The 224967-nt window shown below is 66.3% G+C and carries 221 protein-coding genes and 6 tRNA genes (2 of these 227 running past the window's edge); 98 read left to right on the top strand and 129 right to left on the bottom strand.

The annotated features are described in order from the left end of the window. From ggt to QY917_RS01390, 3 genes are all read left to right on the top strand, one after another. Positions 1 to 1166: the 3' portion of a gamma-glutamyltransferase gene (gene ggt, locus QY917_RS01400; RefSeq protein ID WP_123675148.1), read on the top strand. Its footprint begins 706 nt before the window's first position; 1166 of the gene's 1872 nt are visible here — the last part of the coding sequence; the start codon falls outside the window, past its left edge; its stop codon occupies positions 1164 to 1166. Between the two features lie 326 nt (positions 1167 to 1492). Then, positions 1493 to 2119 (top strand): TRAP transporter small permease subunit, encoded by a 627-nt coding sequence (locus tag QY917_RS01395; RefSeq protein ID WP_047349613.1) that lies wholly within the window; start codon positions 1493 to 1495, stop codon positions 2117 to 2119. A 21-nt stretch (positions 2120 to 2140) separates the two neighbouring features. Further along, on the top strand, positions 2141 to 3961 hold the full coding sequence (locus QY917_RS01390; protein ID WP_123675147.1) for a TRAP transporter large permease subunit: 1821 nt from the start codon (positions 2141 to 2143) through the stop codon (positions 3959 to 3961). Between the two features lie 138 nt (positions 3962 to 4099). Here QY917_RS01390 and QY917_RS01385 read toward each other — a convergent pair whose 3' ends face one another. The 4 genes from QY917_RS01385 to xseB form a co-directional block, all read right to left on the bottom strand. Next, positions 4100 to 5182 carry a TRAP transporter substrate-binding protein gene (locus QY917_RS01385; protein WP_011804476.1) on the bottom strand — a complete coding sequence of 361 codons (1083 nt, stop codon included), beginning with the start codon at positions 5180 to 5182 and terminating at the stop codon, positions 4100 to 4102. Positions 5183 to 5453: 271 nt separating this feature from the next. Next, positions 5454 to 7343 (bottom strand): 1-deoxy-D-xylulose-5-phosphate synthase, encoded by a 1890-nt coding sequence (gene dxs / locus QY917_RS01380; RefSeq protein WP_123675146.1) that lies wholly within the window; start codon positions 7341 to 7343, stop codon positions 5454 to 5456. A 103-nt stretch (positions 7344 to 7446) separates the two neighbouring features. Then, on the bottom strand, positions 7447 to 8343 hold the full coding sequence (locus tag QY917_RS01375) for a polyprenyl synthetase family protein (RefSeq protein WP_252102258.1): 897 nt from the start codon (positions 8341 to 8343) through the stop codon (positions 7447 to 7449). A gap of 8 nt (positions 8344 to 8351) precedes the next feature. Then, positions 8352 to 8597 carry an exodeoxyribonuclease VII small subunit gene (gene xseB, locus QY917_RS01370; protein WP_015912683.1) on the bottom strand — a complete coding sequence of 82 codons (246 nt, stop codon included), beginning with the start codon at positions 8595 to 8597 and terminating at the stop codon, positions 8352 to 8354. A 306-nt stretch (positions 8598 to 8903) separates the two neighbouring features. Here xseB and QY917_RS01365 point away from each other — a divergent pair, with 306 nt between their 5' ends. The 9 genes from QY917_RS01365 to QY917_RS01325 all read left to right on the top strand — a co-directional run bounded on the left by QY917_RS01365 (position 8904) and on the right by QY917_RS01325 (position 20068). After that, positions 8904 to 10043 (top strand): aromatic ring-hydroxylating dioxygenase subunit alpha, encoded by a 1140-nt coding sequence (locus QY917_RS01365; protein WP_015912682.1) that lies wholly within the window; start codon positions 8904 to 8906, stop codon positions 10041 to 10043. Between the two features lie 97 nt (positions 10044 to 10140). Continuing rightward, positions 10141 to 11052, top strand: coding sequence for a DMT family transporter (locus QY917_RS01360; protein ID WP_015912681.1), 912 nt, complete (start codon positions 10141 to 10143; stop codon positions 11050 to 11052). 60 nt (positions 11053 to 11112) lie between these two features. After that, the gene (locus QY917_RS01355; RefSeq protein ID WP_088887439.1) at positions 11113 to 12012 is read left to right on the top strand and encodes a sulfurtransferase; all 900 of its coding nucleotides are present in this window, start codon (positions 11113 to 11115) and stop codon (positions 12010 to 12012) included. Positions 12013 to 12335: 323 nt separating this feature from the next. Then, entirely contained in the window at positions 12336 to 12644 is a 309-nt protein-coding gene (locus QY917_RS01350) for a DUF3649 domain-containing protein (RefSeq protein WP_123675144.1), read from the top strand. Then, positions 12641 to 14323, top strand: a complete 1683-nt coding sequence (locus QY917_RS01345; protein WP_123675143.1) for a PepSY domain-containing protein — start codon at positions 12641 to 12643, stop codon at positions 14321 to 14323. Before QY917_RS01350 ends, QY917_RS01345 begins: the two co-directional genes overlap by 4 nt. Position 14324: 1 nt before the next feature. Next, the gene (locus QY917_RS01340) at positions 14325 to 14678 is read left to right on the top strand and encodes a DUF3325 domain-containing protein (protein WP_123675142.1); all 354 of its coding nucleotides are present in this window, start codon (positions 14325 to 14327) and stop codon (positions 14676 to 14678) included. A 265-nt stretch (positions 14679 to 14943) separates the two neighbouring features. Next, a complete protein-coding gene (locus QY917_RS01335) occupies positions 14944 to 15660 on the top strand; it encodes a DUF4198 domain-containing protein (RefSeq protein ID WP_123675141.1) in 717 nt (238 codons plus the stop codon). Positions 15661 to 15692: 32 nt separating this feature from the next. After that, on the top strand, positions 15693 to 17840 hold the full coding sequence (locus QY917_RS01330) for a TonB-dependent siderophore receptor (RefSeq protein ID WP_123675140.1): 2148 nt from the start codon (positions 15693 to 15695) through the stop codon (positions 17838 to 17840). Positions 17841 to 17914: 74 nt separating this feature from the next. Further along, on the top strand, positions 17915 to 20068 hold the full coding sequence (locus tag QY917_RS01325; protein WP_123675139.1) for a TonB-dependent siderophore receptor: 2154 nt from the start codon (positions 17915 to 17917) through the stop codon (positions 20066 to 20068). A 54-nt stretch (positions 20069 to 20122) separates the two neighbouring features. Here the strand turns inward: QY917_RS01325 and QY917_RS01320 are convergent, their stop codons facing one another. The 5 genes from QY917_RS01320 to QY917_RS01300 form a co-directional block, all read right to left on the bottom strand. Next, entirely contained in the window at positions 20123 to 21559 is a 1437-nt protein-coding gene (locus QY917_RS01320) for an NAD-dependent succinate-semialdehyde dehydrogenase (RefSeq protein WP_015912673.1), read from the bottom strand. Between the two features lie 134 nt (positions 21560 to 21693). Then, a complete protein-coding gene (locus tag QY917_RS01315) occupies positions 21694 to 23130 on the bottom strand; it encodes an efflux transporter outer membrane subunit (RefSeq protein WP_123675138.1) in 1437 nt (478 codons plus the stop codon). A gap of 14 nt (positions 23131 to 23144) precedes the next feature. Next, on the bottom strand, positions 23145 to 26378 hold the full coding sequence (locus tag QY917_RS01310) for an efflux RND transporter permease subunit (protein WP_123675137.1): 3234 nt from the start codon (positions 26376 to 26378) through the stop codon (positions 23145 to 23147). A gap of 28 nt (positions 26379 to 26406) precedes the next feature. After that, entirely contained in the window at positions 26407 to 27666 is a 1260-nt protein-coding gene (locus QY917_RS01305) for an efflux RND transporter periplasmic adaptor subunit (RefSeq protein WP_287744640.1), read from the bottom strand. A 224-nt stretch (positions 27667 to 27890) separates the two neighbouring features. After that, positions 27891 to 28730, bottom strand: a complete 840-nt coding sequence (locus tag QY917_RS01300) for an alpha/beta hydrolase (RefSeq protein ID WP_123675135.1) — start codon at positions 28728 to 28730, stop codon at positions 27891 to 27893. Positions 28731 to 28895: 165 nt separating this feature from the next. On the opposite strand from QY917_RS01300, the gene QY917_RS01295 reads away from it, so the two are divergent. From QY917_RS01295 to QY917_RS01285, 3 genes are all read left to right on the top strand, one after another. Continuing rightward, positions 28896 to 29810, top strand: a complete 915-nt coding sequence (locus tag QY917_RS01295) for a LysR family transcriptional regulator (RefSeq protein ID WP_123675134.1) — start codon at positions 28896 to 28898, stop codon at positions 29808 to 29810. A 108-nt stretch (positions 29811 to 29918) separates the two neighbouring features. After that, on the top strand, positions 29919 to 30191 hold the full coding sequence (locus tag QY917_RS01290) for a VF530 family DNA-binding protein (protein WP_011804461.1): 273 nt from the start codon (positions 29919 to 29921) through the stop codon (positions 30189 to 30191). Between the two features lie 153 nt (positions 30192 to 30344). Next, entirely contained in the window at positions 30345 to 30722 is a 378-nt protein-coding gene (locus tag QY917_RS01285) for a hypothetical protein (RefSeq protein WP_123675133.1), read from the top strand. 33 nt (positions 30723 to 30755) lie between these two features. Here the strand turns inward: QY917_RS01285 and QY917_RS01280 are convergent, their stop codons facing one another. Genes QY917_RS01280 through QY917_RS01260 form a run of 5 tightly spaced genes read right to left on the bottom strand, consistent with a single transcriptional unit; the run spans position 30756 to position 35995 of the window. Then, on the bottom strand, positions 30756 to 31724 hold the full coding sequence (locus QY917_RS01280) for an alpha-E domain-containing protein (protein WP_123675132.1): 969 nt from the start codon (positions 31722 to 31724) through the stop codon (positions 30756 to 30758). Continuing rightward, a complete protein-coding gene (locus tag QY917_RS01275; RefSeq protein WP_088887453.1) occupies positions 31718 to 31873 on the bottom strand; it encodes an alpha-E domain-containing protein in 156 nt (51 codons plus the stop codon). The genes QY917_RS01280 and QY917_RS01275 overlap by 7 nt, the downstream gene beginning before the upstream one ends. Beyond that, on the bottom strand, positions 31867 to 32022 hold the full coding sequence (locus QY917_RS01270) for an alpha-E domain-containing protein (RefSeq protein WP_088887453.1): 156 nt from the start codon (positions 32020 to 32022) through the stop codon (positions 31867 to 31869). The genes QY917_RS01275 and QY917_RS01270 overlap by 7 nt, the downstream gene beginning before the upstream one ends. A gap of 1 nt (position 32023) precedes the next feature. Beyond that, positions 32024 to 33487, bottom strand: coding sequence for a circularly permuted type 2 ATP-grasp protein (locus QY917_RS01265; RefSeq protein WP_123675131.1), 1464 nt, complete (start codon positions 33485 to 33487; stop codon positions 32024 to 32026). Between the two features lie 48 nt (positions 33488 to 33535). Beyond that, positions 33536 to 35995, bottom strand: coding sequence for a DNA internalization-related competence protein ComEC/Rec2 (locus tag QY917_RS01260; protein WP_302079280.1), 2460 nt, complete (start codon positions 35993 to 35995; stop codon positions 33536 to 33538). A 268-nt stretch (positions 35996 to 36263) separates the two neighbouring features. Between QY917_RS01260 and QY917_RS01255 the strand changes: the two genes are divergently transcribed. Then, the gene (locus QY917_RS01255; protein WP_011804457.1) at positions 36264 to 36722 is read left to right on the top strand and encodes a RidA family protein; all 459 of its coding nucleotides are present in this window, start codon (positions 36264 to 36266) and stop codon (positions 36720 to 36722) included. Positions 36723 to 36855: 133 nt separating this feature from the next. Here QY917_RS01255 and QY917_RS01250 read toward each other — a convergent pair whose 3' ends face one another. From QY917_RS01250 to QY917_RS01235, 4 genes are all read right to left on the bottom strand, one after another. Next, positions 36856 to 38643: a methyl-accepting chemotaxis protein gene (locus QY917_RS01250; protein ID WP_123675130.1), complete on the bottom strand. Its 1788-nt coding sequence runs from the start codon at positions 38641 to 38643 to the stop codon at positions 36856 to 36858. A 192-nt stretch (positions 38644 to 38835) separates the two neighbouring features. Further along, positions 38836 to 41190 carry a DNA topoisomerase IV subunit A gene (gene parC, locus QY917_RS01245; RefSeq protein ID WP_123675129.1) on the bottom strand — a complete coding sequence of 785 codons (2355 nt, stop codon included), beginning with the start codon at positions 41188 to 41190 and terminating at the stop codon, positions 38836 to 38838. Beyond that, positions 41187 to 42026: a lytic transglycosylase domain-containing protein gene (locus QY917_RS01240; protein WP_302078267.1), complete on the bottom strand. Its 840-nt coding sequence runs from the start codon at positions 42024 to 42026 to the stop codon at positions 41187 to 41189. Before QY917_RS01240 ends, parC begins: the two co-directional genes overlap by 4 nt. Before the next feature lie 77 nt (positions 42027 to 42103). Next, positions 42104 to 44086 carry a DNA topoisomerase IV subunit B gene (locus QY917_RS01235; RefSeq protein ID WP_015912658.1) on the bottom strand — a complete coding sequence of 661 codons (1983 nt, stop codon included), beginning with the start codon at positions 44084 to 44086 and terminating at the stop codon, positions 42104 to 42106. Between the two features lie 117 nt (positions 44087 to 44203). On the opposite strand from QY917_RS01235, the gene QY917_RS01230 reads away from it, so the two are divergent. From QY917_RS01230 to QY917_RS01205, 6 genes are all read left to right on the top strand, one after another. Next, positions 44204 to 45421, top strand: a complete 1218-nt coding sequence (locus tag QY917_RS01230) for an MFS transporter (protein WP_015912657.1) — start codon at positions 44204 to 44206, stop codon at positions 45419 to 45421. A 2-nt stretch (positions 45422 to 45423) separates the two neighbouring features. Continuing rightward, complete coding sequence (locus QY917_RS01225; protein ID WP_011804451.1) at positions 45424 to 45552, top strand: hypothetical protein; 129 nt, start codon at positions 45424 to 45426, stop codon at positions 45550 to 45552. Positions 45553 to 45554: 2 nt separating this feature from the next. After that, positions 45555 to 46139, top strand: a complete 585-nt coding sequence (locus tag QY917_RS01220) for a bifunctional 2-polyprenyl-6-hydroxyphenol methylase/3-demethylubiquinol 3-O-methyltransferase UbiG (RefSeq protein ID WP_123675127.1) — start codon at positions 45555 to 45557, stop codon at positions 46137 to 46139. Positions 46140 to 46173: 34 nt separating this feature from the next. Beyond that, on the top strand, positions 46174 to 47070 hold the full coding sequence (gene dapA, locus QY917_RS01215) for a 4-hydroxy-tetrahydrodipicolinate synthase (RefSeq protein ID WP_123675126.1): 897 nt from the start codon (positions 46174 to 46176) through the stop codon (positions 47068 to 47070). Between the two features lie 83 nt (positions 47071 to 47153). Next, positions 47154 to 48242 (top strand): outer membrane protein assembly factor BamC, encoded by a 1089-nt coding sequence (bamC, locus tag QY917_RS01210; protein ID WP_015912654.1) that lies wholly within the window; start codon positions 47154 to 47156, stop codon positions 48240 to 48242. Positions 48243 to 48275: 33 nt separating this feature from the next. Next, positions 48276 to 49058 carry an MBL fold metallo-hydrolase gene (locus tag QY917_RS01205; RefSeq protein WP_123675125.1) on the top strand — a complete coding sequence of 261 codons (783 nt, stop codon included), beginning with the start codon at positions 48276 to 48278 and terminating at the stop codon, positions 49056 to 49058. Positions 49059 to 49145: 87 nt separating this feature from the next. Here the strand turns inward: QY917_RS01205 and QY917_RS01200 are convergent, their stop codons facing one another. The 3 genes from QY917_RS01200 to QY917_RS01190 all read right to left on the bottom strand — a co-directional run bounded on the left by QY917_RS01200 (position 49146) and on the right by QY917_RS01190 (position 51263). Beyond that, positions 49146 to 49412, bottom strand: a complete 267-nt coding sequence (locus QY917_RS01200; protein ID WP_123675124.1) for a hypothetical protein — start codon at positions 49410 to 49412, stop codon at positions 49146 to 49148. A gap of 193 nt (positions 49413 to 49605) precedes the next feature. Then, positions 49606 to 50118 carry a hypothetical protein gene (locus QY917_RS01195; protein WP_015912652.1) on the bottom strand — a complete coding sequence of 171 codons (513 nt, stop codon included), beginning with the start codon at positions 50116 to 50118 and terminating at the stop codon, positions 49606 to 49608. 23 nt (positions 50119 to 50141) lie between these two features. Next, entirely contained in the window at positions 50142 to 51263 is a 1122-nt protein-coding gene (locus QY917_RS01190; RefSeq protein WP_015912651.1) for a cupin domain-containing protein, read from the bottom strand. Positions 51264 to 51316: 53 nt separating this feature from the next. Between QY917_RS01190 and QY917_RS01185 the strand changes: the two genes are divergently transcribed. Further along, positions 51317 to 51841: a peptidylprolyl isomerase gene (locus QY917_RS01185; RefSeq protein ID WP_123675123.1), complete on the top strand. Its 525-nt coding sequence runs from the start codon at positions 51317 to 51319 to the stop codon at positions 51839 to 51841. A gap of 94 nt (positions 51842 to 51935) precedes the next feature. On the opposite strand, the gene QY917_RS01180 is transcribed toward QY917_RS01185, so the two are convergent. The 3 genes from QY917_RS01180 to coaBC form a co-directional block, all read right to left on the bottom strand. After that, on the bottom strand, positions 51936 to 52433 hold the full coding sequence (locus tag QY917_RS01180) for a glycine zipper 2TM domain-containing protein (RefSeq protein WP_015912649.1): 498 nt from the start codon (positions 52431 to 52433) through the stop codon (positions 51936 to 51938). A 165-nt stretch (positions 52434 to 52598) separates the two neighbouring features. Further along, positions 52599 to 53045, bottom strand: a complete 447-nt coding sequence (gene dut, locus QY917_RS01175) for a dUTP diphosphatase (protein WP_123675122.1) — start codon at positions 53043 to 53045, stop codon at positions 52599 to 52601. A gap of 97 nt (positions 53046 to 53142) precedes the next feature. Continuing rightward, complete coding sequence (gene coaBC / locus QY917_RS01170) at positions 53143 to 54363, bottom strand: bifunctional phosphopantothenoylcysteine decarboxylase/phosphopantothenate--cysteine ligase CoaBC (protein WP_123675121.1); 1221 nt, start codon at positions 54361 to 54363, stop codon at positions 53143 to 53145. 91 nt (positions 54364 to 54454) lie between these two features. On the opposite strand from coaBC, the gene QY917_RS01165 reads away from it, so the two are divergent. From QY917_RS01165 to QY917_RS01140, 6 genes are all read left to right on the top strand, one after another. Next, a complete protein-coding gene (locus tag QY917_RS01165) occupies positions 54455 to 56113 on the top strand; it encodes a CTP synthase (protein WP_123675120.1) in 1659 nt (552 codons plus the stop codon). 15 nt (positions 56114 to 56128) lie between these two features. Then, positions 56129 to 56986, top strand: a complete 858-nt coding sequence (gene kdsA, locus QY917_RS01160) for a 3-deoxy-8-phosphooctulonate synthase (protein WP_123675119.1) — start codon at positions 56129 to 56131, stop codon at positions 56984 to 56986. Positions 56987 to 56990: 4 nt separating this feature from the next. After that, a complete protein-coding gene (locus QY917_RS01155; RefSeq protein WP_103737324.1) occupies positions 56991 to 57281 on the top strand; it encodes a DUF1330 domain-containing protein in 291 nt (96 codons plus the stop codon). 83 nt (positions 57282 to 57364) lie between these two features. Continuing rightward, positions 57365 to 58651, top strand: a complete 1287-nt coding sequence (eno, locus tag QY917_RS01150) for a phosphopyruvate hydratase (RefSeq protein WP_015912643.1) — start codon at positions 57365 to 57367, stop codon at positions 58649 to 58651. 26 nt (positions 58652 to 58677) lie between these two features. After that, positions 58678 to 58962 (top strand): septum formation initiator family protein, encoded by a 285-nt coding sequence (locus QY917_RS01145; RefSeq protein WP_011804436.1) that lies wholly within the window; start codon positions 58678 to 58680, stop codon positions 58960 to 58962. After that, positions 58959 to 59414 carry a hypothetical protein gene (locus QY917_RS01140; protein ID WP_123675118.1) on the top strand — a complete coding sequence of 152 codons (456 nt, stop codon included), beginning with the start codon at positions 58959 to 58961 and terminating at the stop codon, positions 59412 to 59414. Before QY917_RS01145 ends, QY917_RS01140 begins: the two co-directional genes overlap by 4 nt. A 92-nt stretch (positions 59415 to 59506) precedes the next feature. Here the strand turns inward: QY917_RS01140 and QY917_RS01135 are convergent, their stop codons facing one another. Both QY917_RS01135 and QY917_RS01130 read right to left on the bottom strand, forming a co-directional pair. Further along, positions 59507 to 60493, bottom strand: coding sequence for an Hsp33 family molecular chaperone HslO (locus tag QY917_RS01135; RefSeq protein ID WP_041838962.1), 987 nt, complete (start codon positions 60491 to 60493; stop codon positions 59507 to 59509). A 32-nt stretch (positions 60494 to 60525) separates the two neighbouring features. Beyond that, positions 60526 to 61050 (bottom strand): gamma carbonic anhydrase family protein, encoded by a 525-nt coding sequence (locus QY917_RS01130; RefSeq protein ID WP_123675117.1) that lies wholly within the window; start codon positions 61048 to 61050, stop codon positions 60526 to 60528. 49 nt (positions 61051 to 61099) lie between these two features. Here QY917_RS01130 and QY917_RS01125 point away from each other — a divergent pair, with 49 nt between their 5' ends. The 3 genes from QY917_RS01125 (at position 61100) to QY917_RS01115 (ending at position 64671) form a co-directional block, all read left to right on the top strand. Continuing rightward, entirely contained in the window at positions 61100 to 61906 is an 807-nt protein-coding gene (locus QY917_RS01125) for a ferritin-like domain-containing protein (protein WP_123675116.1), read from the top strand. Between the two features lie 147 nt (positions 61907 to 62053). Continuing rightward, complete coding sequence (locus QY917_RS01120) at positions 62054 to 63325, top strand: EAL and HDOD domain-containing protein (RefSeq protein ID WP_103737327.1); 1272 nt, start codon at positions 62054 to 62056, stop codon at positions 63323 to 63325. 50 nt (positions 63326 to 63375) lie between these two features. Then, positions 63376 to 64671 carry an EAL and HDOD domain-containing protein gene (locus QY917_RS01115; protein WP_123675114.1) on the top strand — a complete coding sequence of 432 codons (1296 nt, stop codon included), beginning with the start codon at positions 63376 to 63378 and terminating at the stop codon, positions 64669 to 64671. Between the two features lie 50 nt (positions 64672 to 64721). On the opposite strand, the gene QY917_RS01110 is transcribed toward QY917_RS01115, so the two are convergent. From QY917_RS01110 to QY917_RS01100, 3 genes are all read right to left on the bottom strand, one after another. Further along, on the bottom strand, positions 64722 to 65699 hold the full coding sequence (locus tag QY917_RS01110; RefSeq protein ID WP_123675113.1) for a tripartite tricarboxylate transporter substrate binding protein: 978 nt from the start codon (positions 65697 to 65699) through the stop codon (positions 64722 to 64724). A gap of 79 nt (positions 65700 to 65778) precedes the next feature. Continuing rightward, positions 65779 to 66678 (bottom strand): site-specific tyrosine recombinase XerD, encoded by a 900-nt coding sequence (xerD, locus tag QY917_RS01105; RefSeq protein ID WP_123675254.1) that lies wholly within the window; start codon positions 66676 to 66678, stop codon positions 65779 to 65781. Positions 66679 to 66746: 68 nt separating this feature from the next. Beyond that, positions 66747 to 67709 (bottom strand): tripartite tricarboxylate transporter substrate binding protein BugE, encoded by a 963-nt coding sequence (locus tag QY917_RS01100; protein ID WP_011804427.1) that lies wholly within the window; start codon positions 67707 to 67709, stop codon positions 66747 to 66749. A gap of 151 nt (positions 67710 to 67860) precedes the next feature. On the opposite strand from QY917_RS01100, the gene QY917_RS01095 reads away from it, so the two are divergent. Next, a complete protein-coding gene (locus QY917_RS01095; protein ID WP_103737330.1) occupies positions 67861 to 68778 on the top strand; it encodes an AEC family transporter in 918 nt (305 codons plus the stop codon). 54 nt (positions 68779 to 68832) lie between these two features. On the opposite strand, the gene queG is transcribed toward QY917_RS01095, so the two are convergent. Next, the gene (gene queG, locus QY917_RS01090) at positions 68833 to 69888 is read right to left on the bottom strand and encodes a tRNA epoxyqueuosine(34) reductase QueG (protein WP_162844521.1); all 1056 of its coding nucleotides are present in this window, start codon (positions 69886 to 69888) and stop codon (positions 68833 to 68835) included. A 39-nt stretch (positions 69889 to 69927) separates the two neighbouring features. On the opposite strand from queG, the gene tsaE reads away from it, so the two are divergent. The 4 genes from tsaE (at position 69928) to QY917_RS01070 (ending at position 72573) form a co-directional block, all read left to right on the top strand. Beyond that, positions 69928 to 70410, top strand: a complete 483-nt coding sequence (gene tsaE / locus QY917_RS01085; protein WP_302079279.1) for a tRNA (adenosine(37)-N6)-threonylcarbamoyltransferase complex ATPase subunit type 1 TsaE — start codon at positions 69928 to 69930, stop codon at positions 70408 to 70410. Continuing rightward, on the top strand, positions 70407 to 71855 hold the full coding sequence (locus QY917_RS01080; protein ID WP_047350035.1) for an N-acetylmuramoyl-L-alanine amidase: 1449 nt from the start codon (positions 70407 to 70409) through the stop codon (positions 71853 to 71855). The genes tsaE and QY917_RS01080 overlap by 4 nt, the downstream gene beginning before the upstream one ends. Before the next feature lie 34 nt (positions 71856 to 71889). Next, positions 71890 to 72222, top strand: a complete 333-nt coding sequence (locus tag QY917_RS01075; RefSeq protein WP_123675110.1) for a cupin domain-containing protein — start codon at positions 71890 to 71892, stop codon at positions 72220 to 72222. Positions 72223 to 72342: 120 nt separating this feature from the next. Then, the gene (locus tag QY917_RS01070) at positions 72343 to 72573 is read left to right on the top strand and encodes a glycine zipper domain-containing protein (RefSeq protein WP_015912630.1); all 231 of its coding nucleotides are present in this window, start codon (positions 72343 to 72345) and stop codon (positions 72571 to 72573) included. Positions 72574 to 72681: 108 nt separating this feature from the next. On the opposite strand, the gene QY917_RS01065 is transcribed toward QY917_RS01070, so the two are convergent. Continuing rightward, complete coding sequence (locus QY917_RS01065; RefSeq protein WP_123675109.1) at positions 72682 to 73344, bottom strand: DedA family protein; 663 nt, start codon at positions 73342 to 73344, stop codon at positions 72682 to 72684. A 213-nt stretch (positions 73345 to 73557) separates the two neighbouring features. On the opposite strand from QY917_RS01065, the gene QY917_RS01060 reads away from it, so the two are divergent. From QY917_RS01060 to gdhA, 3 genes are all read left to right on the top strand, one after another. Continuing rightward, on the top strand, positions 73558 to 73809 hold the full coding sequence (locus QY917_RS01060; RefSeq protein ID WP_011804420.1) for a glycine zipper 2TM domain-containing protein: 252 nt from the start codon (positions 73558 to 73560) through the stop codon (positions 73807 to 73809). Positions 73810 to 73852: 43 nt separating this feature from the next. Continuing rightward, on the top strand, positions 73853 to 75826 hold the full coding sequence (gene mutL / locus QY917_RS01055; protein ID WP_123675108.1) for a DNA mismatch repair endonuclease MutL: 1974 nt from the start codon (positions 73853 to 73855) through the stop codon (positions 75824 to 75826). 341 nt (positions 75827 to 76167) lie between these two features. Continuing rightward, a complete protein-coding gene (gene gdhA / locus QY917_RS01050) occupies positions 76168 to 77511 on the top strand; it encodes an NADP-specific glutamate dehydrogenase (RefSeq protein ID WP_088887479.1) in 1344 nt (447 codons plus the stop codon). Between the two features lie 64 nt (positions 77512 to 77575). On the opposite strand, the gene QY917_RS01045 is transcribed toward gdhA, so the two are convergent. Beyond that, a complete protein-coding gene (locus QY917_RS01045) occupies positions 77576 to 78205 on the bottom strand; it encodes a LysE family translocator (protein WP_123675107.1) in 630 nt (209 codons plus the stop codon). Positions 78206 to 78248: 43 nt separating this feature from the next. Then, positions 78249 to 78905 (bottom strand): ATP-binding cassette domain-containing protein, encoded by a 657-nt coding sequence (locus QY917_RS01040; RefSeq protein ID WP_123675106.1) that lies wholly within the window; start codon positions 78903 to 78905, stop codon positions 78249 to 78251. Between the two features lie 48 nt (positions 78906 to 78953). Between QY917_RS01040 and QY917_RS01035 the strand changes: the two genes are divergently transcribed. Beyond that, positions 78954 to 79322 (top strand): hypothetical protein, encoded by a 369-nt coding sequence (locus QY917_RS01035; protein ID WP_123675105.1) that lies wholly within the window; start codon positions 78954 to 78956, stop codon positions 79320 to 79322. Between the two features lie 30 nt (positions 79323 to 79352). Continuing rightward, entirely contained in the window at positions 79353 to 81155 is a 1803-nt protein-coding gene (locus tag QY917_RS01030) for an ABC transporter transmembrane domain-containing protein (RefSeq protein ID WP_123675104.1), read from the top strand. 51 nt (positions 81156 to 81206) lie between these two features. On the opposite strand, the gene QY917_RS01025 is transcribed toward QY917_RS01030, so the two are convergent. The 22 genes from QY917_RS01025 to rpsO all read right to left on the bottom strand — a co-directional run bounded on the left by QY917_RS01025 (position 81207) and on the right by rpsO (position 101675). After that, positions 81207 to 81668 carry a DUF1178 family protein gene (locus QY917_RS01025; protein WP_302078247.1) on the bottom strand — a complete coding sequence of 154 codons (462 nt, stop codon included), beginning with the start codon at positions 81666 to 81668 and terminating at the stop codon, positions 81207 to 81209. Between the two features lie 12 nt (positions 81669 to 81680). Then, positions 81681 to 82004 carry a DUF2818 family protein gene (locus QY917_RS01020; RefSeq protein WP_015912621.1) on the bottom strand — a complete coding sequence of 108 codons (324 nt, stop codon included), beginning with the start codon at positions 82002 to 82004 and terminating at the stop codon, positions 81681 to 81683. An 18-nt stretch (positions 82005 to 82022) separates the two neighbouring features. Beyond that, the gene (gene nuoN, locus QY917_RS01015; protein WP_015912620.1) at positions 82023 to 83516 is read right to left on the bottom strand and encodes an NADH-quinone oxidoreductase subunit NuoN; all 1494 of its coding nucleotides are present in this window, start codon (positions 83514 to 83516) and stop codon (positions 82023 to 82025) included. Positions 83517 to 83540: 24 nt separating this feature from the next. Beyond that, positions 83541 to 85016, bottom strand: a complete 1476-nt coding sequence (locus tag QY917_RS01010) for an NADH-quinone oxidoreductase subunit M (protein ID WP_015912619.1) — start codon at positions 85014 to 85016, stop codon at positions 83541 to 83543. Positions 85017 to 85029: 13 nt separating this feature from the next. Beyond that, positions 85030 to 87045 carry an NADH-quinone oxidoreductase subunit L gene (gene nuoL, locus QY917_RS01005; RefSeq protein WP_123675102.1) on the bottom strand — a complete coding sequence of 672 codons (2016 nt, stop codon included), beginning with the start codon at positions 87043 to 87045 and terminating at the stop codon, positions 85030 to 85032. 33 nt (positions 87046 to 87078) lie between these two features. Continuing rightward, on the bottom strand, positions 87079 to 87387 hold the full coding sequence (nuoK, locus tag QY917_RS01000) for an NADH-quinone oxidoreductase subunit NuoK (RefSeq protein WP_015912617.1): 309 nt from the start codon (positions 87385 to 87387) through the stop codon (positions 87079 to 87081). Further along, positions 87384 to 88049, bottom strand: a complete 666-nt coding sequence (locus QY917_RS00995) for an NADH-quinone oxidoreductase subunit J (RefSeq protein WP_015912616.1) — start codon at positions 88047 to 88049, stop codon at positions 87384 to 87386. Before QY917_RS00995 ends, nuoK begins: the two co-directional genes overlap by 4 nt. A gap of 44 nt (positions 88050 to 88093) precedes the next feature. Next, entirely contained in the window at positions 88094 to 88606 is a 513-nt protein-coding gene (gene nuoI, locus QY917_RS00990) for an NADH-quinone oxidoreductase subunit NuoI (protein WP_015912615.1), read from the bottom strand. A 12-nt stretch (positions 88607 to 88618) separates the two neighbouring features. Beyond that, complete coding sequence (nuoH, locus tag QY917_RS00985) at positions 88619 to 89695, bottom strand: NADH-quinone oxidoreductase subunit NuoH (RefSeq protein WP_088887486.1); 1077 nt, start codon at positions 89693 to 89695, stop codon at positions 88619 to 88621. Beyond that, positions 89692 to 91824, bottom strand: coding sequence for an NADH-quinone oxidoreductase subunit NuoG (gene nuoG / locus QY917_RS00980; protein ID WP_123675101.1), 2133 nt, complete (start codon positions 91822 to 91824; stop codon positions 89692 to 89694). The genes nuoH and nuoG overlap by 4 nt, the downstream gene beginning before the upstream one ends. 15 nt (positions 91825 to 91839) lie before the next feature. Beyond that, positions 91840 to 93201 (bottom strand): NADH-quinone oxidoreductase subunit NuoF, encoded by a 1362-nt coding sequence (nuoF, locus tag QY917_RS00975; RefSeq protein WP_123675100.1) that lies wholly within the window; start codon positions 93199 to 93201, stop codon positions 91840 to 91842. Next, a complete protein-coding gene (gene nuoE / locus QY917_RS00970; RefSeq protein ID WP_011804402.1) occupies positions 93198 to 93689 on the bottom strand; it encodes an NADH-quinone oxidoreductase subunit NuoE in 492 nt (163 codons plus the stop codon). Before nuoE ends, nuoF begins: the two co-directional genes overlap by 4 nt. After that, complete coding sequence (locus tag QY917_RS00965; RefSeq protein ID WP_011804401.1) at positions 93686 to 94939, bottom strand: NADH-quinone oxidoreductase subunit D; 1254 nt, start codon at positions 94937 to 94939, stop codon at positions 93686 to 93688. The genes nuoE and QY917_RS00965 overlap by 4 nt, the downstream gene beginning before the upstream one ends. 26 nt (positions 94940 to 94965) lie before the next feature. Continuing rightward, a complete protein-coding gene (locus QY917_RS00960; RefSeq protein WP_015912611.1) occupies positions 94966 to 95574 on the bottom strand; it encodes an NADH-quinone oxidoreductase subunit C in 609 nt (202 codons plus the stop codon). 10 nt (positions 95575 to 95584) lie between these two features. Then, positions 95585 to 96064, bottom strand: a complete 480-nt coding sequence (locus QY917_RS00955; RefSeq protein WP_011804399.1) for an NADH-quinone oxidoreductase subunit B family protein — start codon at positions 96062 to 96064, stop codon at positions 95585 to 95587. A gap of 24 nt (positions 96065 to 96088) precedes the next feature. Continuing rightward, the gene (locus tag QY917_RS00950; RefSeq protein WP_011804398.1) at positions 96089 to 96448 is read right to left on the bottom strand and encodes an NADH-quinone oxidoreductase subunit A; all 360 of its coding nucleotides are present in this window, start codon (positions 96446 to 96448) and stop codon (positions 96089 to 96091) included. Positions 96449 to 96524: 76 nt separating this feature from the next. After that, positions 96525 to 96609 (bottom strand) — tRNA-Leu (locus QY917_RS00945). Positions 96610 to 96737: 128 nt separating this feature from the next. After that, positions 96738 to 97118, bottom strand: coding sequence for a preprotein translocase subunit SecG (secG, locus tag QY917_RS00940; protein ID WP_015912609.1), 381 nt, complete (start codon positions 97116 to 97118; stop codon positions 96738 to 96740). Positions 97119 to 97156: 38 nt separating this feature from the next. Continuing rightward, on the bottom strand, positions 97157 to 97909 hold the full coding sequence (gene tpiA, locus QY917_RS00935; RefSeq protein ID WP_088888593.1) for a triose-phosphate isomerase: 753 nt from the start codon (positions 97907 to 97909) through the stop codon (positions 97157 to 97159). Next, positions 97906 to 98910: an NAD(P)H-quinone oxidoreductase gene (locus QY917_RS00930; RefSeq protein ID WP_047350020.1), complete on the bottom strand. Its 1005-nt coding sequence runs from the start codon at positions 98908 to 98910 to the stop codon at positions 97906 to 97908. Before QY917_RS00930 ends, tpiA begins: the two co-directional genes overlap by 4 nt. A gap of 99 nt (positions 98911 to 99009) precedes the next feature. Next, on the bottom strand, positions 99010 to 101193 hold the full coding sequence (gene pnp / locus QY917_RS00925; RefSeq protein ID WP_088887489.1) for a polyribonucleotide nucleotidyltransferase: 2184 nt from the start codon (positions 101191 to 101193) through the stop codon (positions 99010 to 99012). Between the two features lie 215 nt (positions 101194 to 101408). After that, positions 101409 to 101675: a 30S ribosomal protein S15 gene (gene rpsO / locus QY917_RS00920; protein ID WP_011804393.1), complete on the bottom strand. Its 267-nt coding sequence runs from the start codon at positions 101673 to 101675 to the stop codon at positions 101409 to 101411. A 248-nt stretch (positions 101676 to 101923) separates the two neighbouring features. Here rpsO and QY917_RS00915 point away from each other — a divergent pair, with 248 nt between their 5' ends. The 3 genes from QY917_RS00915 to greB all read left to right on the top strand — a co-directional run bounded on the left by QY917_RS00915 (position 101924) and on the right by greB (position 103053). Beyond that, positions 101924 to 102196: a hypothetical protein gene (locus QY917_RS00915; RefSeq protein ID WP_015912605.1), complete on the top strand. Its 273-nt coding sequence runs from the start codon at positions 101924 to 101926 to the stop codon at positions 102194 to 102196. A gap of 141 nt (positions 102197 to 102337) precedes the next feature. Beyond that, positions 102338 to 102414: transfer RNA gene (locus QY917_RS00910), tRNA-Arg, on the top strand. Between the two features lie 78 nt (positions 102415 to 102492). Further along, on the top strand, positions 102493 to 103053 hold the full coding sequence (gene greB / locus QY917_RS00905; RefSeq protein ID WP_123675099.1) for a transcription elongation factor GreB: 561 nt from the start codon (positions 102493 to 102495) through the stop codon (positions 103051 to 103053). 13 nt (positions 103054 to 103066) lie between these two features. Here greB and QY917_RS00900 read toward each other — a convergent pair whose 3' ends face one another. The 4 genes from QY917_RS00900 to QY917_RS00885 form a co-directional block, all read right to left on the bottom strand. After that, the gene (locus QY917_RS00900) at positions 103067 to 105331 is read right to left on the bottom strand and encodes a bifunctional (p)ppGpp synthetase/guanosine-3',5'-bis(diphosphate) 3'-pyrophosphohydrolase (protein WP_047350016.1); all 2265 of its coding nucleotides are present in this window, start codon (positions 105329 to 105331) and stop codon (positions 103067 to 103069) included. Between the two features lie 101 nt (positions 105332 to 105432). Next, complete coding sequence (gene rpoZ / locus QY917_RS00895) at positions 105433 to 105636, bottom strand: DNA-directed RNA polymerase subunit omega (protein WP_011804389.1); 204 nt, start codon at positions 105634 to 105636, stop codon at positions 105433 to 105435. A gap of 15 nt (positions 105637 to 105651) precedes the next feature. Next, on the bottom strand, positions 105652 to 106272 hold the full coding sequence (gene gmk / locus QY917_RS00890; RefSeq protein ID WP_011804388.1) for a guanylate kinase: 621 nt from the start codon (positions 106270 to 106272) through the stop codon (positions 105652 to 105654). Between the two features lie 36 nt (positions 106273 to 106308). Beyond that, positions 106309 to 107202 carry a YicC/YloC family endoribonuclease gene (locus QY917_RS00885; RefSeq protein WP_041835906.1) on the bottom strand — a complete coding sequence of 298 codons (894 nt, stop codon included), beginning with the start codon at positions 107200 to 107202 and terminating at the stop codon, positions 106309 to 106311. A gap of 96 nt (positions 107203 to 107298) precedes the next feature. Between QY917_RS00885 and QY917_RS00880 the strand changes: the two genes are divergently transcribed. The 5 genes from QY917_RS00880 (at position 107299) to hemW (ending at position 112025) form a co-directional block, all read left to right on the top strand. Beyond that, on the top strand, positions 107299 to 108315 hold the full coding sequence (locus QY917_RS00880; RefSeq protein WP_015912601.1) for a serine/threonine-protein kinase: 1017 nt from the start codon (positions 107299 to 107301) through the stop codon (positions 108313 to 108315). Continuing rightward, positions 108312 to 109214 carry a PP2C family serine/threonine-protein phosphatase gene (locus tag QY917_RS00875; protein ID WP_103737356.1) on the top strand — a complete coding sequence of 301 codons (903 nt, stop codon included), beginning with the start codon at positions 108312 to 108314 and terminating at the stop codon, positions 109212 to 109214. The genes QY917_RS00880 and QY917_RS00875 overlap by 4 nt, the downstream gene beginning before the upstream one ends. A gap of 76 nt (positions 109215 to 109290) precedes the next feature. Continuing rightward, positions 109291 to 110025 (top strand): ribonuclease PH, encoded by a 735-nt coding sequence (gene rph / locus QY917_RS00870; protein WP_123675098.1) that lies wholly within the window; start codon positions 109291 to 109293, stop codon positions 110023 to 110025. Between the two features lie 45 nt (positions 110026 to 110070). Beyond that, a complete protein-coding gene (gene rdgB / locus QY917_RS00865; protein ID WP_123675097.1) occupies positions 110071 to 110688 on the top strand; it encodes an RdgB/HAM1 family non-canonical purine NTP pyrophosphatase in 618 nt (205 codons plus the stop codon). Positions 110689 to 110780: 92 nt separating this feature from the next. Next, positions 110781 to 112025, top strand: a complete 1245-nt coding sequence (hemW, locus tag QY917_RS00860; RefSeq protein ID WP_123675096.1) for a radical SAM family heme chaperone HemW — start codon at positions 110781 to 110783, stop codon at positions 112023 to 112025. Positions 112026 to 112105: 80 nt separating this feature from the next. Here hemW and QY917_RS00855 read toward each other — a convergent pair whose 3' ends face one another. The 7 genes from QY917_RS00855 to QY917_RS00825 all read right to left on the bottom strand — a co-directional run bounded on the left by QY917_RS00855 (position 112106) and on the right by QY917_RS00825 (position 117326). After that, positions 112106 to 112438 carry an I78 family peptidase inhibitor gene (locus QY917_RS00855; RefSeq protein ID WP_088888594.1) on the bottom strand — a complete coding sequence of 111 codons (333 nt, stop codon included), beginning with the start codon at positions 112436 to 112438 and terminating at the stop codon, positions 112106 to 112108. A gap of 89 nt (positions 112439 to 112527) precedes the next feature. Beyond that, positions 112528 to 112995, bottom strand: a complete 468-nt coding sequence (locus tag QY917_RS00850; RefSeq protein ID WP_123675095.1) for a DUF421 domain-containing protein — start codon at positions 112993 to 112995, stop codon at positions 112528 to 112530. An 18-nt stretch (positions 112996 to 113013) separates the two neighbouring features. Continuing rightward, positions 113014 to 113598 carry an isochorismatase family cysteine hydrolase gene (locus tag QY917_RS00845; RefSeq protein ID WP_123675094.1) on the bottom strand — a complete coding sequence of 195 codons (585 nt, stop codon included), beginning with the start codon at positions 113596 to 113598 and terminating at the stop codon, positions 113014 to 113016. 9 nt (positions 113599 to 113607) lie between these two features. Beyond that, on the bottom strand, positions 113608 to 114216 hold the full coding sequence (locus QY917_RS00840) for a hypothetical protein (RefSeq protein WP_123675093.1): 609 nt from the start codon (positions 114214 to 114216) through the stop codon (positions 113608 to 113610). A 351-nt stretch (positions 114217 to 114567) separates the two neighbouring features. Further along, on the bottom strand, positions 114568 to 115488 hold the full coding sequence (locus tag QY917_RS00835; protein WP_123675092.1) for a restriction endonuclease: 921 nt from the start codon (positions 115486 to 115488) through the stop codon (positions 114568 to 114570). Positions 115489 to 115640: 152 nt separating this feature from the next. Next, positions 115641 to 116264: a YdeI family protein gene (locus QY917_RS00830; RefSeq protein WP_123675091.1), complete on the bottom strand. Its 624-nt coding sequence runs from the start codon at positions 116262 to 116264 to the stop codon at positions 115641 to 115643. Positions 116265 to 116393: 129 nt separating this feature from the next. Then, on the bottom strand, positions 116394 to 117326 hold the full coding sequence (locus tag QY917_RS00825) for a LysR family transcriptional regulator (RefSeq protein ID WP_123675090.1): 933 nt from the start codon (positions 117324 to 117326) through the stop codon (positions 116394 to 116396). 111 nt (positions 117327 to 117437) lie between these two features. Here QY917_RS00825 and QY917_RS00820 point away from each other — a divergent pair, with 111 nt between their 5' ends. Continuing rightward, complete coding sequence (locus tag QY917_RS00820; RefSeq protein ID WP_123675089.1) at positions 117438 to 117830, top strand: Rid family hydrolase; 393 nt, start codon at positions 117438 to 117440, stop codon at positions 117828 to 117830. Here QY917_RS00820 and QY917_RS00815 read toward each other — a convergent pair. The 3 genes from QY917_RS00815 to hrcA form a co-directional block, all read right to left on the bottom strand. Beyond that, entirely contained in the window at positions 117802 to 118032 is a 231-nt protein-coding gene (locus tag QY917_RS00815; protein WP_123675088.1) for a hypothetical protein, read from the bottom strand. The two genes, QY917_RS00820 and QY917_RS00815, sit on opposite strands and share 29 nt — an antisense overlap. A 74-nt stretch (positions 118033 to 118106) precedes the next feature. Further along, a tRNA-Ile gene (locus QY917_RS00810) sits at positions 118107 to 118183 on the bottom strand. Positions 118184 to 118236: 53 nt separating this feature from the next. Next, the gene (gene hrcA, locus QY917_RS00805; protein ID WP_088887498.1) at positions 118237 to 119241 is read right to left on the bottom strand and encodes a heat-inducible transcriptional repressor HrcA; all 1005 of its coding nucleotides are present in this window, start codon (positions 119239 to 119241) and stop codon (positions 118237 to 118239) included. 28 nt (positions 119242 to 119269) lie between these two features. On the opposite strand from hrcA, the gene QY917_RS00800 reads away from it, so the two are divergent. From QY917_RS00800 to rapZ, 3 genes are read left to right on the top strand one after another with little or no spacing between them, the layout of a single operon-like run. Then, entirely contained in the window at positions 119270 to 120166 is an 897-nt protein-coding gene (locus tag QY917_RS00800; RefSeq protein WP_012655803.1) for an NAD kinase, read from the top strand. Positions 120167 to 120168: 2 nt separating this feature from the next. Continuing rightward, entirely contained in the window at positions 120169 to 121833 is a 1665-nt protein-coding gene (gene recN, locus QY917_RS00795) for a DNA repair protein RecN (protein ID WP_123675087.1), read from the top strand. 3 nt (positions 121834 to 121836) lie between these two features. After that, positions 121837 to 122700, top strand: a complete 864-nt coding sequence (rapZ, locus tag QY917_RS00790) for an RNase adapter RapZ (protein WP_123675086.1) — start codon at positions 121837 to 121839, stop codon at positions 122698 to 122700. A gap of 110 nt (positions 122701 to 122810) precedes the next feature. On the opposite strand, the gene mutY is transcribed toward rapZ, so the two are convergent. The 3 genes from mutY to mutM form a co-directional block, all read right to left on the bottom strand. Then, positions 122811 to 123884: an A/G-specific adenine glycosylase gene (gene mutY, locus QY917_RS00785; RefSeq protein ID WP_123675085.1), complete on the bottom strand. Its 1074-nt coding sequence runs from the start codon at positions 123882 to 123884 to the stop codon at positions 122811 to 122813. Then, positions 123881 to 125863: a dynamin family protein gene (locus tag QY917_RS00780; RefSeq protein WP_012655799.1), complete on the bottom strand. Its 1983-nt coding sequence runs from the start codon at positions 125861 to 125863 to the stop codon at positions 123881 to 123883. The genes mutY and QY917_RS00780 overlap by 4 nt, the downstream gene beginning before the upstream one ends. 93 nt (positions 125864 to 125956) lie before the next feature. Further along, the gene (mutM, locus tag QY917_RS00775; protein ID WP_123675084.1) at positions 125957 to 126772 is read right to left on the bottom strand and encodes a bifunctional DNA-formamidopyrimidine glycosylase/DNA-(apurinic or apyrimidinic site) lyase; all 816 of its coding nucleotides are present in this window, start codon (positions 126770 to 126772) and stop codon (positions 125957 to 125959) included. A 29-nt stretch (positions 126773 to 126801) separates the two neighbouring features. On the opposite strand from mutM, the gene QY917_RS00770 reads away from it, so the two are divergent. The 7 genes from QY917_RS00770 (at position 126802) to pth (ending at position 132655) form a co-directional block, all read left to right on the top strand. Then, positions 126802 to 128601, top strand: a complete 1800-nt coding sequence (locus QY917_RS00770) for a tetratricopeptide repeat protein (RefSeq protein ID WP_123675083.1) — start codon at positions 126802 to 126804, stop codon at positions 128599 to 128601. Beyond that, positions 128598 to 129113: a lipoprotein insertase outer membrane protein LolB gene (locus tag QY917_RS00765; RefSeq protein WP_123675082.1), complete on the top strand. Its 516-nt coding sequence runs from the start codon at positions 128598 to 128600 to the stop codon at positions 129111 to 129113. Before QY917_RS00770 ends, QY917_RS00765 begins: the two co-directional genes overlap by 4 nt. 9 nt (positions 129114 to 129122) lie before the next feature. Next, positions 129123 to 129974 carry a 4-(cytidine 5'-diphospho)-2-C-methyl-D-erythritol kinase gene (gene ispE / locus QY917_RS00760; protein ID WP_123675081.1) on the top strand — a complete coding sequence of 284 codons (852 nt, stop codon included), beginning with the start codon at positions 129123 to 129125 and terminating at the stop codon, positions 129972 to 129974. Positions 129975 to 130015: 41 nt separating this feature from the next. Then, positions 130016 to 130092, top strand: a tRNA-Gln gene (locus tag QY917_RS00755). A 47-nt stretch (positions 130093 to 130139) separates the two neighbouring features. Next, positions 130140 to 131105: a ribose-phosphate pyrophosphokinase gene (locus QY917_RS00750; RefSeq protein ID WP_011804339.1), complete on the top strand. Its 966-nt coding sequence runs from the start codon at positions 130140 to 130142 to the stop codon at positions 131103 to 131105. Positions 131106 to 131258: 153 nt separating this feature from the next. Then, on the top strand, positions 131259 to 131885 hold the full coding sequence (locus QY917_RS00745; protein WP_011804338.1) for a 50S ribosomal protein L25/general stress protein Ctc: 627 nt from the start codon (positions 131259 to 131261) through the stop codon (positions 131883 to 131885). A 134-nt stretch (positions 131886 to 132019) separates the two neighbouring features. Next, a complete protein-coding gene (pth, locus tag QY917_RS00740) occupies positions 132020 to 132655 on the top strand; it encodes an aminoacyl-tRNA hydrolase (protein WP_123675080.1) in 636 nt (211 codons plus the stop codon). A 63-nt stretch (positions 132656 to 132718) separates the two neighbouring features. On the opposite strand, the gene QY917_RS00735 is transcribed toward pth, so the two are convergent. Beyond that, on the bottom strand, positions 132719 to 132976 hold the full coding sequence (locus QY917_RS00735) for a YfhL family 4Fe-4S dicluster ferredoxin (protein WP_012655793.1): 258 nt from the start codon (positions 132974 to 132976) through the stop codon (positions 132719 to 132721). A gap of 175 nt (positions 132977 to 133151) precedes the next feature. Here QY917_RS00735 and QY917_RS00730 point away from each other — a divergent pair, with 175 nt between their 5' ends. The 6 genes from QY917_RS00730 to QY917_RS00705 all read left to right on the top strand — a co-directional run bounded on the left by QY917_RS00730 (position 133152) and on the right by QY917_RS00705 (position 139937). After that, positions 133152 to 134114 carry an ABC transporter permease gene (locus QY917_RS00730; RefSeq protein ID WP_012655792.1) on the top strand — a complete coding sequence of 321 codons (963 nt, stop codon included), beginning with the start codon at positions 133152 to 133154 and terminating at the stop codon, positions 134112 to 134114. Beyond that, positions 134111 to 134986: an ABC transporter permease gene (locus QY917_RS00725; RefSeq protein ID WP_011804334.1), complete on the top strand. Its 876-nt coding sequence runs from the start codon at positions 134111 to 134113 to the stop codon at positions 134984 to 134986. Before QY917_RS00730 ends, QY917_RS00725 begins: the two co-directional genes overlap by 4 nt. After that, a complete protein-coding gene (locus tag QY917_RS00720; protein ID WP_123675079.1) occupies positions 134983 to 135987 on the top strand; it encodes an ABC transporter ATP-binding protein in 1005 nt (334 codons plus the stop codon). The genes QY917_RS00725 and QY917_RS00720 overlap by 4 nt, the downstream gene beginning before the upstream one ends. Continuing rightward, positions 135984 to 136841, top strand: a complete 858-nt coding sequence (locus QY917_RS00715) for an ATP-binding cassette domain-containing protein (RefSeq protein ID WP_123675078.1) — start codon at positions 135984 to 135986, stop codon at positions 136839 to 136841. The genes QY917_RS00720 and QY917_RS00715 overlap by 4 nt, the downstream gene beginning before the upstream one ends. 98 nt (positions 136842 to 136939) lie before the next feature. Beyond that, positions 136940 to 138430 carry an ABC transporter substrate-binding protein gene (locus tag QY917_RS00710; RefSeq protein ID WP_123675077.1) on the top strand — a complete coding sequence of 497 codons (1491 nt, stop codon included), beginning with the start codon at positions 136940 to 136942 and terminating at the stop codon, positions 138428 to 138430. Positions 138431 to 138533: 103 nt separating this feature from the next. Then, complete coding sequence (locus QY917_RS00705) at positions 138534 to 139937, top strand: amidase (RefSeq protein WP_123675076.1); 1404 nt, start codon at positions 138534 to 138536, stop codon at positions 139935 to 139937. A 66-nt stretch (positions 139938 to 140003) separates the two neighbouring features. Here the strand turns inward: QY917_RS00705 and QY917_RS00700 are convergent, their stop codons facing one another. Next, the gene (locus QY917_RS00700; RefSeq protein ID WP_123675075.1) at positions 140004 to 140660 is read right to left on the bottom strand and encodes a LysE family translocator; all 657 of its coding nucleotides are present in this window, start codon (positions 140658 to 140660) and stop codon (positions 140004 to 140006) included. A gap of 129 nt (positions 140661 to 140789) precedes the next feature. Between QY917_RS00700 and QY917_RS00695 the strand changes: the two genes are divergently transcribed. After that, positions 140790 to 141401, top strand: coding sequence for a hypothetical protein (locus QY917_RS00695; protein WP_012655788.1), 612 nt, complete (start codon positions 140790 to 140792; stop codon positions 141399 to 141401). Between the two features lie 75 nt (positions 141402 to 141476). After that, positions 141477 to 142163 (top strand): hypothetical protein, encoded by a 687-nt coding sequence (locus QY917_RS00690; protein WP_123675074.1) that lies wholly within the window; start codon positions 141477 to 141479, stop codon positions 142161 to 142163. Here QY917_RS00690 and QY917_RS00685 read toward each other — a convergent pair. From QY917_RS00685 to serA, 20 genes are all read right to left on the bottom strand, one after another. Then, entirely contained in the window at positions 142153 to 142971 is an 819-nt protein-coding gene (locus tag QY917_RS00685; RefSeq protein ID WP_123675073.1) for a DUF429 domain-containing protein, read from the bottom strand. The genes QY917_RS00690 and QY917_RS00685 overlap by 11 nt on opposite strands. A gap of 273 nt (positions 142972 to 143244) precedes the next feature. Beyond that, the gene (locus tag QY917_RS00680) at positions 143245 to 144126 is read right to left on the bottom strand and encodes an EamA family transporter (RefSeq protein WP_123675072.1); all 882 of its coding nucleotides are present in this window, start codon (positions 144124 to 144126) and stop codon (positions 143245 to 143247) included. Positions 144127 to 144346: 220 nt separating this feature from the next. Further along, positions 144347 to 144769, bottom strand: coding sequence for a BLUF domain-containing protein (locus QY917_RS00675; RefSeq protein ID WP_011804324.1), 423 nt, complete (start codon positions 144767 to 144769; stop codon positions 144347 to 144349). Positions 144770 to 144772: 3 nt separating this feature from the next. Further along, positions 144773 to 145498 carry a GTP cyclohydrolase I gene (folE, locus tag QY917_RS00670; protein WP_011804323.1) on the bottom strand — a complete coding sequence of 242 codons (726 nt, stop codon included), beginning with the start codon at positions 145496 to 145498 and terminating at the stop codon, positions 144773 to 144775. 127 nt (positions 145499 to 145625) lie between these two features. Beyond that, complete coding sequence (gene clsB, locus QY917_RS00665; protein WP_123675071.1) at positions 145626 to 146855, bottom strand: cardiolipin synthase ClsB; 1230 nt, start codon at positions 146853 to 146855, stop codon at positions 145626 to 145628. A gap of 4 nt (positions 146856 to 146859) precedes the next feature. Next, the gene (locus QY917_RS00660; protein WP_011804321.1) at positions 146860 to 147627 is read right to left on the bottom strand and encodes an endonuclease/exonuclease/phosphatase family protein; all 768 of its coding nucleotides are present in this window, start codon (positions 147625 to 147627) and stop codon (positions 146860 to 146862) included. Continuing rightward, on the bottom strand, positions 147624 to 148076 hold the full coding sequence (nudB, locus tag QY917_RS00655; protein ID WP_287805456.1) for a dihydroneopterin triphosphate diphosphatase: 453 nt from the start codon (positions 148074 to 148076) through the stop codon (positions 147624 to 147626). Before nudB ends, QY917_RS00660 begins: the two co-directional genes overlap by 4 nt. Positions 148077 to 148104: 28 nt before the next feature. Next, positions 148105 to 148908 (bottom strand): curli production assembly/transport component CsgG, encoded by an 804-nt coding sequence (locus QY917_RS00650; protein WP_123675069.1) that lies wholly within the window; start codon positions 148906 to 148908, stop codon positions 148105 to 148107. Between the two features lie 96 nt (positions 148909 to 149004). After that, positions 149005 to 150816: an aspartate--tRNA ligase gene (gene aspS / locus QY917_RS00645; RefSeq protein WP_123675068.1), complete on the bottom strand. Its 1812-nt coding sequence runs from the start codon at positions 150814 to 150816 to the stop codon at positions 149005 to 149007. Between the two features lie 92 nt (positions 150817 to 150908). Further along, positions 150909 to 151532 (bottom strand): DUF502 domain-containing protein, encoded by a 624-nt coding sequence (locus tag QY917_RS00640; RefSeq protein ID WP_011804317.1) that lies wholly within the window; start codon positions 151530 to 151532, stop codon positions 150909 to 150911. A 15-nt stretch (positions 151533 to 151547) separates the two neighbouring features. Further along, positions 151548 to 151820, bottom strand: coding sequence for an FmdB family zinc ribbon protein (locus QY917_RS00635; protein ID WP_012655780.1), 273 nt, complete (start codon positions 151818 to 151820; stop codon positions 151548 to 151550). A gap of 75 nt (positions 151821 to 151895) precedes the next feature. Continuing rightward, positions 151896 to 153347, bottom strand: a complete 1452-nt coding sequence (locus tag QY917_RS00630) for a sodium:solute symporter family protein (protein ID WP_012655779.1) — start codon at positions 153345 to 153347, stop codon at positions 151896 to 151898. A 35-nt stretch (positions 153348 to 153382) separates the two neighbouring features. Continuing rightward, positions 153383 to 154948: a ubiquinone biosynthesis regulatory protein kinase UbiB gene (gene ubiB / locus QY917_RS00625; RefSeq protein WP_123675067.1), complete on the bottom strand. Its 1566-nt coding sequence runs from the start codon at positions 154946 to 154948 to the stop codon at positions 153383 to 153385. After that, entirely contained in the window at positions 154945 to 155523 is a 579-nt protein-coding gene (locus tag QY917_RS00620) for a hypothetical protein (protein WP_103737780.1), read from the bottom strand. Before QY917_RS00620 ends, ubiB begins: the two co-directional genes overlap by 4 nt. Positions 155524 to 155603: 80 nt before the next feature. Next, positions 155604 to 156608 (bottom strand): Tim44 domain-containing protein, encoded by a 1005-nt coding sequence (locus tag QY917_RS00615; protein ID WP_047350043.1) that lies wholly within the window; start codon positions 156606 to 156608, stop codon positions 155604 to 155606. Between the two features lie 38 nt (positions 156609 to 156646). Further along, positions 156647 to 157378, bottom strand: a complete 732-nt coding sequence (ubiE, locus tag QY917_RS00610; RefSeq protein ID WP_012655775.1) for a bifunctional demethylmenaquinone methyltransferase/2-methoxy-6-polyprenyl-1,4-benzoquinol methylase UbiE — start codon at positions 157376 to 157378, stop codon at positions 156647 to 156649. Between the two features lie 124 nt (positions 157379 to 157502). Next, positions 157503 to 157919, bottom strand: a complete 417-nt coding sequence (locus tag QY917_RS00605; protein WP_123675066.1) for a gamma-butyrobetaine hydroxylase-like domain-containing protein — start codon at positions 157917 to 157919, stop codon at positions 157503 to 157505. A gap of 163 nt (positions 157920 to 158082) precedes the next feature. Continuing rightward, the gene (locus QY917_RS00600; protein ID WP_284466119.1) at positions 158083 to 158574 is read right to left on the bottom strand and encodes an HIT family protein; all 492 of its coding nucleotides are present in this window, start codon (positions 158572 to 158574) and stop codon (positions 158083 to 158085) included. After that, entirely contained in the window at positions 158571 to 162494 is a 3924-nt protein-coding gene (locus QY917_RS00595) for an FAD/FMN-binding oxidoreductase (protein ID WP_123675065.1), read from the bottom strand. Before QY917_RS00595 ends, QY917_RS00600 begins: the two co-directional genes overlap by 4 nt. A gap of 192 nt (positions 162495 to 162686) precedes the next feature. Then, positions 162687 to 163916, bottom strand: coding sequence for a phosphoglycerate dehydrogenase (gene serA / locus QY917_RS00590; RefSeq protein WP_041835901.1), 1230 nt, complete (start codon positions 163914 to 163916; stop codon positions 162687 to 162689). A gap of 311 nt (positions 163917 to 164227) precedes the next feature. On the opposite strand from serA, the gene ugpB reads away from it, so the two are divergent. The 6 genes from ugpB to QY917_RS00560 all read left to right on the top strand — a co-directional run bounded on the left by ugpB (position 164228) and on the right by QY917_RS00560 (position 171871). Then, positions 164228 to 165541, top strand: a complete 1314-nt coding sequence (gene ugpB / locus QY917_RS00585; protein WP_123675064.1) for a sn-glycerol-3-phosphate ABC transporter substrate-binding protein UgpB — start codon at positions 164228 to 164230, stop codon at positions 165539 to 165541. 130 nt (positions 165542 to 165671) lie between these two features. Further along, complete coding sequence (ugpA, locus tag QY917_RS00580; protein WP_012655769.1) at positions 165672 to 166553, top strand: sn-glycerol-3-phosphate ABC transporter permease UgpA; 882 nt, start codon at positions 165672 to 165674, stop codon at positions 166551 to 166553. Positions 166554 to 166555: 2 nt separating this feature from the next. Further along, positions 166556 to 167404: a sn-glycerol-3-phosphate ABC transporter permease UgpE gene (gene ugpE / locus QY917_RS00575; RefSeq protein WP_011804304.1), complete on the top strand. Its 849-nt coding sequence runs from the start codon at positions 166556 to 166558 to the stop codon at positions 167402 to 167404. Between the two features lie 63 nt (positions 167405 to 167467). Beyond that, positions 167468 to 168475 carry a sn-glycerol-3-phosphate import ATP-binding protein UgpC gene (locus QY917_RS00570; RefSeq protein WP_123675063.1) on the top strand — a complete coding sequence of 336 codons (1008 nt, stop codon included), beginning with the start codon at positions 167468 to 167470 and terminating at the stop codon, positions 168473 to 168475. Positions 168476 to 168500: 25 nt separating this feature from the next. Further along, positions 168501 to 169250: a glycerophosphodiester phosphodiesterase gene (ugpQ, locus tag QY917_RS00565; RefSeq protein WP_011804302.1), complete on the top strand. Its 750-nt coding sequence runs from the start codon at positions 168501 to 168503 to the stop codon at positions 169248 to 169250. A gap of 98 nt (positions 169251 to 169348) precedes the next feature. Then, the gene (locus QY917_RS00560) at positions 169349 to 171871 is read left to right on the top strand and encodes a DUF3772 domain-containing protein (RefSeq protein WP_123675062.1); all 2523 of its coding nucleotides are present in this window, start codon (positions 169349 to 169351) and stop codon (positions 171869 to 171871) included. 72 nt (positions 171872 to 171943) lie between these two features. Here the strand turns inward: QY917_RS00560 and QY917_RS00555 are convergent, their stop codons facing one another. Continuing rightward, entirely contained in the window at positions 171944 to 172837 is an 894-nt protein-coding gene (locus tag QY917_RS00555; protein WP_103737787.1) for an N-formylglutamate amidohydrolase, read from the bottom strand. A 10-nt stretch (positions 172838 to 172847) separates the two neighbouring features. Next, positions 172848 to 173834, bottom strand: a complete 987-nt coding sequence (locus QY917_RS00550; protein ID WP_123675061.1) for a tripartite tricarboxylate transporter substrate binding protein BugE — start codon at positions 173832 to 173834, stop codon at positions 172848 to 172850. A gap of 117 nt (positions 173835 to 173951) precedes the next feature. On the opposite strand from QY917_RS00550, the gene QY917_RS00545 reads away from it, so the two are divergent. Continuing rightward, entirely contained in the window at positions 173952 to 174854 is a 903-nt protein-coding gene (locus QY917_RS00545; protein WP_123675060.1) for a LysR substrate-binding domain-containing protein, read from the top strand. A gap of 1 nt (position 174855) precedes the next feature. Here the strand turns inward: QY917_RS00545 and QY917_RS00540 are convergent, their stop codons facing one another. Then, entirely contained in the window at positions 174856 to 175134 is a 279-nt protein-coding gene (locus tag QY917_RS00540; protein ID WP_012655762.1) for a hypothetical protein, read from the bottom strand. 74 nt (positions 175135 to 175208) lie between these two features. Here QY917_RS00540 and hemA point away from each other — a divergent pair, with 74 nt between their 5' ends. From hemA to QY917_RS00515, 5 genes are all read left to right on the top strand, one after another. After that, positions 175209 to 176519: a glutamyl-tRNA reductase gene (gene hemA, locus QY917_RS00535; protein ID WP_012655761.1), complete on the top strand. Its 1311-nt coding sequence runs from the start codon at positions 175209 to 175211 to the stop codon at positions 176517 to 176519. 113 nt (positions 176520 to 176632) lie between these two features. Next, a complete protein-coding gene (prfA, locus tag QY917_RS00530; RefSeq protein WP_123675059.1) occupies positions 176633 to 177736 on the top strand; it encodes a peptide chain release factor 1 in 1104 nt (367 codons plus the stop codon). A 57-nt stretch (positions 177737 to 177793) separates the two neighbouring features. Beyond that, positions 177794 to 178636 (top strand): peptide chain release factor N(5)-glutamine methyltransferase, encoded by an 843-nt coding sequence (prmC, locus tag QY917_RS00525; protein WP_123675058.1) that lies wholly within the window; start codon positions 177794 to 177796, stop codon positions 178634 to 178636. A 54-nt stretch (positions 178637 to 178690) separates the two neighbouring features. After that, positions 178691 to 179020, top strand: coding sequence for a Grx4 family monothiol glutaredoxin (gene grxD, locus QY917_RS00520; RefSeq protein ID WP_011804293.1), 330 nt, complete (start codon positions 178691 to 178693; stop codon positions 179018 to 179020). A 178-nt stretch (positions 179021 to 179198) separates the two neighbouring features. Next, positions 179199 to 180515, top strand: coding sequence for a hemolysin family protein (locus QY917_RS00515; protein WP_047349970.1), 1317 nt, complete (start codon positions 179199 to 179201; stop codon positions 180513 to 180515). 85 nt (positions 180516 to 180600) lie between these two features. Here QY917_RS00515 and QY917_RS00510 read toward each other — a convergent pair whose 3' ends face one another. Both QY917_RS00510 and QY917_RS00505 read right to left on the bottom strand, forming a co-directional pair. Then, on the bottom strand, positions 180601 to 181257 hold the full coding sequence (locus QY917_RS00510) for a lytic transglycosylase domain-containing protein (RefSeq protein ID WP_123675057.1): 657 nt from the start codon (positions 181255 to 181257) through the stop codon (positions 180601 to 180603). A 20-nt stretch (positions 181258 to 181277) separates the two neighbouring features. After that, positions 181278 to 183023 carry a proline--tRNA ligase gene (locus QY917_RS00505; protein ID WP_123675056.1) on the bottom strand — a complete coding sequence of 582 codons (1746 nt, stop codon included), beginning with the start codon at positions 183021 to 183023 and terminating at the stop codon, positions 181278 to 181280. A 90-nt stretch (positions 183024 to 183113) separates the two neighbouring features. Between QY917_RS00505 and QY917_RS00500 the strand changes: the two genes are divergently transcribed. Next, positions 183114 to 183803, top strand: coding sequence for an RNA pyrophosphohydrolase (locus QY917_RS00500; RefSeq protein ID WP_011804289.1), 690 nt, complete (start codon positions 183114 to 183116; stop codon positions 183801 to 183803). 46 nt (positions 183804 to 183849) lie between these two features. Here QY917_RS00500 and proB read toward each other — a convergent pair whose 3' ends face one another. From proB to rplU, 4 genes are all read right to left on the bottom strand, one after another. After that, a complete protein-coding gene (gene proB / locus QY917_RS00495) occupies positions 183850 to 184992 on the bottom strand; it encodes a glutamate 5-kinase (protein WP_012655755.1) in 1143 nt (380 codons plus the stop codon). A gap of 73 nt (positions 184993 to 185065) precedes the next feature. Further along, entirely contained in the window at positions 185066 to 186139 is a 1074-nt protein-coding gene (gene cgtA, locus QY917_RS00490; RefSeq protein ID WP_012655754.1) for an Obg family GTPase CgtA, read from the bottom strand. A 146-nt stretch (positions 186140 to 186285) separates the two neighbouring features. Next, positions 186286 to 186543: a 50S ribosomal protein L27 gene (gene rpmA, locus QY917_RS00485; protein WP_011804286.1), complete on the bottom strand. Its 258-nt coding sequence runs from the start codon at positions 186541 to 186543 to the stop codon at positions 186286 to 186288. A gap of 17 nt (positions 186544 to 186560) precedes the next feature. Then, positions 186561 to 186872 carry a 50S ribosomal protein L21 gene (rplU, locus tag QY917_RS00480; RefSeq protein WP_012655753.1) on the bottom strand — a complete coding sequence of 104 codons (312 nt, stop codon included), beginning with the start codon at positions 186870 to 186872 and terminating at the stop codon, positions 186561 to 186563. Between the two features lie 169 nt (positions 186873 to 187041). Here rplU and QY917_RS00475 point away from each other — a divergent pair, with 169 nt between their 5' ends. From QY917_RS00475 to QY917_RS00440, 8 genes are all read left to right on the top strand, one after another. Continuing rightward, positions 187042 to 188025 (top strand): polyprenyl synthetase family protein, encoded by a 984-nt coding sequence (locus QY917_RS00475; RefSeq protein WP_302078178.1) that lies wholly within the window; start codon positions 187042 to 187044, stop codon positions 188023 to 188025. Positions 188026 to 188046: 21 nt separating this feature from the next. Then, positions 188047 to 188123: transfer RNA gene (locus QY917_RS00470), tRNA-Pro, on the top strand. 238 nt (positions 188124 to 188361) lie between these two features. After that, complete coding sequence (gene pilB / locus QY917_RS00465; RefSeq protein WP_012655751.1) at positions 188362 to 190095, top strand: type IV-A pilus assembly ATPase PilB; 1734 nt, start codon at positions 188362 to 188364, stop codon at positions 190093 to 190095. A 19-nt stretch (positions 190096 to 190114) separates the two neighbouring features. After that, positions 190115 to 191332, top strand: coding sequence for a type II secretion system F family protein (locus QY917_RS00460; protein ID WP_012655750.1), 1218 nt, complete (start codon positions 190115 to 190117; stop codon positions 191330 to 191332). Next, positions 191332 to 192213: an A24 family peptidase gene (locus QY917_RS00455; protein WP_123675055.1), complete on the top strand. Its 882-nt coding sequence runs from the start codon at positions 191332 to 191334 to the stop codon at positions 192211 to 192213. Before QY917_RS00460 ends, QY917_RS00455 begins: the two co-directional genes overlap by 1 nt. A 31-nt stretch (positions 192214 to 192244) precedes the next feature. Next, positions 192245 to 192838, top strand: a complete 594-nt coding sequence (gene coaE / locus QY917_RS00450; protein ID WP_287805412.1) for a dephospho-CoA kinase — start codon at positions 192245 to 192247, stop codon at positions 192836 to 192838. A 90-nt stretch (positions 192839 to 192928) separates the two neighbouring features. Then, complete coding sequence (gene zapD / locus QY917_RS00445) at positions 192929 to 193684, top strand: cell division protein ZapD (protein WP_011804250.1); 756 nt, start codon at positions 192929 to 192931, stop codon at positions 193682 to 193684. Between the two features lie 6 nt (positions 193685 to 193690). After that, positions 193691 to 193921 (top strand): DNA gyrase inhibitor YacG, encoded by a 231-nt coding sequence (locus QY917_RS00440; protein WP_011804249.1) that lies wholly within the window; start codon positions 193691 to 193693, stop codon positions 193919 to 193921. A gap of 68 nt (positions 193922 to 193989) precedes the next feature. On the opposite strand, the gene QY917_RS00435 is transcribed toward QY917_RS00440, so the two are convergent. From QY917_RS00435 to QY917_RS00415, 5 genes are all read right to left on the bottom strand, one after another. After that, the gene (locus QY917_RS00435; protein ID WP_011804248.1) at positions 193990 to 194436 is read right to left on the bottom strand and encodes an NUDIX domain-containing protein; all 447 of its coding nucleotides are present in this window, start codon (positions 194434 to 194436) and stop codon (positions 193990 to 193992) included. Further along, on the bottom strand, positions 194433 to 195311 hold the full coding sequence (locus QY917_RS00430; RefSeq protein ID WP_012655745.1) for an ATP-binding protein: 879 nt from the start codon (positions 195309 to 195311) through the stop codon (positions 194433 to 194435). Before QY917_RS00430 ends, QY917_RS00435 begins: the two co-directional genes overlap by 4 nt. Before the next feature lie 54 nt (positions 195312 to 195365). Beyond that, positions 195366 to 196595: a bifunctional glutamate N-acetyltransferase/amino-acid acetyltransferase ArgJ gene (gene argJ / locus QY917_RS00425; protein ID WP_123675053.1), complete on the bottom strand. Its 1230-nt coding sequence runs from the start codon at positions 196593 to 196595 to the stop codon at positions 195366 to 195368. 100 nt (positions 196596 to 196695) lie between these two features. Continuing rightward, on the bottom strand, positions 196696 to 199449 hold the full coding sequence (gene secA / locus QY917_RS00420; protein ID WP_123675052.1) for a preprotein translocase subunit SecA: 2754 nt from the start codon (positions 199447 to 199449) through the stop codon (positions 196696 to 196698). A 135-nt stretch (positions 199450 to 199584) separates the two neighbouring features. After that, positions 199585 to 200550, bottom strand: a complete 966-nt coding sequence (locus QY917_RS00415; protein ID WP_123675051.1) for a M23 family metallopeptidase — start codon at positions 200548 to 200550, stop codon at positions 199585 to 199587. A 35-nt stretch (positions 200551 to 200585) separates the two neighbouring features. Between QY917_RS00415 and QY917_RS00410 the strand changes: the two genes are divergently transcribed. Then, positions 200586 to 200885 carry a hypothetical protein gene (locus tag QY917_RS00410; RefSeq protein WP_012655741.1) on the top strand — a complete coding sequence of 100 codons (300 nt, stop codon included), beginning with the start codon at positions 200586 to 200588 and terminating at the stop codon, positions 200883 to 200885. A gap of 107 nt (positions 200886 to 200992) precedes the next feature. Here QY917_RS00410 and QY917_RS00405 read toward each other — a convergent pair. From QY917_RS00405 to petA, 6 genes are all read right to left on the bottom strand, one after another. Further along, positions 200993 to 201068 (bottom strand) — tRNA-Thr (locus QY917_RS00405). Between the two features lie 60 nt (positions 201069 to 201128). Continuing rightward, complete coding sequence (locus QY917_RS00400) at positions 201129 to 201656, bottom strand: ClpXP protease specificity-enhancing factor (protein WP_123675050.1); 528 nt, start codon at positions 201654 to 201656, stop codon at positions 201129 to 201131. 32 nt (positions 201657 to 201688) lie between these two features. Further along, entirely contained in the window at positions 201689 to 202300 is a 612-nt protein-coding gene (locus QY917_RS00395) for a glutathione S-transferase N-terminal domain-containing protein (RefSeq protein WP_011804241.1), read from the bottom strand. Between the two features lie 95 nt (positions 202301 to 202395). Continuing rightward, a complete protein-coding gene (locus QY917_RS00390; protein ID WP_011804240.1) occupies positions 202396 to 203151 on the bottom strand; it encodes a cytochrome c1 in 756 nt (251 codons plus the stop codon). A gap of 16 nt (positions 203152 to 203167) precedes the next feature. Next, on the bottom strand, positions 203168 to 204589 hold the full coding sequence (locus QY917_RS00385) for a cytochrome bc complex cytochrome b subunit (RefSeq protein ID WP_088887543.1): 1422 nt from the start codon (positions 204587 to 204589) through the stop codon (positions 203168 to 203170). A gap of 15 nt (positions 204590 to 204604) precedes the next feature. Continuing rightward, complete coding sequence (gene petA / locus QY917_RS00380) at positions 204605 to 205204, bottom strand: ubiquinol-cytochrome c reductase iron-sulfur subunit (protein WP_012655737.1); 600 nt, start codon at positions 205202 to 205204, stop codon at positions 204605 to 204607. A gap of 134 nt (positions 205205 to 205338) precedes the next feature. Between petA and mscL the strand changes: the two genes are divergently transcribed. Continuing rightward, entirely contained in the window at positions 205339 to 205767 is a 429-nt protein-coding gene (gene mscL, locus QY917_RS00375; RefSeq protein ID WP_011804237.1) for a large conductance mechanosensitive channel protein MscL, read from the top strand. Positions 205768 to 205841: 74 nt separating this feature from the next. Here the strand turns inward: mscL and pdxA are convergent, their stop codons facing one another. Beyond that, positions 205842 to 206897: a 4-hydroxythreonine-4-phosphate dehydrogenase PdxA gene (gene pdxA / locus QY917_RS00370; protein ID WP_123675049.1), complete on the bottom strand. Its 1056-nt coding sequence runs from the start codon at positions 206895 to 206897 to the stop codon at positions 205842 to 205844. 77 nt (positions 206898 to 206974) lie between these two features. Beyond that, entirely contained in the window at positions 206975 to 207739 is a 765-nt protein-coding gene (locus tag QY917_RS00365) for a Nif3-like dinuclear metal center hexameric protein (RefSeq protein WP_123675048.1), read from the bottom strand. 140 nt (positions 207740 to 207879) lie between these two features. Here QY917_RS00365 and QY917_RS00360 point away from each other — a divergent pair, with 140 nt between their 5' ends. After that, positions 207880 to 209223 (top strand): ferric reductase-like transmembrane domain-containing protein, encoded by a 1344-nt coding sequence (locus QY917_RS00360; protein WP_123675047.1) that lies wholly within the window; start codon positions 207880 to 207882, stop codon positions 209221 to 209223. A gap of 135 nt (positions 209224 to 209358) precedes the next feature. Further along, the gene (locus QY917_RS00355; protein WP_011804233.1) at positions 209359 to 210498 is read left to right on the top strand and encodes a trypsin-like peptidase domain-containing protein; all 1140 of its coding nucleotides are present in this window, start codon (positions 209359 to 209361) and stop codon (positions 210496 to 210498) included. 135 nt (positions 210499 to 210633) lie between these two features. Here the strand turns inward: QY917_RS00355 and tatC are convergent, their stop codons facing one another. From tatC to galE, 10 genes are all read right to left on the bottom strand, one after another. Next, positions 210634 to 211422, bottom strand: a complete 789-nt coding sequence (tatC, locus tag QY917_RS00350) for a twin-arginine translocase subunit TatC (protein WP_123675046.1) — start codon at positions 211420 to 211422, stop codon at positions 210634 to 210636. Positions 211423 to 211483: 61 nt separating this feature from the next. Further along, entirely contained in the window at positions 211484 to 211963 is a 480-nt protein-coding gene (gene tatB, locus QY917_RS00345; RefSeq protein ID WP_011804231.1) for a Sec-independent protein translocase protein TatB, read from the bottom strand. 32 nt (positions 211964 to 211995) lie between these two features. After that, positions 211996 to 212244, bottom strand: coding sequence for a Sec-independent protein translocase subunit TatA (gene tatA / locus QY917_RS00340; protein ID WP_011804230.1), 249 nt, complete (start codon positions 212242 to 212244; stop codon positions 211996 to 211998). A gap of 95 nt (positions 212245 to 212339) precedes the next feature. Then, a complete protein-coding gene (locus QY917_RS00335) occupies positions 212340 to 212699 on the bottom strand; it encodes a histidine triad nucleotide-binding protein (RefSeq protein ID WP_012655729.1) in 360 nt (119 codons plus the stop codon). A 39-nt stretch (positions 212700 to 212738) separates the two neighbouring features. After that, positions 212739 to 213779: a patatin-like phospholipase family protein gene (locus QY917_RS00330; protein WP_123675045.1), complete on the bottom strand. Its 1041-nt coding sequence runs from the start codon at positions 213777 to 213779 to the stop codon at positions 212739 to 212741. Further along, complete coding sequence (locus QY917_RS00325) at positions 213772 to 214158, bottom strand: membrane protein (protein WP_012655727.1); 387 nt, start codon at positions 214156 to 214158, stop codon at positions 213772 to 213774. Before QY917_RS00325 ends, QY917_RS00330 begins: the two co-directional genes overlap by 8 nt. Next, a complete protein-coding gene (locus QY917_RS00320; RefSeq protein WP_011804226.1) occupies positions 214158 to 214556 on the bottom strand; it encodes a phosphoribosyl-ATP diphosphatase in 399 nt (132 codons plus the stop codon). The genes QY917_RS00325 and QY917_RS00320 overlap by 1 nt, the downstream gene beginning before the upstream one ends. A 6-nt stretch (positions 214557 to 214562) precedes the next feature. Continuing rightward, entirely contained in the window at positions 214563 to 214961 is a 399-nt protein-coding gene (hisI, locus tag QY917_RS00315) for a phosphoribosyl-AMP cyclohydrolase (protein WP_011804225.1), read from the bottom strand. A gap of 104 nt (positions 214962 to 215065) precedes the next feature. Next, positions 215066 to 215845 (bottom strand): imidazole glycerol phosphate synthase subunit HisF, encoded by a 780-nt coding sequence (gene hisF / locus QY917_RS00310; RefSeq protein ID WP_011804224.1) that lies wholly within the window; start codon positions 215843 to 215845, stop codon positions 215066 to 215068. Positions 215846 to 216003: 158 nt separating this feature from the next. Then, positions 216004 to 217023, bottom strand: a complete 1020-nt coding sequence (gene galE / locus QY917_RS00305; protein ID WP_088887549.1) for a UDP-glucose 4-epimerase GalE — start codon at positions 217021 to 217023, stop codon at positions 216004 to 216006. A 234-nt stretch (positions 217024 to 217257) separates the two neighbouring features. On the opposite strand from galE, the gene QY917_RS00300 reads away from it, so the two are divergent. From QY917_RS00300 to QY917_RS00285, 4 genes are read left to right on the top strand one after another with little or no spacing between them, the layout of a single operon-like run. Then, a complete protein-coding gene (locus QY917_RS00300; RefSeq protein WP_123675044.1) occupies positions 217258 to 218652 on the top strand; it encodes a diguanylate cyclase in 1395 nt (464 codons plus the stop codon). Between the two features lie 6 nt (positions 218653 to 218658). After that, entirely contained in the window at positions 218659 to 219984 is a 1326-nt protein-coding gene (locus tag QY917_RS00295; protein ID WP_012655723.1) for a glycosyltransferase, read from the top strand. A 1-nt stretch (position 219985) separates the two neighbouring features. Continuing rightward, entirely contained in the window at positions 219986 to 222100 is a 2115-nt protein-coding gene (locus QY917_RS00290) for a TolC family protein (protein ID WP_123675043.1), read from the top strand. Beyond that, a complete protein-coding gene (locus QY917_RS00285; protein WP_123675042.1) occupies positions 222097 to 223167 on the top strand; it encodes an HlyD family efflux transporter periplasmic adaptor subunit in 1071 nt (356 codons plus the stop codon). The genes QY917_RS00290 and QY917_RS00285 overlap by 4 nt, the downstream gene beginning before the upstream one ends. Positions 223168 to 223212: 45 nt before the next feature. Here the strand turns inward: QY917_RS00285 and hisA are convergent, their stop codons facing one another. The 3 genes in view from hisA to hisB are tightly spaced (at most 58 nt apart) and all read right to left on the bottom strand, a layout consistent with a single transcriptional unit that may run on beyond the window. Further along, positions 223213 to 223956, bottom strand: coding sequence for a 1-(5-phosphoribosyl)-5-[(5-phosphoribosylamino)methylideneamino]imidazole-4-carboxamide isomerase (gene hisA, locus QY917_RS00280; protein WP_012655720.1), 744 nt, complete (start codon positions 223954 to 223956; stop codon positions 223213 to 223215). 58 nt (positions 223957 to 224014) lie between these two features. Further along, positions 224015 to 224683: an imidazole glycerol phosphate synthase subunit HisH gene (hisH, locus tag QY917_RS00275; RefSeq protein ID WP_011804213.1), complete on the bottom strand. Its 669-nt coding sequence runs from the start codon at positions 224681 to 224683 to the stop codon at positions 224015 to 224017. A gap of 50 nt (positions 224684 to 224733) precedes the next feature. After that, on the bottom strand, positions 224734 to 224967 hold the 3' portion of the coding sequence (gene hisB, locus QY917_RS00270; protein ID WP_011804212.1) for an imidazoleglycerol-phosphate dehydratase HisB. 399 nt of this gene lie beyond the right edge of the window; the window shows 234 of its 633 coding nt (coding positions 400-633); its start codon lies beyond the right edge, outside the window; it ends in the stop codon at positions 224734 to 224736.

Raw genomic sequence — 224967 nt, 5'->3', positions numbered from 1 at the left:
CGAGCGTGCTGCGTGCCATTGCCAGGAACGGCTCCAAGGCGCTGCTGGAAGGGGAAGTGGCCCAGGCCATCGTGGCCAAGGTTCAGGGCCACGCAGGCAATCCCGGCGGGCTCAGCCTGGCCGACTTGGCAGGCTACCAGCCCAAGAAACGGGAGGCCCTGTGCTCCGACTATCAGATTGGCGCTAAAGCCTATCGCGTCTGCGGCTTTCCGCCGCCCAGTTCCGGCGCCATTGCCGTGGCGCAGATCCTGGGCATCCTGAAGAACACCGATGCCACGACCATGCCGTTGCAGGAGGGCCCCCAAGGTTCCGCCGACCCGCTGGGCCCGCTGCCCACGGCCGACTGGCTCTATCTGTACAACGAAGCCGCCCGCCTGGCCTTCGCCGACCGCGCGCAATACGTGGCCGACCCCGATTTCGTGCGCCCCCCTGCCGGCAGCTGGATGAGCCTGCTGGACCCTACCTACCTCGCCAGCCGCGCACGCCTCATCCAGCCGCAGAGCATGAAGGTGGCCCAGCCCGGAACCCCCGGCGGGGCGCAGACCAGCATGGCGCCCATGCCCGACCAGCCAGAGTACGGCACCAGCCACATCAGCGTCGTCGATGCCCGGGGCAATGCCGTCGCCATGACCACCACCATCGAAGACCAGTTCGGCTCCCGCCAGATGGTCAGCACCAGCAGCGCGCGCAGCGGGGGCTTCCTACTCAACAACGAACTGACCGACTTCAGCTTTGCGCCGAGCGACGCCCAGGGCCGCCCCATCGCCAACCGCGTCGAGCCGGGCAAGCGTCCCCGCTCGTCCATGGCGCCCACACTGGTGTTTGACAAGGCGTCCGGGCGTCTGCTGATGAGCGGAGGCAGCCCGGGCGGCGCGCTCATCATCCACTACACCGCCAAGACGATCTACGGGATCTTCAACTGGGGCCTGACGCCGCAGCAGGCGATCAATCTGCCCAACTTCGGCAACCTCAACGGCCCCACCCTGCTGGAGGAAAAGCGCTTCACCTCCACCACGATCGACAACCTGCGCGCACGCGGCGCGGAAGTGCGCGAGATGAACATGACCAGCGGCCTGCAGGCCATTACGCGCAGCGAAGTGCATGGCAAACCCATGTGGCTGGGCGGAGCGGACCCGCGGCGCGAAGGCGTGGTCATGGGCGACTGAAAGCCCCGATCCCCCCCTGGCGACGCACGGGCGATGCGTCGCCCTTCGTGCGGCAGCGCGTGGACCGCCTGCGCTATTGCGTGCGCCGGTTTCTCCCATTTTCATAGCAGCGCAACGCTCCTCCCCCTGCGGGGGCAGGCTAAACCCTTTACCTGGCGAGGCTGCGTGACTTCGTAGAATGTCACCTTTGTAAGAACGTGTGCGCGGCGCCGCCGACCGTGCCCTGCCTACCGACGGCAGCGTCAGCGTTCTGCAAATCGATCTGGCCCATGCCCCACCCCGCGTGCGGACAGACACGCGCACCCAGCCATCTTCTTGGAGACACCATGCAGGCTTTACTTTCACTGTCGCGGGCCATCGACAGGCTCAACGCGTTCGTGGGCAAGTATTCAATCTGGCTCATCTTCGCATCCACTTTCATCAGTGCCGCCAACGCCATCGTGCGCAAGGCGTTCGACACGAGTTCCAACGCCTTTCTGGAAGTGCAGTGGTACCTGTTCGCATGGTCTTTCCTGATCGCCGCCGGCTGGACGCTGCTCAACCGCGAGCACGTGCGCATCGACGTGGTCAACAGCCGCTTGCCCAAGAAGGTGCAGGTGTGGATCGACATCGTGGGCTTTGCGCTCTTTCTCACCCCGCTGTGCATCACCATCCTGTACCTGAGCATGCCGGTCGTGATCCAGATGTACCAGTCGGGTGAAGTGTCCGGCAATCCTGGCGGCCTGATCCGCTGGCCCGTATGGGTGGCGATTCCCGTCGGTATCACGCTGCTGATGCTGCAGGGCTGGTCCGAACTCATCAAGCGCATCGCTTTCCTGCGTGGCCAGGGGCCCGATCCCATGGGCAAGCTCAGCGACAAGAGCGCTGAAGAAGAACTGGCCGAGGCGCTGCGCGCCGAAGCTGAGAGAAAGCAGGAGCAGGCCCTGTCCGCCGCTCCCGCCGCGCAACGCTGATCTGCCCCAGGAAAGCATTTCATGGAATTCATCACAAGCAATTACGCCCCCGTCATGTTCGGGGGCCTGATCATCTTCCTGCTGCTGGGCTTCCCCGTGGCGTTCAGCCTGGGCGCCTGCGGCCTGCTGTTCGGCTTCCTGGGGATCGAGCTGGGGGTCTTTCCTTCGTCCGTGATGGCCTGGCTGCCGCAGCGCCTGATCGGCATCATGGCCAACGACACGCTGCTGGCGGTGCCCTTCTTCACGCTCATGGGCCTGATCATGGAGCGCAGTGGTATGGCGGAGGACCTGCTCGACACGGTGGGCCAGGTGTTCGGCCCTTTGCGCGGCGGCCTGGCGCTGGCGGTGGTTTTCGTGGGCGCGCTGCTGGCGGCCACCACCGGTGTGGTGGCGGCCTCGGTGATCTCCATGGGCCTGATCTCGCTGCCCATCATGCTGCGCTACGGCTACGACCGGCGGCTCGCCAGCGGTGTGATTGCCGCATCCGGCACCCTGGCCCAGATCATTCCCCCATCACTGGTGCTGATCCTGATGGCCGACCAGCTCGGCCGCAGCGTGGGCGAGATGTACAAGGGCGCATTCGTGCCCGCCTTCATCCTCGTCGGCCTCTACGTGCTGTGGGTGGTCATCCTGGCCATCTTCAAGCCCCAGTCCGTACCCGCCCTGCCACCCGAGGCGCGCATCTACCGTGAAGACAATGGCAGCTCCGGCTATGCCTCGCTGGCCGTCGTGATGGGCATCTCCACGGCAGCATCGATCTTCCTGGCCGCTCACATGGCCGACGTGCATACGTGGTGGACAGGCACCGAAGTGCTGGACGTGCCGACCGATGAGAAGGTCGTCACCGCCATGTGCGGCGGCACCTTCATCGCGTTCGTCATCGCGAGCATCAACCGCGTGCTCAAGCTGGGCATGCTCTCTCGCCTGGCCGAGCGCGTGACCTTCGTGCTGATTCCGCCACTGCTGCTGATCTTCCTGGTGCTGGGCACCATCTTCCTGGGCATTGCCACACCGACCGAAGGCGGCGCCATGGGTGCCATGGCGGCGCTGGTCATGGGCTTCGCGCGCCGGCGCCTGGACATGCCCCTGCTCAAGCAGGCGCTGGGCGCCACTACGCGCCTGGCCAGCTTCGTGATGTTCATCATGATCGGCGCCACCACGTTCAGCCTGGTGTTCCAGGCGGCCGACGGCCCGAAGTGGGTGGAGCACCTGCTGGCCAGCCTGCCCGGCGGACAGGTGGGCTTCCTGATCGTGGTGAACCTCATGATCTTCTTTCTGGCGTTCTTCCTGGACTACTTCGAGCTGTCCTTCATCGTGGTGCCCCTGCTGGGACCCGTCGCCGACAAGATGGGCATCGATCTGATCTGGTTCGGCGTGCTGCTGGCGATGAACATGCAGACCTCGTTCATGCACCCGCCTTTCGGCTTCGCGCTGTTCTTCCTGCGCTCGGTGGCCCCGGACAAGCCCTACATCGACCGGGTGACGCACAAGGCCATCCAGCCCGTGACCACCATGCAGATCTACAAGGGCGCCATTCCCTTCGTCCTGATCCAGCTGATCATGGTGAGCCTGCTCATCACCTTCCCGTCCCTGGTGACGGGCAGCCTGGACAAAAAGGTGGAAGTGAACATGGAAGCGGTAGGCGCGCAAATGATGGATGCGCTCCAGGATGCGGAGAGCTACGGTGCGCCAGGCAACGACCCGTTCGCATCGCAGCCCGCTCCAGACGCCGAGCAGGCACCGGCACCGACGGACGAGTTGGCACCCCCTGCCGACGGCGGCTACGGCTCGGACGACCCAGCCAAGGCGCTGCAGGACGCCATGGGCTCGGGCAGCAAGTAAGCCGTCTCACCCCCACTAAAAGCCCCGGTACGCCGGGGCTTTTTTAGTTTGCGCGGGCAACAAAAAAGCCGCAGGGAACTGCGGCCTCGTTGGATTGGTCGCAAGCCGCCGCCGCAAGGGCAGCAGCCCGCCACGCGATCAGATCTTCACACTGTTCATGTACTGGTTGAACGGGAACTCCGAGAAGCGGTTCCACAGGATCTGGTCGCGCTGGAAGGCGCGCATGTCCTGGTGGATCTTCTTGAACTCGGGCGACTTGGCCTCGTGCTCGGCAAACACTTCCATCGACGCCTTGAAGCCGGCGTCCATGATCGCCTTGGGGAACGCCTTAAGCTGCGTCTTGTTAGCCACCAGGTTCTTGATGGCGCGCGGATTGAACACCTGGTACTTGGCGGTCATGTCGGCAGCGGCCACGCGGGTGGCTGCGTCCAGGATCGCCTTGTGCTCGGGCGACAGGGCGTTGTACTTCTTGATGTTGATGAAGAACTCCAGGTCAGCGGAGCCTTCCCACCAGCCGGGATAGTAGTAGTACGGCGCCACCTTGTTGAAGCCCAGCTTTTCATCGTCGTACGGGCCAACGAACTCCACGGCGTCCAGCGTGCCCTTCTCGAGCGCCTGGTACACGTCACCGGCGGGCATGTTCTGCGCCACCACGCCCAGCTTGGCCATGGCCTCGCCGAACACGCCGCCGCCCAGGCGCATCTTCAGGCCCTTGAGGTCAGCGACGGTCTTGATTTCCTTGCGGTACCAGCCGCCCATCTGGGTGGTGGTGTTGCCGGCGCTGGCGGTCTTGAAGTTGTATTTCTCGAAGAAGGCATCCAGGTACTTGCGGCCGTTGCCGTGGTCCTTCCAGGCTGCCATCTGCAGCGTGGTCAGGCCGAAGGGCACGGCGCAGCTGAAGGCGAACACGGGGTCCTTGCCGGTGAAGTAGTAGGCGGCCGTCTGGGCCATATCGATGGTGTCGCCCTGCAGCGCATCCACCACGCCAAACGCGGGCATCAGCTCGCCGGCGGGGTGCACGGAGATCTCGAACTTGCCGCCCGACATCGCCTTGACGGCCTGGGACAATTTTTCTGCACTGCCAAAGATCGTGTCCAGCGACTTGGGGAAGCTGGAGGCAAGGCGCCAGCGAACGGCGGCCTGGGCATGCACTGCGGGTGCAACCCCGGCTGCGAGTACGCCAGCCAAACCGGCCTGCTTGATGATTGAGCGACGATCCATGGACAAATTCTCCGAAATGATGAAGCAAACAAACAGTAACGCGGTTGAGTGTACGCGCCGCTGAATCCCGCCGATGAGCGGAGGTAAATTGTAAAAACGTGGGTTGCCGGCCCCGTTGCGGGTTTCCCCTGAAAAATCCGCGAATGGCGCGTATTACTCGGCCGGGCAAGGAGCAGCGCAGGCCTCCGCGATGGGCTGCACAGGCGCCGCGACGCATCCCAGCGGCACGCTGCCGCAGGATGACTGCATTGTGAAAGGAAGGGAAAGCGCGTCAGGCCGCTGCCAGCGCCTGCTCGCCCGGCAATGCGCCGAAGCGCTCGGTGATGGAGCGCTGCATGCCAGCGGCGTCCAGCCCCTGCAGGGCCAGCAGCTTGGCCGGGTCGCCATGCTCGATGAACGCGTCGGGCAGGCCCAGTTGCAGCAAGGGGCGCTGCACGCCTGCGGCGGCCAGCGCCTCGGCCACGGCACTGCCGGCGCCGCCCATGATGCAGCCCTCCTCGACGGTGACCAGCGCATCGTGCTCCGCTGCCACCTGAAGCAGCAGCTGCGTATCCAGTGGCTTGGCCCAGCGCATGTTGACCACCGTGGCGTCCAGCGCTTCTGCCGCCTGCAGCGCCGGGTACAGCAGCGTGCCGAAAGCCAGGATCGCAATGCGCCGGCCCTTGCGGCGCACCTCGCCCTTGCCGAAGGGCAGCCCCTCCAGATCGGGCAGCGGCGCCACGCCCACGCCCGCGCCGCGCGGGTAACGCACGGCCACAGGGTGGTCTTGCTCGTAGGCGGTGGTGAGCAGTTGGCGGCATTCGCGCTCGTCGGCCGGGCAGGCCATGCTCATGTTGGGAATGCAGCGCACGAAGGCGATGTCATACGCGCCGGCGTGCGTGGCGCCGTCCGCACCCACCAGGCCCGCACGGTCCAGGGCAAACACCACGGGCAGGTTCTGCAGCGCCACGTCGTGGATGAGCTGGTCATAGGCGCGCTGCAGGAAGGTCGAGTAGATCGCCACCACCGGCTTCACCCCCTCGCACGCCATACCGGCGGCAAAGGTCACGGCGTGCTGCTCGGCGATGCCCACGTCGTAGTAGCGCTCGGGAAAGCGCTGGTGGAACTCCACCATGCCCGACCCCTCGCGCATGGCGGGCGTGATGCCCACCAGGCGCTCGTCCTTCTCGGCCATGTCGCACAGCCACTGGCCAAAGACCTGCGTGAAGGTCTGCTTGGGCGGCGTGGCCGGTTTCACCAGGCCCACACGCGGGTCGAACTTGCCCGGGCCGTGGTAGGCCACCGGGTCGGCCTCGGCCAGCTTGTAGCCCTGGCCCTTCTTGGTGACTACGTGCAGGAACTGCGGGCCCTTGAGACCGCGGATGTTTTCCAGCGTAGGAATCAGCGAGTCCAGGTCGTGCCCGTCAATGGGGCCGATGTAGTTGAAGCCGAACTTCTCGAACAGCGTGGCCGGCACCACCATGCCCTTGGCCTGCTGCTCCAGGCGCTTGGCCAGCTCCAGCAGCGGCGGCGCGTTCTTGAGCACGCTCTTGCCCACGTCGCGTGCCTTGGCGTAGAACTGTCCGCTCATGAGCTGCGCCAGGTAGCGGTTCAGTGCACCCACGGGCGGGCTGATGCTCATGTCGTTGTCGTTCAGGATGACCAGCAGGTTGGCGTCGGCCACGCCGGCGTTATTCAGCGCCTCGAAGGCCATGCCGGCGGTCATGGCGCCGTCGCCGATGATGGCTACACAGCGGCGTTCGTCGCCGCGCTGCTTGGCCGCCAGCGCCATGCCCAGCGCCGCGGAAATGCTGGTGGACGAGTGCGCGGTGCCAAAGGTGTCGTATTCGCTCTCGGCGCGCTGCGGAAAGCCCGACAGGCCGCCCAGCTGGCGCAGCGAGGGCATGCGGTCGCGCCGCCCGGTCAGGATTTTGTGCGGGTAGGTCTGGTGGCCCACGTCCCACACCAGCCGGTCGCGCGGCGTGTCGAACACGGCGTGCAGCGCCACGGTCAACTCCACCGTGCCCAGGTTGGACGACAGATGCCCGCCGGTCTTGGACACGCTCTCCAGCACGAAGGCGCGCAGCTCCGTAGCCAGTGCCTTGAGCTCGGCACGGGGCAGCCGGCGCAGGTCGGCGGGATCGTTCACGCGCTCAAGCAGCGGATAGTTCGTCGTGGACATATGCTATGTTTTTAGTAGCTGCTAGCGCTTGATGAACAAGCGCTAGAGGCCAATTTGATTCATAAAAAGACACCAGCCCCGCCATGCGCAGCCTTGTCCATCATCAATGCGAACGGCGCACCACCATGTCGGCCAACGCCGCCAACGCCCGCGTGTCGGTCAGGCCGCTGGCGGCCAACGCCGCCAGTGCCTGCGCGCGCAGGGCTTCGGCATGCGCGCGCGCGGCCTCCAGCCCCATCAGCGAGACATAGGTCGGCTTGTCGCTCGCGGCGTCCTTGCCGGCGGTCTTGCCCAGTGTGGCGGAGTCCTGCGTCACGTCCAGCACGTCGTCCACCACCTGGAAGGCCAGGCCCATGGCTGCGCCGTAGTCGCTCAGCGCGCGCAGCGTGCCCTCCGGGGTCTGGCCGCAGACCGCGCCCATCACCACGCTGGCCTGCAGCAGCGCACCCGTCTTCAGGCGGTGCATCTGACGCAACTGGTCTTCAGACAGCTGCAGGCCCACGCTGGCCAAGTCGATGGCCTGCCCGCCGGCCATGCCGTCGGCACCTGCGGCGCGGGCCAACTCACGGCACAGCCGCGCCTGCATGGCCGGCGGTACCCCCTCCTCGGGTGTGAGCAGCTCAAACGCCAGCGCCTGCAGTGCGTCGCCCGCCAGCAGTGCACGCGCTTCGCCAAAGCGCACATGCACCGTGGGCTTGCCGCGGCGCATCACATCGTTGTCCATGCAGGGCATGTCGTCATGCACCAGCGAATAGGCGTGGATCAGCTCCACCGCGCAGGCGGCGCGCAGGGCGGCCTGCGCGTTTCCGCCGACGGCCTCGCAAGCGGCCAGCACCAGCAGCGGGCGCAGGCGCTTGCCGCCATCCAGCACGGCATAGCGCATGGCCTCGCCCAGGCCTGCGGGCGCATCGGGGCACACCCAGTGGGACAGGGCGTCCTCGACCCGCGCAAGCTGCGCGCGCATCCAGCCATCGAAATCGAACACAGGTACGGCGGACATGGCGGGCGTCACTCCTGCGTCCATGGCTGCAGCGTGCCTTCGTCCAGCACCTTGATCTGGTCCTGTACCGCGTCCAGGCGCGCGCGGCAGAAGTTCAGCAGCACCGCGCCCCGCTGGTAGCCCGCCAGCATCTGGTCCAGCGGCAGCTGGCCTGACTCGATGCGGCCCACGAGCTGCTCAAGCTCTTCCAGTGCGGCTTCGTAGCTGACGGGATCGGGCTGGGTGGATGAAGGGGCGGCGGGGGCCTTGGCCATGGAGACGGAGCGCCAAGGGCGCAAGTGAAAACGGCCAATTTTAGGCGCAGGGCCCCGCGCCTGCCCGGCGAAGGCCGCGGGGATGCCCCCGCGGCCGGCGGGAGATCGCCGCCCCGGACGCCGCACGCGGCTTGCTAGGCGCGCGCAATACACGTACACCCGCCGCGGAAATAACCCCACCACCTATAATCCCATTCCTTCACTACGAACCGGCTATGGAGTACTTCCCTGGGCCGGTTTCGTTTTTTCTATAGCCCCGTGCGCACGCGCACCCTCCCTGTGGGGAGTCTTTAGGTCAGGTCACCCATGTCTGATTTAAGTCTTCAACTGCAGCAGGCCGCAAGCCAACTACCAGTTTCCAGCTATTTCGACGAAGCGCTGCTGCAGCGCGAACTGGAGACGATCTTCCAGCGAGGGCCCCGCTACGTGGGGCACCAACTCGCCGTCCCCGAGGTGGGCGACTACTTCGCGCTGCCCCAGGAAAAGGAGGGCCGCGCCCTCGTGCGCAATGCCCAGGGGCAGGTGGAGCTGATCTCCAACGTCTGCCGGCACCGCCAGGCAGTGATGCTCAAGGGCCGCGGCAACCTGCAGGCCCAAGGCAAGGGCCATGCGGGCGGCAACATCGTCTGCCCGATTCACCGCTGGACGTATTCCACCAGCGGCGAGCTGTTGGGCGCGCCGCATTTCGCGCACGACCCCTGCCTGAATCTCAACAACTACAAGCTGCGCGAATGGAACGGCCTGCTGTTCGAGGACAACGGTCGCGACATCGCCGCCGACCTGGCCGGCATGGGCACGCAGCGTGAGCTGTCGTTCGAGGGCTATGCGCTCGACCATGTGGAACTGCACGAGTGCAACTACAACTGGAAGACCTTCATCGAGGTCTACCTGGAGGACTACCACGTGGGTCCGTTCCATCCGGGCCTGGGCAACTTCGTCACCTGTGACGACCTGAAGTGGGAGTTCCAGAAGGAATACTCCGTGCAAACCGTGGGGGTGGCTTCCACGTTCGGCAAGCCGGGCTCCGACGTGTACAAGAAGTGGCACGAGGTGCTGCTGAAGTACCGCGAAGGCAAGATGCCCGAGCGCGGCGCGATCTGGCTGACCTACTACCCGCACATCATGGTGGAGTGGTATCCGCACGTGCTCACCGTCAGCACGCTGCACCCGATCGGTGTGGACAAGACGCTGAACATGGTGGAGTTCTACTACCCCGAGGAAATCGTCGCCTTCGAGCGCGAGTTCGTCGAGGCGCAGCGTGCGGCCTACATGGAAACCTGCATCGAGGATGACGAGATCGCCGAGCGCATGGACGCGGGCCGCAAGGCCCTGATGGAACGCGGCGACAACGAGGTCGGCCCCTACCAGAGCCCCATGGAGGACGGCATGCAGCACTTCCACGAGTGGTACCGCGGTCGCATGGGTGCCGCCGTGTCCCGCGGCTAAGGCCCCACACCGCCGCCCCACGCTACCATTACAATAGCTGCCAGCGCTTGATACACAAGCGCTGGCAGCTATTTTTATTCATACCCATAGGTTTTCCATGCAAGCGCTCTGGATGGTGTTGGCGGCGTTCCTGTTCGCAAGCATGGGGGTCTGCGTGAAGATGGCCTCGGCCTACTTCAACGCGGCCGAGCTGGTCTGCTACCGCGGCTTCATCGGCATGGCCATCCTCTGGGCGCTGGCACGCTCGCAAAAGGTGGCGCTGGCCACACGCTACCCCGGCATGCACGCCTGGCGCAGCCTGATTGGCGTGACATCGCTAGGCGCTTGGTTCTACGCGATCGCCTACCTGCCCCTGCCCACGGCGATGACGCTCAACTACATGAGCAGCGTGTGGATCGCCGCCTTCCTGATCGGCGGCGCGTTGCTCGCCTGGCGCCCCTCCAGCGCGCAGCCGCGCCCGCCGTTGCAAGTGACCTTGGTGCTGACCGTGCTGGTCGGGTTCGCGGGCGTGGTCATGATGCTGCGCCCCAGCATCGACGACAACCAGGCCTTCGCGGGCCTGGTGGGCCTGTGCTCGGGCCTGACCGCCGCGTTCGCCTACATGCAGGTGGTGGCGCTGTCGCGCCTGGGCGAGCCCGAGACGCGCACCGTGTTCTATTTCGCCGTGGGCTCGGCCGTAGCCGGCGGCGCGGCCATGCTGGTCACGGGCATGTCCGACTGGCCCGGGTGGCCCGCGCTGTGGCTGCTGCCGCTGGGCCTGCTGGCCGCGGGCGGGCAGTTGTGCATGACACGTGCCTACTCGCGCGCCCTCACCGCCCGCGGCACGCTGGTGGTGGCCAACCTGCAGTACTCGGGCATCGTTTTCGCCAGCATCTACGGCGTGGCGCTGTTCGGCGACCAGTTGCCACTCATCGGCTGGGCGGGCATGGCGCTCATCGTGGGCAGCGGCATCACGGCCACCGTACTGCGTGCCCGGGCCGCGCCGGACACGCCTGCCGAAGAACACTGACGCGCTGGCGCGCCCAACGCCGCGACAATGGGGCCTGATCGATACGTACAGAGCCCGACCATGCCCTACACCACGCTGATCTCCGTTCCTGAACTGCAGTCCCTCCTGCACAGCGGCCAGCCGCTGATGGTGTTCGACTGCAGCTTCGACCTCACCCAACCCACCCTGGGCGCCAGCCAATACCGCGAGGCACACATCCCCGGCGCCTTCCACGCCGACCTGGACAAGCACCTGAGCGCCCGCCATGGCGCCCCCGGCGCGGGCGGCACGGTCGTGGCCTCGGCGGCGGACGAGCCCGCATCGGGCGGGCGCCACCCGCTGCCCAACCGCGAGCGATTTGCGACCTGGCTCTCGGACATCGGCTTTGCCAATGACATGCAGGCCGTGGTGTACGACCGCAACGGCGCCAACTACTGCGGCCGCCTGTGGTGGATGCTCAAGTGGGCGGGACATGATGCCGTGGCCGTGCTCGACGGCGGGCTGCAGGCCTGGCAGGCCGCCGGCGGCGCGGTGGCCAGCGGCGACGAGCCGGCGCGTTTCCAGTCGCACTTTCGGCTGCAGGCGCCGCTGCGCCGGCTGGTGAGCGCGCAGGAGGTGCTGGCGCAACTGGGTCAGCCCGGCCAGACGGTGGTCGACGCGCGCGCCACACCGCGCTACCGGGGCGAGGTGGAGCCGCTGGATCCCGTGGCGGGCCACATCCCCGGCGCACTCAACCGCCCCTTCGGCCTGAACCTGGGAACGGACGGCCACTTCAAAAGCCCGGAGCAGCTGCGTGCCGAGTTCACCAACCTGCTGGATGGCCGCGACCCCGCCACCGTCGTCCATCAATGCGGCAGCGGCGTGAGTGCCCTGCCCAACCTGCTGGCCATGGAAATCGCGGGCCTGGGTCCCACGGCCCTGTTTGCCGGCAGCTGGAGCGAATGGTGCAGCGACCCCGGCCGGCCGGTTGAGCGCGGCTGACGCTCACGCGGACGCTTTCGCAACGTTACAGCCCGTTTTGCGGTGCACGGCTAGGCCGGCGCCGTGCCTGGGCCTGCCTGTGGTGCCCGCGCAGCGGCACCTGTCGCGCGCACGCATCGCAACGGCGGACGGCCTTCACGTGCGCAGGCATTTCTCACCTATACTTAAATGCGAATCGTTCTCATGACATATCTTAAGTAACCCGTGATCCGCGCCTGCTCCGCCTTGACGCCGTGCCTCGACACTGCCCCGCCCTTGTTCAACGGCGAGGCCTCGGCCGCCGTGCGGCCGTCCCGCTCCCTCGCGGCACAGGAGGGAGTCCGATGAGGCCCACGCAACCGTTGTGGCGCTACCGGCTCGCCGTGGCCTCGCGCACACTGGCCGCGGTGGCGGGAGGCTATGCGCTCACGGCGGCCTTCACGGCTGCGGCCGCGCTGGCCCTGGCACAACGCAGCACCCGCGTGGACGCCGTGCTGGCCGCCACCTTGCTGGCGTGGCTGGTCTATGCGTTGGCCATCGCCTGGGTTTTCTTTGCGCGCACGGCCTGGCAGGCCTGGTGCGGCGTGCTGGGCCCTGCGATGCTGCTGGGGCTGGCCGCCCAGGTGCCGCAATGGCTGACGGGTGCCGCATGAGCCCGCCCGCCGATGCATCCCGCGCCCCCTCACGCGAGGGCTTTCGCCAGGCCATGGCCTGGCTGCACACCTGGGCAGGGCTGCTGCTGGGCTGGCTGCTGTTTGCCATCTTCGTGACGGGCACGCTGTCGTATTTCAAGCCCGAGTTCAACCACTGGATGCGCCCCGAACTCCAGGCCTTGCCGCCCGCCAAGGCAGATGACGCGGCAGCCGTCGCCGAGCGCGCCCTGGCCACCCTGCGGCAGCACGCACCGCAGGCCACCCAGTGGATCATGCGCCTGCCCGACGAGCGCCAGCCCGAGGTGTCGCTGCTGTGGCACGCGGGGCCGCGCGAGCGCTTCCAGACCCTGCTGGTGCACCCCGCCACCGGCGACATCCTCACACCACGGGCCACAGCGGGGGGAGACTTCTTCTACCGCTTCCATTTCGAGTTGCGCACTGCGCACCAGGGCCGCTGGGTGCTGCAAGGGCGCTGGATCGTGGGCGTGGCCACGCTGCTGATGTTCGTGGCGCTGCTCACCGGCGTGGTCACGCACCGGCGCATCTTCAAGGACTTCTTCACCTTTCGCCCCGCCAAGGGCGGCCAGCGTGCATGGCTGGATGCGCACAACGTCAGCGGCGTGCTGGCGCTGCCGTTCTACCTGGTGATCACCTTCAGCGGACTCATGATCTTTCACTCGCTGTACCTGCCGGCGGGCATTGCCGCCGTGTATCCCGGCGCGCGCGGCACCGACACGGCCAGCTACTTCGCAGAACTGCAGGGAGACGCCCCGCGCAGCGCAGGCACCGTCCAGGCCAGTCCGCCCGCGCCCCTGCCACCGCTGGCCGTGGCCGCTGCCATGCAGCAGGCCCAGGCCCACTGGCAGGGAGGGCGCGTGCAGCGCCTGCGCGCGCAGCGCGACCCCGGCGGCGATGTGCGCCTGGAGGTCACGCGCCATGACGGCGACCGCCTGCAGTACGGTCCCGAACGCCTGTGGTTCGATGGCGCCAGTGGCCAGTTGCTGCACGAAGCCGCCCCCGCCGGCGCGGCACGGCAGACCTATGGCGTGCTCTACGGCCTGCACCTTGCACGGTTCGCAGGTCCCGGCCTGCGCTGGGCCCTGTTCGGCTTCGGCGTGCTGGGCAGCCTGATGATCGCCACTGGCCTGGTGCTGTGGACTGTCAAACGCCAAGCGCAGGCACGGCGTCCCCATGCCGGGCAGCCCCAGCGCCTGCCCTTCGGCGAGCGGCTGGTGTCCACCCTCAACCTGGCGGCGCTGGCCGGCCTGCCGCTGGCTTTGGCGGTCTACCTCGCTGCCAACCGGCTGCTGCCGCTGCACTGGGCGGCGCGGGCCGATGCAGAGCTGGCCTGTTTCTTCAGCGCATGGGCGCTAGCGCTGCTGCTCGCGGCCGTCTCGCCGGGCCGGCGCGGCTGGTGCGCCCTGCTGGCACTGGCCGGGGCGCTCTGGGCGCTGCTGCCGCTGCTGAACGCAGCCACCACGCACGCGCACCTGGTCGTCAGCCTGCCAGCCCGCGACTGGGTTTTGGCGAGCATGGACCTGGCATTCCTCGCCACCGGCGCGTTGCTGCTGGCGCTGGCCTACCGGCTGCGGCCGCTGCGAGCGCCCGCCAGCGCAAGGCCCCCAGCGGCCGTGCCGGCACACCTAACGGCCGCGCGCGGCCACCGCGCGGGAGCCTGAGATGACGGAGCTGTTGTTGTGCCTGGCCGGCTGGTGCGCCATGGCCCTGGGCATGGATCGGCACCACGAGGACGCGCTGCGCCGATCCGCCACCGCCCCCACGCTGCAGCGCCTGCGCGGCGCGGGCTGGGTACTGCTGGCAGCGGCCCTGGCCCATGCCGTGGGACGGCCGGCCCCGACCGTGCCCATGGGCCTGGTGTGGTGGGGCGTAGCCCTCTCGCTGGCAGCGCTGGCCGCCACGGCGCTGGCCACCTGGCGGCCACGCTGGCTGCCCACCGCCGGCGTGGCGGCCTTGCTGGCCGCGCTGTTCGTAGGGGCCGCGGCCACGGGCTTCGCCGGCGCCGGGCCGGGCTGAGCCCGCATGGCCCGCATCGCGGGCCGGTGTGCCGACGCACACGCACTTCTTTCAGAGCCACCCACGCCAGCCGCCCGGCTGGCGCAGGCAGCCAGCGTTGTCCACAAGGCGCCCCGGGGCGCCCTTGCGAGAGCCTTCATGCGCCTGCCTGTATTTCACATAAAAAACCTGCCACAGCGCTTATCCGTAAATCGCTGGCAGCTATTCATTCAATAGCAAACGCCATTCCGCGCATACATCCATCCATTCACAGGAGAACACGCCCATGTCCCTCATCCCTCGACACCCCCTCGCGCGGCTGGCCGGTGCGCTGCTGCTGGCCGGCGGCGCTGCGCAGGCCCACCAAGTCTGGCTGGAGCAGGCACCGAACGAGACGCGCCTGCACTTCGGTGAATACGCCGATAACCTGCGCGAGACCTCGCCGGGCCTGTTGGATAAATTCACCGCAGTGCCTGTGCTACGCCAGGCCGGAGCGCGGTCGACCGAAGGCCGCCGCACGCCCACGGCCTTCGTCTATGCGCCGCAAAGCGCTGCGGACACGCTCTGGGCGGAAGCCCCGTACCCGCTCATCGACCGCAGCAAGACGCAGCGTCCGCCGCTGCTGTGGCGCCCCGCGGCGCGCTGGGTGTCCAGCCTGGCGCAGCCGGTGGACGCCGCCGCGCCCCTGGACCTCGTGCCCACGGGGCAGGACGGCACGCTGCGCGTGGTGTTCCAGGGCGCCCCGCTGCCCAAGGCCAAGGTGACGCTGGTGGCACCCTCCGGCTGGTCGCGCGAGGCCACCACCGGCGAAGACGGCACGGTGCGCTTTGCCCTGCCATGGCAGGGCCAGTACGTGGCCGAGGTCCAGCACACCGACAAGACCCCCGGCGAGCACCTGGGCCAGCCCTATGGCGAAGCGAGCTACGTGACCACGCTGAGCTTCGTGCAGACGCACGGCGCCGTATCGCCCGCCCTGCCCGCCCTGCCCGCCAAGGCGCGCTGAGCGGTGTCCCGCCCCTTGCATCCCCTACCGCCATGAAACCTCCCCTTGTTCCCCGCCCGCGGCGCACGGCCGTGGCCCTGGCCGCGCAGGCCGCGCTGTGGCTGCTGTGCGGCAGCGCGATCGCGCAGACCGCCGAGGCCCTGCCGGGCGCGCCAGCGGCAACCGCCACCCCCACCCTGCGCCAGGTAGACGTGGTCGACTCCACGGCGGGCGCCGCCGCCACGCCCGCGCGCCGCGCGCAAAGCAGCTCGCGCCTGGGCCTGCCAGTGCTGGAGACGCCGCGCGCCGTGAGCGTGATCGACAGCGCGCTGCTGGAGCAGCAGTTGGCCACCACGGAGCGCGACGTGCTGCGCAACGCGGCCGGCGTGTCCTCGCGCAGCGAGTACGCAGGCTCGTACTCGCAGTTCGCGATCCGCGGGTTGTGGGCCAACAACACCTACAACTACCTGCGCGACGGTGCCAAGTTCGTGCACCTGCTCGATCCACCGCTGTTCAACATCGAACGCGTCGAGGTCATCAAGGGCCCGGCCGCGCTGGAGTTCGGCCAGGTGGCGCCGGGCGGCCTCGTCAACTACGTGAGCAAGCGGCCCCAGGCCGATCCGCTGCGCAGCGTGAAGATCGGCGCGGGCAGCCACGGCTGGCGCAATGCCGAATTCGACCTCACCGGCCCCCTGAATGCCGACGGCACGCTGCGCTACCGGCTGGACGGCGGCGCGAGCCGCGGCGGCAGCTTCGTGGACGGCAACACGCCGCGCAAGCAGGGCCTGGCCGGCAGCCTGGAATGGCAGCTCACGCCGGACACGCGCTGGCGCGCACAGGCCGAGTACCAAAGCCTGGAAGGCGTATCCACCGTGGGGCTGGCGGTGCCCGACCCGCAGAACCCGCGCAGCGCGGACGTGCTCCCGGTGGGCACCTTCTATGGCGAGCCCTGGCTGCGCACCGACGGGCACCTGCGCTTTTATTCCACGGAGCTGCAGCACCGCTTCACCGACAGCCTTGAAGGGCGGGTGCACCTGTCGCGCAACGAGACCTTTCGCAACGTGAACATGGTCTATCCCATCGGCCCGGTGACAGACGGCCAGGTGGCGCGCAGCTACTGGCTGGCACCGGGGCAGAACTACACGTCGGACACCGCGCTGGCCGAACTGCGCGCACAAGTGCGGACGGGTCCCGTGCGCCACACGCTGCTCGCCGGGCTGGATTGGCGTGCCATCGAGGGCGTGTACGGTGCGCGTGGCACGGGCAACCTGGGTGCGGTGGACCTGTACCAGCCCGTGACGGGCCTGGTGCCGCCCGCGGCTTCGGGCGGCAGGGCCGCGGTGGCCTCGGACACGCGCAACACGGGCCTGTTCGTGCAGGACCGGCTCACCCTGGGCGACTTCAGCCTGCTGCTGGGTCTGCGCCACGACCGGCTCAAGGACGCTTACACCAAGCCCGCCACGGATCTGAGCAAGACCCAACCCAGCGCCGCGCTGAGCTGGCAGCCCCTGCCCGCCAGCATGTTCTATGTGAGCCATGCGCGCTCGTTCCAGGCGAACTCGGGCACGCTGCTGTGGGGCGACCGCGCGGCACCACCCTCCGAGGGCAAGCAGCTGGAGGTGGGCTGGAAGCAGGAATGGCTGGGCCAGCGCCTGCTCACCACCGTATCGGCCTTCGCGCTGGAACTGACCAACGCACCGGCCAACGACCCCGAGCACCCCGGCTACTCGGTGCTGACGGGCCGCCAGCGCATCAAGGGGCTGGAAGTGGAGGCCCAAGGCCGCATCACCCCGGGCTGGAGCGTCACCGCGCAGGCCACCTTCCTCGACCCCAAGGTGCTGGCCGACACCGTGCCCGGCGCCAACGTGGGCCACCGCGTCGCGCTCGCCCCGCGGCGCACCGCCTCGCTGTGGACCCAGTACCGCCTGCCCGGGGCGCCCGGCCTGTGGGTCGGCGGCGGGCTGGTCCACCAGGGCGACAAGTTCACCGCCAACGACAACCGGTGGCGCCTGCCCGGCTACACCGTGGTGGACCTCGCGCTGGGCTACCAGTTCGGCGGCGGCGTGCGACTGCAAGCCAACCTGAAGAACGCCGCCAACCGGCGCTACTACGTGGACGCATCCACCACGGCCGCGGGCTTTGCGGCCGTCACACCGGGCGAGCCGCGCTCGCTCTACGTCACGCTGGACTACACGTTCTGAGCACCTCAATTTCTATCAAAACACGCTGCAGCGTCCGTCCATCCTGCGCAACCAGCTTCACTATTCATAGCACCATGATCTTTCGCACTTTCCCCGCCACGCGCACTGCCGCCGCACAGGCCGCCATGGCGCTGCTGTGCGGCGCCGCCGCGCATGCCCAGACCACCGAAGCCGCCCTGCCCGCGGTCACCATCAGCGCCGACCCGGCGCAGCAAAGCGCCACCGGGCCGGTACGGGGCTTCGTGGCCCGCCGCGCGCTGTCGGCCACCAAGACCGACACGCCGCTCATCGAGACACCCCAGGCCATCAGCGTGGTCACGCGCGACCAGATGGAAGCCCAGGGAGTACAGACGCTGCGCGAGACCACGCGCTACAGCGCGGGCATCGTGTCGAGCTACTTCGACAGCCGCGTGGACAGCTTCAAGGCGCGCGGCGGCGATGTGACGCAGTACCTGGACGGCCTGCTGCGCACCTATGGCACGTACAACAATGTCAAGGCAGAGCCCTACACGCTGGAGCGCGTGGAATTCCTGCGCGGCCCCTCTTCGGTGCTCTACGGCCAGGGCAGCGTGGGCGGCGTGCTCAACCTCACGTCCAAGCGTCCGCTGGCCGAGCGCCAGCGCGAGGTGCAGGTGCAGATAGGCAGCCATGCGCGCAAGCAGATCGCCGCCGACCTGACCGGCCCGTTGGATGCCGAGGGCCAGTGGCTCTACCGCCTGGTGGCCGTAGGCCGCGACAGCGGCACGCAGGTGGACCACGTGGACGATGACCGCGTGGTGTTCGCGCCATCGCTCACCTGGCGGCCGAGCGCGGACACCTCGCTCACGCTGCAGGCGCACTACCAGAAGGACCAAAGCGGCTCGCTGATCGGCTTCTTCCCCTGGCAGGGCACGCGGCTGCCGAGTGCCTACGGGCGTATTCCCACCAACACCTTCATCAGCGAGCCGGGCTGGGACGCCTACGACACCGAGAACGCCTCCTGGGGCTACCTCTTCAGCCACCGCCTGAACGGCGACTGGACGCTGCGCCAGAACCTGCGCCGCACGGTGAGCGACGTGGACTACCGCACGCTCTACACCAGCTTCGCTGCCAATGCCGCCAGCGGCCGACCCGCGCGTCCGGTGTTCGACGCCAATGGTCGCACCGTGCTGCGGGACGCCGCCTGGCAACGCAACGCCAGCCGCCTGCTGCTCATCGACACACAGCTGGAAGGCCACCTGCGCGCGGGCGCGGTAGAGCACACGCTGCTGGTCGGCGTGGACGGTCAGCGCAACCACACCAGCCAGTCCAGTTGGCGCGCCGTGGCGCCCGCCATCGACGTGTATGCACCGGTGTACGGCAACTTCACCCCGCCCAGCAACGCCGCCCTGACGGCCCTGCCCGACGTGACGCAGCGCCAGCTGGGCCTGTACCTGCAGGACCAGATGCGCTGGGGTGCGTGGACCGCCACGCTGGGCCTGCGCCATGACCGCGCCAAGACCGACACCGAAGGCCGCCCCGCCGCGGCGGTGGACGACAAGGCCTGGACCAAGCGCCTGGGCCTGACCTACCAGGCAGGCGGGGGCTGGGCACCGTATGTGGGCTATTCAGAGTCGTTCCAACCGCTGGGCGGCGTCAACGTGTACGGCACGGCCTACAAACCCCAGCGCGGCCAGCAGTGGGAAGCCGGCGTGAAATGGATGCCCGAAGGGCGCGGCATCTCGGCCTTTGCGGCGCTCTACCACCTGCGCGAGAAGAACCGCAAGACCACCGACCCGAGCAACCCGCTCAACAGCCTGCAGATCGGCGAAGTCACCATCAAGGGTCTCGAAGCCGAGATGACCGCCAGCCTGGCGCGCCATTGGGACTGGACGCTGGGCTATGCCTATGCCGACGCCACCATCAGCCGCAGCAACGCGGGCGACCAAGGCCAGCGCGTGGCGGGCGTGCCGCGGCATACGGCGTCCAGCTGGCTCATGCACCGCTTCGCGGCCCAGGGCCGCGGCGGCTGGACGGTGGGCGCCGGCGTGCGCTACACCGGATCGCAGTGGACCGGCACACCGGCCATCGATACCCCGTCGGTGCTGCTGGCCGATGCCATGGTGGCCTACGACGCGGGCGATTGGCGTCTGGCACTGAACATCAACAACCTGACGGACAAGGTCAACATCACCCAGTGCCTGGCGCGCGGCGACTGCTTCTACGGCGAGCGCCGCAACGTGCTGCTGACGGGCACCTACCGCTTCTGAGCGCGGTGTAAAAAAGCCCCGGCAGGCCGGGGCTGGTGGTGCTGAAGGGCGGCGTCAGACGTGGGTGATGGAGATCGCGCGCGTGTTCAGGCACGCCTCCAGCGCCTCGGGGCCGCCCTCGGAACCGTAGCCCGAATCCTTGATGCCGCCAAACGGCAGCTCGGCCGAGGGCGTCGCGGGTTGGTTGATCCACAGCATGCCCACCTCGACGCGCTGGCTCAGCAGGTGGGCATTCTTGAGCGAGCGCGTGAACGCGTAGCCCGCCAGGCCGTAGGCGAGGCGGTTGGCCTCGGCGATGGCCGCTTCGAGCTGCGTGAAACCCTGCACGGCCGCGACGGGTCCGAAGGGTTCCTCGTTGAAGATGCGTGCATGGGTGGGTACGTTGTCGAGCACCGTGGGCGCAAAGAAGTTGCCCACCTCGCCCAGCCGCTCGCCACCCGTGCGCACCGTGGCGCCCTGCTGCACGGCATCGCCCAGCAGGTCGGCCATGGCCGCCACGCGGCGCGGGTTGGCCAGCGGGCCCATCTGCGTGCCCTCGGCCAGGCCGTCGCCCACCTTCAGGCCCTGGGCATGGCGCGTGAGCGCGGCCACGAAGTCGGCGCGCACGCTCTCGTGCACCAAAAAGCGCGTGGGCGAGATGCAGACCTGCCCCGCGTTGCGGAACTTGGCGCCGCCCGAGGCCTTGACCGCCAGCTCGATGTCCGCGTCCTCGCAGACGATCACCGGCGCGTGGCCGCCCAACTCCATGGTCACACGCTTCATGTGCTGGCCCGCCAGCCCCGCCAGTTGCTTGCCCACGGGGGTGGAGCCGGTGAACGTGACTTTGCGCACGATGGGGTGCGGGATCAGGTAGTTGGAGATCTCGGCCGGGTTGCCGTACACCAGGCCCACCGCACCGGCGGGCACGCCGGCATCGGCAAACGCACGGATCAACTCGGCCGGGCTGGCGGGTGTCTCCTCGGGCGCCTTGACCAGCACCGCGCAGCCCGCGGCCAGCGCCGCGCCCAGTTTGCGCACCACCTGGTTGATGGGGAAGTTCCAGGGCGTGAACGCGGCCACCACCCCCACCGGGTCCTTCACCACCATCTGGCGCACGGCGAGGTTGCGCGACGGCACGATGCGGCCGTACACGCGCATGCCCTCATCGGCAAACCACTCGATGATGTCGGCAGCGGCCATGGCCTCGACACGCGCCTCGGCCCGCGGCTTGCCCTGCTCCTGCGTGAGGATGGCGGCAATGGCGTCGGCGCGCTCGCGCATCAGCGCCGCCGCCCGGCGCATGGTCTTGGCGCGCTCGATGGCGGGCGTGTCGCGCCACGCCTCGAAGCCTTTTTGCGCAGCCGCCAGCGCGCGGTCCAGGTCGGCAATGCCCGCATGCGCCACCCGCCCGATTTCCTGGCCCGTGGCCGGGTTGTGCACGGCGATGGTCTTGCCGCTCTCGGCGTCCTGCCATTGGCCGGCGATGAAAAGGCGCGTGTCGGGATAGGTCATGCAGTGGGCTCCTGGTGTCATGTCAAGAAAAAACGGGCGCCAGGCGCAGGGGCAAGACCCGCGCCGGCCGCAACCGGTCACTATAGAGTGCAACGCCCCGCGGCGCAGTCGCGTGGGCGCGAATCCCCACGCGCTCAGCTGGTGGTATCCCAACCTCCGCCCAGCGCGCGCACCAACCCCACCGTGGCCACGTACTGCGCTGTGCGCACCTGCAGCGCCTGGCGGCGGTTGCGCAGCTCGCTGCGGCGCGCATCCAGCAACTCCAATTGGCTCACCAGACCGTTGCGGTAGCGCGAATCGGACAGCTGCGTAGCGCGCGCGGCGGACTGCACGGCGCGGTCCTGCGCCTGCGCCTGGTCGGCCAGCAGGCGCAGCGCGCTGAGCTGGTCTTCCACCTCGCGAAAGGCCGTGAGCACCTGGCCGCGGTGGGCGGCGAGCGCCCCTTCCAGCCGGGCGCGCGCACCCTCCTCCTGGGCGGCGCGCTGGCCGCCATCGAAGAGCGGCAGCGACAGCAGCATGCCAATGCCCCAGGAACGCGCCGACCACTTGAACAGATCGCCCAGCTCGGGCGATGCAAAGCCCGCACTGCCCGTGAGTGCCAGCGCGGGAAACCACGCCGCCTGCGCCACGCCCACGCGTGCCTGCGCCGCCAGCACCGCGGCCTGGGCCGCAGACACATCGGGCCTGCGCGCCAGGACCGTGCTGGGCACGCCGGGCGGAATCACCGGCAGCGCGGCCTCGACCGCCGCCGGTGGCAGCGCGAAGCCCGTGGCCACGTCGCCCACCAGCACGGCCAATGCATGCCGTAGCTGTGCCTGCTGGCGCTCCAGCGCCAGTGCTTCGGACTCGGTGGCCGCCACCTCCGTCTGCACGCGCGCCACGTCCAGCTCCGCCACGTCGCCCGCCTGGTAGCGGCGCTGCGTGAGGTACAGCGTGCCGCGGTAGGCCTCCAGACTCTCATCCACCAGCGCGCGCTCCGCCTGCAGCGCACGCAGTTGCAGATAGGTCTGCGCTACGTCGGCCTGCACCATCAGCCGCGTGCTCTGCAGCAGCGCGGCGCGGGCCTGGGCGTCCAGCCGCGCCGCATCGCTGGCGCGCGCCAGCCGGCCGAACAGGTCCAGCTCGTAGGACACGCCCAGTCCCGCCGTGGCGAGCGTGGCAGGCTGCGTGCCATTGGTGGTGGTCACACCGGCCTGGCGTGAGACGCCGGCGTTGGCGCCCACCTGGGGCGCGCGCTCTGCATCTGCCGAGCGCAGCAGCGCGCGCGCCTCGGCCAGCCGGGCCGCAGCCTCCTGCACGCTGGTATTGGCCTGACCAGCGCGTTCGACCAGATCGCTCAGCACCGGATCCTGAAAACCCAGCCACCAGGCACCGCGGGGCTGTGCCTCCGCGGGCGCCGCGGTCGTCCAGGCCGGGGCACCCTCCGTCGCCGCTGCGCTGAAGGCGGCGGGCACGGCAACGCCCGCGTGTTCCGGCGGCGGCGCCAGCGGCGCGCCCATGCAGCCGGCCAGCACCAAGGCCGCGGCCAGCGGCGCCAGCCGCGCGGGGAAAGCAAGGGAAAGCATCGTCATGGGGAATTCCTTTTTCATTCGTGCTGCCCGCGCGGCGCGGCCGGCAGGGGACGCGCCGCGGCACCAACACCAGTCTCTTCGATCAATGGCGCGGTATGGCTGCCGTGCTGCTGCAGCGGGCGGTTACCGGCCATGCGGCGCAGCGCCACGTAGAACACGGGGGTGAGGAAGAGGCCGAAGGCCGTCACCCCGATCATTCCGGCGAACACCGCCACGCCCATCGCGCTGCGCATCTCGGAACCCGCACCGGTGGACAGCACCAGGGGCAACACCCCCATCACGAAGGCCAGCGAGGTCATCAGGATGGGCCGCAGCCGCAGGCGGCTGGCCTCAATGGCGGCCTGCACCGGCGTGCGGCCGGAAAACTCCAGCTCGCGCGCAAACTCCACGATCAGGATGGCGTTCTTGGCCGACAGTCCTACCAGCACGATGAGCCCGATCTGCGTGAACACGTTGTTGTCCCCGCCGCTGAGCCAAACGCCCGTCATGGCGGCCAACAGGCCCATGGGCACGATCAGGATGATGGCGATCGGCAGCGTGAGGCTCTCGTACTGCGCGGCCAGCACCAGGAACACCAGCAGGATGGCGATGGGGAACACCAGCACCGCGGAGTTGCCGGCCAGGATCTCCTGGTAGGTCAGCTCGGTCCATTCGAAGGAGATGCCCTGGGGCAGCGTCTCGGCGGCGATGCGCTCCACCGCCGCCCGCGCCTGGCCCGACGAGTAGCCGGGCGCCGGACCGCCGTTCACGTCGGCCGACAGGAAGCCGTTGTAGCGCATGGCACGCTCGGGGCCGAAGCTGGGCTCGATCCTCATCAGCGCCGACAGCGGCACCATCTCGCCCGTCGTGGAGCGTACCTTCAGCAGCGCCACGTCTTCCGCGCGGGCACGGAAGGCCGCGTCGGCCTGCACGCGCACGCTGTAGGTGCGGCCGAACTGGTTGAAGTCATTGGCATACAGGCTGCCCAGGTAGATCTGCAGCGTATCGAAGATGTCCGTGACCGGCACGCCCAGCTGGCGTGCCTTGGTGCGATCGATGGCGGCATAGAGCTGCGGCACGTTGACCTGCCAGCTCGTGAACAGGCCCGTCAGCTCGGGCGTCTGGTATGCCTTGGCCATGAAGGCTTTCACGGCCGCGTCCATGGCCTCGTAGCCCAGCGACGCACGGTCCTCGATCTGCAGCTTGAACCCGCCCGTGGTGCCCAGCCCCGCCACCGGCGGCGGCGGGAACATGGCGATGAACGCATCCTGGATGCCGCCGAATGCCTGGTTCAGCTGCCCGGCCACCGCCCCACCGCTCTGGTCGGCGCGCGTGCGCTCGGCGAAGGGCTTGAGCGTGGCGAACACGATGCCCGCGTTGGAGCTGTTGGTGAAGCCGTTGATCGACAGGCCCGGAAACGCGATGGCGTCTTCCACGTTGGGGTTCTTCTTCATGATTTCGCCCATGCGGCGAATCACGTCGTCGGTACGGTCCAGCGTGGCGCCGTCGGGCAGCTGCGCAAAGCCGATCAGGTACTGTTTGTCCTGCGCCGGCACAAAGCCGCCCGGTACGGCCTTGAACAGGCCCCAGGTGACGCCCACCAGGGCCAGGTAAATGGCCAGCATCAGCGCCTTGCGCCCCACCACGCGGCGCACGCCGCCGCTGTAGGCCTGCGAGCCCCGGTGGAACACGTGGTTGAAGCGGCGGAAGAAACCGCCGAACGCACGGTCCATGCCGCGCGTGAGCGCATCCTTGGGCTCGTGGTGGCCCTTGAGCAGCAGCGCGCTCAACGCTGGCGACAGGGTGAGCGAATTGATCGCCGAGATCACCGTGGAGATGGCGATGGTCACCGCGAACTGGCGGTAGAACTGCCCGGTCAGGCCGCTGATGAACGCCAGCGGCACGAACACCGCCACCAGCACCAGCGCGATGGCGATGATGGGCCCGCTCACTTCGCGCATGGCGCGGTAGGTGGCCTCGCGCGGCGTCAGGCCCGCCTCGATGTTTCGCTCCACGTTCTCCACCACCACGATGGCGTCGTCCACCACGATGCCGATGGCCAGCACCAGTCCGAACAGGCTCAAGGCGTTGATCGAGAAGCCCAGCAGGTGCAGCACGGCGAACGTCCCCACTACCGACACCGGCACGGCCAGCAGCGGAATGATGGAGGCGCGCCAGGTCTGCAAGAACAGGATCACCACGATCACCACCAGCGCCACGGCTTCCAGCAGCGTCTGGATGACGGATTTGATCGACGCCCGCACGAACTGCGTGGGGTCGTAGGCAATGCGGAACTCCACGCCCTCGGGCATGTTCTTTTGCAGCTCTGCCATGGTGGCGCGCACGTTGGTGGAAATGTCCAGCGCGTTGGACCCCGGCGCCTGGAACACGCCCATGCCCACGGCCGGGTCGTTGTTGAGCAGCGAGCGCAGCGCGTAGTCGGCCGCGCCCAGCTCCAGCCGGGCCACGTCGCGCAGACGGGTCACCGCGCCATCCTCGCCGGTCTTGACGATGATGTCGCCGAACTCTTCCTCGGTCGTGAGACGCCCCTGCGCGTTGATGGACAGCTGCAGGTCCACGCCCGGCAGGCCCGGCGATGCGCCCACCACGCCGGCCGCGGCCTGCACGTTCTGACCGCGGATGGCGGCCACCACATCACTGGCCGAGAGGCCGCGCTGCGCGACCTTCTGCGGGTCGAGCCACACGCGCATGGAGTAGTCGCCGCCGCCAAAGATCTGCACCTGCCCCACGCCCTGGATGCGCGCGAGGCGGTCCTTCACATTGAGCACGGCGTAGTTGCGCAGATAGTCGATGTCGTAGCGGCCATTGGGCGAGACCATGTGCACGACCATCGTCAGGTCGGGTGCGCTCTTGACCGTGGTCAGCCCCAAGCGGCGCACCTCCTCCGGCAGCCGCGGCTCGGCCTGCGAGACGCGGTTCTGCACCAGTTGCTGCGCCTTGTCCGGGTCGGTGCCCAGGGCAAAGGTCACGGTGAGCGTCATCACGCCGTCGGTCGTGGCCTGGCTGCCCATGTAGAGCATGCCCTCCACGCCGTTGATGGATTCCTCCAGCGGCATGGCCACGGTCTCGGCGATCACCTTGGGGTTGGCGCCAGGGTAGGTGGCGCGCACCACCACGGAGGGCGGCGCGACCTCGGGGTATTCCGAGATCGGCAGCGCGCGCAGCGCGATCAGCCCGGCAAGAAAGATGAGCACCGACAGTACGCCCGCGAAGATCGGGCGGTCGATGAAGAAGCGGGACAGGTTCATGGTGAAGGTCCTTCGTTGCGCCGCCCCCTCAGGCAGCGGGCTGCTTGGGCGTGGCGCGCGCCTGCGCGCCGTTGCCGTCCAGTTCGGCCTTGGCGGCCATGGGCACCTCCTGCGGCGCCACCTGCACGCCGGGGCGCACGCGCTGCAGGCCATTCACGACAATGCGCTCGCCAGCCTTGAGGCCCGAGGTGACGACGCGCAGCCCATCCACGTGCACCCCCAGGTGCACTTCGCGGTATTCGGCCTTGTCGCCCTCGCCCACCACCATCACGAACTTCTTGTTCTGGTCCGTGCCCACGGCGCGCTCGTTGATGAGCACGGCCGAGGAGCGGTGCGCCTGGCCCATGCGGATGCGTGCGAACTGGCCCGGCATGAGCGTGCCGTCGGCGTTGTCGAACACCGCGCGCACGCGCACCGTGCCGCTGCGGGCGTCCACCTGGTTGTCGATGAGTTGCAGGTGCCCCACGTGCGGCGTGCCACCCGTGGTGCCCGTGCCCATCTGCACCGGTATGCGGTCCACCGCGGCACGTGCGTTGCCACTGGAGCGCGTGCTGGTGCGCAGGTCTTCCAGCGCACGCGCAACCACCTGCTCGTCAGTGTCGAAGCTCGCATAGATCGGGCTCACCGAGACCAGCGTGGTGAGCACCGGCGCGCCGGCCCCCGCCGCCACCAGGTTCCCCACCGTGACCTCGATGCGACCCACCCGCCCCGCGACGGGCGCGCGCACCTGCGTGTAGCCCAAGTTCAGCCGCGCGGTCTGCAGCGCCGCCTGGGCCGCGCGCAGGTTGGCCTCGGCCTCGCGCTGCGCGTTGGCACGCTCGTCGTGCTCGCGCTGGGCAATGGCGCGCTCTTCCCACAGGCGCGTGGCGCGCTCCATCTCGCTGCGGGTGTAGGACACGCGGGCCTGCGCGGCGACGACCTGGGCCTCCGCCCGGTCCACCTCGGCCGCGTAGGGCGCAGGGTCCACGGTGAAGAGCAGGTCGCCCTGCTTCACCAGTGCGCCCTCGCGGAAATGCACCGCCTGCACGGCGCCCGCCACACGGGGGCGAATGTCCACGCGCTGCACGGCTTCCAGCCGGCCGGAGAACTCGTCCCACAGCGCAATGTCCTGCTGCAGCACGGCCGCCACAGAGACCGGCATGGCCTGCGGGGCCGTTCCGGTGGCGGGCGCCTCGGCATGCGAACTTTGCAGGCCCAGCACGGTTCCCCCGGCTACGGCCACGGCAAGGGACACGCCGGCGGCAGTCCACCAGCGGCGACGGGACGACGAGAAAAATGGTGAATTCATGGTGATTCCTCCAGGCCTTTCGGCAATCAACGACAGGCCGCTCGCAGTGCGCGGCGGCAGATTCAGGCAAGGCTTTCTCCTCCGGCACGCAAAGCCGGAACAACAGGGGCGGCGGGAACGCCGGGTTGGCGCTGGAGCGGGCTCGGCGCGCGGAAACTCACCGCAGGTGAGGATCAGGCGCCTCGCCCCTCCCTAAAGCCCGTACAGGGGCTGGATCACAAGGCTCAGGTCGATGCCGGACATCGCGTGGCCTCAAAGAAAAGCCGGAACTGCTCCTGCACCTGCACCGCGCAGGGGCAGGGATTCGTTCCGGGTTGCAGCAGGGCGTCGGGCCACTGCGCCGCCTGGGTGAAGACATGCCGCTTGACCGCAAGCCCCGCCGCTTCCAGGCGCGCGGCGTAGGCCAGCGCCTCGTCGCGCAGCGGATCGGTGTCGCCCACCAGCACCAGCGTGGGCGGCAGCCCCGCCAGCCGCTGCGCGGTACCGGGCACGGCGTAGGGATGCTCGGCATCGCGCGCACAGCGGAAAAACTTCAGCCAGCCATCGGCCCACTTGCACGCCGTCGCTTCGCCCGTGGCGGCGCGCAGCGACGGAGTACCCACGCACGGGTCCAGCATGGGCGACAGCAGGATCTGGCCGGCCAGCGGTGGATGCGACTGGTCGCGCGCCATCATGCTGATGCCCGCCGCCAAGTTGCCACCCGCCTCCTCGCCCGCCAGATACACGAGCGCACCCGGCCCCGCCAGGCGCGAGCGGTGCTTGAACGCCCACTTGAGCACGGCGTAGCCAGTCTCCAGCGGCTGGGGAAACGGATGCGCCGGTGCCAGCGGGTACGCCACCGACACCACCCGCGCGCCCGCGGCCTCCAGCAGCCCACCCACGGTGCAACCGTTGTCGAGGTCACCCGACACGAATGCGCCACCATGGAAATGCACCACCAGCGGCGACGTCTCGCCAGCTTTCTTGCGTCCGTACATGCGCACGGCCACCTGCTGCTCCGTGGCCACCTCAATGGTGGTGTCGGTGCAGAGGGAGGGCGATGAGGGACGGGTGCTCTGGATCATGGTTGGGTTGGCCGGCAAGTCCGGTTGATGGGAAATGTAGCGAGGCGGGCAGCGCCAATAAATGGTGCATCTTTCACCGCACTGTTTCCGAATGCCGAACAATCGGCGCGCACGGTGCGTGTGAAAATCCGTCGGCCTCACAAGGGACAAGAGAAGGAGAAGCACATGGACCAGATACAGGCCATGCGCATATTCGCGCGGGTGGTCGAAGCTGGCACCTTCACGCGCGCCGCCGATTCATTGCAGCTGCCCAAGGGCACCGTGACCAAGCACGTCCAGGCGCTGGAGGAGCGCCTGCGCGTGAAGCTGCTCAACCGCACCACGCGCCGCGTCACCGTGACGGCCGACGGCGCCGCGTTCTACGACCGCACCGTGCGCCTGTTGGCCGACTTCGACGACATCGAAGCCAGCATGAGCCAGGCGCGCGCCAACCCGCGCGGGCGTCTGCGCGTGGACGTGGGATCGTCGGTGGCGCGGCTGCTCATCGTGCCAAACCTGGCGCAGTTCCAGGAGCGCTACCCCGACATCCAGATCGACCTGGGCGTGAGCGACCGCACCGTGGACCTCATCGGCGACAACGTCGACTGTGTGATCCGCGGCGGCGAGCTGGCCGACCAGTCCCTGGTGGCGCGGCGCATCGGCAACCTGGAATTCATCACCGTGGCCGCGCCCGCCTACCTGAAGCGCTTTGGCGTGCCCGCGCACCCTCTGGACCTGGAGCGCAGCCACCGCACCGTGATCTACTTCTCGCCCGTTTCGGCACGCCGCTACCCGCTGGAGTTTCACAAGGACGGCGAGGTGATCGAAACCTCGGGCCCCTCTCACCTGGCCGTGAACGAGAGCAACGCCTATCTGAACGCCCTCGTCGCCGGCCAGGGCGTGGGGCAGATCACCACCTTCCAGGCCCAGCAGCACTTCGAGCGCGGCGAACTCGTGCGCGTGCTGCCCGACTGGTCCCACCCCCTGCTGCCCGCGTACGTGGTGTATCCGCCCAACCGCCATCTGAGCGCCAAGGTACGCGCCTTCGTCGACTGGGCTGCGGAGCTGTTTGCCAACGAGCCGCTGCTGCAACACCAGTAGAGGCGATTGCTCCACTTTTCATAGCTTCTCGCGCTCGCCAGATAAGCGCTAGAGGGCATTTTTTTCAAACCAGCGTTCGTGGGCGGCAAGCGCGTATGCTCGCCGTCCATGACCGACCAACCTGCAGCTCCCGCCCCACAACCACCCGCACAGCCCCGCAATCCGCTGCACGGCATCACGCTGGAGGCGATGGTCGTGGCGCTGCAGCAGTACTTCGGCTGGGAAGGTCTGGCCAACCGCATTCCCGTGCGCTGCTTCCAGAGCGACCCCAGCGTCGCCTCCAGCCTCAAGTTCCTGCGCAAGACGCCATGGGCGCGCGAAAAGGTCGAGGGCCTGTACCTGTTCATGCTGCGCGAGCAGCGGCGCAACGCATCGCGTTGACCACGGGGACGGCCGCACTGGCGAACGTGCACGGCAGCTGGCGCACGCCGGCGCGCGGTTCGTCGCAATGCGCTGGAACGCCGACGGGCGGGCCCGCACAGTGGCTCCACGGACGGCATGGTGCCGCCGGCAGTGTCCCCCACAGGAGCCCTCATGAACGCCTTGCATACGCTGACCTCGCAGGTCCCTTCCACGCGCCGCCCCTTGCTGCGCGGCGCCATCGCCAGTGCCGTACTGGCGCTGGCCGGCACCGCCACCACGGGCGCGCTGGCCCAGGTGCCGCAGCACGCCCCCGCGCCCTCGGCGGCACAGACGCAGGTGGCCGCCATGCCCCATTCCACCCACGACCGTACCAACGCTGTCGGACGCACACGCGCTGAAGTGATTGCCGAACTGCAATGCGCGCGCGAGTCGGGCGAGCTGGAGGCCAGCGTGCTGACCCAGTACGGCCTGGTGCCCCCTGCCCGCCAGGGCGCGCGCGCGAACTGCGCGCAAGACGCCCAGAGCCGCCAGATGGCACAGGGCCAATAAACACCCCCCGGAGCCCGGGCCCGGAAGTGCCGGTCAGTCCGCCGCGGGCGCGAGAAAGTCCCTGCTGATGCAGCCGCCGAGTTCGTTCACGCGATCCAGGAACTGCGTAAGGTAGGCATGCAGGCCAGTGGCCAGGATCTCGTCGATGCGGCCGTAACGCAGATCGGACAGCAGGCGCCCGGCCCGCCGCTCTGTCTCCCCCGAATGCTCATGCGCGACGGCGGCCAGGTTGTCCACCACCTCGTGCATGCTGGCATGCAGCGAACGCGGCATGTCCCGCCGCAGTATGAGCAGGTCGGCCACGCGCTCGGGCGTGATCACGTCGCGGTACACCTTGCGGTAGACCTCAAACGCCGAAACGCTGCGCAGGATGGCGCTCCAGTGGTAGAAGTCGGCCTCGGGCGTGGAACGGCGGGCATCACCCGCCAACCCATGAAAATCGCTCTGCACCGCATGGAACTTCACGTCCAGCAGCCGCGCCGTGTTGTCGGCGCGCTCCAGGAAGGTACCCAGGCGCAGGAAGTGAAACGCCTCGTCCTGCAGCATGGTGCCCAGCGTGACCCCACGCGACAGGTGCGAGCGGTACTTCACCCATTCGAAGAACTGCCCGGGGTCGCGCTCGAAGGCCCCCTCGCGCAGCTGGCGTGACAGCTCCAGCCAGGTCTGGTTCAACGTCTCCCACACCTCCGTGGTGAGGGCACCGCGCACAGCACGCGCGTTCTCGCGCGCCGCGCGCAGGCACGCGGCGATGGACGACGGGTTGCCCTCGTCGCACACCATGAACCGCAACACACCCGTGGCCGTGATCGCACCCTGCCGCGCGGTGTAGGCGGGAATCAGCTCACTGATTGACAGCAGCCCGCGCCAGCCCTCCTGCGCCTGGGCATCGGACTGCGGCAGCAGGGAGGTCTCGTAGCTGACGTTGAGCATGCGGGCGGTGTTTTCTGCCCGCTCGGTGTAACGGGACATCCAGAACAGGTGATCGGCAGTGCGGCTCAGCATGTGGCCTCCTCGGCTTGGGCGGGCAGCAAACCCCGCACGCGCTGCGCGCGCCCGCTGTGTTGTGGCGCAAGCCCGCCTGCGGCGGACCTGTCTGCCCGCTCGGTGTAGCGGGACATCCAGAACAGGTGATCGGCAGTGCGGCTCAGCATGTGGCCTCCTCGGCTTGGGCGGGCAGCAAACCCCGCACGCGCTGCGCGCGCCCGCTGTGTTGTGGCGCAAGCCCGCCTGCGGCGGACCTGTCTGCCCGCTCGGTGTAACGGGACATCCAGAACAGGTGATCGGCAGTGCGGCTCAGCATCTCATTGACCTCCATCCTCATCCCCCAGCACCCAGGTGTCCTTGGTGCCGCCGCCCTGCGACGAGTTGACGACGAGCGAGCCCTCCTTGAGCGCCACGCGCGTGAGCCCGCCGGCCACCATCTGCACTTTCTGTCCACTGAGCACGAAGGGCCGCAGATCGATGTGGCGCGGCGCGATGCCAGCATCCACGTAGGTGGGACAGGTCGAGAGCGAGAGCGTGGGCTGGGCGATGTAGCCCGCGGGATTGGCGATGAGCGCGGCGCGGAAGGCCTCGATCTGGGCGCGCGTGGCCGCGGGTCCGATGAGCATGCCGTAGCCGCCCGCGCCATGCACCTCCTTGACCACCAGCTCCGGCAGATGCCCCAGCACGTACTGCAGGTCTTCAGGGCGGCGGCACATCCAGGTGGGCACGTTGGCCAGGATGGGCTGCTCGCCCAGGTAAAAGCGAATCATCTCGGGTACGTACGGGTACACCGACTTGTCGTCGGCAATGCCCGTACCCACGGCGTTGCAGATGGCCACGTTGCCCGCGCGGTAGGCCTGCATGAGCCCCGCGCAGCCCAGCGTAGAAGTGGGCCGGAACACCTGTGGGTCGAGGAAGTCGTCGTCCACGCGCCGGTAGATGACATGCACGCGCTGCAGGCCGCGCGTGGTGCGCATGTAGACGACGTTGTCCTTGACGACCAGGTCCTGGCCTTCGACCAGCTCCACGCCCATCTGCTGCGCGAGGAAGGCGTGCTCGAAATAGGCGCTGTTGTGCATGCCAGGCGTGAGCACCACCACGGTGGGGTCGGCGCTGCTCCAGGCCGGCGCGCTGGCACGCAGCGTGTCCAGCAGCAGGTCGGGATAGTGCGCCACGGGGGCCACCTTGTGCAGCGCAAACAGCTCGGGAAACAGCCGCATCATCATCTTGCGGTTTTCCAGCATGTACGACACGCCGGACGGCACGCGCAGGTTGTCCTCCAGCACGTAGTGGATGCCCTCGCCATCCGCGCCCGGCGCGCGCACGAGGTCGATGCCCGCGATGTGCGCGTACACGTCCTGCGGGACGTCCAGGCCCACCATCTCGGGACGGAACTGCGCATTGGCCAGGATCAGGTCGGCAGGCACGATGCCTGCGCGCAGGATGTCCTGACCGTGGTAGATGTCGTGGATGAAGCGGTTGAGCGCCGTGACGCGCTGCACCAGGCCGCGCCGCATGCGGTGCCATTCCTGCGCGGGGATGATGCGCGGAATCAGGTCGAAGGGGATCAGCCGCTCGGTCCCGGCGCCCTCCTCGTCCTTGTCGCCATACACGGCGAAGGTGATGCCCACGCGGCGGAAGATCACCTCGGCCTGCGCGCGGCGGGCCTGCATGGCATCGGCCGGCTGCTGCGCCAGCCACTGGCCGTAATGCCGGTAGTGCGCCCGCACGTCGCTGCCCCCGAAGGGCAGCACGGTGTACATCTCGTCGAACTGCTGCATGCGGCGTGCCTCCTGCACCCAGGATAGCAAGTTGCAGACCCGGCAACGCTACGGCTGCTGCAAAAGTGACGCCTCGGGCACGCGGTGGTGCCAGTAGCGCCGCGTGGCCTCTCGTTCACAGTGCACGGCCAGCGGCGTATCGGATACCCAACGCGCCGCACCGCAGGGCGGCGACTGCACGAGCAAGACGCCGCGCTGCTGGTAGCGCGCCGCGACGTCGGGCGCGGGGTGGCCGAAGCGGTTGCGGTAGCCGGCCTGCACCAGCGCGGTGCGCGGCTGCACGGCATCCAGGAACGGCGCGCTAGACGAGCTCTTGCTGCCATGGTGCGGCACCAGCAGCAGGTCTGCCGCCAGCGCGGCACCGTTATCTACCAGCGCCTGTTCCTGCGCGCGCTCGATGTCGCCCACCAGCAGGGCCACCGCACCGCCGGTGTTGTCACCAGTCCCCGCGGCTGCGATGCGCAGCACACAGCTCGTGGCATTGGACTTCGGCGCACGGGCGCCCGGCCCATCGCCCGCATCGCGCGGCGGGTGCAGCACTTCGAAAAGCACGCCGTCCCAGTTCCAGTGCTGGCCCGCCAGGCAAGGCTCGGCGGGCCGCAGGGCCTGCAGTGCATGGTCAGCCTCAATCGACCCCAGCACGCGCGCCTGCGGCTGTTGCACCAGCACTGCCGCGGCGCCGCCGGTGTGGTCGGTATCGCGGTGGCTCAACACCAGCAGGTCCAGCCGTTCGCCCAGCGCGCGCAGCAGGGGCACCAGCACGCGCTCGCCCGCGTCGCTGTCCTGGTGGTAACGCGGGCCGGCGTCGTACAGCAGCGCATGGCGCGCCGTGCGCACCAGCACGGCCTGGCCCTGGCCCACGTCGGCGGCCAGCAGCTCGAACTGCCCCGGCTGCGGGCGCGCGGGCTGCCACCACAGCGCCGGCAGCAGCAGCGCAAGGCCCAGGGCACGTACGCCCCACGGCAGGCGCAGCGCCAGCAATACGCCGCCGGCCACGGCTGCCGCGCCGGCCCACAGCGGGGCCATGGGCAGAGCGACCTGCGCCCAGGGCCAGGCTGCCAGCCACTGCAGCAACACCGACAACGCCTGCACGCACCACGCCGCCGCCTGCCACAGCGGCGCCCACAGCACCCCCAGCAGCACCAGCGGCGTGACCACCAGCGTGGTCCACGGAATCGCCACCAGATTGGCCAGCAGCCCCACCAGCGCAACCTGCCCGAACAGTAATAGCGTGAGGGGCGTGAGCGCCAGCGTCACCACCCACTGTTCACGCAGCAATGCATAAAAACGGCCTGTAACGCCCACTGGATAAGCGCGAGCAGCTCCCAAATCGGTAGCAAACAGCACGGCCACGGCCACAAAGCTCAACCAGAAGCCCGGCTGCAGTAGCGCCCACGGATCGACCGCCAGCACCACCGCGCAGGCCAGCAGCCACACCTGCGGCCAGGGCCAGCGCCGCCCCGACAGGCGCAGCAGCGCCACCGTGGCCAACATGCACACCGTGCGCTGCGCGGGCACGCCCCATCCGCTGAAGAGCGCATAGGCAGCGGCCAGCAGCACACCGCCCACCAACGCCGCCGTGGGCGCGGGCACGGCCAGGCACAGGCGTTGCGAGCGGCGCCAGGCCCGGTCCAGCAGTGCGGCCGCAAGCCAGGCAAACAGCGTGATGTGCAGCCCCGAGATGCTCATGAGGTGGGCCACGCCCGTGGCGCGGAACACATCCCAGTCCGCCCGCTCGATGGCGCGCTGGTCGCCCGTGACCAGCGCCGCCACCACCCCGGCCGCACGCTGGCGGGCTGCATCCTGCGCAGGGTCCACCAGCGTGCGCACGATGGCGTCGCGCACCCGCTGGCGCAGTTGCTCCACGGGGTGGCGCCAGGTGGCGCCCAGCCGCTCAGGCGGGCCGTGCAGCGCATCCAGCCGCGCGCTGGTGCGCACGTTGCCCGTGGCCTGCACCCCTTGCTCCCACAGCCACAGCTCGTAATCGAAGCCGTGCGGATTGCGCCCGCCGTGCGGCGCCTTCAGGCGCACGGTCAGGCGCCAGCGTTCACCGGCGCGCACAGCGGGCGGTGGACTGTCCGCGCCTGCCTCACCACCCAGCCCGCCGGCATACCAGGTCAGGTCGATGAGCGGCGGCACGCGCACGGTCGCACCGTCCAGTTGCGCCGCCTCCACTTCCAGCCGCAGGCGCAACCCGGTCTCGCGCGGCTGCGGCATGGCGGCAACCACGCCCGTCACACGCAGATCACGCCCCTCCAGCGCCGGCGCCAGAGACTGCTCCAGGAAGACCGCAGCGCGCATGCCGCACAGCCCGTACATCAGCACCGCGGCCAGAATCGCCACGCCGCTGCAGTGCCAGCGGCGCGGGCCGCGCACACCGGCCCACCAGACGAGCCCCCCGGCCGCCAGCAACGCGCCAACCATCAACCCCGCATAGGACGGCCAGGGCCACAGCGCAGGCTGCTGCAGTTGCAGCGCCACGCCCAGCACCCCCGCAGCCAGCGCCATGGGCAGATGCCAGGACCGCACCACAGGCACGCGAGCGACCGGCACGCGAGCGGACGCCGTCGCCACCCGCGCGGCGGTGTTCCCTCCCTGCTGGTGCTGTGGCCCTTCGGGCGCCCACTGGTCCATGGCCGCATGCTATGCGAACGCACGCGATGGGCGCTCCGCAGGCGTGGCGATGTGCAACACTCGCCCGGTCCCACGCCGCGTCGGCGGCCGTGGGCGCGCTTCCCGGGCCGTGCCGCGCCCGCCCTCGTTTTCAAGGATTGCCATGAGCGTTTACGACAAGCTGAAGGAACTCAACATCACCCTGCCCCCCGTGGCCGTGCCCGCCGCCGCCTACGTGCCCTATGTGCAGACCGGCAACCTGGTGTTCCTGAGCGGCCACATTGCCCGCAAGGACGGCAAGCCCTGGGCCGCGCAGTTCGGCCGCGACATCACCACCGAGGAAGGCAAGGCCGCCGCACGCGCCGTGGCCGTCGACCTGCTGGGCACGCTGCATGCGGCCACCGGCGGCGACCTGAACCGCGTGCAGCGCATCGTGAAGGTGATGAGCCTGGTGAACTCCACGGGCGACTACACCGAGCAGCACCTGGTGACCAACGGCGCCAGCGAACTGCTGGGCGAAGTGTTCGGCGACAAGGGCAAGCACGCGCGCAGCGCCTTTGGGGTGGCACAGATCCCCCTGGGTGCCTGCGTGGAGATCGAGTTGATCGCCGAGCTGGCCTAAGCCGCGCACCGCGTTCTTTCCCAGCCTCCCGCGTGCGCTCGTCGCGGCATGCGGAAGGTGAAGGAGCCAGCCCCGCGCGCCCGCGTGGCAAGCAAGGCGCCCCGTCAGCGCAAGGTGTGCGACCGCACGCGGATCAGAAGGACTCCCAATCGTCCTCACCACCTTGGGCCAGTGCCGCAGGCCGTGCGGCGGCGGCAGGTGCAGCAGCCGCACGCAGGGGGGCCGCCACGCGCTGCGCCGGCGCCCGTGCCGGCGCCCGTGCCGGCACTGCCGCCGCGCGGGGCGCGGCGGGGGCCTTGCCCACAGGTGCCACCGGCATGGAACGTGCCTGTGGAGCGGCCGGCACGGGGCGTGCGGCTGGCGGCACAGCAGCTACCGCGCCATCGATGCGGAATGCTGCCACCACGCGCGTGAGGTGATCGGCCTGCTCGCGCAGGCTTTGCGCCGCGGCGGCGCTCTCCTCCACCAGCGCCGCGTTCTGTTGCGTCATCTGGTCCAGTTGACCCACGGCCTGGTTCACCTGCGAGATGCCCGCGCTTTGCTCGGTGGCGGCGGCGGTGATCTCGCCCATCATGTCGGCCACGCGCTGCACCGACTGCACCACCTCTTGCATGGTGGAGCCCGCGCTGTGCACCAAGCGCGAGCCGCTTTCCACGCGGCCCACCGAGTCGCTGATCAGGTCCTTGATCTCCTTGGCGGCCGATGCCGAGCGCTGCGCCAGGTTGCGCACTTCGCCCGCCACCACGGCAAAGCCCCGGCCTTGCTCACCGGCGCGCGCGGCCTCCACGGCCGCATTCAACGCCAGGATGTTGGTCTGGAAGGCGATCCCGTCGATGACGCCGATGATGTCGGCGATCTTGCGGCTGCTGTGCTGGATGTCGTCCATGGTGGACACCACCTCCCCCACCACGCTGCCGCCGCGGCGCGCGACGTCGCTCGCGCCGCCGGCCAGCTGGCTGGCCTGGCCCGCCGTCGCCGCGCTGTGCTGGACGGTGCTGGTGAACTCCTCCATGGCCGCGGCGGTTTGCTGCAGGTTGCTGGAGGTGGATTCGGTGCGCGCGGACAGGTCTTGGTTGCCGGTGGCGATCTGCGCGCTGGCCACGGCAATGCTGTCGGTGGTGTGGCGCACCTCTTGCACCATGCGCGCCAGCGAGTCGCGCATGCCGGCCAGCGAGCGCAGCAGCTCGCCAAATTCATCGCCACGCTGCACATCCACCGCCTGCTCGCGCAGGTCGCCGTCCGCCACGCGCGCCGCGAGCGCGTTGGCCTCGGCCAGTGGGCGCTGGATGCTGCGGATCAGGAAATACGCCCCCAGCACGATGGCCGCGAGCATCATGGCTGCGGCCGCGGCCGCCAGCTTCACCGTGAGCATGCGCGTGGCAGCCATCTCTGCCTGGCGCGCCTGGGCGGTCTGCTCCTGCATGCGCACGAATTCCTGCAGCGTGCCCAGGTAGGTGGCCACGGCGGGCACGTAGGACTGCTGCGCCAGGCGCACCGCCTCGTCATGGCTGCCGGCGTCCTTGAGCTGGCGGGCCTGGTTGCGCAGATCGATCATGGCCTTGCGCGCGGTGGCGATGCGCCCCATCTGCTCGCGGTCGGCGGGCGTGAGGGCCATGGCTTCCAGCCCCTTTTGCAGTTCGCTGATGCGCGCCGAGGTGGCGGCAATGTCGCCCTTGAACGCCTGCACCACCACGGCGTCGGTGCTGAGCACCAGCGCCAGCGTGCGGGCCGCATTGGTCTCGGTCAGGCCGGCCCAGCGTGTGGCCGTCTGCACGCGCTGCGTCATCTCGCGGCTCAAGGCGTCGGATTCGGCCTGCGCCCTGGCAGAGCGCACACCAGCCACGCCCACGACGGTCAGTTGGGCGAGCACGATGCAGCCCACGGCGAGCCAGAGTTTGTGGGAAATGCGCAGCGATCTCATGGGGTGGGCTCCTGGAATTCGTTATGGCGGGGTTGCGAGAATGCTACCAAACGCAACAAAGAAGCCCCGCCGCCCACGCGACATACTGTCGCTATCAAAACAATAGCTGTTTGCGCTTTTTACACCGTAACTTCAACGGCTTTTAGCCGTACAAGCTTGTAGCAGCAAGCGCGACCAGCTATTGTTTTTGAATCACTCCACGCGCAGCACGTCGGACGGCTTGAAACCCAGGTCGGCCGCCTTGCCCTTGCGCCCGCGCACGGCGCGCGCATTGTTGAGCGAGCGGATCTCCAGCTGCTCCTCGCGCGGCTTGCCGCCACGGCCCACGCCCACGAAGCGCACACTGCGCGTGTAGGCCGCCGCGCCGGCCAGTTGGTCCTTGGGCTCCAGGTCGATGAGCATCAGCCCGCGGCCGCCCTTTTCCATGAGCTTGAGTTCGGCGATCTCAAACGTGAGCACTCGCCCACCCACGGATGCGCAGCACACATGGGTGGCGGGCGCCAGCGGCTGGCTGCCGCTGGTGAACGCCGCATGCGAGGGGCGGCACAGGCGTTCGCCCTCACCCAGGTTCACAAAGGCCTTGCCGCCACGGTTGCGTGCGGTCATGTGCTCCACGGTGGACAGGAAACCATAGCCGCCCGAGCCCGCAATCAGCAGCGCTGCGTTGGCCGGTCCGGCGAAGTAGTGCACCGGTTGCGTGCCGGCCTCCAGCTCGATCAGCGTGGTGATGGGCTGGCCGTCGCCACGCCCGCCCGGCAGGCTGGACACCGCCACCGAGTACACCCGCCCGTTGCTGCCGAAGACGATGAGCGTGTCCACCGTGCGGCACTCAAAGGTGCCGTACAGGCCGTCGCCCGACTTGAAGGCGAAGCTGCCCGCCTCGTGCCCATGGCCCTGGCGCGCACGCACCCAGCCCTTTTCGGACACCACCACGGTGACGGGTTCGTCCAGCACCTTGACCTCGGCCACGGCCTTCTTTTCGGCCTGGATCAGCGTGCGGCGCGCGTCGCCGAACAGCTTGGCGTCTGCCTCGATCTCCTTGGCCATCAGGCGGCGCAGCGAGGCGGGGTTGGCGAGGATGTCCTCCAGCTTGCCCTGCTCGTCGCGCAGCTCTTTCAGCTCCTGCTCGATCTTGATGGCTTCCAGCCGCGCCAGTTGGCGCAGGCGGATTTCCAGAATGTCCTCGGCCTGGCGGTCCGACAGGTGAAAGCGCGCGATCAGCGCCGCCTTCGGCTCGTCGGCCTGGCGGATGATGGCGATCACCTCGTCGATGTTCAGCAGTACCAGCTGCCGCCCCTCCAGGATGTGGATGCGGTCCAGCACCTTGTCCAGCCGGTGCTGGCTGCGCCGCGTGATGGTGGTCTGGCGGAAGTCGATCCACTCCTGCAGCATCTCGCGCAGCGACTTCTGCACGGGCCTGCCGTCCAGCCCCACCATGGTCAGGTTGATGGGCGCGGAGGTCTCCAGGCTGGTGTGCGCCAGCAGCGCGGTGATGAGGTCCTGCTGCGGCACCTTGCCGGTCTTGGGTTCGATGACCAGGCGCACCGGCGCGTCCTTGCTGGACTCGTCGCGCACGCCGTCCAGCAGCGCCAGCAGCGCGGCCTTGAGCTGCGTCTGCTCCTGCGTGAGCGCCTTCTTGCCGGTCTTGACCTTGGGGTTGGTGAGCTCCTCGATCTCCTCCAGCACCTTCTGCGCGGAAACGCCGGGCGGCAGCTCGGTCACCACCATCTGCCACTGGCCGCGCGCCAGGTCCTCGATCTTCCAGCGCGCGCGCACCTTGAGGCTGCCGCGGCCCGTGCGGTAGGCGTCCTGGATGTCCGCATCACTGCTGATGATCTGGCCGCCGCCCGGGTAGTCAGGGCCGGGGACCAGCGCGAACAGCTCCTCGTCGCTCAACTGCGGCTTCTTGACCAAGGCCACGCAGGCGTCGGCCACCTCGCGCAGGTTGTGGCTGGGGATCTCGGTGGCCAGGCCCACGGCGATGCCGCTGGCGCCGTTGAGCAGCGCGAACGGCAACCGCGCGGGCAGCTGGCGTGGCTCCTGCGTGCTGCCGTCGTAGTTGGGCACGAAGTCCACCGTGCCCATGTCGATCTCGTCCAGCAGCAGGCCGGCGATGCGGGTCAGGCGCGCCTCGGTGTAGCGCATGGCCGCCGCGCCGTCGCCATCGCGGCTGCCGAAGTTGCCCTGGCCGTCGATCAGCGGGTAACGCTGGTTGAAGTCCTGCGCCAAGCGCACCAGTGCGTCGTAGGCCGACTGGTCGCCATGCGGGTGAAAGCGGCCCAGCACGTCGCCCACCACGCGGGCGCTCTTCACGGGCTTGGCCGCCACGTTGCGGTTCGGGCCGCTGTAGCCCAGGCCCATGCGGTCCATGGCATAGAGGATGCGCCGCTGCACGGGCTTGAGGCCGTCGCACACGTCGGGCAGCGCGCGGCCCTTGACGACCGAGAGGGCGTATTCCAGATAGGCGCGCTGGGCGTAGCCGGCCAGTTCTAGGCTGTCGCCGTGGTCGGCGGGCGCGGAGAAGTCGAGAGTGGGTTGGTCGCTCATTCAGTGAAGACAGACTCGGTCGATGACTGCCGGGCCAGGCGCGTGGGCGCAGGTGCGGACATGCGCTGCGTGTCGCCGCGCTCACCGGCATCGGATAGGGAATGGGGCGTGGCGGGCAGTTCCATGCGCACGCGCCCGGGGTTCGCGCGCTGACCGCGCGTCGGTAGCGGCGGCTTGAGCAGCGCATACAGGCCCATCACGCTCTGTACGTAGTTGCGCGTCTCACGGTAGGCGGGAACGCGGTTGCCGGCGCGCTGCACGGCACCCTCGCCCGCGTTGTAGGCTGCCAGCGCCAAGTCCAGGCGGCCCTCGAAGAGATCCATGAGGTAGCGCAGGTAGCGCGTGCCCGCGGCCACGTTGGTGGCGGGGTCCACCAGCTTTTGCTCCACCGAGCGCCTGGCGTCGCCGCTCACACCGAAGCGGCTGGCGGTGGCGGGCATGAGCTGCATCAGCCCCACGGCGCCGCGCGGCGAAACCGCACGGGTGTTGAAACCCGACTCGGTGGCGATCACCGCCTGCAGCAGCGCGTAGTCCACGCCATGGCGCGCCGACGCCGAGCGCAGGTGCTGGCGCACGAGCTTGTAGTCGTGCGACACCTCGAAGAAGGCCAGCAGCCGCGCCCCCGAGGGACTGGCCGGCCCGGTGGAGACATCGGCCGCACCCTGACGTCCGGTGTTGGAGCCGTCGCGCTCGGAGTCGAAGTCGTTGCCGCGAAAGAACAGCGCGTAACGCTCGTCCAGCTGCTGCGCGGCGAAATGCGTCACGCCGCGCTCGTCCACGAAGGCCCACAGGTCCGCATGCGCGGTTTGCTGCAAAAACAGGAGCGCGCAGCACATGCCAGCCGTGCGCAAAAGCCCCAAAAGGCTGTTACGCATACGGTATCCCAGGCGCGCAGTCATGGCGAGTGCCTTCGTCAGATGTCCACATCCACCAGGTCGCCGTGCAGCTCCATGAGCTCGCGGCGCGCGGCGGCCTCGCCCTTGCCCATGAGCTTGGTGATCAGGCCCTCGGTGGCGGAGAAGTCGAATGTGCCCAACTGCACCGGCAGCAGGCGACGCGTGTCGGGGTTGAGCGTGGTCTCCCACAGCTGCTCGGCGTTCATTTCGCCCAGGCCCTTGAAGCGGCTGATCTGGCATTTCTCGCGCGGCACGCCGTCCTTGGCGCACTTGTCGAGGATGCTTTCCAACTCGGATTCGTCCAGCGCATACACCTTGGCCGCTGGCTTCTTGCCGCGCGCCGGCACGTCCACGCGGAACAGCGGTGGCCGGGCGACAAAGATATGGCCGGCCTCGATGAGCTTGGGGAAGTGGCGGAAGAACAGCGTGAGCAGCAGCACCTGGATGTGCGAGCCGTCCACGTCCGCGTCGGAGAGGATGCAGATCTTGCCGTAGCGCAGGCCGGACAGGTCGGGGGTGTCGCTCGGGCCGTGCGGGTCCACGCCGATGGCTACCGAGATGTCATGCACCTCGGTGTTGGCAAACAGGCGGTCGCGGTCGACCTCCCAGGTGTTGAGCACCTTGCCGCGCAGCGGCAGGATGGCCTGGCTTTCCTTGTCGCGGCCCATCTTGGCGCTGCCGCCGGCCGAGTCGCCCTCGACCAGGAAGACCTCGTTGTAGGCCAGGTCACGGCTTTCGCAGTCGGTGAGCTTGCCGGGCAGCACGGCCACGCCCGAGCCCTTGCGCTTTTCGACCTTCTGGCCGGCCTTTTGCCGTGTCTGCGCGGCCTTGATGGCCAGCTCTGCCAGCTTCTTGCCGTATTCCACGTGCTGGTTCAGCCACAGCTCCAGCGCCGGGCGCACGAAGCTGGACACCAGCCGCACGGCGTCGCGCGAGTTCAGCCGCTCCTTGATCTGCCCCTGGAACTGCGGGTCCAGCACCTTGGCCGCCAGCACATAGCTGGCGCGCGCAAACACGTCCTCGGGCAGTAGCTTCACGCCCTTGGGCAGGAGCGAGTGCAGCTCGATGAAACTCTTGACCGCGTTGAACAGGCCGTCGCGCAGGCCGCTTTCATGGGTGCCGCCGGCGCTGGTGGGGATCAGGTTCACGTAGCTCTCGCGCACCGGCTGGCCTTCCTCTGTGAAGGCCACACACCATGCGGCGCCCTCGCCCTCGGCAAAGCTCTCGTTGTGGCGGTCGGCGAAGCCCTCGCCCTCGAACAGCGGGATCACCGGATCAGCGCTCAGCGTCTGTGCCAGGTAGTCGCGCAGGCCGCCCTTGTACTGCCAGGTCTGGGTGTCGCGCGTCTTTTCATTGACCAGCTGCACCGTGACGCCGGGCATGAGCACCGCCTTGCTGCGCAGCAAGTGCGTCAGCTCGCCCATCGGAAGGTTGCTGGACTCAAAGTACTTGGCGTCGGGCCAGACGCGCACGGTGGTGCCCTGCTTGCGCTCGCCCGCCTGCAGCGGGCGCGCCGCCAGCGGCTCGGTCACATCGCCGCCCGCAAACACCAGGCGCGCCACCTGGCCCTCGCGGTGGGTGGCCACCTCCAGCCGGGTGGCCAGGGCGTTGGTGACGCTTACGCCCACACCATGCAGGCCGCCCGAGAAGCTGTAGGCCCCGCCCTTGCCCTTGTCGAACTTGCCGCCCGCGTGCAAGCGGGTGAACACCAGTTCCACCACCGGTGCGTTCTCCTCGGGATGCAGGCCGAACGGAATGCCCCGGCCGTCGTCCTCCACGCTCACCGAGCCGTCGGTGTGCAAGGTCACCTTGATCTTCTTGCCAAAGCCCGCCAGCGCCTCGTCGGCCGCGTTGTCCAGCACCTCCTGGATGATGTGCAGGGGGTTGTCGGTGCGGGTGTACATGCCCGGCCGCTGCTTGACGGGCTCCAGTCCCTTGAGGACGCGGATCGAGCCTTCGGAGTAGTCGCTGGCGGAGGTGGATGCGGGTTTGACTGCCATGGCGGCGGATTGTAGTGCTGGATATAAAACCAGGATGGTGACGCTTTCTTGCCCCGCCAGCGTGCTGCACAGGGGGGGCGCCAAGCAGGCGACACGGGTTTTCGCTACATTCGCCGGATGCACGACGCAACCCGAAAACTGTCCATGGCCCAGGTGCTGATCTGCGGCGCCGCCATCGTCACTCTGTCCATGGGCATCCGGCACGGCTTCGGCCTGTGGCTGCAGCCCATCACCCAGGACATGGGCTGGACACGCCAGACCTTTGCCCTGGCCATGGCCATTCAGAACCTGTCCTGGGGTCTGTTCGGCATCTTTGGCGGCATGCTGGCCGACCGCCTGGGCGCCTTCCGCGTGCTGATCGGCGGCGCAGCGCTCTACGCCATGGGCCTGGCCGGCATGGCGCTGTCTCCCACGCCGCTGCTGTTTTCGCTGACCACGGGCGTGCTGATCGGCGCTGCGCAGGCGGGCACCACCTACGCCATCATCTACGGGGTACTGGGCCGGCAGATCCCGGCCGACAAGCGCTCCTGGGCCATGGGCGTGGCCGCTGCGGCGGGCTCGTTCGGCCAGTTCCTCATGGTGCCGCTGGAGGGGCAACTGATCCTGCGCCTGGGCTGGCAAGAGGCCCTGCTGGTGCTCTCGGCGATGGTGATCCTGATCGTTCCGCTGGCCTTTGGCCTGCGCGAGCCGGGCTTTCATGGCAGCGCCCCCATCAAACGTACCCAGTCCGTGGGCGAGGCCTTTGCCGAGGCGCTGCGCTACCGCAGCTTCCTGCTGCTCACCGCCGGCTACTTCGTGTGCGGCTTCCAGGTGGTGTTCATCGGTGTGCACATGCCCAGCTATCTGCGCGACCAGGGCCTCACGCCCCAGGTGGCCAGCTATGCGCTGGCGCTGATCGGGCTGTTCAACGTGTTCGGCACCTATATCGCGGGCTCGCTGGGCCAACGGATCCCGAAGCGCCACATCCTGGCGTTCATCTATTTCGCCCGTGCCGTGGCCATCACCATCTTCCTGCTGGTGCCGCTGTCGCCGCTGTCGGTTTACGTGTTCTCGGCCGTGATCGGCGCACTGTGGCTGTCCACGGTGCCCCCCACCAATGCCACCGTTGCGCAGATCTTCGGGGTGCAGCACCTGTCCATGCTCAGCGGCTTCGTGTTCTTCAGCCACCAGATCGGCAGCTTCCTGGGCGTGTGGCTGGGCGGCTATCTGTATGACCGCACGGGCAGCTACGACATCGTGTGGTACCTGGCGATTGTGTTGGGCATCCTCGCCGGCTTGGTGAACCTGCCCGTACGCGAGGGTGCCATCGTGCGCGCCACCCCTCAGGCGGCCTGACCATGCGCACCCTGTACAAGCGGTCGATCGTCGCAGCTGCGCTGCTCGCGGTGCTGCTGGGGGTGTTCGCGCTGTACCTGCAGCCCGACTTCATGCTGACGCTGGCGGACCAGATCTGGGCCTGCTTCTGACGATGGCCCCGCACGGCACCGCCCATGCGCCGCTGCCCGCGGCCTCGGAATGGATACAGCGCTGGTCCCACCTGGTGCCTGCGGGCGGCAGTGTGCTGGACGTGGCTTGCGGTCACGGCCGTCACATGCGCTGGTTCTATGAAAGAAAACACCCGGTAACGGGCATAGAAAAAGCGCCAGAAGCTATCGAAAGCATAGCACCATGGGGCGCAACGATCGTTGCGGATATCGAGGCTGGCCCCTGGCCCCTGCCCGGGCAGCGCTTTGCCGGCGTGGTGGTCACCAATTACCTGTGGCGTCCTTTGCTGCCCACCATCGTGGACAGCGTGGCGCCCGGTGGCGTGCTGCTCTATGAGACCTTCGCCCTGGGCAACGAAACTGTCGGCCGGCCCGCGCGGGCCGAATTCCTGCTGAGGCCGGGCGAACTGCTGCAGGCCTGCCGGGACCTGCGCATCGTGGCTTATGAGGAAGGCTTCCTCGACGCGCCCGCGCGCTTCATGCAGCGCATCGCCGCCGTGCGGCCTGCGCCGTCCATGGACGGGCCTCTGCGCGCGCCGCTGCGCGCGCCGCTGCAGGGCCCCGTCTAGTTAGAATGTCTTTTTACCGTTTTTGAACGCGGACATGACTTCTCCCAGCGCCCCCCTGACCGGCAGCATCGTCGCCCTCGTCACGCCCATGCATGACGACGGCAGTGTGGACTACCCCGCGCTGCGCAAACTCATCGACTGGCACATCGCAGAAGGCACCGACTGCATCGGCGTGGTGGGCACGACCGGCGAATCGCCCACGGTGAATGTGGAGGAGCACTGCGAAATCATTCGCGTGTCCGTGGAACAAGCCGCCAAGCGCGTGCCCATCATGGCGGGCTGCGGCGCCAATTCCACGGCCGAGGCCATCGAGCTGGCCAGGTTCGCCAAGAAGGTTGGCGCCGACAGCCAGTTGCAGGTCGTGCCCTATTACAACAAGCCCACGCAGGAAGGCCAGTACCGCCACTTCAAGGCGATCGCCGAGGCCGTGGGCGACCTGCCGATGGTGCTGTACAACGTGCCCGGCCGGTCGGTGGCGGACATGCAGCACGAAACCGTGTTGCGCCTCACGCAGGTGCCCGGCATCGTGGGCATCAAGGAAGCCACAGGCAACATCGAACGCGCGCAATGGCTCATCCGCGACGTGCCCAAGGGCTTCGCCGTTTATTCCGGCGATGACCCCACGGCCGTGGCGCTCATGCTGTGCGGCGGCCAGGGGAACATCAGCGTGACGGCCAACGTGGCGCCCCGCCTGATGCACGAGCTGTGCGTAGCCGCGCTCGCCGGCGACACCCGCCGCGCCATGGAGATCCAGTTCCGCCTGATGCCCGTGCACAAGCAACTGTTCGTCGAGGCCAACCCCATCCCCGTGAAGTGGGCTGTGCAACGCATGGGCCTGTGCGGCGGCGCTATGCGCCTGCCCATGACGCCCCTGAGCCAGGGCAACGAAGCCGTGGTCGAGGCCGCCCTGCGCGCCGCGGGGCTGCTCTAAGCTCTAATTTCACCCAGCCTGTTGCCAGCTTGCAGCGTATTTGGAACGCTCCCGGCCGAATCTGGATCAATGAGGATTTTCGCGTGAACGCTACCACCCGTTTGGGCCTGCTGGGCCTTGCCGTGACCCTGTCCGCCTGCTCCGTGCTGGAGAACGACAAGATCGATTACAAAAGCGCCACCAAGGGGGCAACGCTGGAGGTGCCTCCGGACCTGACGCAGCTCTCGCGCGACACACGCTACACGGTGCCTGGCGGCGTCGTGTCTGCTGCCGCTTTCGAAGCGGGCCAGGCGCAACAGCCCCGCGGCGCGGCGAGCGCAGCCCCGAAGTCCATTGGAGACGTACGCATCGAGCGCGACGGCAACCAACGATGGCTGGTGGTGGACCGCCCTGCCGACCAACTGTGGGACCCGGTGCGTGACTTCTGGATCGAAAACGGCTTCGTGTACGTGCTGGAACAACCCAAGCTCGGCCTGCTGGAGACCGACTGGGCCGAAAACCGCGCCAAGCTGCCGCAGGACATCATCCGCTCCACGATTGGCAAGGTCTTCGATTCGCTGTATTCCACGGGCGAACGCGACAAGTTCCGGACCCGCCTGGAGCGCAACGCCAGCGGCGGCACGGAGATCTACATCAGCCACCGCGGCATGGTGGAGGTCTACACCAACACCCAGAAGGACAACACCGTCTGGCAGCCCCGCCCGGCCGATCCGGAACTGGAAACCGAATTCCTGCGCCGGCTGATGGTCAAGCTGGGCGTGAGCGAGGAGCAATCCAAGGCCGCCGCCGCAGCGCCCGTACCCTCCGCCCCGTCCGCGCGCATGGCCACGGTCGACAACGTGCCGGTGGTGCAGCTTGACGAAGGCTTCGACCGCGCGTGGCGCCGCGTGGGCGTGTCGCTGGACCGCACCGGCTTCACCGTGGAGGACCGAGACCGCAGCCAGGGCGTGTACTTCGTACGCTACGTCGCCCCGACCGAGAAGAAGGAGCAAGGCTTCTTCAGCAAGCTGTTCAGCCGCTCGCCCGACGCGGTGCCGCCGCTGAAGTACCGCATCGTGGTGCGCAGCGAGGGCAACCGAAGCACCGTGTCTGTGCTCAACGCCGCAGGCGCGCCCGAGACCTCCGCCAATGCACAGCGCATCGTGCGCGTGCTCGCGGATGATCTGAAGTAAAAGGGGCGGCGCCGCGCCGCTTGCGCCTACACGATGCTGCGCTTTCGCAATCTGGCCAGCGGCAGCACCGGCAACGCCACGCTGGTTGAAGGGCGCAGCGGCGCGCATACCCGGCGCCTGCTCGTGGATTGCGGGCTGGGCATCCGGCAACTGCAATGGCGCCTGGAGGCTGCGGGTACGGCCCCGGCGCAGTTGGATGCCGTCTTTATCACGCATGAGCATTCCGATCATGTGGGCTGCGTGCTGAAGCTCGCCCTGCGCGAACGCATCCCCGTTTGGATGAGCGAGGGCACCTACGACGCCCTAGGGTCACCCGACCTTGACGGCCTGCTGCATGTGGCGTGCGATGGCGTACCCGTCGATATGGGCAGCTTTTGCGCACATCCTTTCAGCGTGCCGCATGACGCACGTGAACCATTGCACTTGCGCTGCAGCGATGGCGCGACGCACATCGGCCTACTGACCGACCTGGGCCATGCGGCAGAAACGGTGGTGGAACGGCTACAGGGCTGTCACGCGCTGCTGCTCGAAGCCAACCACGACGCCGACCTTCTGGCGTCGGGCGACTATCCCGTGTTCCTGAAACGGCGCATCGCAGGTCCGCGTGGGCACCTTCCCAACCATGTCAGCGCGGACATCCTGCACGCCGTACATCACCCGAATCTGCGACACGTGGTGGCTGCACACCTGAGCGCACGCAACAACCGACCGGATCTCGCGCAATCCGCTCTGGCGCAAGCTGTGGGGTGGCATGCAAGTGACATCGTAGTGGCCGATCCGCGCGAGGGCACTCCCTGGATCGAGGCCAGCTACTGAGCCATTGCCCAAAAAAGAAAACCCCGACCTTCCGGTACGGGGTTTGCAGCAAGCCCGACCCTTGGAGGGCCCGGCATCAGAGTGTTCTTACTTGGCTTCGGAAGCGGCAGCGCCGGTAGCGGCGGCAGCAGCAGCATCAGCAGCCGCCTTGGCGGCATCGGAAGCTGCGTCGGTAGCGGCAGCAGCAGGTGCCTCGACAGACGCTGCGGGCGCGGGAGCAGGTGCGGGCTCAACAGCCGGTGCGGGAGCAGGAGCTTCCACAGGAGCGGGAGCAGGTGCGGCCTCTTCCTTCTTGCCGCAGGCGGCGAGAGCGGCAGCAGCGATCAAAGCAGCCAGAACGACGGAGTTCTTCATTTGGTGTCCTATCAAGGGGAACGATTGTTATCAAACAGCCCAACGCCGCCATCCACGCGGCCAGTCAGGCAATGGCGCTACGCTTTGCGAAGCAAACGCCGGGGGCAAAACCAGTTCGAAATTATAGAAAGATTTCGTCAATAGTGGATAACACGAATAACTGGCTACCCTTGTTACAAAGAGGGTGAATCCGTCACAGGCCAAGGACGGATGCAGGGAATCCAGGAGTGCTCTTGCGGTCTACCCACTCCTGCAGCGATTCGCGCAGGATGATGCGGCGCTCCGGCTCGGCGCCGGCGACGCCATTGCACCGCACCGGGTCGTGCCGCTGCAGCGCCCACAGCGGCGACCACAGCGCACTGGGCACATCCTGCGGATCTGCGACGGACGCCTTGCGGCAGACAATGATGTGGTCCCAGCGCACGCGCCACTGCACAAAGCGCGCGTGCCGCCGCACGATTTCATCGAACCCCGCCGCCACCAGCACGAAGCGCCGCCCCGCCCGCGCCCAGTCCTGCAGGGAATCGGCCACGGAGCGCTCCCCCAACGGCCAATCGTGGAAGCTGGCGTCCGACAGGATGAGCTCGGGCCAACCTTCGCGCGCAGCGCATGCCAGGGCATCGCGCACCAACTGCTGAAATGCCACCCGCCCTTCAAATCGGCCAGCGGGCAGCGATGACTGTGCGTGCGAAATGGCGTCTTCCATGGTTTGTCTCCGGCGGCGACGCGTCAGGCTTGCGCGCCCGCATGGGCCCAGCCTGCCTCGCACCAGGCGGACAGCAGTTCCAATGCTTCATCGCTCGCCCGCGCGAGGTCCCGCGAGTCCAGGAGACGCTCGTCGGCCAAGCGACGCATCAGTACCGCATCGCGACCGGCCGCGCGATAGCTTTCGCCGTTGATGAACACATGCCTGTCGTCATACATCATGCGCGTGCGCCGGTCCAGCACCACGCTCTCCAGCATGCCCGCCGGAGACGGCTCGAACCACACGTTGGGCTTGGGTTCGGTCAGAGCCTCGCCCAGTGCGCACTCCAGCGCCTGAGGCTGCTGCAACGCGCGCTGCACCGCCTTGCGTGCGAAGTCTTGCAACGCGGCCGGGATGGCTCCCGGGTTCGCAACAGCGGACTGCTGTGCATCACGGTAGATGGCCCCCTCCTCGTCGGCCGCCGCCTCCGCCATGCGCTGCAGCACCTCATGCGCCAACTGGGCACCATTGGGCGAGCGAAAGCCGATGGAATAGGTCATGCATTCCCCCTCGGCAATGCCATCGTGGGCCCAGCCCGGAGGTAGGTAGAGCATGTCGCCGGGCTCGAGCACATGCTCTTCTTCGGGCTCGAAAGCCGCAAGGATCTTCAGCGGCAACCCGGGGCGCAGCGTCTTGTCCTTTTGCCGGCCGATGCGCCAGCGCCGCCGCCCATGGGCCTGCAGCAGGAAGACGTCGTAGTTGTCGAAATGCGGCCCAACACCTCCGCCGTCGGTGGCGTAGCTGATCATCAGGTCATCAAGCCGCGCCTCCGGCACGAAACGGAACTGCTGCAGCAGCGCGTGCACGGCATCGTTGTGCAGATCCACGCCTTGCACCAGCGCGGTCCAGCGCGGCGTGGCCAGGGACGGCAGGGAGCGGCGTGCCAACGGCCCATGGCGCAGCACCCATTGGCCGGCCTTGTCCTGGATGAAGCGCGACTCCACACCGTCCTGCCCGGCCAGCTCCAGCAGTTCGGCGCGGCTCAGCAGCGGCTTGAAGCCGGGGATGGCCTGGCGCACCAGCAGCGGCTTCTTGTGCCAGTGGCGGCGCATGAACTGCGCCGGGCTCAGGCCCCCGAGCAGGGCCAGCGGTTGTTGAACGTCCATGGAATCAAAATGGCCGCGCGCGCGGCAGGGCAGTGAACTGCGACAATTCTCCTATGGAAATTACCGAACAATGTGTGGTCGCCTTGACCTGGGTCCTGAAAGACACGCTTGGCGAGGAACTGGATGTGCTCGACGATCCCGTGGAATTCCTCGTGGGGGGCGACGACCTGCTGGGCCGCATCGACCAAGCCCTGCAGGGCCATGGCGTCGGCGCCGAACTCTCGCTGCACCTGGAGCCCGAGGAAGCTTTTGGGGACTACCAGGACAAGCTGCTCTTCCTGGAGCCCCGCCAACTGTTTCCCGCGGATATCGAAGAAGGCATGACGTTCGAGGGAACGGCTTTGCCCCAAAGCGTCAACCCCGATGCACCGCGCGACGCGCTGTACACCGTGGCGCAGATCTACCCTGAGCACGTGGTGCTGGACGGCAACCATCCGCTGGCAGGCATCGCACTGCGGCTGCAGCTCAAGGTGCACGCGGTGCGCGAAGCCACGGAGGAAGAAATCGGCCGTGGCACAGCGGGCACGGGGTTTTTCCGCATTCAGCCGCAGGCGCCGGGCAGCGACCTGATCCACTGAACCACGCACTTTTCGACACACAGCCCCAAAAAAACGGGCTCCCCTCGGGAGCCCGTTGTGTGTGCGCGGCGCCGCCATCGGCGCGTCAATCGTTTTACATGCGCGATATCTGTCCGCCATACAGCCGCACGCGGTCGCCGGTGCGCAAATCGCCTGGCGACGGCACTTCGTACACCCGCTGGCCGCCCCGGTCCAGGTTCACCGTGATGCGATAGGCCTCGTAATCACCGGTGTTATTGCGGCCTTCGATGGCATTGCCCGCCACCGCGCCACCCACTGCCCCGATGGCAGTGGCCGCCGTGCGGCCGGAGCCCGAGCCAATTTGATTGCCCAGCACGCCGCCCACGACGGCACCCAGGATCGCGCCAGCGCCGGAGGTGCGGTTGCGCGCCTGCAGTCCTTCGATGTAGGCCACGGTGCCGTACTCGGTACCTTGCTGGTTAGGGTAGGTGGTGTATCCCGGCGCCGGTTGGCTGGTGTAGCCGGGCGTCGGATGGTAGTCAGAATAGCGCGGCTGTTCGGCGCAGGCGACCAGTGCGCCAGCCACCAGCGCGGAGCCGGCCAAGGCGATGAAGCGGGAATGAGGACGCATGGAAATCTCCTTGGTTCAACAATGCAAGCATGGCTACATGAAAGCGGCCACCCATTGGGAGATTGAAGCACCGCAGCATCCTGCACACTGCCGGCCATGCCCGGCGGGCCTCGTAGTGAAGTGCGCACCCGCCATGTAGGCAGGGGCCGACAGCGGCGCTGGCGCTCAGTGCTTGCCCGTGGAGCCGTAGCCGTCCTCACCGCGCTCGCTGGCCGGAAACTCCTGCACCACGTTGAACTGGGCTTGCACCACCGGCACGATGACCAACTGCGCCAGGCGCTCCATGGGTTGCAGGGTGAAGGCCTGGGGGCTGCGGTTCCACGCGCTGACCATGAGTTGCCCCTGGTAGTCGCTGTCGATCAGGCCCACCAGGTTGCCCAGCACGATGCCGTGCTTGTGGCCCAGCCCCGAGCGCGGCAGGATCAGCGCGGCATAGCCCGGGTCCTGAAGGTAGATGGCGATGCCCGTGGGCACCAATTGCCAGGCGTTGGGCTCCAGCGTGAGCGGCGCGTCCAGGCACGCGCGCAGGTCCAGCCCCGCGCTGCCGGGCGTGGCATACGTTGGCAATTGATCCGCCATGCGGGGGTCGAGAATCTTGACGTCGATTTTCATGGGAGCAGAGGTTCAAAGGAATGGTCGCGCGGTGTCACGCCGGCAGCACCGCGGGCCGAACCCGCGATCATCGCCCAACCGGTGCGCCCCTACCCGCTCAAACGGCGGCAAGGCGCCGCGCGATCTCCGCCACGAGCTGATGGCCCAGCGCCTCCTTGGAAGCGCGGGGCAGTTCACGATGGCCCTGCGCGTCCACCAGCAGCAGCGCATTGTCGTCCTGCCCGAACGTGGCCGGGCCGATATTGCCCACCAGCAACGGCACGCCCTTGCGCTCGCGCTTGGCGCTGGCATGCTCCAGCAGGTTCTCGCTCTCGGCGGCAAACCCCACACAGTACAGACGGCCAGCGCGCGCGCGCTCGGTGCGCGCCACCGTGGCCAGGATGTCGGGGTTCTCCACAAACTCCAGCGCCGGCACGTCGCCCGTGCCGTCCTTCTTGATCTTGTGCAGCGCAGCAGTGGCGGGACGCCAGTCCGCCACCGCGGCCGCAGCTATGAAAATAGTAGCTTCTCGCGCTTTTTCCTCAACGATTGCAAGCATATTTTGTGCTGAACGCACATCGATGCGCCGCACGCCCCGCGGGGTGGGCAGATGCACCGGCCCGGCGACCAATGTGACCTGTGCGCCAGCGGCACGCGCCGCGCGGGCAATCGCAAAGCCCATCTTGCCGCTGGACAGGTTGGTGATGCCGCGCACCGGGTCAATGGCCTCGAAGGTGGGGCCAGCGGTAATCAGCACGTGCTGGCCCGTAAGCAATGGGGGGGTGAACAAGGCCTCCAGTTCCTCCAGAATCTCCGCGGCCTCCAGCATGCGGCCGTCACCCGTCTCGCCACAGGCCTGGTCACCAAAGCCCACGCCCAGCACCGTCGCGCCGTCGCGCGCCACCTGGGCCAGGTTGCGCTGTGTGGCCGGGTGGCCCCACATCTCGCGGTTCATGGCGGGCGCCAGTAGCAACGGCACCCGATCCCGGGGCCGTGCCAAACACAGCAGGCTCAATAACTCGTCGGCCCGCCCCTGCACCAGCCGCGCGATGAAGTCCGCGCTGCACGGCGCAATGAGGATCGCGTCCGCCTCGCGGCTCAGGTTGATATGGGGCATGTTGTTCGCCTCGCGCGCATCCCACTGCGAGGTGTAGACGCTGCGTCCCGACAGCGCCTGCATGGTCACGGGCGTGATGAACTGCGCAGCCGCCTCGGTCATGACCACCTGCACCGTGGCGCCGGCCTTCACCAGCAGCCGGCACAGTTCCGCCGATTTGTAGCAGGCCACGCCGCCGCTCAAGCCCAGGACAATGTGTTTGCCAGCCAACTGTTCGTTCATGGGGGCGCAATTTAGCAGAGGGCATGGCCCCTGCCACTGCATCCCTGCAGTGGGCTGATTACAATCCCAATTTCCCACCACCATCAAAGACATGACCAAATTCGTCTTCGTCACCGGCGGTGTGGTGTCTTCCCTGGGCAAGGGAATCGCCTCAGCCTCCCTTGCCGCGATCCTCGAATCGCGGGGTCTCAAAGTCACCCTCATCAAGCTCGACCCGTACATCAACGTGGACCCGGGCACCATGTCGCCCTTCCAGCATGGTGAGGTCTTCGTGACCGACGACGGCGCCGAAACCGACCTGGACCTCGGCCACTACGAGCGCTTCATCGAAACGCGCATGAAGCAGGCCAACAATTTCACCACCGGCCGCATCTACCAAAGTGTGCTGGAGAAGGAGCGCCGCGGCGACTACCTTGGCAAGACTGTGCAGGTGATCCCGCACGTGACCAATGAAATCCAGGAGTTCATCAAGCGCGGCGCCGGCATCGGCACGCCAGACGCCGTGGACGTGGCCATTTGCGAGGTGGGCGGCACGGTGGGCGACATCGAGTCGCTGCCCTTCCTGGAGGCGGTGCGCCAGCTCTCGCTGAAGCTGGGCCCGAACAATTCGGCCTTCGTGCACCTGACCTACCTGCCGTGGATCGCGGCAGCCGGCGAACTCAAAACCAAGCCCACGCAGCACACCGTGCAGAAGCTGCGCGAGATCGGCATCCAGCCCGACGCACTGCTGTGCCGCGCGCTGCACGCCGTGCCCGAGGAAGAGAAAGAGAAGATCTCCCTCTTCACCAACGTGGCCGAATGGGGCGTGATCTCCATGTGGGACGTGGACACCATCTACAAGGTGCCGCGCATGCTGCACGAGCAGGGCCTGGACGGACTGATCTGCGACAAGCTGCGCCTGAACACACCGCCCGCCAACCTCAAGCGCTGGGACGACCTGGTGTATGAGACCGAGCACCCGCGCGGCGAGGTGCAGATCGCCATGGTGGGCAAGTACGTGGAACTGTCGGACGCCTACAAGTCCGTCAACGAAGCGCTCAAGCATGCAGGCATGCAAAGCCATGTGCGCGTGAAGATCACCCACCTGGATTCCGAGACCATCACCGACGACAACGCCGCGCAACAGCTGGCGCAGTACGACGCGATCCTGGTGCCCGGAGGCTTCGGCAGCCGCGGTGTGGAGGGCAAGATCTCCACCGCCCGCTATGCCCGCGAGCACAAGGTGCCCTACCTGGGCATCTGTCTGGGCATGCAGGTGGCCACCATCGAATATGCGCGCCATGTGGCGGGCCTGGCGGGCGCCAACTCCACCGAGTTCGACGCACACTGCAAGCACCCCGTGATCGCCCTCATCACCGAGTGGAAGGACGAGGACGGCACCATCAAGACGCGCGATGCCAACTCCGACCTGGGCGGCACCATGCGCCTGGGCGCGCAGTCCTCCGACGTGCAGCCGGGCACGCTGGCCCACAGCATCTACGGCGACGTGGTGACCGAGCGCCACCGCCACCGCTACGAGGCCAACGTGCAGTACCTGGACAAGCTGCGCACCGCCGGCTTGGTGATCTCGGCGCTCACGCAGCGTGAGCACCTGACCGAGATCGTCGAGCTGCCCAAGAGCGTTCACCCCTGGTACATCGGCGTGCAGTTCCACCCCGAGTTCAAGTCCACGCCCTGGAGCGGCCACCCGCTGTTCAACGCCTTCATCAAGGCGGCCGTGGAACACCACAAGCCAGCGGCGAAAGCCTGATTGGAAGGAAAGCCCATGCAGCTGTGCGGATTCGACGTTGGCCTGGACCAACGCTTCTTCCTGATCGCAGGCACCTGCTCCATTGAAGGCCTGGAGATGTCGCTCGACGTGGCCGGCCAACTCAAGGAGGCCTGCGCGCCGCTGGGCATCCCGCTGATCTACAAGGGCTCGTTCGACAAGGCCAACCGCTCGTCCGGCACCAGCAAGCGCGGTGTCGGCCTGGATGCCGGTTTGAAGATCCTGGACGAAGTGCGCCGCCAGTTGCAGCTGCCCATCCTGACCGATGTGCACGACACCTCGCACGTGGCCGAAGTGGCCAGCGTGGTCGACGTGCTGCAGACCCCGGCCTTCCTGTGCCGCCAGACGGATTTCATCCGCGCCGTGGCGCAAAGCGGCAAGCCGGTGAACATCAAGAAGGGCCAGTTCCTTGCGCCCTGGGACATGAAGAACGTCATCGACAAGGCCCGCGCCGCCGCGCGCGAGGCGGGCCTGTCGGAAGACCGCTTCCTGGCCTGCGAGCGCGGCGTGAGCTTTGGCTACAACAACCTCGTGGCCGACATGACCAGCCTGGCCGAGATGCGCAACTCCGGCGCGCCCGTGGTGTTCGACGTGACCCACTCGGTACAGAAGCCCGGCGGCCTGGGCGCCGTGAGCGGCGGCGCGCGCGACATGGTGCCCGTGCTGGCCCGTGCCGGTGTGGCCGTCGGCGTGGCGGGCCTGTTCATGGAAACGCACCCCAAGCCCGCCGAGGCATGGTCGGACGGCCCCAACGCCGTGCCGCTCAAGCACATGCGCGCGTTGCTTGAAACGCTGGTGGCGCTCGACGACGTGACCAAGAAGAACGGTTTTCTCGAAAACAACTTTGGAGCCTGACACCATGCCCAGCGGCTACATCATCGCCAACGTCCGCGTGACCAACCCCGCGCAGTACGAGGAATACAAGAAGTGGTCCACCGCCGCCTTCGCGGCGCACAACGCCGAGATCTGCGTGCGTGGCGGCCAGGTGGAGGTGATGGAGGGCGACTGGCAGCCCGAGCGTGTGGTGATCGCCAAGTTCCCCAGCTTCGAGGCTGCCAAGGCGTTCTACCATTCGCCCGAATACGGCAAGGCCCGTGCGGCGCGCGAGGGCGCGGCCATCATGCGCCTGGTCTGCGTCGAAGGCCTCTGATGCTACCTATTTGATAGCTGCCAGCGCTTGATGGAAAAGCGCTAGCGGCCAATTTGATTAAAAACTCCCGCAAAAGGAAACCCATGAGTGCCATCGTTGACATCGTAGGCCGCGAAGTGCTGGACAGCCGCGGCAACCCCACCGTCGAATGCGACGTGCTGCTGGAATCGGGCGTGATGGGCCGCGCGGCCGTGCCCTCGGGCGCGTCCACCGGCTCGCGCGAAGCCATCGAGCTGCGCGACGGCGACAAGGCCCGCTACCTGGGCAAGGGCGTGCTCAAGGCCGTGGAGCACATCAACACCGAGATCAGCGAGGCCGTACTGGGCCTGGACGCCTCCGAGCAGGCCTTCCTGGACAAGACCCTGATCGATCTGGACGGCACCGACAACAAGAGCCGCCTGGGCGCCAACGCCATGTTGGCCGTCTCGATGGCCGTGGCCCGCGCCGCTGCCGAAGAATCCGGCCTGCCCCTGTACCGCTACCTCGGCGGCATGGGTGGCATGCAGCTGCCCGTGCCGATGATGAACGTCATCAACGGCGGCGCGCACGCCAACAACAGCCTGGACCTGCAGGAGTTCATGATCATCCCCGTGGGCGCGCCGAGCTTCCGCGAGGCCGTGCGCTGGGGCGCCGAGGTGTTCCACGCGCTCAAGAAGATCATCCACGACAAGGGCATGAGCACCGCCGTGGGCGACGAAGGCGGTTTTGCGCCTTCCGTGGAAAACCACGAAGCCGCCATCCAGCTGATCCTGCAGGCGATTGAAGCCGCCGGCTACACCGCGGGCGAGCAGATCGCCCTGGGCCTGGACTGCGCCGCCAGCGAGTTCTACAAGGACGGCCAGTACGTGCTGGAAGGCGAAGGCGGCCTGCGCCTGACCGCCCAGCAGTGGACCGACATGCTCGCCACCTGGTGCGACAAGTACCCCATCATCTCCATCGAAGATGGCATGGCCGAAGGCGACTGGGACGGCTGGAAAACCCTGACCGAGCGCCTGGGCCAGAACGTGCAGCTGGTGGGTGACGACCTGTTCGTGACCAACACCAAGATCCTGAAGGAAGGCATCGACAAGCGCATCGCCAACTCGATCCTCATCAAGATCAACCAGATCGGCACGTTGACCGAGACCTTCGCCGCCATCGAGATGGCCAAGCGTGCGGGCTACACCGCCGTGATCAGCCACCGTTCGGGCGAGACCGAGGACTCGACGATCGCCGACATCGCCGTGGGCACCAACGCCGGCCAGATCAAGACCGGCTCGCTCTCGCGCTCCGACCGCATCGCCAAGTACAACCAGCTGCTGCGCATCGAAGAAGACCTGGGCGATATCGCCTTCTATCCCGGCCGCGCCGCGTTCTACAACCTGCGCTAAGCCCACCCGCACCGCTGCGCCCCGCCATGGGCACACGCATCGTTCCGCTCGCCCTGCTGCTGCTCCTCGTGGGGATCCACGCGCAGCTGTGGACCGGGCGCGGCAGTGTCGGCCATGTAGAGGACATGCGCCGGCAGATCGCCGCCCAGCAGGCGGCGAATGCGCAGGCGCGCCAGGCCAATGAGCGCCTGGCCGCCGAAGTGCAGGACCTGAAGGACGGCCTGGAGATGGTCGAGGAAAAGGCGCGCAGCGAACTGGGCATGGTCAAGCCCGGCGAGATCTACGTGCACGTCACACCGGCCCGCAAGTGAGCCCCTCGCCCGGCCCCGTGCCCGGCGCTGCGGCGGTGCGCATCGCCATCCTGGGCGCGCACACGCCCGCCTGCACCGCCTTACGCGACGGCATCGCTCAGCACTGTCCCGCGCTCGCAGTCGCGGCGGCCGGCCCCGATCTGCCAGCGGACCTCACGCTGCTGTGCGCACTGGACCTTCCCGATGCACACGAGCTGCAACTGCGCGCCGCGCTGGCCCAGGCCGGCACGGCCTACCAGGTGCTGTACGGGCCGCCAGCGGCGCAACTTCGCAACGCACTAAACGCTATTGATTTAATAGCTACTCGCGCTTATCCATCAAACGTTGAGGCCGAATTGGATTCGGAACCCAGCCGTCCTCGGCTGCGCGCTTGGGGTTGCGAAGAATGCGTGGAGCCCCAATGCGAGCACCGGCTGTTCACCGCGCTGCGCGGCCTGGGCGCAGGGGCGTGAGGCGGACGCCTCACGCTCGTTGAAGCGCGACCGCCTGCAGCGCCGCGGCGCGCAGGCTGGGTCGCAAAAGCCGCCCAGAGCGGCCGCCTGGATCACTGCATGCGCGACGGCGCGGGCGGCTGCTTGTGCGGATCGGTGAACAGCTGCGCGGCATCCACCGGGTCGAAGTGGTACTGCTGGCCGCAGTATTCGCAGCCCACCTCGATGTTGCCACGTTCCTCCAGGATGCTCTCGACCTCTTCCGTGCCCAGGCTGCGCAGCATGTTGCCCACACGCTCGCGGCTGCAGGAGCACGCGAAGCGCGGGCCGCTATCGCCCTGCTGAGGCGCAAAGCGCAGCAGTTTTTCCTCCCAGAACAAGCGGCGCAGGATGGTGTCCACGTCCAGCGTGAGCAGCTCCTCACGCGTGAGGCTGCTCGCCAGCGTGGCGATACGGTTGTAGTCCTCGTTGCGGCCGATCTGGTCCTCGTCCTCGCGCCCATGGCCGCCGGCCAGGTTGGCCTCGCCCTTCAGGGGCATGCGCTGGATCAGCACGCCCGCGGCCACCTGGTCGTTGGCAGCCAGCACCAGGGTGGTATCAAGCTGCTCGGACTGCAGCATGTAGTGCTGCAGCACGTCGCTGAGCTTGTGCAGCTTTTCCTGGTGGTCGCCATACAGCGGCACCACACCCTGGTAGGGCTGCTGGCCGGGCAGACGGTCCTTGGGGTCCAGCGTGATGGCGCAGCGCCCGCCGCCGCCCACGTTCACCATGTCCGGCAGGCCCGCGTTCGCGGGCAGTTCGCCCGACACCGACGCGGTGGCGCGCAGGCTCAGGTCGGACTGCACCTCGGCCACGGCCAGCTTGACCGGGCCGTCACCAAAGACCTGCAGCACCAGCGCGCCGTTGAACTTGATGTTCGACTGCATCAGCACGCCGGCGGCGGCCATCTCACCCAGCAGCTCGCTCACGGGCGCGGGGTATGGCCCCGTTTCGGTGTTGGCCGCGCGGCGGCGCAGCAGCTCTGTCCAGGCCTCGGTCAGGCGCACGATCATGCCGCGCACGGGCAGGCCATCAAACAAAAACTTGTGCAGTTCGGACACGCTGTATTTCCAGTCAATCAACGGCCGGGCTATTACCCCAGCTTGCGCAGACCCGCCTTGAAGCGGCGCGCGTTTTCCATGTAATGCCGCGCACTCTGGCGCAGCCCTTCGATCTGCTCGGGCGTGAGCTGGCGCACCACCTTGGCCGGACTGCCCAGGATCATCGATCCGTCGGGAAATTCCTTGCCTTCGGTGACCAGCGAGCCAGCACCCACCAGGCAGTTGCGGCCGATCTTCGCGCCGTTGAGCACGATGGCGCCAATGCCGATCAGTGATTCATCCCCGACGGTGCAGCCATGCAGCATGACCTGGTGGCCCACGGTGACGCGCTCACCGATCACCAGCGGCTGGCCGATGTCGGCGTGCAGCACGCTCGCGTCCTGCACGTTGGTGCCCGCGCCGATGGTGATGCGCGCCGTGTCGCCACGCACCACGGCGCCGAACCATACGCTGGCGTCCTCGCCCAGCACCACGTCGCCCATCACCTGGCCACTGTCGGCCACCCAGGCCGATGCGGCCACCTGCGGCGCCACGCCGTCGAGTTCATAGATCGCCATCGCTTGTCTGTCTCCGTTGTTTGTGTAGGGGGAACCTAGAATTGTAGGGATGGAGCTTCGCCAACGTGCCCTGGAGGTTTTGCGCCTCTGCGACCCTGAAGAAAAATCGGCCGCAGCGCTGGATATGTATGCGCAAGCAGCTCTCATTTCAATAGCGACAGAAACGCGTCTCACCGCCCCGCCCGCCGACACCCTGCCCGGCCGCCCCGCGCGGCCGCAGCTGCTGCACCACACCGCCGTGGCACGCCGCTCGCCCGCCACGCCGGAGGGGCGCGCGGTGCTGATCCACGCCATCGCCCATATCGAGTTCAACGCCATCAACCTCGCGCTGGACGCCATCTGGCGCTTTGCGGGCATGCCCGAGACGTTCTACCGCGACTGGCTGCGCGTGGCGGCCGAGGAGGCGAAGCACTTTCGCCTGCTGCGTGACCACCTGCGCCGGCAACTGCACCATGACTATGGCGACTTTCCCGCGCACCAGGGCCTGTGGAGCATGTGCGAGAAGACGGCCGACGACATCGTGGCGCGCATGGCCCTGGTGCCGCGCACCCTGGAGGCGCGTGGACTGGACGCCACGCCGCTGATCCAGCACAAGCTGCGCCAGGTCGGTACACCGGACGCGCTGGCCGCCGTGTCGATCCTGGACATCATCCTGCGCGAAGAAGTGGGCCACGTGGCCATCGGCAACCACTGGTACGGCTGGCTGTGCACGCGCGACGGACTGGACCCCGTGGCGCACTACGCCGCGCTGGTCCAGCGTTACGAAGCCCCCCGCCCGAAGCCGCCGCTGAACGAGGCGGCACGCCGCGCCGCCGGTTTCAGCGAGGCGGAGATGCGCTGGCTGCAGCACGGCTGAATCGCCTCCAGCCGCACTGCCATCCCCCAGCCATCGGGGGTTCTTCCCTACAATGCCAGCAGCGATACGCCACGCCGCTGCCGCCAGCCCTCGCGCCTGCAGCGGGCATCCGCATCGCCCGGTATCCCGCACACGCCCAGGCATTCCATGACGAACCCCACACCTCCCGCTTCTCCCTCGGCGGCCGGCGCCTCCCAGGCTGGCAGCACCGGCTCCATGATCGCCCGGCAGGCCATCATGAACGGCCAGCAGGCGGTCGTCGGCTACGAACTCTTCAACCGCTCGCGCTCCACCGTCGGCCACACGGCCGCCAGCGACGTGATCCTGGTCTTCACCGCGCTGTCGCATGCGGGCACCGAAGAGCTGGTGGGCAAGATGCTGATTTTCGTGAACTGCACCCACGAAAGCCTGACGGGCGGGCACCTGGAACTGGTGAACCCTGACAAGGTGGTGCTGGAGATCCCTCCGCTGGGCCACGTGGCCGCGGCCGAGGTGCATGCGCGGCTTCCCATCCTGCAGGCGCTGCGCAGCCGCGGCTTTCACCTCGCCTTCAACCACACGGTGCTGGAGTCCACCTACGCGCCCTGGCTGCCGCTGGCCGACTACATCAAACTCGACATGTCGGTGCTTGCGCGCGACCAGCTCGCGGTGCTGATCAACTACGCGGGGCGCCATTCCCAGGCCGAACTGATCGCGGAAAAGCTCGAAACCGCGCAACAGTACGACATGGTGTCGTCCATGGGCGTGGAAATGTTCCAGGGCTACTGGTTCTCGCGTCCCACGCTGGTGGAGGCCAAACTGCTCACCCCCGGCCAGGCGAGCATCGTGCAGCTGCTCAACCTGGTGCGCAGCCAGGCCAGTACCGACGAGATCGAAGAGGTCCTCAAAAAGGATGCTGGGCTGGCCTTCAACCTGATGCGCCTGATCAACTCCGCGGGGCTGGGCATGACGCGCGAGATCACCTCCTTTCGCCAGGCGGTGCTGCTGCTGGGACTCAAGAAGCTGTTCCGCTGGGCCGCCCTGCTGCTCACGGCGGTGCGCAGCGGCGGTACGCCCCCGGCCGTGGGACAGACGGCCGTGGTGCGCGGCCGCCTCATGGAACTGCTGGCCCAGGAATTTCTGCCCGCCGAAGAAGCCGACCAGGCGTTCGTGATCGGCATCTTCTCCATGCTGGACCAGATGCTCGGCATGCCGCTGGCCTCCGCCGTGGGGCTGCTCAACCTGCCCGAAGAGCTATCCACCGCCCTGCTACAACGCAGCAACGTGTACGGCCAGCTGCTGACACTGGCCGAAGCCTGCGAGACCAGCGACGACCATACCTTCGACCAGATCGCCCAATCGCTCCACCTGACGAACCAGCAGATCAACTGGGCCCACTTGCAAGCCCTGGCCTGGGCGGACCAGATGGCGCCCGCCTGAGCCACTGCCGCGCCGACCTCCTAGAATCCAACGAACTTCCCACGCCATCCATGTCGAGCCTTTCAGACACCGCCGCACAGCTCCCCGCCGATTCCGCCCAGCCGTCACCCGAGGCCACCGAGGCGCAGAACCAGGTCGTCATCGCACGACAGGCCATCCTGGACGAACAGCGCACCGTCTTTGGCTACGAACTGTTCGACCGGTCCACCGCCGCGGACGCGCACACCGCCGCCAGCGATGCGGCGCTGCTGTTCAACGCGCTGTCGTATGCGGGCTCCGAGGCGCTGGTGGGCAAGAAAACCGTCTTCATCAATTGCACGCACGACAGCCTGGCCGGCGGACACCTGGAGCTGATCCACCCTGAAAAAGTGGTGCTGGAAGTACCCACACTCGGCGCCCAGGCCACGGCCGAGCAGATCGAGCAGTACATCCCCACGCTGCAAGCGGTGCGCACGCGCGGCTTTCGGCTGGCCTTCAGCCAGGACGTACTGCGGCGCGCCTACAGCAGCTGGGTGCCTCTGGCCTCGTTCATCAAGCTGGACATGCAGGCCTTCAAGCCGGAGCTCGCCGAGCCGCTCGTGAAGTTCGCCCAAGCCCACTCGCAGGCCACCCTGGTGGCCGAGAAGGTAGAAACGGCCGAACAGTACCAGCGCATGGCTTCGCTGGGCGTGAAGCTGTTCCAGGGCTACTGGTTCGCACAGCCCTCGCTGGTCAAGGCGCAAACCATCCGTCCCTCGCAGGCGACCATCATCCAGCTCATCAACCTGGTGCGCCAGCAGGCCAGCACCGGAGAGATCGAGGAGCTGCTCAAGAAGGACCCCACGCTGTCCTTCAACCTGCTGCGTTTCATCAATTCCTCGGGCTTCGGCCTGTCGTGCGAGGTGACCTCGTTCCGTCACGCGGTGATGATCCTGGGCCTGAAGAAGCTGTTCCGCTGGGCGGCACTGTTGATGACGACCTCGCGCGCCAGCGGCTCGCCGCCCGCCGTGGGCCAGACGGCCGTGGTGCGCGGCCGCCTCATGGAACTGCTGGCCGCCGAGCTGCTGCCCCCCGAGGAATGCGACAACGCCTTCGTGGTGGGGGTCTTCTCGCTGCTGGACGCGATGCTGGGCGTGCCGCTGGAGCGCGCCCTGGAAACGGTGGCTCTGCCCCAGCCGGTGCTTGACGCACTGCTGCACAACAAGGGCGTGTTCGCCCCCTTCCTCGAACTCACCAAGGCCTGCGAAAGCGGTGACGACGAGGCTTTCGCGCGCACGGCCGAGGCGCTGCACCTGTCCAACCGCCAGGTCAACTGGGCCCACCTGCAGGCCCTGGCCTGGGCCGAGAGCCTGACGGCCGACGAATAAACCCGATGCCCCCTGTGCGCGGGCCGGCCGGCGCGCGCACGGGGCAGCCGTCAGTTCAGGCGGATGTTGGCGGCGCGGATGATGCGCGCGTTGCTCTGCGACTCCGCCGCGATCTGCCGGCGAAATGCCTCGGCGCTGCCGCCCGTGGGCACGTTGTCCGAAGCCTCCAGGCGCGCCTGGATGTCGGGCAGCGCCAGCGCGCGGTTGATCTCGGCATTCAAGCGCTCCAGCACCGCGGCCGGCACGCCCGCTGGCGCGAACATGCCGAACACCGAATTCAGGTTGGCCGCGGGCAGGCCCAGTTCGCCCAGCGTGGGCACGTTCGGCAGGGTGTTCAGCCGCGCGGGCGCACCCACGGCCAGCGGGTGCAGCTTGCCCGCCTTGATCTGCTGCATCACGGCCGGGCCGGCGTTGGTGGACAGCACCTCGAACTGACCCGAAAGCGCATCGTTCAGTTGTTGCCCGCCGCCCTTGTAGGGCACGTGCGTGATCTGCACACCGCTGCCCTGCATGATGTGTTCCAGCATGATGTGGCCCAGCGACGCCAGCCCCGATGTGGCCCATCGCACCTGGCCCGGCTGCGCCTTGGCGGTCGCCAGCAGGCTGCGGAAGTCACGCTCCTTGGCGGCCTGCGTGCCCAACAACAGCACGGGCGAGTACATCACGCTGGCCACGGGCACGATGTCGCGCGTTGCGTCGTACGGCGGCGTGCCCAGGTGCGGGTTGAGCACCAGCGGGCTGATCGCCGAGAAGCCCAGCGTGTAACCATCCGGCGCCGCCTTGGCCACCGCGTCCATGCCGATGGTGCCGCCCGCGCCGGCCTTGTTCTCCACCACCACGGGCGTGCCCAGGCGTTCGGACAGTTTGTCGCCCAACGCGCGGGCGACCACGTCGCTGACGCCGCCCGCGGGATAGGCCACGATGATGCGGATGGGCTTGGCGGGCCAAGTCTGGGCCTGCGCGCCCAGGGGCAGCGCGGCAGCCAGCGCGAGGGAGGCCAGCACGCGACGGCGCACGGAATCTGTCATTGCAACTCCAGAGTTTCAAGAAAGAGCGCGATTTTTCACCCGTTTGCCGCTGTCCGCCGGCACTCCGCGTCATGCCCCTTCAACCGCGCGGATGGTGCTGCGCATGCAGCGCCTTCAGCCGCTCGCGCGCCACGTGGGTGTAGATGGTGGTGGTGGAAATGTCGGCGTGGCCCAGCAGCAGTTGCACCACGCGCAGGTCCGCACCGTGGTTCAACAGGTGCGTGGCAAAGGCATGGCGCAGCGTGTGGGGCGACAGCGGCGCGGTAATGCCCGCAGCCTGCGCGCATTTCTTGACGATGACCCAGAACATCACGCGCGACATGGCCGCGCCGCGCTGCGTGACGAACAGGTCATCCGTTTGTTGCCCGCCCAGGATGGCGCCACGCCCCTCGGCCAGGTAGCGCTGCAGCCAGCGGTGCGCCTCTTCGCCAAAGGGCACCAGCCGCTCCTTGCCGCCCTTGCCCATGACGCGCAGCACGCCTTCGGCCAACCCCAGGTGGAAGGTTTTCAGCGTGACCAGCTCGCTCACGCGCAGGCCGCTCGCGTACATCAGCTCCAACATGGTGCGGTCGCGCAGGCCCAGCGGCGTGGCATCGTCCGGCGCATGCAGCAGGGCCTCCACCTGCGCCTGCGTCAGCGTCTTGGGCACGCGCAGCGGCTGGCGCGCGGCTTGCAGGCGCACTGTGGGGTCGGCTGCGATGCGCCGCTCGCGCAATGCCCAGTGGAAGTAGCGCCGCAGCACGGTGAGGCGGCGGTTGGCCGACGTGGCGCGCGTCTGCGCGTGGCGGGCAGCGAAGTAGCCCTGCAGGTGGTGCTCGGCCGTGGCATCCAGCGCCAGCGGAGGGCTCTGCTGCGCCAGCCATTGGGCATACAGCGTGAGGTCCCGGCGGTAGGCGGCCAGCGTGTTGCGCGACAGGCCGTCCTCCAGCCACAGGGCGTCGATGAAGGGGTCTATGGCGTTCTGGCTGTCGGGCAACATGGCGAAAACCATAGCATCAAAAAAACGCCCGCGGCAGGCGGGCGTTTTTCAGAGGGCTGGGGGCGCGCTTATTCCAGCGTGAGCTTCTGCTTTTGCACCACCTGCTTGTACACGCCGAACTCGGCCTTGATCTGCTCGGCGAACTGCTCGGGCGTGTTGGCGACGATGATCGAGTCGGTGTCCTCGATGCGCTTGCGCACGGCGGCATCTTCCAGCGCCTTCTTCACGCCGCCGTTGATCTTGTCCACCACGTCCTTGGGCAGGTTCTTGGGGCCCAGGATGCCGTAGTAGGCCATGCGGTTCACCGGCTCCAGGCCCACTTCCTTGAACGTGGGCACATTGGGCAGTGCCGCCACGCGCTGCGGCGCGGACACCACGATGGGCACGAGCTTGCCGCTCTTGATGAAGGGCAGCGCCGAGGGCAGGTTGTCGAAGATGATGGGCACCTGACCCGCCACGGTGTCGTTGAGGGCCGGACCCGCGCCGCGGTAGGGAATGTGCGTGACGAAGCTGTTGGTGAGGCTCTTGTACAACTCCATCAGCAGGTGGCCGATGCCGCCTGTGCCCGAGGACGCGTACGAGTACTTGCCGGGGTTCTTCTGGATCTCCGCCAGGAAGGACTTGTAGTCCTTGGCCGGGAAGCTGGGGTGCACCGCGATGATGTTGGGCGTGGCCGCGATGTTGATGATGGGCGTGAAGTCCGTGATCGGGTTGTACGGGATCTTGGAGTTGATGGCCGGATTGGCCGCCGTGGTGGACACGGTGGCCACGCCCAGGTTGTACCCATCGGGTGCTGCGCGCGCCGTTTCCTGCGCGCCAATCACGCCGCCGCCGCCGCCCCGGTTCTCCACCACCACCGACTGGCCGAGCGCGCGCGACAGTGGGTCGGCGATCACGCGGGCGATGATGTCGGTGGTGCCGCCGGGCGCGAAGGGCACCAGCAGCTTGACGGGCTTGTTGGGGTAGCCCTGGGCGAAGGCGGTGCCCGCGGTGGCCGCCAGCGCCAAAGCCAGCAGGTTGCGACGTTGCATGCGAAATCTCCTCATCAAATTGTGTTTGGTGGAAAAAACGGGGGTAGGCGGCGATCCTACGGTGCCATGCCGCGTTGATCACCGCGGGCGCCGCGCTGATTTGTTGGGAGTTTCCCCAATGATTCGCGCCGCCGGCCCGCAGCGCCACGGTATGCTGCGCGCCGTGAGTTACGTGCAGCTTCTTCTCCCGGATTTCTCGCTGATCCTGTTCGGCTACCTGCTGTGCCGCTACACGCCCCTCAACCGCTCCGTCTGGCAGCCGGTGGAAAGCCTGGTGTATTACCTGCTGTTCCCGGTGCTGCTGTTCCAGTCCATCGTCAAGAGCCCCATCAACGTGGGCGAGGCCACCGGCCTGGTGGTGGCCGGCGTGGGCACGGGCCTGTGCGGCGTGGTACTGGCCTACAGCCTGCCGCACCTGCCCTGGCTGGGCAGGCACATCGACCGGCGCGACCACGCGGCGGCGGCGCAGGTGGCCTTCCGCTTCAACTCCTTCATCGTGCTGGCCCTGGCCGAGCGCCTGGCGGGTGCGCAGGGCCTGCTCATGGTGGCGGTGCTGATTGGCGTGTGCGTACCGCTGCTGAACGTGGCCGCCGTGTGGCCCATGGCGCGCGGCGGCCAGCAGGGCTTCGTGCGCGAACTGCTGCGCAACCCGCTGATCATCGCCACGGCGACGGGGCTGGCGGCCAACCTGCTGGGCTTTCGCATCCCGCCGTGGCTGGAGCCCACGGTGGGTCGCATCAGCGCCGCGTCGCTGGCGCTGGGGCTCATGGCTGCAGGCGCGGGCATGCAGTTCGGGTTGCTCACACGCAGCAAGCTGCTGTCTGCGTCGGTGCTGACCATTCGCCACCTGGCACAGCCGCTGATCGCCTGGGGGTTCGCGCATCTGCTGGGGCTGGACGCCACGCAGACCTCGGTGCTGATGGCGTTCTGCGCCGTGTCCACCGCATCCACCTGCTATGTACTCGCCGCACGCATGGGCTACAACGGCGCGTATGTCGCAGGCCTGGTCACGCTGTCCACCGTGCTGGGGGTGGTGAGCCTGCCCTTCGCTCTGGGCTTGTTGCGTTGACGCTATTTAATTAATAGCTACTCGCGCTTTTTCTGCAAGCGTTGCAGGCCATTTTTATTCATTTTCCTGTGCCAGCGCCCAGGCCACATGCTCGCGCACCAGCGGGCTCGGGTCATCGGCGCGTGCGGCCAGCGCCGCGCGAACGACAGAGTCGCGGGTCGCGCGCAACGCGTTGCCCAGCGCCACGGCGATGTTGCGCAGCCAGCGCTCATGGCCGATGCGACGGATCGGGCCGCCCTCGGTCATGCGCAGGAAGGTCTCCTCGTCCCACGTAAACAGATGCACGAGCTGCTGCCCCACCAGCCCCGCGCGCACATCGAAATCGGGCAGGCTGCTGGTCTGCGCGAACTTGTTCCACGGGCAGATGAGCTGGCAGTCGTCGCAGCCATAGATGCGGTTGCCCATGAGCGGGCGCAACTCCAGCGGAATGGGCCCGGCGTGCTCGATGGTGAGGTAGGAGATACAGCGGCGCGCATCCAGGCGGTACGGCGCGATGATGGCCTGCGTGGGGCAGACGTCGATACACGCCTGGCAACTGCCGCAGTGGTGGGTGACGGGCTCGGTGGGTTCGAGGGGCATGTCCACATAGATCTCGCCCAGAAAGAACATCGAGCCGGCCTCGCGGCTCAGCACCAGCGTGTGCTTGCCGCGCCAGCCCTGGCCGCTGCGGCGCGCAAGCTCGGCCTCCAGCACCGGCGCCGAGTCGGTGAACACGCGGTGGCCAAAGGGCCCTACTGCCTCGGCGACACGGTCGCTGAGCTTTTGCAGCCGCGCGCGCAGCACCTTGTGGTAGTCGCGTCCCCGGGCGTAGACGGAAACCACCGCCTCGGTGGGTCGCGCCAGCCGGCCAAGTTCAATGGCCTGCCAGCCTTCGGCGGCTTCCAGCGCCGTCGCCCGCGGCAGGTAGTCCATGCGCGCGGTGATCACGCTCACGGTGCCGGGCACCAGCTCCGCCGGGCGGGCACGCTTCAGGCCATGCGCAGCCATGTAATGCATCTCGCCATGGAACCCTTGGGCCAGCCATTGCATCAATCCGGGCTCGGCGGAGGACAAGTCCACGCCGGCCACCTTGATTTGGGAAAATCCCAGCTCGCGGGCCCAGCCTTGTATTTGAGGAACGAGTTGACTGCTGCACACCATCAACACCCGATTGTAGAAACGCCGCACTGCCTGTCGCTGCAATGGAAGGACGAGGAGGACACGGCGCGCTTCGCCACGCGCCTGGCCGCGCAGCCCGGCCTGCGCAATGCCTTCATCGCCCTGCATGGCGACCTGGGTGCAGGCAAGACCACGCTGGTGCGCCACCTGCTGCGCGCCCTGGGCGTGCAGGGGCGCGTCAAGAGCCCCACCTACGCCGTGGTCGAGCCGCACCAAGCACCAGGACTGAACATCTGGCACTTCGACTTCTACCGTTTCAGCGACCCGCGCGAGTGGGAAGACGCAGGCTTTCGCGACATCTTCGCCAGCCCCGGCCTGAAGCTGGCCGAGTGGCCTGGCCATGCAGGAACCCTCATCCCGCCTGCGGATATTGCTATTCACATTGAAGCGGAGGATGATTCAGCCCGGCACGTGACGCTGCGAGCCCACACGCCCCATGGCAGCGCCATACTGCAAGGACTGGACACCCCATGAGCGATGCCCGCCGCCCTTCCCCCCTTCACAGCCGCCGCACTCTGCTGCGCGCGGGTAGCCTGGTACTGCTGCTGGGCACGCAGCAGATCGCGCGCGGCGCCACCATCGTCGCGGTGCGTGTCTGGCCCGCGCCCGACTATTCACGGGTGACCATCGAATCCGACCGTGCGCTCACGGCCCGCCAGACCTTCGTGGACACGCCGCCGCGCCTGGCGGTGGACATCGAGGGCATCGACCTCAACCCCTCGCTGCGCGAACTGGTCGCCAAGGTGCGCGCAGACGACCCCAACATCGCCGGCATCCGCGTGGGCCAGAACGCGCCCGGCGTGGTGCGCCTGGTGGTGGACCTGAAGCAGGCGGCGCGACCGCAGGTCTTCACGCTGCAGCCCGTGGCCGCGTACCAGCACCGGCTGGTGTTCGACCTGTATCCCGCGCAGCCGCCCGACCCGCTGGAGGCACTGATCGCCGAGCGGCTGCGCGATGCCACCGCGCCGCTGCCCGGCAGCGCGGGTACGGGGCGCGCCATGGCGGCTCCCCCATTGACGGACCCGCTGGGTGACCTGATTGCACGGCATTCCGCACCGCAGGCCATGCCCCCTGCCCTGCCCGTGCCGGGCACGGCGGTGGCAACCGCACCCGTGGCGCCGGCACCCGCCGCCCCGGCGCGCCCTGCCGCACCCGCCACCCCGCCCACGACGGCCCGCGCGGCGTATTCCACCGACCGCCTCATCATCATCGCGCTGGACCCCGGCCACGGCGGCGAAGACCCGGGCGCCATCGGCCCGCGCGGCACGCGCGAAAAGGACGTGGTGCTGAAAGTGGCGCACCTGCTGCGCGACCGCATCAATGCCACGCAGGTGGGCGGCAATCCCATGCGCGCCTTTCTCACGCGCGACGGTGACTTCTTCGTCCCGCTGGCGGCGCGCGTCGACAAGGCGCGGCGCGTGCAGGCAGACCTGTTCGTGTCCATCCACGCCGACGCCTTCACCACCCCGTCGGCACGCGGCGCCAGCGTATTCGCGCTGAGCCAGGGCGGCGCGTCCAGCTCGGCCGCGCGCTGGCTGGCCAACAAGGAGAACGAGGCCGACCTGATCGGCGGCGTGAACCTGGGCGCCCAGCAGGACCGCCATGTGCAGCGCGCGCTGCTGGACATGAGCACCACGGCGCAGATCAACGACAGCCTGAAGCTCGGCAGCGTGCTGCTGGGCGAGATCGGCGGCATGGCCAAGCTGCACAAGCCGCGCGTGGAGCAGGCGGGCTTTGCCGTGCTCAAGGCGCCCGACATTCCCAGCGTGCTGGTGGAGACGGCCTTCATCAGCAACCCCGAGGAAGAGTCCAAGCTGCGGTCCGCCGCGTATCAAGAGCAGTTGGCCGACGCGCTGATGCGCGGCATCGTCCGATACTTCGCGAAAAACCCGCCGCTGGCGCGCAGCCGCACCGTCTGAGCAGCGCGGCCGTGCCGGCGGCCAGGAGACCGCCATGGCACTGCCCCACGCCCAGTCCTGCGAAGTCGTCAGCCTCCGGCCCCTGGGGCCGCGCCTGCACGACACCCCCACCAGCGCCCTCATCAAGGCCGGCCAGCTGGAAGTGATCCGCGTGGTGCTGCCCGCCGGTAAAGAGCAGCACCAGCACGACGCACCGGGCGAAATCACGCTGCTGTGCCTGGAGGGCGAGGTGCTTTTCCAGGCCGGCGCGCAGTCGCATACCCTGCGCGAAGGCGACTTCCTGCACCTGGTGCCGCGCATTCCGCATGTGCTGCGGGCGCTGCAGGACGCCTCGCTGCTGGTGACGATCTGTCTCGCGCCGGGTTAGGGCCTGGGGCCGCCGCGTCCTACACGCGCCGGCAAGACGGGCCTACACCGGCGCCGGGCCTGCGGGGTGACAGTTGAGTCACGGCCCCACACCGGGGTCTGTTGACCATAAGGAGCCACCATGCAATACCGCCACCTTCTCTCCGCCGCCGCCTGCGCAGCCGCCCTGGGCCTGGTGGGCTGCTCGTCCAATCCCACCAACGCCCAGATCGGCACCGGTGTCGGCGCCGTGGCTGGCGGCGCACTCGGTAGCGCCGTGGGCGGCACGGCCGCCACCATTGGCGGCGCCGCTGCTGGCGCGCTGATCGGCCACGAACTGGGTGAGGACCGGGACCGCGATCGCCGCCGTTGACGGCCCGCCTGAGAGCCTCACCATGCAGAACGCCACCCCTCTCGCGAGGCGGTGGCTTTTTATATGGAACATGGCCCTAACGCGCTTCTAGTAAGCGTTACGAGCTATCTATTCAATAGCAACCGCAGTTCCCGGTGCCTTGCGCCCGGCGCGCCATGCGCCAAAGATGGCAATCAGGCCGGGGATGAAGATCATGGCCCAGATGATCTTGTCCAGATGCCGCTGCACCCAGGCCATGTTTCCAAAGAAGTACCCCGCCGTGCAGATGCCCACGACCCACAGTACCGCACCACCGACGTTGTAGGCCGTGAACTTGCCTCGCCCCATGGCCGCCACGCCGCCCACGAAGGGAGCGAACGTGCGGATGAAGGGCATGAAGCGCGCCAGCACGATGGTGATGCCGCCATAGCGCTCGTAGAACGCATGGGCCTGGTCGAAGGCCTTCTTGTTGAACCAGCGCGAACTTTCCCATTGGAATACCTTGGGTCCGAAATAGCGCCCGATGCTGTAGTTGCACTGGTCGCCCAGGATCGCCGCAGCCAACAGAACCGCGCAGGCCAGCGGGAAGTTCATCAACCCTGCACCGCTGAGCGCCCCCACCACGAACAGCAGCGAGTCACCCGGCAGAAAGGGCATGACCACCACGCCCGTCTCCACGAACACGATGATGAACAGCAGCGCGTACACCCAGGGGCCATAGCTGGCCACGAAGGCGGCGAGATGCTTGTCCACATGCAGGATGAAATCGATCAGGAACGCAAAGACTTCCAAAACACAAACCTCCCGTTGGCGAAGTGCGCCGTAATGTACCCGCGCCCCCAATGCCCCTGGTTGCACCACACCACCATTGGCAATTGCTCACACTTGTTGGCAATTGGCAAACAAACCGCGGGGCACACTTCACACGGCCGCGCCATAGTGCACCCACGGCGTGCGCACCGCGCCGCACCTCATTACAAGACCATCTCCCCGAAAGGAACCGCCATGACCGTCCTCCGCCACAGCCGCCTGATCGCCACTGCCGCACTGCTCACGGGCGCCCTTGCACTGGGCGGCTGCGCCCACCGGCCCAGCAACGCACAGATCGGCACGGGCGTCGGCGCCGTGGCCGGCGGCCTGGTGGGCAGCGCGGTGTTCGGCTCCACGCTGGGTACCGTGGGCGGCGCCGCCGCCGGCGCGCTGATCGGCAACGAGGTCGGCCGCAACAACGACCGCGGCTACCGCCACCGCCACTGACCCTTACAGCACCCGCGGTCGCATCGCCACCTAAAATCCCCGCGTGACCGCACAGCCTTCCGACACCGCCCTCGCCCCCGCGCCCCGGCGCCCCATCCGCGATCTGCCCGACGAGCTCATCAGCCAGATCGCGGCGGGCGAAGTGGTGGAGCGCCCCGCGTCTGCCGTGCGCGAGCTGGTGGACAACGCCCTGGATGCGGGCGCCACCCAGATCACCGTGCGCCTGCTGGCCGGCGGCGTGCGCCTGATCGCCGTGGAGGACGACGGCAGCGGCATCCCGCAGGATGAGCTGCCGGTGGCCCTGCGCCGCCACGCCACCAGCAAGATCACCAACCTGCACGACCTGGAATCGGTCGCCACCATGGGTTTTCGCGGCGAGGCGCTGGCCGCCATCGCGTCGGTGTCCGAGATGGCGCTGCTGTCGCGCACCGCGCAGCAGGCCAGCGCCTTTCTGCTGGATGCGCGCAGCGGCGAACTGCGCCCCGCGGCACGCAGCCGTGGCACGACCGTGGAGGTCAAGGAGCTGTTCTTCTCCACCCCCGCGCGGCGCAAGTTCCTCAAGACCGACGCGACCGAGCTCGCCCACTGCATCGAGGCCGTGCGCCGCCATGCGCTGGCGCGGCCCGACGTGGGCTTTGCCATCTGGCACGAAGGCAAGCTGGTGGAGCAATGGCGCGCCACCCTGACCCCCGCTGCCACAGCGGACGAGGGCAAACGCCAGCAGGCCCTGCAGCAGCGCCTGAGCGACGTGCTGGGCGAGGACTTCATCCGCGACTCCGTACCTGTGCACCTGCGCCTGGGCGCGGTCACGGTGACGGGCCGCGCCGGGCTGCCCGATGCCGCCCGTTCGCGTGCAGACCAGCAGTTCTGCTACGTGAACGGCCGCTTCGTGCGCGACAAGGTGCTCACGCATGCCGCGCGCAGCGCCTACGAGGACGTGCTGCACGGCCACAAGCAGCCGGTATACGCGCTGTACGTACAGATCGACCCGCAGCGTGTGGACGTGAACGTGCACCCGACCAAGATCGAGGTGCGCTTTCGCGACAGCCGCGAGGTGCACCAGGCCGTGCGCCACGCGGTGGAGAACGCTCTGGCGGCGCCGCGCGCGCAGGCGCTGGCGGCTACCGCCGCTTCAACTTATGTAGCGCCTGCCGCTCCATCCGTGGGCGATTCAGATAGAAACCCGGCTCATCCCCCCTATTGGCAAGCGCAAGCAGCTATCAAATTTGAAGAACGCGCAGGCCACAAGGTCTCTGACTTACAAGCACTCTGGGGCACATCCACGGCTGCGCCACCGCCCGGTATGCCGGCAACCACCGCCATGGCACCGGTCGCTCCAGGCGCGCCCACGGCGCCGTCCTTCTCGCCCGCCAGCGCGGCTCCACTGGCTGCCGTCGACATGGCGGCTGCGCCCGTCGAGGAGGCGCACACCTGGCCGCTGGGCCGCGCCGTGGCGCAGGTCCATGGCGTGTATATCCTGGCCGAAAGCGCGCAGGGTTTGGTGGTGGTGGACATGCATGCGGCGCACGAACGCATCGTGTACGAGCGGCTCAAGGCCCAGGTGGACCAAGGTGCACGCATCGCCAGCCAGCCACTGCTCATCCCCGCCACCTTCGCCGCCACCCCCGAAGAGGTGGCGACCGCCGAGGCGCATGCCGACACGTTGGCCCTGCTGGGACTGGAGGTCGTGCCGTTCTCGCCGCGCACCCTGGCCGTGCGCGCCGTGCCCACGACGCTGGCCCAGGGCAACCCCGTGGAGCTGGCGCGCAGCGTGCTGGCCGAGCTGGCCACCCATGACGCCAGCACCGTGGTGCAGCGCGCGCAGAGCGAGATCCTTGCCACCATGGCCTGCCATGGCGCCGTGCGGGCCAATCGCCGGTTGACGCTGGACGAGATGAACGCCCTGCTGCGCCAGATGGAAGTCACCGATCGCTCCGACCAGTGCAACCACGGCCGCCCCACCTGGCGCCAGCTCAGCATGAAAGAGCTGGACGCGCTGTTCCTGCGCGGGCGCTGAGCGCATCCACACACCCTCTCACGCCGCTACCACCCAGCGGCATTCCTTTCTCCCCTCCCTTCTCCCCCGACTGCCTTGCACTGCCAGCGCTGCCTTGGCGGTGCCCAGGGCGGCGCAGCCGTGCCCCTGTCAAACCGTTGCGCAATCCCGCGCGACAGGGCATTCGCCGTCGACTTTGCACCAAAAGCGCGCAAGAAAACGCACCAGCAATGCGCGACAACCCCGAAAACCTGTCCCATTGCGGGGCATCAAATCCAAAATGGTGCATAACCACATGTCTTTTTGACATAATTCGATGCTGCATTGCCGCATCGCTAATTTCCCTTGAGCAGAAAGTCCTTATGAAGCACCAATCCGTGGGCCATTTCCTTGAACAGGTTGCACAGCGCAACCCCGGCCAGCCCGAATACCTGCAAGCCGTGACCGAGGTCATGGAAAGCCTGTGGCCGTTCATCGAAAAGAACCCGCGCTATGCCGAGCAAGGCCTGCTGGAGCGCCTGGTGGAGCCCGAGCGGGTGGTGATGTTCCGCGTGTCCTGGTTCGACGATCACGGCAATGTGCATATCAACCGCGGCTATCGCATCCAGCACAGCATGGCGATCGGCCCTTACAAGGGCGGCCTGCGCTTTCACCCCTCGGTAAACCTGTCGGTGCTGAAGTTCCTGGCCTTCGAGCAGACCTTCAAGAACGCGCTGACCACGCTGCCCATGGGCGGCGGCAAGGGTGGCTCGGACTTCGACCCCAAGGGCAAGAGCCCGGCCGAAGTCATGCGCTTTTGCCAGGCCTTCGTGACGGAGCTGTTCCGCCACGTGGGTCCCGACACCGACGTGCCCGCGGGTGATATCGGGGTGGGCGGCCGTGAGGTCGGTTTCATGGCGGGCATGTACAAGAAGCTGGCCAACAACGCCGCCAGCGTGTTCACGGGCAAGGGCCTGGCCTTCGGCGGCTCGCTGATCCGCCCCGAGGCCACCGGCTACGGCACGGTGTACTTCGCCGACGAGATGCTCAAGACCCGCGGCCGCAGCTTCGACGGCCTGCGCGTGTCCGTGTCCGGCTCGGGCAACGTGGCCCAGTACGCCGTGGAAAAGGCCATGCAACTCGGCGCCAAGGTCATCACCGTGTCGGACTCCAGCGGCACCATCATTGACGAAGACGGCTTCACCCCCGAGAAGCTGGCCATCCTGATGGACGTGAAGAACCACCATTACGGCCGCGTGAGCGACTACGCCGCCCGCACCGGTGTGAAGTTCGAAGCCGGCGTGCGCCCATGGCATGTCAAGGTGGACGTGGCCTTGCCCTGCGCCACGCAAAACGAGCTGGACGAGAACGACGCCCGTACCCTCATCAAGAACGGCGTGCTGTGCGTGGCCGAAGGCGCCAACATGCCCTCGACCAACGAGGCAGCCAAGCTGTTCGAGCAGGCGGGCGTGCTGTACGCACCGGGCAAGGCCAGCAACGCCGGTGGCGTGGCCACCTCGGGCCTGGAAATGAGCCAGAACGCGATGCGTCTGTCGTGGACCCGCGACGAAGTGGATGCGCGCCTGCTCCAGATCATGCAGGGCATCCACGCCGCCTGCCTGCAATACGGCAAGCGCGCCGATGGCAGCGTGAGCTACATCAACGGTGCCAACGTGGCTGGATTCGTGAAGGTGGCCGACGCCATGCTGGCGCAAGGCGTGGTCTGATACCTCTGCGCAGGCCCCGCGCCTGCGGCACACCGCGCAAGCCGGCCCCTGGGCCGGCTTTTTTTTAGCGGTTGGCCGTCAGCAACAAGCCGCCAGCTCCCATGAAGAAGCCACCGGTGGCACGGTTCAGCCGCACCACGCCGCGCTGCGTGCGAATGACGCGGCGGATCTGCCGCCCGCACGTGGCATACACCGCTGTGGCCACGAATTCCGCCATCAGGTAGATGCTGCCCAGTACCAGGAACTGCCGCGCCGCGGGCTGTGCCGGATCGATGAACTGCGGGAAGACGGCCGCAAAGAGGATGATGGCCTTGGGGTTGGTGATGCCCAGCAGGAACTCCTGTGCCATCAGGGCACGCATCGAGGCACGCGCGGGTGCGGGTGCCTCATCTCCCTCGACCAGCGCCGCGCCACCGAACTCCCGGCTGCGCCATGCGCGCCAGCCAATCCAGAACAGATAAACGGCGCCGGCCCATTTGACGGCCGTGAATGCGGCCTCCGAAGCCAGCAGCATGGCCCCCAATCCCACGGCCGAGACACTGAGGAAAATGGCGAATGCGGCCACCCGCCCCACGGTCGCGATTAGCGCGGCTGCGACACCGGCGCGGATGCCGTTGTTGAGCCCGCAGAAATTGTTGGGGCCGGGCGTGAGCGCAATGGCAACGGCGGCGGGGGCAAACAGCAGGGCTTCCACGACAACTCCTTGCGCCAGCAGGCGCGGAAAAAGGTGCGCCAGTTTATTCCGGCAGTACCACCCGGTGGCGCCAGGGCAGATCGCCCAACGCATCGTAATGCGCCACCACCAACACGCGCCCAGGGGTGCGGGGTGCACTTACCTCCCGCTGCAGCGCCTGCAGCAGGTAGGCAATGGACGCCTTGTCCAGGCCGGCCAGCGGCTCATCCAGCAATGTCAGTGGGGCGCCGCTGGCCAGTGCGCCGGCCATCAGCACCTTGCGCTGGCTGCCTGCGGAAAGCTGGTGCATGGCCTTGTGCAGATGCCCGGCAATGCCCCAGCCCGCGACGTGGGCGTGCCAGTCCTCCTCGGACCAGCGCGCATGGACCGTGCGCAGCTCGGCGGCCCAGTCCTGCGCCGTCATCGCCTGCGGCCACGGCGCGCGCGGGTCGCGCCAAAAGACCTGTGCCCGGTATTGCGCAGGCTGCTGCGTCGCGCTCGTGCCATGCAGCAGCATCCGCCCGGCCTGCGGCGCCCACTCTCCGGCCATCAGGCGCAACAGGCTGGTCTTGCCCGCCCCATCCCCACCCTGCACCAGCACCAGGCCTGCGGGAAAATCCGCACTCCAGTGCTGGAACAAGGGCCGTTGCGCAAAGCCGAAGCAGATTCCCTCGGCTCGCAACGCGGGCGGGGATGCAATAGGCTCGGGGCCCTTCAGCATGACGTCTCCTGAAGAAACAGCGCCCGCATCACAGGGCTGGGTTGTCGCATGACTTTGCATTTTCTGGATTTTGACTACAGCGAGGATGAGGAAGGCACGGGAACCTGGGATGCCATGGCCAGCGTGCCCACGGATCGCCTGCCCGAGCTGCTGGCGGAGATTACAGCGCTGCTGGACTGGGCGCACACCGAGTTCGGCGCTCTGCGCGGCCCGGTCGAGACGGGAGGACTGTGGGACTACGACCTGCAGTGCGAGCGCGACGGGTTGCCCTTGCTGGCGCTGGGGTTCGACATCCACGAACGGCAAATTCATCCACGACCACAATCCCAGCCCCAGGCGTGGGTGACCTTGACGCTGTCCCTCAGTGGCGGCCCAGCCTTTGCAGCGGCGTTCGTGGACCGCTTCGGCGCCACGTAACCCAGCGACTCTTCCGCCCTACACTGGCGCATGGCAAGGTCCACCAACGCTCAGAAAAAACCCCAGGACATGCGCCACCTGATGAGGGAACTGGCGCCGTTCCTGCGTCCCTACCGGATACACCTCGCTGGCGCGATGGCGTTTCTGCTACTCGCCGCCTTGGCGACGCTGGCCTTTCCCACGGCCCTGCGTCAATTGATCGATGGCGCGATTAGCGCTGCCACCCCGGGGGGAAAGGGCGTCGGCGCACCGGCCTTGCGCACGCACTTTGCAGTGCTGTTCGCGGTCGCCGTGGCACTTGGATTGGCGTCGGCCGCACGCTACTACCTCATGAGCTGGCTGGGCGAACGCGTCACGGCAGATCTGCGCAACGCCGTCTACGCACACGTGCTGCGGCAGAGCCCGGAGTTCTTTGAAACCACGCAAACGGGGGAAGTGCTGTCGCGCCTCACGGCCGACACGACACTGGTGCAGACCGTCGTGGGCTCATCGCTGTCCATGGGACTGCGCAATGCCCTGCTGGGCGCCGGGGCGCTGGGCATGCTGATCTGGAGCACGCCCTACGTGATGGCGCTCGCCTTCGGGGCCGTCGTCGCCATCGTGCTGCCGTCGATGTGGATCGGACGGCGTGTACGGCGTCTGTCACGCGCAAGCCAGGACCGCGTGGCAGATGCCAGCGCCATCGCCGCAGAGGTGTTGGGCGCCATTCCCGTGGTGCAAAGTTACACGGCTGAAGCACGCGAAGCCGCCCGCTTCGCGGCGGCTACGGAGAGTGCGCTGCGCGCAGCCCTGCGCCGCAGCGGCGCCCGTGCAGCACTGATGGCCTTCATCATCATTGCCAGCGCCGCGCTGTTGCTTTGGGGGTTGTATCTCGGGGCCCAGGCGGTCCTCGCAGGGACGCTCTCGGCCGGGCAACTGGGGCAGACCATTCTCTATGCGATGTTTCTCGCGGGTGCCGTAGCCGTGCTGGGCGAGGTTTATGGCGACCTGTTGCGCGCCGCGGGTGCGATGGAGCGGCTGATGGAACTGCTCGCAACACGCCCCACGCTTGCCGCACCATCCCGGCCCGCCATGCCGCGGGCCACAGACCTTTCGATCAAGTTCACGGGCGTAGGCTTCTCCTATCCCTCGCGCCCCGTGCCACCCGCGCTGCGCCACTTCGACCTGCGCCTGCTGCCAGGAGAAACCGTTGCGTTGGTGGGCAGCAGCGGCGCCGGCAAGTCCACCGTCTTTCAATTGCTGCAACGCTTCTACGACGTGAGCGAGGGCCGCATCACGTTGGGTGGCGTGGATTTGCGCGACATAGACCCGCAGGTGCTGCGAAGCCACATTGGCGTGGTTCCGCAAGACGCCGAGATTTTTTCCGCATCGGCCCTGGACAATATCCGCTATGGCGATCCGCAGGCGAGCCGGCACGCGGTGAAAGCAGCGGCACGCGCCGCATTTGCCCATGAATTCATCGACGCGCTGCCGCAGGGGTACGACACCTTTCTCGGCGAGCATGGCGTGCGCCTCTCAGGAGGCCAACGCCAGCGCATCGCCATAGCCCGCGCGCTGCTGAAGAACGCCCCCGTACTGCTCCTGGACGAGGCCACAAGCGCCCTAGACGCGCACAGCGAGCGTGCCGTGCAGCTTGCGCTGGACACCGCGCTTCGCCAGCATTCCCGCCAACGTATTACCCTGGTCATCGCCCACCGGCTGGCCACCGTCCAGCATGCGGACCGCATCGTGGTCATGGACAATGGATGCATCGTCGAGCAGGGGCGGCATGAGGACTTGCTGCATCAGGGCGGCGTCTATGCCCGCTTGGCAGCGCTGCAGTTCTCGCGTTGAAGGGTCATTTGGGGCGGCGCCGACGCGCTAGAGCCAGCCAGAGCCAGAACCCTAGTGCAGAGGCTCTTTCGCTGCCTGCGGCAACACCAGCGGCAGCACTGCAATACCCTCATCCAGCAGCTCGGCGGTTTCCTGGGGCGTCGCTTGGCCGCGTATGCCGCGCTCTTCCGTCTCGCCGTAGTGCATGCGGCGTGCCTCGGATGCGAAGCGGTCTCCCACGTCCTCGGTCTGCGCCATGACCCGGCGCGCCACGGCAAGCCATGTGGCCTGAAAGGCGGCGGATACCCCCTCTGGCGGAACGGGAGCGGGAGCCGTCGCAGCGGCCTCCCGCGATGTGGAGGCCCCGGTGCTCAGGTTCAACCGGGGAGCGCTGACCCCCTTGCGCACCTGCGAGTCTCCGCACATCGGACACTGCACCAGGCCACGTGCCTGCTGGCTGTGAAAGTCGCCCTCACTCGCAAACCAGCCTTCAAACGTGTGGTCGAGCGAACACAGCAGGTCGAGTACCTTCAAGGCCAACCCTCATCAGTCCTCGGCGGCGCTGCGGTCGCGGCGACGCATCAGGTAGCGGTAGACGAACCCCGGAAATGCCAGCGTCACGAACAACGCCCCGGTGACCGCGTAGAACTCCCAGCCCTGGGGCGCAATCTGCCCTGCCCGTTTCTCGAGCGCCAACGCCAGACCACCGACCAGGAAGTACAGCAACACCAATTCCAGCGCGCGGACGAAGAAGGGTTTGCCTTCCCGGGCGCGTGCGCCGACGACCAGCCACCGGTCATTGATGAAAGGGAGATTGGCCGCCACAAGGGCGGCCAAAATTACCAGCCAGATGGCCCCCGTCTGGGTCATGGCAGCCGCGGCGCCCGGTCAGGTGGCGAGGGCGCGCACGATGGCATCGGCGCACAGGGCCATGAGCCCACCCGGCAGCAGTCCCAGGACCAGGACCAGAGCGCCATTGATGGTCAGCACCACACGCACGTCCAACGGTGCGGACACGCTGGTAGCAGTCAATGGTGCGTCGAAGTACATCACCTTCACCACGCGGAGGTAGTAGAACGCGCCGATCAACGACATCATGACGGCGAATACCGCCAAGGCGATGTGCAGTACCTGGCCGGACGCGACCAGCGCTTGCAGCACGGCCAGCTTGGCATAGAAACCGACCAGCGGCGGAATGCCGGCCATCGAGAACAGACACACGGCCATCACGCCTGCGTACAGCGGGCTGCGCTGGTTCAGACCGGCCAGGTCGGAAATTTCTTCGCTTTCAAAACCTTCGCGCGCCAACAGCAGGATCACACCGAAGGCCGCCAACGTGGTGAGCACATAGGTCACCACGTAGAACATGGCGGAGCTGTAGGCGTTCTCCACAGCGGTGGCGTCCACGTTGCCATGCACCACACCCGACATCAGGCCCAGTAGCACGAATGCCATCTGCGAGATCGTCGAGTACGCCAGCATGCGCTTGAGATTGGTCTGCATGATCGCAGCCAGGTTACCCACCAGCAGCGACCCGATGGCCAGTACCGCGAGCATCTGCTGCCAGTCGATGGCCAGCGGCAACAGGCCGTCCACCAGGAGGCGGATGGTCATGGCGAACGCGGCCAGCTTGGGTGCGCTACCGATGAACAGCGTCACGGCCGTAGGCGCGCCCTGGTACACGTCAGGCACCCACATATGGAACGGAACCACGCCCATCTTGAAAGCCAGCCCGGCGACCACGAACACCAGACCGAACACCAGTACCTGGTGACGGATCTGCCCCGCGTTGATGGCCTTGAATACCTGGCCGATGTCCAGCGAACCGGTGGCGCCGTAGAGCATGGACAGGCCATACAGCAGGAAGCCGCTGGCCATGGCACCCAGTACGAAATATTTCATCGCGGCCTCGGTGGCCGTGGTGTTGTCGCGCCGCAGGGCCACCAGGGCATAGCTGGAGAGCGTGAGCAGTTCCAGACCCAGATAGATCAGCAGGAAGTTGTTGGCCGAGATCAGCACAAACATCCCCAGCAGAGCGAGCATGGTCAGCGTGAACAACTCACCACCACGCAGCATGTCGCGGTCCGCGGCATAGGGACGGCCATAAACGAGCAGGACCATCACGGCCACGGTCGCGAAGCACTTGAGCCAATTGCCCATGGCATCGCTGACAACCATGTTGCCCCAGGCATAGAAGGTGTTGCCACTGCTCGCGTACATGGCCTGGAGCGCCGCCACCACCGCCAGGGTGAGCATGGTGAGCACGTAGGTTCCCGTGCGGCGCGCGCTGCTGACGCCCAGATCCACCAGGGCAATCACGCAAGCCATGACCAGCAGCACGATCTCGGGATAAATCGCCAGCCAGCTGATGTTGTCAATCATCTCGTATCTCTCGGTTCAGTCTGGTCAGTTGAGCTTGGATTGCGCAACATGCTTGAGCAACTCTGCCACGGACACATCCATCACGTCCGTGAACGGCTTGGGATAGACGCCCATGTACAGCACGGCAATCGCCAGCAACCCCAGCACAAGGAATTCTCGCCCGCCAATATCCGTCAGGCCGCGCACGTTGTCGTTCGTGACGGGGCCCAGGTAGACGCGCTTGTACATCCACAGCGAATAGCTGGCGCCCAGGATCAACGCCAACGCCGCGCCAAGGCCGACCCAAAAATCGAATTTCACGGCGGCGATGATGACCATCCATTCACCGACGAAGCCCGCCGTAGCCGGCAGCCCGCAATTGGCCATGGTGAACAGCAGCGCAAAGGCCGCGAACTTGGGCATGGTGTTGACCACGCCGCCATAGGAAGCGATCTCGCGCGAATGCACGCGGTCGTACAGCACGCCAATGCACAGGAACATGGCGCCGGACACGAAGCCGTGCGCAATCATCTGGACCAGGCCACCCGAGACACCCATGTCATTGAAGACGAAGAAGCCCAGCGTGACAAAGCCCATGTGCGCAACCGACGAGTAGGCCACGAGTTTCTTCATGTCCTTTTGCACCATGGCCACCAGCCCCACGTAGATCACAGCCACCAGCGACAGGGTGATCATCAGCCACGCCCATTCGCGCGAAGCGTCTGGTGCGATCGGCAGCGAGAAGCGCAGGAAACCATACGCGCCCAGCTTCAGCATGATGGCGGCCAGCACTGCGGAGCCGCCCGTGGGCGCTTCCACGTGCACATCGGGCAGCCAGGTATGCACCGGCCACATAGGCACCTTCACGGCAAACGCCGCGAAGAAGGCAAAGAACAGCAGGGTTTGCGCAGTAGCCGACAGGGGCAGCTTGTGCCACGTAGCGATGTCAAAGCTGCCGCCCGACTGGTTGTACAGGTAGATGAACGCAATCAGCGTGAGCAGCGAGCCCAGCAGCGTGTACAGGAAAAACTTGAAAGCCGCATAAATCTTGTTCGGCCCGCCCCAGATACCGATGATCAGGTACATGGGGATCAGCGTGGCCTCGAAGAACACGTAGAACAGCATGCCGTCCATGGCGCTGAAGACGCCGACCATCAGACCCGAAAGGATCAGGAACGCCCCCATGTACTGATTCACCCGCTCGGTGATCGATTCCCAGGAGGCAATCACAACGATGACGGTGATGAACGCCGTCAGCGGCACGAACCAGAAAGCGATGCCGTCCACACCCAGGTGGTAGTAGACGTTGAAGCGCTCGATCCACATGGACTTTTCGACAAACTGTGCAGCCGCGCTGCCGTTGTCGAAGCCGCCCATGAGCGGGAGCGTGACGGCCAAACCCAGCAGCGCGCCGATGAGCGCCAGCCAGCGGACCATGCGTGCATGCTCGTCGCGCCCCAAGGCCAGCAGAAGGGTGCCGAAAGCAATGGGCACCCAGATGGCAAGACTCAACAAACCCATTTTCTTTTTTCTCCTACTTGTTGAGCCAGACGAAATAAGTCATGAGCGCGAACACACCCAGGATCATCACCAGCGCATAGTGGTAGACATAGCCCGACTGGAGCCAGCGCACCAGGCCTGCGATACGTCCCACGAGCTTCCACGAGCCGTTCACGAGTGCTCCGTCGATCACGCCTTGGTCGCCGCCCTTCCACAGGGCAATGCCCAGGCCACGGGCACCACGTGCGATGATGTTCTCGTTGATCCAGTCGAGGTAATACTTGTTTTCGAACAAGGTATAGATCGGCTGGAACATACGCTTGATGGCCGCGGGCAGCGCCGGGTTGACCATGTACATGTAGTACGCCATCGCGACGCCAGCCAGTGCCAGCCAGAATGGTGCCGTCTGCAGGCCGTGCAGAGCCATGGCCAACGGACCGTGGAAGATCTCCGCCAGTTCCGCCATCGCGGGGTGCTTGGCGGCGTCCACGAAGATCACGTCCTTGAAGAAATCGCCAAACAGCATCGGCTGGATGGTCATGAAGCCGATCAGCACGGAGGGAATGGCCAACAGAATCAGCGGGACGGTCACCACCCACGGGGACTCATGCGGCTCATGATGGTCATCGTGGCCATGGTGGCCGCCGTGGTGCGCATCGGGATTCTGGTCGTAGCGCTCCTTGCCGTGGAACACAAGGAAATACATACGGAAGGAGTAGAACGCCGTCACGAACACGCCGGCCAGTACGGCGAAATGGGCGAAGCCCGCAGCCGGCAGCGTGCTGGCATGCACCGCCTCGATGATGCTGTCCTTGGAATAGAAGCCTGAGAACAGCGGCGTGCCGATCAGGGCCAGAGATCCCAACAGCGAGGTAATCCAAGTGATGGGCATGTACTTGCGTACGCCTCCCATCCAGCGGATGTCCTGGTTGTGGTGCATGCCCATGATCACCGAGCCGGCGCCCAGGAACAGCAAGGCCTTGAAGAACGCATGCGTCATCAGGTGGAAGACGGCCACCGAATAGGCCGATGCGCCCAGGGCCACGGTCATGTAACCCAGCTGCGACAGCGTGGAATACGCCACCACCCGCTTGATGTCGTTCTGGATGATGCCCAAGAAACCCATGAACAGTGCGGTGATCGCGCCGATCACCAGAATGAAGTTCAGCGCGGTATCCGACAACTCAAACAGCGGCGACATGCGCGACACCATGAAAATGCCGGCCGTCACCATGGTGGCCGCGTGAATCAGCGCCGAAATCGGTGTCGGGCCTTCCATCGAGTCGGGCAGCCACACGTGCAGCGGGAACTGAGCAGACTTGCCCATCGCGCCGATGAACAGGCAGATGCAGATCACGGTGATCAGCATCCAGTCGGTGCCGGGGAAGCCAATCGCGCCCAGTTCGCCCGACTTGGCGAAGATCTCGCTGTAGTTGAAGGTGCCCGCGTAGGCAGCGATCAAGCCAATGCCAAGGATGAAGCCGAAGTCGCCGACGCGGTTGACCAGGAAGGCCTTCATGTTGGCGAAGATCGCCGACTGTTTGTTGAACCAGAAGCCGATCAGCAGGTAGGACACCAAGCCCACCGCCTCCCAGCCAAAGAACAGTTGCAGCAGGTTGTTGCTCATGACAAGCATGAGCATGGAGAACGTGAACAGCGAGATGTAGGCAAAGAAACGGTTATAGCCTTCGTCCTCCTCCATGTAGCCGATGGTGTAGATGTGCACCATCAAGGAGACGAAGGTCACCACGCACATCATCATGGCGGTGAGGCTGTCGATGAGGAAGCCCACCTCCATCTTCAGACCGCCCACCACCATCCACGTATAGATGGTCTCGTTGAAACGGGCGCCATCCACAGCCACGCTCTTGAGCGTCATCGCCGAGAGCACGAAGGCGACCAACACCCCCAGGATGGTGAGCGAATGGGAAGCACGGCGACCGAACCAGTTGCCGCCGAAGGCCGTGCCAAAGATGCCCGCAAGCACGGAGCCGACGAGCGGCGCCAGGGGCACCGCCAGCAGCGTCGAAGCAGAAAGGGTTTGACTCATTCTTGAGAACCTTGCAAGTACCGGGGCGACCCATCAACCCTTGAGGGTGTTGAGATCTTCCGCATCAATGCTGGTCTTGTTACGGAACAGCAGCACCAGGATGGCCAGGCCAATGGCGGACTCAGCAGCCGCCACCGTGAGGATGAAGAACACGAATACCTGACCGTGCATATCGCCCAGGTAATGAGAAAACGCCACGAAGTTGATGTTGACCGCGAGCAGCATCAGTTCGATCGCCATGAGCAGGACGATGAGGTTCTTACGGTTCAGGAAGATGCCAATCACCGCCAGGGCGAACAGCATGGCGCCTAGCGAGAGAAAGTGACCCAGAGTCAATGTCATTGCTTCTTCTCCTCTGCAGACTCGGGAACTGCTGGCGCAGCGGCCTGCTGCGTGACGGGCAACTGGACCATGACAAGGCGATCACGGGCACGCACGCGCACCTGCTCCGAAGGGTCAATGGCCTTGGAGTCCTTGCGCTGGCGCAAGGTCAGGGCGATGGCTGCAATCATGGCCACCAGCAGGATCACCGCAGCCACTTCAACGGGGTACAGGTACTCTGTGTAGAGCAGTTTGCCCAAGGCTTTGGTGTTCGAGTAAGGCACCACCTGCCCCGCAGCATTCACCAGCACTTCAACGGCCTTGGGCTCTTCGATGCCGCGAAAACCAGTCATGAGCACCGCGGCCATCTCGAATGCCACCAGGGCACCGATGAATGCCGCCAAAGGAAAGTGCTTCCAGAAACCGCGTCGCACGGTATCGATGCGGATGTCCAGCATCATCACGACAAAGAGGAACAGCACCATCACGGCGCCCAGGTAGACGAGCACCAGCGTGATGGCGAGGAATTCCGCCTTCAGCAGAAACCACACGCCGGCGGCCTGCGAGAAGGCAAGAATCAGATGCAGCACGGCATGCACGGGGTTGCGCGCCGTGATGACCCGGAAGGCCGCGTATAGCAGCACTACCGAGAACAAGTAGAAGAAACCGGTTTTGGCGTCCATGAATCGGGTCTTTTCAAAAAGTCAGGTGCGGTGAGGCAACCCGATCAACGGTACTTGGCGTCCGCCGCCTTGGCGGCTGCGATCTCGGGCTCGTAGCGGTCGCCCACGGCCAGCAGCATGTCCTTGGTGAAGTACAGATCACCGCGCTTCTCGCCGTGGTATTCGAAGATCTGCGTCTCCACGATGGAATCCACCGGGCAGCTCTCTTCGCAAAAGCCACAAAAAATGCACTTGGTCAGGTCGATGTCATAACGGGTGGTACGGCGCGAACCGTCCTCACGCACGTCCGACTCGATGGTGATGGCCAGCGCCGGGCACACCGCTTCGCACAGCTTGCAGGCAATGCAGCGCTCTTCGCCGTTGTCGTAACGGCGCAGCGCGTGCAGGCCGCGAAAGCGCGGCGACAACGGCGTCTTCTCCTCGGGGAACTGCACAGTGACCTTGCGTCGGAAGGTATAGCGACCGGTCAGGGCCATGCCCTTCGCCAGTTCCCAGAGCATGAAGCTCTTGAAGAAATCCTTGATTGAAAAGGATGCAGGAGCAGCAACAGCAGCCATGGATGTCCCCGCTTATTTCCAGATGTTCCAGGGCGACAGCAACCAGGCGCCCACGATCAACAGCCATACCAGCGTGACCGGAATAAAGATCTTCCAACCCAGACGCATGATCTGGTCATAGCGGAAGCGCGGGAACGTGGCACGAATCCAAATGAACATGGATACCACCAGGAACGTCTTGATGCCCAGCCAGATCCAGCCCGGAACGAAGCCCAGGGCTTCGATCGGCGGCAGCCAGCCGCCCAGGAACATCACCACCGCCAGGATGGAAACCAGCCACATGCTGGCGTATTCGGCCAGGAAGAAGATGGCGAAACCCATGCCTGAATACTCGACCATGTGACCGGCGACGATTTCCGCCTCACCTTCCACCACGTCAAACGGGTGGCGGTTCACTTCGGCCACGCCCGAGATCAGGTAGACCAAGAAGATGGGCAGCAGGGGCAGCCAATTCCACGACAGGAAGTTCAGGCCCATGGCCGCCATCGTGCCCTGCCCTTGGCCCAGCACGATCTCGGTCAGGTTCATGCTGCCCGATACCATGATGACGACCAGGAAGCAGAAACCCATGGCAATTTCGTAGCTCACCATCTGCGCAGACGCACGCAGCGCGCCCAGAAAGGCGTACTTGGAGTTGGACGCCCACCCCGCAATGATCACGCCGTAGACCTCGATGGAGGTGATGGCCATGATCAGCAACAGACCCGCATTGACGTTGGCAAGCGCTACATCGGGCCCGAAGGGAATCGCCACCCAGGCCGCCAGGGCAGGCATGATGGCCATGACCGGGCCGAGGTAGAACAAGCCCTTGGCCGCGGCCGTGGGCTGGATCAACTCCTTCGAGAGCAATTTCAGACCGTCAGCCAGAGGTTGCAGCAAACCGAAGGGGCCCACGCGGTTGGGGCCCATGCGCACCTGCATGAAGCCCAGCAGCTTGCGCTCCCACAGCGTCAGGTAGGCCACGGCACCCATCAGGGGGCCCACGATGCAGACGATCTTGATCAGGATCCAGAGTACGGGCCAAGCCACCCCGGTCCACCATCCGGCGGCAACCAGATTGAGGCCGCCGTTGTAGATTGCATCGATCATGCGGCGACTCCTTCACGTGCCGCGCGCGCGTCGGCAGTCAGTTGCAGCGACGGTGCGCGGCGCACCAGGCTGTCGAGCTGATAGATGGCTGCCACGACGGGTTCAGCACACTCGCCGCCCAGCTTCGGCTCGGCCGATGTGGCGTTGCTCAGGCGCTCCGCCGGCAGCAGCGTGCACTCACCTGCGGGCTTGCCGGTCGCACGGACCAGCACGTCCTGGGACGTCTCGTAGTCCATGCCTTCCAGCCCGAGCAGATTGCCCAGCACGCGCAATACCTTCCACGCAGGACGCGCCTCGCCGGCCGGCTTGACCACGGCATGGAAGCTCTGCAGGCGCCCTTCGGCGTTGACGAAACTACCCGAGGTCTCGGAGAACGGAGCGATCGGCAGCAGCACGTCGCTGAACTCGAGGTTGGTCTTGAACGGGCTCAGCGTGACGACCATGTCGGTCTGCGCCAAAGCTTGAGCCGCTGCAGCACCCAAGGCGGAGTCGTGCTCAGGCTCCACATTCAGCAGCAGGGCTGCCTTCAGGCGGCCATCCAGCATTTGTGCAGCGTTCAGCCCGCCCTCTTGAGGTTGCGCACCCACGAACTGCGCACCGACCGTATTGGCGGCCTCCGTCAGGTAACCCACCGTCGCTCCGGTCTGGGCACCGATCCACTGCGCCAGCGCCAGCAGGCTGGACGCTTGGGCATGATGGGCAGCACCATTGCCCAGCAGAATGGCTTTGCGCTCCCCCGTCAGCAATGCAGCAGCAATGGCCCGGGCTTCTTCGCTGGTGGCAGCCCCTTGCACGGGGGCAGCCACGCCCTTCTCTGCAGCGATGGCGGCTGCGACTTCCGCCAGCGCCGTGCTCCAGCCGGCCGCTGGGGCCAGCTTGGTGCGGACATTCGGAATAGCCCAATCACTCGCTACTGAATTAATAGCGTTTACCGCACACCCATGGCGCGCTGCCTGCCGAATTCGCTGTGCAAACAAGGGATGGTCCTTGCGCAGATTCGATCCAACGACCAACACGGACTGCAGCGTGCTCAGGGATGCGATGGACGTCCCCAGCCAGCGCACACCTTCGGCCTTGCCGAACTCCGCATGGCGCAGACGGTGGTCGATGTTGTCGCTACCCAACCCGCGCACCAGCGCGCCGGCCAGGAACAACTCTTCTACTGTGCTGTGCGGGCTTACCAGCGCTCCGATGCTCTGGGCGCCGTGCTCGGTTTTGACGCACCGCAGACCGTTGGCCACATATTCCAGAGCCGTCTGCCAATCGACTTCCTTCCACTCCCCGCCCTGTTTGAGCATGGGACGTGTCAGGCGGTCGGGGGAATTCAATGCCTCATAGGAAAAACGGTCGCGGTCAGCAATCCAGCACTCGTTGACATCCTCGTTCTCGAACGGGACGACGCGCATGACCTTGTGGTTCTTGACCTGCACAATGATATTGGCGCCCGTGGAGTCGTGCGGACTCACGGATTTGCGGCGAGAAAGTTCCCACGTGCGGGCGCTGTAGCGGAAGGGCTTGCTGGTCAGCGCCCCCACCGGGCACAGGTCGATCATGTTGCCCGACAGTTCCGAGTCGACGGTATCGCCGATCACGGTCGTGATCTCCGAATGCTCGCCACGGTTCACCATGCCGAGTTCCATCACGCCGGCGATTTCCTGGCCGAAACGAACACAACGCGTGCAATGGATGCAGCGGGTCATCTCTTCCATGGAGATCAGTGGGCCCACGTCCTTGTGCGCCACCACGCGCTTTTCCTCGCCGTAGCGCGAGGAATCGCCGCCATAACCTACGGCCAGATCCTGCAACTGGCATTCGCCGCCCTGGTCGCAGATGGGGCAGTCCAGCGGGTGATTGATGAGCAGGAACTCCATCACCGATTGCTGGGCCTTGATCGCCTTGTCGCTCTTGGTGCGCACGATCATGCCCTGCGTCACGGGTGTGGCGCATGCTGGCAGGGGTTTGGGGGCCTTCTCCACCTCCACCAGGCACATGCGGCAATTGGCGGCAATGGAAAGCTTCTTGTGGTAGCAGAAATGGGGAATGTAGGTACCCACCTTCTCGGCCGCATGCATCACCATGCAGCCTTCGGTGACTTCTACCTTCTTCCCGTCCAGTTCGATTTCAACCATATGCTGTACTCGCGTTCAGGCGCTGGCGGGGGTGGAACCCGATGGGTGGGCGTTTCGGATCAGCGCTTCAAACTCCGGACGGAAATGCTTGAGCATGGCGCGCACCGGCATGGCTGCCGCATCGCCCAGCGCGCAGATGGTCCGGCCCTGAATGTTGTCCGCGACGGAATTGAGCAGGTCCAGATCGCTCTCCCGCCCGGCTTCGTGCTGGATACGATTGATCACGCGCCACATCCAGCCCGTGCCTTCACGGCAGGGTGTGCACTGACCGCAGGATTCATGCGCGTAGAAATACGACAGGCGCAGCAGGCTCTCCACCATGTTGCGGGAATCGTCCATCACGATCACGGCGCCCGAGCCCAGCATGGAGCCGGCCTTGGCGATGGAGTCGTAGTCCATCGTGCATTCCATGATGATGGACGCCGGCAACACGGGAGCGGAAGAACCGCCCGGAATCACCGCCTTGAGCTGGCGACCCTTGCGCACGCCACCCGCCAGTTCCAGCAGCTTGGCAAATGGCGTGCCCAAGGGCACTTCATAGTTGCCTGGACGCTCTACGTCGCCGGACACCGAGAAGATCTTGGTGCCGCCGTTGTTGGGCTTGCCGCACTCAAGGTAAGCCTGACCGCCATTGCGGATGATCCACGGCACCGCGGCGAACGTCTCGGTGTTGTTGATCGTGGTGGGTTTGCCGTACAGGCCAAAGCTGGCCGGGAATGGCGGCTTGAAGCGCGGCTGGCCCTTCTTGCCTTCCAGCGATTCCAGCAACGCGGTTTCCTCACCGCAGATATACGCCCCAAAGCCATGGTGCGCATGCAGTTGGAAGCTGAAGCTGCTGCCCAGGATGTTGTCACCCAGATAGCCTGCAGCGCGCGCCTCTTCCAACGCCGCTTCAAAGCGCTCGTAGACCTGGAAGATCTCGCCGTGGATGTAGTTGTAGCCCACAGAGATGCCCATCGCGTAGGCCGCGATGATCATGCCCTCGATCACGATGTGCGGGTTGTACATCAGGATGTCGCGATCCTTGCACGTGCCCGGCTCCCCCTCGTCGGAATTGCAGACCAAGTATTTCTGGCCAGGGAACTGACGCGGCATGAAGCTCCACTTCAGGCCAGTCGGGAAGCCCGCACCACCACGCCCGCGCAGACCGGATTCCTTCATGGTGGCGATCACCTGGTCCTGGGTCAGGCCTTCACCACCATCCTTGCCCAGCAGCTTGCCCAGGGCCTGGTAGCCTCCCCGGGCCTCGTAATCCTTGAGGCTCCAGTTGCTGCCGTTCAAGCCCGCATAGATCTGCGGATTGATATGGCGGTCATGGAAGCAGGTCTGTACGCCCGTCGCCTGAAATTGCGACAGCACTTGTGCAGCCGTGGTCATTGTTTGCCCTCCGCAGCGCGCAGGCCATCCACCATCTGGTCGAGCTTGTCGTCGTCCATGAAACTGCACATGTTGCGGTCATTGACCAGCATCACGGGCGCGTCGGCGCAGGCCCCCAGGCATTCGCATTGCTGCAAGGTGAAAAGGCCATCGGCGGTGGTTTCGCCCATGGAAATGCCCAGCTTCTTCTCAAGGTGGTGCAGCGCATCCTGCCCACGGCGCAGCTGACACGGCAAATTGGTGCAGACGGCCAGCTTGTACTTGCCCACCGGCTGCTGGTTGTACATGTTGTAGAACGTGGTGACCTCATGCACGGCGATCTGGGGCATGCCCAGGTACTCGGCGATCACGGCCTCGCTCTCGGCGCTGACCCAGCCCTGTTCCTGCTGGACGATGGACAGGCACGCCATCACCGCCGACTGTTTCTGGTCTGCGGGGTATTTCGCCACTTCGCGGGCAAAACGTTGCTTGGTCGCTTCGGTAATCATCGGTCAATCTCTCCGAACACGATATCCATGGTGCCGATGATGGCCACGGCGTCGGCCAGCATGTGGCCCCGCGCCATTTCGTCGAGTGTGGCCAGATGCGCGAACCCGGGTGCGCGGATCTTCAGGCGGTAGGGCTTGTTCGCACCGTCGCTCACCATGTAGATACCGAACTCCCCCTTGGGGTGCTCAACGGCCGCGTAAGCCTCGCCCGCCGGCACGCGGAAGCCTTCCGTGAAGAGCTTGAAATGGTGGATCAGCTCTTCCATGTTGGACTTCATGGCCTCGCGCGAGGGCGGCGCGATCTTGTGGTTGTCCGTGATGACGGGGCCGGGGTTGGCCCTGAGCCAATCGACGCACTGCTTGATGATGCGATTGGACTCGCGCATCTCTTGCACGCGAACGAGATAGCGGTCATAGCTATCGCCCGTGACCCCGACCGGCACATCGAAGTCCACGCGGTCATAGGCGTCGTAGGGTTGCTTCTTGCGCAGGTCCCACGCAATGCCCGAGCCGCGCAGCATCGGACCGGTCATGCCCAGGTTCAAGGCGCGCTCAGCCGGCACTACGCCGATGCCCACCGTACGCTGCTTCCAGATCCGGTTGTCCGTCAGCAGGGTCTCATACTCGTCTACGCACTTGGGGAAGCGCTGCGTGAAATCGTCGATGAAATCCAGCAGCGAACCCTGGCGGTTACGGTTGAGCTCCTCGATAGCCTTGGCGTTCTTGATCTTGCTGACCTTGTACTGGGCCATGCTGTCCGGCAGGTCCCGGTACACGCCTCCCGGACGAAAGTAGGCAGCGTGCATGCGAGCGCCAGAAACGGCCTCGTACATGTCGAACAAGTCCTCCCGCTCACGGAAGGTATAGATGAGGATCGTGGAGCTGCCGCAGTCGTTACCGTGCGAACCCAGCCACATCAGGTGGTTCAGCAGGCGCGTGATTTCGCCGAACATCGTTCGGATGTACTTCGCGCGCAGTGGCACCTCGATGCCCAGCATCTTCTCGATGGCCAAGCAGTAGGCCTGCTCGTTGCACATCATGGACACGTAATCGAGACGGTCCATGTAGGGCAAGGACTGGATGTAGGTCTTGTGCTCTGCCAGCTTTTCGGTGGCACGGTGCAACAGCCCGATGTGCGGGTCGGCCCGTTGTACGACCTCGCCATCCAGTTCCAGCACCAAGCGCAGCACGCCGTGTGCTGCCGGGTGCTGCGGTCCGAAGTTCAGGGAGTAGTTCTTGATTTCAGCCATGGTCGATCACCAAGCGGCACGCCGCCTCAGTGCAGGCCTCCGTACTTGTCTTCGCGGATGATGCGCGGCGTCACTTCGCGCGGCTCGATGGTCACGGGCTCATAGATCACGCGACGCTGGTCGGCGTCATAGCGCATCTCGACATGGCCGGACAAGGGGAAATCCTTGCGGAACGGGTGGCCGATGAATCCGTAATCGGTCAGGATGCGGCGCAGATCGTTGTGCCCATCAAACACGATGCCGAACAGATCGAATGCCTCGCGCTCAAACCAGTTGGCCGAGTTCCAGATGTCGGTAACCGAGGCGACGATGGGGAAGTCGTCGTCGGAGCAGAACACCTTCACGCGCAACCGCTGGTTGAGGGAAACGGACAGCAAATGGGAAACCACGGCGTAGCGCGGTCCTTCCGAGCCCGTGGCGCCATAGGCAGAATAGTCGACGCCGCACAGATCAATCAATTGCTCGAACTTGCAATCGGGCGCATCGCGCAGGATTTGCATGGCTTCGAGATAGCGCGCAGCGGACACCACCACGGTCACCTCATCCAGCGCCACCGAGATCTGGCGCACGCGGTCACCCAGAGCGGAGGCAACCACGTCCCGCAGGCTCTCGGGGTGAATGGCAATAGCAGTCATCTTCGTCCCTTCAGGCGCGCGCAATGGTGTGGGTGCGGCGGATCTTCTGCTGCAGCTGAATGATCCCGTAGATCAGCGCCTCGGCCGTCGGAGGACAGCCGGGAACATACACATCCACAGGGACGATGCGATCACAGCCACGCACCACCGAATAGCTGTAGTGGTAGTAACCCCCGCCGTTGGCACAAGAGCCCATGGAGATGACCCAGCGCGGCTCGGCCATTTGGTCGTACACCTTGCGCAGAGCGGGCGCCATCTTGTTGCACAGCGTGCCGGCCACGATCATCAGGTCCGACTGTCGCGGGCTCGCCCGGAACACTTCCGCGCCAAAACGCCCCAGGTCATAACGTGCGGCGGCAGCATGCATCATCTCGACAGCGCAGCAGGCCAGTCCGAAGGTCATGGGCCAAAGGGATCCGGTCTTGGCCCAGTTCACCACGGAGTCATAACTCGTGGTGATGAAGCCTTCCTTCATCACACCTTCAATCATTGCGTCATTCCTTTGAGCGGCGGCTCATTCCCAGTTGAGGGCGCCTTTTTTCCATTCGTAGGCAAAGCCCACCACGAGGATGGCCAGGAAAACCAGCACAGCGACAAAGCCCGTCACCCCCACCTCTTGCAGAGTCACCGCCCAAGGGAAGAGGAAGGCAATTTCCAGGTCGAACAGAATGAAGAGGATGGCCACCAGGTAGTAGCGCACGTCGAACTTCATACGCGCGTCTTCAAATGCCTCGAAGCCGCACTCATAAGGGGAGTTTTTCGCCGGATCCGGGCGATTGGGGCCAAGCACATAGCCCAGAAGAAGCGGCACCACACCGACACCGATGCCGACCAGAATGAACAATAGGACAGGGAGGTATTGATCGAGGTTCATCTGGCAGATGTGCTCACCGCTGAAAAACCGCCTCGCATGCCCCGCAACGCGGACCAGGGAGGCGGCTTCTTGTGATTGGTGCCGTCGGCGAGACTCGAACTCGCACAGCTTTCGCCACTACCCCCTCAAGATAGCGTGTCTACCAATTTCACCACGACGGCTGCTGTATGCATCTGGATGGCATGAGGACCGGAAATAACGGTTTTGGCTTTCCAGACAATCCGGGATTCTACCCCGGAAAAACCCTGTCACAAACGGATGAGGCGTTTTTTTGCGACGCCTCAAACGTTCACTTGGTCGGGATCTGAGCGGCGCCGGAGGCAGGCTCCACCGCCGGCGCTGGGGCCGCCGCAGAGGCATCGACCGCAGGCGCCGTCGAGGCGGGGACAGCGGCTGCGGGCGTCTCCAGAACACTACCAGTGCTCACCGGACGCTGGTTGCCAAAGTATGCCAATGCCAGGGTTGCCACGAAGAACACCGTCGCCAGGACCGCCGTGGTGCGCGAAAGGAAGTTGGCGCTGCCGCTGGCCCCAAACAAGCTGCCGGAACTGCCACTACCGAAGGCTGCCCCCATGTCCGCACCCTTACCGTGCTGGATCAGGATCAACCCAATCATCCCGAGGGCGGTCAGCATCTGCACCGCCAGAATCACGTTCACAACCAGTCCCATAATCCCATCACTCCTAATTTAATAGCTACCAGCGCTTGTCAGCTATGCGCTGCAGCGATAATTTTCAAGAAATCCGCGGCCTTGAGCGACGCACCGCCCACCAGGCCCCCATCGATATCCGGCTGCGCCAGCAGTTCGGCTGCGTTGGCAGCATTCATGCTGCCGCCATACAGGATGAGCACGCGATCCGCGCTCTCGGTCGCGGCGGCGAGCTGAGCGCGCAGTACCGCATGCACCTGCTGCGCCTGCTCTGGCGTTGCCGTGCGACCGGTGCCGATGGCCCAGACAGGCTCGTAGGCCACCACGATCTCGCTCACGCAGTGCCCCACGGCATGGATCACAGCCGCCAGTTGGCGCTTGACGACGGTCTCGGTCTGGCCCGCCTCGCGCTCGGCCAGAGTTTCTCCCACGCATACGATCGGCGTGACGCCGCCCGAGAGCGCCCGCTGGGCCTTGGCCGCGACCACGGCATCGGTTTCGCCATGGTATTGGCGACGCTCGGAGTGCCCCACAAGCGCGTAGCGTGCACCAAAGTCGCGCAACATACTCACAGAGACCTCGCCGGTGAACGCGCCCCTTTCATGCTGCGACACATCCTGGGCGGCCAGAGCGATTTCGCTGCCCGCGACCAAGGCCTGCACCTGCGCCAGGTAGGGCGCCGGCACGGCCACCGCCACGCCACAGCCGGGCACACCCAAGCCGTCGCGTAGCGCCTGCAACAGCGCCGCATTGGCCTGCAGGCTGCCGTTCATCTTCCAGTTGCCGGCAATGAGTTTCTTTTTCTGTGTCATGTCGTCCATGTCAAAACAATCTTGCCCACGTGCTGGTTGGATTCCATCAGCGCATGCGCCTGCGCGGCATGCGCGGCCGGGAAAGTGCTGTGGATGACCGGCTTCACCGCGCCCGACGCCAGCAGCGGCCAGACATGCTCACGCAATGCCTGCGCAATGGCGCCCTTGAACGCCACGGGACGCGGCCTCAGCGTGGAGCCCGTGATGGTCAGCCGCCTGCGCAGCACCAGCCCCGCATTGAACTGCGCATCCAGCCCGCCCTGCACCGCGATGATGACCACGCGGCCGTCCTCGGCCAGGCACTCAACCTCGCGCGCCACGTAGGAGCCGGCCACCATGTCCAGCACTACGTCCACGCCGCGCCCATCGGTAAGGCGCCGCGCCTCGGCCACGAAATCCTGCGTCTTGTAGTTGATCGCGTGGTGCGCACCCAGCGCCAGGCAGGCTGCGCACTTTTCGTCCGAACCCGCCGTGACGATGACCGTGGCGCCGCGTGCACGCGCCAACTGAATAGCCGTAACGCCAATGCCGCTACTGCCGCCCTGCACCAGCAGGACCTCTCCCGCCTGCAGGCGGCCGCGGTCGAACACATTGCTCCAGACGGTAAAGAAGGTTTCCGGCAGCGAGGCCGCCTCCACGTCGCTCAAGCCCTGCGGCACCGGCAGGCATTGCGCAACAGGCGCGACGCACCACTGCGCATAACCGCCGCCCGCAACCAAAGCGCACACCCGGTCGCCCACGCGAAGGCCCGCCTGCGCCATGGCGGCGGCATCGCCGGACTCGACAACGCCCGCCACTTCCAGCCCCGGCAGATCGGAGACGCCCGCGGGTGGCGCGTAGTTGCCCTTGCGCTGCAGCACGTCGGGGCGGTTCACCCCGCTGGCCGCCACGCGGATCAACAACTCGCCGTCTCCCGGCTGCGGCACCGGGCGCTCGGCGAGACGCAGCCCCTCAGGCGGGCCAAACGCCGCAATCTCTACGGCCTGCATCACGTCATTCATGGCAGTTTTGAATCATTTGAGCCGCTAGCGCCCGTCCATCGGGCGTTAGCAGCTCTCATTTCAATAGCAAACAGGTATTCCCGAAGGAACACCCCCGGCTTACTGCTGCTGTTGCTCGGAAGCACCGCCATCACGGCGCTCACGACGCTCGCCCCGCTCCGCAGGGGCGGGACGGCCGCTGTCGCCGGCGGGGCGGTCAGCCAGCGCCTTCATGGACAGCTTGACGCGGCCCTTGTCGTCGGTCTCCAGCACCTTGACCTTCACGATCTGACCTTCCTGCAGGTAGTCGCCGACCTTTTCCACACGCTCGTGGGCGATCTGGCTGATGTGCAGCAGGCCGTCCTTGCCGGGCAGCAGGTTGATCAACGCGCCGAAGTCCAGGATCTTGGTGACAGGGCCTTCGTAGATCTTGCCCACTTCAACCTCAGCCGTGATCTCTTCGATGCGGCGCTTGGCTTCATCAGCCTTGGCAGCCTCGGTGGCTGCGATGGTGATGGTGCCGTCTTCCTCGATGTTGATCTGGCAGCCGGTCTCGTCCGTCAGGGCACGGATGGTGGCGCCGCCCTTGCCGATCACGTCGCGGATCTTCTCGGGGTTGATCTTCATCGTGTAGAGCTTGGGCGCGAAGGATGAGATCTCGGTCTTGGCTTCACCCATGGCTTCCTGCATCTTGCCCAGGATGTGCATACGTGCTTCCTTGGCCTGCGCCAGGGCGACCTGCATGATTTCCTTGGTGATGCCCTGGATCTTGATGTCCATCTGCAGGGCGGTGATGCCGTTGGTCGTACCGGCCACCTTGAAGTCCATGTCGCCCAGGTGGTCCTCATCGCCCAGGATGTCGGTCAGCACGGCGAAGCGGTTGTCTTCCTTGATCAGGCCCATGGCGATGCCGGCCACGTGCGCCTTCATGGGCACGCCGGCATCCATCAGCGACAGGCAGCCGCCGCAGACCGATGCCATGGACGAGGAGCCGTTGGATTCGGTGATCTCCGACACCACGCGGATGGTGTAGGGGAACTCGTCCTTGCTCGGCAGGCAGGCCACCAGGGCGCGCTTGGCCAGGCGGCCGTGGCCGATTTCGCGGCGTTTGGTCGAGCCCATGCGGCCCACTTCACCCGTGGCGAAGGGAGGCATGTTGTAGTGGAAGATGAAACGGTCTTCGAACTCGCCGGCCAGTGCGTCGATGCGCTGCGCATCGCGCTCGGTGCCCAGCGTGGACACCACCAGCGCCTGGGTCTCGCCACGCGTGAACAGGGCGGAGCCGTGGGTGCGGGGCAGCACGGAGTTGCGGATCTCGATGGGGCGCACGGTGCGCGTGTCGCGGCCGTCGATGCGGGGCTCGCCGGCCAGGATCTGGCTGCGCACGATCTTGGCTTCGATGTCGAACAGCAGGGCCTCGACCTTCACGGCGTCGAACTCCACGCCCTCGCCCTTCAGCGATTCCAGCACCGAGGCCGATGCCTCGCGCAAGGCCTGGGTGCGGGCCTGCTTGCTGCGGATCTGGTAAGCCGCGCGCAGCTTGTCCTCTGCCAGGGCCGTGACCTTGGCGATGAAAGTCTCGTCCTTGGCAGGCGGCTGCCAGTCCCACACGGGCTTGCCAGCGTCGCGCACCAGCTCATGGATGGCGTTGATCGCCACCTTGCCCTGCTCGTGGCCGAACACCACGGCGCCCAGCATGATCTCTTCGGACAACTGCTGCGCTTCGGACTCCACCATCAGCACAGCGGCCTCGGTGCCCGCCACCACCAGGTCCAGCTGCGAGCTCTTGCGCGCGGTCTGCCCGGGGTTCAGCACGTATTCGCCATTGACGTAGCCCACGCGTGCGGCGCCGATGGGGCCATTGAACGGAATACCGGAAACGGACAGCGCTGCGCTCACGGCGATCATGGCGGCGATGTCAGCGTCCACTTCGGGGTTCAGCGAGATGGTGTGGATGACCACATGCACCTCGTTGTAGAAGCCCTCGGGGAACAGCGGGCGGATCGGGCGATCGATCAGGCGGCTGGTCAGCGTCTCCAACTCGCTGGGCTTGGCCTCGCGCTTGAAGAAGCTGCCGGGGATCTTGCCGGCGGCGTAGGTCTTCTCGATGTAGTCCACCGTCAGCGGGAAGAAGTCCTGGCCAGGCTTGGCCTGCTTGGACCCCACCACGGTAGCGAGCACTACGGTGTCGTCAATGTTCACCAGCACGGCGCCTGAGGCCTGGCGGGCGATCTCACCCGTTTCCATGACAACGGTCTTGTCACCCCACTGGAACGACTTGGTGACCTTGTTAAAAATGCTCATAATGACTCCTTGCTCTCAAAATAATAGCTGGCAACGCTGTACCAGCAAGGCTTGGAGCGCAATTCAGAACACGATGCCATTCCAGCGACCCTGCCCTGCCCATCGGAAGGCAAGGCCCCTGGAATGACACAGCTTCGCTCTGCAGTTGCGTCTCCGAAGTAAAAAACGCCTGAGCTAGACAGAGCTAACCCAGGCGTCTCGGCATGCCGGCGCGCTTACTTGCGCAGGCCCAGCTTGGCGATCAGTGCCGTGTAACGGTCGGCGTCCTTGGCCTTGAGGTAGTCCAGCAGCTTGCGACGACGGCTCACCATGCGCAGCAGACCACGGCGGCCATGATGGTCCTTAGCATGCTGCTTGAAGTGAGGAGTCAGCTCGTTGATGCGGGCGGTGAGCAGTGCCACCTGGACTTCCGGGCTGCCCGTATCGTTGGCGGAACGGGCATTGGCCTTGACGACTTCGGCCTTGACGGATGATGCGATCATGTTTTTTCCTTGATAGAAGAGCCCAAGCAGGCAGCCGCATTGCTGCACCAACTGCCTATGGCTCTGGTTGTACTTGCGCCACGACTGGAAGGGGTCGACAGCGTGCGTCTTGCACCATGCAAAACCTTGCGATTATACCGCTGCGCTTCTCCCCACTTCTTCGCCGCCGTCCAACCCCTGTGCAACGGGCTTTCGGGCATGATGCAAACCGTACTGCAAAACGTTGCAACCCCTTTTGAAAGACCACTATGCGCTTCATGGATACGTTTGTCCGCCGGTCTCTTTCCCTGCCAGTGGGTGTCGGCGTGGCCGCGCTCTTGTTGTCCTTTGCGTCACTTCACAGCCATGCCGCAGCCACACCCGAGAAGGCAGCCAGCGCTTCGAAGAGGTCCAAAGCTATCCGGATCAAGCACACGCAGAACCATTCCGGCGAAAGCCAGGCAGAGCGCGACCGGCGCCTCTACCGGGAGTGCAAGGGCATGCCCAACGCAGGCGCCTGCCTGGGCTACACACGCAAGTGAGCAACATCGAGCGATTTCGCAAAACCGGGCGAAAACTCCGCTACAATCACGCCATCGTCACAATGCGCTGATCGACTGATTAATTAGCCAGTGACGATTTTTGATATAGCTTGAAAACTTCGTGCTATAATTCAAAGCTTAGCGGCTGTAGCTCAGCTGGATAGAGTACTTGGCTACGAACCAAGGGGTCGTGGGTTCGATTCCTGCCAGCCGCACCAAACGGTAAGCCCTGGAACTGCAAGGTTCCAGGGCTTTTTCGTTTTTGGCATTTGCTCCCTTTCAGGCACGATAAGCATATGAGCAAGGCATTCACCAAGGAAACCGATACCGACGACGAACCGTCCCTCCCCCCGCAGGCGCCCGTGGGGCCCGGCAAGAACTACATCACACCCCAGGGATATGCGCGCCTTCGCAGCGAGTTGCTGGGCCTTATCGATGATGAGCGCCCCAAGGTGGTAGAAATTGTCCATTGGGCAGCCAGCAACGGAGACCGTTCGGAGAACGGCGACTACCTGTACGGCAAGAAAAGGCTGCGCGAGATCGACAGGCGCATCCGTTTCCTGACGAAACGGCTGGAAATCGCGGATGTCGTGGACCCATCGGTACACGCGGGCAGTGACCAAGTCTTCTTCGGCGCCACGGTCACCTACGCCGAGGAGGACGGCGTGGAGCGCACGGTGACGATTCTGGGCATTGACGAAGCCGACAACAGCCTGCAGCAGATCAGCTGGATTTCTCCCGTGGCGCGCGCGCTGCTCAAAGCCCGGGAGGGAGACGAAGTGACCCTGCAGACTCCCGCCGGCCTACGTACCCTGGAAATCCTGCGTGTCGAATACCCCGTCGCGGCGCCTCGGTGACGAACCCAGGCCCTCAAGCGGGCTGGGGAAGCACGCGGAACGCTCGCAATACGGAATGCGTGCGGCGCAGATTGCGCAACACGGCCTCTACATGGTGTTGATCACGCACCGCTGCCACAAAACGCAGATCAGTGGTGTCCATCGCATCGTCCATGTCCACACGGACGATATCTGCCTCTGAGTTGGCAAATTCGGATGCGATGCGAGCCAGTACCCCCTTGCCATTGGTCACGGTCACGGTGATACCGGTCTCGAATTGGCGGGTAGGCTCATCGGACCAGTCGACGGCAATGAAGCGCTCGCCATCTTTGTGCTGCAGTTTCTTGGCTACCCCGCATTGCGCGTGATGGACCACCAGGCCCTCGCCGCGGCCCAGGTATCCCACGATGGGATCGCCCGGCACCGGGCGGCAACACGCTGCATATTGAACAGATGCATTCTCGCTGCCGTCGAGGGTGATGCTCCCTTGCGAGACTGTTTCATGGGAGCTGTAGCGCTCGCGGGTCAGCAGCAATGCATCCGGCCGCTGGCCGTCTTCCGATAGCAACACGACCAGGCGCTTGGCCACGATGCCGGCAATGCGCTTGCCCAGTCCCACATCGGTCATGAGTTCCGCGCGGCTGCGATTGCCCGTAAAGCGCAGCAGTTTTTCCCAAATGGGCGCTTGGGTCTGCACGTCAGGCAGTTGTTCAATGCCCTCGGCGCGCAGCGCCTGAGTCAGCAGTTTCTCGCCCAGGCCCGCCGACTCGTTCTGCGCCAGCGTCTTGAGATAGTGGCGAATCTTGGAACGCGCTCGCCCAGTGCGCACGAACCCCAGCCAAGCGGGGTTGGGCCGGGCGCCCTGTGTGGTAACGATTTCCACCACATCCCCGTTCTTGAGTTCGGTGCGCAGGGGCACCTGTTCGTTGTTGATGCGCGCCGCCGTGGTGCGGTCGCCCACGTCGCTGTGGATCGCATAGGCAAAGTCCACCGCCGTGGCTCCGCGGGGCAAGGCCATGATCTGGCTCTTGGGCGTGAAGACATAGACGGCATCTGGGAATAGGTCCACCTTGACGTGGTCCCAGAATTCGGCCGCGTCGCGCGTTTCATTCTGGATGTCGAGCAAAGACTGCAGCCATTTGGTGCCCAGGCGTTCTGCCACCGCGCCATCCGCATCTTTCGCCTTGTAGAGCCAGTGCGCCGCCACACCCGCTTCCGCCACGATGTGCATTTCCTCGGTGCGAACCTGAAACTCGATATTCAGGCCAGCAGGTCCCACCAGCGTCGTATGCAGCGACTGATAGCCATTGAGCTTGCCAATGGCGATATGGTCCTTGAACTTGCCGGGCACCGGTTTGTACATCTGGTGCAACACACCCAAGGCGGTATAGCAGTCCGTCACCGAATGCACGATGACACGGAAGCCATAGAGATCCGTCACCTGCGCAAAGCTCAGGTGCTTGGTGATCATCTTCTGGTAGATCGCAAAGAGTGTCTTCTCACGCCCCGCCAGCCGCACGTGCATGCCCAGCCGCGCAAATGCGGCATCCACTTCCGTCTGCACCTTCTGCACGATGTCGCGGCGTCGGTTGCGCGACTTCGTGACCGCTTTGGACAGCGTGGCATAGCGCCATGGATGCAGGTGGCGAAAGGCGAGGTCCTGCAGTTCGCGGTAGGTCTGGTTCAGCCCTAACCGATGCGCGATGGGCGCATAGATCTCCAGCGTCTCCGACGAAATGCGACCCCACTTGCTGCGCGGCATGTCGGAGAGCGTGCGCATATTGTGCGTGCGGTCCGCCAGCTTGATGAGGATGACGCGCACGTCGCGTGCCATGGCCAGCAGCATCTTGCGAAACGACTCGGCCTGGTTCTCCTCACGGGTATTGAACTGCAGCTTATCGAGTTTGGTGAGACCATCCACCAGTTCCGCAACAGGCGCACCAAACCGGTCGATGAGATCGGACTTGGTGATGCCGCAATCTTCCATGGCGTCGTGCAGCAAGGCTGCCATGAGGGCCTGGACATCCAGCTTCCAGCTCGCGCACAGCGCCGCCACGGCAATCGGGTGCGTGATGTAGGGCTCGCCACTGCTGCGCAACTGCCCCAAGTGCGCTTCATCGGCGTAACGGTACGCTTGGCGCACCTGCTCGACGCTGGTTTCGTCAAGGTAGTCGAGTTTTTCCAGCAGCGCAGCAAAGCTCGCCGCCGCGGCGTTGGCGGCCGCAGCAGAAGAACTGTCAACCGCCACAGGGACGGCCTGCGGATTGTCAACAGCTGCCTTGTTCAACACGACGTTCATGGCTTAAATGTAGCGCGCCCCGCCCGAGCGGCAAGCGCAGGCAAAAAAAAGCACCGCCACGCGGTGCTCTTTTACCGGGATCACCGGAGGCTGACGATCGCTCAGCCCGGAACCTTCTTGAGCATTTCCAGGCCGACCTTGCCAGCGGCGATTTCGCGCAGTGCCGTCACGGCTGGCTTGTTGCGGCTCTCGATCTTGGGGGCGTGGCCCTGGCTGAGCATGCGGGCACGGTAGGTGGCGGCGAGCACCAGTTGAAAACGGTTGGGAATCTGCTCGAGGCAGTCTTCCACGGTAATGCGGGCCATGGTGTTCTCCAGGGATCAGGGAATATTGAGCGACTCGAAGGTTTCGGCCCGGGCGCGGCGCTGGGCGGCGTACTTGAGACGCTGGGCATGAACGATGGTTTTCAGGTCGAAAAGCGCTCGCTCAAAGACCTCATTGATTATAACGAAGTCGAATTTGCTGGCCTGCGCCATTTCCTCTGCCGCGTTCTCCAGGCGCAGGTCGATCACGTCAGGCGCATCTTCGCCCCGGCGTTCCAGCCGGGCGCGCAACTCGTCCCAGCTGGGCGGCAGCACAAAGACCAGCACGGCGTTCGCGAAGGCCTGCTTGATCTGCAGCGCGCCCTGAAAGTCGATTTCCAAGACCACGTCCGCCCCCTGGGCCACGCGCTCCTCGATCACCTTGCGGGAGGTTCCATAACGGCGTCCATGGACGTTCGCCCACTCGACGAAGCCGTTAGCCGCCACCATCGCGTCGAACTCCTGCTCGGAAGCGAAGAAGTACTCGCGGCCGTGCTTTTCCTGCCCGCGCGGCGCGCGGGTCGTGTGCGACACGGAGGGCTGCACATGCGAGTCCAGCTCCAGCAGGGCCTTGACCAAGCTGGATTTACCCGCCCCGCTGGGGGCAGAGACTACAAACAAATTTCCGGGATAGTCCATATGGAGTGTGCGTGAGCCGCTATCAAAACAGGATTATCACTCGATGTTCTGCACTTGCTCGCGCATCTGCTCGATCAGCACCTTCATGTCCACGCTGATGCGCGTGAGGTCCATGGCAGCCGACTTGGAGCCCAGCGTGTTGGCTTCACGGTGCAGTTCCTGGATCAGAAAATCCAGCCGCTTGCCGACCTCGCCGCCTTTTTTGAGCAGGCGGGCAATCTCGTCCAGGTGCGACTGCAGCCGCGTGACTTCCTCCGCGACGTCGATGCGGATGGCAAAGGCCGTGGCCTCGGTCAGGGCGCGGTCCTGGGCCGCTTCGGGCACCACCGCGCCTTCGGCCAGCGACATGGCCTCCTTCCAGCGCTCCATGAAGCGCTGGCGCTGCTGCTCCACAAGCTGCGGAACCAGCGGCACCGCCTGGCGGGCCAGCTCGCGCAACTGCGCGATGCGCTCCTGCAGCATGGCGGCCAGGCGTTCGCCCTCGCGTTGGCGCGCGGCCACCAGGTCGTCCAGCGCCTGCTCGGCCGCGCGCGCTGCCGTTTCGCTCCAGTCCAGCGCGGGAGCGCCGGCATTGGCGCACAAACGCAGCGCGTCGGCCACCGACAGCGGCCTGGCGTCGGGCAGCCACGAACGCACCGCATCCTGCACCGCGCCCACCCGTTGCAAGATGCGCGGGGATGGCTCGGCGAGCGCGGCGGAGTCGTCGTTGTCCACGAAAGCGCGCACCTCGACCTTGCCGCGCTTGAGGCGCTGCGTGAGCAGGGCGCGCAGCGCCGGCTCCTGGGCGCGCAGTTCATCGGACAGGCGGAAAGACAGGTCCAGAAAGCGGCTGTTGACCGCACGTATTTCCAGGCCCAGGCGCCGTACGGGCCCGTCCTTGTCGTCCCCTGCAGTAGCCACGCCGCGCTGCACGCTGGCGTATCCGGTCATGCTGTAAACTGCCATTGGACTTTTCGGTGGTTGGTTGCTTGCGATCCAGCGATTATCCGGGTTCCCCACCCGCGCCCACGACTGCCTTCGCTTCCTATGTCAAAAATCAAGCCGGCCCCCCTGCCCCCCGATACCGCCATTGGCGGCTACCGCGTGGTGCGACGGCTGTCCTCCGGTGGTTTTGGCGTGGTGTACCTCGCCATTGACGCCGAAGGCCAGCAAGTGGCCATCAAGGAATACCTCCCCGCTTCTCTGGCTACGCGTGCACCGGGCGAACTGCTGCCCAAGGTGCCGCCCGAGAAGCTCTCGCTCTACCGTCTGGGCCTCAAGAGCTTCTTCGAGGAAGGCCGTGCGCTCGCGCAGATCTCGCACGCCTCCGTGGTGAGCGTGCTCAACTTCTTCCGCGAGAACGAGACCGTCTACATGGTGATGAACTACCTGGAGGGCGCGACCCTGCAGGACTTCATCATCACCGCACGCGACCTCAAGACGCAGAAGGTGTTCCGCGAGTCCACCATCCGCTCGCTGTTCGATGAGGTGCTGCGCGGCCTGCGCATCGTGCACCAGCACAAGATGCTGCACCTGGACATCAAGCCCGCCAACATCTTCATCACCGACGACAACCGCGCGGTGATGATCGACTTCGGCGCCGCGCGCGAGGTACTCTCCAAAGAGGGCAACTTCATCCGCCCGATGTACACCCCCGGCTTTGCTGCGCCCGAGATGTACCGCCGCGACTCGCAGATGGGCCCCTGGACGGACATCTACGCCGTTGGCGCCTGCATCTATGCGTGCATGCAGGGATTTCCGCCCAACGAGGCGCCGCAGCGCCAGGAGAAGGACCGCCTGTCGCTGGCGCTGAACAAGCTGCGCGGCGTGTATTCGGACAACCTGATCGAGGTGGTCGAATGGTGCATGGCGCTCGATCCGCTGTCGCGCCCGCAATCGGTGTTCGCGCTGCAAAAGGAGCTCAGCCGCGAGGGCGAGCGCCGCTATACCAAGCTGTCGGTGGCCGAGAAGATGCGCATGCAGCTCGACACCCTGGTGTCGGACACCAAGAAAAACGTGCAAAAGGTGGGCGAAGCCACCGGTCTGGGAGCGCGGCCTAAATGAAGTTCTCTGTCTTTCAGATCAGCCGCCGCGGCGGGCGCGAGAAAAACGAAGACCGCATGGGGTACTGCTACACGCGCGAGTCGGTGCTGTTCGTGCTGGCTGACGGCATGGGCGGCCACCCGGAGGGCGAGATCGCCGCGCAGATCGCCATCCAGACGGTCTCCGCGATGTTCCAGCGCCAGGCCAAGCCCACGCTGAAGGACGTGCAGGAGTTCCTCTCCACCGCACTGCTGGGCGCGCACCACCAGATCCTGCGCTATGGCACCACCAAGGACATGCTCGACACGCCGCGCACCACGCTGGTGATCGCCGTGGTGCAAGACGGGCGCGCCAGCTGGATCCACTGCGGCGATTCGCGCCTGTACCTCGTGCGCGGGGGCGAACTGCTCATGCGCACGCGTGACCACTCCTACCTGGAGTTGCGCAACGCCGCCATCGCCGGGCTGGAGCGCGTGAACCGCAACGTGCTGTTCACCTGCCTGGGCTCTCCCACCAAGCCGCTGTACGACGTGGCCGGCCCCGTGCTGCTGGAGCAGGGTGACCGCATCCTGCTGTGCTCCGACGGCCTGTGGGGCGCGCTGGACGACGAGACCATCGCACGCCAGCTGGGCCGCCAGACCGTCTCCAACGCCGTGCCCGACCTGGTCGAGGACGCCCTGCGCAAGGCCGGGGACGGCAGCGACAACGTGACCGTGGTGGCCATGGAGTGGGAAACCCCCGACACATTCGAGTCCACCCAGGGCATTTCCACCGACAGCATCAGTGACGACGTGTTCGCCTCCACCATTCAGGCTGGCCCGCTGGAGAGCTTTGCGGACGACCTGGACGACGAGACCATCGAACGCTCGATCGCCGAAATCAACGAAGCCATCCGGCGCTCTGCCGCGCGCAAGCTGTAGGCCGCGGCCCGGGCGCACCGCCTCCTCCGCTCTCCGCCAGGAGCGCGGGGAGCCCCTTCTTTGACCTGGACCTGCCATGACCACCACCCCCTTTGCTCGCAGCGGCGGCCGCGCCCTGGACCAGCTGCGCCCCATCCGCATCACGCGCCACTACACCATGCATGCCGAGGGCGCGGTACTCATCGAGTTCGGCAACACGCGCGTCCTGTGCACCGCGTCGGTCGAGGAAAAGGTGCCGCCGCACAAACGCGGCAGCGGCGAAGGCTGGGTGACGGCGGAGTACGGCATGCTGCCCCGCTCCACCCACACCCGCAGCGACCGCGAGGCCGCGCGCGGCAAGCAAAGCGGACGCACACAGGAGATCCAGCGCCTCATCGGCCGCAGCCTGCGGGCAGTCTTTGATCTCAAAGCCTTGGGTGAGCGCACGATCCAGATCGACTGCGACGTGATCCAGGCCGACGGCGGCACACGCACCGCCGCGATCACGGGCGCCTGGGTGGCGGCGCAAGACGCGGTCAACACCCTGCTGGCTGCGGGCAAGATCAGCGCATCGCCGCTCACCGGTGCGGTGGCCGCCGTGTCCGTGGGCATCGTGCAGGGCCAACCGCTGCTGGACTTGGAATATGTGGAGGACGTGGCCTGCGACACCGACATGAACGTGGTGATGACCGGCGCCGGCCACTATGTGGAGGTACAAGGCACGGCCGAGGGCGCGGCCTTTTCGCGCCAGGAAATGGACCAACTGCTGGCGCTGGCCGAGAAGGGCATTGCCGAGCTGGTCGCCCTGCAACGGCAGTCGCTACGCAATTGATAGCTGTTTGCGCTTGACTGATATGCGCTAAAGATCTTTTTGACCATGAAACTCGTACTCGCCTCCAACAACCGCGGCAAGCTCGCCGAACTGCAGGCCATGCTGGCCCCGCTGGGCGTGCAGTTCATCCCCCAGGCCGAACTGGGCGTGGGCGAGGCCGAGGAGCCGTTCCACACCTTCGTCGAGAACGCACTGGCCAAGGCCCGCTTTGCCAGCGCCCACACCGGCCTGCCCGCGCTGGCGGACGACGCCGGCCTGTGCGTGCAGGCCTTTGGCGGTCAGCCCGGCGTGCAGACGGCCTACTACGCCACGCAGTTCGGCTACGACAAGGGCGACGCCAACAACGTGCGCGCGCTGCTGGAGCAGATGCAGGGCATCGACGACCGCGGCGCCGCGATGGTCAGCACGCTGGTGGCCGTGCGCAGCCCGCAGGACCCCGAGCCACTGATCGCCGTGGGCCGCGTGGCCGGCGAGATTGCACGCGCGCCGCGCGGCACGGGCGGCTTCGGCTTTGACCCGGTGATGGTGCTGCCCGCCTTCGGCAAGACCTTTGCCGAACTGCCGCCCGAGGTGAAGAACGCCCACAGCCACCGCGGCCGCTCGTCGCGCCAGATGCTGGAGCTGATGCGCGAGCATTGGTTTGCCGCAACCTCAGAAGGGTGAGCGGCTAGCGCTTGCCAGATAAGGGTTTCAATGTCTTTTGATACTGAAACGGTTGTCAGGCTAGCGCCAGCAGCTATGGTTTTTAGACTCGTATGACCATCCCCATCCTCCCTGCCGCGCAGTCCGGCGCGCCGCTGCGCGACGTGCAGCACTACATGCGCCCCGGCCTGCTGCAGCTGTCCAGCCTGCCGCCGCTGTCGCTGTACGTGCACCTGCCGTGGTGCCTGCGCAAATGCCCGTACTGCGACTTCAACTCGCACGAGGCGCGCGGCGGCGTGGGCGGCGATGGCAGCGTGCCCGAAGCGCGCTACATCGACGCCCTGCTGGCCGACCTGGAGGCCGCCCTGCCGCTGATCTGGGGCCGCACGGTGCACAGCATCTTCATCGGCGGCGGAACGCCCAGCCTGTTTGCGCCCGAGTCCATCGACCGGCTGCTGGGCGACATCCGCGCGCGCCTGCGGTTGGACGCGGGCTGCGAGATCACGCTGGAGGCCAACCCCGGCACGTTCGAGAAGGAGCGCTTTCGCGCCTACCGCGGCGCGGGGGTCACGCGGCTGTCCATCGGCGTGCAAAGCTTCAACGACCGGCACCTGCAGGCGCTGGGTCGCGTGCACAACCGCGCACAGGCGCTGGCCGCGGTGGAAGAGGCCGCACAGGCCTTCGACACCTTCAACCTCGACATCATGTACGCCCTGCCCGGCCAGACGCCGGCCGAGCTGGACGAGGACATGCGCACCGCGCTCGCGCTGCAGCCGCCGCACATCTCCATCTACCACCTGACCATCGAGCCCAACACCTACTTCGCCAAGTACCCCCCACCGCTGCCCGAGGACGATGCAGCCTATGCCATGCTCGACCGCATCACCGAACTGACGGGCGCGGCAGGCCTCGCACGCTACGAGGTATCGGCCTATGCACGCGAGGGCCACCAATGCGTGCACAACCGCAACTATTGGCAGTTTGGCGACTATCTGGGCATTGGCGCGGGCGCTCACAGCAAGCTCAGCTTTGCGCACCGGGTGGTGCGCCAAGTGCGCCTGCGCGATCCGCAGCTCTACATGGCCGGAGCACTCGCAGGGCGCGCCATCGCGCAAGACGACGACGTGCGCCGCGCGGACCTGCCGTTCGAGTTCATGCTCAATGCGCTAAGGCTGCAGGAGGGTTTTGCGCTGCAGGACTTCACCGCCCGTACGGGCCTGGCGATCACGGCCATAGCCGCTGGCCTGCAGCAGGCCGAGGCGCAGGGCCTGATCACGCGCGACATGGAGCGCGTGCGTCCCACGCAGCGGGGCTTTGACTTTCTAAGCGACCTGCAGGCGCTCTTCCTGGCGGACTGAGCGGGCGCCGAAAGCACACCGACGAAGCGTGCCCGGTCACAGCCGCGCACACTTCATCAGCGCCACATTCCTGCGGCTGATCAGCCGCAGCGCACGGCAATGATCTTGCCGCTGGCGTCCACCTCCAGGTTGAGGCGTTGGCCATCGAACTCCTTGGTGATCATCTGGCCCGGGCGCAGTACGCGCGCCAAGCGCGCGCCGGAGCGCACGCGCGCGTCCTCCACCACCTTGGCCGTGGCATTTTTACCCACCGCCGCCTGCGCGCCCTGGGCGTTGCATTCACCGCCCACCGGGGCCGTGCTGGCGCCAATGGGCGCGGGCGCCGGGCTGCTGCCCGGTCCGATCGACGAACAACCTGCCATCATCAGCCCCACCACGGCCACGGCGCCGCCTGCCTTTAAGAAATAACGCATGCCTGTTGCCTCCTGCTCCGAAAAATGCAGCACCATACCGCAGCCGCGGTGCACGGGCCGTCACCATCGGTAACCTGGCGGCGACGGGGCTAGCCCTCGCGGTGCTTTTGCACGCTCAAGCTGCCGTCGGCTTCCAGGAAGAGGTAGCGCATGTCCTTCCTGTCGCAGTCGGCCTCGCGCAAGGCCCGCTCCACGTCGTTCTCCGATACGCGATGCCGCTTGCGCACCGTGTCAAAGACATGCCCATTGCGCCCCAGCAGGATCGCCTCGCCCTCCAGCAGTTTCTCTGCCATGCGAAAGCGGGCCGTGAGTATCCCCACCAGGATGTTCAATCCGATCAGCACCAGGCAGACGATGAGACCGCCCCACAGCGACTGGTCCTTGCCCGTCATGGACGGGCCCGCGGCCTCGCTGACCAGCATCACCACCAGCAGGTCGAACGGCGTGAATTGCCCGACGGTGCGCTTGCCGCTGACGCGCATGAGCGCCAGCAGCAGGCCGTAGACCATGGCGGCGCGCAGCACCAGCTCCGCGGCGGGTAAGTCCAGGTTGAGCATGGCGGTCGCTCCGGTCAGTCAGCGTGCAGCCGCCCGTACCGCAGGCCTTACGGCGCACTTGAACACCTCATGCAATTGCCGCAGGGCCTCCGTTTTGCGGTGCTCCGATTCCGCGGCGGTGCAATCCGACGGCACCCACACCTTGTAGCCCAGCATGCGCGCATCGGTGGCCGTCAGCATCACGCACATGTCGGCGGCCAGGCCCACGATGATCAGCTGCTCGGTCTGCATCTTGTCAAGCAAATGCTGCAAGGGAGTCGAATGGAACGCCGAATGCTGTGGCTTGAGGATCACCAGATCCTGCGGCGCGGGCGCAAGCAGGCAGGCCATCTCGCCGCGCGCCCCCGGCAGCGCGCGGCAGGCCGTGAGAATGTCACGGAAGTCGCTGTGCCACGTGCCGTAGTTGTCGTTGGCATAGATCGCCGTGACCCCGCGCCGCGCCAGGCGTGCCTTCAACCGCGCAATGGCGTTCGCGGCGCGTACCGCTCCTGGCAGCAGGTCTGCTGCTGTAGGGAAATTCAGCGGATTGATCACATCCACCAACAGCAGCACGTGTTTGCTGCGCGGCAGCGGCGTGCGGCGCAATGCGGCGGGGCGCGCCACGCAGCCTCCTCAAAGCATCGCGTCGCGTTGCTGCTCCGCGCGCGACGCGCCAATGGCCGTCTCTACCTGTTTGACCTCTTCCGGCGGAGGCAGCACCGCCGGCATGCCCAGGCTTGCAATCCACAGCTCGCGGCACCAGCCCTTGGTGTGGTACAGGTGGTGGTCCTCGTCTTTCTCCACGCGCTCGTGGGCATCTTTCAGGGCGCGACCGACATCCCCGGTCGCCACCTCTGCCACCTTGCCCAGCAGCTCCCAGTTGGCGTGGTCCTTGGTCTCGGCATGCACCACGCATTCACAGGCGACCAACTGGGCCTGCGCAGGATTGCCGGCCTGCCGGGCCAACTCGATTGCCTTGACCAGCGAATCGCCGATGTGCTTGACCACCAGGCGCGAAGGCGCCACCTCTTCGGGGTCGATTCCCAGGTTTTCGCAGGTTGTGCGTACCACGTTCTGGTGCGACAGCGTCTCGTCGAGGTAGCCCTCCCATTCCTTCTTGAGGTCTTCATTGGTCGCGCAGTCAATCGCCGCGCGGTACACCTGCTCACCACCCAGCTCGGTTTCCATCATCTGCAACAGCAGATCCTTGAGCTGGGCTTCGTCATAACGTGGCTTGGGCATAGGTCTTCTCCAGGTTGTGGGGTTGGAATGCAAGAGAAGCCCATGGTGTGAGGCGGACCGGTCCCGCGCCGTAGGCAACGGCCTATTTGCGCGTAATGCAATTTCCGAACAAAGCAGTCGCGCAGCCGACCGCTGTCGCGTTGATCGCAGACGAAAAGACAGGACCCCGCTATCAACAAGATAGCGGGTCTGCTGAAGTACCGTTCTCTTGGGCCATCCAAGGCGGCCAAGCTTGGACGATCGCACTGGCCCGGAGCACGAGAAGTACATGGCGCACCATTGCGCAGAAGAGTTCAAAAGCGAAGCCAGAGGTTGGCAAGAAGCGCAAGGAGCGCGCAACGGAAATAGAACCTACTCAGCCGCACGCGTCCCGCGACACTTCGGATACGTTGAGCAGCCCCAGAAAACGCTGCCAGCATTGGCACCCTGGCGGGCAGTGCGCAGTTGCATGGCCGCCCCACAACGCGGACAGTCTGGTCGAGGGGCGTCTTGGGCAGGGGTTACCGGCTCGGTGGTGCAGACTCTAGCTTGGGTCCGTGGGGTGTCCATCTCGTTCGCAGATTCGCGTTGCTGATTGGCTAACTGCCCCTGTGCCTGTCTTGCACGTTGAACCATCGCGAAGAGTTGGGGACCGTCAATCAGCTGAATGTTGCGCCCTTGCGCGAACTCTTTGGCATCCTCGGTGAAGCGTCCCGATGTGGCAACGAAGCCTCCCGTCGCCCCCTTGGCCGCCATGACGCCATACAGTTCGCGCACAGTGGTCACTCCCACCTGGTATGCCTTCCACTGTTTGCACTGCACGAAGAACTTCTCGCCGCCTTTGGTAAGCACCAGATCAACGCCACCATCTGGCCCGTCGCCCCCTAGCTCTGTAACGCGGTACCCCTGCAGGCGGTAGGCCTCGCCGACCAGCAGTTCGAATTCCCGCCAGCTCATGCCGTCCAGGGCGGCGGCATTGGGCGCTTGTGCAACGTCCGCGAGCAACGATTGGCGCTGCTTTCTTCGCAAGGCAGAAAGGCCCGCTGCAGCAAGGCAAAGTAGCGGAACGATGTATTGACCGGCCGTTGCCATGCCGTGGATCACGGCTTTCTGCATCATTGCGCTCACCATCGCGCCACCCTGGCCCTGGAGATCAGAGGCCTGGATGGGCGCCGCCAAGCGGTGCAGCAAGAGATAACTCACCGCGGCCAGCATCACGCACGCCCACCAGGGAAGCATTGCAAGCAGGTCGAGGACATCCTCCAATGGACTGGTTTTCTTACGTCTCGCCATGGCTCCCTCCCATCGTTTGTATGGTGTGTGCCGCCATTTTGCGCAGAGCAGCGGAGACACTAATATCGGCAGCTCCGTGGCGATGGCGGATCGTTACCTCCGCTGGCCCTGTGACGCTCCTGCGCCAAGCCGTCGCGCCATGCGCGTGGCACTCACTCTCCTGCGCGAGAACGAGCTTTGAAAAGGTGGATGGTTTCGCCGCGTGCGAGCATATCAACCAACTGGGCGATTCGTCTGGCGCGCGTTTCTGCTTTCACGGCTGTCTGGATACGCCACAGTACCGCGTAACGATTGGCCGCATTGATCGTTGCAAAGAAGGCTTTGGCCTTTGCGTCAATTTCCAACGCGGCCAACAGATCCTCGGGTACGGTAGACGTACGAGCGCTGTCATAAGCCCGTGCCCAGCGCCCATCGGCCTTGGCCGCTTCGATCTGGGCGTAGCCAGGCGCCTGCATGCGGCCCGCCACTATGAGTGCCTCGACCTTGTCGACGTTGACTTTCGACCAGATGCTGCGCGCGCGCCGCGGCGTGAAACGCTGGAGGTAGTGCTGATCGTCGAGAGCTTTTTTCTGACCGTCGATCCAGCCCCAACAGAGTGCGATTTCCACCGCCTGGGGGTAGGTAACGCTGGGTTCTTGAGCGCCCTTTTTCGCAATCTTGAGCCAGAGACCGCCCGAAGCGGCATGGTTCTTCCTCAACCATGCATCGAAAGCCTTGGCGCTCTTGAACGAGGCCGGGGCAGATTCGAGTTGAATGCTGGATCTGGCGACAGTCATCGACCAGAGTGTGCCCCAAGAGCGCCGCTTGTCGTTATGTCCAGAGAAGCTGTGAGCTGCAGGCCGTGCCGCCGCACCCGTTGGCTGCCAGATGGCGCAATCCCCTGGCGCAGTCTAACGCCCCTCCTCTCAGCGCCGATGCGGATACGCCCCGGACAGCGGAGCATGCGTCTTCATCAGTTCAACCATCCAATCCATGAACACCCGCAGCCGAGCGCCCATATGACGGTTTGGAGGAAACGCGATATACAGCGGCATCGGCGCAATGGACCAGTCCTCAAACAGCGGCGCCAGTTCGCCCCGCGCCAGATGAGGCGCTGCCATGTACTGAGGCAACCAGAGCGCCCCCAGACCGGCAACGCCTGCCGCCAGGTAGGCATTGCCATCGTCGGTGGCAATCGCGTAACGGCCCATCACGCGCACTTGTTCGTCGCCGCGGTGCAATACGCAGGATAAGACGCGTCCGGTGCTTGATCCCAGAAAGCCCACGATGTGGTGCGGTGCGGCCTCCAGGTTCTTGGGGTGCAAGGGCATTCCGGCATTCGCCAAGTATGTAGGTGCCGCATACAGCCCCATGGAAAGATCGCCTACATGCCTTGCCACAAGCGAGGCGTCGCCCGGCTCACCTCCCCGCACCACGCAATCGACGTTTTCATCGATCAGATCGACCACTCGGTCACTTACACCCATGTGCAGCTGGATGTCCGGATAGCGCGCATGGAATGCAGCAAAAGCCGGAACAAGGACCATGTGTGCCAGAGGGCTGGGCACGTCCACCCGCAGGCGGCCTTGAGGCGCGCTTGAGGCACTGGTCAGACTGGTCTCCGCATCATCCAGGTCACCCAACAGACGCACGACACGCTCGTAATAGGCGGCACCTTCGGCTGTCACGTTCACTTTGCGGGTGGTGCGGTTCAAAAGCCTGACCCGTAAACGCGCTTCCAACTGCTGCACAAGCTGAGTTACCGTAGTTTTGCTCATGTGCAGCGTTTGAGCGGCCTGGGTAAAGCTGCGTGTCTCTACCACGCGAGCAAAGGCCACCATAGCGTCGAAACGATCCATAGAGGTCAGGAGATTGTCCAGATTCTGCAAACAGTCTTGATGATACTTTCCTGTTTATCCAAACAGATACAGTGCCTACAGTGGGTTCTTTTATCCAATGAAAGATGTCCCATGCCTCCACGCGACGTTGTCTTCCCGCCAGGCCGCCAAGCTCTTTACGAGAAGAACCGCTACTCACCAGCGATCCGGTCCAACGGCTTTCTATTCGTCTCGGGCCAAGTGGGCAGCCGTGCAGATGGCACGCCAGAGCCCGATCTGGAATCTCAAGTCCGCCTCGCCTTCACTCACCTGAACGCTGTGCTGGAGGCAGCCGGGTGCAGCTTTGACGACGTAGTCGACGTGACGGTGTTCGTAGTGGACCCCGAGAAGAATTTCGAGCGCATTTGGCAGATCGTGCCGGACTATTGGGGCAATGCCCCCTATCCCACGCTGACCGGTATCGGCGTAACCTGGCTTTACGGCTTCCAGTTCGAAATCAAGGTAATCGCAAAGCTTTCAAGCTAAACACTGAGTCCTTGGGGAAAGGCTTGCCCTTGGAGTCCTTGCGATCCAGGCCAGAGAGTCGGTCGTCGCGGTACTTGGCGATCAGTTCCGGTGTCAGCGCAGCCAGCGAATACTCGCCAGCATCGAGCTTCGGGGAAAAATCCAGCGACCAGAGGTCGATCGACAGCGATGGGTGAACTGACGGCAAGCCACCCAAAACCATTGCCTGACGGCTACATGAACCCCAAAAGAAAAAGTCCCGCTACCGTACTGATAGCAGGCTTTCCTTTATCTACTTGGTAGGGCGTGTTGGACTTGAACCAACGACCAAAGGATTATGAGTCCTCTGCTCTAACCAACTGAGCTAACGCCCCAAGGGGTGCGCTGCCCTGCCTCGTAGGCGGCGCAGCGGCGCGTATTGTAGGGGCTACTTCCGGTGGCTCAGGGCGTTGGAGACCAGCTTGGAGGTGATGTCCACGATCTGGATCATGCGGTCATAGGGCATGCGCGTGGGGCCGATCACGCCCAGGGTGCCCACCACCTGACCGTCGACCTCATAGGGTGCACTCACCACGGACAGCTCTTCAAATGGCACCACCTGGCTCTCTCCACCAATGAAGATGCGCACCCCTTCTGCACGGCTGGAAATGTCCAGCAGGCGCAGGATCTGGGTCTTTTGCTCGAACAGGTCGAACGCACGGCGCAAGTGGCTCATGTCGCTGGAAAAATCGCTCACGGACAGCAGGTTGCGCTCGCCCGAGAACACCACCTCGTCCTGCGACCCGGACATGGCCTCCGAGCCCACGCTCACCGCGGCCTGCATCAGCGCCGCGATTTCCCCGCGCAGCTTGTCCACCTCCAGCTTCAGGCGCTCGCGCACCTGCTCCATGGTGAGGCCCGCGTAGTTGGCGTTGAGGAAGTTGGCGGCCTCCACCAGTTGCGACTGGGAGTAATCGACCTCGGTAAAGATCACGCGGTTCTGCACATCACCGTCGGGCGAGACGATGATCACCAAAAAGCGCTTCTCGGACAGCCGCAGGAATTCGATGTGGCGAAACACCGAGGCGCGCCGCGGCGCCATCACCACCCCCACGAACTGCGACAGGCTCGACAACAGGTGGGCGGCGTTGGCGATCACCTTCTGCGGCTGCTCGGGCATGAGCTGGACTGTCGGCAACTGCTCCTGCTGCACGGTGAGCATGGTGTCGACGAACAGGCGATAGCCCTTGGCGGTGGGCACGCGGCCCGCGGAGGTGTGGGGGCTGGCAATAAGCCCCAGGTCCTCCAGGTCTGCCATCACATTGCGTATGGTGGCGGGCGACAATTCAAGCCCTGATGCCCGCGACAAGGTTCTGGAGCCGACTGGCTGCCCCTCGGCTATGTAGCGTTCCACCAAGGCCTTGAGTAACAACTTGGAGCGGTCATCAAGCATTGAATCATTTTAATGATGTAATTTCTGCATGAAGCCCATCTTCCGCCGCGTTGCAGTCATAGGCAAATACCCGGGGCCTGGCGCCGTTTCAGCGTCCGACAGCGCACGGCAGATCATCGAGAGCATTGCCCAGTTCGTCACCCAGCAGGACTGCGAGTTGACGCTGGAGGCCGAAACCGCCGCCCACACGGGCCTCACGCAATACCACACGCTGGATGTGGAGGGGATCGGCCGGCAATGCGACCTGTGCCTGGTCGTAGGCGGCGACGGCACCATGCTGGGCGTGGGCCGGCGGCTGGCCGGCTACGGCACGCCGCTGGTGGGCATCAACCAGGGGCGGCTGGGCTTCATTACCGACATTCCGCTGGAGGGCTACCAGGACGCGCTCACGCCCATCCTGCACGGAGACTACGAAGAAGACGTGCGCCCGTTGATGCAGGCTTGCGTGATGCGCGGTGGCGAGTGCGTGTTCGAGGCGCTGGCCCTCAACGACGTCGTGGTCAACCGCGGCTCCACCTCCGGCATGGTGGAGCTGCGCGTGGAGGTGGACGGCGTATTCGTTTCCAACCAGCGCGCCGACGGCCTGATCGTCGCGTCGCCCACCGGCTCCACGGCGTATGCCCTGTCTGCAGGCGGCCCGATGCTGCACCCATCGATCCCCGGCTGGGTGCTGGTGCCGATCGCGCCGCACACCCTGTCCAACCGGCCAATCGTGCTTTCCGACGCGACCGAGGTGGCCATTGAGGTGGCCGGCGGGCGCGACATCAGCGCCAACTTCGACATGCAGTCGCTCGCATCGCTGCAACATGGTGACCGCATACTGGTGCGCCGTTCCGCGCACCGGGTGTGCTTTCTGCACCCGCGCGGCTGGAGTTACTTTGCCACCCTGCGCAAGAAGCTGGGCTGGTACGAGGGAGGTTCTTGACCATGGCCCTGAGGCGGATCGCCCTGAGCGATTTCGTGATCGTGCGATCGCTCGAGCTGGACCTGCATGCCGGCTTCACCGTGCTCACCGGTGAAACCGGTGCCGGCAAGTCCATCCTGATCGACGCGTTGCAACTGGTGCTGGGCGCGCGTGCCGACTCCGGTGTGATCCGCGAAGGCGCGCAGCGCACCGACGTCTGCGCCGAATTCGACGGTGGCACCATCGCGCTGGCAGCCTGGCTGGACGAGGAGGGCTTTCCGCGCGACGACACGCTGCTGCTGCGCCGCACCGTCGATGTGCAAGGCAAGAGCCGCGCCTGGATCAACGGCATCCCCGCCACGGCAGCGCAGATGCGTGCCGTGGGCGAGCATCTGCTGGACATTCATGGGCAGCACGCCTGGCAGAGCCTGACGCGGCCCGACGCCGTGCGCGGCCTGCTGGACGCCTATGCTGGCGCGCAGGTGCAACCCTTGGCCGCGCTGTGGACGAGTTGGCGCGACGCGCAGCAGGCGCTGACCCACGCCCGCGCTGCCCAGGACACGCTGCAACAGGAACGCGAGCGCCTGCAGTGGCAGATCGGCGAAGTGGACAAGCTGGCGCCGCGCGATGGCGAATGGGAGGAACTCAATGCCGAGCATGCGCGACTGTCCAACGCCCAGTCGCTGCTGGACAACGCCCAGGCCGCCCTGAGTGTGCTGGAGGACGAAGACGCGGGCGGCGCGCTGCGGGCCCTGGCGCAGGCACAGCACCTGCTGCAGGACTACGAGCATGTGGACGCGTCGTTTCGCACCATGAATGAGGTGCTGACCTCCTGCATCGCCCAGGCGGGCGATGTGGCGCACTCTCTGCAAAGCTACCTGCGCCACGCCGAGCCCGACCCGGATCGGCTGCAGCAGCTGGACGCCCGCGTATCGCAGTGGATGCAGCTCGCGCGCCGCTACAAGCGCACCCCACCCGAACTACCCGCGCTGCTGCAAGACTGGAAGGACACGCTGCAGCGTTTGGACAGCGCCACTGACCTGGCCGCATTGCAGGCCGCCGAGCAAACCCATGGCGCCGCTTACCAGAAGGCCGCACGCGCCCTGTCGCAAAAGCGCGCCAAGGCTGCGCCGCAACTGGCGCAGGCCATCACCCGCGCCATGCAGGGCCTGGGCATGGCGGGCGGGCGCTTCGAGGTGCAACTGGACAAGGCCGAGCCTGGGCCGCACGGCATCGACCAGGTGGCTTTCCTGGTCAGCAGCCACCCGGGCATGACGCCGCGGCCCATCGGCAAGGTGGCATCGGGGGGCGAGCTGTCGCGCATGGCGCTGGCGATCTCGGTCACCACCAGCGAGCTGGGCGAGGCGCCCACACTGATCTTTGACGAGGTGGACTCGGGCGTGGGCGGCGCCGTGGCGGAGACCGTGGGCCGTCTGATGCAGCAGCTCGGGACGGCCCGGCAGGTACTGGCCGTCACCCACCTGCCCCAGGTGGCCGCGTGCGCGGACCATCACCTTGTGGTGGCCAAACACAAGCACGCCGAGGGCACCACCAGCAGCGTGGCCGCCGCCAACGAGGAGGCGCGTGTGGCCGAGATTGCGCGCATGCTGGGCGGCGAGCGTCTGTCCCCTACCACCCTGGCGCATGCACGCGAGATGCTGCAGGGCGCCGCCAAACCCACACCCTGAGCCATGGATCTGGAAGTCGTCGTCATCACCGGTATGTCCGGCTCGGGCAAGTCCGTCGCGCTGCATGCACTCGAAGACGCGGGCTACTACTGCGTGGACAACCTGCCGCCGGAACTTTTGACCTCCTTCGTGGAGCTGGAGCACGCGCACCACGGCCACCGCGTTGCCGTGGCTATGGACGTGCGCAGCGCCACCGCCCTGCCCCTGGTCCCGCAACAATTGGCCGGCCTGCGCGAGCAGGGCGTGCAGGTGCGCCAGCTGTTCCTGGACGCCACCAACGACGTGCTGGTGCGGCGTTTTTCAGAAACCCGGCGCCGCCACCCTCTGTCCCAGGCCGAGATGCGCGAAGGTCCGCGCCCGCTTTTGCACACCATGCGGTTGGAGCGCGAGCTACTGGCCCCGCTGCGCGAGCAGGCACACGTCATCGACACCAGCACCCTGCGGTCCGCGCAATTGCTGAGCTATGTGAAGGACCTGCTGTCGGTGCCGCCGAGTCGGCTGACCCTGGTGTTCCAGTCGTTTGCGTTCAAGCGCGGCATCTCCATGGACGCCGACTATGTGTTCGACGTGCGCATGCTGCCCAATCCCCACTACGAGCCGCTCTTGCGCGCCCTCACGGGCAAGGACGCGCCGGTCATCGACTACCTGCGTCAGCAGCCCGAAGTAGCGCTGATGCTGGCGCACATTGGCGACTTCCTGGACCACTGGCTGGACGCGCTGGCCCACAACCACCGCAGCTACGTGACCGTGGCCATCGGTTGCACGGGAGGACAGCACCGCTCCGTCTACCTGGTGGAGCAGCTGGCGGCGCGCTTCGAGGGCCGCTGGAATACGCTGCGCCGCCACCGCGAGCTCGACGGCATCTAGCATGCACCGCTAGGTGACAGCTATTGTTTTAGTAGCTGCTAGCGCCTGCTATTGAATGACTTGCAATAGTTTTCTACCGGAAGTCGCCTATCTACGGGCGCTACCAGCTCTCATTTTTGACAGTCGTCCCCAAGGGAGGCGAGCAGCTTGCGCACGGGCGCGGGCAGCCCCAGCGCCGGCCATTGCGCCGGAGCGAACCACCCCGACTGCTGCTCAGCGCAATGCGCGTTCGGCTGCGGCGTTGCATCGCGCGCCAGCACCGGATGCAGGTGCAGGTCGCGGTGCGTCAGCACGTGGGTGAAGGCCGGCAGATCCCGCGCATCGCAGCTGGCGTGCAGCTGCAGCGCCTCGTCCAGCGCCGCGCGGCTGTCATAGACCGGCGGACAGTACAACCCCGCCCAGATACCTGCGGGCGGACGCCGCTCCAGCCACAGCCGGCCCGCACCATCCTGGCGCAGCAGCAGCCACCAGGCCTGCGCGCTGCGCTTGAGCTTGCGCGTGCGCACCGGGTAGTCCTGCGGGTTGCCGTCGCGGCGCGCCACGCAGGCCTCTTGCAAGGGGCACAGCAGGCAGTTGGGGTTGCGGGGCAGGCAGATGCCGGCACCCAGGTCCATCAGGCCCTGCGTGTAGCGCGGCATGGCATGGGACAGGTCCTGCCGTGGCAGCAGCGCCTCGGCCTGCTGCCATAGCGCGCGCTCGTTCTTCGCCTCGGCCAGGTCGGCGCCGAACCCCAGCACCCGCGTGAGCACGCGCCGCACGTTGGCATCCAGGATCGGCGCCCGTGCGCCGAAGCAGAAAGCGGCTATCGCCCCTGCCGTGGAGCGGCCGATGCCCGGCAGGGCCGCCAGCTCATCCACCGTGCGGGGGAATTCCCCGCCGTGCTGGTGCACGACGATCTGGGCGCAGCGGTGCAGGTTGCGCGCGCGGCTGTAGTAACCCAGGCCGCTCCACAGCGCCAGTACCTCGTCTTGCGCCGCAGCAGCCAGTTGGCGCACGTCGGGAAAGCGCGCCAGAAAGCGCGTGTAGTACTCCAGCACCGTGGCCACCTGGGTCTGTTGCAGCATGATCTCCGACAGCCACACGCGGTATGCATCGCGCGTATTCTGCCAAGGCAGGTGGTTGCGCCCATGCGCTGCCTGCCAGCGCACCACCTGGGTCGCCAGCTCTGCGGACGGACCGCTCATGACGCCGCGAGCGGCTGGGGTTCGGTAAGGGGTATGTCGATGTCCACGCCCTCAGGCGCTTGCGGCTGCCGCACGAGGTCGGAGGTCAGCTCGGTCAGCCGCTGCTCCAGTTCGGCGAGGTGCTGCTCGGCCTCTTCGATCTCGGCGATGCGGTCCACCAGCCCGTTGGCGGCCTGCTGGATGCGGTTCACCGCCTCGATGCGCCGCGAGAAGCTGCGCTTGCGCTCACGCAGCTGCGCGTCCAACTGCGCCGTGGCCGTCTTGCTCCACAGCTCCAGCTCGTTGGCCGCGGACTCGAACACGGTGCGCAGGCGCAGGCCCATGGCCCGCAACAGGCGCTGCGCGAACTCTGGCTGCGCCAGGCGCAGCGTGTTGCCCATGCCCACGTATTGCAGGTGCCGCTGCTCGATGGCCACGATCTCCTGCACATAGTTACCCAATTGGGGCGCCGCAGGTACTTGCAACGAGAACCCGAACTCCGTGTTGAGCTGGCGGAAGGTGCCGCCCAGCATGGCCTGGATCTCGATGCCCGTGGACTGAGCGGCCTCCATGATGGTGCGCACCTTGGCGAAGGTGTCGCCGTATACCTTGCGCACGCCCAGCTTGAGCCCCTTGGGCTGCAGCGCCTCGGTCAGCTCCACCAGTTGCGCCTTGAGCGAACGCGGCCCAAGCTGGTGGAACACCTCGCGCAGCATCTTCAGATGCACTGCCCGCACGGCCTGGATCTTGGCCGTGCTGGCTTCAAACTCCTGCTGCTCCTGCTCGATGCGCCCGCGCATGGCGTCGATCACCGAGGCATTCTTGCCGCGCAGGCTGCGCAACTCCAGCATCTGATCATCCAGATCGCGCCGGCGGATGTTGATCACCCGCCGCGTCTCGGACTGCAGGCTTGCCACGCCGCTGGCCACCGTGGCCCGCAGGATGGCCTGGCGCCGGCCCATGATGCCCTCGGCCAGCGCTTCCTCCAGCAGCGGCAGCCCGCTGGACTCCAGCAGGATGTCGTCACAGTTGATCTTGGCCACCAGGCCCTTCTGGGCCGACACGGGCACGACATGGCTGAGCGGCACGCCCAGCAATTCGGCCGATGTCTGGCGCTGGCGCTCCAGCTGCGCTTGCACTTGCGACGGGGAACTGAGCGTGTCCCACAGCGTGTCGATCTTGTTGAGCACCACCAGCCGCGCATCGGTCGCGTCTTCAGCCGTGCCCAGGTGGTCGCGCCAGATGGTCAGGTCCGAGCGCGTCACGCCCGTGTCCGCGCCCAGGATGAACACCACGGCGTGGGCCTGCGGGATGAGGTTGATGGTGAGTTCGGGTTCCGCGCCCACGGCGTTCAGGCCCGGCGTATCCAGAATCACGAGCCCCTGCTTGAGCAGCGGATGCGGAATGTTGATGACCGCGTGCCGCCACATCGGCACCTCGACCATGCCCGCAGCGTCCAGCACGGGGTTCTCGTCGGCGGCCTCATCACTCCAGAAACCCAGCGCACGCGCCTCATCCACGGACACGCGGCGCACTTCCGATACTTTTTCAAGCGCCTGGGCGAGTTGGGCCGGGTCGTCCATGTCCAGCGGCACCTTCACCCAGCGGTCTGCCTTCAGGCGCCACTCGGCCAGCCCCAGGGACTGCATGCGCGTGTCGATAGGCAGCAGGCGCAGGCTGGGGGCGGTGCCGTTTTCATAGCCCAGCTCGGTCGGACACATAGTGGTGCGCCCCGCACTGGCCGGCATGATGCGCCGGCCATAGCCGGCGAAGAAGATCGCATTGATGAGCTCGGACTTGCCGCGCGAAAACTCCGCCACAAAAGCGACAGTCACCTTGTCGCTGCGCACCTGCTCTTCCAGCCGCTGCAGACGCTCCTCCACAGCCGCGTCCATGAGGTCGTGCGAACCCATCCATTGCCCCAGGCGCTTGAGTTGCTGGGCGAAAGCACGCCTCCATGCGCCGTGCTGGTCAAACTGTTCGTTGAATGAAGGTCCCACTTTGCTCCCGGATATCAATGCAAGCGCCCGCGTGGGCGGGAGATGGCGCAATATAGCATCGCCATTGCGCCGGTCCGCCGCCACGCAGCCCGGTCAGGCGCGCTGGCAGTGCGGACAGAAATAGGTGCTGCGCTGCCCCTGGCGCAACAGACGCACGGGCGTACCGCACTGGCGACACGGCAGGCCCGCGCGGCCATAGACATTGGCCTCCAATTGGAAATGCCCGGCGCTGCCGTCGGCGCTGGAGAAATCACGCAGCGTGCTGCCGCCCCGCTCCACCGCGCGCGCCAGCACCTCGCGGATTGCGCCGTGCAGGCGCCGGGCTCGCTGGGGTCCGATCGCGCAAGCGCGGGTGGTTGGCCGGATGCCCGCGAGGAACAGCACCTCGCAGGCATAGATATTGCCCACGCCCACGACCACCGTGCCCGCGAGCAGCAGTTGCTTGATGGGCGAGCGTTTGGCGCGCAGCCCCGCGTGGAAGGACTCGAAGGCGAAGTCCTCGCCCAGCGGCTCCAATCCCCACCCATCGAGCAGCTTGCGTGCACGGGGATCGGACTCACCCGCCGCCCAGACCACGGCGCCGAAGCGCCGCGGGTCGTGCAGCCGCAGCGTGCCCTGGTCCGTTATCAGTTCGAAATGGTCGTGGGCGCCGCGCGCGGGCAGATCGCGTGCAAAGCGCAAGCTGCCCGACATGCCCAGGTGAATGAGCAGCAGCCCTTCATCCAGATCCAGCAACAGGTATTTGCCGCGCCGGCGCACACCGCACACCCGCCGTCCGACCAATACTGCGGGCTCCATGCCCAGTGGCCAGCGCAGGGGCTTGCCCACCGCAATGCCGCAGACAGTTGCGCCCTCGATCGCGCCCGCGAAGCTGCGCCGCGTGACTTCCACCTCCGGCAGCTCAGGCATCGCAATACTCGTCAAGAAGTTCAAGAGCCATGGATTATTATGGGCCGATGGTGCAATCTCTTCGTTTCAGGGCTGTCGCACTGGCATGTTGGGCTGTGGCGAGCATGCTGCCGGCCATGGCCCAGACGCCTGCCCAGTCCACCGTCCCCGCCCCCCCAGCCGAGCTGGAAGATACCGATGCGGCTGCCAGTGACGATGCAGCCGCCTTGAATGCCGAGCTGTTCTACGAATTGCTGCTGGGCGAGATGACCACCAGCCGGGGCGACCCCGGCACCGGTTATGCCCTGATGCTGGACGCTGCACGCCGCAGCGGCGACCCACAGTTGTACCGCCGCGCCACCGAGATCGCCCTGCAGTCGCGCTCGGGCGAATACGCCTTGATGGCCGCGCGAGCGTGGAAGGAGGCCCTGCCGCAGTCGCGCGATGCCAATCGCTACATGCTGCGCATCCTGGTCGCCCTCAATCGCATCGGCGATAGCGCCGAACCCTTGAAGCGGGAACTGAGCACCGCGCCGACGCGCGACAAGATATCCACCATCCGCGCGCTGCCTCAGCTCTATGGCCGTGCCAGCGACAAGGCACTGGCCGCGCAGGTGGTGCGCCAGGCCCTGCAGGCAGAACTGAACCACCCGGCCATCGGCCCCATTGCCTGGACCACCGTGGGGCGCATGGACCTGGCAGCCAGCGACAAGGCGGGCGCCCTGGAGGCGGCGAGCCAAGCCCATGCACAAGACCCCGCCGACGATGGCGCCGCCATGCTGGCGCTCGAGCTGCTCGCAGAGGGCGTCACGCAGGCGGAGCCGCTGCTCGCGGGTTACCTGGCCGGCAAGCCCCTGCCCGAAGTCCGCATGGCCTACGCACGCCTGCTGCTGGAGTCTCAGCGCCTGGCCGACGCACAGTTCCAGCTGGATGCAGTCAATCGCGAACAGGCCGACATGCCCGAAGCCTGGTTGTTGCAGGCGTCGCTACACCTGCAAGGCGGACGGCTGGAGCAGGCGGAGGAAGCACTGCGGCGTTTTACCGGCTTGCTCGAAGACCTGCCCGCCACGCCCCAACGCAAGCGCGCGCTCACCCAGGCATATCTGATGCACGCGCAAGTAGCGGAGAAGCGTGGCGACTACGCCGGGGCCGAAGGTTGGCTTTCGCGCATTGAAGATGCCGCCGAACTGCTCACGGCTCAAAGCCGCCGCGCTGCACTGCTCGCACGCCAGGGCAAATTGGAAGAGGCGCGCGCATTGATCCGCGCCGTGCCCGCAAGCACACCGGATCAGGAACGCCTCAAGTTGCAGGCCGAAGCCCAGTTGCTGCGCGAAGCAAAACAATATGCACAGGCCTACACGGTCCTCGGCAAGGCCGTAGCGCTGGCGCCCGCGGACAACGACCTCGCCTACGACCAAGCCATGCTGGCGGAAAAGGCGGGCCGCCTCGACGACATGGAACGCCTCTTGCGCGCCATCATCGCCCGCCAACCCGACTACCACCACGCACTCAATGCCCTGGGTTTTTCCCTCGCAGAGCGGGGCGTACGGCTGGAGGAAGCTAAGGCGCTCATCGTCAAAGCGCTTGAGTTTGCACCGAACGATCCGTTCATCACCGACAGTCTGGGCTGGGTGGAATTCCGCCTGGGCAACCGCCAGGAAGCGCTGACCATCCTGAAACGCGCCTACGAAACACAACCGGACGCAGAGATAGCGGCCCACATCGGCGAAGTTCTGTGGTCTCTGGGAGAACATGACCGCGCGCGTGACATCTGGCGCGAGGGCCTGCGTATCAACAAAGACAACGACACACTCAAGGGCACGCTCGACCGGCTGGGAGTGCGTCTGTGAGCCAGCCGCAACTGGCGGCTGACCACCGCCCTCTGCGCGGCCGGCTGGTGCTCGGGATCGTTGCAGCGGCAACCCTGGTCGCCTGCGCGCAGCCGCCACGCCCTGCGGATGCCAGCCCGGACCACTGGTCGGGCCGGCTGGCCGTTCAGGTGGAAGACGATGCAGGCCAATCCTTCAGTGCCGGTTTTGAATTGAAGGGCCACCCCTCTGCGGGAGAGCTCACTCTGATCAACCCGCTGGGCAACATCATCGCGCGTGTGGAATGGACTCCGCATCGCGCCGTGCTGGTCCAGGGGCAGGAACGCAGGGAGGCTGCCTCGCTGCAGACCCTGGTACTTGACCTGACCGGCAGCGACCTACCCATTTACGCGCTTTTCAGCTGGCTGAAGGGCGAAGCCCTCCAAGTCGCCGGCTGGCGCACCAACCTCGATGCCCTGCAGCAGGGGCGCTTGTCGGCCACGCGCGAGCAGCCGCTGCCTCGCACTACGCTGCGCATTGTCTTGAGCCTCTGACCGCTTTCCATGCAAGCCCTGTACGACGTGCCGGCGCCGGCCAAACTGAACCTGTTTCTGCATGTCACGGGTCGCAGGCCCGATGGCTATCACCTGCTGCAGTCGGTCTTCATGTTGATCGATTGGTGCGATGTTCTGCATTTCGAGGTGCGCGGCAATGGGGCCGTCACACGTGAAGACCTTACCAGCGCCCTGCCTGCGGACGATCTGGTCGTGCGCGCCGCACGTGCGCTGCAAAAGGCCACCGGTTGCCCGCAAGGGGTACATATCGGCGTCTCTAAACACATCCCCGCACAAGCCGGCTTGGGTGGCGGATCTTCGGACGCGGCCAGCACGTTGCTGGCGCTCAACCGCCTGTGGAAGTTGAAACTGTCTCGGCAGCAGTTGCACTCCATCGCCCTGACGCTGGGCGCCGATGTTCCGTTTTTTTTGTGCGGCGCAAGCGCCTGGGTCGAGGGAATTGGTGACATAATTCGCCCTCTTGAGTTGGAGCACCAACTTCCGCCTGCGGCTTTCGCGGTGGTCAAGCCCGAAGCGGGGCTGGATACGAGAATGATTTTTTCGAATCCCTCCCTTAAACGTGATTCGAGTTGTGCTACAATTTCAGGCTTTGCTGCAACACACTACCAATTTGGAAGTAATGACCTGCAGCCAGTCGCACAGGCCTTGTGCCCCGAGATTACGCAAGCCATCAATTGGCTTGAATCAAAAGGGTTGCAAGGACGCATGACAGGCTCTGGAAGTGCGGTGTTTGCACAAATCACACATGCTGTCGATCTGTACGATGCACCCGCTGCATGGCATGTCAAAGTGTGTGAAAATCTAAAGTCTCATCCGCTAGCGGATTGGGTTTTTGGATGAAAAGATACTGGGTGAGCTGACGCAAGACAGCTGACCTGCGTAGGGGAGTCGCCAAGTTGGTTAAGGCACCGGATTTTGATTCCGGCATGCGAGGGTTCGAGTCCTTCCTCCCCTGCCAAAGATTATTTCCCACACGGGATTTAAATTCAGACGGCTGAGTCGCTCATGCAAACCAATCCCCCCGACTTCGTGGTTTTCACGGGCAATGCCAACCCTGGATTGGCTGCCGAGATCGCTCAAAATCTTGGCACCACTCTCGGCGCCATTGATGTGGGCCGGTTCTCCGACGGCGAAGTCACCGTCGAAATCAAGCAAAACGTCCGCGCTCGCGATGTATTCGTGGTGCAGTCGACCTGCGCGCCGACGAACGAGAACCTGATGGAACTGCTGATCATGGTCGACGCGCTCAAGCGCGCCTCGGCCGAACGCATCAGCGCCGTGATTCCCTACTTTGGTTACGCTCGCCAGGACCGCCGTCCGCGTTCCACACGCGTTCCGATCTCCGCCAAGGTGGTGGCTAACATGCTGCAGGCAGTGGGCGTCGCCCGCGTGCTGACCATGGACCTGCATGCCGACCAGATCCAAGGTTTTTTCGACATTCCGGTGGACAACATCTACGCGTCGCCGGTGCTGCTGGGTGACCTGAACCAGAAGAAGTACGAGAACCTGATCGTGGTGAGCCCGGACGTGGGCGGCGTGGTGCGTGCACGCGCCCTGGCCAAGCAGCTCGGCACCGATCTGGCCATCATCGACAAGCGCCGCCCCAAGGCGAACGTGTCGGAAGTCATGCACGTGATCGGCGACATCGAAGGCCGCAACTGCGTGATCATGGACGACATGATCGACACCGCCGGCACGCTGGTGAAGGCCGCCGAAGTGCTCAAGGAACGCGGCGCCAAGAACGTTTACGCCTATTGCACGCATCCCATTTTCTCGGGCCCGGCCATCGAGCGCATCGCGCAAGGCACGGCCCTCGATGAAGTGGTGGTGACCAACACGATCCCCCTGAGCGATGCCGCCAAGGGGTGTTCCAAGATTCGCCAGCTCTCCGTGGCGCCGCTGATCGCCGAAACGATCCAGCGCATTGCCAAGGGTGAGTCGGTGATGAGCCTGTTCTCCGACCAGGCTTGATGATCGCTCCGCCGCTGGCGGAGGTGTCACAGCCCCAAGCCTCCTTCGGGAGGCTTGCTTGTTCGGAGACAGCACGGGCCCATGCCATGGTGGCGTGCGGTCTTTATCAACAGGGCCAGGCTGGTCGCGGCCGGCCCCTTCAGGAGTTCAAACATGCAATTCGTCGCTTTTGAGCGCGCCAAGCAAGGTACGGGTGCGAGCCGCCGTCTGCGCATTTCGGGCAAGGCCCCCGGCATCGTCTATGGTGGCTCCGCCGAGCCCCAGCTGATCGAGATCGATCACAACGCCCTGTGGCACGCCCTCAAGAAGGAAGCGTTCCACTCCAGCATCCTGGACATGGAGCTGAACGGCCAAGTCACCAAGGTGCTGCTGCGTGACGTGCAGTACCACCCCTTCAAGCAGCAAGTGCTGCACGTGGACTTCCAACGCGTGGACGAGAAGACCCGCGTGCACCTGAAGGTGCCGCTGCACTTCGAAGGCGTCGAAGGCTCGCAGGCCGTGAAGGTGGAAGGTTGCACGGTGACCCCGCTGATCCATGAACTGGACGTGATGTGCATGCCCGCGCAACTGCCCGAGTTCATCAAGGTGGACCTGAGCGGCCTGACCTCCAAGTCCACCATGGGCCTGCAGTCCGTGAAGCTGCCCCACGGCGTGAAGGCCGTGGTGCGTGGTTCCAACAAGAACCCCGCCCTGGTGTCGATCAAGCTGCCCGAAGTGGTGGCCGACGCGACCGCAGCCGCAGCACCCGCAGCCGCACCCGCCAAGAAGGGCAAGAAGTAAGCACTTCTGCCGGGCCGTCGCCCTCAGGGGCGGCCTCTTGCCTCTCAACGGCCCACCTCGCGTGGGCCGTTGGCGTTTTGTGGCCCCCTGCAGGCGCACGTCGCGCCGCTTCAGGCGCGCCGGATAATCGCAACATGATCAAACTGTTTGTGGGCCTGGGCAACCCCGGCCCGGAGTACGAGGCCACACGCCACAACGCGGGGTTCTGGTGGATCGACGCGCTGGCGCGCGAACTCAAGGTCACCCTGGTCCCCGAGCGCAGCTACCACGGCCTGGTCGCGCGCGCCAGCGTTGCCGGCCACAGCGTCTGGCTGCTGCAGCCGCAGACCTTCATGAACCTCTCAGGCAAGTCGGTGGCGGCCCTTGCGCGCTTCTTCAAGATTCCGCCGGAGGAAATCCTCGTCGCACACGACGAATTGGACATTCCGCCCGGACAGGCCAAGCTCAAGCGCGGCGGCAGCCACGCAGGCCACAACGGGCTGCGTGACATCCACGCGCAACTGGGCACCAGCGACTACTGGCGGCTGCGCATCGGCATCGGCCACCCCGGCGTGAAAGCGGAGGTGGTGAACTGGGTGCTCAAGAAGCCCGCGCCCGACCAGCGCACGCTGATCGAGGACAGCATCCTTCATTCGCTCAAGGCCTACCCTGCCCTGCTGGCCGGCGACATGGACAAGGCCACGCTCCTCGTGCACACCACCAAGCCGCCGCGCCCCAAGGCCACACGCCCCGCCCAGGCGCAGGCCGCACCACAAGCGGGCCCAGATTAACTATTGTTTTGATAGCTGGTAGCGCTTACCAGATAAGCGCTAGCGGCCCAAAAGCCTCCAAGTTCAAGCCACTTTCGGTGGCTTCAGGCGCTGGAACTTCTGCCACAGCGTCTCGCGGCTTTCCTGGTGAGCCGGGTTGACCGGAATGCAGGCCACGGGACAGATGGCCACGCACTGGGGCTCATCGAAATGGCCCACGCATTCGGTGCACTTGGAGGGCTCGATCTCGTAATGCTCCTGGCCCAGGAAGATGGCCTCGTTGGGGCATTCGGGCTCGCACACGTCGCAGTTGATGCACTCGTCCGTGATCATCAACGCCATGGCGCAACTCCCTTGCGGCACATGGCGCAATGCGGTGACAGGCGGGCGGTGAACAGCATCCTGCAATTATCCGCCCACCCCTGTGCCCCCGTGGGGATGGCCGCCATGCGCCCGCGGTTTTTGTCCTATGCTCGGTCCACCACCGCCCCGGCCGCGCGCCGCGGCCTTCACTCCCATGGCCCTGTTCTTCCTCCAACGCCTCGCCACTTTGATCGCCACGCTGCTGGGCGCGTCGGCCGTGGTGTTCGTGGTGCTGGAGGTCCTGCCGGGCAACGCGGCCGAAGTGCTGCTGGGGCCTGACGCCGCACCCGAGGCCGTGGCCGAGCTCGCCGCCCGGCTGGGCCTGGACCAACCCGCGCTCGTGCGTTATGGGCAGTGGCTGGGTGGACTGCTCACGGGCCAGTTAGGGGACAGCCATGCCTACAGCGCGCCCGTGGCCGACCTGATCGGCGAGCGCCTGGCGCTGACCATTCCGCTGGCCCTGCTGGCCATGCTGCTGACCACCGCGCTGGCGCTGGCCGCTGGCGTGTATGCGGCATCGCGCCACAACCGCCTGGGCGACTGGGGAGTGATGGGGCTGGCGCAACTGGGCATTGCCATTCCCAACTTCTGGTTTGCCATCCTGCTGATCCTGCTGTTTTCGGTACAGCTGCAATGGTTCTCGGCCGGGGGCTTTCCCGGCTGGAGCGCCGAAGCCGGCGGCGGCGTGCTGCCCGCGCTGCAGGCCCTGCTGCTGCCCGCCGTGGCCCTGGCCGTGGTGCAGGCCGCCATCCTGGCGCGCATCACGCGCTCCGCCGTGCTGGACGTGCTGCGCGAGGACTTCGTGCGCACGGCGCGCGCCAAGGGGCTCTCGCAACGCGCGGCGCTGTGGGGCCATGTGCTGCGCAACGCCATGATCCCCGTGGTGACGGTGATGGGCCTGCAGTTCGCCAACCTGCTGGCCGGCACCATCGTGGTGGAGAACGTGTTCTACCTGCCCGGGCTGGGCCGGCTGATCTTCCAGTCCATCGCCAACCGCGACCTGGTGGTGGTGCGCAACTGCGTGATGCTGCTGGCGGCCATGGTGGTGGTGGTGAACTTCGTGGTGGACCTGCTGTACGCGGCCATCGACCCGCGCGTAAAGGCCCGCGGTCTATGAGCGCGCTGCCGACCTTCCCCGCGCCCAGCCCCCACACGCCGGCGTTCTGGCGCCGTGCGCTGCGCCACCCCAGCTGCGCGATCGGTGCCGTGCTCACGCTGGCGCTGGTGCTCTCCGCCCTGCTCTCCTTCGTCTGGACGCCATGGCCGCCTTATGAGATGGCGATGGATGCCGCCCTGCAGCCCCCCGGCGCGCAGCACTGGCTGGGCACCGACGCCTACGGGCGCGACGTGGCCTCGCAGCTGCTCGTGGGCGCGCGCGCGTCCATCGCGGTGGGCGTGATTGCCGTGGGCATCGGCCTGGCGCTGGGCGCCGCGCTGGGGCTGCTGGCAGCGGCGCGCGGCGGCTGGGTGGAGGAAGCCGTCATGCGCCTGGCGGACTTCACCTTCGCGTTCCCCGCGCTGCTGCTGGCCATCATGCTCACGGCCGTTTTCGGCCCCGGCATGGTGAACGCCATCATCGCCATCGGCATCTTCTACATACCGACTTTTGCCCGTGTCACGCGCGCATCGGCCAAGGCGGTGTGGGCGCGTGAATACATCCTGGCGGCGCGCGCCTGCGGCAAGGGCCCATGGCGTATCACCTTCGAGCATGTGCTGCCCAACATCGCTTCCGTGCTCATCGTGCAGGCCACGATCCAGTTCGCGCTGGCGATCCTCGCCGAGGCCGCGCTTTCGTACCTGGGCCTGGGCACGCAGCCCCCGCAACCGTCGTGGGGACGCATGCTGGCCGAGGCCCAGACCCTCATGTTCCAGGCGCCGCTGCTGGCCGTGTGGCCGGGCGTGGCGATTGCGCTGGCGGTGCTGGGCCTGAACCTGCTGGGCGACGGGCTGCGCGACCTGCTGGACCCCCGACTGTCCCGCCAGCGATGACACCAGCGCACGCACCTCCCTCCCCTGCGCCATTGCTGGACGTGCAGCAACTGGCCATCACGCTGCGCACGCCGCGCGGCCCGGTGCGCGCCGTGCATGACGTGGACTTCGCCCTGCAGCCCGGCGCCACGCTGGGGCTGATCGGCGAATCGGGCTGCGGCAAGTCCCTTACCGCGCTCGCACTCATGGGCCTGCTGCCTGAAGGCGCGCGCGTGCAGGGCCGCATCCGCCTGGACGGGCAGGAACTGCTGCCGATGACCGAGCCCCAGTGGTGCCGGCTGCGCGGCGACCGCATCGGCATGGTGTTCCAGGAACCCATGACCGCGCTCAACCCCGTGCACACCATCGGGCGGCAGGTGGCCGAGCCGCTGCGCCTGCACCGCGGCCTGTCCGACCGGCAGGCGCGTGCCGAGGCCGTTGCGTTGCTGGAACGTGTGGGCATCGCACAGGCCGCGCAGCGGCTGGACGCCTACCCGCACCAGTTCTCGGGCGGGCAGCGCCAGCGCATCACCATCGCCATGGCGCTGGCGTGCGGTCCGCAGCTCCTGATTGCCGACGAGCCCACCACGGCGTTGGACGTGACGCTGCAACGCCAGATCCTGGAGTTGATCCAGGGTCTGGTGGCCGAGCGAGGCATGGCGCTGATCCTCATCTCGCACGACCTGGGCGTGATCGCGCAGAACGTGCAGCGCACGCTGGTGATGTATGGCGGCACGGTGGTCGAGGCCGGCCCCACGCGCGAAGTCTTCCGCACGCAGGCCCATCCCTACACCCGCGGCCTGTTCGCCGCACGCCCACAGTGGGGCTCCGCACGCGTGCCCGGTGCACGCCTGCCCACGATCGCTGGCACCGTGCCCGACCTGGCCGATCTGCCGCCGGGTTGCCCGTTCGCCGGACGCTGCCCGCTCACCGTGCCCGACTGCCACGCCGCCCTGCCGCCCGCCACGGCGCTGGGCCCGGGCCACATGGCGCGCTGCATACGGCTGGGGGAGAGCGCGTGAACACTATCAATTCAATAGCTGCCAGCGCTTTCCCTACAAGCGCTACAGGCCATTTCGACCCAAATGCACCCCTTTTGCGCGTACGCGGCCTGCAGCGGGACTATCCGCTGCCCCGCACACGGCCGTGGGGGCCGCGCGCGCAGGTGCAGGCGCTGCGGGGTGTGGACCTGGACATCACCACCGGCCGCAGCCTGGGCGTGGTGGGTGAATCGGGCTCGGGCAAGTCCACGCTGGCGCGCCTGGTGATGGCGCTGGACACGCCCAGCGCCGGCAGCGTGCACCTGCTGGGGCGCGACCTGCACCGGTTGCCCGCGCACGCGCTGCGCGCCGCACGGCGCGACTTCCAGATGGTGTTCCAGGACCCCTACGGCTCGCTGGACCCGCGCCAGACGGTGGAGCGCATCGTCACCGAGCCGCTGCAGGTCCTGGGCCATACCACACGCGCCGAACTGCGCGAGCAGGCCGCCGCCGTGCTGCAGCAGGTGGGCCTGCGGGCGGGCGATGCGCACAAGTACCCGCATGAATTCTCGGGCGGCCAGCGCCAGCGCATCGCCATCGCGCGCGCGCTCATCACGCGGCCGCGCCTCATCGTGGCCGACGAGCCCGTGAGCGCGCTGGACGTGTCCGTGCAGGCCCAGGTACTGAACCTGCTGCAGGACCTGCAGGAGCGCCTGGGCGTCACCTACCTGCTCATCAGCCACGACCTGGCCGTGGTGCAGCACCTGTGCGACGAGGTGCTGGTGCTGTACGAGGGGCGCGTGGTGGAGCGCGGCGCGCCGCACACACTGTTCAGCACGCCGCAACACCCCTACACGCAGGCGCTGGTGGCCGCGGTGCCACGCATCGCGCTCTAGCCGCACGGCGCCCGCCCGCCACGCCCGGCCGCGCCCTGTAGTAAAAAGCAGCGCACAGCCCGCCGCACGCATTCCACCCGTCCAAGGAGATCCCGCCCATGTTCACCCGCCGCACCGCCCTCGCCTCCGGCGCCCTGGCCACCGCCGCGCTGGCCACGCCGCTGCACGCGCTGGCGCAGGGCAAGAAGGACGCCGTGACCCTGGCCCTCGCCCTGGAGCCGCCGGGGCTGGACCCCACGGCCGGCGCGGCGTCCTCGATTGCCGAGGTCACGCTCTACAACATCTACGAGACGCTCACCAAGATCAACCCGGACGGCAGCGTCTCGCCGCTGCTGGCCGAGAGCTGGGAGGTCTCGCCCGACCTCAAGACCTACACCTTCCGCCTGCGCAAGGGCGTCACCTTTCACAACGGCGAGCCGCTCAATGCCGCGGCCGTGAAGTTCTCCTTCGACCGCGCGGGCGGCGACAAGAGCACCAACAAGGACAAGCGCAGCTTTGCCAACCTGAGCACGCAGGCGGTGGACGAGTACACCGTGGTGGTGCTCAACAAGGACATCGACCCCGACCTGCTGTTCGTGCTGGGCCAGGCCACGGCCATCATCGTGGAACCCAAGAGCGCCGCCACCAACGCCACCAAGCCCGTGGGCACGGGGCCCTACAAGCTCGCCGGCTGGAGCCGCGGCGCCTCCATCACGCTGGCCGCATGGCCGGGGTGGCGCCAGCCGTCCAGCATCCGCATCCGCCGCGCCACGTTCCGCTTCATTCCCGATGCGGCGGCGCAGGTGGCCGCGCTGCTGGCGGGCGACGTGGACGCCTTCCCGCGCGTCACGCCGCGCAGCATGGCGCAGTTCAAGAACAACCCGCGCTTTCAGGTGGTGGTGAGCGGCTCGCGCGCCAAGACCATCCTCGCGATCAACAACGCGCGCAAGCCCTTGAACGACGTGCGCGTGCGCCGCGCCATCGCCGTAGCGATCGACCGCAAGGCCATCATCCAGGGCGCGGCCGACGGCCTGGGCGTGCCTATCGGCAGCCACTACGTGCCCGGCGCCTTCGGCTATGTGGACACCACGGGCATCAATCCGCATGACGTGGAGAAGGCCAAGCGCCTGCTGGCCGAGGCCGGCGTGAAGACACCCCTCACCCTCACCATGACGCTGCCGCCGGCGCCCTACGCACGCCAGGGCGGCGAGCTCATTGCCTCACAGCTCGCCAAGGTGGGCATCGTTGCCAAGCTGCAGAACGTGGAGTGGGCCCAATGGCTCAGCGGCACCTACGGCAACAAGAACTACGACCTGACGCTGATCTCGCACGTGGAGCCTTTCGACCTGGGCAATTTCGCCAAGCCGGACTACTACTGGGGCTACCACTCCGAACAGTTCGACGCGCTGTACGAGAAGATCCAGAACGCCGCGCGCCCCGCCGACCGCGCCCGCCTGCTGGGCGACGCGCAGCGCCTGCTGGCCGAGGACGCGGTGCACGCCTTCCTGTACCAGCCGCAATGGGTCACCGTGGCCCACAAGCAATTGCGCGGTCTGTGGAAGGACATGCCGGTGTTCGTCAACGACCTGGCGGCATTGCACTGGGCATAAGGAGCTGGCGCGTGGTAGCGCCAGCCCCCTCGGCACGGCCACTTCCGCCCGGGTGGAACAGCCGTTCTCTCCACACCGCCTCCGCGATGACACAAGGATCGCCATGACGCAATTGCACGAGCTGTCCGCCAGCGAACTGCTCGCCGGCTACCGCAGCCGCCAGATCTCTCCGGTAGACGCGTTGCTCGACGTGCTCAGCCACGTCGCGCGGTGGGAGCCCCACCTGCAGGCCACCTACCTGCTGCGCCCCGAGGCTGCACTGGCCCAGGCCCGCCAGAGCGAGGCCCGCTGGCTGCGCGGCGCCCCCTGCGGCCCGCTGGACGGCGTGCCGGTCACCCTCAAGGACAACATCGCTACACAGGGCGATCCCACACCGCTGGGCACCGCGGCGCTCCCTCTGGTGCCCGCCGCGGCCGACGCACCGCCTGCAGCCCGTCTGCGCGAGGCAGGCGCGGTGCTGCTGGCCAAGACCACCATGCCCGACTACGGCATGCTGTCCTCGGGGCTGTCGAGCTTTCATCCGCTGGCGCGCAACCCCTGGGACCTGTCCAAGGGCCCAGGCGGCTCCAGCGCCGGTGCGGGCGCGGCGGCGGCGGCGGGCTACGGGCCGCTGCACGTGGGTACGGACATCGGCGGCTCGCTGCGCCTGCCGGCCAGCTGGTGCGGCATCTTCACGCTCAAGCCCAGCCTGGGCCGCATTCCCATCGATCCGCCCTACACCGGCCGCGCGGCCGGCCCCATGACGCGCGGCGTGGAGGACGCCGCGCTGATGATGCAGGTGCTGTCGCAGCCCGACGCGCGCGACAGCATGAGCCTGCCAGCACAGCCCATCGACTGGCGACAGCTTGCACCCGGCACGCAGCGCCTGCACGGCCTGCGCCTGGGGCTGCTGCTGGACGCGGGCTGCGGCCTGGCCACCGATCCCGAGGTGCGCGCCGCCGTGCAGGCCGCCGCGCAGCGCCTGGCCGACGCGGGCGCCATCGTCGAGCCCATGGAGCCGTTCCTCACGCGCGCCATGCTGGACGGCATGGACCACTTCTGGCGCATGCGCTCGCACATGGACATGCGCACGCTCACCGTCGAGCAGCGGGGCAAGGTGTTGCCCTACATCCGCGCCTGGGCGGATAGCGCCGCCACGCTCAGCGCGGCCCAGGTGTACGAGGCCAGCCAGCAGTTCCACGCCACGCGCGTAGCCACGGTGCGCGCCTGCGCGGGGTACGACTATGTGCTTTCGCCCGTGGCGCCCATCACCGCCTTCGCGGCCGAGCTGCCCTCGCCCACCGACGACCCGCTGCGGCCGCTGGAGCACATTGCCTTCACCGTGCCGTTCAACATGTCGGAGCAGCCGGCAGCGTCGGTCAACTGCGGCTACAGCGCCAGCGGCCTGCCCATCGGGTTGCAGATTGCCGGACAGCGCTTTGACGACCTGGGCGTACTGCAACTGGCCCACGCCTTCGAGCAGTTGCGCGGCGCGCAGCGGCCCTGGCCCGCGCCGCCCACGCCTTAAAGACACAAACCAAAATGGCCTCCAGCGCTTGATATACAAGCGCTAGCAGCTATAAAAAGTGAAGTATCAGCGCTCGGCTGTGGCCAACCGCACGGCCAGGCCCAGGAACACCAGGCCCGCCACGCGGTTGAGCATGCGCTGCGCGCGCGCCGAGCGCTGCAGCAGCGCGCCGAACGCCCCGCTGAAGCATGCGATGGCCCCGAACACCAGGAACGTGGCCAGCATGAACACTACCCCCAGCACCAGGATCTGCCGCGCCATGCCGCCGCGCGCGGGGTCGGCAAACTGCGGCAGGAAGGCCAGGAAGAAGATCAGCACCTTGGGGTTGGTCAGGTTCATCACCACACCGCGCCCCACCATGCGCAGTGCACCACCAGGCACGCGGGCGCCCGGCGCCATCGCCGCGCCCGTAGCGGGCGCCTCCTCGGGTACGCTGGCCGGCGCCCGCAACGCCCCCCAGGCCAGATAGGCCAAATAGGCGGCGCCGCAGAACTTGAGCACCGTGAACGCCACGGCCGACGCGGCAAACACGGCCGCCAGTCCCAGCGCCACGGCCGTGGTGTGCCCCACCAGCCCCAGGCACAGCCCCAGCACCACGCACATGCCCGCGCGCCAGCCGCGCTGGGCCGACTGCAGCAGCACGCACAGGTTGTCGGGCCCCGGCGTAAGCGCCAGCAGCACGGAAACACCAAAGAACGCGACAAGGGTTTCGATCGAGGGCATGGGACGGTCTGAGGGTGGGACAGAGAACCGCCGGAGCGGCGGCGCACCATTCTGCACCGCGCACACGGCGGCCGCGTGCGCAGGCACGACAATCGACGGTTTCGCCCGCTTTTCACGGACTTGTCTGCCATGGACCTTTTATTCGTGGTGGCCCTCGCGGCCACCGGCGCCTACATGCTCAACACCCAGCAGCAGCGCCGGCGCATCGTGCTGCTGGCGCAGCATCTGCAGCCCTACCAGATCGAACGGCTCATGGAGACACTGACCCAGGGCTACCTGCGCGCCATGGGCGAACAGGACCCCGAGCGCCGCCAGCAGGTGCTGAACCTGCTGGCCAGCAGCGAGGCACAGTTGAGCGAACAGTTTGAGCGCTTTGCGGCAGACTTCCGCCGCGTGCCCGCACCGCTGGCGCGCGCGAGCCGCCTGGCGCTGGGCCTGCCGTTTGCCACGCAGTTGCTGCCCGGCGCCACCTTCGACATGCGCGAGGCCATTGACGTGCACGCGCGCGGCATCGCCCGCGTGGCGCGCAACGACGCCGGCCTGTCGCCGCGCGACAAGGCCTTCACCATGACGGCCGAGCTGCTGCTGATGCAGCACACCTGCCACTGGTTCTGCAAGTCCAAGACCGTGGCATCGGCCCGCACGCTGGCGCGCCACCAGACGCCGCACGCCCAGCTGGTGGCTGCGGTTTCGCCGGAAACGCGCGCCGCCTACCTCGCCCTGACCGGCCCAGCGCGCTGAAGCGCGGCGGGCGCGGCAACTCGCGCCCCCGTCCTACCCTGCCGGCGCCGGCGCCCGGTTCCAATCAGCCAGCCCATGAATACCCTCCCCACCGACAACGATCCCGTCCAGGCCTGGATGGCGCTGGGCGTGCAAAGCGCCATCCTTGCGCGCACCATGCCCGCCGTGCGGCACGACCTGGCGGGGCCGCTGTCGGCCATGCGCATGGCGGCCACCGTGCTCAAACGCCGGCTCGGTACGGGAGAGTTGCCGCCCGCACAGGCAGTGGAGCGGGTGGAGCAGTTCGAAGGCCACCTGACCCGCTTGGCCGACAGTGCCAAGCGCCTGCGCCATTGGGACCTGCCCGCGCAGGACAGCGCTCAGCCCCTGGCGGCCGTGGCCGCCCAGGCGGTTCAGCTGGCCCGGCCGCTGCTGGCCATGCGCGGCACCGACCTGCAAGCGCCCGGCCCGTTGCCCGAGACGCCCGTCGCGGCACACACCACCCTGTGCCTGCTGCTGGGCGCCCTCTATCACCTGGCGGAAACGGGCTCCCCGCCTCCCGCACGCATCACGCTGCAGGCCGTGCAAGGCCGCAGCGGCCTGCGGGTGCAGGCGGACGGACAGGCGGACGCCGGCCTGGCGGCATTCGCCTCCCAGCCAGTCCCGCCACTGGATGCCGCTGCGCTGCTCTGCCTGGCGCGGCATGGCGGCGCGCATGTGCAATGCGGCGCAGGCTGGGTGGAGCTGGACGCGGCACCTGCTCCACCAGACGTTACGCCGTGACGATCCAGCCCTCCAGCGGGTCCATGTCGGGCGGCAGGCCGTAGCGCAGGTCGCCCTGCTGCCGGCAGCGCCATGCCCATGCGGCCTGCAGCAGGCACAGCACCGCATCCAGGCGGTCGCCGCTACCATCGTCCAGCAGTGCCGTGCGCTGCGCGGCATCCACTGTCAGGCGCAGGCCCAGGCGGGTGTCGCCGCACTCCAGGCGGCGCAGCAGTTCCGTGCGCGCCGCGTGCCGGTCGGCCGTCTGGCGCGCACGCGCGTCGCTCTTGTAGCTGCACCGCCCGATCAGCTCGCGCGCCAGCAGGCCGGGGTAGGCCTCCAGCGCCACGCGCCGCGGGTCCCCGGCATGCAGGCCAGGCAGGTGCACACCCGCCTCCAGCAGCAGCGGCACGCCCGCGTGCAGCATGTAGGCCACGGGTGGGTTCACCCATTTCATCGACGGGCTGGAGCCCGCGGGACGGTCCGTGGCGCGGTGGGCCAGCTTGGCGCCGGCAGGGCGCGCGGCGCAGAACGCGGCAAAGGTCTCACGCACTTGCGCGCGCGTGAGGCCGCGGTAGTGCGCGATGCTGCGCGCCCATTCGAGCGGCCAGCCGAGTCCGGTGAGCAGTTCGCGGGGCAGGCCGAAGGGCAGATCGAAGCCGCCCACCCACGCGCGCGGCGCGGCCAGCCATCGGCCGAAGGCGGCGAGCGTATCCAGCGGCTGCAGGTCTTGCAGCACCACGCTGCCGCCCTGCAGCGCGCCCAGCGCCAGCACGATGGGCTTGCCCCGGCTGGGACTGCTGGAAAAATCGCACCCTACCAGCAGCATTGCAGCTAGGGCCTGTTCACACTATTTTTGCCAGTGCGAAGGGCGTGAAAACCGCGCCAATATAGGCGCGTGACGACGCCAAGGCCGGGGCCTTGGCTAGGAGGGCAAGGACGCGTGGCGCGGTTCTCACTCCGGTCCCTTCGGGTTGCGATCAAAAGGGGACATTCGCGGCGTTGCCAAGCCGCGCTGGGGTCACACCCCAGCTTCGTTTGGCGCCTTGCGCCTGGCCCCTTTTGATCGCAACGCATCTGGCAAAAACAGTGTGAACAGTCCCTAGCCCAGCGCCAGCGCCACCACGCCGGCGGCAATCAGCAGCGCCCCCGCCAAGCGCGCGGCGCGGTCGCCCTCGTCCAGCAGGTGCCCGCCGATGAGCGCCGCGAACAGCATGGAGACCTCGCGCGCCGGCGCCACGTGGGCCATGGGCGCCTCCTGCATGGCAAACAGCACCAGCACGTAGGCGATCGGGCTCACCACGGCCACCAGCAGCGCAAAGCGCCACTGCCCGGCCCACAGGCGCGCCGTCTCGGCGCGGTTGCGCAGGGCCACGGGGGCGAGCACTGCCACGCGCACGAAGTTGCCCATGTAGTCCACCAGCACGGGCGACAGCAGCATGGCCTTGACGGCGTAGCCATCCACCACGGTATAGCTGGCGATGAAGATGCCGGTCAGCACGCCGTAGCGCAGGCCCGCGTGCACCCGCAGGCGCGCGTGGGGATCGTGCGCCGCGCGCAACAGCCCGGGGCCGCCCGCAATCAGGAAGACGCCGCCCACCACCGCCGCGATGCCCAGCACGCCCCAGGCGGACAGCCGCTCGCCCAGCAGCGTGACGGCCACCAGCGCGGTCAGTAGCGGCCCCGTGCCCCGCGCCAGGGGGTAGACCACGGTGAGGTCGGCCTTGCGGTAGCCGCGCAGCAGGATCACGTAGTACAGCACGTGCAGCACGCCGCTCAGGGCCACGATGGCCCACTCGCGCGCGCCCCACAGCGGAACGGCGTCACGCCCAAGCCACCAGCCCAACGGTGCCCACACCAGCATCATGAGCACCGAGGTGAAGAAGGCGAAACGCGCATCGCCGCCGGCCTTCTTGGCGGCGATGTTCCAGCCGGCGTGGATCAGGCCGGCGAGGAGGATGAGTGCGAAGGCGTTGAGCGACATGAAGGGCCCGCCGCCGCAGCGCCTCGCGGCCGGCTGCGGCGTTCAGGAGGTGGTCGGCGGCATCAGTGCGCCACGGCGGCACCAGAACGCGCCAGACGGGAGCCGCCCAGCAAGTGCCTGGACCGGCCCCACCGCCCCGCCATACTGACGGCGCCCCCGTCCCGCACGTCGCGCGGGAGTCGGGGACAGCGGCGCAAGCTGCTCAGGGGGCTGTCCACCCTCAGGCCCGGCCGATGATGCTGGCCGTGGCCATGAGTTCTTCGAGCAGCGCGAACGACACCTTGCCCGAGGCTGCATAGGGGTCGAACTCGGGCCGCTCGGAATACTTGAGCACGATGGAGTGGTTGAGCTTGGTCAGGTTGACCTGGCCCATGGTCCAGCCGCCAAACCGACGCTCGGTGATTTCCTCGAAGGCCAGCAATTCCACGTCCTTGTGGCGCGGGTCGCGCTGGATGTGGCCGTACAGGTCGCTGACGGCCGAGCGCCCGCCTTCGATAGCCTGCAGGAAGATGCCGCCGCCGTAGCACAGCACGCCCGTGATGCCACTGGCGGGGTTGTGCTGGCGCGACTGGGTGAGGATGGCCTCGATGGCCTCGGACGAGGTATCGACGGCACGGCTGACGTAGAGAAGACGGACCAGCATGGGTCAGCTCCTTCGGGGAATGAGGGCCAGGAATTCGCGGCGCAGCGTGGGGTTGGTGAGGAACACCCCGCGCATCACCGAGTTGATCATCTTGCTGTCCATCTCGCGCACACCGCGCCAGGACATGCAGAAGTGGCTGGCCTCCATGACGATGGCCAGCCCGTCGGGCTGGGTCTTTTCCATGATGAGGTCGGCCAGTTGCACCACGGCCTCCTCCTGGATCTGGGGACGCCCCATGACCCAGTCCACGAGGCGCGCGTACTTGGACAGGCCGATCACGTTGGTGTGCTCGTTGGGCAGCACGCCGATCCAGATCTTGCCGATCACCGGGCAGAAGTGGTGGCTGCAGGCGCTGCGCACGGTGACGGGGCCGACGATCATCAGCTCGTTCAAGTGCTCGGCGTTGGGAAACTCGGTGATCGCCGGCGGCTGCACGTAGCGGCCCTTGAAGACCTCGTTGAGGTACATCTTGGCCACCCGGCGCGCCGTGGCCTGCGTGTTGTGGTCGCCCGCTGTGTCGATGACCATGCTGTCGAGGACGCCCTGCATCTTGGCCTCGACCTCGTCCAGCAGGCGCTCCAGCTCGCCGGGCTGGATGAACTCCGCAATGTTGTCGTTGGCATGGAAGCGCCGGCGCGCCGCGTTCAGCCGTTCGCGAATCTTGACGGAGACGGGCGTGCCCTCGTCGGGCGCGGCGCCGCTCAGGGGTGCTGGGGGTTCTGAAGACATGGCGGCATGGTACCAGCGAATGCCGATCCAGGCTTTATAAGCCTTTTATGCCTCTAGCGCTTATGGGGCAAGCGTCAGCAGCTATCCAAACAATAGCAATATTTTCCCACCGGCAGGGGCGCGGCATTCAGTAGCGGTTGCCCGTCACCCACAGGGCCGCGCGCATGATGCCGAAGGCGATGCGGTCCAGCGCGCGCTCGCGCCAGGGGCGTTCGGCGTAGCGCTGCGGGTCAAGCCGGCGGCCTTCGTGGGCCATGGCGTGGCGCAGCCGCTTGCGCAGGTCCTGGGCAAAGGGGGCGTCGCGCACGATCACATTGGCCTCGCGCGCCAGCAGCAGCGACAGCGGGTCCAGGTTGGACGAGCCCACCGTGGCCCAGGCGCGGCGGCTGTCCGCGTCGATCACCGCCACCTTGGCGTGCAGGAAGCTGGGCGCGTATTCATGAATCTCCACGCCCGCCGCCAGCAGCGTGCCGTACACCGGCCGCGCTGCGTGGTATTGCATGAAGTATTCGTACCGCCCCTGCAGCAGCAGCTGTACGCGCACGCCGCGCCGCGCCGCCAGCACCAGCGCCCGGCGCAGCTTGCCACCGGGCACAAAGTAGGCGTTGGCGATGATGACCTCATGCCGCGCGCGAGCAATGGCGCGCAGGTAGGCGCGCTCGATGCGTGCACGGTTGCGCACGTTGTCGCGCAGCACCAGCTCGGCGCGCATGCCCCGCGCACGGCTCTCGGCGCGCCGCGCCGCCAGGCGTGCGGCGCTGGCGGCGCGCAGGTCGGCCAGGGCCAGCGACAGGCGGCGCTGGCGTACGTCGCGCACCGCGCGCATGCGCCACCACAGTTGCTCCATGGTCTCGCTGGCCTGCTGCACCAGGCTGCCCTCGGCGCGCACGGCAAAGTCAAAGCGCGGCGCGGTGAGCGCGCCGTGGTTGGGGTCGTGGAAGTCGTCCAGCACGTTGATGCCGCCGCAGAACAGCACGCAGCCATCCACCACGCACAGCTTGCGGTGCAGCCGGCGCCAGCGCATCGGCAGCAGCAGGCCCAGCGGGCCGAGCGGCGAATACACCTGCACGTGCACGCCGGCCTGCACCATGCGGGTGCGCCAAGGCTCGGGCAGCCGCCCCGTGCCCACGCCGTCCAGCGCCAGGTGCACGCGCACGCCGCGCCGGGCTGCGCGCATCAGCGCCTCGGCCACGTCGGCGCCCGCGCCAGTGCAGTCAAAGATGTAGGTCTCGAACTGGATATCGGACAGCGCCGCATCCATCTCGGCGATCAGCGCCGGGAACAACTCCTGCGTGCCCTGCAGCAGCTGGATCTGGTGGTCTCGGCCGGTAGCGTGCGCGCGCGTGGGGGCGACCATGGAATCAGAGCTTGAACTCTGCGATCAGCGGCAAATGGTCCGACATGCGCCACCAGATCCGCCCACGCGGCACCTGCAGCCCCAGCGGGGTGAGGCCCCGCACATACACATGGTCCAGCTGCACCATGGGCAGGCGGGCCGGGTAGGTGAAGGCCTGGGGCGCATCGTCGTACTCGAAGAGCCCGAAGCCCGCAAGCATGCGCTTGATCTGCAGCCCCCAGTCGTTGAAGTCGCCCGCAACGACCAGCGGGGCATCCTCGGGCACCTCGCGCGCGATGAAGCGCTGCAGCTGCGCCACCTGGCGGATGCGGCTGCCGGGCACCAGGCCCAGGTGCACCACGATGGCATGCACCCGGCGGCCCTGTATCTCCACCTCCACATGCAGCAGGCCGCGCTGCTCGAAGCGATGGTCGGAGATGTCCTCGTGCTGGTGGCCGATCACCGGCCAGCGCGTGAGCAGCGCGTTGCCGTGCTCTCCGTGGCGCGTGAAGGCATTGGTGCGGTAGATGGCTTCGTAACCTTCGGGGGCCAGGTACTCGGCCTGCGGCACATGGGGCCAACGCTCGAAGTAGCTGGCCTCCTTGCGGTTCATCCTGCGCACCTCCTGCAGGCAGACGATGTCTGCATCGAGCTGCTCGACCGCCAGGCCCAGATTGTGGATCTCCAGCCGGCGCGCGGGGCCCAGCCCCTGCACACCCTTGTGGATGTTGTAGGTCGCTACGCGCAGGATGCCGGAATGCTCGGCAGGCAGTTCGATCGGTGTTGCGGTCATCGTCCAACGAATCGTGGCAGCCAGAGTATGGCCTCGGCATTGGAAGGCGAGTAGCAGCGGTCCGCGGCTTCGCGCCAGCCCATCCAAGCATATGCCGTGTGTTCGCGCGGATTCAAGGCCACTGGCGTCTGCGCCGGCACGCACAGGCCGAAGACACGCTCGGTATTCAGGCAGACACCCGGCGCGTAGCGGTGCCGCCATTGCGGGTAGATGCTGTAGATGTTCTCCATGCCCCAGTCGCGCAGCGCGCAGCCCGCAGCGGCCGCCTGGATGCCGGTTTCCTCCGCCGCCTCGCGCGCGGCGGTGACGGCCCAGTCCTCGCCCGCAAAATCCTTGCTGCCGGTGACCGATTGCCAGAAATCTTCGGCCGAGTCGGCACGGCGCAGCAGCAGCACGTCCAGCGCAGGCGTGTGCACCACCACCAGCACGGATTCGGGAATTTTGTACATGGCGCCGTCCCTGTGCATGCGCGCTGCGCTAGCGGCTCGGCACCGGCGGCGGCAGGGGCTTGGCTTGCAGGGCCCGCACCTGCTCCACCAGGGCGTTGTGCGTATCCAGGAAGGCGGCGGCAACCACCTTGGCTTCGTTGGTGTTGCTCCAACCTGCCCCGGATGCACCCCCCAGCCGCCCGATCATGATGCCGCCGATGCCCAGATCGGTGGTGCGGGCCGCGCCCGTAGCGGCAGCCACCTGTTCGGTGGTTTCGTTGTCCGACAGCAGTAGCGCCGTCTGCGCCTCCTTGAACTTCACCTGCTCGGCCAGGCCGATCAGGCCGGCCAGGTCGCGCAGCACTGGAATCATGCCCATGATGCCCGCCAGGCCGCGCCCGGCATCGCTTTCGCTGAAGGTCAGGCTGGGAGTGAGCGTGTACTGCGCCTCATAGCCACGCCCCTTGGCCACGGTCGAGTTGGGGCGCAGCACGCCCGATTCACGCAATTCGCTCTCCTGTACCGTACCACGCAGCCCCGCGCCGCGGTCCATCACGCGAAAGCAGCCGCTTTGTTGCACCATGAGCTTGATCAGCGGCACGGGCGAGGCGGGCAGGTTGTAACCACCCGTGGCATAGCCGTGGGGACTCTCGGCCAGCGCCACGGTGGCCACGGGGCTGTCGCAGCGCAGCAGCTCGCGCGCGGCGTTGCGCGGGCCCTGGGGCCCGGCCGAGCCAGTGACCACCGAACCGCCTTCGCCCAGCTCGGTTTTCTTCTCGCCGCAAGCCGATACCCCCAGCGCCACGCACAGCAGCAAACCGGTATGGGACAGCCGTCGGAACAGCATGCGCATGGTCTCCCTCCAAGAGCTTGTGGACACGTTATGGCAAACAAAAACGGCAGGCACGTGAACGCGCCTGCCGCTTAGGTGTCGGAGCCCGCGCGCCCCTCAGTGGGCTGCAGGCAGCGGGTTGCGCAGGCGGATGTGCAGTTCGCGCAGCTGCTTTTCGTCCACAGGCGAAGGGGCCTGGGTCAGCAGATCCTGGGCGCGCTGGGTCTTGGGGAAGGCGATCACGTCGCGGATGGACTCGGCTCCCGTCATCAGCGTGATCAGGCGGTCCAGGCCGAAGGCCAGGCCGCCGTGCGGAGGCGCGCCGTACTGCAACGCGTCCAGCAGGTAGCCGAACTTGGCGCGCTGGTCTTCCGGGCCGATATTGAGCGCCGCAAACACCTTGGCCTGCACATCAGCGCGGTGGATACGCACCGAGCCGCCGCCCAGTTCCCAGCCGTTCAGCACCATGTCGTAGGCCTTGGCAATGCACTTGCCGGGATCGGTGTCCATGAGGTTCTCATGGCCGTCCTTCGGCGACGTGAAGGGGTGGTGCACGGCCACCCAGCGGTCTTCTTCCTCGTCATGCTCGAACATGGGAAAGTCCACCACCCACAGCGGCGCCCAGCGGTTCTCGAACAGACCATTCTTCTTGCCGAATTCGCTGTGGCCGACCTTCAGGCGCAGTGCGCCGATGGCGTCGTTGACGATCTTTTCCTTGTCGGCGCCAAAGAACAGCAGGTCGCCGTCCTGTGCGCCCGTGCGCTGGAGCACTTCGGCCAGTGCGGCGTCATGGATGTTCTTGACGATGGGCGACTGCAGGCCGTCACGGCCCTTGGCCTTATCGTTGACCTTGATGTAAGCCAGACCCTTGGCGCCGTAGATCTTCACGAACTCGGTATAGCCGTCGATCTCGCCGCGCGACAGGCCGCCCTCTTCACGGGCGCCACCGGGCACGCGCAGGGCCACCACACGGCCGCCCTTCATGTTGGCGGCGCCGGAGAAGACCTTGAAGTCCACGTCCTTCATGACATCGGTCAGCTCGGTGAATTCGAGCTTCACGCGCAGGTCGGGCTTGTCGGAGCCAAAGCGGTACGCCGCATCCTGGTAGGTCATGATGGGGAATTCGCCGAGTTGAACGCCCAACTGGGTTTCAAACACCTCGGTAATCATGCGCTGGAATATGGCGCGGATCTCTTCCTCGTTCAGGAACGAGGTCTCACAGTCGATCTGCGTGAATTCGGGCTGGCGGTCAGCGCGCAGGTCTTCATCGCGGAAGCACTTGGTGATCTGGTAGTAGCGGTCGTAGCCGGCCACCATCAGCATCTGCTTGTAGAGCTGGGGCGACTGGGGCAGCGCGAAGAACTGGCCGTCGTGCACGCGGCTGGGCACGAGGTAGTCGCGCGCCCCCTCGGGCGTGCTCTTGCCCAGCATGGGCGTTTCGATGTCGATGAAGCCTTCCTTGTCCAGGAAGTTGCGCACCTGGATGGCCGTCTTGTAGCGCAGCATCATGTTGCGCTGCATGTACGGGCGGCGCAGGTCCATCACGCGGTGCGTGAGGCGCGTGGTTTCCGACAGGTTGTCGTCGTCCATCTGGAAGGGCGGCGTCACGGACGGGTTCAGGACGTTGAGCTCCTGGCACAGCACCTCGATCTTGCCGCTCTTGAGGTTGTCGTTGGTCGTGCCTTCGGGGCGCGCGCGCACCAAACCCTTGACCTGCACGCAGAACTCGTTGCGGACGTCCTCGGCCACCTTGAACATCTCGGGACGATCAGGGTCGCAGACCACCTGCACATAGCCTTCGCGGTCGCGCAGGTCGATGAAGATCACGCCGCCATGGTCGCGGCGACGGTTCACCCAGCCCGACAGGGTGACGGTTTGGCCCAGGAGGGCTTCGGTCACAAGACCGCAGTAGTGGGAGCGCATGGCCATGGATCAGTCTTCCTGCGTCCTCGTGGGACGCGACGATGGTTGTTCTTTCCACCCACTCGGCGCACAGGCACGGGCGGGCGACGATGGTTTTCTTATGGAGCGGGTTCCGTGGCAACGGGGTCGGGTGGCGACACCACCCCCATCGACACAATGTACTTGAGGGCCGCATCGATGCTCATGTCCAGCTCGATGCAGTCGCTCCTGCGCATGAGCACGAAGTACCCGCCCGTGGGATTGGGCGTGGTGGGCACGTAGACGCTCACATACTCGTCACGCAGGTAAGCCGCCACCTCGCCGCTGGGCGCGCCGGTGATGAAGGCCACCGTCCACACGCCCTCGCGCGGCCACTGCACCAGCACGGCGGTGCGAAAGGCGTTGCCGCTTTCAGAGAACAGCGTGTCGGAAACCTGCTTGACACTGGAGTAGATCGAACGCACCACGGGAATGCGGCTGACCAGGCGGTCGCCCCACTCCACCAGCTTGCGCCCCGCGAAATTGCTCGCCAAGGCCCCCACCACCAGCAGGATGCTGAGCGTGAGCAGCACCCCGAAGCCCGGGATGTGAAAGCCCAGCAGTTTGTCCGGCTGCCAAGAGCCCGGCAGGATGGCGAGGGTCTGATCCAGGGTGCTCACGATCCAGCTCAACACCCATGCGGTGATGACGCCGGGCACGATGACCAGCAGACCCGTGAACAGCCACTTGCGCAAGGCAGCCATGCGAGTTATCCGAGGTTAGGAGTCAGAAGTGGCCGTAGCGCTTGCTGGAGCAGCGCTGGCAGCTTCTGTTTTAGGAGCGTCCGATGCCGCAGCAGGCGCACTGGCACGGCCGCTGAAATCGGTGGCATACCAGCCCGTGCCCTTGAGTTGAAAGCCCGCGGCCGTCAGCTGCTTGGAAAAAGCCGGCGCACCGCAGGACGGGCAGACGGTGAGCGGCGCGTCGGAGATTTTTTGCAGCACGTCCTTGGCATGGCCGCAGGAACCGCATCGATAGGCGTAAATAGGCATTACGAAGAAGTGCGAAGAATGTGCAAAACCTTCAATTATAGGCATGCACCCCAGGCCGCACCGCGCGCCCGTGCGTCACTCCACCCCCACCACCCGGTGGTGCGGCGCATGCGAATTGCGCACCACCTGCGGTGCAAGCGAACCGGCCACCATGCCGACCATGGCGGCCAGCAGGCCGGCGAGTTGCTGGGGGAACGCCTCATGCAGCGCGGGGGTGACCATGAACACCAGCCACACGCCAATGCCCAGCGCCACAGCGCACAGCGCGCCTTGCGTGTTGGCACGCTTCCAGTACAGGCCGAATACCAGCGGCACGAACGCCCCCACCAGCGGCACTTGGTAGGCGCTGGACACCAGCTCGTAAATGGGCGTGCCTTCCATCTTGATGGAATAGGCCAGCACACCCACCGCGAACACCAGCACACTGATGCGCATGGCCAGCAGGTTCTCGCGGTCGCTGATCTTCTCAGGGCGGAACTGCCGCCAGATGTTCTCGGTGAAGGTGACGCTGGGCGCCAGCAGTGTGGCCGAGGCGCAGGACTTGATGGCCGACAGTAGCGCACCGAAGAACAGCACCTGCATGACGAGCGGCATCTTGTCCATCACCAGTGTGGGCAGCACCTTCTGCGGGTCATCCTTGAGCAGTTCGGCAGTCTCCTGCGGCATGATCAGCAGTGCGCTTGCCACGAGGAACATGGGCACGAAGGCGAAGAAGATGTAGGCCGTACCGCCGATCACCGTGCCATGCGTGGCGGCACGCTCGGTATTGGCCGACATGACGCGCTGGAACACGTCCTGCTGCGGGATGGAGCCCAGCATCATGGTGATGGCGGCACCGAAGAAGAAGATGATCTCGTGCCAGGTGGGTTCGGGCCAGAACTGAAACAGGTCGCGGCTGGTGGCCAGCTCGATCACCTTGCCCGCGCCCCCCGCCATGTCGCTGGCGAACCAGGCCAGCACCACCAGGCCGACAACCAGGATGATCATCTGGATGAAATCGGTCACCGCCACCGACCACATGCCACCCCACAGCGTGTAGACCAGGATGGACAGCACGCCGATGGCCATGCCCATGGGGATGCTCACCGCACCACCGGACAGCAGGTTGAACACCAGCCCCAGCGCCGTGACCTGCGCCGACACCCAGCCCAGGTAGCTGAGCATGATGATGAGCGAGCAGATCACCTCCACTGCGCGGCCGTAGCGCTCGCGGTAGTAGTCGCTGATGGTCAGCAGCGTCATGCGGTAGAGCTTGGCCGCGAAGAACAACCCCACCAGAATCAAGCACATGCCGGCGCCGAACGGGTCTTCCACCACGGCCTTGAGCCCCCCTTCGATGAACTTGGCGGGCACGCCCAGCACGATCTCGGAGCCGAACCACGTGGCGAACGTGGTGGTGATGATCATGTACATGGGCAGGTGGCGCCCGGCAATCGCGAAATCAGCCGTGTTCTTCACCCGTTGGGCAGCCCACAAGCCAATGCCGATGGTGACAAACAGGTAGGCAATCACCATGAAGAGCAACACGCTGGTACTCCTGAGGAATGAAAGAGGGAAGGAAGTTAGAAGATGCGCACGCGCACGAAGAGCTGCATGACCAGCAGCCCCAGCACGAAGCCCAGGCCGCCATAGATGAGGCTTTGCAGCAGCCGGTTGGTGCGCTTCTGGGTGGCCAGCAGTTCCTGCAGATCGACCCGGTTGTCATGGGGCCGCTGGCGCAGGAAGTCGTGGAGCAGGCGTGGCAGGTCAGGCAGGATCTTGGCGTAGTGCGGCGCCTCGGCACGCAGCTCGCGCCACAGGCGTTGGGGACCCAGCTGATCGAGCATCCACTTCTCCAGGAAGGGCTTGGCCGTGCTCCACAGGTCCAGGTCGGGGTCCAACTGCCGGCCCAGCCCTTCGATGTTGAGCAAGGTTTTTTGCAGCAGCACCAGCTGCGGCTGGATCTCCACCTGGAAGCGCCGCGAGGTCTGGAACAGCCGCAGCAGCACCATGCCCAAAGAGATTTCCTTGAGCGGCCGGTCGAAATACGGCTCGCACACGGTGCGGATAGCGGCTTCCAGTTCGTTCACGCGGGTATGGGCGGGAACCCAACCGCTTTCGATGTGCAGTTCGGCCACGCGCTTGTAGTCGCGCCTGAAAAAAGCCGTGAAGTTCTGCGCAAGGTATTCCTTGTCGAACTCGGTCAGCGTCCCGACGATGCCAAAGTCCAGCGAGATGTAGCGGCCGAAGGTCTCGGGCGCCAGGCTCACCTGGATGTTGCCGGGATGCATGTCGGCATGAAAGAACCCGTCGCGGAACACCTGGGTGAAGAAGATGGTCACGCCGTCGCGGGCCAGCTTGGGAATGTCCACGCCCGCGCTGCGCAGGCGATCCACCTGGTTGATGGGCACGCCCTTCATGCGCTCCATCACCAACACTTCGGCATGGCAGAAATCCCAGAACACCTCCGGGATGAGCACCAGGTCCAGCCCCTGCATGTTGCGGCGCAGCTGCGCCGCGTTGGCCGCCTCGCGCACCAGGTCGAGTTCGTCGTGCAGGTAGTTGTCGAACTCGGCCACGACCTCGCGGGGCTTGAGGCGCTTGCCGTCGGCGGACAGGCTTTCCACCCACCCGGCCATCATGCGCATGAGCGCCAAATCCTTGTCGATCACCGGCAGCATGCCGGGGCGCAGCACCTTCACGGCGACTTCACGCGCGTGCCCTTGGCGGTCACGGATCACCGCGAAGTGCACCTGTGCGATGGACGCGCTGGCCACGGGCTGCCGGTCGAACGAGACGAACACCTCGCCGATCGGGCGGCGAAATGCGCGCTCGATGGTGGCGATCGCCACATCAGGGTCGAACGGCGGCACACGATCCTGCAGCAGCGCCAGCTCGTCCGCAATGTCCGGCGGCATGAGGTCGCGGCGCGTGGACAGGACCTGCCCGAACTTCACGAAAATCGGACCCAGGCTCTCCAAGGCCTCGCGCAGCCGCTGGCCGCGCGGCGCGTCCAGCTTGCGACCGAAGGTGATGACCCGCGTGACGGCGCGCAGCCACGGCTGCCGGAAGGTCGACAGCACCAGTTCGTCGAGTCCATAGCGCAGCACCACCCAGACGATGGTGATGCCGCGGGCAAAGCGGCTCATGGCGGGGAGCGGTCCGACAACTCGCCCGCTGCGGGCGCGGGCGCCTGGCCGCCGGGCACGCGTGCGCCCACGAAGCTGCGCAACGCCTGCACGGCGCGTCCCACAACGGATGCCACAGCGCGGGCCGGGGCATCGCCGATCACGCGCGCCATGTCTTCCTCGACATCCCAGCGCACATGGTCCACCAGCCAATTGATCTCGGCCGCGAACTGTACGTCACCTTCGATGCGGATGGTGGGCTTGTCGCCGCGCAGCGCACTGCCGGCCAGCGACAGCGGAGAGGTCTCGGACACTTCCAGCCGGAGGTCGGCCACGGCCTCTGCAGGCGCGAGATCGAACAGCCCGGCGGGCGTCACCTGCAGCGCCATAGAGAAGATGCGCCACTGCACGCGCGCGACGCGGCCGCGCTGGCGTGCCAGACGGTCCATGGCTTCCCGCTCCTGCATCAGCACATGGTTGAGGAACAGCACCGTTCGGTGCTGCACCTCATGCACCAGCCACGCGGGCGGCAGGGGGCCAGACATGACGCGTTCGAAGAGCCCGTCCAGGAAAGAAAAAGGGGACCGTGTTGCCATAGTCCCCGATTATTCCCCGAACTGGGCGCAGCGCAGCAGGCTTTTTCGCCGTGCGCCGCCCGGTTCCAGCGGCGCCATGCTTACTGCAGCGCCTGCACGCCCGCGACCAGCCAGCCGCTGGCGCCGTTCTTGGGCTTGGTCATGTTCCAGACCTCGCGGAACGGGCTCGGGCCGGCCGAAGGCTCCTCGCGGATCATGCCGGAGAACTCCACGCTGGCCATGTAGCCGTCGCCCAGGTCCTCGATGCCCAGCAGTTGCGCCTCGAGCATGATCACATCGGTCTGATTGGGCTGCTGGTCGCCGCGGTGCGATTCGCGCTCGTTGAGCTGCGTGCGGATCTCGTCAACCATGCTGTCGGTCATCATGGAGCGCAGCGTGGCGACGTCGGAGCGATCCCAGGCGGCCTGCAGCGTAGTGAAGTTGCGCTTGGCGGCCGACAGGAAGCCTTCGGTGTCGAAGCCGGCCGGCACGCCCCAGTTCTGCGAACCCGACAGCGCCGAGCCGATGATCCCGCCGGTAGCGGCAGCGGCCGGCGCCTGGAAGGCCATGCCGCCGCGCTCCCACGGGCGGGCGGACGCGTCGTTACCCACCTTGTCCGGGCTGTACTGGCGCGGCATGCGCGCATCTGCGGCGGGCGCGGAACCCGCGCCCTGGAAGGCGAAGGGCGATGCGTTCACCGGTGCGCCCGCGGATTTGCGCGCACGCATGACCATGCCGACCACCACCATGACCACCAGCGCCAGCAGGGCGATCAGCAGGAACTGGCCGAACTCTGCGCCAAGGCCCAGCGAGCTGGCCAGCCAGGCCAGGCCCAGGCCCGCGGCCAGGCCGCCCAACATGGCGCCCCAGGGCTTTCTGGGGGCGGCTGCGGCGGTATTGGGCGCCGCGGCGGGCTTGGCCGCAGTGGTGCCTGCCGCATTCTGCGTGGGTGCGGCAGGAGCGGCGGGGGGCGTCGCAGCGTCGCGCTGGGTCACGTTGCTGGACTGCTTGCCGATGGATTTGCCGCCCCCGAGACGGCGCGCATCCGCATCCAGATGCACGACCGCCAACATGGCGACCAAGACCACTGACCACAGTTTCATCATGGCTTCTCCGAAATATCGATAGTTTTCAATGAACTCTTTCAGCACTTGATTCCAACATGCAAGGCGACGATGCCGCCAGTCATGTTGTGATAGTCCACATGCCCAAAGCCACTTTGCTGCATGAGGGATTTGAGCTCTTCCTGGCCCGGGTGCATGCGGATGGACTCGGCCAGGTAGCGGTAGCTCGAATCGTCGCCCGCCACCAGCTTGCCCAGCCGCGGCAACACCTGGAACGAATACCAGTCATAGGCCTTTTCCAGCGGCTTGGCCACGCGGGAAAACTCCAGCACCAGCAGCCGGCCGCGCGGCTTGAGCACGCGGCACATCTCGCGCAGCGCAGCGTCCTTGTGCGTCATGTTGCGCAGGCCGAAGGCCACGCTCACCAGGTCGAAGTGGTTGTCAGGAAACGGCAGGTGCTCGGCATCGCACACCGTCGTGGGCAGCACCACGCCTTCGTTGATCAGCCGGTCGCGTCCCACGCGCAGCATGGCCTCATTGATGTCGGTATGCACGACGCGGCCCGTGGCGCCCACTTTCTTGGAAAAGGCCAGCGACAGATCGCCCGTGCCGCCCGCGATGTCCAGCACCTGGTCGCCCTCGCGCAGGTTGGCCACCATGACGGTGTAGGCCTTCCAGGCGCGGTGCAACCCGGCCGACATCAGGTCGTTCATCAGGTCGTACTTGGGCGCGACAGAATCGAACACGCCGCGCACATGACGCGCCTTGTCCTCTTCCTGAACCGACTGGAATCCGAAATGCGTGGTACTCATACCACGATGCTAAGCGCCCACTGACCATGCGTACAGCGGCAACCCCGCATGCGCCTAGGTCATCTGTCGCTATTTAGGCTAAAGCGTGGCGCGGCGCGGCCACGCGGGCGGGCCGTGCTGCGCTTCAATGCCCGCCGCAGCCGTGGCCGCCGGCCTTGGGCGACATGGGTGCATCACGGTCCACGCCGGCGGCGGCCAGCCGCTCGGCATAGTCTGCCCACAGCGCCTGCTCGTCGCGGCCCAGCTCGTACAGGTAGTCCCACGAGAAGATGCCGCTGTCGTGCCCGTCGGAGAAGGTGGGCTGCACGGCGTAGTTGCCTACCGGCTCCAGCCGCGTCAACGTGACGTCGCGTTTGCCGGTCTGCAGCACCTGCTGGCCCGGCCCATGGCCTTGCACTTCGGCCGAGGGGGAATACACGCGCATCAGCTCGAACGGGATGCGAAAGTGTGCGCCGTCGGAAAACGTCACCTCCAGCACGCGCGACTGCTCGTGCACCGTGATGGATTGGGGCATGGGCGCGCCCGCCGTCAGACCTGCCATGGATTTCACCTGCGCAATGAAAAGGAATGAACACCGGCGGCGGAGACCGCGCACCGCCGCCCTACCGCTATTGTCCGCCGCCGGAGCCAAGGCGGCGCGATGCGAGCCAAATCAGCCCCCAGCGCCCAAGGGGAAAGCGCTGGCAGCTATCAATTGATGAGCATCACTGCTCACCCAGGTCGGCCCAGCGCTCCAGGCGCTCGCGCATCAGCGCGTGCAGTGCGGGCAAGCGCTCGGCCACCAGCGTCTCGCGCGCGGTGTCGCACTCGCGCTGGGGGTGCGCCCAGACGGGTGCGGGGAAGTGGCTGTCCCACTCGTAGCGCGCGATCACGTGCCAGTGCAGGTGCGGCACCACGTTGCCCAGGCTGGCCAGGTTGATCTTGGCCGGCGCCAGTTGCTCGCGCAGCGCCTGCTCTACCAGCGTCATGGCCTCCATGCAGTGCTGGCGGTCGGCGGGGGAGAGGTCCGAGAACTCCGCCACATGGTCCGCCCAGATCACGCGGTAGAAGGCCGGAAAGCCGGCCTCCTGCGCATGGATCACGCGCAGCTTGGCGCCGCGCCAGACCAACGCACCCGCGTCGGAGTCACACAGGGGGCACGCGCCAGCGCCACCCGTGGAAGGCGCGGACATGCCGGGCATGGCGGCCTGGCTCATACCAACACCCGCTCGATGCCGCCGGCGTTGGCGCGTTGCACATACTCGGGCAGCCAGTTCTCGCCGAGGATCTGCTTGGCCATCTCGATGACGATGTAATCGGCTTCCAGCAGGCCGGTGGACAGGTCGTCCTGGTAGCGCGAGATGCCCTGCAGGCAGCTGGGGCAGCTGGTCAGGATCTTGATGTTGTCCTGCGCGCCCACCGCGCCGCTGGAACGCAAGGCCGCCTCGCCCTTGCGGATTTCCTCGGTCTTGCGAAAGCGCACCTGGGTGGAAACATCGGGGCGCGTCACGCCCAGCGTGCCCGACTCGCCGCAGCAGCGGTCGCTCTTGAGCACCTTGTCGCCCACCAGGGCGCGCACGGTCTTCATCGAGTCGCCCTGCTTCATCGGGTTGTGGCAGGGCTCGTGGTACAGGTAGCCGCCCTGCCCCGCGGGCAGGGTGATGCCCTTTTCCAGCAGGTATTCGTGGATGTCGATGATGCGGCTGCCCGGGAAGATCTTGTCGAACTGGTAACCCTGCAGCTGGTCGTAGCAGGTGCCGCACGACACCACCACCGTCTTGATGTCCAGGTAGTTCAGCGTGGTGGCCACGCGGTGGAACAGCACCCGGTTGTCGGTGATCATCTTCTCGGCCTTGTCGAACTGGCCGCTGCCGCGCTGCGGATAGCCGCAGCACAGGTAGCCCGGCGGCAGCACGGTCTGCACGCCGGCGTGCCAGAGCATGGCCTGCGTGGCCAGCCCCACCTGGCTGAACAGGCGCTCCGACCCGCAGCCGGGGAAGTAGAACACCGCCTCCGTGTCGGCCGAGGTGGCGGCCGGGTTACGGATGATGGGCACGTAGTCCTTGTCCTCGATGTCCAGCAGCGCGCGCGCCGTCTTGGTGGGCAGGCCACCGGGCAGCTTCTTGTTCACGAAGTGGATCACCTGCTCCTTGACCGGCGCCGTGCCCACGGTGGCGGGCGGGTGCGCGGTCTGCTTGCGGCTCACGCTGCGCAGCACGTCCACGGCCATGCGCTGGGCCTTGAAGCCCACGTTGACCATGCCCGCGCGCAGCAGCTTGATGGTGTCGGGGTTGGTGGCGTTGAGCATCGCCATGGCCATCTTGTTGCCGGGGCGGAAGCTTTTCTTGCCCATCTTGCGCAGCAGGTTGCGCATGTTCATGGTCACGTCGCCGAAGTCGATCTTGACCGGGCACGGCGAGTAGCACTTGTGGCACACGGTGCAGTGGTCGGCCACGTCCTCGAATTCCTGCCAGTGGCGGATGGACACGCCGCGGCGCGTCTGCTCTTCGTACAGGAACGCCTCGGCCAGCAGCGAGGTGGCCAGGATCTTGTTGCGCGGGCTGTACAGCAGGTTGGCACGCGGCACGTGCGTGGAGCACACGGGCTTGCACTTGCCGCAGCGCAGGCAGTCCTTCACGCTGGCAACGATGTCGCCGATGTCGCTCTGCTGCATGATCAGCGACTCGTGCCCCATCAGCCCGAAGCTGGGCGTGTAGGCATTGGTCAGGTCCGCGAACATCAGCGAGGTGCGCGAGCCTTTATGCGCCAAATGGGCCTGCAGTGCTTGCCCGTCCTGCGCGAGCAGCTCCTGATTGCGTAGCAGCTTACCGCGGTTGAAGCGGCCTTGCGGGTCCACCTTGCGCTTGTACTCGGCGAACGGCGCCAGTTCCTCGTCGGTCAAAAACTCCAGCTTGGTGATGCCGATGCCGTGCTCGCCCGAGATCACGCCACCCAGGCTGCGCGCCAGCACCATGATGCGCGCCACCGCTTCGTGCGCGGTCTGCAGCATGGCGTAGTTGTCGCTGTGCACGGGGATGTTGGTGTGCACGTTGCCGTCGCCGGCGTGCATGTGCAGCGCCACCCACACCCGGCCCTTGAGCACGCGCTTTTGCACGTCGCCCAGCGCCTGCATCAGCGGCTCGAAGTCGCTGCCGGTGAAGATGTTGCGCAGCGGGTCGCGGATCTGCGTCTTCCAGCTGGCGCGCAGGCGGTGGTCCTGCAGCTGGGGAAACAGTTCTTCCACGCGCTGCAGCCAGTCCTGCCAGAGCGCGCGCGTCTCGCGCACCAGGGCCAGGGCCAGGGCCAGTTTTTCCTCCAGCAGCTCGGGCGAAGGCGGCTCGCCGCCCGCCTCGGGCTTGCCCAGCGGCAGGTTGCCGCGCGCGAGGAACTCCTCCAGCGCGTCGGCCAGCTCGATCTTGTTGCGCAGGCTGAGTTCGATGTTGATGCGCTCGATGCCGTCGGTGTACTCGGCCATGCGCGGCAGCGGGATCACCACGTCTTCGTTGATCTTGAAGGCGTTGGTGTGGCGGCTGATGGCGGCCGTCTTCTTGCGGTCGGCCCAGAACTTCTTGCGGGCCTCGGCGCTCACCGCCGTGAAGCCCTCGCCGCTGCGGCTGTTGGCGATGCGCACCACCTCGGCGGTGGCGCGGGCCACGGCATCAGGGTCGTCGCCCACGATGTCGCCCACCAGCAGCATCTTGGGCAGTCCGCCGCGCTTGGACTTGGTGGTGTAGCCCACGGCGCGCAGGTAGCGGTCGTCCAGGTGCTCCAGGCCGGCCAGCAGCACGCCGCTGCGCTTTTGCTCAGCGAACATGAAGTCCTTGATCTCCACGATGCTGGGCACGGCGTCCTTGGCGTTGCCAAAGAACTCCAGGCACACGGTGCGCGTGTGCTCGGGCATACGGTGCACGATCCAGCGCGCGCTGGTGATCAGGCCGTCGGTGCCTTCCTTTTGCACACCGGGCAGGCCGCTGAGGAACTTGTCTGTCACGTCCTTGCCCAGGCCCTCCTTGCGGAAGGTCTTGCCCGGGATGTCCAGGCGCTCGGTGCGGATCGGCGTTTTGCCGTCGGCCTGGAAGTACTGCAGCTCGAAGCTGGCCACTTCAGCGTCGTGGATCTTGCCCAGGTTGTGCCCGATGCGCGTGACCTCCAGCCACTGCCCTTCAGGCGTCACCATGCGCCAGCTGGCCAGGTTGTCCAGCGCCGTGCCCCACAGCACGGCCTTCTTGCCGCCCGCGTTCATGGCGATGTTGCCGCCGACGCACGAAGCCTCGGCGCTGGTCGGGTCCACGGCGAACACGAAACCGGCGGCCTCGGCCGCGTCGGCCACGCGCTGGGTGACCACGCCGGCCTCGGTCCAGATGGTGGCCACCTCGGCGTCCAGGCCCGGCAGGCGGCGCATCTGCACCTCGGTCATGGCCTCGAGCTTTTCGGTGTTGATGACGGCGCTGCGCCAGGTAAGCGGGATCGCGCCCCCCGTGTAGCCGGTGCCGCCCCCACGCGGGATGATGGTCAGCTCCAGCTCGATGCAGGCCTTGACCAGCGCGGCCATCTCGGCCTCGGTGTCGGGCGTGAGCACCACGAACGGGTATTCCACGCGCCAGTCGGTCGCATCGGTCACGTGCGACACGCGCGACAGGCCGTCGAACTTGATGTTGTCCTTGGCCGTGTGGCGGCCCAGGCGGCGCGCCACCTTCTTGCGCAGGTCGCTGGCCTCGACCAGCGTGGCGTCGAACTCGTCGATGGCCCGGCGCGCTGCGTCCACCAACACGCCCACGCGGCGGTCGCGCTCGGCGTCTTCCTGCGGCAGGCGGCGCTTTTCGATCTCGGCCATGCGGTGCTGCAGCGCATCCACCAGCAGCTTGCGCCGGGCGGGGTTGTGCAGCAGGTCGTCTTGCAGGTAGGGGTTGCGCTGCACGGCCCAGATGTCGCCCAGCACCTCATACAGCATGCGGGCGGATCGGCCCGTGCGGCGCTCGCGGCGCAACTGGTCCAGCACATCCCAGGCGGAGGCGCCCAGCAGGCGGATCACGATTTCCCGGTCGGAAAACGAGGTGTAGTTGTACGGAATTTCGCGCAAACGGGCAGGCTCGGCGCCTTGCGTCTGCAGGGCGGCCAGCGCAATCGGAACATTCATGGGATCAACCTGGGTTGGGCGTGCAGGGCGCCCTCGTGCCTCGGGGTCGGGATTTTAAGCCAGTGCCCGTTACCGCACTGTCCTGCCCGTAGAGCCCCGCCGCTGGCGCGGGGCGGCCAAGGACGGGCAAGAGCCAAATCAGGCCCCAGCGCCCGTCCTTTCAGCGCAAGCAGCTATTAAAACAATAGCTATTTAATACAGCACGCGGCTGCGGATGGTGCCGGGCACCTGGGCCAGCTTCTCCAGCGCCAGGTCGGACGAGCGCGCGTCGAGGTCGATCACCACGTAGCCGATCTTCTCGTTGGTCTGCAGGTACTGCGCCGCGATGTTGATGTGGTTGTCCGACAGGATGCTGTTGATCTGCGAGAGCACGCCCGGCACGTTGTGGTGCACGTGCAGCAGGCGGTGCTTGCCGGCATGCTCGGGCAGCGCCACCTCGGGGAAGTTGACCGACGAGGTGCTGGTGCCGTTGTCGCTGTACCTGACGAGCTTTTCCGCCACCTCCAAGCCGATGTTGGCCTGCGCCTCCATGGTGGAGCCGCCGATGTGGGGCGTGAGGAGGGCGTTGTCCAGCCCGCGCAGCGGCGAGACGAACTCGTCCTTGTTGCTCTTGGGCTCCACGGGGAACACGTCCACGGCCGCGCCCAGCAAGTTGCCGCCCTTCAGCGCCTGGGCCAGGGGGTCGATCTCCACCACCGTGCCGCGCGAGGCGTTGATGAGGATGCCGCCCGGCTTCATGGCCGCGATTTCGGCGGCGCCAATCATCCACTGGGTGGAAGGCAGCTCAGGCACGTGCAGGGTCACGATGTCGGCCTGGCCCAGCAGCTCGTGCAGCGAACCCACCTGGCGCGCATTGCCCAGCGGCAGCTTGTGCACCACGTCGTGGAAGATCACGTGCATGCCCAGCGCCTCGGCCAGCACCGACAGCTGGGTGCCGATGGAGCCGTAGCCCACGATGCCCAGCGTCTTGCCGCGGATCTCGTAGGCGTTCGTGGCGCTCTTGAGCCAGCCGCCGCGGTGGGCCGCGGCGTTCTTCTCGGGCACGCCGCGCAGCAGCAGGATGGCCTCGGCCAGCACCAGCTCGGCCACGGAGCGGGTGTTGGAATACGGCGCGTTGAACACGGCGATGCCGCGCTCGCGCGCAGCGTTCAGGTCTACCTGGTTGGTGCCGATGCAAAAGCACCCCACGGCCACGAGCTTGTGCGCATGCGCGAACACGTCCGCCGTGAGCTGCGTGCGCGAGCGGATGCCAATGAAGTGCACGTCGGCGATCTTGCGGCGCAGTTCCTCGCCCTCCAGCGCCCCGGCCAGCACCTCGACCTGCGTATACCCCGCGGACCGCAACACTTCCACCGCGGAGGGATGGATGCCCTCCAGCAACAGGAACTTGATCTTGCTTTTATCCAGGGAAGTCTTGGCCATGGCGTGCAAATTGAGAGGAAATGAAAACACCCAGGCGGCGCGCGCCGCTGGACAGGAGAGGGGATCATTGTGCAATGCACAAATCCCTGTCGGCATCCATGCGATTGCCCGCGGCGGCCCATGCATGCCCCCAGCGCGGCTGGATGTTTGTCACAACACCGTCATGCCAGTGACACAATTCGTCACCCAAGCGCCGCGGGGTTTACCCCGTTGCTGCGCTTTTTGCAGTGTGCGAGAACGACACATTCCTGTCACGGAACGCGACCACCATCGCCGCTTTCCTGCCTATCGTCTATCAACGAGGAGTATTCATGCAGATCAAACACTTGGCGCTGGCCGCCGCAGTGGCCGCCACCAGCCTGGCCGCACAAGCTCAAACAGAGATCCAGTGGTGGCACTCCATGACGGCTGTCAACAACGAGTGGGTCAATGACCTGGCCAAGCAGTTCAACGAGAGCCAGAAGGAGTACAAGGTCATCCCTACCTTCAAGGGGACGTATGACGAAAGCATGACGGCCGCGATCGCCGCGTTCCGCTCGGGCAATGCGCCGCACGTCCTGCAGGTGTTCGAGGTGGGTACGGCCACGATGATGGCCAGCAAGGGCGCCACCGTACCCGTGGGCAAGGTGATGAAGGACGCGGGCGCTGCCTTCGACCCCAGCGCCTACATCCCTGCCGTGGCTGCGTACTACACCGACCCCAACGGCCAGATGCTGAGCTTCCCGTTCAACAGCTCCACAACCATCTTTTATTACAACAAGGACGCCTTCAAGAAGGCCGGCCTGAACACCGACAAGGCTCCCGCCACCTGGCCCGAAGTGTTCGAGGCTGCCAAGAAGCTCAAGGCCAGCGGCCACAGCTGCCCCATGACGCTGGCCTGGATGGGCTGGACGCAGCTCGAATCGTTCTCCGCCTGGCACAACGTGGAGTTCGCCACCGAGAAGAACGGCCTGTCGCCCAACGGCTACAAGGCCCGCATGAAGATCAATTCGCCGCTGCACGTGCGCCACATCGACAACCTGTCGCAGGCCGCCAAGGCGGGCGAGTTCGTCTACAAGGGCCGCGGCTCGGCGGCCCAGGCGTCGTTCACCTCGGGTGAGTGCGCCATGATCCAGACGTCGTCGGGCTTCTACGGCGACGTGGCCAAGAACGCCAAGTTCGCCTACGGCCTGGCGCCCCTGCCCTACTACCCCGACGTGAAGGGTGCACCGCAGAACACCGTGATCGGCGGCGCATCGCTGTGGGTCATGGCCGGCAAGAAGCCCGCCGAATACAAGGGCGTGGCCAAGTTCTTCGAGTTCCTGTCCGACACCAAGGTGCAGGCCGCCAGCCACCAGCGCACGGGCTACCTGCCCATCACCATGGGTGCGTATGAGCTGACCGACAAGTCCGGTTTCTACGCCAAGCACCCCGGCACCGACACGGCCGTGAACCAGATGGTGCGCAAGGTGACCGACAACTCGCGCGGCATCCGCCTGGGCAACTACGTGCAGATCCGCACCATCGAGGACGAAGAACTCGAGCAGGTCTGGGCCGGCAAGAAGACGGCCAAGGAAGCCCTGGACTCCATCGTGAGCCGCGGCAACGAACTGCTGGCGCGCTTCGAGCGCTCGTACAAGAAGTAAGCCCTGTCATCCGTGACGGGCGAGGCGTTCCCATGAACGCCCCTTCGGTCAGCGGCCCCTGCCTGGGGGCCGCTTTTCCTTTTCCCGCTGGTGCAGCCTTGCGCCAGCGGTTTTCTCGTTTGTGAACGTCATGGAAAAACGCGTACTTTTCCGCTCGGCGTGGCTGCCCTGGGTGTTGATCGCCCCGCAGTTGCTCATCATCGGCATCTTCTTCTTCCTGCCCGCGGGCCAGGCCATCCTGCAGTCCTTCCAGATGGAAGACGCGTTTGGCATGAGCACCGAGTGGGTGGGGCTGGACAATTTCAAGCAGCTTTTCGACGATCCGTCCTATCTGGAATCCTTCCAGCGCACGGCGTTGTTCTCGGTGCTGGTGGCGGGCATCGGCATCGTGGTGTCGCTGGCGCTGGCCATCTTCGCGGACCGCATCGTGCGCTTTGCCATGGTCTACAAGACCCTGCTCATCGTGCCCTATGCCGTGGCCCCGGTGATCGCGGGCGTGCTGTGGGTGTTCCTGTTCTCGCCCTCCATCGGCGTGGTGACCTACTACCTGGGTGAGCTGGGCTACGGCTGGAACCACATGATGAACGACAACCAGGCCATGACGCTGATCGTCATCGCCTCGGTGTGGAAGCAGATCTCCTACAACTTCCTGTTCTTCCTGGCGGGCCTGCAGTCGATTCCGAAGGCGCTGATCGAGGCGGCCTCCATCGACGGCGCGGGCGCATGGCGGCGCTTCTGGAACATCCAGCTGCCGCTCTTGTCGCCCACCACCTTCTTCCTGCTGGTGATCAACATCGTTTACGCCTTCTTTGACACCTTCGGCATCATCGACGCGGCCACGCAAGGCGGGCCGGGGCAGTCCACGTCCATCCTCGTCTACAAGGTGTACCAGGACGGCTTCAAGGCGCTGGACCTCGGCGGCTCGGCGGCGCAGTCCGTGATCCTGATGCTGATCGTCATCGCGCTCACCGTGGTGCAGTTCCGCTACGTCGAGAAGAAAGTGCAGTACTGACCATGATCGACCGTAACCCCTGGCTCAATTTCATCTCGCACGCCGTGCTGGTCCTCGGCGTGGCCATCGTGGCCTTCCCGCTGTACCTGGCGCTGGTGGCCTCCACCCACACGGCGGATGCCATCGTGCAGTCGCCCATGCCGCTGCTGCCGGGCAGCCACCTGTGGGAGAACTACCAGGCCGCGCTGTTCGGCTCCGGCAAGCTGGGCTCCAACACCAACGTGGTGCACATGATGTGGGTGAGCTTCGTGGTGGCCATGGTCATCACCGTGGGCAAGATCGCCATCTCGCTGCTGTCGGCGTTCGCCATCGTGTACTTCCGCTTCCCGTTCAAGATGCTGTGCTTCTGGGCCATCTTCGTGACGCTGATGCTGCCGGTGGAAGTGCGCATCCTGCCCACCTACAAGGTGGTGGCAGACCTGGGCCTGCTCAACAGCTACGCCGGCCTCACGCTGCCGCTGATCGCCTCGGCCACCGCCACATTCCTGTTCCGCCAGTTCTTCCTGACAGTGCCCGACGAGCTGGTGGAGGCCGCGCGCATCGACGGCGCCGGGCCCATGCGTTTTTTCAAGGACGTGCTGGTACCGCTGTCGCGCACCTCGATCGCGGCGCTGTTCGTGATCCAGTTCATCTACGGCTGGAACCAGTACCTGTGGCCGCTGCTGATGACCACCTCGGAAGACATGTACCCGGTGGTGATCGGCATCAAGCGCATGCTGGCCGGCGGCGAGGCCGCCGTGGACTGGAACATCGTGATGGCCACCGCCATCGTTGCCATGCTGCCGCCGACGGCCGTGGTGATCCTGATGCAGAAGTGGTTCGTCAAGGGCCTGGTCGACACCGAGAAATAAACATCAAAACCGGCTGTAGCGCCCACCCTTCAAGCGCAAACAGCTATTGATTAAATAGCACATATGGCATCCCTTACCCTCACCAACGTCGTCAAGCACTACGGCAGCGGCAAGCAGATCGTGCCCGTGATCCACGGCGTCAACGCCGAGATCCGGGACGGCGAGTTCATCGTCATCGTCGGCCCCTCGGGCTGCGGCAAATCTACCCTGCTGCGCATGGTGGCCGGCCTGGAGGAAATCACCGGCGGCACCATCGCCATCGGCGAGCGCGTGGTCAACAACCTGGAGCCCGCCAGGCGCGACATCGCCATGGTGTTCCAGAACTACGCCCTGTACCCGCACATGAGCGTGTTCGACAACATGGCCTACGGCCTGAAGATCGCCAAGGTGGCCAAGGACGAGATCAAGGCGCGCGTGGACAAGGCCGCCAAGATCCTGGAGCTGGGCCACCTGCTGGAGCGCAAGCCGCGCCAGCTCTCGGGCGGCCAGCGCCAGCGCGTGGCCATGGGCCGCGCCATCGTGCGCCAGCCCCAGGTATTCCTGTTCGACGAGCCGCTGTCCAACCTGGACGCCAAGCTGCGCGCGCAGACCCGTATCGAAATCCAGAAGCTGCACCGCGAACTGGGCATCACCAGCCTGTTCGTGACCCACGACCAGGTGGAGGCCATGACGCTCGCGCAGCGCATGATCGTCATGAACGCCGGCAACATGGAGCAGTTCGGCACGCCCGAGGAGGTCTACCACACACCGGCCTCCACCTTCGTGGCCAGCTTCATCGGCTCGCCGCCGATGAACCTGCTCAACCACGCCCCGGGCGCCCAGACCGGCACCACGTTGGGCATCCGCCCCGAGCACCTGGACATCACCGCCGACGGCGGCTGGGCCGTGCAGGTAGAGACGGTGGAGCTGCTGGGCGCCGAGCGCCTGGTGTATGGCCGCGTGGGCGACGAGCAGCTCATCGTGCGCATCGAGGAAGGCGCCCCCGCGCCACAGCCGGGCGACACCATCCACGTCACGCCGCGCGCCCACCGCCTGCACACCTTCGATGCCGGCACCGGCAAGCGCCTGTAGCACCCGACCGCCTGGAGCACCGCGCATGACGACACCTTCCGCCTGGCCCTACCCCCGCTGGATCGCCCACCGCGGCGCCGGCAAGCTGGCGCCCGAGAACACGCTGGCCGCCTTCCGCCTGGGCGCGCAGCACGGCTACCGCATGTTCGAGTGCGACGCCAAGCTGAGCAGCGACGGCGTGGCCTTCCTGCTGCACGACGCCACGCTGGAGCGCACCACCAACGGCCACGGCACCGCTGGCGATCAGCCCTGGGGCACGCTGGCCCAGCTGGACGCCGGTGCCTGGCATTCGCGCACGTACGCGGGCGAGCCGCTGCCCACGCTGGAGCACCTGGCGCGCTGGTGCATCGCCAACGGCCACTTCCTCAACATCGAGATCAAGCCCACGCCCGGTACCGAAGCCGAAACCGGCCGCGCCGTGGCCGCGCTGGCGGCACGCCTGTGGCACGGCCAGAGCGTGCCACCGCTGCTCACCTCGTTCAAACCGCAGGCGCTGGCCGGCGCGCGCGAGACCGCGCCGCATCTGCCACGCGGCCTGCTGCTGGACCAACTGCATGACGGCTGGCTGGACACTGCGCGCCAGTGGGGCTGCGTGGCCGTGGTCTGCAACCATGCGCTGTGGAGCGCCGCCACCGTGGCCGAGGTACACCTGGCCGGCATGCGCGCCCTGAGCTACACCGTGAACGACGACTGGGCCGCCCAGCGGCTGCTGGCGCTGCACACCGACGGCATCATCACCGACCGCGTGGACCTGTTCAGCCCCGCCGAGGCCTGACGCGGCGCCACCCGTCCACGCCGGCGGGCGGTGCCGGGCACGCCGCTCGCGCTGCCGTCTGGCAAGGCCGGGGCCGCTCGGCAGCGGACAATGCGCGCATGCATTGCCTTCCCCGCACCGGCGCGCGCCCGCTGCGCCGCCGTCTCCCCCCGCAGAGCGCACGCCACCTTTGGCAGTGGTTGGTACTGGCCTGCTGCCTGTGGCTGGGCGGCACGCCCGCCCTTGCCCAGACCCGGCCCGCTGCGGCCCCCGCCTCCGCCGCGGCCAGCGCGGTGGACACGCTGGGTGAGGACAACGCCCCCCTGCCCTCGGTGGACGAACTGCGCAAGCAGCTCGACGCCATTCCCGCAAAGCTCGGCGAGGAGGACGACGGCCGCAAGCTGCTGACCGAGGTGGCCGCCATCGGCACCGCGGCCGAGCGCGTGGTCGCCCAGCGCACCAGCGACCTGGCGGACCTGGACCGCCGCCTGGAAGGCCTGGGCCCCACGCCCGAAAAGGGCGCGCCGGCGGATGCGCCCGACGTGGCCGAGCAGCGCACCGCGCTGAACAAGCAGCGCGGCGTGATCGATGCGGAACTCAAGCTCGCCCGCCTGGTGGCCGTGGATGCCGAGCAGCGCAGCGCGGAGATCGGGCGCCAGCGGCGCGCACTGTTCCAGGCGGCCCTCACGACGCGGGTCGATTCGCCACTGGCCCCCGCCTTCTGGCGCAGCCTGCGCTACGCCGCGCCCGGCGACAGTGCGCGGCTGCAGGCGCTGGGCGCCAACCTGCGCCGCGCCGTGCAGGCCACGCTGGACTCGCCGCGCCGCGGCACCTTCCTGGGTTACCTGGCCCTGGCCGTCGCCCTGGCCGTGGGGGGCACCTGGCTGGCGGAGCGTGTGCTGGTGCGCGCGCTGCCCGCGCGGCTGCCGGCCACCCGGCTGCGGCGCACGCTGCTGGCGGCGGCGGCGGTGGTGGCGAACGTGCTGATCGTCAGCGCTGCGCTGCAACTCGCGTGGAGCGGGGTCAAGCTCGGCGGCGTGCTGGACGAGGACGTGCGCGCGGTGCAGCAGGCCAGCCTGCGTGCCGCGGCCTACGCCACCTTCGTTATCACGCTGGGGCACGCACTGCTGTCGCGCCGGCGCAGCTCCTGGCGGCTGCTGCCCATCTCCGACGCGCTCGCCCGCCGGCTCAGCCCCTTCCCGTGGTGGATCGCGGCACTGTCGGCGCTGGGCGGGCTGGTCACACAGGTCAACGCCATCGTGGGCGCCAGCCTGGCGGCCGAAGTGCTGGTGCACGCCGTGTCCGCGGTGTTGCTGTCGGTGACGGTGGCCGTCGCGCTGGGCCGGCTGCGGGCAACGCCCCAGGCAGCGGACGCGGCCGATGGCGCCACCGACGCGGCGCCCGCGGAGAAGGCGGGCCGCCCCCTCTGGGTGGGGCTGATCCTGGCCAGCGCAGGCCTTGCCGCGGCCGCGGCCGCACTGGCCGTGGTGCTGGGCTTCGTGGCGCTGGGCGGCACGCTGGCGCGGCAGATGGTGTGGTCGGGCGTGGTGTTTGCCACCACCTATCTGCTGATGCAGTTGGTGGACGACCTGTGCGACGCGTTGCTCTCCTCCCACGGCGGCCTGGGCGCGCGCATCCACGCCGCGCTGGCCATCGACGCCCAGTTGCTGGACCAGGCCGCGGTGCTGCTGGCCGGCGTGCTGCGTGTGGCGCTGTTCTTCTACATGGCGATCGCGCTGATGGCGCCGCTGGGCACCAACCCGGACGAGCTGTTCCGCCGCGGCAGCAAGCTGGACCACAGCCTGCAGATCGGCGACTTCACGCTGGCGCCCCAGGCACTGCTCACGGCGCTGGCGGTGATCTGCGCGGGCTTCCTGGCGATACGCATCGTCAAGCGCTGGCTCAGCGACCGCTACTTCCCCCACACATCGCTGGAGCCGGGCATGCGCAGCTCCATCGTCACGCTGCTGGGCTACGTGGGCGGCGTGGTGGTGATCGCCGTGGCGCTGGCGGGCCTGGGCATCAGCGTGGAGCGCATCGCCTGGGTGGCGAGCGCGCTGTCGGTGGGGATCGGCTTCGGCCTGCAGGCCATCGTGCAGAACTTCATCTCGGGCCTGATCCTGCTGGCCGAGCGGCCGGTGAAGGTGGGCGACTGGGTGGTGCTGGGCGACACCGAGGGCGACGTGCGCCGCGTGAACGTGCGCGCCACCGAGATCCAGCTGGGCGACCGCTCCACGGTGATCGTGCCCAACTCGGAATTCATCACCAAGACCGTGCGCAACATGACGCTGGGCAGCGCCCAGGGCCGGGTGCTGCTGCGCCTGCCCGCACCGCTGGACACCGACGCGCGGCGCATGCGCGAGCTGATCCTGCAGGCCTTTCATGCGCACGAGGACATCCTGGAGAGCCCCGCGCCATCGGTGACGCTGGAAGGCATCCAGAGCGGCACGCTCACCTTCCTGGCGATCGGCTACGTGAGCAGCCCGCGCAACGCGGGAGGCGTGCGCAGCGACGTGTTGTTCGCCATTTTGGAGGCGTTGCGCGATGCGGGCCTGTCGCTGTCGCCGCCGGCCACCACCTCGGTGGCGCAGGCGCCGCGCGACGCCGCCCAGGAGGCGCCGCCGCTGTCGGAGCGCGTCTGAACGGCGCCTGATTCGCTCCTGTTTCAATAGCTGCTAGCGCTTATCAGACAAGCGCTACAGGCCAATTTTTCTTCAAACCGACAGCTGCGACCGCACATAGCCCGCCACCACTCCCAGCAACTGGTCCAGGTGCTGCTGCAGCGGTGCAAAGCCGGCGTTGGGCGCACGCGTGTCCTCGTCCATGTACACCGGGCGGCGGATCTCGATCTGCAGGCTGTGGCGCCCCAGGTGCGGCTGGCCGATGCGGCCGATCAGCTCCACGCCCTTGTAGGGCTCGTTCAGCGCCACGCTGTAGCCAAAGCCGCGCAGCTGCTCGGCGATCAGGTGCACGAACTCGGGCGCGCAGGTGGTGCCGTCGCGGTCGCCCAGCACGAAGTCGGCCAGCGGCGGCGCGTCCGTGCGGCCCAGGCGCCGGTACACGTCATTGGGCATCGAATGCAAATTCAGGTGCCACACGCGGCCAAAGCGCTGCACGCTCGCGTCGATCGCCTGCTGCAGCTGCGCATGGTAGGGGCGCCAGTAGCCCTCGATGCGCCGCTGCACCTCGGCCACCGTGCGCGCACGCGCATACAGCGGCGTGGCCACGCCGTCCTTGCTGATCTGCTGCCAGACCAGGCCCAGGCCCTGGCGCGTCTTGGGGCCGGGTGCGAGCGGCACGGGCCACGCGCCGTCGATCTGCGCGGGGTCCAGGTCGTTGTCAGCCCGGTTCACGTCGATGTAAGTGCGCGGGAAGGTCGCGGCGATCAGCGTGGCACCGTGCGCGGGCGCGGTATGCCAGAGGCGGTGCACGTGCGTGTCCTCGCCGCGACGCAGCAGCGCCAGCGGCACGGCGTGGCCGAAATCGTCGGGGTAGGCCGTGCCGCTGTGGGGCGAGTCGCACACCAGCGGCAGCGGCTGCCCCGTGGGTTGCCAGACCTCGACCGGGGTGTCCGGCCGGGGGCTCAGGTCGTCATGCAACGCTGTCAAAGGCGCACCATCAGTCCAGCTTGATGTTGGCGCGCTTGGCCACGGCCGTGTAGCGCGCGATGGCGGCGTCGATCTGCTTGGCAAACTGCTCGGGCGTGTTGGCCATGGACTCGCCGGAGATGCTCTTTTGCTTCTCCAGGTAGTCGGGCTGGGCCATGGCCTTGTGCGCGGCGGCGTTCAGCTTGGCGATGATCTCCTTGGGCGTGCCCGCGGGCGCCACCAGGCCGAACCACCCGCCGTCACCCATGCCGGCGTAGCCCAACTCGGTGTAGGTGGGCACGCCGGGCAGCACGGGGCTGCGCTTCAAGGCCAGCACGGCCAGCGGGCGCAGCTTGCCCGACTGGATGTTGGCCAGCGTGGAGGGCAGGTTGTCCGTCATCGCGTTGACCTGGCCCGCCAGCGCATCGGTCGCGGCCTGGCCCGCGCCCTTGTAGGGGATGTGCAGCAGGTCGATGCCCGCCAGGTTCATGAAGTTCTCGATGTTGGCATGCCCCAGCGAGCCCGTGCCCGGCGAGGCGAAGGTGTACTTGCCGGGGTTGGCCTTGGCCAGCGCCACGAACTCCTGCATGGTCTTGGCGGGCACGCTGGGGTGCACCACGAAGACGCTGGGCACGCTCATCACGTTGGTGATGGGGGCGAAGTCCTTCACCGCGTCATACGGCAGCTTGGCGTAGATGGCGGGGTTGGCGCCGTGGGTGCTCACCGTGGCCATGCCGATGGTGTAGCCGTCCGGTGCCGCCTTGGCGATGGCGTCGGCGCCGATGGAGCCGCCGGCTCCGCCCTTGTTGTCCACCACCACGGCCTTGCCCAGGATGGGGCCCATCTTGTCGGCCAGCAGGCGGGCCACCATGTCGGTGGAGCCGCCGGGCGCGAACGGCACGATCAGCTTGATGGGGCGGTTGGGGTAGTCGCCCGCCTGGGCGTGCGCCAGGGGTGCGAAGGCCGCAGCGGCGGCGCAGGCGGCCAGAGTGGACAGCAGGGTGCGGCGCAGTGCCATGGGGATCTCCTCGGTATTTGAATGAATGGGGGCAGCCCCATTCTTGAGCGCCCCCGCGTTTACGAAAAGCGACAAAATGGCGGCAATCCATTACCAACACTCATCAATCGACCGCCCATGCGCATCCACTCGCCGTCACTGCCCGAACTGCACGCCTTTGCCGTCGCGGCGCGGCTGGGCAGCTTCTCGCAGGCGGCCGATGAACTCAGCGTGACCCAGGGCGCCATCAGCCGCGCCATCGCCCGGCTGGAGGAGCACCTGGGCGTGGCGCTGTTCGCGCGCGAGGGCCGGCGCAGCGTGCTCACGCGCGCGGGGGCCGACTACCTGCAGGCCGTGGGCCCGTCGATCGCCACCATCGAATCCGCCACGCTGGCCGTGCGCACGCGGCGTAACCCGCGCCAGTTGCGCCTGTCGGTGGCGCCCACGCTGTTCAGCCACTGGCTGATCCCGCGCCTGCCCGATTTCCACGCGCGCCACCCCGGCATCGCACTGTCGTTCGCACCCTACCGGCGCGACGACCCTTTGAGCGCGCCCGAGATCGATGCCTGGATCCGCGTGGGCCGCGCCGACTGGCCTGCGGGCATCGCGGCCGACTACCTGGTGGGGCGCGAGCTGGTACCCATCTGCCGCCCGGCCGATCTACAGGGGCCCCAGGCCATCCGCGCACCGGCCGACCTGCTCGCGCGGCCGCTGCTGTTCCACACGAACTACCCGGACAACTGGGCGCACTGGTTCGCCGGTGTGGGCTGTGTCCACGGGCCGCTCACGCCGGCGGCGGACTTCGAGCTGGTGTCGCTGCTGGTGCAGGCGGTGATCGCCGGCCTGGGCGTGGCGGTGGTGCAGCGCGCGCTGGTGGAGCCGGAGCTGGCCGCCGGGCGCATTGCCATCGCCATCGACCACCCCGTGCTGCTGGACCGCGGCTACCACCTGTGCATTCCGACGGGGCGCGCGCCCAATCCGGCCCTGGACGACCTGCGCGGCTGGCTGCTGGCGCAGGCGTGCGGACAGGGCGGGAGTTGAATCAGCCGCGCCAGGCGCGCAGCAGCAACCACTGACTGGTGGCGCAGGCCGCCGCCAAGCCGGCGTAGGTGGCCATGCGGCCGTCGCGCCCCAGCAGCACCAACCCCGCCACGAGGACGCAACACCCCACTACAAAGTTGATAGCTATTGGCGCAATCCAGCCGTGCGCTCTGGCCAGTTTTCGCATAAAGACGTGGCTGCATGCCACCAGCAGCACGGCGACCGCCAGCGCGGGTGCGGTGAAGTTCAGCAGATGGTTGAGGGCGAGCAGCAGGTCCATGGAGTCATGATGCAGATCAAGCCATTGGCGCGGTGGCCTGCCTGAGTGCGCGGCGGATTTTATAATCCCACCCCATGGCAGTCTGGGCCCTCGGCATCAACCACCACACCGCTCCGCTCGATCTGCGGGGCCGGTTCGCGTTCGCCCTGGACCAGATCGCGCCCACGCTGCACGGGCTGCGCGATTCGCTGTCCAGCGCCTCGGGCCGCCACCCGGGCGTGGAGACGGCCATCATCTCCACCTGCAACCGCACCGAGATCTACTGCGCAGCCGAGGCCCCGGCGCTGGACCACACGCTGGACTGGCTGGCCCACAGCGGCGGCGTGAGCCCCGCGCTGCTGCGTTCGCACTCCTACAGCCTGGAAAACGGCCTCGTCGCCCGCCACGCCTTCCGCGTGGCCAGCGGGCTTGATTCCATGGTGCTGGGCGAGGCCCAGATCCTCGGCCAGATGAAGGACGCCGTGCGCGCCGCTGAAGGCGCAGGAGCGCTCGGCACCACGCTCAACCAGCTCTTTCAGCGCAGCTTTGCCGTGGCCAAGGAGGTGCGTACCAGCACCGACATCGGCGCGCACAGCATCAGCATGGCCGCCGCGGCCGTGCGGCTGGCCGGCCAGTTGTTCGAAGACCTGACGAAGATCCGCGTGCTGTTCGTGGGCGCGGGCGAGATGATCGAGCTGTGCACCACGCACTTCGCGGCCAAGACGCCCCAGCAGATCACGATCGCCAACCGCACGCTGGAGCGCGGCGAAAAGCTCGCCACGCGCTTTGGCGGCGAGGTCATGCGCCTGGCCGACCTGCCCGATCACCTGCACGAGTTCGACGCGGTCATCAGCTGCACCGCGAGCACGCTGCCCATCATTGGCCTGGGCGCCGTGGAGCGCGCGCTGAAAAAGCGCCGCCACCGTCCCATCTTCATGGTGGACCTGGCCGTGCCGCGCGACATCGAGCCCGAGGTCAAGCAGCTCGAAGACGTGTACCTGTACACCGTGGACGACCTGGCCAGCGTGGTACAGACGGCACAGGCGCATCGCCAGGCCGCCGTGGCGCAGGCCGAGGCCATCATCGACGCGGGCGTGCAGAGCTTCGTGCACTGGATGGAGCTGCGCAGCCCCGCCGCGCAGAACGGCGGCGTGGTGCCGCTGATCCAGCAACTCAACTCCCAGGCCGACGAATGGCGCGCCCTGGAGATCGCCCGCGCCAAGAAGCGCCTGGCCAAGGGCGAGGACATCGAGACCGTGCTTGAGGCGCTGTCGCGCGGCCTCACGCAAAAGATGCTGCACGGCACCATGGCCGAGCTGCGCGCGGGCGATGCCGAAGCGCGCGCCCAGACCGCACAGGCCGTCTCGCGCCTGTTCCTGCGCTCGCACAGCAAAAACGGGCTGTAGCGGCGCTCGCTCGCGCACCCCTGATTTCATAAGCCCCATCGGCCTACCGCGCTTACCAGACAAGCGCAAGCAGCTACCAAACTGGTAGCAAAACCCTTCTTTCACACCCCTTGATGAAACCCTTTCTCCGCAGCCAGCTGGAACGCTACGCGCAACGCCTGCAGGAACTCGACTTCTTGCTCTCGCGCGAAGACATCATGGCGGACATGCAGCAGTACCGCAGCATCTCGCGCGAGCACGCCGAGGTCACCCAGGTCGCGGGCCGCTACGCCCGCTACCAGCAGCGCGAGGCCGACCTGGCCGGCGCGCGGGAGATGCTGCAAGACCCCGACATGGCCGAGATGGCGCAGGAGGAAATCCACGCCGCAGAGACCGAACTGGTGCAGTTGGAGGACGAGCTGCAGCGCCTGCTGCTGCCCAAAGACCCCGACGACGAGCGCAACGCCTTCATCGAAATCCGCGCTGGCACGGGCGGCGACGAATCCGCCCTGTTCGCGGGCGACCTGGCGCGCATGTACACGCGCTACGCCGCCACCGTGGGCTGGAAGGTCGAGGTCATGAGCGCCAACGAGAGCGAGATCGGCGGCTACAAGGAAGTGGTGCTGCGCATCGAGGGCCAGCCCGGTACGGGCCCTTCCGGTAGCGGTGTGTACGGCGCACTCAAGTTCGAATCCGGAGGCCACCGCGTGCAGCGCGTGCCCGCCACCGAGACGCAGGGCCGCATCCACACCAGCGCCTGCACCGTGGCGGTGATGCCCGAGCCCGACGAGCACCAGGCCATCACGCTGAACCCGGCGGACCTGCGCATCGACACCTTCCGCGCCAGCGGCGCGGGCGGCCAGCACATCAACAAGACCGACTCGGCCGTGCGCGTGGTGCACCTTCCCACCGGCATCGTGGCCGAATGCCAGGACGGGCGCAGCCAGCACAGCAACAAGGCCAAGGCGCTGCAGGTGCTGCAGGCGCGCATCCAGGAAAAGGAACGCAGCGAGCGCGCCGCCAAGGAGGCCGCGCTGCGCAAGGGGCTGATCGGCAGCGGCGACCGCAGCGACCGCATCCGCACCTACAACTTTCCGCAGGGGCGCCTCACCGACCACCGCATCAACCTCACGCTGTACAAGCTGCTGGCCATCATGGAAGGTGACCTGGGCGAGGTGCTGCAGGCCCTGCAGCATGCGCGTGAAGCCGAACTGCTGGCCGAACTGGGTTTGGAGTGATTTTGGACTCTAGCGCCCACACAGCAAGCGCCAACAGCTATCCATAGAGAAGCACCTATGCCTTCAATCACGCTGGCCCAGGCGTTGGCCCAGGCCCAAGCCGCAGGGCTGGGGCGCATCGACGCGCAGATGCTGCTGCTGCATGTGCTGGGGCGCGCGCCGACCGACCGCGCCTGGCTGCTGGCGCACGACGGCGACACGCTGCCCGCGGCGGCCATGGAACAGTACGCCGCGCTGCGCGCGCGCCGGGCCAAGGGAGAACCCGTGGCCTACCTTCTTGGGCGCAAAGAGTTCTGGGGCCTGCCGCTGTCCGTGGACGCGCGCGTGCTGGACCCGCGCCCGGACACCGAGACACTGGTGGCGTGGGCGCTGGAGGTGCTGGCCACGCGCGCCGCGCCGCGCGTGGCCGATCTGGGCACCGGCAGCGGGGCCATCGCCCTGGCGCTGCAGCATGAGCGCCCCGATGCCCAGGTGCTGGCCGTGGACGCCAGCGCCGGCGCGCTGGCCGTCGCCCGCGCCAATGCCGGGCAGTTGGGCCTGCCCGTGCGCTTCATCCAAGGCAACTGGCTGCATGGGGTGGATGGTCCGTTCGATGCCATCGTCAGCAATCCGCCCTACATCCCCGCGCAGGACCCGCACCTGGCCGCGCTCACCCATGAGCCGCTGTCCGCGCTGGCCAGCGGCGCCGACGGCCTGGAGGACATCCGCACCATCGTGGCGCAGGCGCCTGCGCGGCTGGCGCCCGGCGGCTGGCTGCTGCTGGAGCATGGGTGGGACCAGGCCGAGGCCGTGCAAACACTGCTGCGCGACGCAGGCTTTGACCAGGTGCAAAGCCGCCACGATCTGGCCGGCATAGCCCGATGCTCCGGCGGGTCAATGCCCGGCGGCGCCCCGCAGTGAAATAATCCCCCCATCGCCGCCCTGCCCCAGGGCGCCCCCCTTCAGGAGAACCCCATGAGCGACGTCCAGCAACGCATCGACCAACTGGTCAAGACCAACGACATTCTGCTGTTCATGAAAGGCAACGCCAGCTTTCCGATGTGCGGCTTCTCGGGCCGCGCCGTGCAGATCCTCAAGGCCTGCGGCGTGGACCCCAAGAATATCGCCACCGTGAACGTGCTGGATGACCAGGAAATCCGCCAGGGCATCAAGGACTACAGCCACTGGCCCACCATCCCCCAGCTCTACGTGAAGGGCGAGTTCATCGGTGGCTCGGACATCATGATGGAGATGTACGAGTCCGGTGAACTGCAGCAGGTGCTGGGCACCGGCGACGCCGCCTGAAGCGCCGCGTCCTGCCGCCAATGGACCAACCGCCCTCTTCGGGCGGTTTTTTTATGTCCGCCGGCGCGCGCAGCGCCCCGCCACGCGGGCCCGCTACACTTGGCGGCACCTGGCCCCGTGTCTGCGTGCTTGGCACACCCCGCTGCACGACAGGCGCGCGGCATTGCATCCTCGCTCCATGCCTTTGTCCGAAAGCCTGATCGTCATCACCGCCCTCATCGGGGCCAGTGCCTTCTTCTCGCTGGCCGAGATTTCCCTTGCGGCATCGCGCCGCCTGCGGCTGCGCCAACTGGCCGACGAGGGGGACCACCGCGCCGACCGCGTGCTGCGGCTGCAGGAAAACCCGGGCGACTATTTCACCGCCGTACAGATCGGCCAGAACGCCGTGGCCGTGCTGGGCGGCATCGTGGGCGAAGGCACCTTGAGCCCGCACTTCTCCGGCTTCTTCGGTATGTGGCTGGGCGCCTCGCATGCGCAGACGGCGGGTTTCCTGCTGTCATTCACCGTCATCACGTCGCTGTTCATCCTGTTTGCCGACCTGTTCCCCAAACGCATGGGCATGGCGGAGCCCGAGCGCCTGGCGCTGCGCGTGGTGGCGCCCATGCAGGCCACCATGGCACTGTTGCGGCCCGTGGTATGGCTGTACAGCCGCTGCGCGGACCTGCTGTTCCGCGTGCTGGGCATGAACGCGCTGCGCGACGACCGCGTCACCTCCGATGACATCCTGGCCATGATGGAAGCTGGCGCACGCGCCGGCGTGCTGGCCGCGCGCGAGCAGCAGGTGATCGAGAACGTGTTCGAGCTGGACACGCGCAGCGTGGCGAGCAGCATGTCGCCGCGCGACCGCGTGGCTTATTTCCTGCGCGACGATCCCGACACGGTGATCCGCGCACGCATTGCGGCCGAGCCGTTTTCCACCTACCCCGTGTGCGAAGGCGACATCGACCACGTGGTCGGCTACGTGGACGCCAAGGACCTGTTCCAGCGCGTGCTGAACAACCAGCCCATCTCGCTGGCCGACGAGGGCCTGGTACGCAAGGTGCTCATCGTGCCGGACCGGCTGTCGCTGGCCGAAGTGCTGGAGCAGTTCCGCCAGGTGCATGAGGACTTCGCCGTCATCGTCAACGAATACAGCCTGGTCGTGGGCGTGGTCACACTCAACGATGTGATGAGCACGGTGATGGGTGACCTGGTGGGCCCGGCGGATGAGGAGCAGATCGTGCGTCGCGACGAGAATTCCTGGCTCATCGACGGCACCACGCCCGTGTCCGACGTGCTGCACGCCCTGGGCCTGGACGAGCTGCCGCACGCCGATGAGTACGAGACCCTGGCGGGCTTTCTGATGGTGATGCTGCGCCGGGTGCCGCGCCGCACCGACAGCGTGACCTTCGGGGGCTACAAGTTCGAAGTGCTGGACGTGGACAGCTATCGCATCGACCAGGTGATGGTGTCAAGGCTGGAAGGCGCGTCCAAACCAGTGCTGCCCGTTGAATAAGGGGCGGCGCTGCTGACAAGGGCAGCACCAGCCGGCGTGTGTGGCCATCCGCAAGACGCGGTATGGCACGCTGGCCGACGGCAGATCAGGCGTCCGAAGTACGTTCCTGGAAGAACCAGTTGCGCTGCGCTGCGAACACGGCGCTCGGATACGGCGCCTTGCCCCGGCTGCCGTTGTAGCGGCCCAGCGCCATGTACAGGTCGCCCCGCTCGCGGTCGAGGTAGTGGCGCAGGATCACGCAGCCAAAGCGCAGGTTGGTCTGCATGTGGAACAGCTTGCCCGGGTCGCCGTCACCGATCACGCGGGTCCAGAATGGCATCACCTGCATATAGCCGCGCGCGCCCACCGGAGAGACGGCGAACTTGCGAAATGCGCTCTCCACCTGGATCAGACCCATGACCAGGGACACATCCAGCCCCGAGCGCTTGGACTCGTACCACACCGTCTGCAGGAAGTCGCGGCGCACTTCCCATTCGGGCTTGCGCCGGCGCAGGCGGTCGCTCATGGTGCCAAGCCAGCGCAGATACAGCAGGCGTGCCTCGGTGGAGGCAAACAGCGGCTCGGGCGGTGCCAGGTCTGCCACGGCGGAGCTGAGCGCGGTGCGCACGGAATCGATCAACGGCTCCTCCAGCTGGCTCCCCGCATGCGCAGGTGCAGCCACGCCCAGCCATGCAGCCGGCCCCGCCGCCAGCGAAGCCAGGCAGGCGCGGCGCGACAGCCGGCCCTGCCGTTCGTCGGTCATTGGACCACCTCCCGCCGCGTTCATGCTGCCAGCCGTTCCTTCACATGCGCCAGGATGTCCGCCACGCCCACTTTGGTGGCAGATGCATCGCGGCGGTGCTGGTATTCGACCTGCCCTTCCTTGAGGCTCTTGTCGCCAATGGTCACGCGATGGGGCACACCAATCAGTTCCCAATCGGCAAACATGGCGCCCGGGCGCTCGCCGCGGTCGTCCAGGATCACGTCCACACCGGCGGCTAGCAGGTCGGCGTACAGCGACTCGGCCTGTGCCTTGACGGCTTCGCTGCGGTCCATGCCCACGGGGCAGATGACCACGGTGAACGGGGCGATGGCGTCGGGCCAGATGATGCCGCGCTCGTCATGGTTCTGCTCAATGGCCGCTGCCGGCAGGCGCGTGATGCCAATGCCGTAGCAGCCCATCTCGAAGAAAGCGGGCTTGCCGTCTTCGCCGAGGAAGGTGGCATTCATGGCTTTGGAATACTTGGTGCCGAGGTAGAACACGTGGCCGACTTCGATGCCGCGCTCGATGGCAAGTTCCCCTTGGCCGTCCGGCGACAGGTCGCCAGCCACCACATTGCGCAGGTCGGCCACCATGTCGGGCTCCGGCAGGTCGCGGCCCCAGTTCACGCCGGTGATGTGGTGACCTTCCTGGTTGGCTCCGCAGATCCAGTCGGCCATCACGGCCACGTCGCGGTCCACCACCAGCTTCACCGGCTTCTGCAGGTTCAGCGGGCCCAGGTAGCCCGGCTTGCAGCCAAAGTGGTCCCCGATCTCGGCCACGGTGGCAAAGCGGAAACCCGCGTCCAGGCCCGGCACCTTGGCCACCTTGATCTCGTTCATGTCGTGGTCGCCGCGCAGCAGCAGCAGCCAGACCTGGCTGCGGATGATCTCGCCCGCCGCATCGGTTTCGTCCGTGGCCAGCACCAGCGATTTCACCGTAGTGCTCAGCGGCACGCTCAGCAGTTCGGCCACGTCCGCGCAGGTGCTCTTGCCAGGCGTGGGTGTCACCGTCAGCGGCTGCTTAGCCGCGGGACGCGCGCCCGCGGGGGCCAGCGCTTCGGCCTTTTCCATGTTGGCCGCGTAATCGCTGGCGGGGCAGTAGACGATCGCGTCCTCACCCGTGGCGGCGATCACCTGGAACTCTTCGCTCAAGTCGCCGCCGATGGCGCCCGAATCCGCCGCCACGGCGCGGTAGCGCAGGCCGAAGCGGTCGAAGATGCGGCGATAGGCCTGCGCCATCACCTGGTAGCTCGCCTTGGCGCCGGCCTGGTCCCGGTCGAAACTGTAGGCGTCCTTCATGATGAATTCGCGCCCGCGCATCAGCCCGAAGCGCGGGCGGCGTTCGTCGCGGAACTTGGTCTGGATCTGGTAGAGGTTCTTGGGCAGCTGCTTGTAGCTACGCAGTTCCTGGCGTGCGATGTCAGTGACCACTTCCTCGCTGGTGGGCTGGATCACGAAGTCACGCCCATGGCGGTCGTGAATACGCAGCAACTCGGGGCCCATCTTGTCGAAGCGCCCGGTCTCCTGCCACAGCTCGGCGGGCTGCACCACGGGCATGGTGCATTCCACGGCACCGGCGCGGTTCATCTCCTCGCGCACGATGGCTTCCACCTTGCGGATCACGCGCAGGCCCATGGGCATGTAGTTGTAAATCCCGGCACCCAACTTCTTGATGAGGCCTGCGCGCATCATGAGTTGGTGACTGACAACCTCGGCGTCGGCAGGCGCCTCTTTCAAGGTGGAAATGAAAAATTGGGAAGCTTTCATCGAACGGGCTTGACAACTGGGGCGGGTGCGCTTGCCGCACGCGAGGTAGCGTGCATAATGACCGCAGTTTTAAAAATTTGGGGTTAGATTATGCTCGACCGGGACGGATTCCGCCCAAATGTCGGCATCATCCTGCTCAACCAGAGAAACCAGGTATTCTGGGGCAAGCGCATACGCACCCATAGCTGGCAGTTCCCTCAAGGCGGCATCGACCGCGGAGAAACCCCCGAGCAGGCCATGTTCAGGGAACTGCACGAAGAGGTAGGACTGCTGCCGCCCCAGGTGCGTGTGATTGCCCGTACGCGGGACTGGTTGCGCTACGAGGTGCCAGACCGGTTCATCCGCCGCGATGCACGCGGACACTACAAGGGTCAGAAACAGATCTGGTACCTGCTGCAATTGCTGGGGCACGATTGGGACCTGAACCTGCGCGCCACCAACCATCCAGAGTTCGACGCCTGGCGCTGGAACGACTACTGGGTTCCGCTGGACGTGGTGGTCGAGTTCAAGCGAGGCGTATATGAGATGGCGCTAACTGAACTGGCGCGTTTTCTGCCGCGCCACGAACAGCGCAACCGCTATTTGCGCAGCGGCATGCGTACGCGCGAGCACGAGAGCAGCGGCCAAGCCTCGCTGCCCCGTACCAGTTCACTGTTGGTCAAGCCCGGTATGGAACTGCCTCCGGGCGCCAGCTTCGACCCTGACCCGCAAAACAGCGTGCCAGCGCCGTTGGAGGCGCTGCCTACCCTGCCCGTCCCCAAGAAACCACTGGACGCCTAGCGTGTGTAAGAAGGCACGCGTCCGCAAGACGCACCCTTCTTAAGCGTCATCGCGCGCCGAGCACCACCATATTGTCGCGGTGAACCATCTCCGGTTCGGCCGCGTACCCCAGCAGGCGCTCGAACTCTGCGGAAGGCTTGCGGCACAGCAGGCGCGCCTCGGCGCTCGCATAGTTGGCGAGACCGCGGGCGATCTCTGTGCCGCCGGCGTCGCGCACCGCGATCACATCGCCGCGCACGAAGTCGCCCTCCACCGCCACCATGCCGATCGGAAGCAGGCTCTTGCCGTCTTCGCGCAGCTTGGCCGCCGCGCCGGCATCCACCGTCACGGAGCCGCGCAGTTGAAGGTGGTCCACCATCCACTGCTTGCGCGCCTGGTTCTTCTGCGTCTGCGCCACGAGCAACGTGCCGATCGATTCGCCCCGGGCCAACCGCAGCAGCACGTCCGGCTCCCGCCCCCATGCGATGACGGTGGAGGCACCCGAGCCCGCCGCACGTTTGGCCGCGAGGATCTTGGTGATCATCCCGCCCTTGCCGATACTGGAGCCCGCGCCGCCGGCCATTGCCTCCAGCGCCGCATCGCCAGCCTGCGCCTCGTGGACGAACTGCGCCTGCGGGTCGCGCCGCGGATCGGCGGTGTACAGCCCCTTCTGGTCGGTCAGGATCACCAGCGCGTCGGCTTCGACGAGGTTGGCGACGAGGGCCCCCAGAGTATCGTTGTCACCGAACTTGATCTCGTCGGTGACTACGGTGTCGTTCTCATTGATCACCGGCACCACGCCCAAGCGCAGCAGCGTCAGCAGGGTGGAGCGGGCATTCAGATAGCGCTCGCGGTCCGCCAAGTCGGCATGGGTCAGCAGCACCTGCGCACTGCCCATGGATTGCTCGCGCAGCTTGGTCTCGTACATCTGCGCCAGCCCCATCTGTCCCACGGCGGCAGCGGCCTGCAGTTCGTGGATCTCGCCGGGGCGGCTGCTCCAGCCCAGGCGCTTCATGCCTTCGGCGATCGCTCCGCTGGAGACCATGATGACCTCACGCGGCTCGCCCCCCTGCCCCCGCACCAGCGCTGCCAGTTGGCGGCACCACTCCCCAATGGCCACCTCATCCAGTCCCCGCCCCTCATTCGTGACGAGACTGGACCCTACCTTGACCACGATGCGACGCGCGTCGCGCAATACACTGGACACCATTTTTATAAGAAATTAGGCCTTAGCGCTTGTCAGTCAAGCGCCAACAGCTATAAATTAAATAGCAATCCTCGCATCACCCACGCGGTGGCTCACCAGCGAAGCGCGGGTCCACCTCAGCCGGCGCATTCTGCGCCAGCTGCTGGGCGTGCACGTGCTGGAAGATGGACTGCACCAGGGGCTCGCAGCCTTCGCGCGTCAGCGCGGAGATTTCGAACACGGGGCCCTTCCATTTGAAGCGCTTCACGAAGTCCTTCACCCGCGCAGCGCGCTCTTCGGATGGCACCATGTCCAGCTTGTTGAGGACCAGCCAGCGGGGCTTTTCATACAGTCCGGCATCGTATTTCTTCAGTTCGCCCACGATGGCCTTGGCCTGGGCCACCGGGTCCACCGCTTCGTCGAAGGGTGCCAGGTCCACCACGTGCAGCAGCAGCCGTGTGCGCTGCAGGTGGCGCAGGAACTGGTGCCCCAGGCCAGCGCCCTCGGAGGCGCCTTCGATCAGGCCGGGAATGTCGGCGACGACGAAGCTCTGCTCCGGCCCCACGCGTACTACGCCCAGGTTGGGGTGCAACGTCGTGAAAGGGTAGTCGGCAATCTTGGGTCGCGCGTTCGACACCGCCGCAATGAAAGTGGACTTACCGGCGTTCGGCATGCCCAGCAGGCCCACATCGGCCAGCACCTTCAGCTCCAGCTTGAGGTTGCGACGCTCGCCGGGCCAGCCGGGCGTCTTTTGCCGCGGCGCACGGTTGATCGCGCTCTTGAAACGCATGTTGCCAAAACCACCGTCGCCGCCCTTGGCGATGGTGATGACCTCGCCCGGCGTCAACAGTTCGAACAGCACCTCGCCCGTGTCGGCATCGCTGATGATGGTGCCCACGGGCATCTTGAGCGTGATATCGGAACCCGCGGCACCGAACATGTCGGAACCCTTGCCATGCTCACCGCGCTTGGCCTCGTGCCGGCGTGAATAACGGAAGTCCACCAACGTATTGAGATTGGGATCCGCCACGGCGAACACGTGCCCCCCACGCCCGCCGTCTCCACCGTCGGGCCCCCCGAACTCCTTATATTTCTCGTGCCGGAACGAGACACAGCCGTTGCCACCGTCACCGGCGGCTACGTCAATAAAGGCTTCGTCGACGAACTTCATGGGTATCCAGTTTACAAAAAGCGCACCTGGGCGCCGGAGGGTGCGCAAAAGGGCGCCATCACGCATGCGCGCGGCTGCGCCAGGCGCTGAAAACAACAAAGCCCCGACGGGTCGGGGCTTTGTTGTCGCTTCAGCGGCGAAGGGCCTTAAGCAGGCGTCACGCTGACCGTGTGCTTGGACAGAGCGCCCTTCGTGCCGAACGACACGTGGCCATCCACCAGGGCAAACAGCGTGTGGTCCTTGCCCACGCCGACGTTCACGCCAGGATGGATGCGCGTGCCACGCTGACGCACGATGATGGAACCCGCGCTGATCAGCTCACCACCGTAAGCCTTCACGCCGAGCATTTTGGGCTTGGAGTCGCGCCCGTTTCGCGTAGAGCCGCCGCCTTTTTTCTGTGCCATGAGATCAGCTCCCTGATTTAAGCAGCAATCGCCTGGATCTGCAGTTCGGTGAACTGCTGACGATGGCCTTGACGTTTCTGATAGTGCTTGCGACGACGCATCTTGAAAATGCGCACTTTGTCGTGCTTGCCATGAGCCACGACCGTGGCCTTCACCGTTGCGCCGGACACCAGGGGCGTGCCAACCTTGAGTTCAGCGCCGTTGCCGACAGCCAGAACTTGGTCAATCACGATCTCCTGGCCTACTTCCGCAGCAATCTGTTCTACTTTGATTTTTTCGCCGGCAGCAACGCGATACTGCTTGCCACCGGTTTTTATGACCGCGTACATGTAAACCTCATCTGAGTTGGAGTTCTACGGACGGACTTCCGCAGAGCCGGCGATTCTAGCATGAGTCGTCAACTCCGCCTAGAGGCAGCAGCCTCCTGTGCTTCTCGCAGGCAGACAGCCCCGCCACCCTTCCTATAATCCTTCTTTCTTCTCCGCACCTGCACTCACCTTGGCCGCCAACTCCCCCAGCACCGCCGCCACCCTCGCCTTGATAGCCGACGACATGCAAGAGGTGGACAAGGTCATCGCATCCCGCCTGCAATCCGCCGTCCCGCTTGTCGGCGAAGTCGCCCGTTACATCATCTCCGCCGGCGGCAAGCGCCTGAGGCCGGCACTGCTTCTACTGATGAGCGGCGCCCTCGGATATACAGGTTCGCAACGGTTCAATCTGGCGGCGGTAGTGGAATTCATTCACACGGCCACCTTGCTGCATGACGACGTGGTCGATGAATCTACGCTGCGGCGCGGGCGACCGACAGCCAATGAAAATTTTGGCAATCCCGCCAGCGTGCTTGTGGGTGACTTCCTGTACTCGCGCGCCTTCCAAATGATGGTGGAGACCAGTAGCCTGCGCGTGATGGAGATCCTGGCAGACGCGACCAATGTCATTGCCGAGGGCGAAGTACAGCAACTCATGAATACGCATGACGCGTCCCTGAGTGAATCAGGATATCTGAACGTCATACGTTCAAAAACAGCCAAGCTGTTCGAGGCCAGCGCGCGTCTCGCGGCCGTTCTGGCAGCCAGTCCGCCAGAAATAGAACACGCCTGCGCGAGCTACGGCCAAGCTCTGGGCACCGCGTTCCAGGTGATCGACGATGTGCTGGACTACGATGGAAATGCCCACGAAATGGGCAAGAATCTGGGCGACGATCTGCGGGAAGGAAAAGTCACCCTGCCGCTGATCATCGCTATGCAGCGAGGCAATACCCAAGAGCAAGCATTGCTGCGCAGCATCATCGAGACGGGAAGCACCGACGAACTATCTTCCGTCATTTCCATTATCAAAAAGACCGGCGCCTTGGATGCCACGCGCCAGGCTGCCGCCACACAGGCACAACTCGCGATGGATGCAGCGGCTCACTTACCAATCAATCCGCACTCCAAAGGTTTGCTACAATTGGCGGCTCAGCTGTTGGAGCGTCGAACTTAGCATCGGCGATCGCGGCAGAATCGGGGTGTAGCTTAGCCTGGTAGAGCGCTACGTTCGGGACGTAGAGGCCGGAGGTTCGAATCCTCTCACCCCGACCAGTTATTTTCATGCCCAAGCCCTGCATCGCGGGGCTTTTTTGCATCTGGACGCCGCGCGGGTGCCAAGGAACCGCAGATCTTTAATGCGGTTGCCCTCGCAGAGCCCATGCTGCCCTTGAGCCGCCGGCTGGGGCAAATGTCACTCACACAACGCTTGCGCCATTAAGCCTGTACACACCTTGGGCGATCGGCGATGATTGAAGAGTTTCCCTTCCTTCCATAAGAATCCGCTAGTTACATGGCTGCTATCGACACACAGAAAGAAGCTCAACCCATTGCCTTACCCGGACTGGCGCGCGCGTTGATGTCTGTGGGCAAATTGGATCAAAAAGCGGCGGAAGAGATTTACAAAAAGTCACAAAATAGCCGCAGTAGCTTTATTGCAGAGCTCACGGAATCGAAAATCATCACGCCAAGTGATCTAGCCCATACGGTATCCACCGTATTTGGTGCCCCCTTGCTAGATGTCGATGCGATCGACCGGCAGCGCATCCCCAAAGATCTGTTGGACGTCAAACTGTGCCAGTCCTATAAAGTCATCGCTCTCAGTAAGCGCAATAACCGGCTCATAGTCGCCACCGCGGATCCGACATTTCAAGAGGCCGCAGAAAAGATCAAGTTCACCACACAAATGGGGGTGGACTGGATCATCGCGGAATATGACAAACTGCTCCGCTTGATTGAGGCGAGCACAAAGAGCGGTACAGAAACGCTCGACGGCATTAACAGTAGTAATGATTTTGAGTTCGGCGATATTCCCGTTGATGAAGCTCCGGACGAGGATGCCGACAATCCCGCGGAAGTCGAGGATGCTCCCGTTGTCAAATTTCTGCACAAGATGCTGCTGGATGCCTTCAATATGCGTGCATCCGATCTGCATTTTGAGCCCTACGAGCACCATTACCGCGTCCGCTTCCGCATAGATGGTGAATTGCGCGAAATCGCATCGCCGCCAATTGCCATCAAGGAGAAGCTGGCCTCGCGCATCAAGGTGATCTCCCGTCTGGATATTTCGGAAAAACGCGTGCCCCAGGATGGCCGCATGAAGCTCAAGGTTGGGCCGGACCGGGTTATCGATTTCCGCGTCAGCACCCTGCCTACGCTCTTTGGCGAGAAGATCGTGATCCGTATTCTCGATCCGAGCAGCGCCAAGCTGGGTATTGACGCACTGGGATATGAGCCCGAGGAAAAGGAGCGTTTACTGCAGGCCATCAACCGCCCTTATGGAATGATCCTGGTGACCGGACCCACGGGCTCCGGGAAGACCGTGTCGCTCTACACATGTCTCAATTTGTTGAACAAGCCCGGCGTCAATATTGCGACCGCTGAGGACCCCTCGGAAATCAATCTCCCGGGCGTGAACCAAGTCAACGTCAATGAGAAAGCCGGCCTCACGTTTGCCGTCGCGCTCAAGTCATTCCTTCGCCAAGATCCGGACATCATCATGGTGGGTGAAATCCGGGATCTGGAAACCGCAGACATTTCAATCAAAGCCGCGCAGACGGGTCACTTGGTGCTCTCTACTCTGCACACCAATGACGCCCCCACGACATTGACGCGCATGCGCAATATGGGCATCGCGCCCTTCAATATCGCGTCCAGCGTGATTCTTATTACGGCGCAGCGACTGGCGCGTCGCTTGTGCCCCAATTGCAAGGCGCCCGTGGACATTCCGCATGAGACGCTGCTGGAGGCCGGCTACCGGGACGAGGAGATCGACGGCTCATGGGTCACCTACCGACCGGTGGGCTGCTCCGCCTGCAATAACGGATACAAGGGGCGCGTGGGCATTTACCAGGTCATGCCGGTGTCCGAAGAAATCCAGCGCATCATCCTGCGCGATGGAAGCGCACTGGAAATCGCCGAACAGGCACGCCTGGAAGGCGTCCGTTCTCTGCGTGAATCCGGGCTTCACAAGGCAAAAATGGGATTGACCTCCTTGGAAGAGGTCTTGGCTGTCACCAACGAATAAACAATCGAGAGAGAAAACAATGGCGACCGTTGCATCGAGGGGCATCAAGGACTTTGTCTTCGAGTGGGAGGGCAAGGATCGTAGCGGCAAGATCGTGCGCGGCGAAGTACGCGCCGCGGGAGAGAACCAGGTCAAGGCGACGCTGCGGCGGCAGGGCGTTCTGCCAACCAAGATCAAGAAGCGCCGGATGAGCGCGGGCAAAAAGATCAAGCCCAAAGACATCGCGCTGTTCACGCGCCAGATGGCCACGATGATGAAGGCCGGCGTTCCACTGCTTCAGGCATTTGATATCGTGGGGCGGGGTAATACCAATCCCAGTGTGACCAAGCTGCTCAACGATATCCGCGGCGATGTGGAGACAGGAACGTCCCTGAATGCCGCATTCCGTAAATATCCGATGTACTTCGACAGCCTTTACTGCAACCTCGTAGAGGCCGGCGAAGCCGCCGGTATTCTGGAAGCGTTGCTCGACCGGCTGGCCCTGTACATGGAGAAGACCGAGGCCATCAAATCCAAGATCCGGTCGGCGCTGATGTATCCAATCTCAGTGATCATCGTTGCGTTTGTCGTGGTGACGATCATCATGATTTTCGTGATTCCCGCGTTCAAAGAGGTTTTCACCTCCTTCGGTGCCGACCTGCCCGCCCCCACCTTGTTCGTGATGGCCATCAGCGAGTTCTTCGTGGCTTACTGGTGGCTGATATTCGGCGTCATCGGCGGGGGGTTCTACTTCTTCATGCAGGCCTGGAAGCGCAGCGAGAAAATGCAGCGTTTCATGGACCGTTTCCTGTTGAAAATGCCCATCTTCGGTGCATTGATCGACAAGTCCTGCGTTGCCCGTTGGACCCGCACCCTGTCGACCATGTTCGCTGCCGGTGTGCCATTGGTGGAGGCACTGGACTCGGTGGCTGGTGCATCGGGCAACTCGGTCTACGCCATCGCGACGGAGAAAATTCAGCAGGAAGTCTCCACAGGTACCAGCCTGACGGCCGCCATGGGGAATGCCAACGTATTCCCCTCCATGGTGCTGCAGATGTGTGCGATCGGCGAGGAATCCGGCTCCATCGACCACATGCTGGGCAAGGCCGCCGACTTCTATGAAGCCGAAGTGGATGAAATGGTGGCCGGCCTGTCCAGCCTGATGGAGCCCATCATCATCGTGTTCCTGGGCACGCTGATCGGTGGCATCGTGGTGTCCATGTACCTTCCGATCTTCAAGCTCGGGCAAGTGGTTTGATGTCAGGCTCGCTAGCAGTGGACGCCGTGCTGGTGGGCGTCCTGGGGATGCTGATCGGAAGCTTTCTCAACGTCGTGATCCATCGCCTTCCGCGCATGATGGAATGGCAATGGGCCGCAGAATGCCGGCAGTACGGGCAGGATGTAGGGCTGCTTTCCTCGGCGGCGCTTCCTGAGGCCGACAACGAGCCCCTCAGCCTGTCCAAGCCGCGTTCACGCTGCCCCTCCTGCGGCCACGCGATCCGCTGGTACGAGAACATTCCGGTCCTGAGCTATTTAGCCCTGCGAGGCCGGTGCGCGGGTTGCGGCACGCGCATCAGCCCCCGGTATCCGCTGGTAGAGCTGGCGACGGGTGCCTTGTTCTATGCATGCGCGCTCCGCTGGGGCTGGAGCCTCACGACCGCCGCGTGGTGCGGTTTCTCGGCCGCGCTGGTCACGCTGGCATGCATCGACTGGGACACCACGCTTCTACCCGACGACATCACGTTGCCGTTGCTGTGGGCGGGCCTGCTTGCGGCCGTCTTGCGCTGGATTGAAGTGCAGCCCGTGGATGCCGTCATCGGCGCCGCAGCGGGCTACCTATCCCTCTGGTCCGTGTACTGGGGATTCAAGCTGGCCACAGGCAAGGAGGGCATGGGCTATGGCGACTTCAAACTGTTTGCCGCACTGGGCGCCTGGTTTGGCTGGCAGGCGCTCGTGCCGATCATCCTGCTGGCCTCGGTCATCGGCGCCATCGTCGGCATCGCCATGAAGCTGGCCAGCACCCTGCGCGAAGGCAAGTACGTCCCCTTCGGCCCGTTCCTGGTGGGAGGAGGCATGGCCGCCATGCTGTGGGGCCCCGGGCGCATCATGCAGGCCGTCTTTTCCGTGCTGGGGCTCTAAGGTGGGCTCTGGGCAGGCCGGTCCCCGCTCGGTGAAACTGGGCGTGACGGGCGGCATCGGCAGCGGCAAAAGCACGGTGGCCGGCATGTTGCGACAGAACGGCGCGGCACTGATCGACGCCGATGCCATCGCCCGCTCGGTGACCGAGGCGGAAGGCGCCGCCATCGCGGCCCTGCGCGACGAGTTCGGGCCCGACTACATCACCGACGGCGCGCTGGACCGGGCACGCATGCGCACCCTCGTTTTCAGCGATCCCACGGCGAAGCAGCGCCTGGAAGCCATCGTTCACCCCTTCGTGGGACGCGAGATCGCACACGCTGCGGCACAGGCGCACCACGCGGGCCACGCACTCATCGTGTTCGACATTCCGCTGCTGACGGAGTCGCCCCGTTGGGCCCGGCAGCTGGACGCCGTCCTGGTCGTGGACTGCCGGGAGGAGACGCAGATTCAGCGTGTGCAGATGCGCAGCGGTCTGACCGCCGATGCCGTGCGCGCCATCATGGCCACACAGAGCCCACGCGCCACGCGCCGCGCGGCCGCCGACCTGGTGGTCTACAACGACGGGTTGGCGCTGTCAGATTTGCAAACAAAGGCACGCGAGATCGCCGTATTCTTCGGGCTATGATGTGCTCGCACCGGCGTGGTGTGCAATGGTCTGCCGCAGCGCAGCGCTCGCACCCCGCCCCACACCGTGCGCACTCAGGAACCCCGTAGCGTGATCCTTTACGAATACCCTTTCAACGAACGCCTGAGAACCTATCTGCGGCTTGAGCAGCTGTTTCGCCGGCTGGGCGAGCTCATCGCGCGCCCGCATCCCCTGGACCATCACTATGCCCTCGTGACCATGTTCGAGGTCATGGACGTGGCGGCCCGCGCAGATCTCAAAGCCGACGTGCTCAAGGATCTGGAAAAGCACAAGCACCAGCTGGATGCCTATCGCGGCAACCCCTCCATCTCCGAGGAAGCCCTGGACGGCGTGATCGCCCAGCTCGACCAGTGCTTTGCCGCACTCAACGCGCAAAACGGCAAGGCCGGCCAGGCGTTGACCGAGAACGATTGGCTCATGAGCATTCGCAGCCGCGTGGGCATCCCCGGGGGCACCTGCGGCTTTGATCTGCCCGCCTACTACGCGTGGCAGCACCGTCCGCCCCAGGACCGCCAGCACGACCTGCACCACTGGGCCGCCACGCTGGGGCCGTTGGCAGAGTCCGTCTACGTGCTGCTGCGCCTGCTGCGTGATTCGGGGCTGCCGCAGAAAGTGGCGGCCGAGCGCGGGCAGTTCCAGCAGAACCTGCCCCAGGGCCGCACCTTCCAGCTGCTGCGCTTGGCAATCGACCCTGCACTGCAACTCATCCCGGAGATCAGCGGCAACCGCCTCATCGTTTCGGTGCGGCTGATGCGCCAGGAAGAAGGCGGCCGCCTGGTTCCCAGCACCGAGGACGCGGCATTTGAACTGACCCTGTGCGCCTGACCCGACATGACCGGCACACCCTCCCGCTCCGACACACCTGCGCCCCAAGGCAAGCGAGTGCCTTGCCCGACCTGCGGCGGCCCGAGCCTGTACAGCCCGGCCAACCGCTTCCGCCCGTTTTGCAGCGAACGCTGCAAGCAGATCGATCTGGGGGCCTGGGCAGCCGAAGATTTCCGCATGCCGGCCGAGGCGCCGCCGGAGGATGCGGAGTTCGGCGATCCCAAGCGCCAGCCGTGATATTTGAAGAAAAGGCTGCTAGCGCTTATCCAGCAAGCGCAAGCAGCTATGTATTTTGAAGCAACATCTCACGCCAGCAGCGAAGCGTCGAACACCTCGCCACGCTCCTCGGCCAGCCACTGCAGCACGGGGTAGGCGCCCGGCAGCACCGGCTTGACCTGCAGCGGCCAGTGCTGCCAGGCCATGGTCTGGCCCTCGCGCATTTCGAACGCACCGCTCCATTCGCGCACCTTGCACCAGTGCAGGCGCACGAGGGCATGCGGGTAGTCATGCTCGGTCACCTTCCAGGCCTCCACCGGGCCGATGGTCACGCCCAGTTCCTCGATGAGTTCGCGGCGCAGCGCCTGCTCCACTGTTTCCCCGGCTTCGATCTTGCCGCCCGGGAACTCCCAGTAGCCCGCATAGGGCTTGCCCGGGGGGCGAGTGGACAGCAGCATCGCCCCGTCCTCCCGCAGCAGAATGCCCACGGCGACCTCGGTGTGCTTGCGCTGTGGCGTGCTGGTCGATTCGCTCATGCGCCCTCGCCCTGCCGTCCTGCGAAATCCCGTGCAAATTGATAGGCCACGCGGCCGCTGCGCGAGCCGCGCTCCAGCGCCCACACCAGCGCCTGCGGGCGCGCGGCCTCGATAGCTTGGGCGGGCACGCCCAGCGCAGCCAGCCACTGCGCCACGATGGCCAGGTACTCGTCCTGGCTGAACGGGTAGAAGCTCACCCACAGGCCGAAGCGCTCGGACAGGGAGATTTTTTCCTCCACCGCCTCGCCCGGATGGACCTCGCCATCGTCGGTGTGGGTGTAGCCCAGGTTCTCCTTCATGTATTCAGGGAGCAGATGGCGCCGGTTGCTGGTGGCATACACCAGCACATTGGGCGTGGCCGCGGCGACCGAGCCGTCCAGGATCGACTTAAGGGCCTTGTACCCGGCCTCTCCATCTTCAAAGCTCAAGTCATCGCAGTAAACGATGAACTTCTCGGGCCGGCCGGAGACCACGTCCACAATGTCGGGCAGATCCGTCAGGTCCGCCTTGTCCACCTCGATCAGACGCAGGCCCTGGGGTGCATAGCTGTTCAGGCATGCCTTGATGAGCGAGGACTTGCCCGTGCCGCGCGCACCGGTCAGCAGCACGTTGTTGGCGGGCTTGCCTTCGACGAACTGCTGGGTGTTGCGCTGGATCTTTTCTTTCTGCGCATCGATCTCCTTGAGATCGGACAGCTGCATGGCGGCCACATGGCGCACCGGCTCCAGCACACCATGGCCGCCGCTGCGTTTGCGGTAACGCCAGGCGATGGAGGCCGCCCAGTCCGGCGCCGACAATGGCTGCGGCAAGACCGCCTCGATACGGGAGATGAGCTGCTCCGCACGCGCGATCAGCTGGTCGAATTTATCAGTCATTTTCGGCTCTAGCGCTTATCTAGCAAGCGCAGACAGCTATCAAAAGGAAAGCATTCAAGAGCGGTAATCCGCGTTGATGGTCACGTAGTCGTGGCTCAGGTCGCAGGTCCACACCGTGTCCACCGCCGCACCGCGGCCCAGCACCACGCGCACGGTGATCTCGCTTTGCTTCATCACGCGCTGGCCGTCTTCCTCGCGGTAGGCCGGATTGCGCCCGCCCTGCACGGCCACATGCACGTCGTCCAGAAACAGGTCGATCTTGGTCTGGTCCAGGTCCGCAATGCCTGCGTAGCCCACGGCCGCCAGGATGCGGCCCAGGTTCGGGTCGCTGGCAAAGAAGGCCGTCTTGACCAGCGGCGAATGCGCGATGGCATAGGCCACCTGCCGGCACTCTTCGCCTGTCTGGCCGCCCTCTACGCGCACCGTGATGAACTTGGTCGCACCCTCTCCATCGCGCACGATGGCCTGTGCCAGCTTTTGCGCCACTTCCAGCAATGCGGTCTTGAGCACACGGCCCTCGGCGCTGTCGAGCGAGGTGATGGGCGCGTGCCGCGCCTTGTGCGTGGCCATCAGCACGAACGAGTCGTTGGTGCTGGTGTCGCCGTCGATGGTCACGCGGTTGAAGGACTGGTCCGCCAGCTCGCGCACGAGCGGGCGTAGCAACTCGGGCGCGATGCAGGCATCCGTGGCCAGGAAGCCCAACATGGTCGCCATGTTGGGGCGGATCATGCCCGCGCCCTTGGAGATGCCGGTAATGGTCACTGTTGCACCGCCCAACTGCACCTGCGTGCTGAACGCCTTGGGCAGCGTGTCGGTGGTCATGATGCCTTCGGCCGCGCGCGCCCAGTGGCCGGGCTGTGCATCGGCCAGCGCGGCGGGCAGCGCGGCTGCAATGCGCTCGTGCGGCAGCGGCTCCATGATGACGCCGGTGGAAAACGGCAGCACCTGGCTCGCCGCCAGACCCAGGTGGCCGGCTAGTGCCTCGCAGGTGGCGCGCGCACGCGCGAGGCCGTCCGCGCCCGTACCGGCGTTGGCGTTGCCCGTGTTCACCACCATGGCGCGAATCGCCTGGCCGCCGTCCAGGTGCTCACGGCACACCTGTACCGGCGCGGCGCAGAAACGGTTCTGCGTGAACACGCCCGCGACGGTGGTGCCTTCGTCCAGCAGGAACACGGTCAGGTCTTTGCGCTGCGCCTTGCGCACACCGGCTTCGGTCACGCCGATGCGCACACCGGCCACGGGGTGCAAATCCGATGCAAGAGGAGCGGAGAGATTCACGGGCATGCGTCGTATTCCTTCAGAAAGAGACGTCGGGGAAACAGGAGAAAAGGCACTGCCAAAGTGCGAACACGGGCCGCAGCCCGTGTTCTTCATTGTGCCGGCATCACGCCAGTTTGCCGTGGCACTGCTTGTACTTTTTACCGCTGCCGCAGGGGCAGGGGTCGTTGCGGCCCACGCGCACGCCGGCGGCGGCAGGCTGCGCGGCGGTGGCGGCATCGGCCACCGTCTCCACTTCGCCGGTCTCGGTGGGCGAGCTGTAGGTAACGTTGCTGATGCCCTCACCCCGGTCTTCCATGGCCTGCGTGGCCTCGTCCAGTTGGGCGCTGGATTGCACCTGCACGGTCATCATGAGGCGCGTGACTTCGTTCTTGACCTGGTCGATCAGCTGGCGGAAGAGCTCGAACGCCTCGCGCTTGTATTCCTGCTTGGGCTGCTTCTGCGCATAGCCGCGCAGGTGGATGCCCTGGCGCAAATAATCCAGCGCGGAGAGGTGATCGCGCCAGTTGGTGTCGAAGCTCTGCAGCAGCACCATGCGCTCGAACTGCGTGAAGTTCTCCGCGCCCACCTGCCCCACCTTGGCCTGGAAGGCCTCTCGGGCGGCCTGCTGCACCTTCTCCAGAATCTCTTCGTCGGTGATGGCGTCCGAGCCTTCCACCTCTTTCTGCAGCGCCAACGACACTTGCCAGTCGCTGGCCAGCGCCTTTTCCAGGCCTGCGAGGTCCCACTGTTCTTCTACGGACTCGGCAGGCACGTACTGGCGCACCACGTCGGCCAGGCAATCGTCGCGCATGGCGTCGATCAACACGCCGAGGTCGGGGGCGTCCAGGATCTCGTTGCGCTGCTGGTAGATCACCTTGCGCTGGTCGTTGGCGACGTCGTCGTACTCCAGCAGCTGTTTACGGATGTCGAAGTTGCGCGCCTCAACCTTGCGCTGCGCCGACTCGATGCTGCGCGTGACGATGCCCGCCTCGATCGCTTCGCCGTCGGGCATCTTCAACCGGTCCATGATGGCCTTGACGCGGTCGCCCGCGAAGATGCGCATCAATTGGTCATCCAGGCTCAGATAAAAGCGCGAAGAGCCCGGGTCGCCCTGACGGCCTGAGCGGCCGCGCAGCTGGTTGTCGATACGGCGGGACTCATGGCGCTCGGTCGCGATGATACGCAGGCCGCCGAGTGCCGTCACCTTCTCGTGGTCGAGCTTCCACTGCGCGCGCAGTTCCTGCACACGCGCGGCTCGCTCGGCTTCTGACAGCGACTCATCGGCCTCCAGCGCGGCGATCGCCTTTTCCACGTTGCCGCCCAGAACGATGTCGGTACCGCGGCCCGCCATATTGGTGGCGATGGTGATCATGCCGGGGCGTCCCGCCTGAGCCACGATATCGGCCTCGCGCGCGTGCTGCTTGGCGTTGAGTACCTGGTGCGGCAGGCCTGCCTTGTTCAGCAACTCGTCGATGATTTCCGAGTTCTCGATGGAAGTGGTGCCCACCAGCACCGGCTGGCCACGCTCGTGGCATTCGCGGATGTCGGCAATAGCCGCCTCGTACTTCTCGCGCGTCGTCTTGTACACGCGGTCGAGCTGGTCGTCGCGCTTGCTGGGCCGGTTGGGCGGGATCACCACGGTTTCCAGGCCGTAGATTTCCTGGAACTCATAGGCCTCGGTATCGGCCGTACCGGTCATGCCCGAGAGCTTGTTATAGAGACGGAAGTAGTTCTGGAAGGTGATGGAGGCCAGCGTCTGGTTCTCGGCCTGGATGTTCACGCCTTCCTTGGCTTCGACGGCCTGGTGCAGGCCTTCGCTCCAGCGGCGGCCGGCCATCAGGCGGCCCGTGAACTCGTCCACGATCACGATCTCGCCGTTCTGCACGACGTAGTGCTGGTCGCGGTGGTAGAGATGGTTGGCGCGCAGCGCCGCGTACAAGTGATGCACCAGCGTGATGTTGGCCGGATCGTAGAGCGACGCCCCTTCCGGAATCAGCCCCTGGCTGGCCAGGATGCGCTCTGCATTCTCGTGGCCCTGCTCCGTCAGGAACACCTGGTGCGTCTTTTCGTCGAGGGTGAAATCCCCCGGTTTGGTCACGCCCTCGCCCGTACGCGGGTCGGCCTCACCTTCCTGGCGCACCAGCAGGGGCACCACCTTGTTCATGGCCACATACAGCGCCGTGTGGTCCTCTGCCTGGCCGCTGATGATCAGGGGGGTACGCGCCTCATCGATCAGGATGGAGTCCACCTCATCGACGATGGCGTAGTTCAGGCCACGCTGCACACGCTCGCGCGCGTCGTACACCATGTTGTCGCGCAGGTAGTCAAACCCGTACTCGTTGTTCGTTCCGTAGGTGATGTCCGCCTGGTAGGCGGCCTGCTTTTCTTCGCGGGGCATTTGAGGCAGGTTGATACCCACTGTGAGGCCCAGGAAGTTGTACAGCCGCCCCATCCATTGGGCGTCACGGCCCGCAAGATAGTCGTTCACTGTCACCACGTGCACGCCCTGGCCCGACAGGGCGTTCAGGTAAACGGGCAGCGTGGCCGTCAGCGTCTTGCCCTCGCCCGTGCGCATCTCGGCGATCTTGCCGTAATGCAACGCCATGCCACCCACCAGCTGCACGTCGAAGTGGCGCATTTTCATGATGCGCTTGGAACCCTCGCGCACCACGGCAAAGGCTTCGGGTAGCAGAGCGTCCAACGATTCGCCCTGTGCAATGCGATCCTTGAATTCCTGCGTCTTGCCCCGCAGCGCCTCGTCACTCAGCTTCTCATAGTCGGGCTCCATCGCATTGATGCGAGCAACCGTCTTGCGATACTGCTTGAGCAGGCGGTCATTGCGACTGCCGAATATTTTGGTGAGGAAGTTGGTGGCCATGCGAACACGACCGCACTACACGCCAACGAGCGGCAGAGCGACCGGAATCCCTGTGATGATGTGAATCCAGATGGAGACCCCCGTCCACCATTGCAAGTACCTGCAATCCGAGGTGGCGGGCCTGATCGAAAGATTCTACCTGTGCGCCAGGTGCCCCATGGCAGCGCGCCCCGTGAGGGCGTGTGGCATCGGTGCGGGCTCTCCCGCGAAGAGGAATTTCTGAGGATCCTGCGGCACGCCTTGCACCCACACTTCGAAATGCAAATGCGGCCCCGTGGAGCGGCCCGTACTCCCCACTTCCGCGATTTTCTGTCCCCGGCGCACGATGTCTCCCGCCTTCACCAGGGTTTTGGAGGCGTGGGCGTAGCGGGTGACGAGTTGGCTCCCGTGGTCTATCTCCACCATGTTGCCATAGGCGGGGTGGTACTCCTGGGCGATCACCACGCCGCCGGCCGCGGCCACGATGGGCGTGCCGGTTCCGGCCGAGAAGTCCAGCCCGGTATGCAACGCGGACTGGCCGGTAAAAGGATCAATGCGCCAGCCGAACGGCGAACCAACAGCCGTGTCGCGCACGGGAACCTGGGTCGGGATCAAGTGCTTGCGGATGTGCTGGTCAAAGAGGCGTGACTCTGCCACCGTCATCAAATCCGTCCGCCGGCCGGTGATGGCGACCAGGTCGTCCAAGGCCGCATTCAGTTCGTCGAGCCCCAGCGAGCGCCCAGCCACCAGCATGCCTCCACGGCCCGGCAGGCTCTGCACCTCGGAAGCAGGCAGCCCGGCCAGGCCTCGTACACGCTCACCCAGCGATTCCAGTTGGAGCACACGGGCTTGCATGTCTCCCAGCTTGCGCGCCATCGCATCGATGTTGGCGCGCATGAACCGCTCGCGCTGGGCTTGCTCATCCTGCACAGCCAGTCGTGCCATGGAGCCCACTACGGGCCAGCCCTCGCGCACGCCATGCATCAGCACCCAGTGGTATGCCATCACGGTCAGGAACAGCAGTGCCATGAAAATCCCAGCTAGAGCGCAGATCAGCTGCACACCGCTGAGGTGTATGGCGCGGCTTCGCGCGAGCCACGCATCCGTAATAATCACCTGCACGTTTTTCCCTCGTCGCTGGTTGGACCAGTCTCTGTATGAATCGTCGTCACCACGCCATCTCACTCCAGCAAGCCACGCAGGAGTCGCCGACGTTAGCGAAGCTGACCGCGCTCACCCAGGAGTCCAGTGCCCGGCTGAAAGCCATCGAGGGCTTGATACCCCCGCTGCTGCGCCCCGCCATTCAGGCAGGGCCGATTGAAGGCGCTTGTTGGTGCCTGCTGGTCCGCAGCAATGCCGCCGCCGCAAAAGTCCGGCAATTGCTGCCCGCATTCGAGGCACATCTGCGCAGTCGGGGATGGGAGGTTAACTCCATACGCCTGAAAGTTCAAACCTGAGCACTCAGGCGAAAGACGCCAGCTGCGCCGCAGGCATAGCGTCGCAAAAGAAAAGGCCGCACGCAAAAGAAAAGCCGCATGTCCCTGCGAACATGCGGCCTGTGCAATGGTGCCGATTGTCGGATTCGAACTGACGACCTACCGCTTACAAGGCGGGTGCTCTACCAACTGAGCTAAATCGGCGAATTTCAGATTCTAGCGTTCAAAACGCACGGCTCAAATTGATTCACCTTGAAAGATGCCTCATTTGATGCGCTTGAGCGAAGGACGCCCTGCGCCTCCTGTGGGCGGAGGCGGTCGCGGCGCCTCCTCGTGCGCATCGCTCACAGAGCCGTCCACCGATTGCAACTGAACAGGTCCACGCTCGGAAACCGTGGAGGCCGGGACACCCGGTCCAGCGTCCAAGTCCTCGGATGACACTACAGCAGCGGCCGGCGGCACGGACACTTCTTCTTCCAACGGGAAGGCCATACCCTGTCCGTTTTCACGGGCGTAGATGGCGACGACCCGGCGCACCGGGACCATGATGTCGTGCGGCCTGCCGCCGAAGCGTGCCTTGAACTCGATGAAATCGTTGCCCAGTTGCAGTCCGCTCGTCGCGTCGTAGCTTGCGTTCAGGACAATCTCGCCGTTGTTGACGTACTCACGCGGTACCTGAACGGATTCGTTCACACGCACCACCAGATAGGGCGTGAAGCCGTTGTCCGTGCACCACTCATACAGAGCACGAATGAGATAGGGGCGCGTGGAGGGAAATTCCTGGGGCTTCATCGTACGCAAGCAAAAGAAAAAGGCGCAGCAGCTTACTTGCGCATGACTTTCTCGGAAGGCGTCAGCGCCTCGATATATGCCGGGCGGGAGAAAATGCGCTCGGCATATTTGAGCAATGGTGCAGCGTTCTTGCTCAACTCAATGCCGTAATAGTCCAGGCGCCACAACAAGGGTGCAATGGCCACATCAAGCATGGAAAAACCCTCGCCCAACATGTATTTGTTCTTCAAGAACACCGGAGCGAGCTGCGTCAGCCGGTCGCGGATGTGCGTGCGCGCCTTCTCCAATGCCTTTTCATTTCCCTTCGTGGCGCGCGACTCCAGCGCGTTCACGTGAACGAACAATTCCTTCTCGAAGTTCAGCAGGAACAGGCGCACGCGCGCGCGGTCCACCGGATCACCCGGCATCAGTTGCGGGTGGGGGAAGCGCTCATCAATGTACTCGTTGATGATGTTGGACTCGTACAGGATCAAGTCGCGCTCGACCAGGATGGGAACCTGGCCATAGGGATTCATCACGCTGATGTCTTCGGGCTTGTTGTACAGGTCCACATCGCGGATCTCGAAATCCATGCCTTTTTCGAAGAGGACGAAACGGCAGCGATGGGAAAAGGGGCAGGTCGTACCCGAATAAAGCACCATCATGGTGAGCAGCTCCTAAAAATCAAAAGAGTGGGTGCCAGGGCACCCACTCTGTACATGCTCGGCAGCGCAGAAATGCGCGGCAAAGAACCTAGCGTTTACTTAACGTCTTTCCAGAAGGCGGCGTTGAGCCTCCATGCGATGAGCGTGAACACGCCAAGGAAGATCAACACCCATACGCCAATGCGAACACGTGTATTTTGCGCTGGCTCGCCCATCCACTGCAGATAATTCACGAGATCACCTACAGCTTGGTCGTATTGCAACGGCGTCATGCTGCCTGCAGTAACCTGCTCCCAGCCCTTGAGCACATGCTCGGTCTTGCCGTGGCTTTCACGCTCTTCGAAGATCGGGCGGCGCTCGCCTTGCAGTTGCCACAAGGCATGGGGCATGCCCACATTGGGGAACGCCAGATTATTCCAGCCCGTGGCCTTGGTGTCGTCCCGATAGAAGGTGCGCAGGAAGGTGTAGAGATAGTCGGCGCCCGTTCCGCCAGCGCCTGCACGCGAACGTGCAATCACCGTGAGATCGGGCGGGTTGGCACCGAACCATACCTTGGCCTGCTTGGGATCGATGGCGGACTTCATGGTCTCGCCCACCTTATCGGTCGTGAACAGCAGGTTGTCCTTGATCTGCTGGTCCGTGAGACCGATGTCCTTCAAGCGATTGAAACGCATGAAGGCAGCCGAGTGGCAGTTGAGGCAATAGTTGACGAAGAGCTTAGCACCGTTCTGCAAGGACGCCGTGTCGCTGGTGTTGACAGGCGCCTTGTCCCAGGCCATGCCACCACCGGCGGCATGCGCCCCAGCCACTAGACCCAGAGCTGCAACCAACGTGAGGATGAGTTTTTTCATTGTTGTCGTCTCCAGCTCAGTGCGCAGCAAAAGTCACACGATCCGGCACGGGCTTGGGTGTACCCAAGCGGCTCCACCAGGGCATGAGCAGGAAGAAACCAAAGTAGAACAGCGTACCCACTTGCGAAACCCGCTCGCCGATGGGCGATGGCGGTTGCACGCCCAGGTAGGCCAGGATGACGAACACAACCACGAATACTGCGTACAGGTACTTGTGCCAGGTCGGGCGATAGCGGATCGAGCGTGCAGGGCTCTGGTCCAGCCAGGGCAGGAAGAACAGGATGATCACGGCACCACCCATCACCACCACGCCCCAAAACTTGGCATCAATAGCCAGCATGAGGGCGATGGCCACGGCGGCTGCCAGCGCTACGCCACCCTTGATGAGCGCAGGCAAACGGGCCTTGAATACACCGAAGCCCGCACCCAGCACCACACATGCGATCAACACGTACATCATCTCGGTGGTGATGGCGCGCAGCATGGAATAGAAGGGCGTGAAGTACCACACCGGGGCGATGTGGGCAGGCGTCTGCAGCGGATCGGCCGGGATGAAGTTGTTGTACTCCAGGAAGTAGCCACCCAGTTCGGGAGCGAAGAACACCACCGCTGAGAAGATGAACAGGAACACGCACACGCCCAAGATGTCGTGCACCGTGTAGTAAGGGTGGAAAGGTACGCCGTCCAGCGGGTGGCCATGCTCATCCACGGGCTTGCCGGGGCCCTTGATTTCGATGCCATCAGGGTTGTTAGAGCCCACGTCATGCAGCGCCAGCAAGTGCGCCACCACCAGGCCCAGCAGCACCAGCGGCACGGCGATCACGTGGAAGCTGAAGAAGCGGTTCAGCGTCGCATCGCCCACCACATAGTCGCCACGGATCAGCAGCGCCAGATCGGGGCCGATGAAGGGAATGGCGGAGAACAGGTTCACGATCACCTGTGCGCCCCAGTAGGACATCTGGCCCCAGGGCAGCAGATAGCCCATGAACGCCTCGGCCATCAGCGCCAGGAAGATGGCGCAGCCGAAGATCCACACCAGTTCGCGTGGCTTGCGGTAGGAGCCGTACAGCAGGCCGCGGAACATATGCAGGTACACGACCACGAAGAAGGCCGACGCACCGGTCGAGTGCATGTAGCGGATCAGCCAGCCCCACGGCACATCGCGCATGATGTACTCGACAGACTCGAACGCTTTGGCAGCGTCGGGCTTGTAGTGCATCACGAGGAAGATGCCGGTGACGATCTGGATCACCAGTACCAGCAGCGCCAGCGAGCCGAAGATGTACCAGAAGTTGAAGTTCTTCGGAGCGTAGTACTCCGACATGTGCACCTTGTAGGCATCGAAAGCCGTGGGGAAACGGTTTTCCAGCCAGTTGGTGACCTTCGCGCCCGCGGACGCGTTGGGCGAGACTTCCTTGAATTCGCGATAAGCAGCCATTTGTCAGTGCCTCCCTCAGGCCTTCTTGTCTTCACCGATCAGGAGCTTGGTCTCCGACAGGTACATGTGCGGCGGCACTTCGAGATTGTCAGGCGCAGGCTTGTTCTTGAACACACGGCCCGCCATGTCGAATGTGGAGCCATGGCAAGGGCACAGGAAACCGCCCTTCCAGTCGTCAGGCAGGGAAGGCTGCGGGCCCGACGCGAACTTCTCCGTGGGAGAGCAGCCAAGGTGGGAGCAGATACCCACGGCCACGAGCACCTCGGGTTTGATGGAGCGCCATTCGTTGCGCGCATATTCCGGCGTGAGCTCCGCAGGGTTGCGCGCCGATTTGGGATCGGCAAGCTGCGCATCCAGCTTGGGCAGCTCGGCAAGCTGCTCGGGCGTGCGCTTGACAATCCAAACAGGCTTTCCACGCCATTCCACGGTGATTTTTTCGCCGGGCTTGAGACCCGAGATATCCACCTCGACGGCAGCACCTGCTGCCTTGGCCTTTTCAGACGGTTGGAAAGTGCTCACAAAAGGAACGGCAGTCGCCACGCCGCCCACCGCACCAGCGCAGCCGGACGCAATCAGCCACGTCCGCTTGCTGGAGTCGATCGGAGTTTCACTCATGGGGATCCTCGGTATGCTTCGCTAAGGGGTCAACCGCAAATTGTAGCGGAGTGAAAATGGTTATTCCAACGCTGCTGCTGGACTTAAGCTAGGCAATAGTTCAGTGTTTTCATCTATATCAAAGGAGAAACGAAATGGGCATTGCCAAAGAGTTTCGGGAGTTTGCCGTTAAGGGCAACGTCATTGACCTCGCGGTCGGCGTGATCATCGGTGGTGCCTTCGGCAAGATCGTCGACTCCGTCGTCAGCGACCTCATCATGCCGGTCGTGGGCTTGGTGTTCGGCAAGCTGGACTTCTCCAACCTGTTCATCGTGCTGGGCAGCGTGCCGGAGGGCACGCCCTATACGCTGGAGGCGATTCGCAAAGCGGGCGTGCCGGTACTGGCTTACGGCAATTTCATCACCGTCGCGGTCAATTTCGTGATCCTCGCGTTCATCATCTTCGTGATGGTCAAACAGATCAACCGGCTCAAGCGTGAGACACCCGTCGAGCCGCCCGCCCCGCCCGCCACTCCCGAGGACATCCAGCTGCTGCGCGAGATCCGCGACAGCCTCAAGCGCTGACAGCACGCAGAGGGCGCGTAAAAAGGCCCACCGCCCTTCCCGGGGCGGCGGGCCTTTGCATTTCAGGGAGACGTTCAGGGCCGCGCCAACTGCCGCGCCATGCGCACGGCTTCGATCAGGCTCTCCGCATCCGCCGTCCCCTGCCCCGCGATGTCGAAGGCCGTGCCGTGGTCGGGGCTGGTGCGCACAAGCGGCAACCCGAGCGTGACGTTCACCCCCTTGTCCACGCCCAAATACTTCACCGGGATCAGGCCCTGGTCGTGGTACATGGCCAGCACCACGTCAAACTCGCCGGCGCGCTGCGGCGTGGAGCGGGCGCGCATGAAAATGGTGTCGGGTGCAAACGGGCCGTGGGCATCGATCCCCTCACTGCGCGCCTGCGTCACGGCCGGCGCGATGATTTCGATCTCCTCGCGACCGAACAAGCCCCCCTCGCCCGCATGCGGATTGAGCCCCGCCACGCCAATGCGCGGAGCGCGCCCCAGGCTGCGCGAGAGCGCGGCATGGGTGATCCGCAGCGTCTGCAGCACGCTGTCCTGCGTCACCGCGGCGATGGCATCGCGCAGCGCGACGTGGATGCTGACGAGCACGGTGCGCAGCTCGTCATTCGCGAGCATCATGCGCACGGGCATCTGCTGCAAGGACACGCCCGCATGGACCGCCGCCTCGGCTTGCAGCAGTTCCGTGTGACCGGGATGGTGCACGCCCGCGGCCGCGAGCGCCTCCTTGTGCAAAGGCGCCGTCACCAGCGCCGCAACCTCACCACGCAATGCAGCACGCGCAGCCCACACCACGCACGCCGCCGCGGCACGCCCGGCTTCGGCGCTCACCCGCCCCCAGGGCGCAGGAGCCACGCCCTCCAATTCCGGCAGTTGCCATACGGGCAGGCAGCGCGGCGGAATGTCGGCCAGGTCGACCGGCGCACGGTGCGCATCCAGCCGCGCCACGGGCAAACTGGGCTGGCCCGGCCGCATGATGCAGGACGCCGCGCGGCGCATGGTCGGCAGGTCTCCCACCACGAAGCAGCCGCGCATCACCTGTGGCGCATCGCGAAACGCCTTGGCCACGATTTCCGGACCGATGCCTGCGGGATCCCCCTGGGTGATGGCAAGCGCGGGAAGTGCATTCATGAATAAGCCTATAGATCAAATAGGGCCCTAGCGCTCTACCATAAAGCGCAAGCAGCTATATTTTTAATAGCAAAAACTCAAGCAGGATTGTCGATATCGATGAAACGGTGCTCCAACCCCAACCGCTGCGCGACATGGGCCGCGAGCGCCGGCGCACCGTAGCGTTCAGTGGCATGGTGGCCGGCTGCGATGAAGGCCACGCCCGTCTCGCGCGCGAGGTGGGTCTGCTGTTCGGAGATCTCGCCGGTGATGAAGGCATCCGCCCCCGCGGCGATGGCGGACTCGAAGAACCCTTGCGCGCCGCCCGTGCACCAGGCCACGCGGCGGATGGGGCGCACCTGCTCCGGCGCCACCACCGTGGCCGCACGGCCCAGCGCCGCTTGCACGTGCGCGGCCAGCGCACCCACATCTGCGAAGTCCGCCGGCGCGGCAAAGCCCAGGTCCTGCTCGCCAAAACGCTGGTCGGGCTCCCAGCCCAGCACGCGCCCCAGTTGTGCGTTGTTGCCCCACTGCGCATGCGCGTCCAGTGGCAAGTGGTAGGCAAACAGATTGATGTCGTGTGCCAGCAGGCGCTGCAGGCGCTGCTTCATCCAACCGGTCACGCGGCTGTCCATGCCCCGCCAGAACAAGCCGTGGTGCACGAAGATGGCGTCGGCCCGCGCGGCAATGGCGGCATCGATCAGCGCGCGGCTGGCCGTGACTCCGCTGACGATGCGCGCGATCTCGCGCCTGCCTTCCACCTGCAGCCCATTGGGCCCGTAATCCTTGAAGCGTTCGGGCTGCAGTTCGGCATCAAAGGCCGCCAGCAGCGCGTCCCGGTCGGTATGCGAAGGATGAGACATGCGGCAATTGTCCGCGATGTGCCCCTGCGCTGACCCACATCAAACGTGTTTACCCATGCTTCACACTGCTTAAAAAATCCCGCGCAAACGCGCTCCTAGACTGCCTGGCAAACCACTATGACAACCAACAGGGAACTGGGATGAAACGCATCACGTGGGCCTTCTGGGCCTTCTTGCTCGGCCTCACCGCGCTGTGGCTGATGGCCGACACGCTATGGCCCGCGCAGCCGGGCTACTTCGCGCTGCGCACCGTCTGGGTGCAATACAGCGGTGTGCTGGTGATGGGCGCGATGTCGCTCGCCATGCTGCTGGCCGTGCGCCCCGTGTGGCTGGAGCGGCATTTGGACGGGCTGGACAAGATGTACCGTCTGCACAAGTGGCTGGGCATCGCCGCGCTGGCGATCGGCACGGTGCACTGGCTCTGGGCCAAGGGCACCAAATGGGCCGTGGGATGGGGTTGGCTTACCCGACCGCCGCGCGGGCCGCGCCCGCCTGCCGAGAACCTGGGCCTTGCCGAGGCCACGCTGCGCGATTGGCGCGGCCTCGCCGAAGGCGTGGGCGAGTGGGCGTTCTACGCAGCGGTACTGCTCATCGTGCTGGCGCTGGTCAAGCGCTTTCCGTACCGGCTGTTCGCCAAGACGCACCAGTTGCTGGCCGTGGCTTACCTGGCGCTGGTCTTCCACACCGTGGTGCTGGTGCAGTGGAGCTACTGGTCGCAGCCGATCGGCTGGCTGCTGGCCCTGCTGGTGGCCGCTGGCACGGTATCAGCCGTGCTGGTACTGACCCACCGCGTGGGCGGGCGCCGCACCGTTCAGGGTCGCATCGTTTCATTGCAGCCTTATCCCGCGCTGCGCGTGCTGGAAACGCGCATCCGTCTCGACGGCCTCTGGCCGGGGCACCGCGCGGGGCAATTCGCCTTCGTCACCTCCGACCCCAAGGAAGGCGCGCACCCCTACACCATCGCATCGGCGTGGATGCCACAAGACCCGTGCGTCACTTTCATCACCAAGGCCCTCGGCGACCACACCAGCCGCCTGCCCGACCGCCTGCGCGTGGGCGCCCACGTGACGGTGGAGGGGCCGTACGGCTGCTTCACATTCGACGACGCGCGTCCACGCCAGATCTGGATCGGCGCCGGCATCGGCATTACGCCGTTCATCGCACGCATGAAACAACTCGCGCACGGGGGCTCCCACTCCACCAGGCCCATCGACCTGTTCCACACCACCGCCGACCACGACCCGGTGGCGCTGGACAAGCTGCGTGTCGATGCGCAGGCCGCCGGCGTGCGCCTGCACCTGTTCGTGGATGCACAGGACGGGCGCCTGGACGGCGAGCGTCTGCGAGCGCTGGTGCCCGAATGGCGAAACGCCAGCGTCTGGTTCTGCGGCCCGATACCGTTCGCCTCTGCCCTGCGGGCAGACCTGGCCGCGCACGGCCTGCCCACGCAGGCCTTCCACCAGGAACTGTTCCAGATGCGCTGATGCGACGCGAGGCAGGCCCCTCGCAACGCCAGGCCCGCAACTACATCCGTGGTGATTCGCTCCGCGCCGTCCCACGCCCCGAAACCGGGGCACACGCCTACAATTTGCGCTCGCCTTCCAATCGCATCACGCCCCATGAAACGCCTCTGGCTCCTGCTCTCCCAATCCGTCACCGTGCTGCTGGCTGCGTACTTCGTGGTGGCCACCCTGCAGCCCGACTGGCTGCAGCGCGGCGCCACACGCAGCGGCGCTGGCATTTCGCTCATCGAGGCGCCCTCCTCCACGTCCGCCCAGCCCGCGGCGGGCAGCTTCAGTGGGGCGGCGCGCAAGGCGGCGCCAGCGGTGGTCAGCATCAACACCAGCAAAGCCGTGCGCCACCCGCGCAGCAACGACCCGTGGTTCCAGTTCTTCTTTGGCGACCAAGGCACCCAGGCGCAAACCGGCCTGGGCAGCGGCGTGATCATCAGCCCCGACGGCTACATCCTCACCAACAACCACGTGGTGGAGGGCGCCGACGAGATCGAGGTGACGCTCACCGACAGCCGGCGCGCGCGCGCCACCATCATCGGGACCGACCCTGAAACCGACCTGGCCGTGCTGAAGGTGGATCTCGACAAGCTGCCCGTCATCGTGCTGGGCGATTCCGACCAGCTCGCCGTGGGCGATCAGGTGCTGGCCATCGGCAATCCCTTTGGCGTGGGCCAGACGGTCACCAGCGGCATCGTGTCGGCACTGGGTCGCAGCCAACTGGGCATCAACACTTTCGAGAACTTCATTCAGACCGACGCGGCCATCAATCCCGGCAACTCCGGCGGCGCGCTGGTGGACGTGAATGGCAACCTGATGGGCATCAACACCGCCATCTACTCCCGCTCAGGCGGCAGCATGGGCATCGGCTTCGCCATTCCCGTGTCGACGGCCAAGCTGGTGCTGGACGGTATCGTGCGCGACGGGCAGGTCACGCGCGGCTGGATCGGCGTGGAGCCCAACGAACTGTCTCCGGAACTGGCGCAGACCTTTGGCGTCAAGGCCACGGAGGGCGTGATCATCACCGGCGTGCTGCAGGGCGGTCCCGCGGCAGTGGCGGGGGTGCGGCCGGGCGACGTGATCCTGAGCGTGGAGGACAAAGCCACCAACAACGTGTCGCAACTGCTCACGGCGGTGGCGTCCCTCAAGCCCGGCTCCGCGGCCAGCTTTGCGCTGCAGCGCGGCGACGCGCGGCTGGAGGTATCGGTCGTGCCGGGCACGCGGCCCCGCGTGCAGCAGCGCCGCTGAACGGTATTACTATCAAAAAAATAGCCTCCCGCGCTTGTCTGTAAAGCGCGGGAAGCTATTTTTGTTCCACTCCTGAACGGTGCACCACCGGGCGCCGGCGGCCCCCCCGCAGCGCCGCGGTGGCTCAGCGCACGCTCACGGCCCGGATTCCTGCGGATCCTCGGGTGCCTTGGTATGGCGGATGAACAGCTGCGCCGCCCAGATCCCCAACTCGTAGAGCAGGCACATGGGAATCGCCAGCGCCAGTTGCGACACCACGTCCGGCGGCGTGACGATGGCGGCGATCACGAACGCGACCACGATGAAGTAGCCGCGGAAGCTCTTGAGCTTTTCCACGCTCACGACGTTCAGGCGCGCCAGCACCACCACGGCGATCGGCACCTCAAAGGCCAGGCCGAAGGCGAGGAACATGGTCATCACGAAGCCCAGGTAGGCCTCGATGTCCGGCGCGGCGGTGATGCTCTTGGGTGCAAAACCCTGGATGAAGCTGAACACCTGCCCAAACACGAAGAAGTAGCAGAACGCCACGCCGATGAAGAACAGCACCGTGCTGGAAACCACCAGCGGCAGCACCAGGCGCTTCTCGTGCGAATACAGCCCCGGCGCCACGAAGGCCCACACCTGCCACAGCACGAAGGGCAGCGCCACAAGGAATGCCGACATCAGCAGGATCTTGAGCGGCACCATGAAGGGCGAGATCACCGAGGTGGCGATCATGGTCGCCCCCTGCGGCAAATGGGCCACCAAAGGCGCGGCCAGGAAGTCGTACAGCTGGCCGGGACCGGGATAGAAGAACAGGGCGGCCGCGACGACCCCCACCGCGATCATGGCCTTCACGAGGCGGTCGCGCAGCTCCATCAGGTGCTGCACGAAAGGCTGCTCGGTACCGGCGAGCTCGTCTTCTTTGTTCGGTGTTTCGGACATGGTGGGGGTGAGGCGGGATCATGGCCCGCGCGGACTGCGCGGGGCGCAGCCCATCAGGGGATCAATGGAATTTCTGGGGGCGGAACCGTGCCACGCGCGCCGCGCCTGACTGCACCCGCGTGCGCACGCCCGCGCGCGCCTTGTACCACTGGGGCATGGCACCGCGCTTGAGGCGCCAGTTCTTGGCTGGGTGCTTGTACGCCGGGACCACAGTGGACAGGCCTTGGTCCACCCCGTAGGTGCTGCCGGTCGCAGAGGCGTCGCCCAGGCTGTGCTCCATGTCCTTCTGGAAATCGCTGGCGCTGGTGTGGATGGTCTGCTCCACGTCGCGCGCCGCGTTCTCCACGGTGTCTTTCATCTTGCGCAGCTCGTCCAGCTCCATGGAGCGGTTGACCTCCGCCTTGACGTCGGCCACATAACGCTGCGCCTTGCCCAGCAAGGTGCCCACCGTGCGCGCGACGCGTGGCAGCTTCTCGGGGCCGATGACGATGAGGGCCACGGCGCCAATCAGCGCCATCTTGGACAGGCCAATGTCGATCATGAGGAACGCTCAGGCAGGAAAGGCGTGGGCGTTCAGCTCTTGTGCTTGGCTTCGACGTCGATCGTGGTCTTGTCGGCAGCCGTGCTGTTGTTGGTCACCTGGCCCGCGGGCGCGCTGGTGGTGGCCGAGTCATCGGTGCTGGCGCCATCCTTCATGCCGTCCTTGAAACCCTTGACCGCACCGCCCAGGTCGGAGCCGATGTTCTTGAGCTTCTTGGTGCCGAACACCATCACGACGATCAGCAGCACGATGAGCCAGTGCCAAATGGAAAACGAACCCATGAAAATCTCCTAACGAATACGGCCCATTCTAGACGGCGGATATGTCGGGCCCCTCATATCCCTAGCAACTTCACGGCAGCTGCAGGCGTGCCAACTTACCCCTTGAGCCAGGGACGGGGACCGCCGATCACGTGCATGTGCAGGTGGTGGATCTCCTGACCGCCCTCGGAACCGGTATTTACCACGATGCGGAATCCTCCATCCGGGTAGGGGTTGCAGCCCTGCTCCTGCGCCAGCTTGGGCGCCAGCGTCATCATGTGCCCCAGCAGGTCCGCGTGCTCGGGCGTGACCGCCGCCATGGAATGCAGATGGACCTTGGGCACCACGAGAAAATGCACCGGCGCCCAGGGGTGGATGTCGTGGAAGGCAAACACCCGCTCGTCCTCGTACACCTTCTTCGAGGGGATCTGGCCGGCGATGATCTTGCAGAAGAGGCAGTTCGGGTCGTGCTGCATGGCGGAGGGCGAAAAGGCGGTCAACAGGCAGTGGAAAGGTTACGCATTGTCGGCGATGTTGACCGTGGTGCGCACGCCCACGTCCGCCCGGTGGGCCTGCAGCCAGTCCTGGCCGGCCGCCCTGCCCAGGTCGAACAAGCGGCGCACGAAGGCCAGGTCCGCCCGCAGCTTGCTGGCGGCTCCGAACGGCTCGAGCACCGCGCCACCATCGATGCGGTGCATGCGCACGCTCTTGTAGCGGCGCGCGTCCAGCTTGCCTTCGGCCAGCAGCCGACGCACGAACTCGATGGCGCGCAGCTCGGACAGCAGGGCGGCGTTGAACGTGACCTCGTTCATGCGCTCCATGATCTCGCTGGCACTGTCGGGCACGCCTTGGTGCTCGATGGGGTTGATCTGCACCAGCAGCACATCGGCGCAGTCGGTCTTGTAGATCAGCGGGTGCAGCGCGGGATTGCCGGAATAGCCACCGTCCCAGTAATGCTCGCCGTCAATCTCCACCGCCTTGAACAGCAGCGGCAGGCAGGCCGAGGCCATGACGGCATCGGCGCTGAGCCGCTTGCCGGTGAAAATCTCCCCGCGCCCCGTGCGCACATTGGTCGCGCAGACGAACACCTGCGGCACAGTGCTGGACTGCGGCGCACGCGCAGAAGCCAGGGCCTCGAAGTCCACCTCGCGCTCCAGCACCCTCCGCAGGGGGTTGATGTCCAGCGGATTGGTCTGGTAGGGCGACAGCCAGTGGGACATCATGCCCAGCAGCGGCCCGGCACCGGGTAAGGGGATGCCCCAGGTCAGGCTGCCGAGTGTGCCCACGCCTTCCCACAGCCGCGCCAGCGTGGCGCGCGCCAGTTCGCAGCCGGCGCGGTGCGCCTCCAGCGGGTCTTTGTGTTCCCGCGCGGCCTGGGCGAATCCGTGGGCCAGCGCAACGGCATTCATGGCACCGGCGCTGGTGCCGCTCACGCCGTCGATGAGGAACTGGCCGTCTTCGAGCAACGCATCCAGCACGCCCCAGGTCAGCGCGCCATGCGAGCCGCCGCCCTGCAGCGCGAGGTTGAGCCGCCGCGGCGCGCCCTGCTCAGGCATCGATGGCCTGCCCCTTGTTCATGGCCACCATGCCGCGCACGATGCGGTAGAGGAACCAGATGGAGATCAGGCCCCAGGCGATCCAACCCGGGAAAAAGAAAACCAGCCACAGCGGCGCAGTGACCGCGTACAGCACGCCGGCCCAGATCACGGTGCGCACGCGCCAGGAGAAATGGCTGGCCTGCCAGGTACCCGCGGCATCGCTTTTCTTCACCAGGTCGATCACCAGCGCGACGATGAGCAGCGCGGCGCTAGGCTGCGCGCCCGGCAGTACCGCGGCCACGGCCACGATCAGGTGCAGGATGTAGCTGACCCATCCGACCGTCTTGAGGGATTCGGCCCGCTCGCTGGGCTCCACGTCGACGATATCGTTGTTCATCACGCACCTCCTTCTTCGCTGCTGCGGGCTGCGGCCTTGCGCAGGGCCTTTTCCTCGATGCCGCTGATGCCCTCGCGGCGCTCCAGCTCGGCAATCACGTCGGCGGGGGCAAGCCCGTAGTGCGCCAGCGCGATCATCGAGTGGAACCACAGGTCGGCCACCTCGTACACCAGCTTCGCCTTGTCGGCGCCATGGTCCAAGTCCTTGGCCGCCATGACCACCTCGGTCGCCTCCTCGCCCACCTTCTTGAGGAAGGCGTCAGGCCCCTTGTGCAGCAGCCGCGCGACGTAGCTCTTGTCAGGGTCGCCGCCGTTGGCGGGCTTGCGGCTTTCGATGACGCCGGCCAGCCGCGCAAGCGCGTCCTGCGACAGGGGGGCATGGGTATCGGTGCGGGTCATGGCTTCTTATTTGTAGATGGATTCGGGGTCTTTCAAGACCGGATCGACAGCCTGCCACGCGCCATTCTGGAGGGCGTTGAAGAAGCAGCTGTGACGGCCCGTGTGGCAGGCAATGCCGGGCTCGTGGCCCAGCTGCGTCACCTTCAGCAGCACCACGTCGCTGTCGCAGTCCAGGCGAATGTCGTGCACCTGCTGCACATGGCCCGACTCCTCGCCCTTGAACCACAGCTTGCCGCGCGAGCGGCTGTAGTACACGGCGCGGCCCAGCTCGGCGGTCTTGGCCAGCGCCTCGCGGTTCATCCAAGCGAACATCAGCACGTCGCCCGTGGCGGCCTCCTGCGCAATCACGGGCACCAGGCCCTGCGCATCCCATTTCACTTGATCAAGCCAGTTCATGGTGTCCATTGTCGGTCATCGGCAGCTACAACGCCGATGTATGCTGCATTTTTTATAGCTTACAGCGCTTGCTGGAAGCGCGCTACAGGCCTTTTTGGCATCCATTCGCGGCATCAGAGCCGCACGGGGATACCGCGCTCGCGCATGCGCTCCTTGGCCTGGCGCACGGTGAACTCGCCGTAGTGGAAGATGCTGGCCGCCAGCACCGCATCAGCGCCGCCCTGCTGCACCCCATCGGCCAGATGGTCCAGGTTGCCCACGCCGCCCGACGCGATCACGGGCACGCCCACGGCGTCGCTCACCGCACGGGTGAGTTGCAGATCAAACCCGCTCTTGGTGCCGTCGCGGTCCATGCTGGTCAGCAGGATCTCGCCCGCACCGCGGCGCGCCATCTCCACGGCCCACTGCACGGCGTCCAGGCCGGTGTTCTTGCGCCCGCCATGGCTGTACACATCCCAGCCCTCGCCGCGCTCGGCTACTTCCGCGCCCTGGCGGCGCTTGGCATCGATGGCCACGACGATGCACTGCGCGCCGTACTTGGCCGAGGCCTGGCTGATGACGTCGGGGTTGGCAATCGCGGCGGAGTTGAAGCTGGTCTTGTCCGCGCCCGCATTGAGCAGGCGGCGCACGTCTTCCACGGTGCGCACGCCGCCGCCTACGGTCAGGGGGATGAAGACCTGGCTGGCCACGGCCTCGATGATGGGCAGGATCAGGTCGCGCTCGTCACTGGTGGCGGTGATGTCCAGGAAAGTGAGCTCGTCGGCGCCCTGCGCGTTGTAGCGCGCGGCGATCTCCACCGGATCGCCCGCGTCGCGCAGCTCGACAAAGTTGACACCCTTGACGACACGGCCACCGGTCACGTCAAGGCAGGGAATGATGCGTTTGGCAAGCATGCGCCAGCACTCCGGCTTTTGAAGAAGAAGGGCCGCAAGATACCATGGGCGGCGCCATGCTCAGCTATTGAATCAATAGCTTTTCGCGCTCGTCGGATTTGGTTTCCAAACCATTTCCCCCATCAATTCCTTGATTGACAAGCGCGACCAGCTATCAATCAAGGAGCATCGCCCAGTCGGCGCGCCTCGCCATCCTGCCAACGCCAGGCATCCCGGCACATGGCCTGCACATCGCGCCGCGCGCGCCAGCCCAGCAGGCGCTCGGCCAGGGCTGGGTCGGCCCAGCAGGCGGCCACATCGCCGGGGCGGCGCGCCACCACCTGGTAGGGCACGGCACGGCCGCTGGCCTGCTCGAAGCCGCGCACCATCTCCAGCACCGACACCGGCCGTCCCGTGCCGAGGTTCACCGTGAGCAGCCCCGGATGCGCGCGCAGGTAGCGCAGCGCGGCCACGTGGCCTTCGGCCAGGTCGCACACGTGGATGTAGTCGCGCACGCCGGTGCCGTCGGGCGTGGGGTAGTCGCCGCCGTACACGCTCAGCACCTCGCGCTGGCCCGTGGCCACCTGGGCCACGTAGGGCATGAGGTTGTTGGGAATGTCCTGCGGGTCCTCGCCGATCAGCCCGCTCTCGTGCGCGCCCACGGGGTTGAAGTAGCGCAGCCGCGCAATGCGCCACTGGCCGGGCTCGGCGTGGTCCACGTCGGCCAGCACCTGCTCCATCATCAGCTTGCTCCAGCCGTAAGGGTTGGTGGCCGATAGCGGAAAGTCCTCGCGGATGGGCAGGCTCGCCGGATCGCCATACACCGTGGCCGAGGAGGAAAACACCAACGTGCGCACGCCGGCCGCCTGCATGGCGCGCAGCAGGCTCACCGTCCCCGCCACGTTGTTTTCGTAGTAGCGCAGCGGCTCGCGCACCGATTCGCCCACGGCCTTGAGCGCGGCGAAGTGGATCACGCCCTCGATGGGGTGGGACGCAAACAGCTGCCGCAGCAACTGCGCGTCGCGCACGTCGCCCTCGACGCACGCCACCGGCTTGCCGGTGATGCGCGCCAGGCGGTCCAGCACGCTGCGGCGGCTGTTGCTGAAGTTGTCGAGCAGCAAGGTGGGAATGCCTGCATCGGCAAGGGCCGCACAGGTGTGGGTGCCGATGAAGCCCGCGCCCCCGGTTACAAGAATCATGTCCTCTCGCCCTCGAAAATACGCAAAGCCATGACTGTACCGCCGGGCTTCATTCAACCGCGTGAGGCCGGGGCGCGTTGTAATCGGGTAACCTTGGCTTGCGCCCCACATGGCCGCCGGCGCTCTTCCCGCAGGGCGGGCGCGCGCGGATGGGCGTGGGTTATTGGCCGCCATCCACCCTCTTTTTGCTGATCAACCGCCTGTGCCGACGGCGCGCGGTGCGTTCCGTTCCGAATGACTGTATCGCCCTCTTCCGCCACGCCCCCCGCCGAATCCATGGTCGTGCTGCGGCCCTCGGGACAACCGGTTCCGGCACAGCCCCAGGCCCAGGTCTTCGATTCCTGGGACGCCTTCACGCGGTCGTCCGTGCAGCCCCTCGGCTTTTACCTGGAGGGGTGGGATGCTTCCGCCGCGGACGATCTGATTCTCCAGTTGCGCCGCAGCCCCTGGTGGGACCGCCTGGCCGTGGTGGCCCCCGGCGAGGGCAAAGCCTCCGTGCTGGCCGACACCGCCGCACCCTATGCCGACGCGGTGGCCCGCGCGGAGCGCAGCCTGGCCGTACGCCGCAGCCTGCGCCTGGCCCTGACGGACATGCGCCTGGAAGAGCGCGTGCTCTACTTCCTGTACGTGCGCGACGCGATGGAGCTGGCGCCGCAGTGCACGCTCACGCACCCCATGCTCTACCACTATCCCGTGGTGGACGCCCTGGCGCAGCGGGGCGAGGATCCCGGTGCCTGCCTCGCGACCCTGGTGCGCCGCAAGCTCTTGGAGCCCGCCCAGCTCGTGGACCGCACGCGCCACTGCCGCACCTGCGGCAGCGCTCACATCCACTACATCGACGTCTGCCCGCACTGCTCCAGCCTGCAGATCCGCAAGGAAGCCTCGCTGCACTGCTTCTCCTGCGGGCATGTGGCGCCCGAGAGCGACTTCCACCACGACGGCGGTCTCTCCTGCCCCCAGTGCAGCGCGGCGCTGCGCCACATTGGTGTGGACTATGACCGCCCGCTGACGCAGTACGCCTGCGGCAGCTGCCATCACGTGTTCGTGGAGACCACGACGCAGGCACGCTGCCTGGCCTGCCGCACCAGCTGCGCGCCCAGTGCCCTGGATGTACGCGAAGTCGCCAGCCTGCGCCTGAGCGCACACGGCCGCACCGCGCTGCGCGCAGGGCAGATCCAGGAGTCGTTTGCGGCGCTCGACACCGCCAACTACGTTGAGGCGTCCCATTTCCGGCGCATGCTCGACTGGGCACTGGCCGTGACCACGCGCCATCCGGAGATGCGGTTCGGGCTCATGCTGATCGAATTCACCAACGCCACGGAACTCATCGAGGAGCTGGGGGCCGCGCGCGTCTTCCTGCTGCTGGACGAGTTCGCGCGCCGCCTGCACGAATTGCTGCGCACGTCAGACATCACCACCCGCACGCAGGAGGACAAGCTCTGGCTGTTCCTGCCGTTCTCCGACCCCGCAGGCCTGTCCGCGCGACTGCAGCGCGCGCTGTCCGACCAGACGGTGGCGGCGGCGCCATCGGCGCTGCAGGCGCGCATCCGCCATCTTCAGATGCCGCAGGACCTGCGCGCCGGAGACAGCGCAGCGGCGCTGATGGAACGGCTGCTCGACCAGGCCTGACGCCGCATGTGGGACACCGCCGTCTTTGCCTTCGCGACGCTGTTCGCCAGCTCCAGCCAGCAGAACTGGGTGGAGCTGGCGCTCAAGTTCTTTCCGTTCGTCGTGTTCCTGGAGGCGCCCTTCTTCCTGCTGGTCACCGCAGGCATGGTGAAGTACGGATTGCGTGAGCACCGCCCGCTGCGCCAGCGCGAAGCCTATCCGCGCGTGTCGTGCGTCATTACCTGCTATTCCGAGGGGGAGGACGTGGGCAAGACCATCGGGTCGCTGGCGCAACAGCTGTACCCCGGCTTCATCGAGATCATCGCCGTGATCGACGGCGCGCTGCAAAACGGCCCCACGCTGCGCGCCGCGCGGCGCGCGCAGTCGCTGCTGGCAGGCACCCAGCGCCGCAGCCTGGTGGTGCTGCCCAAGTGGCAGCGCGGGGGACGCGTGTCGTCGCTGAATGCGGGCCTGTCCATTGCCACGGGCGAGGTGGTGATGGCACTGGACGGCGACACCTCTTTCGATAACGACATGGTGCGCAACGCCACGCGCCACTTCGATGACCCGGGCGTCGTGGGCGTGGCGGGTAACCTGCGCGTGCGCAACGCCAAGCGTTCGCTGGTCACGCGGCTGCAGGCACTGGAATACATGCTCTCCATCGGCGCGGGCAAGACCGGACTGTCGGAGTTCAACATCGTCAACAACATCTCCGGCGCGTTCGGCGTCTTCCGCACCCGGTTCCTGCGCAACCTGGGCGGGTGGGACGCCGGCACCGCCGAAGACCTGGACATGACGATGCGCATCAAGCAGTACTTCGGCCGGCACCCGGACCTGCGCATCGTGTTCGACCCGCACGCCGTCGGGCACACGGACGCCCCGGACACCTGGCGCGTCTTCTTTCGCCAGCGCCTGCGCTGGGATGGAGACATGTTCTACATCTTCATCCGCAAGTTCCGCTTCAACCTGCGCCCGCGCCTGCTGGGCTGGCGCAACTTCCTGTTCGTCATCGTGAACGGCCTGCTGATGCAGCTCGTGCTGCCGTTCCTGATCGTGGCGTACACCGGCACCATGCTCTTCACCATGCCCTTGGGGGTGGTGATGGGCGTGCTGGCCTTCATCTACCTCGCCTACCTGGCCGCGCTGCTGTTTTACTTCCTGCTGTACGTCGTGGCCGTATCCGAGCGGCCGCGGGACGACGTGTGGTACCTGGGCTTCCTGCCGCTGTTTCCCCTCTTTGCCTTCGTCAACCGCATCCACTGCTCGTTCTCCATCATGGCCGAGATGTTCATGAAGTCCCACTTGGACTCGTCCATGGCGCCCTGGTGGGTGCTGCGCAAGACCAAGTTCTGACATGTTCCAGCGCAGCCCCCGTCACACCCTGATCGCTCTGCTGGCCTGCATCTGCGCGGGCCCGCAGGGCGCCGCGGCCCACGCCAGCCCGCCGGTCTCTCTCACGCAGCTGGAGGACCGCGCCCGCGCCTTCGCCCCATCGGCCCGGCTGGCGCAGGCGGACGTTACCGTGGCCGAGCAGCGCAGCGCCGCCCTGCAGGCGGGCAGTGGTGCCCAGCTGTTTGGCGGCGCGGGCGTGGACAACGCGCGCGAGGCGGTGACCGATACCCTCAGCCGCGACTACCAGCGCACCCAGATGCACCTGGGGGTGCGCTGGCCCCTGCTGGGCACGCGCGCGGCGCAGCAACGCACGGTGGACGATGCCCAGCATGCCGTGGAGCAAAGCCGACTGCGCCGCCTGCAGATGGAAAACGAGGCCGTGCTTGCCGTGCGCCGCGCCTATGTGCGCCACCTGCGCAGTGTGGAGCGCATCCGCCTGGCGGACGCCTTCCTGCGGGTGCGCGCCGAGGCGCAGGAGCAATTGGCGAGCCGCCACGCCGCTGGCGTGCTGCTGGAGGCCGACCGGCTGGACCTCGGCGGCCTGTTCAACATCGTGCAGGCGACGCATGACAGCCAGAGTGCCGCGCGGGATCTGGCCCGCGCGGAGATCGAGCGCCTGACGGGGCAGCCCGCCGCAGCGGTGCAGACGCAGGAACCCGCCTGGCCCCAGACCTGCCTGGCCCCCGGCGCAGCGGCGCTGGACCGATCCCCCGCCGTCACGCTGGCACAACAGGAAGTGGACGCAGCCCTGCAGCGCCAGCAGCATGCGCGCCTGGAGGGGGTGCAAGCCAGCATCTCGCTGGCGCAGTCGTTCAGCCGTGACATCGGCGGCCCCACGGGCCACAGCACGCGCGTGGGCGTTGATTTTTCTCTGCCGCTGCAGTGGCGCAGCCAGCGCGATGCGGCCCTGGCCCAGGCGCAGGGCGAGATCGACCGCGCTCAGGCGCTGCTGGCCTTGCGCCGCAGCGAACTGGAGGCCGCGGCCCAGCAGGCCCTGGCCGCCTATCGGCTGCGCGACACGGAAATGGCGGGCCACCAGCACCGCCAGCAGGCCGCGGCCGAGGCGCTTCGGATCGCGCAGTTGCGCCTGAACGCCTTCGACGGCGACGGCTATTCCAAGCTGCTCACCACGCGCTATGCGCTGTACCAGGCCGCCGTACAGGTGGTGGACGGCGCCGAGCGGCGCGACCTGGCCGCCCTGGACGTGCTGGCCCTGGGCGATGGATGCACGCTGGCCTGGCACGACGCCCCCGCGGCACCCGATCCCTGGGCCGCGACGGTCGCCGCGCTGGCCGGGGGCACGGCACCGACCTCCGCCAAGGCGGCGCCCGGCGAGACCGGCCTGGGCTGGTACGTGTGGCAGGGGCAAGCCCTGCTGGACCAGCCCGCGCAACTGGACGAACTGCCCCCTCGCAGCCGCCGCCTGCTGCTGTCGTTCACGGCGGCGCAGTTGCAGGCCCTGGCACGGCCCGACGGCCGGGCGCGGTGGATGGCCCTGCGCGCCCAGGCGCAGGCACGGCAGCTGACGCTCGAACTGCTGCTGGGTGAGCCTACCTGGGTGTTGCCCCACGAGCGCGCGCGACTGCTGGCCCTGGTGGAGTCCTTGCGCGACCTGCCCGCCGACGCCCTGCACCTGGACCTGGAGCGCAGCCAGCTTCCCGCTGCCCAGCAGCGCGACTGGAGCCGCCACCTCATCGACACGCTGCAGGCGGTGCGCGCCGCGGCTCCCTGGCCCCTGGCCCTGACGACACACTACCGTGAACTGCAGCAACCCGGTTTTGCCGCACGCGTACACGCAGCCGGGGTCGGCGAAGTGGTGGCGATGCTCTACGTGAACAACCCCGAGCGCACCGCCACCCTCGCCCGGCCGTTGTTGTCAGCAGCGCCAGCGGGGTTGCGCATCGCGGTGGCGCAAAGCATCGAATCCGCGCTGCCGGCGCAAGAGAGCAGCTTCGCGTTGGGCAAGGCCCAGTCCCTGCAGCGCTGGGATGCGCTGGCACACCAATTGGCCGGCCTGCCGGGCTTTGGGGGCGTCGTGGTGCAGTCGTGGGAAGACTATAGGGAGGCTCGGCCTTGAAGATCAATTTTGACGCGCCGCCCACCTCGGCGCAGGAAACCAACGGCCTGGAAGTGCGCTATGCAGCCGCCAAGCGCCGCGTGCCGCGCTGGCGCTGGTATTTGCTGCTCGCCATGGTGCTGGTGGCCCCCGCCTACCTGCTGGTCCGCTTCGGCATCGCCTACTGGTGGGAGAGTACGCCGGCCCAGGTCGTGCTGGAGCAGGCCACCCTGCGCGCACCGGCCGCCGGCCGCGTGGCATTCGTGGCGGCGCCCGGCGCACCGCTGGAACCCGGCCAGCCCGTGATGGCGCTGGAGCGCACGCCGACGGACACCCCCGCACCGCCTGCCGCCACGCCAAGCCCCACGCCGCATGCGCAGGAACCCGCCCAGGCGCAGGCCTACACCGCCAGGCTGGCGCTGCTGACCGAGGCCGAGCGCCTGGCCAGCCGCCGTCTGGCGATCCAGCAGGAAAGGCTGCACACCATGCAGGGCTTGCGCGAGCAAGGGGCCGCCACACGGCAGGAAGTGGACAACCTGCGCTTTCAGGTCCTGCAGGCCGAGGCGGACCTCAGCCGCGCCCGCGCCGATGTGCGCGAGCAGCGCATGTTGATGGCGCGTGTGCCGGCTGCCATGCCGGCCCCGGCAGCGCCTGCAACGCCACAGCCCCCCGCAGATGAAGCTGCGCCCGCGCAGCCCGGCACCGCCCTTGCGCCCTTTGCCGCCACCGCGGTGCAGGCCCTGGTGCGCCCGGGGGACTGGGTAGCCCAGGGCACGGAGGTCGCCGTACTGCAGCGGCGCGGGGAACCGCTGGTGCATGCCTACCTGCCGCCCGACAAGGCGCGCTACGCGCGAGTCGGCCGCATGGCCACGCTGCATTTCATGGACGGGGGCAAGGTGCGCGCGAAAGTGGTGGGGCTCATGATGGAGGCGCAAAGCCCGCCGGCCGACCGCGTGTCGCCGCTGACCCCGCGCACGCCGTCCATCGTGGTGAAACTCCAGGCGCTGGAGCCGTTGCCCGCGCCCTACCACATCCACCAATTGCCGCTGGATGTGCGTTTCGACTGGGTGGCCAGCCGCTGGTTCTGACCCGGCCGCATACGCCGCCGGGTGAAGGCGCCGGGCCGCCCCGGCTCAGGCCAGGCTCAGCTCGTCGGCGCGATGCTGCGCGGCTGCGAAATCCAGGTCGCCGGAATAGATCGCGCGCCCGCAGATGACGCCTTCCACGCCTTCGTTTTCGACTTCGCAGAGCTTCTCGATGTCCGCGATGCCGGCCAGGCCGCCCGAGGCGATCACGGGGATGGTGAGGGCCTGGGCCAGCTTGACCGTAGCCTCGATATTGATGCCCGAGAGCATGCCGTCGCGGCCGATGTCGGTGTAGATGATGGATTCCACGCCCCAGTCCTGGAACTTGCGCGCCAGATCGACCACCTCGTGGCCGGTGAGCTTGCTCCAGCCGTCGGTGGCCACCTTGCCGTCCTTGGCGTCCAGGCCCACGATGATGTGGCCGCCAAACGCGCTGCACGCATCCTTGAGGAAGCCGGGGTTCTTCACCGCGGCCGTGCCGATGATGACGTACCGCAGCCCGGCGTCGATGTAGCGCTCGATGGTGTCCAGGTCGCGGATGCCGCCGCCCAGCTGCACCGGAATGTCGGCGCCCACCTCGGCCAGGATGGCCTTGATGGCCGCCTTGTTCTTGGGCTGGCCGGCAAACGCGCCGTTCAGGTCCACCAGGTGCAGGCGGCGCGCGCCCGCATCCGCCCACTTGCGGGCCATGGCGGCGGGGTCTTCGCCAAAGGTGGTCGATTGGTCCATGTCACCTTGCTTGAGGCGTACGCAGTGGCCGTCCTTGAGGTCGATGGCGGGGATGAGCAGCATGATGGTGAGCGGGGAATGGGGCGAGCCGCACAAGGCCCGGCCCTGCCGGGTTGAAGAATCAGGGCTTCCAGTGCAAGAAGTTGCGGTACAGCGCCAGGCCGTGCTCGGCGCTTTTCTCCGGGTGGAACTGGGTAGCAAAAATATTATCGCGTGCGATGGCCGCAGCAAAGGGGCCGCCGTAGTCAGCCTCGCCGGCGCAGTGCAGCGGGTTGGCCGGGCGCGCGTAGAAGCTGTGCACAAAGTAGAAGTAGCTGTCGTCGGGCACGCCCGCCCATACCGGGTGCGCCACGCCGCCGTGGCGCGCCTGGCGCACGCGGTTCCAGCCCATCTGGGGGACCTTGTAGCGGCTGCCGTCGGGCTGGGTGCGCCCGGCCAGGTCGAACTTGAGCACCTCGCCCGGGATCAGGCCCAGCCCGGGGGTGTCGCCCTCGGCGCTGTGGTCCAGCAGCATCTGCATGCCCACACATACGCCAAACAGCGGCTTGGACGCGGCAGCCTCCAGCACGGATTCGAGCAGGCCCGACTCCCGCAACTCGCGCATGCAGTCCGGCATGGCGCCCTGGCCGGGCAACACCACGCGGTCGGCCGCGCGCACCTCATCGGGGTGCGCGGTGACCATTACCCGGAAACCGCTGCCCTGCGCCGCGACCTGCACGGCCTGCGATACGGAGCGCAGGTTGCCCATGCCGTAGTCCACGACCGCGACGGTTTTTGCTTCACTATTCATAGCTGCTTGCGCTTGATGGATAAGCGTTACAGGCCAATTTGGCTTGAATTTTACAGGGAACCCTTGGTGGAGGGGATCACGCCTGCGGCGCGCGGGTCGCGCTCCAGCGCGGCGCGCAGCGCGCGCGCGAAGGCCTTGAACACCGTCTCGCACTGGTGGTGGGCGTTGATGCCCTTCAGGTTGTCGATGTGCAGCGTCACGCCCGCATGGTTCACGAAGCCCTGGAAGAATTCGTAGGTGAGCTGGGTGTCGAAACCGCCAATGCTCCCGGCGGTGAACGGAAT

Source organism: Diaphorobacter sp. C33, assembly GCF_030503915.1.
In the GTDB taxonomy this organism is placed as follows: Bacteria; Pseudomonadota; Gammaproteobacteria; order Burkholderiales; family Burkholderiaceae_C; genus Diaphorobacter; species Diaphorobacter nitroreducens.
The sequence above is the reverse complement of the archived record's forward strand: the minus strand, read 5'-3'. Positions and strand labels throughout refer to the sequence as shown.

Excerpts from the sequence above, each read along its gene's own strand:
- QY917_RS00455 (WP_123675055.1), top strand. The coding sequence starts at position 191,332 with ATGTCAGGCTCGCTAGCAGTGGACGCCGTGCTGGTGGGCGTCCTGGGG.
- QY917_RS01385 (WP_011804476.1), bottom strand. The coding sequence starts at position 5,182 with ATGGATCGTCGCTCAATCATCAAGCAGGCCGGTTTGGCTGGCGTACTC.
- QY917_RS00360 (WP_123675047.1), top strand. The coding sequence starts at position 207,880 with ATGAAACGCATCACGTGGGCCTTCTGGGCCTTCTTGCTCGGCCTCACC.
- xerD (WP_123675254.1), bottom strand. The coding sequence starts at position 66,678 with ATGTTGCCCGACAGCCAGAACGCCATAGACCCCTTCATCGACGCCCTG.
- QY917_RS00500 (WP_011804289.1), top strand. The coding sequence starts at position 183,114 with ATGCTCGACCGGGACGGATTCCGCCCAAATGTCGGCATCATCCTGCTC.
- QY917_RS01270 (WP_088887453.1), bottom strand. The coding sequence starts at position 32,022 with ATGCTGAGCCGCACTGCCGATCACCTGTTCTGGATGTCCCGTTACACC.
- QY917_RS00770 (WP_123675083.1), top strand. The coding sequence starts at position 126,802 with ATGGATTATTATGGGCCGATGGTGCAATCTCTTCGTTTCAGGGCTGTC.
- rplU (WP_012655753.1), bottom strand. The coding sequence starts at position 186,872 with ATGTACGCGGTCATAAAAACCGGTGGCAAGCAGTATCGCGTTGCTGCC.
- galE (WP_088887549.1), bottom strand. The coding sequence starts at position 217,023 with ATGATTCTTGTAACCGGGGGCGCGGGCTTCATCGGCACCCACACCTGT.
- gdhA (WP_088887479.1), top strand. The coding sequence starts at position 76,168 with ATGAAGCACCAATCCGTGGGCCATTTCCTTGAACAGGTTGCACAGCGC.
- xseB (WP_015912683.1), bottom strand. The coding sequence starts at position 8,597 with ATGGCCAAGGCCCCCGCCGCCCCTTCATCCACCCAGCCCGATCCCGTC.
- QY917_RS01300 (WP_123675135.1), bottom strand. The coding sequence starts at position 28,730 with ATGATCCAGAGCACCCGTCCCTCATCGCCCTCCCTCTGCACCGACACC.
- QY917_RS01295 (WP_123675134.1), top strand. The coding sequence starts at position 28,896 with ATGGACCAGATACAGGCCATGCGCATATTCGCGCGGGTGGTCGAAGCT.
- QY917_RS01040 (WP_123675106.1), bottom strand. The coding sequence starts at position 78,905 with ATGCTGAAGGGCCCCGAGCCTATTGCATCCCCGCCCGCGTTGCGAGCC.
- QY917_RS00540 (WP_012655762.1), bottom strand. The coding sequence starts at position 175,134 with ATGGACCTGCTGCTCGCCCTCAACCATCTGCTGAACTTCACCGCACCC.
- QY917_RS01275 (WP_088887453.1), bottom strand. The coding sequence starts at position 31,873 with ATGCTGAGCCGCACTGCCGATCACCTGTTCTGGATGTCCCGCTACACC.
- QY917_RS00850 (WP_123675095.1), bottom strand. The coding sequence starts at position 112,995 with ATGCTCAACCTGGACTTACCCGCCGCGGAGCTGGTGCTGCGCGCCGCC.
- QY917_RS01305 (WP_287744640.1), bottom strand. The coding sequence starts at position 27,666 with ATGAATTCACCATTTTTCTCGTCGTCCCGTCGCCGCTGGTGGACTGCC.
- QY917_RS00730 (WP_012655792.1), top strand. The coding sequence starts at position 133,152 with ATGGCCCTGTTCTTCCTCCAACGCCTCGCCACTTTGATCGCCACGCTG.
- QY917_RS00800 (WP_012655803.1), top strand. The coding sequence starts at position 119,270 with ATGAAGCCCATCTTCCGCCGCGTTGCAGTCATAGGCAAATACCCGGGG.
- QY917_RS00605 (WP_123675066.1), bottom strand. The coding sequence starts at position 157,919 with ATGGCAGGTCTGACGGCGGGCGCGCCCATGCCCCAATCCATCACGGTG.
- QY917_RS01315 (WP_123675138.1), bottom strand. The coding sequence starts at position 23,130 with ATGACGATGCTTTCCCTTGCTTTCCCCGCGCGGCTGGCGCCGCTGGCC.
- tatA (WP_011804230.1), bottom strand. The coding sequence starts at position 212,244 with ATGGGTTCGTTTTCCATTTGGCACTGGCTCATCGTGCTGCTGATCGTC.
- QY917_RS00385 (WP_088887543.1), bottom strand. The coding sequence starts at position 204,589 with ATGGCTGCTTATCGCGAATTCAAGGAAGTCTCGCCCAACGCGTCCGCG.
- ugpB (WP_123675064.1), top strand. The coding sequence starts at position 164,228 with ATGCAGATCAAACACTTGGCGCTGGCCGCCGCAGTGGCCGCCACCAGC.
- QY917_RS00830 (WP_123675091.1), bottom strand. The coding sequence starts at position 116,264 with ATGACTGTCGCCAGATCCAGCATTCAACTCGAATCTGCCCCGGCCTCG.
- QY917_RS00720 (WP_123675079.1), top strand. The coding sequence starts at position 134,983 with ATGACACCAGCGCACGCACCTCCCTCCCCTGCGCCATTGCTGGACGTG.
- QY917_RS01080 (WP_047350035.1), top strand. The coding sequence starts at position 70,407 with ATGAGCGATGCCCGCCGCCCTTCCCCCCTTCACAGCCGCCGCACTCTG.
- gmk (WP_011804388.1), bottom strand. The coding sequence starts at position 106,272 with ATGGACTATCCCGGAAATTTGTTTGTAGTCTCTGCCCCCAGCGGGGCG.
- QY917_RS00995 (WP_015912616.1), bottom strand. The coding sequence starts at position 88,049 with ATGGACGCCAAAACCGGTTTCTTCTACTTGTTCTCGGTAGTGCTGCTA.
- QY917_RS01195 (WP_015912652.1), bottom strand. The coding sequence starts at position 50,118 with ATGGAAGACGCCATTTCGCACGCACAGTCATCGCTGCCCGCTGGCCGA.
- QY917_RS00710 (WP_123675077.1), top strand. The coding sequence starts at position 136,940 with ATGTTCACCCGCCGCACCGCCCTCGCCTCCGGCGCCCTGGCCACCGCC.
- QY917_RS00620 (WP_103737780.1), bottom strand. The coding sequence starts at position 155,523 with ATGGCAACACGGTCCCCTTTTTCTTTCCTGGACGGGCTCTTCGAACGC.
- QY917_RS01165 (WP_123675120.1), top strand. The coding sequence starts at position 54,455 with ATGACCAAATTCGTCTTCGTCACCGGCGGTGTGGTGTCTTCCCTGGGC.
- QY917_RS00460 (WP_012655750.1), top strand. The coding sequence starts at position 190,115 with ATGGCGACCGTTGCATCGAGGGGCATCAAGGACTTTGTCTTCGAGTGG.
- hisI (WP_011804225.1), bottom strand. The coding sequence starts at position 214,961 with ATGGACACCATGAACTGGCTTGATCAAGTGAAATGGGATGCGCAGGGC.
- parC (WP_123675129.1), bottom strand. The coding sequence starts at position 41,190 with ATGAGCGACCAACCCACTCTCGACTTCTCCGCGCCCGCCGACCACGGC.
- tpiA (WP_088888593.1), bottom strand. The coding sequence starts at position 97,909 with ATGACACAGAAAAAGAAACTCATTGCCGGCAACTGGAAGATGAACGGC.
- QY917_RS00680 (WP_123675072.1), bottom strand. The coding sequence starts at position 144,126 with ATGTCGCTCAACGCCTTCGCACTCATCCTCCTCGCCGGCCTGATCCAC.
- QY917_RS00675 (WP_011804324.1), bottom strand. The coding sequence starts at position 144,769 with ATGCTGGTCCGTCTTCTCTACGTCAGCCGTGCCGTCGATACCTCGTCC.
- QY917_RS01235 (WP_015912658.1), bottom strand. The coding sequence starts at position 44,086 with ATGGCAGTCAAACCCGCATCCACCTCCGCCAGCGACTACTCCGAAGGC.
- QY917_RS00930 (WP_047350020.1), bottom strand. The coding sequence starts at position 98,910 with ATGAATGACGTGATGCAGGCCGTAGAGATTGCGGCGTTTGGCCCGCCT.
- recN (WP_123675087.1), top strand. The coding sequence starts at position 120,169 with ATGGCCCTGAGGCGGATCGCCCTGAGCGATTTCGTGATCGTGCGATCG.
- rph (WP_123675098.1), top strand. The coding sequence starts at position 109,291 with ATGACCACCACCCCCTTTGCTCGCAGCGGCGGCCGCGCCCTGGACCAG.
- QY917_RS00545 (WP_123675060.1), top strand. The coding sequence starts at position 173,952 with ATGCGCATCCACTCGCCGTCACTGCCCGAACTGCACGCCTTTGCCGTC.
- QY917_RS00960 (WP_015912611.1), bottom strand. The coding sequence starts at position 95,574 with ATGACTGCTATTGCCATTCACCCCGAGAGCCTGCGGGACGTGGTTGCC.
- dut (WP_123675122.1), bottom strand. The coding sequence starts at position 53,045 with ATGAAAATCGACGTCAAGATTCTCGACCCCCGCATGGCGGATCAATTG.
- rpoZ (WP_011804389.1), bottom strand. The coding sequence starts at position 105,636 with ATGGCCCGCATTACCGTGGAAGACTGCCTCGAGCAGATTCCCAACCGT.
- secA (WP_123675052.1), bottom strand. The coding sequence starts at position 199,449 with ATGGCCACCAACTTCCTCACCAAAATATTCGGCAGTCGCAATGACCGC.
- ispE (WP_123675081.1), top strand. The coding sequence starts at position 129,123 with ATGCAAGCCCTGTACGACGTGCCGGCGCCGGCCAAACTGAACCTGTTT.
- QY917_RS01190 (WP_015912651.1), bottom strand. The coding sequence starts at position 51,263 with ATGGACGTTCAACAACCGCTGGCCCTGCTCGGGGGCCTGAGCCCGGCG.
- QY917_RS00615 (WP_047350043.1), bottom strand. The coding sequence starts at position 156,608 with ATGATGAAACTGTGGTCAGTGGTCTTGGTCGCCATGTTGGCGGTCGTG.
- prmC (WP_123675058.1), top strand. The coding sequence starts at position 177,794 with ATGCCTTCAATCACGCTGGCCCAGGCGTTGGCCCAGGCCCAAGCCGCA.
- QY917_RS01285 (WP_123675133.1), top strand. The coding sequence starts at position 30,345 with ATGAACGCCTTGCATACGCTGACCTCGCAGGTCCCTTCCACGCGCCGC.
- QY917_RS00750 (WP_011804339.1), top strand. The coding sequence starts at position 130,140 with ATGCAAACCAATCCCCCCGACTTCGTGGTTTTCACGGGCAATGCCAAC.
- QY917_RS01260 (WP_302079280.1), bottom strand. The coding sequence starts at position 35,995 with ATGGCGCTGGCTGCGGGGGTGCTGGGCGTGGCGCTGCAACTGCAGCAG.
- nuoE (WP_011804402.1), bottom strand. The coding sequence starts at position 93,689 with ATGATTACCGAAGCGACCAAGCAACGTTTTGCCCGCGAAGTGGCGAAA.
- QY917_RS01360 (WP_015912681.1), top strand. The coding sequence starts at position 10,141 with ATGCAAGCGCTCTGGATGGTGTTGGCGGCGTTCCTGTTCGCAAGCATG.
- QY917_RS00330 (WP_123675045.1), bottom strand. The coding sequence starts at position 213,779 with ATGCCTGAGCAGGGCGCGCCGCGGCGGCTCAACCTCGCGCTGCAGGGC.
- QY917_RS01325 (WP_123675139.1), top strand. The coding sequence starts at position 17,915 with ATGATCTTTCGCACTTTCCCCGCCACGCGCACTGCCGCCGCACAGGCC.
- QY917_RS01240 (WP_302078267.1), bottom strand. The coding sequence starts at position 42,026 with ATGTGCTGCGCGCTCCTGTTTTTGCAGCAAACCGCGCATGCGGACCTG.
- QY917_RS01330 (WP_123675140.1), top strand. The coding sequence starts at position 15,693 with ATGAAACCTCCCCTTGTTCCCCGCCCGCGGCGCACGGCCGTGGCCCTG.
- ubiB (WP_123675067.1), bottom strand. The coding sequence starts at position 154,948 with ATGAGCCGCTTTGCCCGCGGCATCACCATCGTCTGGGTGGTGCTGCGC.
- folE (WP_011804323.1), bottom strand. The coding sequence starts at position 145,498 with ATGTCTTCAGAACCCCCAGCACCCCTGAGCGGCGCCGCGCCCGACGAG.
- QY917_RS01220 (WP_123675127.1), top strand. The coding sequence starts at position 45,555 with ATGGCCCCGCACGGCACCGCCCATGCGCCGCTGCCCGCGGCCTCGGAA.
- QY917_RS01075 (WP_123675110.1), top strand. The coding sequence starts at position 71,890 with ATGGCACTGCCCCACGCCCAGTCCTGCGAAGTCGTCAGCCTCCGGCCC.
- QY917_RS00695 (WP_012655788.1), top strand. The coding sequence starts at position 140,790 with ATGGACCTTTTATTCGTGGTGGCCCTCGCGGCCACCGGCGCCTACATG.
- QY917_RS01125 (WP_123675116.1), top strand. The coding sequence starts at position 61,100 with ATGGAGCTTCGCCAACGTGCCCTGGAGGTTTTGCGCCTCTGCGACCCT.
- hisA (WP_012655720.1), bottom strand. The coding sequence starts at position 223,956 with ATGCTGCTCATCCCCGCCATCGACCTCAAGGACGGCCACTGCGTACGC.
- ubiE (WP_012655775.1), bottom strand. The coding sequence starts at position 157,378 with ATGAGTACCACGCATTTCGGATTCCAGTCGGTTCAGGAAGAGGACAAG.
- hisH (WP_011804213.1), bottom strand. The coding sequence starts at position 224,683 with ATGAATAGTGAAGCAAAAACCGTCGCGGTCGTGGACTACGGCATGGGC.
- hrcA (WP_088887498.1), bottom strand. The coding sequence starts at position 119,241 with ATGCTTGATGACCGCTCCAAGTTGTTACTCAAGGCCTTGGTGGAACGC.
- QY917_RS00955 (WP_011804399.1), bottom strand. The coding sequence starts at position 96,064 with ATGATTGAAGGTGTGATGAAGGAAGGCTTCATCACCACGAGTTATGAC.
- QY917_RS01200 (WP_123675124.1), bottom strand. The coding sequence starts at position 49,412 with ATGAAGAACTCCGTCGTTCTGGCTGCTTTGATCGCTGCTGCCGCTCTC.
- QY917_RS01265 (WP_123675131.1), bottom strand. The coding sequence starts at position 33,487 with ATGCAGCAGTTCGACGAGATGTACACCGTGCTGCCCTTCGGGGGCAGC.
- QY917_RS01100 (WP_011804427.1), bottom strand. The coding sequence starts at position 67,709 with ATGCAACGTCGCAACCTGCTGGCTTTGGCGCTGGCGGCCACCGCGGGC.
- QY917_RS01095 (WP_103737330.1), top strand. The coding sequence starts at position 67,861 with ATGCTGCGCGCCGTGAGTTACGTGCAGCTTCTTCTCCCGGATTTCTCG.
- nuoK (WP_015912617.1), bottom strand. The coding sequence starts at position 87,387 with ATGACATTGACTCTGGGTCACTTTCTCTCGCTAGGCGCCATGCTGTTC.
- QY917_RS00335 (WP_012655729.1), bottom strand. The coding sequence starts at position 212,699 with ATGCAGCACGACCCGAACTGCCTCTTCTGCAAGATCATCGCCGGCCAG.
- QY917_RS00295 (WP_012655723.1), top strand. The coding sequence starts at position 218,659 with ATGTGGGACACCGCCGTCTTTGCCTTCGCGACGCTGTTCGCCAGCTCC.
- QY917_RS00400 (WP_123675050.1), bottom strand. The coding sequence starts at position 201,656 with ATGAAGCCCCAGGAATTTCCCTCCACGCGCCCCTATCTCATTCGTGCT.
- nuoG (WP_123675101.1), bottom strand. The coding sequence starts at position 91,824 with ATGGTTGAAATCGAACTGGACGGGAAGAAGGTAGAAGTCACCGAAGGC.
- QY917_RS00435 (WP_011804248.1), bottom strand. The coding sequence starts at position 194,436 with ATGAGCGAATCGACCAGCACGCCACAGCGCAAGCACACCGAGGTCGCC.
- QY917_RS01250 (WP_123675130.1), bottom strand. The coding sequence starts at position 38,643 with ATGAGATCGCTGCGCATTTCCCACAAACTCTGGCTCGCCGTGGGCTGC.
- QY917_RS00365 (WP_123675048.1), bottom strand. The coding sequence starts at position 207,739 with ATGTCTCATCCTTCGCATACCGACCGGGACGCGCTGCTGGCGGCCTTT.
- aspS (WP_123675068.1), bottom strand. The coding sequence starts at position 150,816 with ATGGCCATGCGCTCCCACTACTGCGGTCTTGTGACCGAAGCCCTCCTG.
- QY917_RS00505 (WP_123675056.1), bottom strand. The coding sequence starts at position 183,023 with ATGAAAGCTTCCCAATTTTTCATTTCCACCTTGAAAGAGGCGCCTGCC.
- QY917_RS00660 (WP_011804321.1), bottom strand. The coding sequence starts at position 147,627 with ATGACCGCAACACCGATCGAACTGCCTGCCGAGCATTCCGGCATCCTG.
- pth (WP_123675080.1), top strand. The coding sequence starts at position 132,020 with ATGATCAAACTGTTTGTGGGCCTGGGCAACCCCGGCCCGGAGTACGAG.
- QY917_RS01390 (WP_123675147.1), top strand. The coding sequence starts at position 2,141 with ATGGAATTCATCACAAGCAATTACGCCCCCGTCATGTTCGGGGGCCTG.
- proB (WP_012655755.1), bottom strand. The coding sequence starts at position 184,992 with ATGGTGTCCAGTGTATTGCGCGACGCGCGTCGCATCGTGGTCAAGGTA.
- QY917_RS00745 (WP_011804338.1), top strand. The coding sequence starts at position 131,259 with ATGCAATTCGTCGCTTTTGAGCGCGCCAAGCAAGGTACGGGTGCGAGC.
- QY917_RS01130 (WP_123675117.1), bottom strand. The coding sequence starts at position 61,050 with ATGGCGATCTATGAACTCGACGGCGTGGCGCCGCAGGTGGCCGCATCG.
- QY917_RS00915 (WP_015912605.1), top strand. The coding sequence starts at position 101,924 with ATGCGCTTCATGGATACGTTTGTCCGCCGGTCTCTTTCCCTGCCAGTG.
- eno (WP_015912643.1), top strand. The coding sequence starts at position 57,365 with ATGAGTGCCATCGTTGACATCGTAGGCCGCGAAGTGCTGGACAGCCGC.
- petA (WP_012655737.1), bottom strand. The coding sequence starts at position 205,204 with ATGAGTGAAACTCCGATCGACTCCAGCAAGCGGACGTGGCTGATTGCG.
- QY917_RS00815 (WP_123675088.1), bottom strand. The coding sequence starts at position 118,032 with ATGGTTTTGGGTGGCTTGCCGTCAGTTCACCCATCGCTGTCGATCGAC.
- QY917_RS01185 (WP_123675123.1), top strand. The coding sequence starts at position 51,317 with ATGGAAATTACCGAACAATGTGTGGTCGCCTTGACCTGGGTCCTGAAA.
- QY917_RS00725 (WP_011804334.1), top strand. The coding sequence starts at position 134,111 with ATGAGCGCGCTGCCGACCTTCCCCGCGCCCAGCCCCCACACGCCGGCG.
- QY917_RS00600 (WP_284466119.1), bottom strand. The coding sequence starts at position 158,574 with ATGAGCCAGGCCGCCATGCCCGGCATGTCCGCGCCTTCCACGGGTGGC.
- serA (WP_041835901.1), bottom strand. The coding sequence starts at position 163,916 with ATGGCCAAGACTTCCCTGGATAAAAGCAAGATCAAGTTCCTGTTGCTG.
- QY917_RS00835 (WP_123675092.1), bottom strand. The coding sequence starts at position 115,488 with ATGGCGAGACGTAAGAAAACCAGTCCATTGGAGGATGTCCTCGACCTG.
- pilB (WP_012655751.1), top strand. The coding sequence starts at position 188,362 with ATGGCTGCTATCGACACACAGAAAGAAGCTCAACCCATTGCCTTACCC.
- QY917_RS00570 (WP_123675063.1), top strand. The coding sequence starts at position 167,468 with ATGGCATCCCTTACCCTCACCAACGTCGTCAAGCACTACGGCAGCGGC.
- QY917_RS00840 (WP_123675093.1), bottom strand. The coding sequence starts at position 114,216 with ATGCCCAAGCCACGTTATGACGAAGCCCAGCTCAAGGATCTGCTGTTG.
- argJ (WP_123675053.1), bottom strand. The coding sequence starts at position 196,595 with ATGCCCGTGAATCTCTCCGCTCCTCTTGCATCGGATTTGCACCCCGTG.
- QY917_RS00325 (WP_012655727.1), bottom strand. The coding sequence starts at position 214,158 with ATGAACAACGATATCGTCGACGTGGAGCCCAGCGAGCGGGCCGAATCC.
- QY917_RS01290 (WP_011804461.1), top strand. The coding sequence starts at position 29,919 with ATGACCGACCAACCTGCAGCTCCCGCCCCACAACCACCCGCACAGCCC.
- nuoF (WP_123675100.1), bottom strand. The coding sequence starts at position 93,201 with ATGACCACGGCTGCACAAGTGCTGTCGCAATTTCAGGCGACGGGCGTA.
- mutY (WP_123675085.1), bottom strand. The coding sequence starts at position 123,884 with ATGAGCGGTCCGTCCGCAGAGCTGGCGACCCAGGTGGTGCGCTGGCAG.
- grxD (WP_011804293.1), top strand. The coding sequence starts at position 178,691 with ATGAGCGACGTCCAGCAACGCATCGACCAACTGGTCAAGACCAACGAC.
- QY917_RS00640 (WP_011804317.1), bottom strand. The coding sequence starts at position 151,532 with ATGGCTGCCTTGCGCAAGTGGCTGTTCACGGGTCTGCTGGTCATCGTG.
- QY917_RS01395 (WP_047349613.1), top strand. The coding sequence starts at position 1,493 with ATGCAGGCTTTACTTTCACTGTCGCGGGCCATCGACAGGCTCAACGCG.
- mscL (WP_011804237.1), top strand. The coding sequence starts at position 205,339 with ATGGGCATTGCCAAAGAGTTTCGGGAGTTTGCCGTTAAGGGCAACGTC.
- QY917_RS01180 (WP_015912649.1), bottom strand. The coding sequence starts at position 52,433 with ATGCGTCCTCATTCCCGCTTCATCGCCTTGGCCGGCTCCGCGCTGGTG.
- QY917_RS01225 (WP_011804451.1), top strand. The coding sequence starts at position 45,424 with ATGCGCACCCTGTACAAGCGGTCGATCGTCGCAGCTGCGCTGCTCGCG.
- QY917_RS01115 (WP_123675114.1), top strand. The coding sequence starts at position 63,376 with ATGTCGAGCCTTTCAGACACCGCCGCACAGCTCCCCGCCGATTCCGCC.
- QY917_RS00595 (WP_123675065.1), bottom strand. The coding sequence starts at position 162,494 with ATGAATGTTCCGATTGCGCTGGCCGCCCTGCAGACGCAAGGCGCCGAG.
- pnp (WP_088887489.1), bottom strand. The coding sequence starts at position 101,193 with ATGAGCATTTTTAACAAGGTCACCAAGTCGTTCCAGTGGGGTGACAAG.
- secG (WP_015912609.1), bottom strand. The coding sequence starts at position 97,118 with ATGGGACTGGTTGTGAACGTGATTCTGGCGGTGCAGATGCTGACCGCC.
- QY917_RS00825 (WP_123675090.1), bottom strand. The coding sequence starts at position 117,326 with ATGGATCGTTTCGACGCTATGGTGGCCTTTGCTCGCGTGGTAGAGACA.
- QY917_RS01010 (WP_015912619.1), bottom strand. The coding sequence starts at position 85,016 with ATGGGTTTGTTGAGTCTTGCCATCTGGGTGCCCATTGCTTTCGGCACC.
- QY917_RS01340 (WP_123675142.1), top strand. The coding sequence starts at position 14,325 with ATGACGGAGCTGTTGTTGTGCCTGGCCGGCTGGTGCGCCATGGCCCTG.
- QY917_RS00650 (WP_123675069.1), bottom strand. The coding sequence starts at position 148,908 with ATGCGCATGCTGTTCCGACGGCTGTCCCATACCGGTTTGCTGCTGTGC.
- QY917_RS01120 (WP_103737327.1), top strand. The coding sequence starts at position 62,054 with ATGACGAACCCCACACCTCCCGCTTCTCCCTCGGCGGCCGGCGCCTCC.
- QY917_RS01030 (WP_123675104.1), top strand. The coding sequence starts at position 79,353 with ATGGCAAGGTCCACCAACGCTCAGAAAAAACCCCAGGACATGCGCCAC.
- QY917_RS01310 (WP_123675137.1), bottom strand. The coding sequence starts at position 26,378 with ATGAACCTGTCCCGCTTCTTCATCGACCGCCCGATCTTCGCGGGCGTA.
- QY917_RS00390 (WP_011804240.1), bottom strand. The coding sequence starts at position 203,151 with ATGAAAAAACTCATCCTCACGTTGGTTGCAGCTCTGGGTCTAGTGGCT.
- mutM (WP_123675084.1), bottom strand. The coding sequence starts at position 126,772 with ATGCCTGAGCTGCCGGAGGTGGAAGTCACGCGGCGCAGCTTCGCGGGC.
- rdgB (WP_123675097.1), top strand. The coding sequence starts at position 110,071 with ATGAAACTCGTACTCGCCTCCAACAACCGCGGCAAGCTCGCCGAACTG.
- QY917_RS01255 (WP_011804457.1), top strand. The coding sequence starts at position 36,264 with ATGAGCGTTTACGACAAGCTGAAGGAACTCAACATCACCCTGCCCCCC.
- greB (WP_123675099.1), top strand. The coding sequence starts at position 102,493 with ATGAGCAAGGCATTCACCAAGGAAACCGATACCGACGACGAACCGTCC.
- hemW (WP_123675096.1), top strand. The coding sequence starts at position 110,781 with ATGACCATCCCCATCCTCCCTGCCGCGCAGTCCGGCGCGCCGCTGCGC.
- rapZ (WP_123675086.1), top strand. The coding sequence starts at position 121,837 with ATGGATCTGGAAGTCGTCGTCATCACCGGTATGTCCGGCTCGGGCAAG.
- QY917_RS00410 (WP_012655741.1), top strand. The coding sequence starts at position 200,586 with ATGAATCGTCGTCACCACGCCATCTCACTCCAGCAAGCCACGCAGGAG.
- QY917_RS00965 (WP_011804401.1), bottom strand. The coding sequence starts at position 94,939 with ATGGCTGAAATCAAGAACTACTCCCTGAACTTCGGACCGCAGCACCCG.
- QY917_RS00510 (WP_123675057.1), bottom strand. The coding sequence starts at position 181,257 with ATGACCGACGAACGGCAGGGCCGGCTGTCGCGCCGCGCCTGCCTGGCT.
- kdsA (WP_123675119.1), top strand. The coding sequence starts at position 56,129 with ATGCAGCTGTGCGGATTCGACGTTGGCCTGGACCAACGCTTCTTCCTG.
- QY917_RS00440 (WP_011804249.1), top strand. The coding sequence starts at position 193,691 with ATGACCGGCACACCCTCCCGCTCCGACACACCTGCGCCCCAAGGCAAG.
- QY917_RS01060 (WP_011804420.1), top strand. The coding sequence starts at position 73,558 with ATGACCGTCCTCCGCCACAGCCGCCTGATCGCCACTGCCGCACTGCTC.
- nuoH (WP_088887486.1), bottom strand. The coding sequence starts at position 89,695 with ATGATCGATGCAATCTACAACGGCGGCCTCAATCTGGTTGCCGCCGGA.
- cgtA (WP_012655754.1), bottom strand. The coding sequence starts at position 186,139 with ATGAAGTTCGTCGACGAAGCCTTTATTGACGTAGCCGCCGGTGACGGT.
- hemA (WP_012655761.1), top strand. The coding sequence starts at position 175,209 with ATGGCAGTCTGGGCCCTCGGCATCAACCACCACACCGCTCCGCTCGAT.
- QY917_RS00900 (WP_047350016.1), bottom strand. The coding sequence starts at position 105,331 with ATGAACGTCGTGTTGAACAAGGCAGCTGTTGACAATCCGCAGGCCGTC.
- QY917_RS00560 (WP_123675062.1), top strand. The coding sequence starts at position 169,349 with ATGCATTGCCTTCCCCGCACCGGCGCGCGCCCGCTGCGCCGCCGTCTC.
- QY917_RS00875 (WP_103737356.1), top strand. The coding sequence starts at position 108,312 with ATGAAGTTCTCTGTCTTTCAGATCAGCCGCCGCGGCGGGCGCGAGAAA.
- clsB (WP_123675071.1), bottom strand. The coding sequence starts at position 146,855 with ATGGTCGCCCCCACGCGCGCGCACGCTACCGGCCGAGACCACCAGATC.
- ugpE (WP_011804304.1), top strand. The coding sequence starts at position 166,556 with ATGATCGACCGTAACCCCTGGCTCAATTTCATCTCGCACGCCGTGCTG.
- QY917_RS00320 (WP_011804226.1), bottom strand. The coding sequence starts at position 214,556 with ATGACCCGCACCGATACCCATGCCCCCCTGTCGCAGGACGCGCTTGCG.
- QY917_RS00855 (WP_088888594.1), bottom strand. The coding sequence starts at position 112,438 with ATGCGTTATTTCTTAAAGGCAGGCGGCGCCGTGGCCGTGGTGGGGCTG.
- QY917_RS01335 (WP_123675141.1), top strand. The coding sequence starts at position 14,944 with ATGTCCCTCATCCCTCGACACCCCCTCGCGCGGCTGGCCGGTGCGCTG.
- QY917_RS01070 (WP_015912630.1), top strand. The coding sequence starts at position 72,343 with ATGCAATACCGCCACCTTCTCTCCGCCGCCGCCTGCGCAGCCGCCCTG.
- QY917_RS00705 (WP_123675076.1), top strand. The coding sequence starts at position 138,534 with ATGACGCAATTGCACGAGCTGTCCGCCAGCGAACTGCTCGCCGGCTAC.
- tatC (WP_123675046.1), bottom strand. The coding sequence starts at position 211,422 with ATGTCCGAAACACCGAACAAAGAAGACGAGCTCGCCGGTACCGAGCAG.
- QY917_RS00700 (WP_123675075.1), bottom strand. The coding sequence starts at position 140,660 with ATGCCCTCGATCGAAACCCTTGTCGCGTTCTTTGGTGTTTCCGTGCTG.
- QY917_RS01365 (WP_015912682.1), top strand. The coding sequence starts at position 8,904 with ATGTCTGATTTAAGTCTTCAACTGCAGCAGGCCGCAAGCCAACTACCA.
- dxs (WP_123675146.1), bottom strand. The coding sequence starts at position 7,343 with ATGTCCACGACGAACTATCCGCTGCTTGAGCGCGTGAACGATCCCGCC.
- QY917_RS00950 (WP_011804398.1), bottom strand. The coding sequence starts at position 96,448 with ATGAACCTCGATCAATACCTCCCTGTCCTATTGTTCATTCTGGTCGGC.
- rpmA (WP_011804286.1), bottom strand. The coding sequence starts at position 186,543 with ATGGCACAGAAAAAAGGCGGCGGCTCTACGCGAAACGGGCGCGACTCC.
- QY917_RS01155 (WP_103737324.1), top strand. The coding sequence starts at position 56,991 with ATGCCCAGCGGCTACATCATCGCCAACGTCCGCGTGACCAACCCCGCG.
- QY917_RS00550 (WP_123675061.1), bottom strand. The coding sequence starts at position 173,834 with ATGGCACTGCGCCGCACCCTGCTGTCCACTCTGGCCGCCTGCGCCGCC.
- nuoI (WP_015912615.1), bottom strand. The coding sequence starts at position 88,606 with ATGGCTGCTGTTGCTGCTCCTGCATCCTTTTCAATCAAGGATTTCTTC.
- QY917_RS01320 (WP_015912673.1), bottom strand. The coding sequence starts at position 21,559 with ATGACCTATCCCGACACGCGCCTTTTCATCGCCGGCCAATGGCAGGAC.
- QY917_RS00885 (WP_041835906.1), bottom strand. The coding sequence starts at position 107,202 with ATGACCGGATACGCCAGCGTGCAGCGCGGCGTGGCTACTGCAGGGGAC.
- QY917_RS00685 (WP_123675073.1), bottom strand. The coding sequence starts at position 142,971 with ATGCTGCTGGTAGGGTGCGATTTTTCCAGCAGTCCCAGCCGGGGCAAG.
- QY917_RS01280 (WP_123675132.1), bottom strand. The coding sequence starts at position 31,724 with ATGCTGAGCCGCACTGCCGATCACCTGTTCTGGATGTCCCGTTACACC.
- coaBC (WP_123675121.1), bottom strand. The coding sequence starts at position 54,363 with ATGAACGAACAGTTGGCTGGCAAACACATTGTCCTGGGCTTGAGCGGC.
- dapA (WP_123675126.1), top strand. The coding sequence starts at position 46,174 with ATGACTTCTCCCAGCGCCCCCCTGACCGGCAGCATCGTCGCCCTCGTC.
- QY917_RS00690 (WP_123675074.1), top strand. The coding sequence starts at position 141,477 with ATGAATACCCTCCCCACCGACAACGATCCCGTCCAGGCCTGGATGGCG.
- QY917_RS01350 (WP_123675144.1), top strand. The coding sequence starts at position 12,336 with ATGAGGCCCACGCAACCGTTGTGGCGCTACCGGCTCGCCGTGGCCTCG.
- QY917_RS00430 (WP_012655745.1), bottom strand. The coding sequence starts at position 195,311 with ATGACTGATAAATTCGACCAGCTGATCGCGCGTGCGGAGCAGCTCATC.
- ugpQ (WP_011804302.1), top strand. The coding sequence starts at position 168,501 with ATGACGACACCTTCCGCCTGGCCCTACCCCCGCTGGATCGCCCACCGC.
- QY917_RS00355 (WP_011804233.1), top strand. The coding sequence starts at position 209,359 with ATGAAACGCCTCTGGCTCCTGCTCTCCCAATCCGTCACCGTGCTGCTG.
- tatB (WP_011804231.1), bottom strand. The coding sequence starts at position 211,963 with ATGATCGACATTGGCCTGTCCAAGATGGCGCTGATTGGCGCCGTGGCC.
- QY917_RS01345 (WP_123675143.1), top strand. The coding sequence starts at position 12,641 with ATGAGCCCGCCCGCCGATGCATCCCGCGCCCCCTCACGCGAGGGCTTT.
- prfA (WP_123675059.1), top strand. The coding sequence starts at position 176,633 with ATGAAACCCTTTCTCCGCAGCCAGCTGGAACGCTACGCGCAACGCCTG.
- pdxA (WP_123675049.1), bottom strand. The coding sequence starts at position 206,897 with ATGAATGCACTTCCCGCGCTTGCCATCACCCAGGGGGATCCCGCAGGC.
- QY917_RS01035 (WP_123675105.1), top strand. The coding sequence starts at position 78,954 with ATGACTTTGCATTTTCTGGATTTTGACTACAGCGAGGATGAGGAAGGC.
- QY917_RS00300 (WP_123675044.1), top strand. The coding sequence starts at position 217,258 with ATGACTGTATCGCCCTCTTCCGCCACGCCCCCCGCCGAATCCATGGTC.
- QY917_RS00820 (WP_123675089.1), top strand. The coding sequence starts at position 117,438 with ATGCCTCCACGCGACGTTGTCTTCCCGCCAGGCCGCCAAGCTCTTTAC.
- QY917_RS00290 (WP_123675043.1), top strand. The coding sequence starts at position 219,986 with ATGTTCCAGCGCAGCCCCCGTCACACCCTGATCGCTCTGCTGGCCTGC.
- QY917_RS01110 (WP_123675113.1), bottom strand. The coding sequence starts at position 65,699 with ATGACAGATTCCGTGCGCCGTCGCGTGCTGGCCTCCCTCGCGCTGGCT.
- QY917_RS01230 (WP_015912657.1), top strand. The coding sequence starts at position 44,204 with ATGCACGACGCAACCCGAAAACTGTCCATGGCCCAGGTGCTGATCTGC.
- nuoL (WP_123675102.1), bottom strand. The coding sequence starts at position 87,045 with ATGAGTCAAACCCTTTCTGCTTCGACGCTGCTGGCGGTGCCCCTGGCG.
- nudB (WP_287805456.1), bottom strand. The coding sequence starts at position 148,076 with ATGTACAAAATTCCCGAATCCGTGCTGGTGGTGGTGCACACGCCTGCG.
- QY917_RS01145 (WP_011804436.1), top strand. The coding sequence starts at position 58,678 with ATGGGCACACGCATCGTTCCGCTCGCCCTGCTGCTGCTCCTCGTGGGG.
- QY917_RS00515 (WP_047349970.1), top strand. The coding sequence starts at position 179,199 with ATGCCTTTGTCCGAAAGCCTGATCGTCATCACCGCCCTCATCGGGGCC.
- QY917_RS00880 (WP_015912601.1), top strand. The coding sequence starts at position 107,299 with ATGTCAAAAATCAAGCCGGCCCCCCTGCCCCCCGATACCGCCATTGGC.
- QY917_RS00395 (WP_011804241.1), bottom strand. The coding sequence starts at position 202,300 with ATGATGGTGCTTTATTCGGGTACGACCTGCCCCTTTTCCCATCGCTGC.
- QY917_RS00635 (WP_012655780.1), bottom strand. The coding sequence starts at position 151,820 with ATGCCTATTTACGCCTATCGATGCGGTTCCTGCGGCCATGCCAAGGAC.
- QY917_RS01355 (WP_088887439.1), top strand. The coding sequence starts at position 11,113 with ATGCCCTACACCACGCTGATCTCCGTTCCTGAACTGCAGTCCCTCCTG.
- nuoN (WP_015912620.1), bottom strand. The coding sequence starts at position 83,516 with ATGATTGACAACATCAGCTGGCTGGCGATTTATCCCGAGATCGTGCTG.
- QY917_RS01375 (WP_252102258.1), bottom strand. The coding sequence starts at position 8,343 with ATGTCCGCCGTACCTGTGTTCGATTTCGATGGCTGGATGCGCGCGCAG.
- QY917_RS01205 (WP_123675125.1), top strand. The coding sequence starts at position 48,276 with ATGCTGCGCTTTCGCAATCTGGCCAGCGGCAGCACCGGCAACGCCACG.
- rpsO (WP_011804393.1), bottom strand. The coding sequence starts at position 101,675 with ATGATCGCATCATCCGTCAAGGCCGAAGTCGTCAAGGCCAATGCCCGT.
- ugpA (WP_012655769.1), top strand. The coding sequence starts at position 165,672 with ATGGAAAAACGCGTACTTTTCCGCTCGGCGTGGCTGCCCTGGGTGTTG.
- QY917_RS01020 (WP_015912621.1), bottom strand. The coding sequence starts at position 82,004 with ATGACCCAGACGGGGGCCATCTGGCTGGTAATTTTGGCCGCCCTTGTG.
- hisF (WP_011804224.1), bottom strand. The coding sequence starts at position 215,845 with ATGCTTGCCAAACGCATCATTCCCTGCCTTGACGTGACCGGTGGCCGT.
- QY917_RS00735 (WP_012655793.1), bottom strand. The coding sequence starts at position 132,976 with ATGGCGTTGATGATCACGGACGAGTGCATCAACTGCGACGTGTGCGAG.